Annotated in this window: 148 protein-coding genes, 4 tRNA genes and 4 pseudogenes; 92 read left to right on the top strand and 64 right to left on the bottom strand. The window is 33.3% G+C overall.

Translation table 11 applies throughout. From position 1 onward, the window contains the following. Together C4S35_RS11120 and C4S35_RS11115 are read right to left on the bottom strand one after the other, a co-directional pair. Positions 1 to 209, bottom strand: a pseudogene (locus tag C4S35_RS11120) (IS3 family transposase); the annotation flags it as partial. A 23-nt stretch (positions 210 to 232) separates the two neighbouring features. Further along, on the bottom strand, positions 233 to 511 hold the full coding sequence (locus C4S35_RS11115) for a transposase (protein ID WP_104000227.1): 279 nt from the start codon (positions 509 to 511) through the stop codon (positions 233 to 235). 138 nt (positions 512 to 649) lie between these two features. On the opposite strand from C4S35_RS11115, the gene C4S35_RS11110 reads away from it, so the two are divergent. Next, a complete protein-coding gene (locus C4S35_RS11110) occupies positions 650 to 958 on the top strand; it encodes a hypothetical protein (RefSeq protein ID WP_244175258.1) in 309 nt (102 codons plus the stop codon). 99 nt (positions 959 to 1057) lie between these two features. On the opposite strand, the gene C4S35_RS15745 is transcribed toward C4S35_RS11110, so the two are convergent. The 4 genes from C4S35_RS15745 to C4S35_RS11095 are packed head-to-tail and all read right to left on the bottom strand — an operon-like array spanning position 1058 to position 2701. After that, the gene (locus C4S35_RS15745) at positions 1058 to 1234 is read right to left on the bottom strand and encodes a hypothetical protein (RefSeq protein ID WP_167386522.1); all 177 of its coding nucleotides are present in this window, start codon (positions 1232 to 1234) and stop codon (positions 1058 to 1060) included. Beyond that, a complete protein-coding gene (locus tag C4S35_RS11105; RefSeq protein WP_104000226.1) occupies positions 1221 to 1499 on the bottom strand; it encodes a hypothetical protein in 279 nt (92 codons plus the stop codon). Before C4S35_RS11105 ends, C4S35_RS15745 begins: the two co-directional genes overlap by 14 nt. 7 nt (positions 1500 to 1506) lie before the next feature. Next, on the bottom strand, positions 1507 to 1944 hold the full coding sequence (locus C4S35_RS11100) for a DUF5675 family protein (RefSeq protein WP_104000225.1): 438 nt from the start codon (positions 1942 to 1944) through the stop codon (positions 1507 to 1509). Between the two features lies 1 nt (position 1945). Then, positions 1946 to 2701: a hypothetical protein gene (locus C4S35_RS11095; RefSeq protein ID WP_104000224.1), complete on the bottom strand. Its 756-nt coding sequence runs from the start codon at positions 2699 to 2701 to the stop codon at positions 1946 to 1948. A gap of 265 nt (positions 2702 to 2966) precedes the next feature. Between C4S35_RS11095 and C4S35_RS11090 the strand changes: the two genes are divergently transcribed. From C4S35_RS11090 to C4S35_RS11040, 12 genes and pseudogenes are all read left to right on the top strand, one after another. Then, positions 2967 to 3194: a helix-turn-helix domain-containing protein gene (locus tag C4S35_RS11090; RefSeq protein ID WP_104000238.1), complete on the top strand. Its 228-nt coding sequence runs from the start codon at positions 2967 to 2969 to the stop codon at positions 3192 to 3194. Positions 3195 to 3983: 789 nt separating this feature from the next. Further along, entirely contained in the window at positions 3984 to 4163 is a 180-nt protein-coding gene (locus C4S35_RS11080; protein WP_104000223.1) for a hypothetical protein, read from the top strand. A gap of 715 nt (positions 4164 to 4878) precedes the next feature. After that, a pseudogene (locus C4S35_RS16365) lies at positions 4879 to 5857 on the top strand (IS30 family transposase). Next, positions 5854 to 6075, top strand: a complete 222-nt coding sequence (locus tag C4S35_RS11070) for a hypothetical protein (RefSeq protein ID WP_244175256.1) — start codon at positions 5854 to 5856, stop codon at positions 6073 to 6075. The pseudogene C4S35_RS16365 and the gene C4S35_RS11070 overlap by 4 nt, the downstream one beginning before the upstream one ends. An 11-nt stretch (positions 6076 to 6086) precedes the next feature. Beyond that, on the top strand, positions 6087 to 7151 hold the full coding sequence (locus C4S35_RS11065) for a YncE family protein (protein ID WP_104000222.1): 1065 nt from the start codon (positions 6087 to 6089) through the stop codon (positions 7149 to 7151). Positions 7152 to 7288: 137 nt separating this feature from the next. Further along, positions 7289 to 7774 carry a DUF305 domain-containing protein gene (locus tag C4S35_RS11060; protein ID WP_244175255.1) on the top strand — a complete coding sequence of 162 codons (486 nt, stop codon included), beginning with the start codon at positions 7289 to 7291 and terminating at the stop codon, positions 7772 to 7774. Positions 7775 to 7944: 170 nt separating this feature from the next. Further along, complete coding sequence (locus C4S35_RS16360; RefSeq protein WP_244175259.1) at positions 7945 to 7998, top strand: hypothetical protein; 54 nt, start codon at positions 7945 to 7947, stop codon at positions 7996 to 7998. A 109-nt stretch (positions 7999 to 8107) separates the two neighbouring features. Further along, a pseudogene (locus tag C4S35_RS11055) lies at positions 8108 to 9635 on the top strand (multicopper oxidase domain-containing protein). Positions 9636 to 9841: 206 nt separating this feature from the next. Next, the gene (locus C4S35_RS11050) at positions 9842 to 10177 is read left to right on the top strand and encodes a four-helix bundle copper-binding protein (protein ID WP_104000220.1); all 336 of its coding nucleotides are present in this window, start codon (positions 9842 to 9844) and stop codon (positions 10175 to 10177) included. A 79-nt stretch (positions 10178 to 10256) separates the two neighbouring features. After that, complete coding sequence (locus C4S35_RS11045; RefSeq protein ID WP_104000219.1) at positions 10257 to 10679, top strand: membrane or secreted protein; 423 nt, start codon at positions 10257 to 10259, stop codon at positions 10677 to 10679. Between the two features lie 38 nt (positions 10680 to 10717). Further along, positions 10718 to 10816, top strand: a pseudogene (locus C4S35_RS16215) (heavy metal-binding domain-containing protein); the annotation flags it as partial. Continuing rightward, positions 10786 to 11184 (top strand): universal stress protein, encoded by a 399-nt coding sequence (locus C4S35_RS11040; RefSeq protein WP_104000218.1) that lies wholly within the window; start codon positions 10786 to 10788, stop codon positions 11182 to 11184. The pseudogene C4S35_RS16215 and the gene C4S35_RS11040, both read left to right, overlap by 31 nt. A gap of 547 nt (positions 11185 to 11731) precedes the next feature. Here the strand turns inward: C4S35_RS11040 and C4S35_RS11035 are convergent. The 3 genes from C4S35_RS11035 to C4S35_RS11025 are packed head-to-tail and all read right to left on the bottom strand — an operon-like array spanning position 11732 to position 17495. Beyond that, complete coding sequence (locus tag C4S35_RS11035) at positions 11732 to 12823, bottom strand: efflux RND transporter periplasmic adaptor subunit (protein WP_104000217.1); 1092 nt, start codon at positions 12821 to 12823, stop codon at positions 11732 to 11734. Beyond that, positions 12813 to 16055 (bottom strand): efflux RND transporter permease subunit, encoded by a 3243-nt coding sequence (locus tag C4S35_RS11030; RefSeq protein WP_425269145.1) that lies wholly within the window; start codon positions 16053 to 16055, stop codon positions 12813 to 12815. Before C4S35_RS11030 ends, C4S35_RS11035 begins: the two co-directional genes overlap by 11 nt. Positions 16056 to 16109: 54 nt before the next feature. Beyond that, entirely contained in the window at positions 16110 to 17495 is a 1386-nt protein-coding gene (locus C4S35_RS11025; protein WP_104000215.1) for a TolC family protein, read from the bottom strand. Positions 17496 to 17658: 163 nt separating this feature from the next. Here C4S35_RS11025 and C4S35_RS11020 point away from each other — a divergent pair, with 163 nt between their 5' ends. From C4S35_RS11020 to C4S35_RS10970, 9 genes are all read left to right on the top strand, one after another. Then, positions 17659 to 18690, top strand: coding sequence for a sensor histidine kinase (locus C4S35_RS11020; protein WP_104000214.1), 1032 nt, complete (start codon positions 17659 to 17661; stop codon positions 18688 to 18690). Beyond that, positions 18687 to 19385: a LytR/AlgR family response regulator transcription factor gene (locus C4S35_RS11015; protein WP_104000213.1), complete on the top strand. Its 699-nt coding sequence runs from the start codon at positions 18687 to 18689 to the stop codon at positions 19383 to 19385. Before C4S35_RS11020 ends, C4S35_RS11015 begins: the two co-directional genes overlap by 4 nt. 144 nt (positions 19386 to 19529) lie before the next feature. After that, entirely contained in the window at positions 19530 to 20099 is a 570-nt protein-coding gene (locus C4S35_RS11010; RefSeq protein ID WP_104000212.1) for a TlpA family protein disulfide reductase, read from the top strand. Between the two features lie 159 nt (positions 20100 to 20258). Then, positions 20259 to 20645: a DsrE family protein gene (locus tag C4S35_RS11005; protein WP_159916723.1), complete on the top strand. Its 387-nt coding sequence runs from the start codon at positions 20259 to 20261 to the stop codon at positions 20643 to 20645. Positions 20646 to 21654: 1009 nt separating this feature from the next. Further along, on the top strand, positions 21655 to 22047 hold the full coding sequence (locus C4S35_RS10990; RefSeq protein ID WP_104000209.1) for a hypothetical protein: 393 nt from the start codon (positions 21655 to 21657) through the stop codon (positions 22045 to 22047). 345 nt (positions 22048 to 22392) lie between these two features. Then, positions 22393 to 22626 (top strand): hypothetical protein, encoded by a 234-nt coding sequence (locus C4S35_RS10985; RefSeq protein ID WP_104000208.1) that lies wholly within the window; start codon positions 22393 to 22395, stop codon positions 22624 to 22626. 58 nt (positions 22627 to 22684) lie between these two features. Further along, the gene (locus C4S35_RS10980) at positions 22685 to 27025 is read left to right on the top strand and encodes a CusA/CzcA family heavy metal efflux RND transporter (RefSeq protein WP_104000207.1); all 4341 of its coding nucleotides are present in this window, start codon (positions 22685 to 22687) and stop codon (positions 27023 to 27025) included. 2 nt (positions 27026 to 27027) lie between these two features. Beyond that, on the top strand, positions 27028 to 28260 hold the full coding sequence (locus tag C4S35_RS10975) for an MFS transporter (RefSeq protein WP_104000206.1): 1233 nt from the start codon (positions 27028 to 27030) through the stop codon (positions 28258 to 28260). 1 nt (position 28261) lies between these two features. Next, positions 28262 to 29431 carry an efflux RND transporter periplasmic adaptor subunit gene (locus tag C4S35_RS10970; RefSeq protein WP_244175254.1) on the top strand — a complete coding sequence of 390 codons (1170 nt, stop codon included), beginning with the start codon at positions 28262 to 28264 and terminating at the stop codon, positions 29429 to 29431. A 71-nt stretch (positions 29432 to 29502) separates the two neighbouring features. On the opposite strand, the gene C4S35_RS10965 is transcribed toward C4S35_RS10970, so the two are convergent. The 6 genes from C4S35_RS10965 to C4S35_RS10940 all read right to left on the bottom strand — a co-directional run bounded on the left by C4S35_RS10965 (position 29503) and on the right by C4S35_RS10940 (position 39621). Next, positions 29503 to 31572 carry a glycoside hydrolase domain-containing protein gene (locus C4S35_RS10965; RefSeq protein ID WP_104000205.1) on the bottom strand — a complete coding sequence of 690 codons (2070 nt, stop codon included), beginning with the start codon at positions 31570 to 31572 and terminating at the stop codon, positions 29503 to 29505. Between the two features lie 9 nt (positions 31573 to 31581). Continuing rightward, positions 31582 to 32844: a YdcF family protein gene (locus C4S35_RS10960; protein WP_104000204.1), complete on the bottom strand. Its 1263-nt coding sequence runs from the start codon at positions 32842 to 32844 to the stop codon at positions 31582 to 31584. 56 nt (positions 32845 to 32900) lie between these two features. Beyond that, positions 32901 to 34565 carry a RagB/SusD family nutrient uptake outer membrane protein gene (locus C4S35_RS10955; RefSeq protein WP_104000203.1) on the bottom strand — a complete coding sequence of 555 codons (1665 nt, stop codon included), beginning with the start codon at positions 34563 to 34565 and terminating at the stop codon, positions 32901 to 32903. An 11-nt stretch (positions 34566 to 34576) separates the two neighbouring features. Continuing rightward, positions 34577 to 37978 (bottom strand): SusC/RagA family TonB-linked outer membrane protein, encoded by a 3402-nt coding sequence (locus C4S35_RS10950; RefSeq protein ID WP_104000202.1) that lies wholly within the window; start codon positions 37976 to 37978, stop codon positions 34577 to 34579. 76 nt (positions 37979 to 38054) lie between these two features. Then, entirely contained in the window at positions 38055 to 38663 is a 609-nt protein-coding gene (locus C4S35_RS10945; RefSeq protein ID WP_104000201.1) for a sigma-70 family RNA polymerase sigma factor, read from the bottom strand. Then, positions 38653 to 39621, bottom strand: coding sequence for a FecR family protein (locus C4S35_RS10940; protein WP_244175253.1), 969 nt, complete (start codon positions 39619 to 39621; stop codon positions 38653 to 38655). Before C4S35_RS10940 ends, C4S35_RS10945 begins: the two co-directional genes overlap by 11 nt. Before the next feature lie 1520 nt (positions 39622 to 41141). Between C4S35_RS10940 and C4S35_RS10935 the strand changes: the two genes are divergently transcribed. The 24 genes from C4S35_RS10935 to C4S35_RS10820 all read left to right on the top strand — a co-directional run bounded on the left by C4S35_RS10935 (position 41142) and on the right by C4S35_RS10820 (position 61921). Next, on the top strand, positions 41142 to 42185 hold the full coding sequence (locus tag C4S35_RS10935; RefSeq protein ID WP_104000200.1) for a glycoside hydrolase family 130 protein: 1044 nt from the start codon (positions 41142 to 41144) through the stop codon (positions 42183 to 42185). Then, the gene (locus tag C4S35_RS10930) at positions 42178 to 44586 is read left to right on the top strand and encodes a glycosyltransferase (protein ID WP_208618882.1); all 2409 of its coding nucleotides are present in this window, start codon (positions 42178 to 42180) and stop codon (positions 44584 to 44586) included. The genes C4S35_RS10935 and C4S35_RS10930 overlap by 8 nt, the downstream gene beginning before the upstream one ends. 298 nt (positions 44587 to 44884) lie before the next feature. Continuing rightward, on the top strand, positions 44885 to 45268 hold the full coding sequence (locus C4S35_RS10925) for a hypothetical protein (RefSeq protein WP_104000199.1): 384 nt from the start codon (positions 44885 to 44887) through the stop codon (positions 45266 to 45268). A gap of 66 nt (positions 45269 to 45334) precedes the next feature. Next, the gene (locus C4S35_RS10920) at positions 45335 to 45526 is read left to right on the top strand and encodes a hypothetical protein (protein ID WP_244175252.1); all 192 of its coding nucleotides are present in this window, start codon (positions 45335 to 45337) and stop codon (positions 45524 to 45526) included. 153 nt (positions 45527 to 45679) lie between these two features. Further along, entirely contained in the window at positions 45680 to 45982 is a 303-nt protein-coding gene (locus tag C4S35_RS10915) for a hypothetical protein (protein ID WP_146059537.1), read from the top strand. 51 nt (positions 45983 to 46033) lie between these two features. Next, entirely contained in the window at positions 46034 to 46792 is a 759-nt protein-coding gene (locus C4S35_RS10910) for an MlaE family ABC transporter permease (RefSeq protein WP_104000196.1), read from the top strand. Between the two features lies 1 nt (position 46793). Then, positions 46794 to 47570, top strand: coding sequence for an ABC transporter ATP-binding protein (locus tag C4S35_RS10905; protein ID WP_104000195.1), 777 nt, complete (start codon positions 46794 to 46796; stop codon positions 47568 to 47570). A gap of 30 nt (positions 47571 to 47600) precedes the next feature. Beyond that, positions 47601 to 48491: an MlaD family protein gene (locus C4S35_RS10900; RefSeq protein ID WP_104000194.1), complete on the top strand. Its 891-nt coding sequence runs from the start codon at positions 47601 to 47603 to the stop codon at positions 48489 to 48491. Between the two features lie 53 nt (positions 48492 to 48544). After that, positions 48545 to 49213 carry a ferredoxin reductase domain-containing protein gene (locus C4S35_RS10895; RefSeq protein ID WP_104000193.1) on the top strand — a complete coding sequence of 223 codons (669 nt, stop codon included), beginning with the start codon at positions 48545 to 48547 and terminating at the stop codon, positions 49211 to 49213. 145 nt (positions 49214 to 49358) lie between these two features. Then, positions 49359 to 50126, top strand: coding sequence for a DUF4382 domain-containing protein (locus C4S35_RS10890; RefSeq protein ID WP_104000192.1), 768 nt, complete (start codon positions 49359 to 49361; stop codon positions 50124 to 50126). 163 nt (positions 50127 to 50289) lie between these two features. Continuing rightward, positions 50290 to 50490, top strand: coding sequence for a hypothetical protein (locus C4S35_RS10885; protein WP_104000191.1), 201 nt, complete (start codon positions 50290 to 50292; stop codon positions 50488 to 50490). A 135-nt stretch (positions 50491 to 50625) separates the two neighbouring features. After that, positions 50626 to 51048 carry a low affinity iron permease family protein gene (locus C4S35_RS10880; RefSeq protein ID WP_104000190.1) on the top strand — a complete coding sequence of 141 codons (423 nt, stop codon included), beginning with the start codon at positions 50626 to 50628 and terminating at the stop codon, positions 51046 to 51048. Between the two features lie 136 nt (positions 51049 to 51184). Continuing rightward, on the top strand, positions 51185 to 51370 hold the full coding sequence (locus tag C4S35_RS10875; RefSeq protein ID WP_104000189.1) for a CsbD family protein: 186 nt from the start codon (positions 51185 to 51187) through the stop codon (positions 51368 to 51370). A 186-nt stretch (positions 51371 to 51556) separates the two neighbouring features. Continuing rightward, positions 51557 to 52024, top strand: a complete 468-nt coding sequence (locus C4S35_RS10870) for a hypothetical protein (RefSeq protein ID WP_104000188.1) — start codon at positions 51557 to 51559, stop codon at positions 52022 to 52024. Positions 52025 to 52221: 197 nt separating this feature from the next. Further along, on the top strand, positions 52222 to 52860 hold the full coding sequence (locus C4S35_RS10865; RefSeq protein WP_104000187.1) for a porin family protein: 639 nt from the start codon (positions 52222 to 52224) through the stop codon (positions 52858 to 52860). 107 nt (positions 52861 to 52967) lie between these two features. Beyond that, positions 52968 to 53120 (top strand): lmo0937 family membrane protein, encoded by a 153-nt coding sequence (locus tag C4S35_RS10860; RefSeq protein WP_104000186.1) that lies wholly within the window; start codon positions 52968 to 52970, stop codon positions 53118 to 53120. 32 nt (positions 53121 to 53152) lie between these two features. Then, a complete protein-coding gene (locus C4S35_RS10855; protein ID WP_104000185.1) occupies positions 53153 to 53497 on the top strand; it encodes a YtxH domain-containing protein in 345 nt (114 codons plus the stop codon). Between the two features lie 50 nt (positions 53498 to 53547). Next, a complete protein-coding gene (locus C4S35_RS10850; RefSeq protein ID WP_104000184.1) occupies positions 53548 to 53895 on the top strand; it encodes a hypothetical protein in 348 nt (115 codons plus the stop codon). Position 53896: 1 nt separating this feature from the next. Then, positions 53897 to 54250 (top strand): hypothetical protein, encoded by a 354-nt coding sequence (locus C4S35_RS10845; protein ID WP_104000183.1) that lies wholly within the window; start codon positions 53897 to 53899, stop codon positions 54248 to 54250. A gap of 1407 nt (positions 54251 to 55657) precedes the next feature. After that, the gene (locus C4S35_RS10840) at positions 55658 to 57445 is read left to right on the top strand and encodes an Ig-like domain-containing protein (RefSeq protein ID WP_104000182.1); all 1788 of its coding nucleotides are present in this window, start codon (positions 55658 to 55660) and stop codon (positions 57443 to 57445) included. A gap of 86 nt (positions 57446 to 57531) precedes the next feature. Continuing rightward, complete coding sequence (locus C4S35_RS10835) at positions 57532 to 59562, top strand: OmpA family protein (RefSeq protein ID WP_104000181.1); 2031 nt, start codon at positions 57532 to 57534, stop codon at positions 59560 to 59562. 221 nt (positions 59563 to 59783) lie between these two features. After that, complete coding sequence (locus C4S35_RS10830; protein WP_104000180.1) at positions 59784 to 60263, top strand: nuclear transport factor 2 family protein; 480 nt, start codon at positions 59784 to 59786, stop codon at positions 60261 to 60263. Continuing rightward, positions 60253 to 60480: a hypothetical protein gene (locus C4S35_RS16280; RefSeq protein ID WP_341865131.1), complete on the top strand. Its 228-nt coding sequence runs from the start codon at positions 60253 to 60255 to the stop codon at positions 60478 to 60480. The genes C4S35_RS10830 and C4S35_RS16280 overlap by 11 nt, the downstream gene beginning before the upstream one ends. 352 nt (positions 60481 to 60832) lie before the next feature. Beyond that, complete coding sequence (locus tag C4S35_RS10820) at positions 60833 to 61921, top strand: AI-2E family transporter (protein ID WP_104000179.1); 1089 nt, start codon at positions 60833 to 60835, stop codon at positions 61919 to 61921. 1 nt (position 61922) lies between these two features. Here C4S35_RS10820 and C4S35_RS10815 read toward each other — a convergent pair whose 3' ends face one another. From C4S35_RS10815 to C4S35_RS10780, 8 genes are all read right to left on the bottom strand, one after another. Next, entirely contained in the window at positions 61923 to 62969 is a 1047-nt protein-coding gene (locus tag C4S35_RS10815; protein WP_104000178.1) for an o-succinylbenzoate synthase, read from the bottom strand. A 138-nt stretch (positions 62970 to 63107) separates the two neighbouring features. Next, the gene (locus tag C4S35_RS10810; protein WP_104000177.1) at positions 63108 to 64316 is read right to left on the bottom strand and encodes a tetratricopeptide repeat protein; all 1209 of its coding nucleotides are present in this window, start codon (positions 64314 to 64316) and stop codon (positions 63108 to 63110) included. A 182-nt stretch (positions 64317 to 64498) separates the two neighbouring features. Further along, positions 64499 to 65176, bottom strand: a complete 678-nt coding sequence (locus C4S35_RS10805) for a metal-dependent hydrolase (RefSeq protein WP_104000176.1) — start codon at positions 65174 to 65176, stop codon at positions 64499 to 64501. 53 nt (positions 65177 to 65229) lie between these two features. Then, a complete protein-coding gene (menA, locus tag C4S35_RS10800) occupies positions 65230 to 66192 on the bottom strand; it encodes a 1,4-dihydroxy-2-naphthoate octaprenyltransferase (RefSeq protein WP_104000175.1) in 963 nt (320 codons plus the stop codon). Between the two features lie 96 nt (positions 66193 to 66288). Continuing rightward, on the bottom strand, positions 66289 to 67803 hold the full coding sequence (locus C4S35_RS10795; protein ID WP_104000174.1) for a PH domain-containing protein: 1515 nt from the start codon (positions 67801 to 67803) through the stop codon (positions 66289 to 66291). Next, on the bottom strand, positions 67803 to 68324 hold the full coding sequence (locus C4S35_RS10790) for a PH domain-containing protein (RefSeq protein WP_104000173.1): 522 nt from the start codon (positions 68322 to 68324) through the stop codon (positions 67803 to 67805). The genes C4S35_RS10795 and C4S35_RS10790 overlap by 1 nt, the downstream gene beginning before the upstream one ends. Before the next feature lie 129 nt (positions 68325 to 68453). Beyond that, entirely contained in the window at positions 68454 to 69284 is an 831-nt protein-coding gene (locus C4S35_RS10785; RefSeq protein WP_073354068.1) for a 1,4-dihydroxy-2-naphthoyl-CoA synthase, read from the bottom strand. 726 nt (positions 69285 to 70010) lie between these two features. Further along, complete coding sequence (locus C4S35_RS10780) at positions 70011 to 70865, bottom strand: CvfB family protein (protein ID WP_104000172.1); 855 nt, start codon at positions 70863 to 70865, stop codon at positions 70011 to 70013. A gap of 375 nt (positions 70866 to 71240) precedes the next feature. Between C4S35_RS10780 and C4S35_RS10775 the strand changes: the two genes are divergently transcribed. After that, the gene (locus C4S35_RS10775) at positions 71241 to 72593 is read left to right on the top strand and encodes a M28 family metallopeptidase (protein ID WP_104000171.1); all 1353 of its coding nucleotides are present in this window, start codon (positions 71241 to 71243) and stop codon (positions 72591 to 72593) included. 180 nt (positions 72594 to 72773) lie between these two features. Here the strand turns inward: C4S35_RS10775 and menD are convergent, their stop codons facing one another. Then, positions 72774 to 74435: a 2-succinyl-5-enolpyruvyl-6-hydroxy-3-cyclohexene-1-carboxylic-acid synthase gene (gene menD / locus C4S35_RS10770; RefSeq protein WP_104000170.1), complete on the bottom strand. Its 1662-nt coding sequence runs from the start codon at positions 74433 to 74435 to the stop codon at positions 72774 to 72776. A gap of 94 nt (positions 74436 to 74529) precedes the next feature. On the opposite strand from menD, the gene C4S35_RS10765 reads away from it, so the two are divergent. Together C4S35_RS10765 and C4S35_RS10760 are read left to right on the top strand one after the other, a co-directional pair. Beyond that, positions 74530 to 75027 (top strand): GNAT family N-acetyltransferase, encoded by a 498-nt coding sequence (locus tag C4S35_RS10765; protein ID WP_104000169.1) that lies wholly within the window; start codon positions 74530 to 74532, stop codon positions 75025 to 75027. 107 nt (positions 75028 to 75134) lie between these two features. Beyond that, complete coding sequence (locus C4S35_RS10760; RefSeq protein ID WP_104000168.1) at positions 75135 to 76085, top strand: tRNA dihydrouridine synthase; 951 nt, start codon at positions 75135 to 75137, stop codon at positions 76083 to 76085. Positions 76086 to 76268: 183 nt separating this feature from the next. On the opposite strand, the gene C4S35_RS10755 is transcribed toward C4S35_RS10760, so the two are convergent. The 4 genes from C4S35_RS10755 to C4S35_RS10740 form a co-directional block, all read right to left on the bottom strand. Next, positions 76269 to 76856, bottom strand: a complete 588-nt coding sequence (locus C4S35_RS10755; RefSeq protein WP_104000167.1) for a glutathione peroxidase — start codon at positions 76854 to 76856, stop codon at positions 76269 to 76271. A gap of 333 nt (positions 76857 to 77189) precedes the next feature. Beyond that, on the bottom strand, positions 77190 to 78485 hold the full coding sequence (locus C4S35_RS10750; protein WP_104000166.1) for a tetratricopeptide repeat protein: 1296 nt from the start codon (positions 78483 to 78485) through the stop codon (positions 77190 to 77192). A gap of 82 nt (positions 78486 to 78567) precedes the next feature. Further along, positions 78568 to 79122 carry a DUF4331 family protein gene (locus C4S35_RS10745; protein WP_244175251.1) on the bottom strand — a complete coding sequence of 185 codons (555 nt, stop codon included), beginning with the start codon at positions 79120 to 79122 and terminating at the stop codon, positions 78568 to 78570. 72 nt (positions 79123 to 79194) lie between these two features. Continuing rightward, positions 79195 to 79845 (bottom strand): DUF4331 family protein, encoded by a 651-nt coding sequence (locus C4S35_RS10740; RefSeq protein ID WP_104000164.1) that lies wholly within the window; start codon positions 79843 to 79845, stop codon positions 79195 to 79197. Positions 79846 to 80085: 240 nt separating this feature from the next. On the opposite strand from C4S35_RS10740, the gene C4S35_RS10735 reads away from it, so the two are divergent. Together C4S35_RS10735 and C4S35_RS10730 are read left to right on the top strand one after the other, a co-directional pair. Continuing rightward, complete coding sequence (locus tag C4S35_RS10735) at positions 80086 to 80616, top strand: RNA polymerase sigma factor (RefSeq protein ID WP_104000163.1); 531 nt, start codon at positions 80086 to 80088, stop codon at positions 80614 to 80616. After that, positions 80616 to 81401 carry an anti-sigma factor gene (locus C4S35_RS10730; RefSeq protein WP_104000162.1) on the top strand — a complete coding sequence of 262 codons (786 nt, stop codon included), beginning with the start codon at positions 80616 to 80618 and terminating at the stop codon, positions 81399 to 81401. The genes C4S35_RS10735 and C4S35_RS10730 overlap by 1 nt, the downstream gene beginning before the upstream one ends. A gap of 78 nt (positions 81402 to 81479) precedes the next feature. Here C4S35_RS10730 and C4S35_RS10725 read toward each other — a convergent pair whose 3' ends face one another. Continuing rightward, positions 81480 to 84623, bottom strand: coding sequence for a cytochrome c biogenesis protein CcsA (locus C4S35_RS10725; protein ID WP_104000161.1), 3144 nt, complete (start codon positions 84621 to 84623; stop codon positions 81480 to 81482). Between the two features lie 201 nt (positions 84624 to 84824). Here C4S35_RS10725 and C4S35_RS10720 point away from each other — a divergent pair, with 201 nt between their 5' ends. The 9 genes from C4S35_RS10720 to C4S35_RS10680 all read left to right on the top strand — a co-directional run bounded on the left by C4S35_RS10720 (position 84825) and on the right by C4S35_RS10680 (position 92590). Next, positions 84825 to 85598 carry a Rossmann-like and DUF2520 domain-containing protein gene (locus C4S35_RS10720; RefSeq protein WP_104000160.1) on the top strand — a complete coding sequence of 258 codons (774 nt, stop codon included), beginning with the start codon at positions 84825 to 84827 and terminating at the stop codon, positions 85596 to 85598. Continuing rightward, positions 85582 to 86109: a KdsC family phosphatase gene (locus C4S35_RS10715; protein WP_104000159.1), complete on the top strand. Its 528-nt coding sequence runs from the start codon at positions 85582 to 85584 to the stop codon at positions 86107 to 86109. The genes C4S35_RS10720 and C4S35_RS10715 overlap by 17 nt, the downstream gene beginning before the upstream one ends. 43 nt (positions 86110 to 86152) lie before the next feature. Further along, complete coding sequence (locus C4S35_RS10710; protein WP_104000158.1) at positions 86153 to 87076, top strand: geranylgeranylglycerol-phosphate geranylgeranyltransferase; 924 nt, start codon at positions 86153 to 86155, stop codon at positions 87074 to 87076. Continuing rightward, positions 87069 to 87653: a Maf-like protein gene (locus C4S35_RS10705; protein ID WP_104000157.1), complete on the top strand. Its 585-nt coding sequence runs from the start codon at positions 87069 to 87071 to the stop codon at positions 87651 to 87653. The genes C4S35_RS10710 and C4S35_RS10705 overlap by 8 nt, the downstream gene beginning before the upstream one ends. Before the next feature lie 7 nt (positions 87654 to 87660). Beyond that, the gene (locus C4S35_RS10700; protein WP_425269144.1) at positions 87661 to 88197 is read left to right on the top strand and encodes a mechanosensitive ion channel domain-containing protein; all 537 of its coding nucleotides are present in this window, start codon (positions 87661 to 87663) and stop codon (positions 88195 to 88197) included. A gap of 188 nt (positions 88198 to 88385) precedes the next feature. Continuing rightward, positions 88386 to 89606: an AI-2E family transporter gene (locus C4S35_RS10695; RefSeq protein WP_104000156.1), complete on the top strand. Its 1221-nt coding sequence runs from the start codon at positions 88386 to 88388 to the stop codon at positions 89604 to 89606. 32 nt (positions 89607 to 89638) lie between these two features. Beyond that, positions 89639 to 91459: a BamA/TamA family outer membrane protein gene (locus tag C4S35_RS10690; protein WP_104000155.1), complete on the top strand. Its 1821-nt coding sequence runs from the start codon at positions 89639 to 89641 to the stop codon at positions 91457 to 91459. Between the two features lie 152 nt (positions 91460 to 91611). Further along, positions 91612 to 91929 carry a hypothetical protein gene (locus C4S35_RS10685; RefSeq protein ID WP_104000154.1) on the top strand — a complete coding sequence of 106 codons (318 nt, stop codon included), beginning with the start codon at positions 91612 to 91614 and terminating at the stop codon, positions 91927 to 91929. 169 nt (positions 91930 to 92098) lie between these two features. Then, entirely contained in the window at positions 92099 to 92590 is a 492-nt protein-coding gene (locus C4S35_RS10680; protein WP_104000153.1) for a hypothetical protein, read from the top strand. Positions 92591 to 92665: 75 nt separating this feature from the next. Here the strand turns inward: C4S35_RS10680 and C4S35_RS10675 are convergent, their stop codons facing one another. The 13 genes from C4S35_RS10675 to C4S35_RS10615 all read right to left on the bottom strand — a co-directional run bounded on the left by C4S35_RS10675 (position 92666) and on the right by C4S35_RS10615 (position 108283). Continuing rightward, positions 92666 to 93091 carry a protease complex subunit PrcB family protein gene (locus C4S35_RS10675; RefSeq protein ID WP_104000152.1) on the bottom strand — a complete coding sequence of 142 codons (426 nt, stop codon included), beginning with the start codon at positions 93089 to 93091 and terminating at the stop codon, positions 92666 to 92668. 36 nt (positions 93092 to 93127) lie between these two features. Continuing rightward, entirely contained in the window at positions 93128 to 94261 is a 1134-nt protein-coding gene (gene bshA, locus C4S35_RS10670) for an N-acetyl-alpha-D-glucosaminyl L-malate synthase BshA (protein WP_104000151.1), read from the bottom strand. A gap of 65 nt (positions 94262 to 94326) precedes the next feature. After that, the gene (locus C4S35_RS10665) at positions 94327 to 96348 is read right to left on the bottom strand and encodes a heavy metal translocating P-type ATPase (protein WP_104000150.1); all 2022 of its coding nucleotides are present in this window, start codon (positions 96346 to 96348) and stop codon (positions 94327 to 94329) included. Further along, positions 96332 to 97531, bottom strand: a complete 1200-nt coding sequence (locus C4S35_RS10660) for an MFS transporter (protein WP_104000149.1) — start codon at positions 97529 to 97531, stop codon at positions 96332 to 96334. The genes C4S35_RS10665 and C4S35_RS10660 overlap by 17 nt, the downstream gene beginning before the upstream one ends. Before the next feature lie 35 nt (positions 97532 to 97566). Beyond that, the gene (locus C4S35_RS10655; RefSeq protein WP_104000148.1) at positions 97567 to 98187 is read right to left on the bottom strand and encodes a phosphatase PAP2 family protein; all 621 of its coding nucleotides are present in this window, start codon (positions 98185 to 98187) and stop codon (positions 97567 to 97569) included. 163 nt (positions 98188 to 98350) lie between these two features. Then, positions 98351 to 101341, bottom strand: a complete 2991-nt coding sequence (locus tag C4S35_RS10650; RefSeq protein WP_104000147.1) for a serine hydrolase domain-containing protein — start codon at positions 101339 to 101341, stop codon at positions 98351 to 98353. A gap of 13 nt (positions 101342 to 101354) precedes the next feature. After that, a complete protein-coding gene (locus C4S35_RS10645; RefSeq protein ID WP_104000146.1) occupies positions 101355 to 101837 on the bottom strand; it encodes an ABC transporter ATPase in 483 nt (160 codons plus the stop codon). 31 nt (positions 101838 to 101868) lie between these two features. Then, a complete protein-coding gene (locus C4S35_RS10640) occupies positions 101869 to 102642 on the bottom strand; it encodes a phosphatase PAP2 family protein (RefSeq protein ID WP_104000145.1) in 774 nt (257 codons plus the stop codon). A gap of 31 nt (positions 102643 to 102673) precedes the next feature. After that, positions 102674 to 103465 (bottom strand): (Fe-S)-binding protein, encoded by a 792-nt coding sequence (locus tag C4S35_RS10635; protein WP_104000144.1) that lies wholly within the window; start codon positions 103463 to 103465, stop codon positions 102674 to 102676. Between the two features lie 82 nt (positions 103466 to 103547). Next, the gene (locus tag C4S35_RS10630; protein ID WP_104000233.1) at positions 103548 to 104885 is read right to left on the bottom strand and encodes a 4Fe-4S dicluster domain-containing protein; all 1338 of its coding nucleotides are present in this window, start codon (positions 104883 to 104885) and stop codon (positions 103548 to 103550) included. A 5-nt stretch (positions 104886 to 104890) separates the two neighbouring features. After that, positions 104891 to 105856, bottom strand: coding sequence for an MlaD family protein (locus tag C4S35_RS10625; protein ID WP_104000143.1), 966 nt, complete (start codon positions 105854 to 105856; stop codon positions 104891 to 104893). Between the two features lie 50 nt (positions 105857 to 105906). After that, complete coding sequence (locus C4S35_RS10620; protein WP_244175250.1) at positions 105907 to 107064, bottom strand: N-acetylmuramoyl-L-alanine amidase family protein; 1158 nt, start codon at positions 107062 to 107064, stop codon at positions 105907 to 105909. Between the two features lie 49 nt (positions 107065 to 107113). Further along, positions 107114 to 108283 carry an N-acetylmuramoyl-L-alanine amidase family protein gene (locus tag C4S35_RS10615; protein ID WP_104000142.1) on the bottom strand — a complete coding sequence of 390 codons (1170 nt, stop codon included), beginning with the start codon at positions 108281 to 108283 and terminating at the stop codon, positions 107114 to 107116. Between the two features lie 82 nt (positions 108284 to 108365). Here C4S35_RS10615 and C4S35_RS10610 point away from each other — a divergent pair, with 82 nt between their 5' ends. Together C4S35_RS10610 and C4S35_RS10605 are read left to right on the top strand one after the other, a co-directional pair. Then, entirely contained in the window at positions 108366 to 111119 is a 2754-nt protein-coding gene (locus tag C4S35_RS10610; protein ID WP_104000231.1) for a putative LPS assembly protein LptD, read from the top strand. A 103-nt stretch (positions 111120 to 111222) separates the two neighbouring features. Then, positions 111223 to 111603 (top strand): RidA family protein, encoded by a 381-nt coding sequence (locus C4S35_RS10605; RefSeq protein ID WP_104000141.1) that lies wholly within the window; start codon positions 111223 to 111225, stop codon positions 111601 to 111603. A gap of 173 nt (positions 111604 to 111776) precedes the next feature. Here C4S35_RS10605 and C4S35_RS10600 read toward each other — a convergent pair whose 3' ends face one another. The 4 genes from C4S35_RS10600 to C4S35_RS10585 form a co-directional block, all read right to left on the bottom strand. After that, the gene (locus tag C4S35_RS10600; RefSeq protein WP_104000230.1) at positions 111777 to 112628 is read right to left on the bottom strand and encodes an N-acetylglucosamine kinase; all 852 of its coding nucleotides are present in this window, start codon (positions 112626 to 112628) and stop codon (positions 111777 to 111779) included. A 144-nt stretch (positions 112629 to 112772) separates the two neighbouring features. Then, complete coding sequence (gene gap, locus C4S35_RS10595; RefSeq protein WP_104000140.1) at positions 112773 to 113777, bottom strand: type I glyceraldehyde-3-phosphate dehydrogenase; 1005 nt, start codon at positions 113775 to 113777, stop codon at positions 112773 to 112775. Between the two features lie 77 nt (positions 113778 to 113854). Next, complete coding sequence (pfkA, locus tag C4S35_RS10590) at positions 113855 to 114841, bottom strand: 6-phosphofructokinase (protein ID WP_104000139.1); 987 nt, start codon at positions 114839 to 114841, stop codon at positions 113855 to 113857. A gap of 315 nt (positions 114842 to 115156) precedes the next feature. After that, positions 115157 to 119593, bottom strand: a complete 4437-nt coding sequence (locus tag C4S35_RS10585; protein ID WP_244175249.1) for a translocation/assembly module TamB domain-containing protein — start codon at positions 119591 to 119593, stop codon at positions 115157 to 115159. Between the two features lie 206 nt (positions 119594 to 119799). Between C4S35_RS10585 and tsaD the strand changes: the two genes are divergently transcribed. From tsaD to C4S35_RS10545, 8 genes are all read left to right on the top strand, one after another. After that, complete coding sequence (gene tsaD / locus C4S35_RS10580) at positions 119800 to 120822, top strand: tRNA (adenosine(37)-N6)-threonylcarbamoyltransferase complex transferase subunit TsaD (protein WP_104000137.1); 1023 nt, start codon at positions 119800 to 119802, stop codon at positions 120820 to 120822. Between the two features lie 3 nt (positions 120823 to 120825). Further along, complete coding sequence (locus C4S35_RS10575; RefSeq protein ID WP_104000136.1) at positions 120826 to 121533, top strand: 16S rRNA (uracil(1498)-N(3))-methyltransferase; 708 nt, start codon at positions 120826 to 120828, stop codon at positions 121531 to 121533. Between the two features lie 25 nt (positions 121534 to 121558). Then, positions 121559 to 122197, top strand: coding sequence for a DUF4159 domain-containing protein (locus tag C4S35_RS10570; protein ID WP_104000135.1), 639 nt, complete (start codon positions 121559 to 121561; stop codon positions 122195 to 122197). Between the two features lie 414 nt (positions 122198 to 122611). Beyond that, positions 122612 to 123562, top strand: coding sequence for a zinc metalloprotease (locus tag C4S35_RS10565; protein ID WP_104000134.1), 951 nt, complete (start codon positions 122612 to 122614; stop codon positions 123560 to 123562). Between the two features lie 352 nt (positions 123563 to 123914). Continuing rightward, complete coding sequence (locus tag C4S35_RS10560) at positions 123915 to 124865, top strand: zinc metalloprotease (protein WP_104000133.1); 951 nt, start codon at positions 123915 to 123917, stop codon at positions 124863 to 124865. Between the two features lie 238 nt (positions 124866 to 125103). Then, positions 125104 to 126195, top strand: a complete 1092-nt coding sequence (locus C4S35_RS10555) for an AI-2E family transporter (RefSeq protein WP_104000132.1) — start codon at positions 125104 to 125106, stop codon at positions 126193 to 126195. Between the two features lie 2 nt (positions 126196 to 126197). Then, entirely contained in the window at positions 126198 to 127379 is a 1182-nt protein-coding gene (locus tag C4S35_RS10550; protein WP_104000131.1) for a THUMP-like domain-containing protein, read from the top strand. Between the two features lie 2 nt (positions 127380 to 127381). Further along, positions 127382 to 127948, top strand: a complete 567-nt coding sequence (locus tag C4S35_RS10545) for a hypothetical protein (protein ID WP_104000130.1) — start codon at positions 127382 to 127384, stop codon at positions 127946 to 127948. Here C4S35_RS10545 and C4S35_RS10540 read toward each other — a convergent pair whose 3' ends face one another. From C4S35_RS10540 to C4S35_RS10525, 4 genes are all read right to left on the bottom strand, one after another. Further along, on the bottom strand, positions 127949 to 128521 hold the full coding sequence (locus C4S35_RS10540) for a M15 family metallopeptidase (RefSeq protein ID WP_244175248.1): 573 nt from the start codon (positions 128519 to 128521) through the stop codon (positions 127949 to 127951). 177 nt (positions 128522 to 128698) lie between these two features. Next, positions 128699 to 128772: transfer RNA gene (locus C4S35_RS10535), tRNA-Arg, on the bottom strand. Between the two features lie 22 nt (positions 128773 to 128794). Next, positions 128795 to 128869, bottom strand: a tRNA-Pro gene (locus C4S35_RS10530). An 18-nt stretch (positions 128870 to 128887) separates the two neighbouring features. Next, positions 128888 to 128971 (bottom strand) — tRNA-Ser (locus C4S35_RS10525). A gap of 230 nt (positions 128972 to 129201) precedes the next feature. Here C4S35_RS10525 and C4S35_RS10520 point away from each other — a divergent pair. Both C4S35_RS10520 and C4S35_RS10515 read left to right on the top strand, forming a co-directional pair. Next, a complete protein-coding gene (locus C4S35_RS10520) occupies positions 129202 to 130380 on the top strand; it encodes an acetyl-CoA C-acyltransferase (protein ID WP_104000128.1) in 1179 nt (392 codons plus the stop codon). A 71-nt stretch (positions 130381 to 130451) separates the two neighbouring features. Further along, positions 130452 to 131213, top strand: a complete 762-nt coding sequence (locus C4S35_RS10515) for a C40 family peptidase (RefSeq protein WP_104000127.1) — start codon at positions 130452 to 130454, stop codon at positions 131211 to 131213. 55 nt (positions 131214 to 131268) lie between these two features. Here the strand turns inward: C4S35_RS10515 and C4S35_RS10510 are convergent, their stop codons facing one another. Both C4S35_RS10510 and gyrA read right to left on the bottom strand, forming a co-directional pair. Further along, the gene (locus C4S35_RS10510; RefSeq protein WP_104000126.1) at positions 131269 to 132537 is read right to left on the bottom strand and encodes a tetratricopeptide repeat protein; all 1269 of its coding nucleotides are present in this window, start codon (positions 132535 to 132537) and stop codon (positions 131269 to 131271) included. A gap of 42 nt (positions 132538 to 132579) precedes the next feature. Next, complete coding sequence (gyrA, locus tag C4S35_RS10505; protein WP_104000125.1) at positions 132580 to 135222, bottom strand: DNA gyrase subunit A; 2643 nt, start codon at positions 135220 to 135222, stop codon at positions 132580 to 132582. Positions 135223 to 135478: 256 nt separating this feature from the next. Between gyrA and C4S35_RS10500 the strand changes: the two genes are divergently transcribed. The 3 genes from C4S35_RS10500 (at position 135479) to C4S35_RS10490 (ending at position 140064) form a co-directional block, all read left to right on the top strand. Then, positions 135479 to 138025: an ATP-dependent Clp protease ATP-binding subunit gene (locus C4S35_RS10500; protein WP_104000124.1), complete on the top strand. Its 2547-nt coding sequence runs from the start codon at positions 135479 to 135481 to the stop codon at positions 138023 to 138025. Between the two features lie 138 nt (positions 138026 to 138163). Continuing rightward, entirely contained in the window at positions 138164 to 139534 is a 1371-nt protein-coding gene (gene rimK, locus C4S35_RS10495; RefSeq protein ID WP_104000123.1) for a 30S ribosomal protein S6--L-glutamate ligase, read from the top strand. 20 nt (positions 139535 to 139554) lie between these two features. Beyond that, positions 139555 to 140064 (top strand): DUF421 domain-containing protein, encoded by a 510-nt coding sequence (locus C4S35_RS10490; protein ID WP_104000122.1) that lies wholly within the window; start codon positions 139555 to 139557, stop codon positions 140062 to 140064. A 99-nt stretch (positions 140065 to 140163) separates the two neighbouring features. Here C4S35_RS10490 and C4S35_RS10485 read toward each other — a convergent pair whose 3' ends face one another. The 3 genes from C4S35_RS10485 to hutH are packed head-to-tail and all read right to left on the bottom strand — an operon-like array spanning position 140164 to position 143738. Beyond that, the gene (locus C4S35_RS10485; protein ID WP_104000121.1) at positions 140164 to 141510 is read right to left on the bottom strand and encodes an inorganic phosphate transporter; all 1347 of its coding nucleotides are present in this window, start codon (positions 141508 to 141510) and stop codon (positions 140164 to 140166) included. Between the two features lie 21 nt (positions 141511 to 141531). Further along, positions 141532 to 142176 carry a DUF47 domain-containing protein gene (locus C4S35_RS10480; RefSeq protein ID WP_104000120.1) on the bottom strand — a complete coding sequence of 215 codons (645 nt, stop codon included), beginning with the start codon at positions 142174 to 142176 and terminating at the stop codon, positions 141532 to 141534. A gap of 47 nt (positions 142177 to 142223) precedes the next feature. Beyond that, positions 142224 to 143738 (bottom strand): histidine ammonia-lyase, encoded by a 1515-nt coding sequence (gene hutH / locus C4S35_RS10475; RefSeq protein WP_104000119.1) that lies wholly within the window; start codon positions 143736 to 143738, stop codon positions 142224 to 142226. A 672-nt stretch (positions 143739 to 144410) separates the two neighbouring features. On the opposite strand from hutH, the gene thrA reads away from it, so the two are divergent. From thrA to C4S35_RS10455, 4 genes are all read left to right on the top strand, one after another. Then, entirely contained in the window at positions 144411 to 146858 is a 2448-nt protein-coding gene (gene thrA / locus C4S35_RS10470) for a bifunctional aspartate kinase/homoserine dehydrogenase I (RefSeq protein WP_104000118.1), read from the top strand. A 90-nt stretch (positions 146859 to 146948) separates the two neighbouring features. After that, complete coding sequence (locus C4S35_RS10465; protein WP_104000117.1) at positions 146949 to 147875, top strand: homoserine kinase; 927 nt, start codon at positions 146949 to 146951, stop codon at positions 147873 to 147875. A 126-nt stretch (positions 147876 to 148001) separates the two neighbouring features. Beyond that, positions 148002 to 149291: a threonine synthase gene (thrC, locus tag C4S35_RS10460; RefSeq protein ID WP_104000116.1), complete on the top strand. Its 1290-nt coding sequence runs from the start codon at positions 148002 to 148004 to the stop codon at positions 149289 to 149291. Between the two features lie 405 nt (positions 149292 to 149696). Further along, positions 149697 to 150170 carry a hypothetical protein gene (locus C4S35_RS10455; RefSeq protein WP_104000115.1) on the top strand — a complete coding sequence of 158 codons (474 nt, stop codon included), beginning with the start codon at positions 149697 to 149699 and terminating at the stop codon, positions 150168 to 150170. A gap of 243 nt (positions 150171 to 150413) precedes the next feature. On the opposite strand, the gene C4S35_RS15505 is transcribed toward C4S35_RS10455, so the two are convergent. The 3 genes from C4S35_RS15505 to rocD form a co-directional block, all read right to left on the bottom strand. After that, entirely contained in the window at positions 150414 to 150599 is a 186-nt protein-coding gene (locus C4S35_RS15505; protein ID WP_131479539.1) for a hypothetical protein, read from the bottom strand. Between the two features lie 374 nt (positions 150600 to 150973). Beyond that, entirely contained in the window at positions 150974 to 151936 is a 963-nt protein-coding gene (gene rocF, locus C4S35_RS10450) for an arginase (RefSeq protein WP_104000229.1), read from the bottom strand. Positions 151937 to 151947: 11 nt separating this feature from the next. Continuing rightward, positions 151948 to 153231, bottom strand: a complete 1284-nt coding sequence (rocD, locus tag C4S35_RS10445; protein ID WP_104000114.1) for an ornithine--oxo-acid transaminase — start codon at positions 153229 to 153231, stop codon at positions 151948 to 151950. A 228-nt stretch (positions 153232 to 153459) separates the two neighbouring features. Between rocD and C4S35_RS10440 the strand changes: the two genes are divergently transcribed. From C4S35_RS10440 to C4S35_RS10415, 5 genes are all read left to right on the top strand, one after another. Next, entirely contained in the window at positions 153460 to 153915 is a 456-nt protein-coding gene (locus C4S35_RS10440) for an Lrp/AsnC family transcriptional regulator (RefSeq protein ID WP_104000113.1), read from the top strand. 28 nt (positions 153916 to 153943) lie between these two features. Beyond that, positions 153944 to 154810, top strand: coding sequence for a cyanophycinase (locus C4S35_RS10435; RefSeq protein ID WP_104000112.1), 867 nt, complete (start codon positions 153944 to 153946; stop codon positions 154808 to 154810). A gap of 5 nt (positions 154811 to 154815) precedes the next feature. Beyond that, the gene (locus tag C4S35_RS10430) at positions 154816 to 157017 is read left to right on the top strand and encodes a penicillin acylase family protein (protein WP_244175247.1); all 2202 of its coding nucleotides are present in this window, start codon (positions 154816 to 154818) and stop codon (positions 157015 to 157017) included. A gap of 112 nt (positions 157018 to 157129) precedes the next feature. Next, positions 157130 to 157900 (top strand): dienelactone hydrolase family protein, encoded by a 771-nt coding sequence (locus C4S35_RS10425; RefSeq protein WP_104000111.1) that lies wholly within the window; start codon positions 157130 to 157132, stop codon positions 157898 to 157900. Positions 157901 to 158293: 393 nt separating this feature from the next. Then, on the top strand, positions 158294 to 159313 hold the full coding sequence (locus C4S35_RS10415) for a M28 family peptidase (RefSeq protein ID WP_104000109.1): 1020 nt from the start codon (positions 158294 to 158296) through the stop codon (positions 159311 to 159313). A 277-nt stretch (positions 159314 to 159590) separates the two neighbouring features. Here the strand turns inward: C4S35_RS10415 and C4S35_RS10410 are convergent, their stop codons facing one another. The 5 genes from C4S35_RS10410 to C4S35_RS10390 form a co-directional block, all read right to left on the bottom strand. Beyond that, positions 159591 to 160784, bottom strand: coding sequence for a PAS domain-containing sensor histidine kinase (locus C4S35_RS10410; protein ID WP_104000108.1), 1194 nt, complete (start codon positions 160782 to 160784; stop codon positions 159591 to 159593). A gap of 353 nt (positions 160785 to 161137) precedes the next feature. Continuing rightward, a tRNA-His gene (locus C4S35_RS10405) sits at positions 161138 to 161213 on the bottom strand. 74 nt (positions 161214 to 161287) lie between these two features. Next, positions 161288 to 162004: a bacillithiol biosynthesis deacetylase BshB1 gene (gene bshB1 / locus C4S35_RS10400; RefSeq protein ID WP_104000107.1), complete on the bottom strand. Its 717-nt coding sequence runs from the start codon at positions 162002 to 162004 to the stop codon at positions 161288 to 161290. 70 nt (positions 162005 to 162074) lie between these two features. Beyond that, entirely contained in the window at positions 162075 to 163163 is a 1089-nt protein-coding gene (locus C4S35_RS10395) for a chorismate-binding protein (RefSeq protein WP_104000106.1), read from the bottom strand. 47 nt (positions 163164 to 163210) lie between these two features. After that, positions 163211 to 163639, bottom strand: coding sequence for a PaaI family thioesterase (locus C4S35_RS10390; protein ID WP_104000105.1), 429 nt, complete (start codon positions 163637 to 163639; stop codon positions 163211 to 163213). Between the two features lie 137 nt (positions 163640 to 163776). Between C4S35_RS10390 and C4S35_RS10385 the strand changes: the two genes are divergently transcribed. From C4S35_RS10385 to C4S35_RS10350, 8 genes are all read left to right on the top strand, one after another. Next, entirely contained in the window at positions 163777 to 165303 is a 1527-nt protein-coding gene (locus tag C4S35_RS10385) for a hypothetical protein (protein WP_104000104.1), read from the top strand. A gap of 141 nt (positions 165304 to 165444) precedes the next feature. Further along, positions 165445 to 167283 carry an endonuclease gene (locus C4S35_RS10380; RefSeq protein WP_104000103.1) on the top strand — a complete coding sequence of 613 codons (1839 nt, stop codon included), beginning with the start codon at positions 165445 to 165447 and terminating at the stop codon, positions 167281 to 167283. A 308-nt stretch (positions 167284 to 167591) separates the two neighbouring features. Beyond that, positions 167592 to 170417: an endonuclease gene (locus C4S35_RS10375; RefSeq protein WP_104000102.1), complete on the top strand. Its 2826-nt coding sequence runs from the start codon at positions 167592 to 167594 to the stop codon at positions 170415 to 170417. Between the two features lie 157 nt (positions 170418 to 170574). Continuing rightward, positions 170575 to 174246: a phosphoribosylformylglycinamidine synthase gene (purL, locus tag C4S35_RS10370; RefSeq protein WP_104000101.1), complete on the top strand. Its 3672-nt coding sequence runs from the start codon at positions 170575 to 170577 to the stop codon at positions 174244 to 174246. A gap of 287 nt (positions 174247 to 174533) precedes the next feature. Beyond that, positions 174534 to 174863, top strand: a complete 330-nt coding sequence (locus tag C4S35_RS10365; protein WP_104000100.1) for a hypothetical protein — start codon at positions 174534 to 174536, stop codon at positions 174861 to 174863. 202 nt (positions 174864 to 175065) lie between these two features. Beyond that, the gene (locus tag C4S35_RS10360; RefSeq protein WP_104000099.1) at positions 175066 to 175491 is read left to right on the top strand and encodes a DUF1003 domain-containing protein; all 426 of its coding nucleotides are present in this window, start codon (positions 175066 to 175068) and stop codon (positions 175489 to 175491) included. 188 nt (positions 175492 to 175679) lie between these two features. Beyond that, positions 175680 to 176102: a hypothetical protein gene (locus C4S35_RS10355; protein WP_208618881.1), complete on the top strand. Its 423-nt coding sequence runs from the start codon at positions 175680 to 175682 to the stop codon at positions 176100 to 176102. Positions 176103 to 176473: 371 nt separating this feature from the next. Then, entirely contained in the window at positions 176474 to 176989 is a 516-nt protein-coding gene (locus tag C4S35_RS10350) for a GNAT family N-acetyltransferase (protein ID WP_104000098.1), read from the top strand. A gap of 54 nt (positions 176990 to 177043) precedes the next feature. Here C4S35_RS10350 and C4S35_RS10345 read toward each other — a convergent pair. Continuing rightward, on the bottom strand, positions 177044 to 177391 hold a 348-nt coding region (locus C4S35_RS10345), incomplete at its 5' end, for an IS30 family transposase (RefSeq protein ID WP_146059535.1).

Raw genomic sequence — 177391 nt, 5'->3', positions numbered from 1 at the left:
CGATTCACTTTAAAACCTAAATCCTTAAGCCAGAACGTCAGTTTCCTGCAGCCATAAAATGGAGTATTAAAATACTGTTGGTCTAGTAATTGCATTATTTTCAAGTTCTCTAAACTTTCCTGTTTTGCTTTATAATAAAGACCGCCACGATGAATTTCTAATAATCGACATTGTTTGACAATGCTCAATTTATTTTGGGTATCGACCATTTTCAATCGCTCACTGATGGATACTAACCTAGATTTTTTTTTAAAAAGTCATTCTCCAAAGTCAGCTGACCTATTCGAGCATAGAGTTTCTCTGTTGGAATTTCATCTTTGGCAACGACCGTTTTTTCTGCAGAAAAAACCGCAGAAAGATTCCGTATGGCTTCGGACTTCCACATTGAAATTTGGTTGGGCAACAACTCGTATTTTTTTGCTAATACCTCGATGGTATCTTTCTCTTTTAAGGCTTCTAAAACAACTTTGGCTTTGAAGTCTTTTCCGAAAGTTCTTCTTGTTCTTGACATATTAGTGCTAATTTAAGGTTTTTATTCCTATCTAAATTAGTCGGAATATATTGTCCGAATTTTGGGGGTCAGCATACATTAGCAATTTCAGGATTTAACAGAAATGAGACTTTAGAATTTAACGATCCTACTAATGTTATGCTGGAGTTTGAAAAATGGATTCAAAATAATTCAAAAGGAAAACCAATCTTTATTAGTGATAATAACGGATTTGATTGGATGTTTATTTGTTGGTACTTTCATCACTTTATCAAAAGAAATCCGTTTGGTTATTCATCAAGAAGAATTTCTGATTTATATTGTGGATTAGTAAAAGATACTTTTGCGCAATGGAAACATTTAAGAAAAACGACACCTACTCACAATCCAATAGATGATGCAAAAGGAAACGCAGAAGTATTACTCCATTTGAAAAATGAGATGGGACTTAAAATATCTTTAAAATAATACAACCAAAGCGACAGATAATAGGTGTAAAAAAAGCCTAATCCAAAGGGAAAAGGCTTTCATATAAATTCGGGAAAAGGTTACCAATCCAAACCCGAATTATTTCTTTTTTGATTTTGTTAATCCTTTTAAAAGGACCGAAACACTAAAACTTATTATTGCTCCAATAATAGCTAAGATAATTGTTTTTACAATATCTTCGGAAACAATATTGGGAACTACACTCAATAAAGTACCGGATGCGGTTCCTATTTGTAGAGTATTATTTGATTCCATCTCGCGGTAAATTTTGATTGTCTTTTTTCTTCCGATTTGTGATGACCTGCTCTCGGTTCGCCGTGTCGTCAACCGTGATCTGACTGATTACTGAAATGACTCCTCCCGCAAGGGCTGCATACCCTGCAATACTGACAACGGCTACAGGTAAAACTACCGGAGCCGCAATGATAGTTCCGCTGATAGCCAATAGAGCCATTCCAATACTTCTCAAAACCCGGAAGAATTTCGGGGTTGGTGCTTTTGCACGTTCAATTATATTCATAATTTATTTACTTATTTTTTAGCCTTGTCTTCCTAAGCGGAGTCGAAGGATTAGTTTGGATTCTTATTTTCACTTCTTCATTATAACTCAAAGCTCTATAAACTAAAGCTTTTAACTTTTCTAATGCTTTTCGAGAAGAACTGCCCTTCCCTATTCCGGTGTGCAGTGTTACAGGCGCAATACAACCCAATAATTCGGATTTAGCGTCATTGGCGGGATGGATTAATATCAAATCTCTTCCCGGAACATTTTTCAAATGCAAGTGCCATTGGAACTTTGGGCTAAACCGCTTCTGCAAAACATATTCTCCTTCGGGAATACAAGAAACACGTTGTTGGTTATGCAACCAAGGCAACTCGATGGCATAACAAACTAAGGTGCCGTTCCATACTATTGTTCCTTGTGTTCCCTCGGGGAAATACGTCCTATTTAACACTAAAACCATCTTACAGCCCGCTTACCTGAACCAATGCCAATGGATTGTATGAACCGTTTTTCAAAGGATACATTCTGCCGTTTACCTCTTGATAGAATTCAATTCCCAAAGCTAAAAACAATGGTTTTGTGCTGCCCGGAGTAACTGGATTGGCATGATTGATATCAACAGTTTGATTCGAATTCCAAGGTAGAATATCCGTTTCCGAAGTGGCGACTACAAAGGTTTCCGCTTCAAAATCAATTTCCGCACCTGCTGATATAATTTTGAAATGAGTAGTTCCACTTGCAGCCGCAATCATGTTCGCAGGAACAAACGGCAACAAATCAACCATAATATTACCCGTAGCACGGTCAATTGTCCCCACAAAAGGAGCAAATAAAGAAGTTCCTAGTTTACCTCTAATATTGAATTCGAAGCCTGCAAGCAATTCTGCTTCACCATCAATCACATTACGCAATCCACGCTCACTTATCATATCCGCTTGAATGACTTTAATCATAGACTGAGTTAATCGGCTTACCATTCTGCCATCAGCAGAATTGATAAGTAACGTTCGTAATGCCGTTCTCAAAGTTTTCCCTGCCTTCCCAGCTCTTCCAAATTCGGAACCGTTTTCACGCGTTCTCTGGAAGGCTGGATCGCTTGCGATTCTGCTCGCATCGATGCCACCTTTTTCACGAGCCAAATGGCCGTCTTTCGTTTTGTAGAAGGTAATATCCCCGATCGTACCTTTCAACTTAATTATGCCTTTCTGTCTTGCCATAATTCCTAAAAATTTAAATTAATAATTGTTTCAAATTTCCTCAATCATCATCCTGTTGCAACGCTTTCGATTGATTTCGAAAACAAAGATTACACTTAAACTAATAATATAGAACAAGGCATTGTTCCATATGTCTTGCAGTGGTATAAATGACATTTTTAAACATAAATGTCACCCTGTGTCGGACAACCTATCAAAAAACAACTATATGCTTTTACATATAAAACGATATATTTGCTTAAAATCAATGCAAATGCATATAACGATGAAGACATTAGCCAATTTTGTTAAAGAGAAAAGAAACGAAGTAAAGCTTACTCAGGAAGCTTTTGCGGAACGTGCTGGAGTAGCACTAACTGTTGTTCGTAAAATAGAACAAGGAAAAGAGAACCTAAATCTCGGAAAGGTAAACCAGGTCCTTAAAATGTTTGGACATACATTGGCACCGGTCAGTGCAAGGGAATTATTAAAAATCGACAATCCTATAGAATAAAAGAAAATTCCACGCCTTGTTTCAGCGGGAATAAATGCATCCTTTTTTTGATTAATTTTACTCCATGAAAGTATGGCAGCTAGTACTTCACGGTATATCAAAACCTACTCAAAGCTATAGATAGTGTATGAAAATCGAAAACAAGAGGTTGTGTATCTACCCGAAGGACATACAACGCATTACAGGGAAGAGTTACCGGCAAAGCGTGAGAATGTTGCAAACCATCCGCAAAGAGCTTAACAAGCTACAAAACGAATTGGTGAGCATAGAAGAATTCTGCCAATATACCAGCCTGAAACAGGAACAGGTAATGACCTTGATCGTTGACTAAAATCATTCTTGAAAATTGAAAATTGCAATGCAACCTGTTCATTTTTTGGTCGTCTTTATGAGATTAATTGGACTTAAATTCGTAAATTTGATTCATACAATTTAAGTGCTAAATTGAGTCAAAAAAAGGGTGCATAATTCGGTGCACTCATTCTGAGAATTGGCTTTAAAGTCAATGAATACAAGGGGTTCGTAATTTCGATTAGTCCCTCTTTCTCCGCGAGAGAATTCTCAAAATGAACTAAAACCCTTTAAACATAACTGTTTAAGGGGTTTTTGCTTTTATGACATAATCAAATTATTCATCTAATCTCATCTTTTAAGAGGAAAAATCGAGACCCTAGAAATATCTAAAATTAGGGTCTCGCTGAATCAACTTAAAATTTTCAAACAACCTGTTCAATGGCTAGTCTATTGCGTTGCATTTAAAATTAAACGAGCTTATAATAGCTCAAAAATTTGCCAGTAGTATCAATTGAAGACATTGGCGAAGATGATTTGAAAGTATTTCAAAAATTACATGAACATTTAGCTTTGTTGACAAGAAAAGATTTATCAGTCAAAGAATTACATTTAATAAATATGGAAAATGAACACCATCAAAGAAAAAGTTCGTCGTTGAAAAATAACTTAAAATAGACCCATATTCTCTTTTAATTTATCATTGAAATAAAAATTCTGTCAAAATCCTAAATCCAAATAATTCTGTAAATTATTATTTTTCTTTACCTTTTTTGCATTTAAAAAGATACAAATATATTGCAATGTTCTCTACCATTTTTAATATTTAAAAAAACTGAAATTTATAAATTAGAAAATCATTTACGATCACATATTTACAACGTTATCAAAATAAAATTACGAATACGACAAATTAGAATTTTCACTAGTCTAAATGAGCCCATAATATATTTAGAATATATAGTTCAATTAAAACAATTAAAAAGCATTTTTAAAATTACCAGCTAAAAAAGCTTCATAAATATCCAGAATATAATATAATTTAAAATGGAACAGTTTTTTTGTAATTTGTAATACATTTAAATCAATTTCTAATTTTTACAAAAGAATATCTTAAATTTTTAATAGTATGTTATCAAAAACAATTGAAACACTAAAATACTTTCTACTGGAATATCGTTTTTATTTCTTAAGTTTTACATTGTTACTGGATCTCTTAACATATAGTTACAGTGAGACTTTAGCTTCTTAGATTCAATTAATGAATGCAACATTTGGAAGTTGCGGTGTGGTTAAATTTTTTCAGAAAAGAGAAAAGAAAATTAATTCTTTTCCCCCTTTTGCTGAATGGTATATTTAGCCTTACTTGCTCCTAAACGAAAAATTGCAAATTATGAGCAAAATTACACAAGAGCAAAAATACATAATAGAAAAATTGTTAAATGAAAATTATCAAAACCCGAAATAGCCGAACGATTAAAAAAAGATGTTTCCACAACTTATAGAGAAATCAAAAGGAATTGCGGTAAGCGAAATAACAAGTACAGAGCGGTTTTAGCCCACCGCCGGTGCGAAGAAAGGCATTCCGATAAAAATAACAATAGTCGATTTACCTCTGAAGTTAAGGATTTTGTTGAGCATTGAGTTAAACAAGAATATAGTCCAGAGCAAATAGTGGAAGAGCAAAAGAGCAAGGATTCAATTGTGTATCTCATGAACGAATTTATCAATACATTTGGAAAGATAAAAAACGAGGGGGTAACTCACATCTTTGGTTACGTTCTCAAGAAAAGGTTTATAGAAAAAGAGGTGCGTAAAAAGATAATCGAGGTCAGATAATCGGTCGGGTAGATATCGACCAAAGACTCAAAAGCCTAGAAGAAAGAAAGACAATTGGTGATTTAGAAATAGACTTAATAATTGGAGCTGGGCACAAAGGAGCTTTGTTGACAATCAACGACAGGGCAACAGGTGTATCTAAAATACGAATATTGAAATCAAAAGAAGCGACAGAAGTAAATTAGGCAATAATAGATTCACTTCAAGATTGAACTTCGTTTTTAAAGACAATTACATCCGACAACGGAAAGGAATTCGCACAACATCGAAAGGTGTCTGATATATTAGAAATTGATTATTATTTCGCAAAACCCTGTTATAGTTGGGAAAGAGGTTCAAATGAAAACAGGAACGGATTAGTAAGACAGTATTTCCCAAAAGGGATGAATTTCGAAAACATAACAGACATTCAAGTACAGAATTCAGAAGATAAATTAAATAACAGACATAGAAAAAGGTTTGGAAATAAAACTATAAACGAAGTATTTATACTTTCATTAAATAATAATGGTCAAGTTGCATTTATGACTTGAATTCGCCGAGTATTTCCGATGTTGAAGAGGCATTTTATATCATCATTCCGGACAGTCGCGAAAAAAATATAATTCAACAATTAAACAGACCAGTCATAAAAAATTCAAAAATGAACAGCAAATACATTCTGTTTTCTGAATTGCGAAGTCAATGTGACGCTATTTGCAAATTTGGTTCAGATTATTCCATTATGGAAAAAATAGCAAAATCAACTTAAATAATAAAAAAATGAAAAATCTTGTAGTACTCAAAAAATTTCAAATTATGGTAGTATTAGTAGTGGCTGGCTTAATAATAGGCAGCTGCAATAATCCTAAAAAAACAATGCAATTAGCAAAAGTATACGTAGCCAATGAAGATGGAGGTAGCATTTCTGTTATAAACCTTCAGGACAGTACAAAAAACACTGAAATATCAATTAGTGACTCTTCAGGAATGATGTTTATGGCACATAACGTACAGGTTGCACCTAATGGGAAATCCGTTTGGGTGACGGCAATACCTATGGATAGTACAGCAACAAACCAATTAATAGTAATCGATCCAAACACTAATTCAATAAAAAAACGTATTGAACTTGGTAAGAATTTGCATCTGGCTCATGTAGTTTTAGATAATAAATCAGAATATGCATACGCAACTGCAAATGAATCAAATCAGATATTTCAAGTTGATGCCAAAACATATAAAATAACTCAAAAATTTGAATTAGGAAAAGGATATTTACCACACGGTTTTAGACATCAAAACGGAAAACTTTATGTTGCAAATATGGATGCAAAAAGTATGTCAATTGTTACTATTGCTGATGGAAAAATAATAGACATTCCACTGGGAGGAGTAGCTGTGCAAGTTGCAACTACACAAGATAGAAAATTTATTTTTGCGAGTTTGTATGATACTAAAGAAGTAGTAAAATATGATATTAAAAATGCTCAAATAATAAGAATAAAATTGCCAAATGACGCGCAAGGTCCAATTCAATTATATGCCACGCCAGACAGCAAATTGTTATATGTAGCCGATCAAGGGGAAACAATAGGTAGACCTGTTTCAAATAAAGTTTTTGTAATTGACATAACTAGTAACAAAGTTATTAAAACTATAACCGTAGGTAATAAAGCGCATGGTGTAGTGATTAGCAAAGACGGAAAAACAGTTTATGTAACCAATAGTGGTGACAATACTGTTTCAGTAATAGAGGTGGCAACTCAAAAAGTAATTAATACAATTGCAGTAGGCAAAAAACCGAATGGAATAAGTTATTGGTCCGAAACTGGCGGAATGGAATAAAAAATTAAGCAATACATATTCTATTTTCAGATTTGCGAGACCAATGCGATTCCATTTGCAAATTCGGTTCATATTATTCCACAATGGAAAAAATAGCAAAATCAATTTAACCAACTTTTAAACCAAAAATTATGGAAATGAAACACACAACACAGCAACACACAAAAGAAGCAGGTTCATCAATGTATAAGAAATTAGCACTTATGATAGTATTATCGTTTGTGGCGATGTATGCGCTAATGTATGCAATGGTAGATGTTTTTGCCAATGTAATACCCAATATAAACCAATTTTACATGGCTGGACTGATGACCATGCCGATGCTCATAATTGAACTTCTAGTAATGGGTAGCATGTATAAAAATAAGAAATTAAATATTTCACTGGTTGTCATTGGTTTTATTGGTTTGATTCTATTTTTTGCAGGCATTAGGCTACAGGCAGCGGTTGGAGATAAAGAATTTTTAAAATCAATGATACCGCACCATGCTGCAGCAATATTAATGGGTAAAGAGTCATCGGTTACCGACCCTGAAATAAAGGAATTAATTAAAAATATTATTACCAGCCAGCAGGCAGAGATTGAACAGATGAAAGCTAAGCTCAAAGAATTAGACAAATAACTGTGTAAGAATTGGTAAATCAATTTTAAACTTAAAAAAATGAAAAAATTATAGTATTAATATTCATTATGTCTATTTATTCCTTTGCCCAGGCACAGGATATGAAAGGCATGGATATGTCAAAAAAAGAAAAGGCGCAATAAGTGCAGCCCACAACGTATACCTGCCCAATGCAGAGCGAAATTCACGCTGACAAACCGGGAAAATGCCCAAAATACGGATGATGAAATGCAAATTCCCATGGAAAAGACTTCTTAAAAGAAGGGCAACATGGACAATATGAAAACGGATGCTAATGATTCACATCAAAATCATAATATGGGTAGTATAGATATGCCAAAAGCAAACTTAGAATCCATAAAGACAATTTTAAACAACACACCACCAAAAACAGTTAGATATGATTTATATGTGCGAGACACCATCGTAAATTTCACGGATAAACCTAAAAGAGCCATTACCCTAAACGGACAAATACCTATGCCAACGCTCACATTTACGGAAGGCGACACCGCTGAAATTTATGTGCATAATGAATTGGACGAAGAAACATCGTTGCATTGGCACGGACTAATGTTACCTAATCGATATGATGGTGTGCCAAACCTTACACAAATGCCAATCAAACCGCATACAACGCATTTGTATACCTTTCCAATTATTCAACACGGAACCCATTGGTACCACAGTCATACCGGCTTACAGGAACAAAGAGGAATGTACGGTTCTTTTATTATGAATTAAAGAGAAGAACTTGCCATTCCCACCGTGCCTATAGTTTTGAGTGAGTGGACGGATATGAATGCCAATAATGTTCATCGAATGTTGCATAATGCTTCGGATTGGTTTGTTATCAAAAAAGGAACAACGCAAAGTTATGCAGAAGTCATAAGAAGTGGATATTTTAAAACCAAACTTAATAACGAATAGAAGCGCATGAATGCAATGGACGTGAGCGATGTGTACTAAGATAAATTCTTAATAAATGGAAAAAGTCAAAGCCAACTTTCACAATTTAAAGCAGGCGATAAAGTCCGATTACGTATATCAAATGGCGGTGCCTCGACTTATTTTTGGCTTAAGTATGCTGGAGGTAAAATGACAATTATAGAAAGCAATGATAACGATGTAGAACCCGTTGAAGTAGATCGGTTAATCATTGCGGTTTCCTAGATCTACGATATTATCATGAGCATTCCTGCCTAAATAATGGCGTATGAATTTTTAGTTACAGCCGAGGATCGCACAAAATCAGCCTCATTATATTTAGGTGATGGTATCAAGCAATTAGCCTTTACGCTACCCTAGTTAAAATATTTTGAAGGAATGAAGATGATGAACGGCATGATGAAAATGATTTTGCAACCAATGGTAATGATGGCGAAGCAATGCTATAAAGCACACGTTGGAGCATTGGTACAGAGTGGCGTTTAGGCTACAATAATATGCACGGTTATGAAACCGAAACACACATCGGTCGTTATATTGGCAAAATGCAATGGATAATGCCGTTTATAGGTTTTGACGCCAGATATAGAAAAATGGGTATTACCAAAAAGAACGAAATCTTTTTGGTCAAACTAATACAAAAGATATTCCTTCTGTTTTTAGTGCAGGTATCAATTACACTTTACCTATGCTAATAATGGGACAAGCAGAAGTGCTTACTGATGGAAATGTGCGTTTACAGTTTGAACGAAAAGACATTCCGGTTTTTAAACGATTACGAATGAGTTTAATGTGGAATACTGACAAAGAATATATGGCAGGTTTAAAATACATTGTCAAAAGAAATTTTGGATTTACAACCCACTATGACAGTAATATGGGAATTGGTTTTGGCGCTACTTTGAATTACTAAGAAACTCAAATTTAAAATTTGTATAAAGTATGCTTGTTCTAAAAGACAAGTGTCTTTTTTTTGCAATTAAATTTTTTATAAAATCAAAATACATTACTGATAATGTGTGAATTATATAATTTTTATTAGAATTTCACAATACTTTTATAAGCTAAAAAGCTACCTTTAAACTGCGAAAATTAATTCGTAATTTAAATTTAAAAAAGATGAGTCATCAAAAATTTAAAGATTGTATCGATGCATGTTCAGAATGTGCAGTAGAATGTTCGCATTGCGAAAGTGAATGCTTAAATGAGCAAGACGTAAAAATGTTAGCACGTTGCATAAAACTAGACCATGATTGTGCAGCTATTTGTTTATTTGCAATGCAGGCTATGGCAAGCGGAAGTGAATTTACGGAAAAAATCTGCAAATTATGCGCTGAAATTTGTACCGCTTGTGCCGAAGAATGTGAAAAACATGCACACATGGAGCATTGCAAAAATTGTGCGGAAGCCTGTCGAAAATGTGCTGTTGAGTGCAGTAATATGAGTAAAATGTGAGTACTTAAATCTCTTAAATAATGTTTTGTTTATTGGAATTATTTAAGAGATTTTTTCAATAATTTAAATCAAAAAAATAATGAAAATATTACAAAAAATCACATTTATTATTGTTTTGATTGGTTTGTTTACATCTTGCCAATCCAAAACGGATGTAGATCAAATTCTTTCAAATTCAGATACAAAAAAGGCAATTATTGATACTATTGCCAATAATAGCGATATGTATAAAGATATGATGCAAGCCATGATGAACAGCAGTAAAGGAAAGATGATGATGATAAATCACGAAAATATGATGAAAATGATGAAGGATAATCCAGATATGATGAAAGGAATGATGACAGAAATGATGGAAGCATCTAAAACAGATACTACGATGATATCTGAAATGTATAAATCGATGATAGATAATCCCAAAATGATGGATATGATGAAAGATAAAAAAATGCAATCACACAAAATGACTGGAATGGATAAAAATATGGATATGTCCAAATAATTCAAATACAAACAACATTAAAATATAAAAAAATGGAAACTCAAAAAACGTATACCTGCCCTATGCATCCTGAAGTTACTTCGGATAAGCCCGGAAAATGTCCTAAATGCGGAATGAATTTAGTGGAGAAAAAAGAATAAAAATTCTACTAGCAACTGATGGTTCAAAATATAGTAAAATAGCAATTAATGAAATTGCCAACAGATTATTTCCGTCCAAAACCGAAGTGTGCATTCTTGCTGCTTATGAAATTACACCCATCGTAAACACTTTAGAACCAATGGGTGTTTCTAACGAATACTATGCACAATTTGATGAAAATGCAGAAAAAAATGCAAAAAGTGCAAGCGAAATTCGTGAAACTAAAAATCCAAATCTGTTAGTAACCACAAAAGTAGTTGCAGGTTCACAAAAAAGCGTAATACTTGACGAAGCCGAAAAATTTAAAGCCAATTTGATAATAGTTGGTTCGCGCGGATATGGAGCAATCGAGCGTTTTTTTTAGGTTCTGTTTCGTATGCAGTTGCGTTACATGCAAAATGTTCGGTAGAAATTGTTCGCAAATAAAAAACTTAACAATACTTCTTCTAATAAAATGGTTTGACCCCAATATTGTGTCCAAAAAAAACTTACCAGTAATACTGTGATAATCTTCGAGAGTTTAGAGTTTATCATATTGATTTAAAAGTAGTATCAGTTTAGTTCATATATCTTCATAATATAGGCTCGATGCCCTCTTGTTAAATGATATATGTTGGTTTTCTTCCAACTTGTATTTCTCTGTTTAAAAGAACTTATAACTTCTAAAACAAAAAAATATATTTTTACTATTTTTCACATAAGTATTGTTTTTTTTTGATACATCAAAATGCTGAATTTTAGTATATTTAGCAATGTTTAATCCATTTGTTTTACTTCAAATAATTGCACCCAACGGATTTTATTGTTGTTTGGTTAAAAAGGCTAAATAAAAATTTAAAATTCTATTTCTAAGAAAAAGCATCAAAAATTAAAATGTTTGGAACTAAATGATTGCGAACTATTTCTTTTTACTACTTCGACATTATACCTTCTTTCATTTCTTCTGACGCTACTTTTACTAGTATCGAATTTTCAGGAATATCCCCAAAAATTTCAACGCGATTTTCCAATTCCCGACCTTTTTGAACGGCTGTTTTTTTCATTTTATTATGCTTTACGATAAAAACATAGATACCGTCACTGGCAGTCACAACAGCCGATTTGGGTACCACATAATTATTGTCTTTTGATTTTAAAGGTAAAAACACTTCGGCAACCATTCCCGGCAACAGTTTTTTAGAGGTATTTATAACATCTAATTCTACACGTTCGGATCGAAATTTGCTATCTAAAGCTCCGGACATACGGGCTATTTTTGCATGGAAGGTCTCATTATTAAAAGATTTTACATTAAAAATCAGTTCATCACCAATATTTAGATAACCGGTATAAATCTCAGGTACATAAACCGATAAACGCAATTTATTCTGTTGCTGAAGCGTAAACAAAGGGAATTCTGATCCTTTTCCAGAAGATCCAACAAAGGTTCCCAGATTTACATTTCTGGCAGAGATAATTCCGTCAAAAGGCGCTCGGATTGCCAAATAGCTTTTCATGATCGTAATTTCTTTATAAGCCGCTTGGCTTGCCTGATATTGGGCATAATCGGAATTTTTTCGAGCTGCAGCCTGTTCCAGATCATTTTTGGAAATCGTACCTTCTATTTTGCTGGTTTCAAAAAGCCTGTCGAAAGTGCTTTTACTAGCTGTATAAACGGCTTTTTGCGAAAGCTGTCTGGATTGGGCTGCCGCCAATTGCGAACTGATTTCCGGTGCTTCTAAAATTATTAATAATTGACCTTTTTTCACCTGCGTACCAATATCAACTTTGAGTTCTTTGACAAAACTGCTCACTTTGGCATAAATATCCACTTGTTGAAAACCGGTCAGTTCGGCCGGAATACGGAGTTCGGTAGCTAACTTTTCTTTACTGATAGTAAAGGTTTCGATAACCGGAGCAGTTTCTACAGGTACAATTTTTTTCTTTTCAGAAGTATTGCAGGCTGTTAAAAGAGTGGCCAGGACTAAAAACAGAAACGATTTTTTTAATAATTTATTTTTCATTTTGAGGGTGTAAAGATGAGATATAATGTTTGCTTTCCTTGTCTTCTGGATCTAAGGATAAAGAGTGTACTGGAGTTTTGCCCATAGCCCAGGCGAAAACGAGCGGTAAAATAAGAAGTACTGTGAAGGTAGAAAATACCAATCCGCCAATCACGGCTCTACCCAAAGGCGAAATTTGGTCGCCGCCTTCCCCGTGTCCAATGGCCATCGGAAGCATTCCGGCAATCATGGCAATACTGGTCATAATAATGGGACGCAGTCTCAGCAAAGCAGCCTCACGTGCTGATTGTAACGCATTGCCGTTGTGTTTTCTCAGCTGTTCCGCATTGGTGATGATCAGAACGGCATTGGCAATAGAAACGCCCACCGACATAATAATTCCCATATATGATTGCAAATTCAATGTAGAACCTGTACTCACCAGTAGCAATAAGGAACCTAAAATAACAGCGGGAACCGTGGTTAAAATGACCAGCGAAATTTTAAAAGACTGGAAATTTGCAGCCAGCATCAGGAAAATAACCATTATAGCAATCAATAAACCAGTCTGCAGACTGCTCATGGTTTCCTTTAAAACGGTGCTTAAACCAATTTGCTCTATGAACAAGCCTCTGGGAAGTTCGCCAAGAGATTCGATGCTTTGCTGAACAGCTTTGGAAGCAGTTCCTAAATCAATGTGATCCATATTTGCTGTCACAGAAATATAAGGCATGGCTCCAATATTGTCATTTTCCCCATACGTAAAAGAAGGGGTAATCGTGGCCACATCACTTAAAACCGGACGGGACGCATTTTTAAGCAACGGAATTTCTTTCAGATCATTTTCGCTTTTCATTTTGTTTAAAGGAACCTGAACCTGAACGTTATAGGAGAATCCAGCTTTTTCATCTACCCAGATATTCTTTTCGGTATATTGGGACGAAGAAGTGGAAGCAATAAGGGAACGCGAAATGTCATTCATGTCAATCCCTAATTGTGCGGCACGTGTTCTGTCAATTGTGATGTCAAGCGCTGGATATTTTATGGGTTGGGCAATCTGAATATCTCTCAAATAGTCAATTTTATTCAGTTTTGCGATAAGTTTTTTGGCGAATGCTTCATTTCGCTTTTTATTTTTTCCAGCTATCCTGATTTCAATTGGAGTAGGGGAACCTTGGCTCAGCACTTTGTCCGTCAGTTCGATGGGTTCAAAAGAAATTTTGACATCTGGTAATGTTTTTTTAATGCGCTGACGGAATTCATCTTTAAAAACATCCATATCCACGTGATAGTCTTTCAATCCAATTTGGAAAACCGCCTCGTGAGGTCCGGCAGTAAACAAATAGATGGGTGAAACGGAAAATATCGCAGGATGCTGACCCACATAAACGGACGATATCGCAACATGTTCTTTACCAATCATTTTTTCCAATTCGGTCAACACTGTTACTGCTTTATCTTCGGTACTTTCCAGACGAGTTCCGTCCGGTGCCCTCAGTCTCATTTGGAATTGACTAGAATTGACTTTAGGAAATACATCCTGTCCTATAGTGTTCAACAGTAGTAACACCAAACCAGCCGACAGAAAAAGATAAATTAGTGTAATCGGTTTTTTATAGTCAAAAAGCCGATTGATGAATCGCATGTACCGGTTTCTGAATCGTTCAAAAAAGTTGATTTTGCCATCATTGTTAAAATCGGCTCTTTGAACCAAGATTTTTTTCTGGTCAAAAGTGTCTTCTTCAGATTCTAAAGTAAGTCCGGATGCATTAAACTCGGCTTCATCATCGGTAATATTTGAAGCATGTTCTTTTTTTGAATGCGTTTTCATCAGCCAGTTGGCCATCACTGGAACAAAGGTTTGCGAAAGCAAAAAGGAAACAATCATCGAAAATCCAATCGCTAGTGCTAATGGCAGAAATAAGGCACCAGGAATTCCGGTCATCGTAAATGCAGGTGCAAAAACGGCCAGAATACAAAGGAGGATTAACAACTTGGGCAAGGCAATTTCTTTACAGGCATCCCAAATTGCCAAGGCCTTGGGTTTGCCCATATCCAAATGCTGATGGATATTCTCGATGGTTACCGTACTTTCATCTACCAGGATTCCAATCGCAAGAGCCAGGCCGCTTAAGGACATCAGATTGATGGTTTGTCCGAATAGTTTTAAGAATAACACACCCGAAATAATAGCAATAGGAATGGTGAGTATGACAATCAATGCTGCTCTTCGATCTCCAAGAAACAATAAAACCATGAGCCCTGTAAGAACGGCACCGATTATCCCTTCGATAATTAAACTTTTCAGCGAGTTAATCACATGAACCGACTGGTCAAATTCATACGATAATGTAACATCATCGGGTAAAGTACTCTGGATTTTAGGGAGTTGTGATTTTAATTTTTGAACAACATCCCAAGTCGAAGCATCACCGGCCTTGGCAATACTAATGTAAACAGAACGTTTTCCATTGACTAAAGCGTATCCTGCAGTAATATCGGCGCCATCTTTCACTTGAGCCACATCGCCAAGATATAAATTCTGGACACCGCCTTTGAATAATGGTATTTTTTCAAAATCCTTTACTTCTTTAATGGTATTATTTGTCGGAATGATATAGTTGATATCCCCAATTCTGAGGTTTCCCGAAGGAGCCGTCTGATTGTTGGTACGGATGGCTTCCACAATCTGATCCGCTGTCAGTTGATGCGCACGAAGCAGATCAGGATCTACATTAATTTCAATGGTTCTGGGGCTTCCGCCAAAAGGAGGCGGTGATAATAATCCCGGAATTGCCGTGAACGAAGCCCTAACATATACGTTTGCCAAATCCTGAAGCTCATTATTGGAACGGGTTTTACTGCTCAAAACCAATTGACCGATGGGTAAAGAGGAAGCATCAAACCGAATGATAAACGGCGGCTGGGAACCCGGCGGAAATCTGGACTGGATTCTGTTGGACAGCGCACTGATTTCAGCAGCGGCCTGAGCCATATTAGTGCCTTCATAATAGGTCACTTTCATCAGAGTGAGCCCCTGAATATTCTTGGTCTCGATATCTTTTACACCATTGGCTAAAATCATTACATTGACATAATTTTTGGCGAAATAGGACTCCATCTGATTGGGCGTATAACCTGCAAATGAGTGGGCTAAATAAATAACGGGAAGATTCATTTCAGGCAGAATGTCCACTTTGATATCACGTACAGCACCAATTCCGAAAAAGAATAATCCGGCAACCAGTACCATTATCGAGATGGGTTTGCGAAGGGCAAAACGTATTAAATTCATTGCTTTAAATAATTAAAATTCATTCATAAATAAGTCAAAATCTCCCGTGGCTGCGGCTTTCATCAAAAGGGATTGCCAGACATTGGTATAAATAATATCACGGTCAGTTTCCGCACGGTTCAACGTGTATAAAGTCTGTGTAACATCTAGGAGATTGGTCATTCCGTTTTTATACAAAGTGGTTTTCTGCAAATAGGCCTGTTGCGCTGCCTGAACCTGTTTTGGAGCTTCAACATAATTTTCTAATGCATATTTTATTTTGGCATCAGCCGCATCCGACTGTATTTTTAATTGCTGGTCGATTAAATTGTATTCTTCCTGTAAACCTTCGGAAATCAATTTCTGGGCACTGACTTTTTTACGCATCCGAGCAATAGTGGTCAGGTTCCAAGTAACGCCAACGCCGAACAGATAATTTTGTCGGGAGGGATCAATACCGTCTAAATAATTTTGGGAGAAGGAATTCTGATTTACGGCATAATCGGAGTTAAAACCGGAAGCCCGGCCTTGGTATATACCAAATAAACTAAAGGTGGGATAGTATTCCTTTTTAAAAAGACGAACCTGTTGTTCGCTGAAATCAACCCTGCTTTTATGATATTCCAATATCGGATTCAAATTCTCACCAGAAGTTTCCTGTGATAGTATTGCTTTTGGTATCGTTGTGACAAAAGTAGTATCGAGCACAAAATCCTGAATGGAAACGCCCATCAGTGCGATTAGTTTGTTATTTTGTTCCTTAACTTCGTCTTTCACTTGATTTAATGTGATTTTGGATTGGGAAACTTCGGCGGAAGCCAGTGTGGAATCTACCCCGGCCAAGAGTCCGTTTTTTACTCTTACCGCTGCAATATTCTGAAAGACCATGGCACGCTCAAGATTTTTTCTTTGTGAAATCAACAATCGCTGACTCGCCAATAAGTTGAGGTAAGCGGCTGCAATTTTAATTTTATGCTGGAATTTTTCCTGATTCAGATCTTTTTCGTAACGCTGGGAATCCGCTTTGGATAGATTGATTTTTTGTTTCATTTTTCCAAAAGTGAAAAAATCCCAATTGACATTGACCAGATACAAGGCACCAAAAGCTGCATTCCAATTTTGCTTTTCCAACGGAAGGCCCGAGGAAGCCACTCCGAGTCCTCCAAAACCATACAGCGGTCCGTTTTGTCCGTTAACGGTCCCGTAATCCTGTTGGCCTGAGAGCGTGACATTGGGCAGGTAGTCTCTGCGAACTTGTTTGATCGTTTCTTTGGAAGCATCGGAATAGTTGCTTTTTGCTTTTATCGTTCCGTAATTGGCAATTCCGTTTTCCAGTGCCTCTTTTAGCGGAAGCGTTTGAGAAAAACCCTGAGAAAAGAAAATTAGAAATAGAAAAAGGGTTAGTTTTTTTGTTTTCATTATTAAATTATGAATAAATTTGAATTGCAAAACTAACCTGAGTACTTCTTTCGGGACGGTAATAAATGACGAATACTTTTTATAAATGACGAATTGAATTGGTCACTCAATCGGTGCCTATTCAAATTATATGTCGTTCCTTTGGAACATTAATTAAATGGTAATGAAATGGAAATTTAAACCGATTTTAGAAAATAAATGGGAACAGGAAACGGCCATTTTAGTTTTTTCTTTTATCCTTTTTACACTCAACGACTGGGTTTTTATACAAAGTTGGAAAGGTTTTAGTAACGGTTTGCTCTATTTTTTCGTGCTGTATTTTCATGCACAGCTTAATCGTGTTTTTCTGCTTCCGGTTTTATTAAAAAAACACCAACCGGTTTTATATCTAATTCTTACCATTGGGATTATAGCGTTGTTCACGGTCTTTTTATATGAAGTTTCAACCGAGTTTATTTATAAAAACTGCTTTTTATACAAAACGTCCCATCAAAAAACATATCAGTTTCAGTTTGCTACCTTGTCCGGAACCCTAGTTTGTATTTTGGGAACCATCCAGATTTTAGAACATTATCGGGATCAAAAAAACAAAACCAACAAGGCTCTATTGTCCAATCAGGTTCAGCTTAATGCATTAAAGAACCAGTTTAATCCCCATTTTTTGTTTAATACGATGAATACGCTTTATGGAATTAGCCTGCAATATCCGGAACGCACTTCGAAAATGATTATGGAAGTTTCGCAGCTGATGCGGTATCAGGTGGAGCAGGGCAATAAAGAATTCGTTTCTCTAGAAAACGAAATCACCTTTATTTCCAGTTATATTCAGTTAGAAAAAGAAAGGGTAGGCTACCGCTGTACTATTGATTTTGAATACGAATGCGATCAGAAAGGGCAGTATGAAATTGCGCCGATGGTATTGATAACTTTTATTGAAAACTCTTTTAAGCACGGCGCCGCTACGATCGAAAAGTGTTTTGTAACCATTCACATAAAGGTAATCAAAGGAAAATTGTCTATGAATGTATCCAATTCGATTCCTCATCATAAAAAAGAAGTAGTTTCCACCAAAATTGGTCTGAAAAATACGAAAGAAAGATTGGAAATTCTATATCCGAAAAAACACCAACTTGAAATCACGCAAAACGAGCACGATTATACCGTTAATTTAGTAATTGAACTCCGCCAAAAATGACCGTAAGAAAATGTATTATTGTAGATGATGAACCTGCCGCGCATTATGTGTTAGTGAACTATATTAACCAAAACCCGCAATTGGAACTGGTACAGCAGTGTTACAATGGTATTGTAGCCTTAAATTATCTTCGGTCCAATACGGTTGATTTGATGTTTTTAGATATTGATATGCCTGAAATAACGGGACTGGAACTTTTGCGAACCCTGAATGATCCTCCCAAAACAATTCTGACCACGGCTTATTCGGAATTTGCATTGGAGAGTTATGAATTCGGCGTATTTGATTACCTATTAAAGCCTATTTATTTCCCGCGTTTTTTAAAATCGATGGAACGCTTTTTTACCACTTACACTGATGAAAAGACGGAAATGATCAATCCGATTATTGCAGTAAAAATTGACGGATTCCTATTTGATTTGAATGTAAATGACATCCTTTTTGCCCAAAGTTGCGGTAATTATGTAAAAATTTTTACATTAAAAAAAGTTTATCTTGCCTCAATGACCACTACTGAACTGGAAAACAGTCTTTCTTCGGAACTTTTCATGCGGGTTCATAAATCCTACATAGTAGCCATTGCTAAAATTAAGGATTGGGAACGGAATACGGTTGTCATCAATAATGAGAAAATTCCGGTTGGGATTACTTACAGAAGGGCATTGACGGAGCGCTTAAAGCTCAATGATATTTAATAAAATTGAATATAAAGATTATCTGAAAAACGAAAAAACAATACGCTGATTTGAGGCCTTGTACGTATAATCTCAATTTTGCAATCAAAAAGAACCATAAAGAATCTCGAATTGAAGTATTCAACTTACTAAAAAAAGAAAAAAATGAACTGGAAAACACCAAAAAAAGCAGCAATAAAAAATATTGCTTTTATAGCATTTTTAGCACTGCTGCTATTTAGTCCACTGGGGACTTTTGTAAAAGTACAATTAAGTCGTTTATTGGCCTTTTCGCCAACAACCCTGCCAGCAACCGAACAAAAAAAACTTTCAACTTACCAATGGCAATTGATTGACAACAATGGAAAGACGGTATCTTTGGAAGAATTTAAAGGTAAAATAATTTTTATAAATTTTTGGGCCACATGGTGTCCGCCATGTATTGCCGAAATGCCGGGTTTGCAAAAACTGTATTCCGACTATCAGGACAAAATCGTATTTTTGTTCGTAACGACTGATTCCTTTGAGAAAGCTAATGCTTTTTTAATTAGAGAAAATTTAATCCTGCCAATATTTCAATCGGTTTCCAATCCCCCTTTAGAAATGGAGTCTTCAACCATACCTGCTACGTATCTTATTGATCAGCAAACTAATGTGGTACTGGAAAAAGTTGGCGCTGCAGATTGGAATAGCGATTCGTTTAGAAAAAAATTAGATGATTTGCTCAAAAAATAATGCCGATTCATAGCTATAGGTTTTAAAAATATTTTTTAAAAGATTAGCATTATGAACAAACATAAGTACGCTTGCTCTTTTTACCTTCACCACTTTTCACTAAAATTTTAATATCTAATTATGAAAAACCTAATTTTAATATTTTTAACACTTATCGTAATGACATCATCTAATTCTCAATCAAAACAAGCGGAAGTAAATCAAAAACATAGAGTGGTATTCCAAATGAATTCTAATGATCCAGAATCCCAAAAAACACTTATTAATAACATCCTAAATGTAAAAAAAGCGTGGGGATCTCATGTTGCGATTGAAGTAGTCGCTCTTGGTCCTGGTATAGAATTGGTAATGACTGAAAAATCTGCTGCAGCGCAAGATGTTGCCAAAATGATTAAAAGCGGAGTAATTTTCGTTGCTTGCGAAAATACGATGGCTAAAAAAAATATTACGAAAGTAGACCTCATTGAAAATGTTGGAACAGTACCAAGTGGAATAGAAGAAATAATTATCAAACAAGAACAAGGATGGTCTTACATTAAAGGATGAATCTAAAATAAAGGATAAATCGCGGATTTATATCAGGATTTGGATTTTTGTAGAATATGACGCGGCTATTACAGAGGAAAGTGATCCATTATAAAGAGTAGTACACCAAGAGTTAGCAATGTTGAAGATATAGAGGAGGTCTCTCTAAAATAGTCTGATCGTCCTTGTCAGAATTTCTTTAACTATTATACTCCCAATCTATTGGGTTTGTTACAAAGCCCATTTCTGCTAGATTGTTATGAAATATGAATTTACTTTCAGCATTATACGAACCATTTCTGATGCAGCAGATGAATGGATACTTATTAAAAGTAAAAAAGTTGAAATTAATATAGGGTAAAAAGATTTCATTTGTAAGTCTTTAATTTTTGAAAAAAATAAACCCGACAGTGGTAAATGTAAGTAACATTTATTACAGTCAAACAAATTATATAAGAAATTAAACCTTCAGAATACTTTCTGAAAGTATAATCAGCACCGGTAACCTGAGTTAATAGTGTTTCAGGAGCATCAGAATTATTGCATTTTTTTGCGGTGTCGGAGTAACGGGAGAGTTTTGTTTTAAATATTCTAACCACTTTTCCATTTAAAACCGTGAAATCTAATTTTCCAATAAACAAACAATGAGACCATAGTTTTAGAAAAAGAAACTTATCCAAATGACCAAACAGCACCATCTGCCACAAGGCACTTTTCGCAAAATGTAAAAGGCATTTGATGAACAACGGAAGCAAAGAAATCGAAAATACGCAAAATTGATGAAATTATAAGTGGACTTAACGAGTCTAATATCTTCCATAAGATTCCATAAAAAGCAAGTGAACTCAAATTTTTGAGATTAAAGTATTATGTAGAAATCGAAAAGATTGACAGCATCATCTATCTGATAATCAACAAAATTGATACTCCATAATCAAAGTCCCTTTAAAAGTTTTGATAAATAAAACATATACCTACTATTTAGTTTTCAAATTATTGGTAATCAATAAAATTTATTACTTTTACAATCTTGAAAAAAACAATTGCCATATTATTCGTATTCATCTTTTTGTGTGCCAACACAGAAATAGGGCAATTATTGAAACTACCCAACTTAGTAGAACACTTTACAGAACATCACGATCATGATGTGGATAAGCAAGGCATTTCTTTTTTAGAATTTATAACAATTCATTATAACAATACTCAACATCATTCTAATCAACAAAAAGACAATCATCAAAGTTTGCCTTTTAAAACCATAAACCAATCTGTTGACACCGTTCTTGCTTTTGAAAACTTAAACGAGTTTTCATTTCGCAAACCAAATACTATTTCTGTAAATAGCACTGTTCCGTTTCCTCCAGAATTTTACAATTCCGATGTTTTTTCATACATCTGGCTTCCTCCCAAATTGAGTTAAATTAATTTTTCAATGCTTAATTAATGATGTTTTGAATATTTCTAATTAAGTATTAAAAAGTACTTTGCTATATACTTATAGCGAATCTTTCTGTGCATGAATTTCACTAATATTATGTATTAAAAAATAAGTTTTTTAGTGAGTTAATGCATATAAATAACTAAAATCATTTTTTAGCCGCATACGCTATGAATTAAGTTTTTAGTAATGTCGAAGACATGCTCAATTATTTTTAACACTTCAGTATCAAAAATGAAGACAATTAAAGTCATTGCAGTTGCAATACTGCTAACTATTGCAAGTACCACAATTTAACATGCACAAGTAAGCACTAATACAGTCAAAATGCCACACGGTGGAATAATACAAAATTCAGGCGACTACAAAATTGAAATGGTCCAAAGAGAAAATAATATCAGTTTTTACGTACTGGATGCGAAAGGAAAAACGGTTTCAAATAAAAAAATTACCGGATCTGTTGTTTTTGAATTTTTCAATAAAACAAAAGTAACAAATCCAGTTTCTTTGGACATGGTTGATTTTTCAGAAATAATGAAAAAGCAGCTGTTACAGTTATAATAAAATTAAAAGGCCAGTATTCAATACAAGTAATAAACATTCATTTATAAAACAAATTATGCTAAATAAAATTATTGAGTTTTCAATCAAAAACAAACTCATTATTGGACTGTTTATTTTAGCTCTCATCGGATATGGGAGTTATCAATTTACCAAATTACCCATTGATGCCGTTCCTGATATTACAGATAATCAAGTTCAGGTAATTACCTCAGCGCCATCATTGGGTGCGACCGATATTGAACGATTGATTACTTTTCCAATTGAACAAGCCAACAGTAATATTCCTGGACTAAAAGAAATTCGTAGTTTTTCTCGTTTTGGTTTATCAGTGGTTACCATTGTTTTTAATGATGCAACTGATGTGTACTGGGCAAGACAGCAAGTAACAGAACGATTAAGTGCTGTTAAAGACCAAATTCCCAACGGTATTGGAAATCCAGTTCTTGCACCGGTTACAACAGGACTAGGCGAAATTTATCAATATGTTGTACGAACTAAACCCGGTTACGAAAAAAAATACGATATAACTGAATTAAGAACCATTCAGGATTGGATTGTTCGCCGGCAGTTATTGAGCGTTGAAGGTGTGGCGGAAGTAAGCAGTTTTGGTGGAAAATTGAAACAATTTGAAATAGCCATTGATCCCAATAAATTGCAATCCTATAATATCACTATTACAGATGTTTTTACTGCTTTAGAAAAAAACAATCAAAATACAGGTGGTGCTTACATCGAAAAAGGTCCTAAAGTTTTATACATCCGCAGTGAAGGACTAATTAATACTATCGAAAACATAAAAGAGATTTCCATTAAAAACACCAGTACTGGAAGCCCCATATTCATTCGTGATGTAGCTGATGTTCGTATTGGTAGTGCTATTCGTTACGGAGCAATGACTTTCAATAAAAAAGGAGTGCAATCCGGTGAGGTTTCAGGTGCAGTAGTAATGATGTTAAAAGGAGCCAACAGCAATGTGGTTATTAAAAATATAAAGGATCGTATTGCACAAATCGAAAAAACATTACCCGAAGGCGTTATTCTGGAACCTTTTTTAGACCGCACCAAAATGGTGAATAATTCGATTTCGACGGTAGAAAAAAATTTATTAGAAGGTGCATTAATCGTTCTCTTTGTTCTTATTTTCTTTTTAGGAAACATACGAGCAGGATTAATTGTGGCTTCAGTTATCCCATTGGCAATGTTGATAGCAGTCATTTTGATGAACATGTTTGGGGTGAGCGGTAATTTAATGAGTTTAGGAGCATTAGATTTTGGATTGATTGTGGATGGTGCCGTTATTATTGTTGAAGCGTGTTTGTTTAGTTTACACAGCAGGAAAAATGCTCAAATTTCACAACAAGAAATGGACAACACTGTATTAAAAACGGCAATAAAAATGCGAAATGTATCCGTATTTGGAGAGTTGATTATATTGATCGTATACATTCCCATTTTTACGTTGCGTGGTATTGAGGGGAAAATGTTTTTACCAATGGCTCAAACCATTGCATTTGCATTATTTGGTGCTTTTATCTTGTCTCTGACTTATGTTCCGATGATGACCGCTTTATTTTTAAATAAAAAAATATCCCATAAAAAAACTTTTTCAGATAGAATGATGGAGAAATTAGAAAATTTCTATCAACCACTTCTGAATAAAGCATTAGGAATTCCCAGAACAATTATTGCTGTAACATTAGGATTGTTTGTTTTAGCACTAGTTACACTTTCGTTTATGGGTGGCGAATTTATGCCCTCGTTAGAAGAAGGAGATTTTGCTGTAGAAACAAGGGTTTTGCCGGGAAGTAATTTGCAAACTTCAATGACTGCCATTTCACAGGGTGCAAAAATACTAATAGAAAAATTTCCCGAAGTGGAGAAAATTGTAGGCAAAACAGGAAGTAGCGAAGTGCCAACTGACCCTATGCCCATTGATGCGAGTGATATGATGATCATTTTAAAGAACAAAAGCGAATGGACTTCTGCCACAACTTTTGACGAATTATCAGAAAAAATGGCAAAGGAGTTGGAAGCTGTTCCGGGTGTTTCCTTTGGTTTTCAATATCCGGTTCAAATGCGTTTTAATGAGTTAATGACTGGTGCAAGACAAGATGTAGTTTGTAAAATATTTGGAGAAAATCTAGACACATTGGCGTTATACGCCAATAAATTAGGTAAAATTGTAAATACCGTAGAAGGAACTTCCGACCTTTATGTAGAAACGGTTACTGGAATGCCACAAGTAGTAATTGATTATAATAGAGCTTCCATTGCACAATACGGATTGAACATTCAGGATATAAATCGAATAGTAAACACAGCATTTGCAGGACAAAGCACTGGGGTTGTTTATGAAGACGAAAAACGGTTTGATTTAGTAGTTCGCTTAGAAGGCGAAAAACGGCAGGATTTGGCAGATGTTCAAAATTTATTAATTCCAACCTCCACTGGTTTGCAAATTCCTTTATCTCAATTAGCAAAAGTTGAAATTACCGAAGGTCCAAATCAGATACAAAGAGAAGACGCCAAACGTAGAATTGTAGTTGGTTTTAATGTTCGAGGCCGGGATGTACAAAGTATTGTAAAAGAACTGCAAGGTAAAGTCGAAGCTCAAATAAAATTTCCCGCTGGCTACTACCCTACTTATGGCGGTGCTTTTGAAAACTTAAACGAAGCCAAAAATCGTTTGATGATTGCGGTTCCAGTTTCATTACTATTAATATTTATTTTGCTCTATTTTGCATTCAATTCCGTAAAACAAGGGCTATTGATTTATTCCGCAATTCCACTTTCGGCAATTGGAGGTATTTTCTTTTTAGCGATGCGGGGAATGCCGTTTAGCATCAGTGCAGGAGTTGGTTTTATAGCCTTATTTGGTGTAGCGGTTCTGAATGGCTTGGTATTAATTGCAGAATTCAACAGCATTCGAAAATCGGGAGAAACCGATTTAAAAGCGATTGTTTTGCAAGGCACCAAAATACGTTTACGTCCTGTTTTAATGACTGCATTTGTAGCATCATTAGGTTTTTTACCCATGGCATTAAGCAACGGTTCTGGTGCAGCAGTACAAAAACCATTGGCAACTGTGGTAATTGGCGGTCTGATGATTGCAACATTCTTAACTTTATTTGTTTTACCAATTTTATATATCATGTTTGAAAAAGGAATTAAATTAAAACCAAAAAAGATAAAATCAATTATAACAATCCTAGTATTGGGATTGTTATTGTCTTTTCAAAATGCGAATGCGCAAGAAAAAATTTCAATAGAAAGAGCAATTGAAACGGCTCTTTCAAATAATATCAAAATTAAAAACGAAAAACTTAATTCAGAGTACTTGCAAAAAATGACCAAAACAGGTTATGATATTTCCAACACAGGAATTATTGGCGAATACGGTCAGTTCAATAGCAATGCAAATGATATGAAAATTGGTCTTTCGCAGAGCATAAAATTTCCAACCGTTTACAAAAGGCAGCAACAACTCTTAATAGAAGAAGCCAAAAAAGGGCAATGGAACGAAGCTTTGCAAAGAAAGGAACTGACCAGACAGGTAACAATTGTATTTTACGAAATGATTTATCTAAAAGAAAAGGAAAGGCTGTTGCTAAAAAGCGACAGTATATATTCTGAATTTTTAAGAAAATCAATCCTTCGATTTGATAAAGGCGAAAGCAATATATTAGAAAAAGCAACTGCCGAAAACCAATCTGGACAAATAAAAATTCAACTTTTGGGTTTACAAAGTGATTATAAAATAATACAATCACAATTCAAGTATCTACTTAATTCCGATAAAGACTTTGTTCCGGTTTCAGATAAATTCAAAATGGATTTTACCGAAAATTTAGATAAAAATGCTATTGGCAATCAACCCAGTATAAAATTATTTGAGCAAGAAGTCAATAGCAGCAAAGCCGAAATTTCACTTGAAAAATCTAAAAAATTGCCCGAATTAATAGGCGGTGTGTATTGGCAGACTTTCAAAGCAAATGCGGACTTTCAAGACAGTTATAACGGTGTTTTCGGACAATTTGGAGTCGCACTTCCGGTATTCAATACAGCAATTAATAACAGGAAAAAGGCATTAGAGATAAGCACTCAAATTGCTGAAAACAATTTAAATAATGAAAAAATCAAGTTTCAAAATAAATATCAGCAACTAGTCCAGGAATACAAAAAACACAAAGAAACGATTACCTATTACGAAAGTCAGGCTTTGAAAAATGTCGATTTGGTAACTAAAGCTGCTAATGATAAATTTATCAATGGTGATATCAATTATTTGGAATGGGTAATGCTTATTAATCAAAGCACCGAAATTCAAAGCAATTATATTGAAGCGGTTAAAAAATTGAATATAAGTGCTATTGAACTTAATTTTCTATCTAATTAATTATGAATTTAAAACAAATATTGATTGAACCCTTCATAGTATTAGAAAATAAAACCTTTGCTAAGTTATATTTGGCGCAAACCATCAGTCTTTTGGGTGATGCGTTTTCGTGGGTTGGGTTGGCTTTATTAGCCTATCAGATAGACGCAGCAAATTCACCAATAATTCTAGCTACAGCATTAACATTAAGAGTTACGGCATTTATAATTTTCTCACCGTTTGCAGGAGTTCTTGCGGATAAAGTGCAACGGAAAAAAATTCTTTATTTAACCCATTTTATTCGAATGGCGATTGTTTGTTGTCTTCCTTTTATCACGTCTGCATGGCAAATTTACGTTTTAGTATTTTTATTAAATGTGTTTAATGCCTTTTTTACCCCAACCTATCGTGCTATCATTCCACAAATTATTGAAATTAAATATTATAGGGAAGCTGTTGGATTATCAACAGCAACATTTCAATTACTGGGAATTTTAGGCCCTGCACTAGCAGGAATTGTAGCCGTTTGGTTTGGCGTAAGACAAATATTTTTTTTAGATGCAATTTCGTTTATTATTGCAGGAATTTTAATTCTTTCTATTTCTGCCAACGATCTTCAAAAAGGAGTGACTGATCTGGCAAAACAATCAAGCAGTACCTGGAACGATGTAATAAAAGGGATTCGCTTGTTGTTCGGTAATAAAATATTGCAATTTGCTTTGGGTATCGAATTTGTTTCTGCAATTGCCGGTGCAATGATTTTGGTAAATACCATAAGTCACATTAAGAATGATTTGTTGCTTGACGATAAATATTATGGTTGGGCCATGGCAACTTTCGGGATTGGTGCTGCCATTTCTGCTTTTATTCTAGGGAGCTTAGATAAATCCAAAACACGTAGTACATCATTAATCAGTGGGGCATTATTATTAGGAATTTCCATTTGCTTAGTTAATTATTTCGGATATGCTACACTTCTTGTTTTATGGCTTTTTGCGGGTTTAGGCCAAAGTCTCGCTGAAATGCCCTCAGAAACATTGATTGCCGAAACCATTTCATCCCAAGATCAGGGAAAAGTCTATGGTTCACACTTTGCATTTTCGCATCTATGGTGGGCAATAGCCTATCCGATAGCCGGTTTTTTAGGTTCGCAGTTCCCTAAAACGGACTTTTTATATGGTGGAATTATAACCTCATCTTTAGCCATTTTATGTGTTATTATTTTTAAGCCAACTATTAATTTTCAAAATAAATAAAATGAAATCTCAAATTCACGAACACCAAAATAAAAATATAGTCATGAGTAAAAACACAATCCTTACAATTCTAGCAATAGTATTCCTTTCCTCCTGTGGAGATAAGAAAACGGAAAGCGAAACAGAAGTCACTCCAATTATTGAAAACACGACAACTCTTACCGATGCACAAATAAAAAATGCAGGAATTGTAACTGGGAAAATCGAGCAGAAAGAAGTTTCATCTACCTTAAAATTAAATGGTAAAATAGATGTACCGCCCCAAAATTTAGTATCCATAAGTGTGCCGATGGGTGGTTATTTAAAATACACCAAACTTTTGAAGGGAATGTATGTAACCAAAGGTCAGGTTTTGTGTGTGGTGGAAGACCAACAATACATACAATTGCAGGAAGATTACCTTTTGGCGAAAGCGAAAATAGGATACGCAAAAGCCGAATTTGAAAGACAAAGAGAACTCAACCGAAGCAAAGCCAGCAGCGACAAAGTATATCAACAAGCACAATCAGAATATAACTCACTATCAGTAATGGTGCAATCGTATGGAGCGAAATTAAAATTCGCAGGGATAAATCCCAGCAATGTTTCTGCAAAGAACATTTCAAAAAGCATCAATATATATTCGCCAATAAGCGGTTATGTATCTCAAGTAAATGTAAATATTGGTAAGTATGTAAACCCAAGTGATATCTTGTTTGAGATTGTTAACCCTTCAGATATTCATTTGGCATTAACCGTTTTTGAAAAAGACATTAATAAATTGGCTATCGGCCAATCGGTGGTTGCTTACACTAATACCAATCCGGAGAAAAAATATTATTGCAAAATTATCCTTATCGGTAAAGATTTTTCCGAAAACAGAAGCACCGAAATGCATTGCCATTTTACAAACTTCGACAAAGCACTTTTACCGGGAATGTATATGAATGCTGAAATTGAATTAAAAAGTCAGAAATCAAATGTACTGCCATCTAATGCAATTGTGAATTATGAAAACAAGAATTATATTTTTATTGCCAAACAAAACAAACAATTTGAAATGAAAGAAGTCACAATAGGAGCTACAGAAAATGAATTTACTGAAATTATTTCAGAAGATTTGAATGAGGCAACTATCGTGATAAAAGGAGCTTATTCACTTTTAATGAAAATGAAAAATGTAGAAGAATAAAAAACATAAATTTAAGGTGTAAAGAATTTTAAATATAAAATCCTTTACACCTCATTTATTATTAAATTCTATTACTCTGTTTTTGAAATCCACTGATCCTCAATTCCCCAGTTTTTATTAGATGCTGCACCGGTTTCGATAATTAGGGTTCCGCCATTTGTGATTTCTTCCTGCGTCAACCAATTCCTAAATAATGGCTGACCATTTAAACGAACCGATTGAATATAAAAGTGATCTTTATTGTAATTACTAACTTTGATGTGAAATGATTTTCCGTTTTCCCAATTTAATTTTACAGTCTTAAAGATCGGAGCGGTCAAGTAGTATATCGGGCTTCCAATATTTGCCGGAGACAAACCTATACTTCGCATAACAAACCAGGAGGACATCGTACCGGCATCATCATCCATAGTGCGTAAATAGGCTTGAGGTTCGTTCTTATAGATCCTTCCAATGTAGGAATCAACGCCTTTACTGTTTTCATTAAAATAAGCCTGAACGACCGTATCCAACATAATATTCCGAAACAGTTTTTGTGATTTCCAAGGTTGGGAACTCGCATTATACAGTCCCGGAACTTGTAAATCCGGCTGATTCGCATGGTTGTAATTGTCCTCGGAAAAAAACTGGTCCAATTGCTTTAAAAAAGAAACTTCTCCACCTGTTAATTTTTTGAGACCTGACACATCAAATGGAACAAACCAGCGATACTGCCATACCGTACCTTGATACATGCCACGCGCAGGCATTTTATCGATATCTTTCAGAGACAAATCAGCGAAATCTTTTTCCCAATAGCGTTTATAGCCTAACGCTTTATTCAAATACTTGGCACTCAATAAGGAATCTTTGGTAATTTTCAGGATTTCCGAAAGCGCCCAACTGTCGTAAGAGGATTCCAAAGCCTTGTCCGGTGTATTGTATTCCAATCGATCCACTTCCGCGATCAGGGAATCTTTTATGGTGTAAAAATCTACCGGATATCCTTTTTTATAACCGTCTAATAAAACGACAATCGCATGTTCTGTGCGCACTGTGGGTGAAGATTCGTGCTTTGTTGCCCAATTATTTTTCCCATACGGATACAAATTAGCAATGGATTTTACTATGGGTGCAAAACGTTCCGGATAAGCCAGCGAAAGCATGGGTAATTGCTCGCGATAATTATCCCAAATGGCCCAGCCGTTGTATACAGGACTATTAGATTTTTGAATGGAACCGTCAATGGCTTTATAAGTGCCGTCCATTTCTGAAACTAAAAACGGCGCTTGTAATCCTCGGTACAAAAGTGAATAAAATAATTCTTCCCGATCTTTTTCGCCATTAACTTCTATTCTGTTTAAATGATAATTCCATGCTGCAGTTGTTTGCACAGCTAAATCCTGTATCGGCATCGATTCTATTTTTGCTTTGGCGAAAGCCGTACTCACAGAGGAAAAACCGACACGAACTTCCATCTCCTTAACATCGGTATTTGCTTCAACACGATACTGATGATCGGCAGTTTTTGTTATTGTTCTGAAATTGGAGAATTCCAGCACATAATAAATGCGATATATTCCCTTATCACAAGTGGTTTGGGTGTCGATCCATCCACTGATGCTTTTTGTTTCAATTTCATGCTCTTCGGCAACAAATCGATTTACAAAAGCGTGCGATAAATCAATATGTAGCCCCGCTCCCTTTCGTGGAAATTCATAATGATGCATTCCAAAATTATGTTTCACACTCATTTGAGCCCGAATTCCATTTTCGAATGCTACCTGATAAAAACCTGGTGAAGCTGATTCTTGTTTTTTTAGTAATAAAGTATTGGAATTATTATCCAAAATTGGTTTGATTAATAAATTTCCTCCACTTCCCAAACAACCCACTCCTTCGATACGGCTATGGGTAAATCCTAAAAATTCTTTGGCCAGATGCTCGTAACCAGAATGAATATGTGGATAAGTTTGCGGGCCTATACTCATCATATTGAAGGGAGAAGAAGCAGATGGAGACATTTGTCCGTGATCGCCAGAAGTACCTAAAAAGACATTTACTTTTTCTACTGGCGATGATGCCAAATTAGCACTATTATTTTTTAAAGACTGGCAAGCTACTGTAACGATTGCTAATCCTAAAACTAGTATTTTTTTCATAATATATATTTATGGATCCAATGGATCAATTGGATTTTGATGCAAGGATTCCGCATTGGGTAGAAATTCTATCGCAGTCGAATTTAATCTTTTTAAAATAACTGCGGGCAAATAACCCAATTCTTCCATACAACGCGAATTAAAATTTGCATTTCCCACATAATTACTATGGTTACTATTTGTAACGACGATACTTTTTTTGTCAAGCGGCATTTGATATGCAATCATTAATCTGGCTGCATTACGCAAATTAGTTGTGGTATGTCTCGCAAAAGGATCAATAAGAATATTTTCTTCGGGAATATGATGCACATTCATCAGTTCTTTTTTCATTTCGATCGCTTCACAAAAAGTAGCTCTAAATGGATGGGCATGACCTCCGGAAACAATAATTAAAGGAGCTTTCTTGGCTTCATATTCCAGCACACCCAATTGCAGATTTAGTTTTCCAATGGCAGACAATCGGTCCTGATAATTTTCTGGCCCGTTACCCAAAATTAAAACGGACGCGTATTCAAAAGCATCAAAATCAATTTTTTTTATATGGGCAATTGTCTTCTTATTCTCCTTTTCCTCCAACGGTTCGTAGCGAGCCACTTCATCCCGATGGTTCATATACAAAAGCGATAAACTGAATTCCAGACTTTCCTGAAAAAACAACATATTTCCTTTCGGCTTCTTATTGTGAAGAAAATCAGACCACATAATAACAGATCCTTTGTAAAATTTAGACCGTACGTCATAAGAAACCGAATCCATTTTAGCATATTGCGGGGCTTCCCCAAGACCATATACCTTCATGATACGATCCATCCCCTGAGCACAAAGTTGCCATGCTTTTAATAATAATTCCGTATCGGTACTGTTTTTAAAATTCTCGTATTTCCCAGAAGAACGCAAATTATTTTTTACAAAATCTTGAAGTACCTTTTCGTCTTTCATCAAAATTTGAAATTCCCCATCAATATTTTTAAGTTCTTTTTCTTCAAATTGATACCCACTAATCAAGCATGAAATACTGTCTTTGCAGGACGTTAGTTTGGAACCAATCTCTTGCTGCTTATTCTTAAAAATTGTTTTAAAAACACTATTCTTTTGCAGCAGTTGATTAACGGCTTTATCGTTTTGAATAGCAGTCAACAAATAAAAATTCTTGTCCTGAATCAATGAACCCGATTTAGAAGTGGAATAATCCAATTCAAATCCTTTTTCTTTTTGGCTGAAGCCTGAAATATAAATAAGCGCAAGTAACAGGTAAATTATTTTTCTCATCTTTTTCTAATAAAAAATTGGGCAATCAAAAAGATTGCCCAATTTATTTTAATTTTTTAAAAACCTTTATTTTGGGTTACTGTACCGATTGGCAATGCATCAATATACCGCTGTGGTATTGGAAAATATTCGTTTTCCCCTTTGGTAAACACAGCATTTGTCAAATGCGTTCTTCTTGTTTTCTCTACGGTTAGATACGTATTTAGAACAGTATCTGCTTCTCCCCATCGAACCAAATTAAAGAAACGGTGGCCTTCCATAGCCAATTCTAAACGGGTTTCTAAATGTACTGCTGCTCTTGCGGCAATTTTATCGGTCCAAATAATGTTATACGGTTTAACATTGTAATTTGCAGCATTTGCGCTTCCATCTAATGTTTTTACATAAGCAGAATTAGCGGCACGATTCCGAATTTGATTCACTAAAATTCGCGCATCATCTATTTTTCCAATTTCTACAGCGGCCTCTGCTCTCCATAAAACAACCTCAGCATATCTAATAATATAGTAATTCAGAGCATTTACATAAGGCCAAACAGTAACATGAAAAGCAGATTTAGCAGAAACAATTCGCTTTTTAGGAGCAAAGGCACCATACGTTGCCAAATCTCTTGCCCAGCTGTCTTGGTATAAAATGCCTAAATCCTTGTAAGGAATTCCCGGACGTCCTATTGTAACATCGATACGTGGATCAACATTATCAGTGGATACTACGTTGATGTTGTTTTCTACTGGTAAACCGAAAACATTCGTTTTATAGGCATTCACCAGATTCTGTGTAGGACGGTGAAAACCGTATTGAGAATAAAATGGACCTCCTGGAGCTGACAAACGATCTCCTATACTTCCGTTGTAAGAATTAGGTTGACCATCTTTTACAGAATGTTGTATAGCAAAAATAACTTCCTTGTTATTATCATTTTCCGGTAAAAATATTTGCTGAAAATCAGCTAGTAAGCCATAATTACTAGTCATTATTTCAGTAGTAGTGTCGTAAGCCAATTGCCATTTGTTTTGGAAAACATAACATTTAGCCAAATAGGATTTAGCCGCAATTTTGGTTGGTCGTCCCAACTCTGTTTGTGTAACGGGTAAATCGGCATAGGCTAATTTAAAATCATTCTCGATTTTAGTCCATAACTCATCGGAGCTGAAAGTCGTATTGGATTTGGCGTAATCAGCCACTATAGCCGCCGTTTCATCAATATAGGGGATACGATTGTATATTTTTTTTAACTCAAAATAAAAATGACCTCTTAAGAATCGTAATTCTGCCATTCGTTTGACTTTCAAACTGGCTTCAAATTCAGACGATGCATGTAATAAACGCATTGCTTCGTTTGCCCGTTTCACCCCTTCGTAAAGTGCCACCCATTTACGTTCTATATCCAGCGTGGTAGAATTTTCGTTGTAAATTTCCATTTGGTGAATATTGTTCTGATCTCCAGTTCCACCACCGCCTTTGTAACTGTCATCCGAAGTGACATCTCCAAAACTCCAATTCGAACTTGGTGAATTAAGGGCATTTGAGGCTCCGTCAATTTGTCCGTTTAAAACGCTGTACGCAGATATAATGGCGCGTTCCACATTAGCCGGCTTCGTCATTTCGGAAGGATCAACTTCACCATAGGTAATTTCTTGTAAAAATGTATCAGAACAAGAACTCATTTGAAGTCCTAAAACTAGAAAAGCTAGTATTTTTATTGTGTTTTTTATTCGCATTATTTTTAAATTTAAAAGTTTAAATTACAGCCAAAAGTAAATGTTCGTGAAGTGGGATAAATTCCTCTATCGATACCTATATCAAGATTTCGGTTGCTTGAAGAATAACTTTGCAGCCCAATTTGTGGTGTCAAACCACTGTATTTGGTAATCGTAAATACATTACTCGCCTGTCCATACAAACGTAATTTCATTCCAGCTAGAACTTCTGGAGCAAAAGTATAACCCAATTGTAAATTGTTTAATTTAAAATACGAACCATCTTCTACATAATACGAAGAAGGTCGAATGTTGTTATTTCTGTCATCTAAGGACAATCTTGGAATAGAAGAATTAGGATTGTCAATCGTCCAGGCGCCTAATAATGCACTATCTTTATTGTAAGCAGCCTGATTAAAGAAATTAGTTTTGTATTTTGTCAGATTATAAATATCGTTTCCAAAACTTCCGTTAAAAAACATTCCTAAATCAAACTGTTTGAATTTTAAATTGATGTTAAAACCCAACATAATATCCGGATGCGGAGAACCTATAAAAGCTCTATCATTATTGTTAATTAGTCCATCACCGTTAACATCTTTAAATTTAAGATCTCCCGCTTGTGCATTGGGTTGCATCCCATAATCGGCAACTTCTTGTTGACTGCGAAATAAGCCTTCGGAAACAAATCCGTAAAAAGATCCAATTGGTTGTCCAATGGCACTTCTGGAGATTTCCTGACCAAAATTCACTGTGTGCAAAGAAGAACTAGGAATTCCTAAATAAGCAACGCTGTTCAAAGTGGTCAATTCATTTTTGTATCCCGTCAAATTCAAAGCAAGATCATAGGAGAAATCACTAATTTTATCTGCATAGTTTAAATCCAATTCAAAACCGCGGTTTTTCATTTGCCCGTCATTAATCCATTGTCCGTCATTTGTACCTCCATAAGTTAAAGGAATTACATTATAAACCAGAATATCATTAGTCTCTTTGTTGTAATATTCTGCCGTAACATTTAATTTATTATCAAAAAAACCAAGATCCAATCCAATTGTTTTTTGAGTAGTAGTTTCCCAAGATAAATTCGCATTCGAAACTCGCGTTTGTGTTAATCCTGTTGAAACTACATTTTGACCTCCAATAGCATAATCAGAATAATTATTGTTATTGGAATAACTATCAACCGTAGAATAGGAAGGCAATTGTTGATTCCCGGTTTGTCCCCAACTGGCACGAAGTAAAAATGAAGTAAACGTATCTCCAAAATCAAAAAATTCTTCCTTATCTAATCTCCATCCCCCAGAGACTGCCGGAAAAGTACCCCAGTTGTTATTGGCTAATCTTGAAGTTCCATCCCTTCTAACGGTAGCACTTACAATATATTTTTGATTGAAATTGTAATTTACACGACCAAAATAGGAGTTTAAAGCCCATTCATTTGCAGTTCCCGTGTTTAATTGATTTTCAGTTCCGTAACTTAGATATCTGAAATTTGGATCTTCATACAGGAAATTTTGGCGAGAAGCACCAAAACCTTCATAATAATATTTTATCGCTTCTTGTCCTAAAAGAACATCCAGATTGTGTTGACCAAATTGTTTTTGGTAGTTTAAAGTATTGGATATCGTAAGTTGATAATTAAAATTGTTGCTTGTCGTTAATGAATTTTTTACATTTTGCGAAAGAATCTCATTAAAAACAGGTGAAAAATCTCTGTAATTAAAACTTTGAAAGTCCAGTCCCAAAGAAGTTTTAAAAGTAAAATCACTGATTTTTGCACTGGCAAATACATTACCTAAAGCCTGAATCCGCTTTTGGTTATTGTCTTTAGCCCGCGTTAAACTTCCTAATGGATTCGAAATATCATTGATTGGGTTACCCGCAAAATTTCCGTATGTATCATACACCGGAACAATCGAAGGAAACTGTAAGGCATTGTAAACAATGCTTCCCAAAGAGCTATTAGTTCCAGTTGCAACTTGCTCGGAATAAGAAGCCGTGAAGTTTTCGCCGATAGTCAGAAAATCTTTTACTTTATAACTAGAATTAAATCGCGCAGAAAAACGCTCAAATCCAGTGTGCTTTATAATTCCTTCCTGATTAAAATATCCAAGTGTAAAAGCATGTTGACTTTTTTCATCACCTTTTGACAGCGATAAATTATAGGAATGAACCGCTGCTGGTCGCATGATTTCATTAATCCATTTTACATCACCACTGGGAATCGTATTGGCAGCGTTAAGAAAAGCTGGAATTGTTGGTGAGTTGGGATTACTACCATAAACACCACTAGCTGGTATTTTATTATCATTTTTAGTGGCTTGCCAAAGTAAATCTCCATACTGCTGCGCATTCAACATCGTAGGTAAATTAAAGGCTGACTGAACACCGGAATATCCATCAAATTGTATTTCAGTTTTACCATTTTTTCCTCCTTTTTTAGTAGTTATAACGACAACTCCATTAGCGGCACGAGAACCATAAATTGAAGACGAGGCAGCATCCTTTAATACTTGAAGCGTTGCTATATCGGATGGATTGATCCCATTTAAACCATTGGAAGCAGGAACCCCATCAATAATTACCAACGGATCATTATTGTTAATGGTGCTAAACCCGCGTACCCGTATAGATGAACCGCCTCCTGGGCTATTGTCACTCATGATTTGAACACCGGGCAAACGACCTTCCAGCATTTCAGTTACATTCGCTTTAGGCTGTGATACAATCTCTTTCATTTTTACTGAAGAAACTGAGCCGGTAACATTTCTTCGTTGTTCTGTACCGTAACCCACTACTACAACTTCGTCTAATTGAGAAGCCGATTCAAAAAGCATGACTTTTATTTCTGTCTGGTTTTCAATGTTGATTTCTTTTGTCTCAAATCCGATGTAACTAACCGACAAAATCGTTGTATTTGCAGGAACATTAATCGTAAATTTTCCGTCGAAATCAGTGCTTGTCGCTATAGTTGTTCCTGCTACAAATACAGAAGCTCCGGGAATAGGCAAATTAGATTCATCTAAAACCACACCAGTGATTTTTCGGTTTTCCTGATTCTTTTTTGTAGTGCTTTTTGGAATAATCCCAATCACTTCTTTTACTAAAACACCATTTTTAGTAATCTTAAAATCAAGACTCACTTTGGTTTTTAAAACCGCTAATACTTGATTTAAATCTTGGTTATATATGGTGATAGAAATTTTCTTTTGAAGAAAATTTTGGTCTGACATATAAATAAACTTATTGTTTATTTGCTGTTCTATAAGAGTGAAAATTTGCTTTACAGAAGCGTCTTTTAAGTTTAAATTGATCTTTTCTTTTTTAATTATATTTCCTTCGACAATGTTTGTTTTCGAAGTTTTTGAATAAATGACCCCAACACCAAATAGTAGTAATAAGGATAAGGTTAGTATAATTTTTTGTTTCATTTTATGTATAATTATTTATTATTGTTTTTAACAAACTAAAACTGGTCTTAAAAAAATCAGTTTTTTCAACTAATTATTAGATAGAGTTTAACAAGCCTCTCTTTTTATAGGATTCCAAAGCTTTACTAATATATTTAAGTGCAATGGCTATATGATTTTCAACCGTTTTGGGAGTGACGTTTAAAATTTCCGCAATTTCTTTGTATTTTAAACCATCAATTCTGCTGAGTTCAAATGCCTGACGCGATTTTTTAGGAATAATATCTAATATTTCACGTATCAAATTGGTGTTCATTTCTTTTTGTTCATTTTCAATAATCTCTTGTTCCCTACTAGGCGAAAACATAAAATTTATAGTTTTTTCTTCGTCAATTTGTTGGTGAAACTGTTCTGATTTCCGTACTGTTTTTAAACTGTTTTTCACTATTACATAAATATAAGATTTAGGGTTTTTAATTTTATCAAGAATATTTCTGTTGGTCCACAACTGAATAAAAATATCAGCGACTTTTTCTTCGACAACGCAAGGGTTCGATTCATAATTTAATCCAAAACGGCACAAAGGAGTATAATACCTATTAAAGAAAAGTTGCATCGCCTCATATTGCCCATTCTGAATTTGCTGAAATAAATAATCGTCTGAAAAACAATCACTATTGCCCATTTTTGTTTGATTAATTTTCATGACGACGAGTTATCTCAATGTTATTTTGACTGGTTTTTTTAAAACTCACATCTGAAATAAACTCTAAAGAAGTTATAAATTCGTCAATGGTCTGGTTTTTAAAAGCCCCTTTAATACGCTTATTTGCAATGAAAGCGTCTTTTATGATAAAATTTACGCCATAGAATTGATTGATTTTTGGGAGTGCGTCTTCAAATTTCTCATCGTCCAGAAGGAGTATATTATCTTTCCATGCAGCAACCTTATTAACGTCAAAGTTCCTTTTGATAACGGCTTTGGTTTTGGCATTCCAAACCAATTCTTCATTTGGTAAAAGGTTAATTTCATCCTTACTTTCATTGAGAACTATATTTACCTTTCCTTTTGCTAAAGAAACCGTTTGATTAATGGTATTGCTATTAATATTAAACTCGGTTCCTAAAACTTTCACATTAAAATCATTAGTATGGACAATGAAAGGGGAATCACTATTTTTTGTCACTTTGAAAAAAGCTTCTCCTTTTAACCAAATAGCTCTTTGTTCCCTAAAATCGTTGGAGTATTTTACTTCACTACCCGAATTTAAAATAACAGTACTGCTATCCGGTAAAATAAAAGTAAGCCGCTGACCTTTAGATGCAATTTTACGATTAGTATATTCAGATTGTTTCATTCCAATGAAATAAGGGCCCAGACAAAAAACCAAAAGGAAAGCCATAGAAAGAACTGCCTTTTTTTTTATGGAAACTTTTACAGATTTAAGTTTTTCTGGTCTATTATATTGATTCAGAATTTCCTCAAAAGAAATCGTTCGTTCTGGCAATTCACTACTGGGATAATTTATCCAAATGGTTTTAAAATTTTCAAAAACAGCACGTAGATCATCATCTAAAGACAATTCGATTTCAAATACAGATCGCTCTGCTTTTGACATTTCACAGGCAAGATACCGCACACATTTTTTTTCCTTCTGACTCACATTCAACATAAATATTTCCCTTTGCTTATAGGAGTCAAAATAAGAGAAACACCCCTAGTTTTCAATACCATCAAATCGACACGATATTGTTAATGAATTGTTAATAGTCGATTTATAGTGGAAATAGATGCTCGTTTAAAAAAGTATGTTTTGATAAAATCACTAACTCTTAAAAGTGACTAAGAACTTAAACCTCGACCCGATAGAAATACGAATCTATATTGACAAATCATTTGATTGTTGCAAACCATCAGGACGGAACGGAACAAAATCGAGAATGGATTTGCAAGCATAGAAAAGTTCTGGCAATACACCTGTTTAAAAATGGAATAGGTCAAATTTTATTATTGGATAGAAATTATGTTTTAGGGAACTAAATTTTGAATCCATACCAGTTCAATAATAGTAGTCCTCTAATTCAAATTTTAAACCATGAAAGATCTGTTTTTATTTTGATAAACCTTTAATTATCAATATCTTTAGTTCGATAAGATTACATGATTTTTTACCTATAAATTGTAGGAGTAAAATCGAGCCCTTGTTTTAAAATAGTTTGCGCATCGTAAACACTGACATAAAGAGAGAAACAAATCCCTCTTTCTCAACTAGTACAAAAACAAATGGTATCATAACCCCGTAAATCATATGATTTAGTAGGTTTTTGCTTTTATGACATAATCAAATTATTCATCTAATCTCATCTTTTAAGAGGTAAAATCGAGACCCTAGAAATATCTAAAATTAGGGTCTCGCCAAATCAACTTAAAATTTTCAAACAACCTGTTCAATGGCTAGTCTATTGCGCTGCATTTAAAATTAAACGAGCTTATAATAGCTCAAAAGTTTGCCAGTAGTATCAATTGAAAACATTGGCGAAGATGATTTGAAAGTATTTTAAAAATTCCATGAACATTCAGCTTTGTTGGCAAAAAAAGATTTATCAGTCGAAGAATTACATTTATTAGATATGGAAAATGAAAACCATCAAAGAAAAAGTTCGTTGTTGAAAAATAACATAAAATAGACCGATATTCTCTTTTAATTTATCATCGAAATAAATATTCTGTCAAAATCCTAAATCCAAATAATTCTGTAAATTATTATTTTTATTTACTTTTTTTACACTTAAAAAGATACAAATATATTGCAAGGTTCTCTACCATTTTTAATATTTAAAAAAACTGAAATTTATAAATTACGAAATCATTTACGATCACATATTTATATTGTTATCAAAATAAAATTATGAATACGAGAAAAAGATACGGTTTTATCTGGGCACGTAAGAGATATTGTTACCAAGAGCCCCCTTTTTTTTGGCAATAATTCAAATTTTAGTTTTAAGAAGATAAAATAGCCTTTCGATTAAAAACTGTAAATAGTATAACTAATTTAAAAATTTATATAACACATATATTAAATGAGAAACAGACCTTTATATTTTTAGTGAACAGTAGATATCAATCAAAAATATAATTATTACTTAAAAATAGTTAAAATTTTTTTTTACAACATTTGTCATGATAGAAGTTAAAAAAGAAGGTGTTATAATTCAAAAAACACTACTTGATTTTGAAAATGAAGGTGTATTAAATCCTGCATCAATAAAAGAGGGTAATAATGTCCATCTATTTTATAGGGCGGTTAGCAATGGGAATTTTTCGAGTATTGGCTATAGTAAACTAGACGGGCCTCTTATTGTTGAAAATAGAAATGACACTCCTATTATTATTTCTGAATTTGATTATGAATCACATGGTGTTGAAGATCCGCGAATTGTAAAAATCGATGATTTATATTACCTTACCTATACTGCGTATGATGGTATAAATGCTTTAGGTGCTTTAGCTTTATCTAAAGATTTAATCGAATGGGAAAAACAAGGTATAATCGTAGCGCAAATAACCTATCAGCAATTTGTTAAATTTTCTGACTCTGATGACCCAAAAAGTGAAAAATACTTTCGTTATAATCGACAGAAAGATGTTCAAAAAAAAGAAGGTGAAAAAGTGCTGCTCTGGGATAAAAATTTAATTTTCTTTCCTCGAAGGATAAATGGAATGCTGTGTTTTTTGCATCGAATAAAGCCCGATATCCAAATCGTTGTTGCAGTAAATGAATTAATGGAACTAACACCTAAATTCTGGAAAAATTATTTTATTGATTTTGAAGATACTATTGTCTTAGCTCCACAATACGACCATGAATCAAGTTATACAGGAGGAGGCTGCCCACCTATTGAAACGGAATTGGGTTGGCTGTTAATCTATCATGGAGTAGAAGATACTGTAAAAGGTTATGTTTATTCTGCCTGTGCATCATTACTTGACTTAGATGATCCCCAGAAAGAAATTGCTCGATTGCCCTATCCCTTATTTAAACCGGAATTAAGTTGGGAATTAAAAGGTGAAGTGAATAATGTATGTTTCCCTTCCGGTACTGCTTTATTTGGAGATACACTGTACATCTATTATGGTGCCGCAGATGAGCGTGTAGGCTGTGCCTCACTTAATCAAACAGAATTGCTTAAAGAACTAATGCTAAATACAATAGATCATGAATAATAAAATCATCGTTAAACCCCAAAGTATACGAACTGTAAGTATTGCAAAAAATACCTATGTGAATGAGTTAAATAATTTACTATACCCAAACACAAAAAAGGAGTTGCCTGAAATTTTGTTTATGACAACCTATCCTCCTCGTGAGTGCGGTATTGCAACCTATTCCCAAGATTTGATTAAAGCGCTGAATAATAAATTCAAAAATTCTTTTAAAATAAAAATTTGTGCTTTGGAATCGGATAATGAGCAACATACTTATAATGATGCTATAAAGTACATCCTCAATACAGATCATCCGAATGCCTTTATCAATTTGGCCAATCAAATTAATAGTAATGTCAACTTGCAAATGGTATTGATTCAGCATGAATTTGGATTATTTAAAAACAATGAAGCTGATTTAAAACAGTTTATAAAAACACTTCAAAAACCAGTAATCGTTGTTTTCCATACTGTATTGCCCCGGCCTAATGCATCATTAGAAGTGAATGTTCAAGAAATAGCCAGAGAAGCGCATGCTGTTATTGTAATGACGAATTCAGCTGCAAAGCTATTAGTGAGAGATTATAATGTTCCAATAGATAAAATCACAATAATTCAGCATGGAACTCATTTAGTACCGCATTCCGATAAAGAGGAATTGAAAATTAAATACAAATTAACTGGAAAGAAAATACTTTCGACTTTTGGATTATTAAGCTCTGGAAAAAGCATTCAAACTACTTTAGAAGCATTGCCTGAAATAGTAAAAAAGAATAAAGACGTATTATTTTTAATTATTGGAAAAACACATCCATCGGTAGCGAAAGAAGAAGGTGAAAAATACCGCTTAATGTTAGAAGCGAAAATCGAGAACTTGCAACTTCTGGATCATGTTCGTTTTATAAATTGTTTTTTACCATTACCAGAATTATTAGAACTCTTACAACTAACTGATATTTACTTATTTACTTCCAATGATCCAAATCAAGCTGTGAGTGGGACTTTTTCTTACGCTATTAGTTGTGGTTGTCCAATTATTTCAACGCCTATTCCTCATGCATGTGAAGTATTGAAGAATAATGCAGGAATTATTATTGATTTTAACGATTCGAAACAATTAGCTAAAAAAACTAATATTCTATTGCATAATGAACAATTGAGAAAGAATATCAGCGCAAACGGCTTGCATAGAATTGCTCCTACAGCTTGGGAGAATGCAGCAATTGCCCATGCTATGTTATTTGAGAAAATTGGAGAAGAAAATATCTCCTTACATTATAAAATTCCCATTGTTAATCTGGACCATATAAAAAAGCTAACTACTCATTTTGGAATGATTCAATTTTCAATCATCAATCAACCGGATATTGATTCCGGATACACGTTAGATGACAATGCTAGAGCTATGGTTGCCCTATGTCAACAATATGAATTGACAAAGGATTATAATGATTTAAAATACATCCAAATTTATTTCGATTTTATAAAATATTGTTTGCAACCTGATGGATATTTTCTAAATTATGTAGACGAAGAATACAATTTCACAAAACAAAATAATACTACAAACCTAGAAGATTCAAATGGAAGAGCTATCTGGGCTTTAGGTTATCTAAATTCAATTAGCAATATACTTCCCGAAGAATTAGCTAAAGATGCTTCTATTACCATTCAAAGTGCCTTGCGAAATGTTTTTGAAATTCACTCCACTCGATCAATGGCTTTCATAATCAAAGGAGTCTATTATTACAATACAAAAAGAGCTTCAGATCAAAACATTTCTATAATTAAAAAATTAGCTGACAGATTAGTACAAATGTACAAACACGAAGCAGATAAGGAATGGAATTGGTTTGAAAGTTATCTTACTTATGGCAACAGTATTTTACCAGAAGCGATGCTTTGTGCTTGGTTAGCCACAGATAAATTAATTTATAAGGAAATTGCAAAATCATCCTTTGACTTTCTTCTTTCCAAAATTTTTACAAAAAATAGCATTCACGTAATTTCTAATAAAGGATGGTTAAACAAAGAAAATAAATCAGCTACGAGTCCTATAGGTGGTGAGCAACCAATTGATGTTGCTTATACTATTCTTGCATTAAATAAATTTGATGCTGTTTTTAAAAATGAAGACTACTTTCAAAAAATGGTAATAGCGTTTGATTGGTTTTTAGGAAACAATCATTTACACCAAATTATTTATAATCCTTGCACTGGAGGATGTTATGATGGATTAGAAGAGGATTATATAAATCTGAATCAAGGTGCCGAATCAACAGTGAGTTATTTGATGGCAAGATTAGTATTAGAAAAATCTTTAAAAAGAGTAGAAAAAAACATTCCTATCCGCACTGTAAATCAAAATAAATCTTTAAAATTTCTTCGATCAAAAATAAAACATATTAATCGATTTTAACCCTTTAGTTGCATTAGTAAAACGTAAGATCAAGTATTCTTTGAAACTTTATGGAGCAAATAAAAGTACATCTGAATCGTTTTTATTTCAAAATTAACCGTTCTTTATACATTTTCTAACGAAAATTATCCTTTTATAATTGAATTTTAAATTTAAAAATATGTGAATTATATAAATTTAATATGAAGTTTTATACTATTTTTTACTTTAAATGCTTGAACTTTAGACTATTGTAATTAAATAATTATAGGTAGTTTATTTGTGATTTCATATTTTATAAAAAATTAAAAAAATCATCATGAAAAGGTCAAAAAGATTAGGAATTTGGATGGATCATTCTATTGCCCATTTAATGGAATTTACTTCTAAACATTTTGAGATAGTAACGATCGAATCAAAATTGACAAATGAAGTAAAAAAAGAAAGATCGTCTGTGAGCGAAAAAACAATGCACAATAAAAAGAAAAAACTTCTTTTAGATTATTATAAGAAATTGAGTGAAGCTATAAAAGATTATGAACAAGTAATACTCTTTGGTCCTACTAATGCTAAAATCGAGTTTTTTGATCTTATAAGTGAAGACATTCGTTTTCTTAAAATAAAATTCGAAATAAAAAATACCGATAAAATGACCGAGAATCAACAGCATGCTTTTGTACAAGAATATTTTTCACATGCTTAATTTATAAAAGAACATATTTCCCTGATAAACAATAAAAACATGCAATTAAAAAATTTAGGAATAGCAATGGTCATAATAGGAATAGTTATGATGGCGTATACTGGTTTCAATTATGTTACTACTGAAAAAGTGGTAGACTTTGGTCCAATTCAAGTAAATAAAGAGGTAAATCATCCTATAAATTGGTCCCCAATTGTTGGAATAGTATTAGCTGTTGGAGGCATTGTTCTCATTGTATCAAGTAAGAAAAAAGATTGAAATTTGATTAACAGCTAATTAATTGCCATTATTTTTACATTAAATCTGTGAATAATATAACATTTAACAAAAGTTATGTAAATCAAAAAATTGTAATCCTGATGATATTTGCCTGCTGATATTTAGGTGACCTAAACATCTTACACCAAATATATGAATACAAAAAAATCAATTCAAAGTAATCGTAAAGAGTTAAGAAAGCAATACACTATTTGCCTTATAGTTTATTTGCTGATGATTAATTTTATTTTCCAAATTACACTCTCCTTTTCACCTTTACTGAATTTGGTGATATTGTTACCTGCCATTTTTATAATTCATCATTTATTTGTCTCTATTTTGCATACAACTGCTTCTTTATTAGTCCCTAATAAATTGGTGGATTATTATCGTAGTAATGTTAAATTACACGATGTGCCCAATGAACAAATGAGTGCGGTTCTTTTCCCAATTTAAAAGAAAACGTAATAACAGTATATAATTTACTAACCCAATAAATATATTATTTTGATTATTTATTTAAAGAATACTTTTAACGATGTAGGTAAAGTTTCGCTGTTTGCGACGCGCTTTTTCAAAGAAGTTTTTAAACCTCCTTATGAATTCAAAGAGTTCGTTAAGCAATGTTACGTTATTGGATATAAATCCTTACCATTAGTGGCAATTACAGGCTTTATTATGGGATTGGTACTTACGCTTCAATCGAGACCAACATTGGCAAAATTTGGAGCTGAATCCTGGCTGCCAGGAATGGTCGCCCTTTCTCTAATAAGAGAGATTGCTCCAGTGATTACAGCCTTAATCTGTGCCGGGAAAGTTTCGTCAGGTATTGGGGCCGAACTAGGTTCAATGAAAGTTACTGAACAAATTGATGCTATGGAAGTAGCAGCTATTAATCCTTTTAAATACCTGGTAGTTACAAGAATTTTAGCCACTACGCTTATGATTCCTATTTTAGTGATATTTGCTGATGCTATTGGGATGTTAGGAGGATATATTGGCGTGAATATGCATAGCGAAATTAATCTAACCCGCTATACCTCTCAAGTTTTTGAATCGTTAGCCTTTTTAGATATTGTACCAGCAACAATTAAAACATTTTTCTTTGGTTTTTTTATTGGAATGATTGGCTGTTATAAAGGATTTACTGCCGCTAACGGAACTGAAAGCGTTGGTTTAGCAGCAAACTCTGCAGTAGTTACTGCTTCATTAACTATATTCATTATTGATATGTTGGCAGTGCAGATAACTGATTTATTCTTCTAAAATGATACAAGAGAAAAAAAATATAGATACTCCTGCCCTACCAGTTAACGAAGCTCCAATAATAGAAATTACAGACTTGCATAAATCCTTTGGAAAAAATCAGGTATTAAAAGGAGTGAATTTAATTGTAAATAAAGGAGAAAACTTAGTAATATTAGGGAAATCCGGATCTGGAAAATCAATAACTATTAAATGTGTAGTGGGATTGGTCGTTGCAGATAAAGGGAAAATAAAAGTATTTGATACGGACATAACCAAACTGGATAATGCTCAGCTTAATGAGATTAGAGTCAGAATTGGATTTCTTTTTCAAAATGCAGCTTTATATGACTCGATGAGCGTTCGGGAGAACCTTGGTTTTACCTTAAAACGACATGTAACGAATTTATCCTCGGAAGAATTAGAGGCTCAAATCGTAGAAGTTCTAGAAAGTGTTGGCTTAGCTGATGCTATTGATAAAATGCCTTCGGAATTATCCGGCGGTATGCGCAAAAGGATTGGACTTGCACGCACACTAATTCTTAAACCTGAAATAATATTGTATGACGAACCTACAACAGGATTAGACACGATAACATCACGAGAAATAAGCGAATTAATATTGGAAATACAGAAAAAAAATAAAACTTCTTCTATTATTATTACTCATGATATGGCCTGTGCAAAACACACCGCTGACCGACTCATGATTTTGAAAGATGGGATAATTCATGCTGAAGGCAGCTATGAAGAATTAGAGAAAAGTGACGACGAATGGGTGCGTTCTTTTTTTATTTAAAAATTAAAATAATAATTAAAAATATAAATTATGAATAAAGAATCTGGGTTCCAATGGAAATTGGGAATGTTTGTAATAATTGGATTAGTCCTTTTTGTAAGTACTATATATTTTGTTGGAAAACAGAAAAATCTTTTCGGTTCAACATTTAATTTAAAATCTAATTTCAAAAGTGTAAGTGGTCTCGAAATAGGAAATAATGTACGCTTTGCCGGAATTAATATTGGTACCGTAAGTGATATTCAATTAAAAACTGATTCATCTGTAGTAGTAGTCTTTGTGATTAAAGATGAAGTACGAAAGTTTATTAAAACTGACGCAACAGCAAGTATTGGTTCTGACGGATTAATGGGAGATAAAGTATTAACCATATCTCCTGGAATTGCCTCTACTAAAATTGTTGAGGACAATGACTTAATTGCCTCCAAAATACCAATAGATATGGAAGATGTGATGGGTAGCGTTAAAAAAAGCGTAGATAATGCCGGTATTATTACGGCACAACTTGCTCAATTTACGTATAACATGAACAATGGAAATGGAACTTTATCAAAATTAATGACAGATAAAGAAATGGCCGGCAGTATAAAAAAATCACTGCTGAACCTTGAAACCACTTCCAATGAATTTGCTTCATTCACCAATAAAATGAACAATGGAGATGGAGCTTTATCAAAATTAGTGACGGATAAGAAAATGGGTAAAATGGTAGACTCTACGATGAAAAATATCGAAGAAACAACCAAAGGATTTACGGAAATTACGGAGGCCGCAAAACATAATTTTTTATTGAGAGGTTACTTTAAGAAAAAGGAAAAAGCCGAAGATAAAAAACAGGAAGAATTAGATAGTAAAGAAGAAGCAGAACTGAAAAAGGCTATGAAGATGGCTGAAGATAGTGCCGCTGCTGTCAAAAAATAAATTTTTTAGATAAAATTTTTCTAAAAAGTATTATTAAAAAAAATCAGACTAATATGGAAAATATAGTAAAAATAAAATCTATAAAAACTGTCGCACATGATGTGTTGCAAATCCAAACAACCAAACCGGAGGCTTACAGCTTTTTACCAGGACAAGCCACGGAGTTATCAATTAACACAACTGAATGGCAAAGTAAAAAAAGACCTTTCACCTTCACAAGTCTACCAGAGGATGACTATTTAGAATTCACTATAAAAATATATCCATCACACAAAGGAGTTACCAACGAACTTTTAAAATTAAAAAAAGAGGATGAGTTAATTTTACATGAAGTATTTGGTTATATCTCGTACAAAGGTGAAGGTATATTTATAGCGGGAGGAGCGGGCGTTACCCCTTTTATATCCATTTTCAGGCATCTTAAATCGATAAATAAAATTGGTAATAACAAACTGATTTTTGCTAATAAAACTAAAGATGATATAATATTAGAAGATGAATTTAAAGCATTACTAGGCAATAATTTCATTAACATTTTATCACAAGAAAAACGTACTGGATATGAGTATGGTCAAATCAATGAAAATTTTATTAAAATCAACCTAAAAGGGGATGATGAATTATTTTACCTCTGCGGACCTCCACCAATGATGGAAGCAATGGAAAAGTATTTATTAGTTTTAAATGTCAAAAAAGACCGCATTGTAAAGGAAAAATTTTGATATATAAGAAAAGTCTTAAATCATTGTTGTTTTAAAGTGTGAATCCTACAACTTAATACTAAAGTTATGTAACAGATCGTTTTACTGTTGCCATTACCTTTACCAAATAATAAAAAGTATTTTAAAACAATAAAAACAATCGAAAATGAAAAAAATGAAAATTATTCTATCTTTAATCGTATTGGGGATTATTATGATCTCTTGCAACAACAACGATGACACAGCTTCAAGTTATCCATATGCTGTAAAAATGACAGATGCTCCTGGTCCATATCAACAAGTAAATGTTGACTTATTAGGTGTAGAAGTGACTGGAGATGCTGGAGAAACGGTGACGTTGAATGTAAAGAAGGGAATTTATAACCTACTTGATTTGACTAATGGAAAAACTAAACTTATTGCTACTGATACCTTACAAATTTCTAAGGTAGCACAAATTAGACTTATACTTGGAACAAGGAATACGGTAGTTGTAGATAATACAACTTATCCTTTGAGTACTCCAAGCGCTGAGCAATCAGGATTAAAACTTCAAGTACACCAAACTCTTCAACAAGGTATTTTGTATAATGTTTTACTTGATTTTGATGCTAACAAATCTATTGTGAATACAGGAAATGGAGCGTATAAATTGAAACCTGTTGTTAGAACAATTGTAGCGGCTGAAAGCGGTAACATAAAAGGAAAAATTACACCAGTAGGTAGTTCAGCTGTAGTAACGGCTGTTGATGTTCTAACGGGTTTATCGTATTCTACAAGCGTAAGTGCAACTGGTGAATTTTTAGTTATGGGGCTTCCTTCAGGAACTTACAACGTAACTATCACTCCTGTTTTACCTTTATTGCCTGTAACAAAAAGCACTATCGTAGTGACAGCAGGTAATACATATGATTTAGGACCAATTGCATTTTAAAAAGCATTATGATTCTATTAAAAAAACACTTAATTTATTATAAATTGAGTGTTTTTTTTTACAAGAATAAAATCAAAATTTTAAATATTCCAAAGAGTAGATATTCTAAAATATAATTATAAGATATCGCGAAATATTTAATGTTATTAAAAATAAAAAAATTATGAAAACTGAAATCGAAATCGAAGAAGCTATTCTTAAAATTACAATGAAAATTAAAACGGAATATCCTGAACTATCTAAATACTTGGAAGAAATGCCAGTAACCGTTCCTGATACCAAAAATCCAGAGATAAATATTAAAATTTTACAGGATTATTACAATTCTTTGGAGTCGTTGTTAAAAAAATATACGCTAAAATAATACCAATATAAATAATTACTTTTATTTTTTTTAAAAGCAACTATAATATAAACGTGAATATTAAATTTCTGAAATAATAAATGTCACTTTTATATTGTTATTCTTTTTATAATTTAAAAATCAAACTTATAATTGATGGTTAAAATTTATAGTCATTTAGAAAGTGTTTTTGAAAAACTCACTTCTGTAGCAACAAGTATTCTTGGTAATTCAATTACCTTTATTATTGCATTAGCTCTAGTATTATATTGGTGGATTAACAGCTTTTTCGCTACGCAAGATATGCATCAAATTATTGGGGATATAATTTTTGGAACCACTTTTTTAAGTTTATTTATTATTCAAAAATCATTTAATAAATTTTCAGCGTCATTGCATTTGAAAATTAACGAACTGGTTTCATCTCACGATACAGCTAGTAATGCAGTAATGAATGTTGAAGCAAAAACAGAAAGAGAAATAACGGAACTTTCGAAAGAATACAGTGAACTTGCCGAAAAAATCAAAGAACTGGATGATGAAATTGATATAATTGATGACGAAATTAAGTCTGAATAATTTGGTAAATAAAATACATTTTCTTAAAATGTGTGAAAGATATAACTTTTGAGAAAAATTGTATAAACTGTTTTATCGGTTATTCATCGAACTTTGTAAAATCATGAAAAGTTTTTCGTGGTATAAATAAATCAAAATGAACACGGAAGAATCAAAAGGAAATTGGGATCAACAAAAAGAAAAATTAAAACAAAAATTTGCTGCTTTGACTGATAATGATATTTTATTTAAAGAAGGAACAAAAGAAGAAATGATTTCAAAACTTCAAAAAAAACTGGGTAAAACTAGAGAAGAATTACTAAAAATCATTGAAGGACTATAGATATAATTCATAAGTTAACAGTCAATAACTATATTTATTACCAATTTTTTAATTACCAACATAACACTGTTTTATTTTTTCAGTGAACAAATTAACTTCCTTAAAACGTTATCGATTGATTTGAAATTATCCTACAATTAAATTTGTTATTATCCATTACTCCAAATAAATCCTAAAGTTTAGACAATGAAGAAAACAATTTATACACTAGCCGCATTAACTTTAATGACAGCGACAGTAATACTGGGATGTAATAGTTCTCCTAAAAGAGAAGAAGAGGCAAAAGATGATGTAGCTGACGCGAGAGAAAACACGGAAGATGCCAAAGAAAAATTAATGATGGCAAAAAAAGAAGCAAATGCCGAGGAATGGAAAAAAATCAAAAAAGAGACTAATATAAGAATCATTGACAATGAAATTAGAATCGGGAAATTGAAAGATAAAATAATAAAATCAGGAACTTCGATTGATACTTTGTACAGTAAAAAAATTCAAGAACTGGAACAAAAAAATAAGGATATTAAGATTAAAGTGGACAGTTATAAAAACAATACCAGTGATGATTGGGAACTATTTAAACGAGAATATAATCATGATATCGAGCAACTTAATCGAGAAATAAAAGAAATGACGGTTACAACAAAAAATAATTAATATTCTAAAGGTGAGTTAAATAACTCGCCTTTTTTTATGCTTTATAATTTATTTAAAAAAAATAAATTTATTTTACAAACCCACAAAGTATGCAGTAAGTGTGAATAATATAAGTTTTACAAAAAGTTTTGTAACTCTTTTCTCCTCAATCGTGACCACCTTTGTAAAACAACAAAAACACATTAAAAATAAATTAGATGAAAAATTCAAGAAAAATAATTTTAGCGTCATTATTATTGACCTTTATAAGTTACACAAATAGTAACGCTCAAAGCAACGTTGCAAAGTTTGGTGTAAAAGGAGGAGTTAACTTCTCTAATTTATATACCGACAATGCAGATGACGAAAATGTATTAACTGGTTTTAACATCGGTTTATATGCTAAAGTTCCGGTAACCAATTCTATTTCTATTCAACCTGAAGTTTATTACACTGGGAAAGGTGCTGAAGTAGTTTATAACAATGTGTTTGCTTCTGGAACTGCAAAATTCAAATTAAATTATATTGAAGTACCGGTTATGTTGGTTGCAAATGTTACAAAAAACTTCAATGTGCAAGTAGGACCTTATGCTGGTTACTTGATCAGTGGTAAAACTACAAATGAATCTGGAACTTATAATTTCCAAGACAATATAAACACGGATGATTTCAATAAAATTGATGCTGGTGTTGCAGCTGGTCTTGGGTTTGATTTAGAAACTGTTAGTTTTGGAGTAAGATACAATTATGGTCTTACAAAAGTAGGAAAAGAAAGAAATTATTCTGGCACAAACTATACTTTTCCTGACGGTAAAAATAGTGTCTTAAGTTTTTATGGGGCTTTCTCATTCAACTAGTACAAATCATAAATAAATTTTAAAAAAACATAAATTACTATAATACAGTCAATTAAATTTTTTAAATTTAAATAAAAATTAATAATTAACAATTAAAAACAAAAATCATGAGCAACCTCCTTTACACAATCGCAGTAATTTTAGTCATTTTTTGGGCAATTGGGTTCTTTGCATATAGTGCAGGATCGATAATACATATACTCTTAGTTATCGCAGTAATTGCAATAATATTGAGACTTATACAAGGAAGAAGATTATAAAAAATAGAAAGCAAATTTTAAAAAAATAAATTATGAAAACAGATAAAGTAATATTAGGTATATTAGGTGGTGTTGCAGCCGGAGCATTATTAGGAATTTTATTTGCACCCGAAAAAGGAGACAAAACAAGAAGAAGACTTATGGATAAAAGTAATGATTATAGTGATGAGTTAAAAGACAAATTAGATACATTATTAGGGACTATTACTAATAAATATGAAAAAATTTGGAAAGAAGGAGAAAATTTACTTTCTCAAGGAAAATCAAAATTTGATGATGCTAAAGATGCAGGAAAAACAATGTTTGATGATGCTAAGGCTGAAGGACAAACAAAATTTGGTGATTTTAAAAACGAAATAAAAAATTCAAATATTTAATTCTATTTGAATACTAAAATTTTATAATCAATAAGCTTAAAATTTAAATCATGGACAACCAGGCAACAACAATAGAAACGCTTTTTGAAAGAGCACAGGATTACACCCGGACTACTGTAGAATTAACAAAACTGACTGTTATTGATAAATCTGCAGATGTTTTATCCTCAATGTTATCGAGATTAACCGTTATCATTGTTGCTGCCATGTTTGCCCTATTAATTAATATGGGACTTTCTATATGGATAGGCGAATTACTAGGAAAGACCTATTATGGTTATTTTGTAGTTGGCAGTGCCTATTTTATTTTAGCTATTCTAATAAATAGCTTTAAAGATCAATGGATTAAATTACCGGTGAATAGTTTCATAATTGCAAAAATGTTAAAAAAAAGTTAGTATGAAAAAGAGGAACGAAACTGATACTTTAAAGGAAACTATCGCTTTATTAGAATACAGACAGAGACAAGAATTAAGAATACTTAAAGAACAATTTGAAGTAACTTATGATAGTATAAAGCCTTTAAACATTATAAAAAGGGTATTCTCAGAAATGACAACATCACCTGACTTAAAAGGAAATTTACTTAGTAATGTTATTGGAATTGCTACAGGCTACTTAACCAAAAAAATATTGGTGAGATCAAGTCATAATCCATTCAAAAGAATATTAGGTAATGTATTACAATTTGCAATCACTAACATAGTTTCTAAGCGCACCGATCCTTCAAAGTCAAGCGAATTGCTGCAATAGCTTACATTGCAAAATAGTTCTATTGTTCTGATTACATTTTAAGAATCAAATAAATTTTTTATTAATATTGGAATAAAAAAGATCGAAAGATCGTGTCTGATAAGTTTTTTATCTAATTATTTTAAATAAAAAATGATGATTACCCTAAAAAAAATGATTTAATTTATTACAATAAAACCTTTTTTATTCAAAATAAAGAGAAATAAAATTATGTAATACAATTATATATTATTGACAGGGAACATGAATGTTAAATCCAAGAAATAGCAAAACTTACTGCTGCTGAATTGGATAATTCAAAAAAAAAGCTTGACTTTCAGAATCAAAAGAAAGAAAAAAAAAGAGCTCAAGAACTAATACCTCTTAATAAAAAACTATCCTTCAAGAATTGCGTAATAGCGCTTCAAATTGTGGACCTTTTGTTATATATAATAACGAAAAAGAAAAGCGAGCAGCTGAATTAATAATGGCTAACAGGGAACTTATTTTTTAAAACCAAGAAAAAGAAAAAAGAGCAAAAGAATACCTTTTAGCAAATAAAAAACTTAAAAAAGCCAAAGAATATCAAAAAGAATATCAAAAAGAATACAAAAAAAGGATTGAAAAAATGGTGTTTATGACCTATGTACAGTTAGACTGCCTAAACCCAATATTTTTAGAGTACCTCAACTCTTGGATCAAAATACAAATTCTCCAGAAGAACTAAAAGAATACTTAGATTATATTAAACAATCTTCTTTCGCCTTGAATAACTTTACAAAATACCTTACGCCTTTTACTTCTGAACTATGAAAAAGGGGCGAAATAAATTTATAAAAGACTCGCAATTACTATTTATAAGTTTCCTATTTTAAGACAATAATATTAAATCGGAAATTATAATTTCAAATTGTGCTTTATTGTTTTTATTTCTTTATTTTTCTATTTCCTGTTACTTTGCAAATTACAAATTTGCAAAAACTTTCCAAGGAGATTTTCAAGATGGTAGATCCTAATTTTTCAAATATTTTTTTTTAAAAATTTATAAAATAACCCGTTAGTACAGTTTTTGCTTTATTATTCTTATAAAAATATTAATTAAAACTTATTATTGTATTGAACAGTATCAAATACGACATAGAAAATAATCTACCTTTTACTGTAGTGATCAAACTTCTCTTTTTTCGTAAAAAAATGACCATTATTTTGAATTAAACTTTAAGTTTTTTTTTAGATTTTTTTTTAGATTTTTTTATATCCAGTTATACCAAAATAATCAAATAAACACAAATTATTAATTATCAGCAGTTTATAAATTATTATAAATTTCAGATATGTGAATTTTACAATCTAATTTTTTTATTATGTAATAGATTTAATTTATAATAATCGGATCTTCGTTGTAAATAATTTCTTAACCTAAATAACATGAAAACAAAAAATTTACTTTTAACCCTTGCAATAGTGTTTATTGCATTCTTTTCTGGCTGCGCCGAAGATGATTTCGTAGAGACAGTAGGGGTTTGTCCAGTCGTAATATCAACAATTCCTGCCAACGGCGCTTTAGAAGTTCCATTTAATCAGATAATCTCGGCAACTTTTAATGAAGTGATGAATCAATCAACGATTGATGAATCTACTTTTATTGTTAAAAAGGCTGACGGAACAGCTGTAAAAGGTAAAGTCGCGTACAGCGGAACTACAGCTACCTTTACTCCGGCAAGTCCTCTTAGTCCTAAGACAACTTACACAGGTAGAATTACAACTGGAGTTAAAGATGTAGACGGTAATGCGCTTCAGCAAGATTATGTCTGGACATTTTCTACCGGGTTGATTATTGTTCCTACAGTGATTAGTACAGATCCTGCAGATCTAGCCACAAACGTTCCTTTAAATAAAACGATTACTGCTACATTTAGTGTACCAATGGATCCTTCAACTATTATTAGCCCAGCTACTACTTTTACTTTAAAACAAGGTACAACAGTAATTGCAGGAGTTGTTACTTATAGTGGTACAACCGCTTCATTTAAACCTACAAGTCCATTAAACCTTAATACTGTATATACTGCAACCATAACTACGGGCGCAAAAAGTCTATCACAAGGAGAGCCATTAGCGGTAAATAAAGTATGGAGTTTTACAACAGTATCTGCACCAACAGTAACTGCAACTGACCCTCGTGACAACGATATAGAAGTGAATTTAAACAAAACTATTACTGCTACCTTCGACTTGGCAATGGATCCTGCTAGTATTATTAATCCTACTACTTTTACTTTAAGACAAGGTACAACAGTAATTGCAGGAGTAGTTACTTATACTGGAGGTAACACTGCTTCATTTAACCCGGTTAATTCACTTGATCCAGGACTTACTTATACAGCTACAATAACAACAGGCGCTAAAAGTACATTTGGTATTCCATTAGCGAATGACTATGTATGGAAATTCACTACAGCAGTTGTTGCTACTCCACCTATTACAGTTTCAAGTGGTTTGTTTTTTGGAGTTTTTGGTGGAAATGCAGGAATTACAAATCAAGGATTATTTACTGTAGTAAATGGTGCAATAGGTACGACAGCTGCTTCATCTTTAGTAACAGGTTTTACAGATGGTACCAATGGAGATGTTTATACCAAAACCCCATTAAATAATGGAGTTGTTACTGATGGAATATTTACAGATGCTCCTGCACCAGGAAATGCAACTAAGGCAGCAACTGCATTAGCTGGATTGAATGCAGCAAGAGATCTTTACAACAGTATTTCTCCTGCTTCAATGCCGGGCGGAGTCGCTAATCCGGGAGCTGGAGAACTAGGTGGATTAACGTTAGCTCCTGGTATTTATACGGCTTCTAGCTCTTTTGCAATAACTAACGGAAATCTAGTATTAAATGCTAATGGAGATCCAAATGCAAAATGGTACTTTCAAGCACCTTCTTCTTTAACAGTAGGTGATTCGGCTCCAAGTAGTGTTACATTTTTAAACGGTGTAGGTAATCCTAATAATGTATATTGGTATGTTGGTAGTACAGCTGTTATTAACTACGCCGGTGGTGGAGTTATGGTTGGAAACATTATAGCCAATTCTGGAGTGACTTTGTCTTCTCCTGCTAATAGTACAAATCCTTTTTTAACAGTGCTAAATGGTAGAGCGATATCTTTAGTAGCTTCAGTTACTATGGTAAATACAACAATTAATGTGCCTAACTAGGTCATAGTTAAAAAGTTTTACAACCCAACTATTTTATCCCGTCTTCGGACGGGATATATTAAAAAATGACATAAACAAATAATAACATGCAAAAAATAATAAATTTAAAAAAGGGCTCATGCTTAGCACAGTCCTCCAATAACCTAACCATAAAAAGCGTTGCAATAGTTGCTCTATCTTGGTTAAGTTTCCAAACTTCTCTTCAAGCACAGGAAGCACAAGTAGTTAAATACACAAAACCTTCTTGGTTCTTTGGCGTAGCGGGTGGAGCTAATTTTAATTTCTATCGTGGTTCTACTCAACAGTTGAATGCTAGTTTTAAACCACCAGTTGCGTTCCACGACGGATTTGGCGCAGGACTTTTCATTGCACCACTTTTAGAATATCGTCCTGCTGATTCAAGATGGGGTATTATGTTACAAGCAGGTTATGATAGCCGTAAAGGTGATTTTGATCAAGTTGTTACTCCATGTGACTGCCCGGCGGATTTATCTACAAAACTTAGTTACATTACTGTAGAACCTAGTTTGCGTTTTGCACCATTTAAATCTGATTTTTATTTATACGGAGGTCCACGTTTAGCTTTCAATATGGATAAATCATTTACTTACCAATTAGGTATTAATCCAGCTTATCCTGATCAAGCGCCTTCTGCTGCAGTAACAGGTGATTTCGATAATATCAATAAAACTCTTATTTCAATGCAAATTGGAGCAGGATACGATATTCCACTTTCATCAGATAGCAACAAAACACAATTTGTATTGTCTCCTTTTGTTTCTTTCCAACCTTATTTTGGTCAAAATCCACGTTCAACTGAAACATGGAATAATACTACTGTAAGAGCGGGTGTTGCATTAAAATTTGGACAAGGACAAAATATTCAAGAGTCTACAGATATGGTAAAAGATGGTGACGTTCAGTTCACAGTAAACTCTCCTAGTAATGTTCCAGGAGAAAGAAGAATGACTGAAATTTTTCCACTTAGAAACTATGTATTTTTCAATGCGGGATCTACTGAAATACCAAATCGTTATGTTTTATTAAACAAAGATCAGGTTAAAGATTTCAAAGAAGACCAATTAGAAGTATTTGCTCCAAAAACTTTATCAGACCGTTCAAAACGTCAGATGATTGTTTATTACAATGTTCTAAACATCCTTGGAGACCGTATGCAAAAAAATCCTTCAGCAACAATTACTTTGGTGGGTTCATCAGAAAAAGGTCCAGATGACGGAGCTGCAATGGCAGAATCAATCAAAACTTATTTGGTAAATATATTTGCTATTAATCCTTCTAGAATTACTACTAAAGGACAAAACAAACCAAATATCCCATCAGAACAACCAGGTGCAAAATTAGAACTTGAACTTCTTCGTGAAGGAGATCAAAGAGTTTCAATTGAAAGTAATTCTGCTGATTTATTGATGGAATTTCAAAGTGGACCAGATGCGCAATTGAAACCTGTAGTGATTAATGCGCTACAAGAAGCACCTTTAGAAAGCTATGTTACTATAGAAAATAAAGGAGCCAAAGAAACTTTATCTTCATGGTCAGTTCAAATGACGGATGAAAAAGGAAAAGTACAATCTTTTGGACCTTACAGCGAAGACGTAGCAAGTATTTCTGGAAAATCAATTTTAGGAGACAGACCAGAAGGAGATTTTAAAGTAAAAATGGTAGGTCAATTAAAAAGTGGTAAAATTATAGAAAAAGAAACCACTATGCATGTTGTGCTTTGGACACCTGCCAAAATTGAAGAAGGTATTAGATATAGCATTATTTATGAATTTAATAAATCTAAAGCGATTGCTATCTATGAAAAATACTTAACAGAAATTGTTACACCTAAAATTGCTGTAGGAGCAACTGTTATTATTCATGGTCATACCGATATTATTGGTGAGGAAGCTCATAATATTGATTTATCTTTAGCTCGTGCTAATGATGTTAAAGGTATTCTTGCAAGTGCTTTATCTAAAGCTGGTAGAAATGATGTAAAATTTGAAGTAAACGGATTTGGAGAAGATGAAAATAAATCTCCTTTTGAGAACAAAACTCCAGAGGAACGTTTTTATAACCGTACAGTAATAATTGATATTATTCCCGTAAAGTAATTTAGTTAGTTAATATTTATTGAATACCTAAAAGGATAGAAACTTAAAAGTCTATCCTTTTTTTATGCGAAATTTTAAATTTCAACCCTTTTATAATGAATAAATTACCAGCTAAACAATCAATTATTTTTTAAAATTTTATAAAATAATGATTACCTAAAACTTAAAACAGAAGAATTTTTAAAAAAAATTATTATTTTTACCATTCATTTTATGTTAATATGATCGAAAACGAGAAAACCTTAATCAAATTTTATACTGCAATTGCAAATGCTGATACCAAAACAATGTGCAAATTTTATCATGGCGATTTACAGTTTCGTAATCCTGTCTTAGGTTTACTAAAAGGGAATGATGTTTGCGAAATGTGGAAAATGTTGATCAAAAAAAGTAAAGGAGAAATAAAAATTGAATTTTCTGATATAAAAGCAACTGAATATATCGGTTCTGCACAATGGATTGCAACCTACAACTTTAGCCAAACTAATAGAAAAGTTGTTAATGTTATTCAGTCTCAATTTCAGTTTAAAGACGGATTAATTATAAAGCAAACCGATGAGTTTGATACTTGGAAATGGTCCAAACAAGCTTTTGGAATTACCGGATATTTATTAGGTTGGACTGGCTTTTTTCAGAAAAAAATACAAAAACAAGCACTGTTATCATTGAAGAAGTACAAAGAAAATGTAAATGCCAATTGAAAGTTTAAAAATACTTTTCAACCGAGATTTGAATAAATCAAAAATTGAAATTGAGCCGAACCAAAATGAAAGTGATAGTTGGAAAATTCAGAAAGGAAAAGCCAATTCAGTCGGGAATCTTTGTCTCAATTTGGTAGAAAAACTTAATACCTATATTGGAGCTAAATTTTGGAAAACCGGACATATCAGAAACAAAGCACTCGAATTTTCATTCTAAGATATTCCTAAATCTGAATTATTAAAAAAAATTAAAGAAACTAAATCTGTTGTCGACATAACACTTAGTTAAGTAACAGATAAAATGTTACATAGAGAAGATCCCCTTTTTGCTTTTTGAAACAAAAATGACAACTGAATTCTTTTGATTCATTTAACTACTCACCTGACCTATATTTTGTGGCAAATTAATTACCACAAACCGAAGGTGACCTCATGACAAATAATCGAAACATATAATTATGGTTAAAAACGGCTAATCGATTTAAAAATTGTACTTTTATTACTAGTATTGTTTATGAGAACACTTATTAAAGTTAGGGCAGAAATAAAAGTTATAATACGATAAAAGTATGGAACCGTTTCCAAATATACCCAACTCAGTTACTTCAAAAAGAACTTATTCAGCTCTTGAAATATTTCAGTTGATAGTATTTTCTTCCATAATACTTTACTTTGGAAAAACACTATTTATTCCTTTGAGTTTTTCATTACTCATTGGTTTTATTCTATACCCCGTTTGCAATTGGATGGAAACAAAAGGCATTTACAAAGGTACAGCCATTTTTATCTCTATTTTAGGCGTGACACTTTTAGCGGGTTCTATCATTTATTTATTGTTCGTACAGTTCTCCGAATTTCTTCAAGAATGGGAATCTTTAAGAGCCAAACTGAACGAATCGATACATCAATTAAGTATTTTTATCGTAGAAAGATTTAATATTAGTCTGGAAAAACAAACGGAATTCATTAATAATACGCTCAAAGATTCTGGTTCACTAGCTTTTTCAATGTTACGAAATACCGCATACTCATTATCTACATCAGTATTTTTTTTAATAATGATTCCTGTTTTTTCGTCATTAATACTTTTCCATCGCCAGTTGTTATCAAATGCTCTATATGAGCTTTTCCCTATGGAGCGAAAAAATACGATACACGAAATTCTCATTGAAACCATTCATGAATATTACAATTTCATCAAAGGAATGTTAATAGTTTATGTAATAGTTGGATTATTAAACAGCATTGGACTTTGGATAATTGGAGTGCCAAATCCCTTTCTGTTTGGTTTTATCGCCTCAATCCTCACTTTTATTCCGTATGTTGGAATCATAATATCTTCGCTCTTGCCCATTGCAGTTTCCTGGATAACGTACAATTCTATTTGGTATCCATTAGCCGTTATTGCTGTTTTTTCTATTGTCCAAGCACTTGAAGCCTATATTATTTTTCCTTTTGCAGTAGGAAGCCGTTTAAAAATAAATACACTTGTCATTATTATTGTAGTAATCGTTGGAGGCATTATTTGGGGAGCAGCAGGAATGATTCTGTTTATTCCATTCATAAGCATCATCAAGTTGATTGCGGACCGTACACCTAGCTTAAAGACATTATCCGTTTTATTGGGAGACGGTGACCAAAAGAAAACTTCAAAATAATCTATTTCAAAAGGCCAAAATCAAACGTCCAATCCAACTCTTTCTTGTACCATAAATGCCCTACTGAAACTTCTAGCGGACAGTCAAAATTATTGGTATAAAGTGCTCCGGTTCCTAATCCTTGAGGCATTAAATTATGTTGTAAAAAGGTCCACTGCGCAATAGCGTTCAGTCCAATATTGCTCTCCAATGCGGAAGTAATCCACCACCCGATTTTATGTTTTTCAGCCAATGAAATCCATTCTTGAGTACCTCGAAAACCGCCCACAAAACTAGGTTTTAAAATAATGTATTGTGGCTGGATTTTCTCCAGTAATTGCTCTTTTTCTGCCAAAGCAAACACACCGATCAGCTCTTCATCCAAAGCAATAGGAAAAGGAGTAGTTTTACACAGATCTGCCATCCTGTCAGTCTGATTTTTTTGTATCGGTTGCTCGATACTATGTAATTTAAATTCAGATAATTGCATTATTTTATCTAAAGCTAAATCTACAGCAAAAGCACCATTCGCATCAACCCGAATTTCAATTTGCTCCGGAGTGAAATGTTCCCGAATAAAACGTAATAATTGTAGCTCTTTATCGAAATCTATTGCTCCAATTTTGAGTTTAATGCATCGGAAACCCTGCGCTAGTTTTTCCTCAATTTGCTGCTTCATAAACAACTCCTCGCCCATCCAAACTAAACCGTTTATTAAGATGGATTTTGTACCGTTTGTGAAGTCCGAAGGAAACAACAAAAAAGGAGTTTCACTTTCCAAAGATTGGAACGCCATTTCCACTCCAAACTGTATCGAAGGAAACTCCAATAACGCCTCCCAAAGTTGATCTTTTCCCAAGTGAATATTATCACAAGTCCATCGTAATTTTTCTTCATAATCCGGACGATCGTCAATGCTCAATCCGCGAAGGATTCCGCATTCTCCTATTCCTTTTTTACCGTCTTGTTCTAAGACAATAAACCAAGTTTCTTTTTCAGTCATAACGCCACGCGAAGTTCCTGATGGTCGTTTGAAATCTAGAATATATTTGTGGTAGGTTGCTTTCAAGAAATTATAAATTATGAGTTATTTTAATATAGTAAACTTGTAGCTCACTAATTTTATCAAAACTTAAATGTCTTATATGGTAAAAAAAATTAATCGCTTTCTTAAAACATACAAGGCATTTACTTTTTAAAGTTTAATTTATTTATCCATCAACTTCAAAACTCTTTCAAAATCATTGGAAGTTATTCCCGCTTTTTTGAAAGCAGCGAAATCTTGTTTTACTTTTTGAGTCCAACCCAAACTATCCGTTACATTTTGCGACTGATACTCTTTATAAATCGCTTTTGCAGCCGCGTAATTATCATTCAATAAATAGGCATGCGCTAAATTGAGTTGTATCAATAATTCCGTATGATCAAGCTTCTCGCCTTCTTTCAGAAATTTAATCGCTTTCCCGTATTGCTTGGTCAAAAGATAGCTATTCCCAATAGAATTATAATCTAAAGCAGTTGCTTTTCCGTCGTTGATTATTGTTGTAAGTTTCTGAATGGCTTCGCCTTGCTTTCCTTGTTTTGCTAATCCTGCAGCTTGCTTGCGCAAATCATTATACACACTTTTAGAAAGATTGCTTTCACCAAAACAACTAGTACCAAAATCTTTAAACGCTTTAGCGCGTTCTACGGCCAATAATTTTTGGAATTCCTTAAACTTGTACTTCGATTGGATTTTATCGAGAATACAAACGCAAAAATCATCTGAATTGGTCATTTTTTGAGCCAAATTAGAGGTCTTACATTGATCGATGATTGCTTTTCTGTTTTTAAGCGTCCAGCCACGACTCAGTTTGTTATCGACCCACGGCACCACTTCCAGAATAATTTTTTGATTCATGATCCAATTTTTACTTTCGAAACCAAACCATAAATTTCCCGTATTTAATTGCATACAACTGGATTTCTCTGTAGAAAGGCGCTTGGCATCTTTACTGATTGGCATATCTTGAAATAAACAAGCATCATCTGTTTTTCCGTTTTCTTTGTATTTTGTGGCTAAGTCAGCGGTAGAAAAAACTGCATACTTGCATTTGTCGTCTCCAGAGATTTTAGATAAGATAAAAACCGCTCCAGCCGAACCTTGACTGATTCCTGTAGGATCCGGAATGGCTTTTAAAACCGAAATCAAACTACCTGCCATTTGCTGATTTTTATCCAAAAGCGTTATTCTATAAACGACTTCGGTAGTTCCTTCAGGAAAATCTTGTGTTTTTATAATGATTCTGTCTCTGGCAGAAACTGAAATTTCTTCGGTTGTAGCGCGCGCTTTATCCCAATAGCCGTCTTTTTGTGCGAAAACGGTATTTACAGTAATTAAAAACAGAAATAAAACGATGAAATTCTTTTTATGCATGATTGATATAAAATTTAAACAGTAAGCGCACGAAGTTTTCGCAAAGTTCACTTATCAATTTATTACTATCAAGCCCTAGCCCAGATAGCAGTGAAAATCCTTTTATCACTATTTAAGGGTTTCGAACCCTGAAATAGTGATAAAAGATTGCAACGAATAGCTGGATTAGCTCCAAATAAAAATTACAATTCGATAAAATCCCCTATTTCCAATAACATCAAATCTTTTCCTTTATCGAAGAATTTGCGAATGGATTCTTCATGATTGATTTCGATATAACCAAAAGTGTCGTAGTGATACCCGAGGATTTTATCGCAATCCAAGAAATCAGAAGCTATAATCGCATCTTCGACATCCATGGTAAAATTATCACCTATTGGCAAAATTGCTAAGTCGAGTTTGGTGCGCATAGGAATGAGTTTCATATCCATAGTAAGCGCCGTATCACCCGCAATATATACGTTTTTATGTTCACCTTCAATGACAAAACCGCCCGAATTTCCACCGTAACTTCCGTCAGGAAAAGAACTCGAATGTATGGCATTTACATATTTCAGTTTCCCAAAATCAAAATTCCAGCTTCCGCCGTGATTCATAGGATGCGATTGAAACCCTTTTGCGCCATAATAACCTGCAATTTCAGCATTGGAAATAATTACCGCATTGGTTCTTTTGGCAATTGCCTCGACATCCAGAATATGATCTCCGTGCGCATGCGTTACTAAAATATAATTGGCTTTTAAGGTGTCAATGTCGATATGCGCTGCCTTTGGATTAGCCGAAATATAAGGATCTACAATGATGTGTCTGCCGCCAACTTCTATACCCAATGAAGCGTGTCCGTAAAATGTTATTTTCATTTTTTTTAATTTAAAAATTGAATGATTGAAAGATTCATTATTTGAATATTATTTTATCTTCCACCTAAAAAAGTATTCACAATTATATCCGAAAAAAAGTAAATCATACCTAACGACAACAATACCGAAAGTGCAAAAGTACTGAGTGCTAGTTTTTTTAATTCAGGATCTAATTCCTTAGGGTTCTTGTTTTTATAAACAGTAATTAAATGTTTGCTCAAAGGAATATACACTAATAAAAATAAGTATTGATCAAAGTGGAAATCGTCTATAATTGCAAAAATTAACACTAAAATCATTGCCGTTACAATCAAAGTATAATGATATATTTTTGCTTTGGCTCCGCCAATTTTTACGACAATTGTGTTTTTATTAGATTTTCTATCGGAAGCTTCGTCTCGCATATTATTCAAATTCAAAACACCAACACTTAGTAATCCAATGGCAATTGCCGGTAAAACCAATTCAAAATCCAATTGTTTGGAGTATAAAAAATTCACTCCTAAAGTACTTACCAACCCAAAAAACACAAAGACAAATACATCCCCAAATCCACGGTAGCCATAAGCGGTATTCCCCACTGTGTAGCGAATCGCAGATACAATTGATAAAATTCCCAACACTAAATAAAACAAGGAATACCATAAATTAGTATCGGTAAAGGCATAATAAATCAATAATATAGCCGACAGCAATGTCAATGCAGATGTGATTATAATGGCGCGTTTCATGGCTCGAGGAGTAATTAAACCGCTTTGTATGGCGCGTTTAGGACCTACTCGATCGGCATTATCCGTTCCTTTCATACCATCGCCGTAATCATTAGCAAAATTTGAAAGTATTTGCAATCCTAATGTTGTCAATATTGCAAAACCAAACAATCGCCAGTTAAAGACTTCCGTTGGTGTTAATATATTGTCTGTTGGGTGCGCTAAAGCATACATGCTTCCCACTATTATTCCAGAAACCGATAAAGGTAATGTACGTAATCGCGCGGCTTCAATCCAATGTTTCATATCTTTCTATTTAAAAATTTTAGCTGTTTATTTGGCTCATTTCTTATTTGATATTCGGTTAAACGATTAAACAAATACTCAAATAACCTCTTTGAACTACATCCAATTGCTATCGGAAGTTTCTATTTTGTACAACCAAAGGTTGACTTGTTGTTTTAGTATTAAATAATTCCCCAGCTGAAAAGCTATATTTCCTCCTGCGGTATGCAATGTTATCGAACCAATATTCAACTTTTTATGCCAGAAGAGCTGCGAAGTTGTAATTGCCTGTATTTTACTGGGCTCAATAATATCATTGCTAATATCCCAAGCACCACTTTGCTTTATTATAAAATTATCGTGGATGAATAATCGGTTATTTATAAATTTAAAATATTGGATTAATCCAATAATAACTACATAAAAAGGCACGACATAACTGTATTCGAAAAATACAGGTTCAAGCCAATAACCTATCGCCATAAATCCCAACAAAGGTAATCCAATTGACAGAAAAATAGAAAAAATAAGTTTGCGAAAATTAGGCAGAAGCATCACTCCTTTTTCAGGAATTTGATGAAACAATAATTTTAAAATTGAATCTCTTTCATTCTCACTACATCCCGGAATTTCTATTACCGACTTGCGTTCTTCTTTTTCTCCACTGGTCGCTTGTCTAATTTTCATTTCCAGAATTCCCAGTTTCTTTTGAAAATAATTCCTTCTTATGGTTGTAATCTGAACTTTTTCAGGTTTTATGATAGTACTTTTTGTGTTCAACAAGCCAAAAGATAATAGTAAAGACCCTCTTTGTCGGGTTATTTTATAATTATAATATTTAAAAACGATTCGTATTACATTAATAACTAATACGATCCCAAACAAAAACGCTATCGATATTAGAATTGTTTGTAACACTAAGTTTTTATCGATATACGAGCCTACTTTTTCTTTATAAACATTGCTTTCATCTCCAAAATTTTGAAAGTTCTCGTAAATCGTACTAAAGAAAATCACCAATAAAGCGATACTTCTTCCATAATTAGAGGTAACTCCAACTTTTAGCAAACTCAAAAAACTTATTTTTATAAAAGGATGCGCAGCTTCAAATAGTTTTTGCTCGGTTTCCTCCAACGAAGTTTCTTCAGTTCCAATTGCACTCTTTAGTTCTTCATTTTCCAACAAACGAAATTTCAACTCTAAAGCCAATTCATGTGAAACGGCTTTGATGGCGCCTTCTTTTTTATTGCTTCCGGCTGTATCTACATCCAATTCATAAACCCCAATTAACTTTTGAAGAAAGGACTGATTTATATTTACTTGTTGAATTTTACGAAGCTGAATAGCAGTTTTGGTTTTATTCAAAACGCCATCTGTAATAACGAATTCTTCATTTTCAGCATCCAAAAAGAAAGTAAAGTTCAGATATTTCAAATAGGAAACAACTCCAATACTCACGAAGATGGCAACCATTCCAACGAAAAAATATAATTTATTAACCTCGTCAAACTTAAAAATCCAAATCACAATCATGGGCCACAACGCTCTTGCGTACTGCTGAAGCGTGTAAAAAAACATCACCAAAATTCCTATTGAAGATTGCCGTTGTGGCTGACTAAAATCGGCTCCCATTACAATTGCTTTTGTATTTTGCCCATCAACAATTGTTTGATATTTTCGGCTTGTTCTTTTTCGATTCCGGGGATTTCAATATCACTGGAACTTCCGCCGGCAGTAAAAATTTCTATTTTGGCAAGTCCAAAATAACGCGAAATAAACCCTTCATGCAATGCCACATGTTGCACTCTATTGTAAGGAATTACGATAGTATTCGTAGCAATAATTCCGTGTCTGAAAAGCACATCATGTTCCCTGAATGCAAATCCTTTTTTTTTGAATCCAATAATAGAAAACACAACTAACATAATCGAAAATACAGGAATTAAAATCCCCAAAATCAACCAGACTCTTCCTGAAAACAATTCAGGTTTAAACATTGAAAGTAGTATTGGAATCAGAACTACTATTGCAATAATTCTCACCAAACTAATCAATACCACTGTAATGTATTTAGGATGCAAATTCGTAAAAGCGACTTCCTCAAACTTAGGAAGCTGATTAATATTGATTGTTTCGTTTGTGAAATTTTCCATTTATAAAATTTAGTTTAAATCGAAAGGTCTTAGGTTTAAAGTTTTTTTAACACAACTTTAAACCTGAAACATTAAACTTTTTTTCATGTTTTGCGACTGAACACTAAAAACTGAACACTGATTACTGAATTACGGCAACCACTTTTTCTCAAAATTCGGTTTTCTTTTCTCGAGGAATGCATTTCGGCCTTCTTTAGCTTCTTCGGTCATATAGGCTAGTCTTGTGGCTTCACCGGCAAAAACCTGTTGCCCTACCATTCCGTCATCGGTTAGATTCATGGCAAATTTTAGCATTTTGATTGCCATTGGTGATTTTTGCAAAATTTCCTGCGCCCATTCGTAAGCCGTATCTTCTAATTCAGCATGCGGAATTACAGCATTCACCATTCCCATATCCATAGCATCTTGAGCAGAATAATTGCGTCCCAAGAAGAAAATTTCGCGCGCTTTTTTCTGTCCCACCATTTTAGCTAAATAAGCAGATCCGTATCCACCGTCAAAACTAGTTACATCAGCATCCGTTTGTTTGAAGATAGCGTGTTCTTTACTTGCTAAAGTCAAGTCGCAAACCACATGCAAACTGTGTCCTCCGCCTACAGCCCAACCTGGAACTACAGCGATAACTACTTTTGGCATGAATCGGATTAAACGTTGTACTTCTAAAATATTTAAACGGTGCTGTCCGTCATCGCCTACATATCCTTGATGTCCGCGTGCGTTTTGATCGCCACCGCTGCAAAAAGAATATATACCATCTTTAGAAGAAGGCCCTTCGGCAGAAAGTAAAACTACTCCTATCGATGTGTCTTCCTGCGCATCATAAAATGCATTGTACAATTCGGCAGTTGTTTTTGGACGGAACGCATTGCGTACATCCGGCCTGTTGAAAGCAATTCTGGCAACGCCATTGCATTTCTTATAAGTGATATCTTCGTATTCTTTGGCAGTAATCCAATCCATTACAATTGATTTAAATTATTTTAGTGTAAAAATAAATCATTTTTTACATTTTATCTATTCTATTTCGATAAGCTTAAGGTAATCCTTCTCTGATTAAAGGCTTTACAATGTTAAAAAACAATAAAAAATCAGCATTTTAACAGTTGCCAATTCAAATTATTTTTAATTTTAGGATAAGCTAATCAGATGAATACAAATTATTTATCTTGATTAATTATTGATTCTTAACTGATTTATTAACCTAAAAAAAGAATACATTGAATACGATTAAAATTATTGTCGCTCCTTTTTCTACGGTAATAACTTATATAAACATTTTTAAAGCCCCCGATAAAGGAGCAAATGATACCAGTATTTGCCCCAGCAAAAAAAAATAAAATAACACCTACGGTTAAATTAAAGATTTATTTTTCTTGTTCTCGCGGAAGTGAGACATTAATAAAAAATTGTTTTAGAAAATTATCTTCCAACACATAGAAAAACCAAAGGCCTTATCGTTACATTATTTCTTAACTCGTAAGCAAGTGATTGTACATTTAAAGACAAATTATTCTTTAAAGTAATTTACGCTTAAGTTAATAACTTTAAAATAGTATAGAGCATACTATTGTTCCTATTAGGTAGATAAATATACTTTAAAAGTAAATTATTGCTGCTAGAATTTAATACTCCATAACAGCATTAAAAAGAGAAAGACTAACCGTTACGATTAGTCTTTCTTTTTTTTTATTCCTTAACCAAGTAAATTCCGTCTTCCTTGATTTCAATTAATTTCTCTCGGTACAAAGCGCCAATGGCTTTTTTGAAGGTTTTCTTACTCATCTTCAAAACCGTTTTAATGTCTTCCGGATGCGAATTATCAGTCAATCGCAAGAAACCTCTACTAGCTCTTAGCTCGTCGAGAATTTTTTCCGCATTCGGTTCTATACTCTGATATCCTTGTACCTGCAAAGCCACATCAATTTTATTGTCAGGACGAATCGTCTTAATGTATCCATGCATGCGGTCTCCCGTACGAATCGCGTCATCATAGACTTCATCTTTGTACATCAAACCTTTGTACTTTTCGTTAATGATTACGTTTATTCCTAATTCAGTGATATGAGAAACGATTAAATCTACCTCTTCCCCCTTTTCAACCGTTAAGTGATCATTTTTTAAAAACTGATTCAATTTACTGGAAGCGACCAAACGATTGGTTTTCTCGTCCATATAAAGGTACACCAAGTAGCGTTTCCCTTTTTCCATAGGACGCGCCTGCTCTTTGAACGGAACCAAAATATCCTTTTCCATTCCCCAATCCATAAAAGCACCAATCTGATTGGTATAATTCACACGCAAAAGTGCAAATTCGTTCAACAATATATACGGCTCTAATGTCGTTGCAACGGGTCTTTCTTCATGGTCTAGATACACAAAAACAATCAACTCCTCGCCTATTTCAAATTCGTTTGGCACGTATTTGTTAGGCAACAGAATATCATGAATTCCTTCAGGATCTTCTTCTGGATTTCCCAGAAACAAACCCACTTTGGTATCGCGTAAAATGGTAAGCGTATTGTATTTTCCTATTTCAATCATTTTCTTTCAATTTCTAAAGCGCAAATGTACGAAGTTTGAAAATAGTAAATTAAGAAACCGTCCACAAAAATATAAAGCCCAAATCCAATTGATATTTTCTTTTTTAGGAGCATAACTTTCCGTTCTTTCATCACGAGTTGTCCCGCTGTCCGCAGTATCTTTCCAGTCCTGAACTTGTTTCAGGATCCTGAAACAAGTTAGGACTGGAAAGGATACTTGCTCCCATCGCGGCTAGATTAGGACTTTTTATTTTTCAAAATAACTAATCCTTTAAAATCTTAAACTTACGCAAGAATAAACAATTCCTAAAATTCAATTTCCCCACAATTTCCTTTTCTTTTTGACTAACTTTGAAAAAACTAAAAAATCCTATTAATGAAACCAGCCTTAATTTTCTCTCTATTCCTACTACTATTCATTTCCCACACCAATTACGCACAAACCACAGTCGATGACCCCGAAATAAAAAAAATGGTAGCCGAGGTAAAATCGGAAAATATGGAAGCTACAGTTCGCAAACTCGTATCTTTTGGCACCCGACATACCTTAAGCGACACCAAAAGCAACACACGCGGCATTGGCGCGGCACAACGCTGGGTAAAATCAGAATTTGATAAATATGCTTTGGCATCTGGCGGAAGACTAACTTCGGTTATTGATTTTTTCACCATCAAAGCCGATGGAAGACGTATCGCTACTGACAGCCAGTTGGGTAATGTGATGGCAACTTTAAAAGGAACAGATCCTACAGATGATCGTGTATTGATTATAAGCGGCCATTTAGATTCCCGTGCTTCCGATGTTATGGATGCCAAATCAGATGCGCCAGGTGCTAATGACGATGCTTCAGGAGTAGCCGCGATGATGGAACTGGCCCGAATAATGAGCCAAAGAGAATTCCCTTTTACACTGATTTTTGTAGCTGTAGTTGGTGAAGAGCAAGGATTGTACGGAGCCAAACATTTAGCTGATGTTGCCAAAGATGGAAAATGGAATGTTATCGCCATGATCAATAATGATATGATAGGAAACAGCTTATCCAGCGGTACTTTACTAAGAGACAATACTAAAGTTCGTGTTTTTAGTGAAACAATTCCGTTCTTAGAAACGGAAGCCGAATCAAAAATGCGTAAATCGACTAATCGTGATAATGATAGTCCATCGAGACAATTAGCCCGTTACATCAAAACGGTTACCAATCAATATGTAGAGCAATTGGACATCAATTTAGTCTATCGAAACGACCGTTTCTTACGTGGCGGCGACCATACTCCTTTTAGTCAAAATGGATTTACAGCCATTCGTTTTTGTGAAATGAATGAAAATTACGATCACCAACATCAAAACGTTCGAAAAGAAAATAACATTCAGTATGGCGACCTTGCTGAATTTATGGACTTTGAATACATGAAGAAAGTTACGTGTTCTAACTTGGCTACTTTTAGTAATTTGGCTTGGTCTCCAAAAGCACCAACCAACGTAGGAATTGAAGTAAAGGATTTGACTAATTTTTCTACTTTAGTTTGGACCGCTCCTGAAGGGAAATCTGTTTATGGCTATAACATTGTGATCAGAGAAACTTCATCACAACATTGGGAAAAAACAATTTTTGTAAAAGATACTAAAGCTGAAATTCCATATTCTAAAGATAACTTTTTCTTCGCTGTTCAAGCCGTTGATGCATTAGGACATTCCAGTTTGCCGGTTTTCCCTTTGCCAATTCGTTAAAATATTAAAAGGTTTTTAAACATTAAAGTAATTTTTAAAGTCACGTTTTTATTAATAGATCTTACTTGATGATTCAATATGACATTAAACAAAAAAGCGTTTGCTCAGGCAAACGCTTTTTTTTATGGATACCATTTATAAATTAAGTATAAATGATAAATGTGAATGATTCGAAAATAATTAAATCAATTCTTTAAAATATTGGAGTAATATGCTGTTGTTTTTCAAGGTTGGCGTGAAAATTTCCAAAATACTTGGTTTTTCATTTTGACCATAGAAAGCAGTTAAACTTGTTGCTAAACTAATTTCATCACTGGCGATACTATATTCAAAACCATACATTTTTGCCAAATGTTCCGCGGTTAAACAATGGGAAGTTTCAAAAAATGTATTGAAAACAGGTGTTTCTTCATGTCCGGGTAAAATTCTAAAAATTCCGCCACCACCGTTGTTGATCAGAATAATCTTGAAGTTTTTTGGAATATAATTGTTCCATAACGCATTGCTATCGTACAAAAACCCAATGTCTCCCGTTATGAAAACAGTCTGTTTATCATTGGCTACAGCCGCACCAATTGCAGTAGAAGTACTTCCATCGATTCCGCTGGTTCCTCGATTGCAATACACTTCAACTGAAGGATCAATAGCTATTAATTGCGCATATCGAATTGCTGAACTATTACTGATTTGTAATTGACAGTTTTTTGGCAAACACTGCATCACTTTTTCAAAAACTTTAAAATCCGAAAAAGGAATTTTGTCTAAATAAATATTACTTTTTAGATTTCGCAACACTTTTACTACGTCGAATTTTTGAAAATAATCGCTTTCTATTGCCTTTGTAAGTGGCAAGAAAGTATCAAAAAACGCATTTGGATCTACTTTAAAATGTTTGGTCAAAGCACCAAAAGTGTCATATGCTCTTAAAGAATCAATATGCCAATGATGTTTGGGTTTGTATTTTCTTAAAAATGCTTTGATTCGTTTAGAAACGACCATTCCTCCAAAAGTGACTAAAATTTCCGGACGAAAATTTTCAAAATCGGCATTCGTAAAAGGTGTAATTATCGTATCGATAGTATTGATAAAAGTATTATGATGCAAGTTCGAAGTCGTTTCAGTCAAAACTACAACCGACTCGTCATTCGCAAAAGCGTTAATTATATTTGAATTGATAACATTCGGTTCATTAACGCCAACTAAAATAATTTTTTTGGAGGAATTGTTCCAAATCGTTGCAAATTGAGAAACGTCTTCGATGGAAATCGGCTGAGTAGCATTTACGGAAGCGACAATATTTACAGTAATGGAAAGCTCCGAAGTGGTTTCATACAATGGCTCTTCAAATGGCGCATTAATGTGAACAGGACCTTTTTGAGTGATAGCCGTATTAATCGCTTCATTGATTTTTAAATCATTTTCGGTCGAAACATCCTCATGCAAATTAGCGTTGTATACTGAATGGTTTTCGAACACATTTTCCTGCCGAATCGTTTGGCCGTCGCCAATGTCGATTTTGCTTTGTGGTCGATCCGCTGAAATCACTATTAAAGGAATCTGACTGTAGAATGCTTCTGCAAAAGCCGGATAATAATTCAATAAAGCGGAACCGGAAGTACAAACCAAAGCCACTGGCTGTTTGGTTTGTTGTGCAATTCCCAATGCAAAAAAACCAGCTGCACGTTCATCAGCAATACTATAACAATGAAAGGCGGGATTATTTACAAAACCTATGGTTAGCGGTGCATTTCTAGAACCCGGAGAAATAATTATGCTAGTGATTCCTTTGGCCAAAAAAATTTCAATAATGCTTTGTGCTAAAGGTATTTTGGGGTAAATCATTGTTTTAGTTTCAAAGAAACAAAGATACAAAGATGTAAAGGTTTTTCTCTAATCTTAAATAGTTTTCTTAAATTTGGAACAAAATATATTCTTTATGGAAATCAAAATAAGACCGGCTGTTTTTACCGATTTAGATACAATTTTGGAAATCATCAATCACCAAATACTGCATAGTACTTCGATTTATGATTATGAGCCACGTGATTTTGAAACCCATAAATTGTGGTTTGAAGACAAACTGGCCCATGATCTACCTGTAATTGTTGCAGAAACTGAAAATGGTGTAATTGGATATGCTACCTATGGAACTTTTCGTCATAAAATAGGCTACCGCTTTACGGTAGAACATTCTGTTTATGTGGCGGAAGAATTTTTAGGAAAAGGGGTTGGAAAATTATTATTGGCAGAACTCATTCAATTGGCAAAAAAACAAAAATACCATACTATGATTGGCGTTATTGACTCCGAAAATAAAGGAAGTATTGCTTTTCATAAAAAATATGGTTTTGAAACCGTGGGCGTTATTAAAGAATCCGGCTATAAATTTGATCGCTGGCTGAGTTCCGTTTTCATGCAGTTGATTTTAGAATAATTGAATTTGTACTAAAATTTTGTTCGTTTTATACTATGATTGACTTTAAAAAATTTATGACTTTAAGACTTGAGACTTTATAGTATATTTGCACAACTAAAAATTTTATGGACTATACCTTACTTTCATCGCCTTTACAGGGATTTACTGATTTTCGTTTTAGAAATGCCCAAAACAAACTTTTTGGAGGAATTGATACGTTTTACTCGCCTTATATTCGATTGAATGGAAAGATGGTGATCAAACCATCTTACGAACGAGATTTGCTTCCTGAAAACAATCTTGACTTAGAGGTCATTCCGCAAGTGATAACAAATGATGCTGATGAATTTTTATTTGTGGCCAAGTATGTTCGAGAATTAGGTTACAAAGAATTAAACTGGAATTTAGGATGTCCTTATCCTATGGTGACCAAATCTGGAATGGGTTCCGGTCTTATCGCTAATCCCGAAAAAATTAATAACATACTTCACAGGGCGCACTCTGAATCTGACATTCTTGTGTCTATGAAAATGCGTTTGGGCTATGATAACAGCGAAGAAATTCTGGATGTTTTGCCTATTTTAGATACCTATCCTATTAAAAATATAGCGATTCATGCGCGCATTGGAAAACAACTGTATAAAGGTGGCGTAAATCTAGATGCGTTTCAACATTGTATTGACAACACAAAACATAAATTGTATTACAATGGCGATATTACTTCAGTGGCTAAATTTCATGAAATGCAACAACGATTTCCCAGTATTGAACACTGGATGATTGGTAGAGGGTTAATTTCGGATCCTTTTTTACCTAGTATGATAAAAAATAATACTTCAGAATATCCTGCGAACAAAATGGAATTATTCAGTACGTTTCACGACACTTTGTATGCTATTTATAGCGAATCCCTTTCTGGATCAACGCATATTTTACTGAAAATGTACCATTTATGGGAATACTTTTCGGCTACGTTTTCAAATCCGCATAAGGTTTTGAAAAAAATAAAAAAAGCGCAAAGTATTCGGAATTATGAGGCGGCTGTTGCGGAAATTTTCAAAAATGAAAAAATTTAAATGAAAAATAAAACCATTAAGAAATTAAGAAAAATTAAGCTCTGATTCTTAATGTAACTTAATTTCTTAATGGTTAGAATTTTTAAATTATTCTATTCATAGTAGAATCGCAAAAAAAATGAGATTCTCATTTAATTGAGAATCTCATTTTAATATTTTCTTTCTAAAATTAGCGGTAGCAGATTATGCTTTAATCCAATTGACAATTGAAGCATCTGTCGGTACTATTTTTGGCGAGATAACTTTTTCAAGCTCTCCTTTTTTATTGATTAAGTATTTTTGAAAATTCCATTCTACTTGTGAATCTTGTAATCCATTTTTAGATTTTTGAGTCAAAAACTGATATACTGCACACATATCATCCCCTTTTACAGAAACTTTGTCCATCATAGGAAATGTTACACCATAATTCATTTGACAAAAAGCAGCAATTTCTTCATTCGTTCCTGGCTCTTGGGAAGCAAAATTATTAGCAGGAAAACCAACAATCACAAACCCCTTGTCTTTGTATTCTTTGTAGATGGCTTCAAGATCTTTGTATTGAGGCGTCAACCCACATTTTGAAGCAGTATTCACAATCATCACTTTTTTACCTTTAAGAGATGCAAAGTCAAAAATCTTACCTGATAAATCGACTACTTTGAATTGGTAAATAGTTTTCTTGGCCATGACAATATTACTTTTATTTAATTTCGTTTTTTTGGTTTGTGCCTGATTTTGACAGCTAAATAAGATTAAAGCGAATGTGGCAATAAATACTAGATTTTTCATATTTAAAATTTTTTATAAAAATAGACAATTATTTGTCTCATCAAAATTTATTTTCAATAAACAAAAGTTAAAAAAAAGAAGCCTGATATCAAACAAAACATCAGGCTTCCAAACAAATAAACAACAAAACTTAAATACTATATTAAAAGGTATAGGTGATTTTACCTTTTGCATAAAACTTTGTATCTATTGTAAAATGAATTTCTTTCACGCTTTCTGTTTCATTCTAAAGTTTTGATTCTGTGGCAAACTGAGTTTCGTTCCATTTGGTATTAAAACGATGCGAACTCAAAGAAAGCAATTAGGATTACAAAAATATTTTTCATCAAATGTTTATAATTGATTCACCTTTTTGTCCAAATTAGGTCCAAGTTCATAAATACTAGAAAGTAATTCCTCCTTAATTGGATGCACTTTTTCGGTTTCTTTATTAGATTTATAGATCATCGCCAAGTGATACTGTACTTTTGGTTCAAATGATTTTCCAGCAACATATTTCTGAGCAATTTCCAATGCTTTTTTATTTTGACCACTATTTAAATAAGACCAAGCCAGCAAATCGTAAGAGTCTGGAGTGGGACGGTGATCCACTTCCACTTTTGCAATTTCTAAAGCTTTCGGCGCCGTTTCTTTTGCATCAGCATATATTAAAACATTGTATTTGTTATACATCGCACCATAATTATTATCTTTTAGCATTGCGAAATAAGCATTTCTGTTTTCTACTTCCTCAGCTTTATTTCCTTCAAATTGTGCTATTTGAGATTTCAATAAATAAAAATCAGGCGTATTGTGTGTCACTTCAATTGCTTCTACAATTCTTTTTGCTTCTGCTGTATTTCTCTCGTGTGAAAAAACAATCCAGGCAATTCCTTTTAAAGCATACGAATAATTTGGGTCTATAGCTAAGGTTTTGAGGTAGCTGTCGTACGATTCTTGAATTCTCCCCGCATGACCATAAAAGTCCCCAAGATTAGAATAAGACCAGATTTTAAGTACTTTATTATCTTCTTTTTCCGCTATATCGCTCGCTTTTTCCATAAAAGTTATCGCAGTTTTCAAATTGCCTTTATGATCATTCCATTTTGCCAAACGAATCAAATAATCATACTCTTTCATATCACGCATAGCATTCAAATTCTTTAAGGCTTCCCGATAATTACCCAATTCCATTTGAACATCAAATAATAATTTTTGAGTTTCTTTCTTTCCTTCGCCTATTGACAAAGCTGTAGTGGCTAAGCCCAAAGCTTCCTTGAAGCGATGTTGCGCAATATAATTTCTTGCTAAAGATCGAATGGTAGAAACCTTAGAATACTTATAAGTGGTATTTGATTGGGTTAGTAAGGTCTCCGTTTTATATAAGTATTTGATATTTCCGGTATATTCAAAAAGTGTAGCATAATTAGAGGCTATCATACTTAAATAACTAATTTGGTTGGGAGCAGCATCGAATTTTTTTTGCCAAAAATCAATTTCGTTATTGGCAAAAGTCATTGATTTATTGTCTTTTACATTCAAATATTTATTGTAATCTGTTATTTTTGTAATTTGTTTTGGTTTGTTATCGCAACTAAAAAGAGATAGGATTGTAAAAACCAATAATGGAATTATTTTTAAAGTTTTCATAATCTGATGTTGTTTGTTTGTTTTTAAAAGAAAAAAAAACAGAGCACTATTAAAATGAAAGTACCCTGTTTTTTTGAAAATATTACCAGGTTGTTGCCAAATAAGGGAAAGAAACTCCGAATGCTTTATCGTTTGCATTTACGTGATCTGAAGTAAGTGCGGCATTTGAAGTTCCCATTGGTCCTCCAAAAATCAACAATAATTCTACATCAATAACATCATCTGCCAAAGCTCTACCAGTTAGAATATTTGTTCCGTCAAAAAATGTTGTTTTTTTAGTTTTGTCAACATTTAATACATCTGTAGCTAAAAGACCAGTCAATTGCGGTGCTGTTTGACCTAATGCATTTGTAGTATATCCTGCATTTAAAGCTAATAATCTAGATTGGAAAATAGATTGGTATTTTGCACCCATCATTGATGGAATTGCTGCGTTAAAATCATCTTTAGGTTGACCGGCTGCAATAAAAACGGTATTTATTGCTGGTCTGGCCATTTGATCTTGCTGAACAAAAGTTCCTGAAAAATCAGCGCTTATTCCCATATCATTGTACGAATCTTTATTATCGCAATTAACAGAAACAACTGCACATGCTAGCGCTAAAGCTATTAATTTGAAATTATTTGTTGTACTCATGATTTTTGTATTTAAGTTTTTGAATTCGTGAATCTTCGATTTCATAATTTTTTAAGTTTTAAATAAAATTAGTTATTGTTTTTTCTTTGTTTCAGCCCAAACATTTAGTTTGTTAGCAGTCCCTAACATTGCTTTTGGAACTTCAACTACTATTGAAAGTACATTTGTTCCTGCAAAAGTGTCTGTACCAGGATTTTTAAATCCAGAAGCTGTTCCTCCAAGGATTGCTTTGAATTGACCTAAGTCAAAAAAGAAAGGATCGTCTCTTGGCCCTGCGAAAAATTTCATTCCGTTTTTCTCCGCAATTAAAGGAGCTAAACCGTAAGTAGAAATGGTTACACTTCCTGACGCAGCAGCAGTTTTAATAGTGCTTGAAGTTCCTGTAGTTGTTGGAGCATAAGGTCCAAAGAAGTACATTTTGTCATCTCTTTTGATAGCTTGAATAACTAAATCTTCAATATTGTCGCCTGTGTTATCAATATTGATTTCAATCATAACATTTTCATTAAATGTTGCTGCGGCTGTAGCATTTGGACTTAACAATCCTTGAGTGTTTACTGCAAATGCAAGATTGTTGGTGTCTTGTCCCTGAAAAGTGTAGACATCAGTAATATCTGCTGCATTACCTGTTACTGCTGGAGCATCAACGTGATCAGCAGCTACTAAAATTAAGCCCGAAACCGCCACTAGCGAAAGACCTAATATCATTTTTGTTTTTTTCATTTTGTTATAATTTAAAAGGTTATAGTAGCATTTACGGGATTGTTTTCGGTTTGGTTTTAAAAATCATAAAAAAAATTAAAAATAAACCATTTAACTACTCAATTAATTGATTATGAAGTATTTAAATTCTTAAATAAAATACAAATATTTTTATTTGGAATTTAATTTAAAGCAGATATCGATTAAATTTGTCAATTGTGACTAAGAATGTATAAGTTTGTATTTGCAAAATAAAAGAATATGACCCAAGATCAGTTATTAGTATTAATTTATAAGAAAGACGAAAAGGCTTTTACACATCTATATGATATGTATTCTAAAAGCCTGTTTGCAGTAATCAATGTTCTTGTAAAAAATAGAGAAGAAGCCGAAGATGTACTTCAGGATGTATTTGTAAAAATCTGGAAAAATATTGATTCGTACCATGAAAGTAAAGGACGTTTCTATACCTGGATTCTAAATATTGCCCGAAATACATCTATTGACAAACTGCGTTCTAAAAATTTTAATAACAGTCAAAAAAACCTTTCTTCAGATAATTTCGTACATCTGTTAGACGACAGTAACAAACTCGTTAATAAAATTGATACTATTGGTATACAAGAATTTGTAAAAAAATTAAAACCAAAATGTATTCAAATAATAGATTTACTGTTTTTTAAAGGGTATACCCAACAAGAAGCTTCTGATGAATTGGAAATTCCTTTGGGAACCGTTAAAACTCACAATCGAAACTGCATTAATGATTTAAGAAATTATTTGAAAGTATAATGGAAGCAAAAGAATATATAGAATCAGGTATTTTAGAGCTCTATGTTTATGGTTTACTTAGTGAAACCGAAAATGAGGAAGTGAATACCATGGCAAAAAATAACTCAGAAATTAACGAAGAAATTATTGCTATAGAGACGGCTATTGTGGCTTTATCTTCCAATTTTTCACCCTTTATTTCTGCGGAGCATTTTGAGAAAATAAAAGAGAAATTGGAACTCAAACATTCAAAAGTTATCGAGCTGGAACCAACTCGAAACTGGTCGCAATATATTGGTTGGGCAGCAGCAGTCCTATTTTTAGTTGGCATTGGTTACCAATACAATAAGTTAGAGCAAACTAACACTCAAGTGGCAAATACCGAAGTGGAGAAAGCAAAAATGGAAAAAGATTTAAATGCTTTACAATTGAAAAACAAAGCTAGCGAAAATAGTTTAGCGGTCGTAAGAGATATAAACAATACTGTTGTAGAACTTGGTGGCCAAACCGTTGCCCCACAATCTTCTGCTAAAGTATATTGGAATAAAGAAACGAAAGTTGTTTATGTGGATGCTGCAGGATTACCGAAACCTCCAGAAGGAATGGTATATCAAGTATGGGCATTAAAATTGAATCCGTTAACTCCTACAAGCATTGGATTATTGGACAATTTCAGGGTTAATGATCAAAAAATGTTTGCTGTAGATAACGCAACTGATGCAGAAGCTTTTGGTATTACATTAGAACCAAAAGGCGGAAGTTTAACTCCTACAATGGAACAATTATATACTCTGGGGAAAGTATAAATAGTACTTCTTCTTAATTATTAATAAAAAAGGTTCAACCGTTAAGTTGAACCTTTTTTTATAAAGATAATTCACAAACTATTTCTTATAGTACTTTCTATATTTTGGATACGAAATAGCTCCAAAAAAAGCAATTGCTCCTAATGAAATCCATATCCAACTTAACGATTTAGCTTCACCACTTGCATAGGAATGCAAACCTACTAAGTGAAAATTCACTCCATAATAGGTAAATAAAATGGATACAAAAGCAAACATACTCATTAGGTTAAATATCCATTTACCACGTAAAGACGGAACAAATCGAGCGTGAATTACAAAAGCATAGACCATAATACTGATTAAAGCCCAAGTTTCTTTTGGATCCCAACCCCAATAACGTCCCCAGCTTTCATTGGCCCATTGTCCACCAAGAAAGTTTCCAATAGTTAGCATAATTAAACCTACTGTCAATGCCATTTCATTGATATAGGTGATTTCCTGGATATTCAAATCCATTTTGGCTTTGTTTTTTTCATTGGTAAACAAAATCAATAATAGTGAAACAGTTCCCAATATCATTCCTAACGCAAATGGACCATAACTTGCAACGATCACCGCTACGTGAATCATCAACCAATACGAATTAAGAACGGGTTGCAAATTAGCTATTTCAGGATCAATCCAGTTCATAAAAGCGGCAAACAAAATCATTGAAGTAACAAATGCTGATGCCGCAACCGTAAGTTTTGATTTTCTGTCAAAAGCCAAACCAAAAAACATTGTTGCCCAAGCCACATATATAATCGATTCATACGCGTTACTCCAAGGTGCGTGACCGGAAATGAACCAGCGCGCAATCAATCCAATGGTGTGTAAACCAAATAATATTCCAATAATTATGTGAAAAGAATTAATCGCGATACGCAATATCTTTTTCTCAAAAATAATATTTAGTATTGTAAAAATTAACATTAAACAACCTACTGTAAAATAAGCCATGAAAAGATTCTTGAAAATATCTGATTTGTTATACAAGATTTCCAATGAAATTTTCTCTTCACTTGGTCTTACTTTAGCTCCAAATTTCTTCTGAAAACCATTTATGCTTTCTAATAATTCGTTAGCTGTTTTAAAATCTTTGGTATCAGCTGCATTGGTCAAAGTCCCAAAATATAATGGCAATACACTTTTAGTATAAGTCGAATCCATTCCCTTCATACCTGATTCATTCAATTCTAAATAGGAAATCCATTTATTATTTGCATCGTTCGGAATAGGGAAAATCTTTAATATTCGTCCGCTTAAAGCCGATTCCATTAGATTAACTTTTTTATCAGTTTCTATAAAGTCCTTTTCGAATTGATTCGGATTGGCATTCTTGAAAGCATCATCCAAGTAACGAGATAGTTTATAATTTCCTTTTTCGTCAAAAAAGGAGATGAAAGGAGCGTATGTAGCTTCTTTATCAATACCAATAATTTTTCGAATGCTATCATTTCCTGCCTTGATATAAATTAAAGGAACTTCAATCCATATTTTTGCATATTCTGTCATCGATAATAATACCTGGTCAGAATTCATTCCATTATAGGTTTCCATATGACTCACTTTTCGCAACAATTCAGATGAAAAAGTATTGATAGGCTTCATTCTTCCTCCGGCGTCTTGGATAACTAATCTTCCAAATTTGGCCGCATGATCTTCAGGAACTTTATATTTATTCAGTAAAGAATCCAGTTGTTTCTCATTTGGTGTCTGATGTTGATGCTCATCATGTTTTTGAGCAAAACCACTGAAGCTGAGCATCAAAACTAAAATCGTAATTAACTTAGCCTTCTTCGCTTTTACTACTTCCAGTTTTCGTTTTAAATCAGCAAAACGGGAATACTTGGTAAACATGATCGACATCATTGCAAAAAACAACATGAAGTAACCGCTGTAAGTAATGGCTGTTCCCCAAAAATCATGATTTACGGATAATACTGTTCCTTTTTCATCAGGATCGAATGAAGATTGAAAAAATCGAAACTGTTTATAATCTAAAACATTATTCATAAAAATTCTGGCATCAAATGATTTTGTTGAATCCTGAACGGTCACCTGGCTTTCAAAAGAAGAGTAGCTCTTCTCCGTTCCAGGATATTTTTTGGCGATAAAATTATTCAGTTTTATCTTGAAAGGCAAGACATAAGCCTTACTTCCGTAGAATAAAGTATACTCTATATTCCCTATTTTTACTGTTTTGGATTCTCCAATTTTACCTTTAGAACCTAGTATTGTAACTTCTTTCTGTTGTCCTTGAGCAGATACATTCAAAACCAAAGCATCTTCGTGATTCTTTGCCTTAAAATCATTTTTTGAATCATACGCAATTACACCTTTCACCGCAGGATCTGGAAATACAAATCGCATTTCACCAATAGTATACAAAGAACGCATCATCAATGGTTGCGCTGCTCCTTTAGCCACTTTACCCTGTAATTTATCAGCCATACGCATATAATTACCTTCAAATGGTGTTTGGATAGTGCTCGTATTGCCGGCAATATTTATATTTATAGCTCCTTCAGTATATTTATTCAATGAAAATAATACATTATGTATATTTTGAATTTCACCTTCTTTTAGCATGTGTTCATGACGTCCGCCATCACCTGCTTCTACTATTTTAAAATACAAAGTACCTTTAGTATCCGGTTTGATGATTTCTTTTGCACCCAAAATAAAATTTTTATATTCTACTTTGAATTCAGTATCAGCAAATTTATCTGAAATAGAAAAATTATTATTGGTAACTGGCGAAAGCAACAAAGGTTTTTCAAAAACTCTGCGTTTCATCTCGCCTTTGTATTCACCATCAACAAAAACGGTAAGAAAGGTTTTATCTGAAAAAACTTGATTTTCTGCAGCGCCTTCGCGAATAGGCATCATACCTTCATAACTAATATATCGGGTAACGAATGCTCCCAAAAGAATAAAGACAAAAGACAAATGGAGTAACAAAGTCGCCCATTTTTCTTTTTTCAATAATTGATAACGCTTAATATTTCCTATGAAATTGATCATAAAAAACACCATAATGGCTTCAAACCACCAAGCGTTGTAAATCCAAATTTTTGCGGTATCAGTATTGTATTTGCTTTCGATAAAAGTTCCGGCTCCCATTGCAATTGCAAATGATAAGAAAAGGATAGCCATTAATCGTGTAGAGAACAAAATAGAGAATATTTTTTTAATCATTTGTAGGGTATTTCATTTCGTATAAAGTGTCACAAAAGTACTTAAAAATGTTGACTTTTATATTTGTACAATTGTTAATTTAATCCAAAATTAAGACTTTTTGTTTTCTGATAAAAAAATGATTTTACTACCAATTTCACTTCACAAACGAACATAAAAAGCGATCAAAAACACTTAATATTTTTTTGCTAATTTTGCCCTATGACTAAAGTAATAATTATTGGTTCTGGAAATGTAGCCCAACATTTGATTGTTGCCTTTCAAAACTCCCAAAACATAGGAACAGAAATCGACTTGATTCAAGTTTTTTCAAGACAAAAAGAAAGTCTTTCGCACTTACTGGATTTAAATAAAATCACAGATGATTTAGAGGCTTTGGAAGAAGCTGATTTGTATATCATTGCCGTTTCTGATGATGCAATTGCTGCTGTTTCTTCGCAACTTTCTTTCAAAAACCGTTTGGTGGTGCATACTTCCGGAAGCATTCCCTTGAATGCTTTGGATAATGATAACCGTAAAGGCGTTTTCTATCCCTTGCAAACATTTACTAAAAATAAAGAAGTTGATTTTGAAGTCATCCCAATTTGTTTAGAAAGCGAAAATGCCACTGATTTTCAATTATTGGAAAAAGTAGCAAAAATGATTTCCGATAAAGTTTTCGCCATTAATTCTGAACAACGAAAAGCATTGCATGTTGCGGCTGTATTTGTCAATAATTTCACCAATCATTTGTACCAAATAGGAAGTGAAATTTGTCAGGAAAATCAGGTTCCTTTCGAAATTCTAAAACCTCTAATTGCAGAAACGGCACAAAAAATAATGGTACTTTCGCCGGAGGAAGCACAAACAGGACCGGCAAAACGCAATGACAGTGCAACTATTGAAGCACATGAAGCGTTTTTATCCAATGAAAACCATTTAAAAATTTATAAAACCTTAACACAATCTATACAGCATAATGGCAAAAAGTTATAAAGAAATAATGAACGATATCACCACTTTTATTTTTGATGTCGATGGCGTACTAACTGACAGCTCTGTTTTTGTAACTAATGAAGGAGCTATTTTGCGAACTATGAATATTCGTGATGGTTATGCCATGAAAGCAGCTGTGGAAAGTGGTTATAATGTCTGTATTATTTCAGGCGGAAGTAATGAAGGCGTTAGAATTCGGTTAAGAAACCTTGGTATTACTGACATATATTTAGGAACACCAAACAAAGTAGAGACCTTTGATGAATATACGGATGTTTACAATATAAATCCAGAACACGTTTTGTATATGGGAGATGATATTCCTGATTATCATGTCATGAAATTAGTTGGTTTGCCTACTTGTCCGCAAGACGCAAGTCCTGAAATTAAGGCGATTTGTACATATATTTCGCATATAAACGGTGGAAAAGGAGCCGCTCGTGACGTGATTGAACAAGTGATGAAGGTGCAAGGAAAATGGATGGAACATTTTGACGGGAAACACGATTAGTTGCTATTTTAAAATATTGAATTATAAATTTTAAATGAAATAAATGTTTCCATTTCTAAAACTAATCCGTTACCAAAATTTACTGCTGCTTGCATTTATGCAACTCATTTTCAGATATGGGTTTTTTAAATTTCAAAGTATCCCATTGTCCCTAGCAGATTGGCAATATTTATTATTAGTCTTATCCACCGTTTTACTTGCAGCAGGTGGTTATGTGATCAATAATATAGTTGACCAAAATACGGATAACGATAACAAACCGAATGATGTAGTTGTAGGTAAAATAATTTCTGAAGCAAAAGCCTACAATATATATGTTGTGCTTAATTGTGTTGGTGTGGGTATTGGATTTTACCTATCAAATGTGATAATGAAACCTGGTTTTGCTTCTATTTTTATTTTGATTGCCGCCACCCTTTATCTTTACGCCACAAGTTTAAAACAAATGGTTCTCATAGGAAATATAATTGTGGCTTTATTGCTCGCTTTCAGCGTTGTTATAATAGGAATTTTTGATTTATATCCTGCTACTTATGAAGGAAACCAGGCACAAATGTCTATTATTTTCTCTATTCTTTTAGATTATGCGATTTTTACTTTCTTCCTTAATTTTATTAGGGAAATCGTTAAAGATTTAGAAGATGTAAATGGAGATTATAATCATGGAATATATACTTTACCAGTAGCTGTAGGGATTAGCAGAACCACTAAAATCGTTTTTGCATTAAGTTTTATCCCCATAATAGGCATTCTTTTTTATATTTATAACAATTTGTTCCTTTTAATTTACACCACTATTTACTTCTTATTTTTTGTAATAGGACCACTACTATATTTCACAATAAAAATTTGGAATGCAAAAACAAAAAAAGACTTTAATCAATTGAGTTTGTTACTAAAATGGATACTTTTTTTCGGAATTTTATCTATTGTTGTAATCACCATAAATATGAAATACAATGCTTAAAAATAAATTACAAAAATACAATCTGATTCTTGCTTCGGGTTCTCCACGACGTCAACAATTCTTTAAAGATTTAGATTTGGATTTTGAAATCCGATTAAAAGAAATTGAAGAAGTATACCCTCGGGAATTAAAAGCCGCAGAAATTACAGATTATTTGGCTGCATTGAAAGCAAGTGCTTTTGAAGGCGAATTACAACCGAATGAAATCCTTATAACAAGTGATACGATTGTTTGGCATAATAACAAAGCTTTGGGGAAACCAAAAAATCAGCAAGATGCTTTTGAAATCCTGAAATCATTGTCGAATACAACACATGAAGTGATTACCTCGGTTTGTTTTAAAAGTACTTCAGAAACAACGGTTCTTAATGAGCTGACTAAAGTTACTTTCAACGAATTAAGTGATGAAGCTATTGCCTATTATTTGGAAAATTACAAACCGTATGATAAAGCAGGTGCTTATGGTATTCAGGAATGGATCGGTTTTATTGGCGTTTCAAAAATTGAAGGTTCTTACGCCAATGTGATGGGTATGCCTACTGATAAAGTATATGAATATTTAAGTAAATTAGCCTAATAAAATCATGGGTATAAATCTAATTTTCGATTATACAAAAGAACTAATTGGTACAGGAATACTTTTGATTGTCTACATTTCATTACGATTGATAACTACAAAATTAGTAAGACGTTATGCTGAATCAAGTCATACTCTGGAGCATCGAACAAATTTAGTAATTAAATACATTCATTTATTTATTAACATTGTAGCGTTTATAGCTTTAGTCTTAATCTGGGGAGTGCAGACCAAAGATATTTTTATTGCTCTTTCCTCCATTACAACAGTAGTAGGCGTTGCCATGTTTGCCCAATGGTCTATTTTGAGTAACATCACATCTGGTATTATTTTGTTCTTTTCTTTTCCGTTTAAAATTGGTGATATAATAAAAATTCATGACAAAGATTTCCCTTTTGAAGCTGAAATCGAAGATATCGGTGCTTTTCATGTGTACTTGAAAACTCTTGATGGAGAAATGGTTATCTACCCTAACAACTTACTTTTGCAAAGAGGAATTTCAATAATGAAAAATCATTTTGATGATAAAGAATTTATAGATTAAGTGCAATTTTTCAGAACTACAATTTATTTTGATTCCAATGATAAAACTATTTTACTGTTTATGTGGCAATTATATAACTATTTTTAAAAAATCTATAAATATCAGAGTTTTTATTGCATCATATTTGCTTGTTAAATTTTAAATTATATCTTGTTCCCATTTAGTGCAATATAAATACAACGAAAAATATGAATGACATTATAAAACTTCCATTCTACGCAAAACTTGCATTGATTTTAGTAAGCCTAATTTGTTTTGGGTATATTTTTTATATTGGTCAAGAAATCTTAATCCCAATCCTGTTGTCTTTTATATTCGCCATATTATTAAGACCAATTGCTCATTTTATAAGACATAAACTCCATTTCCCGCATGTTATAGCAGTAATGATAACTGTCTTGTTATTTATTTTATTTTTTATTGGGCTTTTTGCATTTTTATCCCTTCAAATTAGTGAAATGGCTAATGATTTTAATAAAATTGAGAGAAACATTAACATTCACATTCATAATATTCAACAATATATCCGAGAACATTTCAATATAAGTTCCAGAGAGCAAAGACAATATTTAGATACTGCGACTGAAGATTCAATGGAAAAAGGGAAAGAAATGATAGGAACGACTTTAATGTCGTTTACGGATACGCTAATCAACCTTATTTTAATTCCTATTTATGTCTTTTTAATCCTTTTGTACAGAACCCATTTTATGTTGTTCTTTTCAAAATTAATAAAAAAAGAGTATCACCCGAAATTGCAAGATATTTTATCTCAAATAAAAGTAGCCGTAAAAAGTTATATTGTTGGTTTAATTATAGAAATGATTTTGGTTTCCATATTAACAACAGTTGGATTTATGATAATAGGCGTTAAATATGCTATTTTGTTGGGAATTGTTACAGGAATTCTAAATTTAATCCCTTATGTTGGAATATTGTTTGCAGGTGTTTTAAGTATCGTAGCATCGCTAACTGGATCTCCCGACTTATCCATAATTGTTGGTGTAATTGTAGTCAATATAATTGTACAATTAATTGACAACAATGTTTTAGTGCCATTAGTTGTAAGTTCAAAAGTCCAAATAAATGCATTCGTTTCCATCGTTGGGATCATTATTGGTGGTGCAATTTCTGGAATTTCAGGGATGTTTTTGGCTATTCCTATAATTGCTATTCTTAAAGTAATTTTTGACAGAATAGAATCTTTAGAGCCTTGGGGTTATTTAATGGGGGATGATTTACCAAAAACATATACTTGGCGCAATATTAAATTACCTCTTTTTGATTCAGAAACATCAGTAAAAAAAATCATAATCAAAACGGATATTACTGTTCCTATGTTTACGGAAACCACTACTGAAAATGATATGAGTAGAACTAATGATGAAAATTTAAATTCTCAAAATTAGAAGAATCACACCAAATTAAAGTATTTTTTTAGATGCTAAAAAAACAAACATTTACATTATTTCTTTTAATACTCTGTTTTTCTCAAGTATCTTTTTCGCAAGTCGATAACCAAAAAAAAGATTCTTCTGGGGTATATAAAAATATTCAAACCTATTCGAAAAAAAATAAATTTACCCGATTAGTTCATAAATTAGTTTTTAGACCCGTTAATTTAAAAGTGGAGAAGAAAAAAGTAAAGCAAAAAAAACTTCAAGCTTTTGAAGGTAAAATAATTAGAAAAATTAATATCATTACGCTCGACCCGTTTGGATTTTCAGAAATCGATTCAACAAGAAGGCCTAAAAATTGGGCAGAAAGAGAAGGAAACAGAATACACATTAAAACGAATAGACTTGCCATTCTGAATTTATTGCTTATTAAAAAAAATAAGCCATTGGATTCTCTATTAATTAAGGAATCAGAGCGTTTAATTAGAACTCAAAGATATGTTAACAGAGTTAGTATAACTTCAGAACTGATTAAAAACAATCCAGATTCTGTTGATGTTTCCGTTCGCGTATTAGATTCGTGGAGCATGATCCCAAAAGGCTCTGTTTCGAGCTCCAGAGCTACTTTCGATTTGAATGAACGTAATTTTATAGGTTTGGGCCATGAATTTGATAATAAATTTAGAAATCGATTCAGTGATGGAAAAATTGCCTATAGTTTAGCTTATAGCATACCAAATATCAAAAATACATTTATAAAGACAACCGTCAGATATTTCATTGATTTAGATGATTATTATGGTAAAAGTGTCAATGTGGAACGTCCTTTTTATTCCCCATTAACACAATGGGCCGGTGGAATTTATGTAGATCAACAATTTAGAAAAGATACGCTTCAAGATTCTAATCTGATATATGCTAAACAAAATTTCAAATATAACTCACAGGATTTTTGGATAGGGCATGCTTTTAGACTTTTTGAAGGAAATACAGAAAGTGACAGAACAACAAACTTAATACTATCAGGTAGGATATTAAATATAAAATATCTGGAAAGTCCTTCAATTGAATATGACCCTGTTAATTTCTATTCTGGAGAAAAATTCATTCTTTCCGGAATTGGCTTCACTTCAAGAAAATTCGTTGAAGATAAATACATTTTTAAAAACGGAATCATTGAGGATGTCCCTATTGGAAAAATATATGGGATAACGGGTGGTTATCAACATAAAAATAATCATGGACGCTATTATTTAGGTGCTCAAGCATCTTTCGGAAATTTTTATGATTGGGGCTTTTTAAGTACCAACATTGAATTGGGCAGTTTTTTTGACAAATCAAAGACCACCCAAACTGCTTTTTTATTTCAGGCCAATTATTTTACTAATTTGATTGATATGGGAAAATGGAAATTAAGACAGTTTATTAAACCCCAATTCATATTGGGAATAAATCGAACAAATTCTATTGGAGATCAACTTACCATCAATGAAAATTATGGAATTAATGGTTTTAACAGTGCTCAATATGGCACTAAAAAAGTAATGTTGACTTTACAGACCCAAGCCTATTCTCCTTGGGATCTGTGGGGATTTCGACTGAATCCATACTTTAATTATTCAATCGCAATGCTTGGTAATGCTGAAAAAGGATTGAAAAACAGTAAAGCATATTCAAAAATTAGTGTTGGATTTATTGTAAATAATGACTTTTTAGTATTCAGTTCTTTCCAAATATCACTTTCCTATTATCCTTCAATTCCAAATATTGGTGACAATGTCTTTAAAACTAATTCTTTTGAAACGACTGATTTTGGCTTTCAGGATTTTGAATTGGCAAAACCACGCACAGTAATTTTTAAATAAAGGCTGAATTCAATCTTCTAATGAAGAAATTTATTCCTGTTTTATAAAGTGTGAATTATATAATTTTAACATAAAATAATATAAATTTAAAATCCTTTTATTTCATTACATTTACATTATTAAAATATTTTTAACTAAAACCCTTAACAAAAATGAAAAAATTGACATTTTATTTAATGATGATGGTATTCACATTAGGTACATTTCCAACGACAATTTTGGCTGCTGAAAAAGCACCGACAACAGTAACAAATACTACAAAAGAAGTACCTGCTGAAGTAAAGGTTATGCTAAATCGTTTAGAGCAAATTAAGGCAATGGATAAATCTTCCATGAAATCTTCAGAGAAAAAAGCACTTCGTAAAGAAGTACGTGCAATTAAATCTAACTTGGCAGCGACAGGAAATGGCGTTTATTTTTCAGTTGGAGCGATTATCATTATTATTCTTTTATTGATTCTTTTATTGTAACTAATCTTTAAAATATAAATTAGAAGAGAAGCTTATAAACTTCTCTTTTTTTATTGAAAATATAACCCAATTGGATGTTAATTATGGTCTGTGGCACAATTTTTGGCTTTATACTAAAAAATTAACTCTAAAGTTAACAGAAAATAAATATTAATTAAATATCTGAGAAATGAAAACATTAAAATTAATCGCCTTAGGAATAATCCTTTTTGCATCAAGTGCAATACACGCCCAAGTTTCAGTAAATGTAAATTTAGGCACACCTCCAGCATGGGGACCGGTAGGATACTCTAACGTAGACTATTATTATCTACCTGATGTTGAAGCATACTATGACATTAGAGCTACACAATTTATTTACTTGAATCGAGGAACATGGATCCGATCTCGATATTTACCGGGACAATATAGAAATTACAACTTGTATAATGGATATAAAGTAATTTTAAATGATTATCATGGTTCAAAACCTTATGGTAACTTTAAAAGTCATAAAGTTAAATATTACAAAGGGTATCATGGTAAACCACAAAAATCGATAGGTTCTAGTCGCAGCAATAATAACAAAGTGTACAAAAATGATGGTAATAAAGGCAACCAAAATAATGGCGATCATAAAGAAGGAAAAGGAAACAATGGCCATGGAAATGGAAAACATTAATTGTTAGCTAATCTATAACCTGAAAATGGTAAAATACAAAAACTGAAAAACTTCACTAGAAATAGTGGAGTTTTTTTATTTAAAAATAATTTCTTTTTTAGAATTTATTCTAACAACACAAAAAGGATTTGTAAAAACTTGTGTAACCACACCTCCTGGTTCAGGGATAGTTTCTTTGACAGTAATAATTATATTTTTATCTGTTTCAACAACATTTTCGATTCCTATTTTATAACCTCCTGTTGTTTTTTGTCCCATATTTAAAATAACAAAATTTGACGTTTGAATATCATTCAGACCAATTTTGCTTTTTAAATTCTCATCCCCTTGAAGCATCTTAATTTCGTTAGGTTCCGAAAGAATTTCAAAAAAATGTATACTTGCGCCACCATCATTTTGTTGCGTTAAGACTTCAAACAATGGTCTTTTATCTGCAGTTTTATTAGTGGAAGCACAAGAAAATAATAATACAGTTAACAATACAAGAGCAATTTTTTTCATTTTTTAAATAAAATTAGGGAGTTTAAAGAAAGAATTTTACACGTATTGATTTATTGCCTTTTTATATAACTCTTCATACAAAGGCAAAATATTTTTGATGTCGAATTTTTTGGCAATATTCAGCGCATTTTCTTTGAATTTTTTTAGAGTTTCATCATCTTTTAAAATTTTTAAAGCATTCACAGCCATTTCATCCGTATTACCCACATCGCTCAAATAACCTGAAATCCCATCAAAATTTACTTCTGGTAAACCTCCGGAATTACTCGAAATTATTGGAACACTCCACGCCATAGCTTCCAAAGCAGCAAGACCAAAGCTCTCTGTTTCAGAAGGCAACAAGAAAAGGTCTGTGTAGCTCAAAATTTTATCAATTTCATTACTGTTTCCGAAAAAAATTACTTTATCTAGAATACCTAATTTCTGGCATAAATATTCTGCTTTCTCTTTCTCTGGGCCATCTCCTACCATCATTAATTTGGCAGGAATTTCCTTTTGAATACTATAAAATATTTTAATAATGTCCGGAATTCTTTTAACTTTTCTAAAATTACTAATATGGGTAATGATCCGTTCATTTGCTTTTGCCATAACGGAACGATGACATGCAATAGTGGGGTCATTGACATTCTTATCCAATTCGATAAAATTTGGAATAACCTCAATTTCTTTTTTTATATTAAATAATTTAAGGGTCTCGTCTTTCAAACTTTGGGAAACCGAAGTGACATAATCTGATTTATTGATACTGAAAGTTACTGCAGGCTTATAAAACGGGTGATTCCCAACTAAAGTGATATCAGTTCCATGAAGCGTAGTGACCATTGGAATATTAATTCCTTCATCCTTCAGCATTTGTTTCGCCATATAGCCCGCATACGCATGTGGGATGGCATAATGTACGTGTAACAATTCAATTTTATATAGCTTCACCATATCTACTAATTTGCTCGATAAAGCCAATTCATAAGGCTGATAATGAAACAAAGGATATTCTGGCACATTAACTTCATGATAATGCACATTTGGACTTAAAAGCGCCAAACGTACTGGTTGACTGTAGGTTATGAAATGAATTTCATGTCCACGTCGAGCCAATTCAAGCCCTAATTCTGTAGCGACAACTCCACTTCCTCCAAAGGTAGGATAACAAACTATTGCAATTTTCATGTATTTATTTTAATGAAACGAAATTAATAAAATTAGGTTGGAATTTTAGAGAAATACGCTTTTATTTAAAATTTCATTCGTTGAATTCTTACCGCATTTAAAATAGCCAATAAAGCTACGCCAACATCCGCAAAAACGGCTTCCCACATGGTGGCTAATCCCCCCGCGCCCATAATTAGAACAATTAGTTTTACAGAAAAAGCTAAACCAATATTTTGCCAAACGATTTGTTTAGTCTTTTTTCCAATGTTTATTGCTGTAAAAATCTTTGTTGGTTGGTCATTTTGAATAACAACATCTGCAGTTTCAATGGCAGCATCACTTCCTAAGCCACCCATTGCAATTCCGACATCGGCCAAAGCAATTACTGGTGCATCATTTACTCCATCACCAACAAATGCTATTTTTACATGCTGTTCTTTTAATTCTGTAACTTTTTGAACTTTATTCTCCGGCAATAATTCCCCAAAAGCTTGGTCAATATTCAACTCTTTGGCGACAAGCGAAACTATTGCCTGGTTATCGCCTGAAAGCATGATGGTTTTAATATTTACTTTGTGTAAGTTTTGAATAGCTTCTTTTGCATCTTCTTTAATTTCGTCGGCAATAATAAAATAGCCGACATATTTTTTATTGAGAGCAACTACAATAATTGTAAATGGAACGGTATCAATGTCAGTGTCATAACTGATGTTGAATTTTTTCATCAATTTAGTACTTCCTACTAAAATTTCTTTTCCATCGACAAGCCCTTTCATTCCATGGCCTGCAATTTCATTTACCTCGCTAATTGTAGTGTCTTTCACAATATCCTTAGCATATTCAATTATAGCTGAACCAACGGGATGCGTTGATTTCGTTTCAATTGCGGCCGTATATTTTACTAAATCAGCTTCCGAAATCCCTACAGCTACCACTTTTTGCACTTTAAAAACACCTTTAGTTAATGTTCCGGTTTTATCCATAACTACTACTTGAATAGAAGCCAAAATATCCAAAAAGGTAGAGCCTTTAATTAAAATTCCGTTTTTACTTGCTGCGCCAATTCCACCAAAATAACCTAATGGAATGGAAATTACCAACGCGCAAGGACAAGAAATGACTAAGAAAATTAATGCTCTGTACAACCAATCTCTGAAAACATAATTCTCCACAAATAAGATAGGAATCAAACAAATTCCGATGGCCAGAAAAACAACTATTGGAGTATAAATTTTGGCGAATTTCCTAATAAATAGTTCGGTTGTAGCTTTTTTAGCAGTTGCTTCCTGAACCATTTCAAGAATTTTAGATAATTTACTATCGGTAAAAATTGCTGTAACTTCTACCATAGCAACAGCATTGAGATTAATCATTCCGGCAAGAACCATTTCATCTTTTGATTTGGTATCGGGTTTGCTTTCCCCCGTTAACGCCGCTGTATTGAAAGTAGCAGACTCAGAAAGTAGTTTTCCATCCAAAGCTAATTTTTCACCTTGCTTTAATTGAATGATTTCACCAATGGCAATATCTGAAGCTTTTTTTGAAACAGTTTCGAGTCCTTCAATAACATTCGCAGAATCCGGTCTTTGGCCTAATAATGCTTTAATGCTTGATTTGGCTCTTTTTACAGCTAACATTTGAAATAATTCACCAATAGAATAAAATAACATTACGGCAACACCCTCAGCATACTGGCCAATTCCAAAAGCACCAAGTGTAGCAATACACATTAGAAAAAACTCTGAAAAAACAGCACCTTTTCCTATGCTCTCAAAAGCTTCTTTCAATACAGGTAAACCTACTGGAAGATAAGCGACACAAAACCACGCAATCCTAACCCAACCCACAAACCAGGTTTGAGGAAAATAATTGTCAAATGCAATTGCTGTTAATAGTAATAACAAACTTAATATTGAAGGCAAAAACATCCTAAAAATACTATCACTCCCATTTGAATGGTCGTGGTCGTGATCATCATCAGAATGATTTTCTTGCTCGTCAAGAGAACAGCAACCAGCATCTGCGCTCATTTTAACACCCATTTTTTTTTCTAAAGTACAACACGATTCTTTGTCGTTAACTTCCTTTTTATATTGGTGTGCCATTTTTAATAATTTTATCTTTTATAAAAAAAGAGAAGTAAATAATAACCAAAAGCGTTACTGCAGCTGTAGTAATAAATGTTACATTGGGTCCAAATTGATACCAAATTAATCCTGCCAATGAACTTGCTATTAAAGTACAGATACTTTGAAATCCTGAATAGGTGCCAATTGCTGTCGCGGTATCTTTTTTATCTGAAATATTGCTGATCCAAGCTTTTGAAATTCCTTCGGTTGCGGCCGCATAAACTCCATAAATAAAAAAGAAAATCGAAATCGAAAAAAGACTTTTACTGAACGCCATTCCAAAATAGACTATGGCAAATAAAGATAATCCAAAAATAAACATCTTCTTTAAACCTATTTTATCTGCTAAAATACCTATTGGAAATGCCGAAAGCGCATAAACTAAATTGTAAAAAATATAAACTCCAATTACGTATGTATCATTAAGGCCAGCTTGTTTAGCCTTTAATAACAAAAAAATATCTGAACTATTAAATAATGTAAATGCCAATAATCCGATTACTACTTTTCGATATTGTTGCGGACTTGTTTTCCAATAGTTAAGGAACGAAAAAAAGGACGTCGGCTTTTTTTCAATTGGATGAGGCTTTATTTTGTCTTTAAGTAAGAATGATGCTAATACGGCAAGAACACCAGGAATAAAAGCGATATAAAAAAGCGTTTGGTATTGTTGCGGATAAAAATAAAGATAAATTAAAGCTATAATTGGACCCAGAACTGCACCAAAAGTATCCATCGATCTATGAAACCCAAAAATTTTCCCTTTGGATTCGGCTGTAGCTTCGTCCGATAAAATAGCATCCCTTGCCCCTGTACGAATTCCTTTTCCAAAACGATCAATGGCTCTCGCAAAAAATATCCAAAGCGGGAAAATAAATACTGCCATCATTGGTTTTGAAATCGCACTTAAACTATAACCCAGTTGTACAAAGGGAACTCGTTTTCCGGAATTATCAGATAACTTTCCAAAATATCCTTTGCTTAATCCAGCCAAAGCTTCAGCAAATCCTTCTAAAACACCAATTAAAACAATTGAAAATCCAATCGTTTTTAGATAAATAGGCATAATTGGATAAAGCATTTCACTTGCAGTGTCGGTAAATAAACTTACCAATGATAATACCCAGACTGTTTTTGTAATGTAATTTAGTATTTTCATTTTGCTTTTTTTTTAATGCTAGATTCAAGTTACAATTACCTTTCTTTTTTAGACCTTTTCTTGTTAAGCCATTTATTAGCTCTGTACGTTATATAAGCGGAACCACTTCCTACTAATGCTCCTGCAAATACATCCGTAGGATAATGAACCCCTAAATGCATTCGAGAATATCCTACTGCGCTCGCCCATACAAAAGAAGGCGCAATTACGTACCATTTAGGATATGCCATACTCAATGATGTTGCTGTGGCAAAAGCTGTCGAAGTATGCCCTGAAGGAAATGAATAACCGGGTGCAGAAGTCGCTTTATCTATATCCGAATACGTATCAAATGGTCTTTCCCTTTTTATGCTGTGCTTTAAAGCAGTTGTAACAAATGCTGAAACCAGAAACGTTTCACCAATAAAAATTGCCTGCTTTTTGATTGTACTGTCTTGCTTTATCAATCCTACGGAATAAATAATAATGGGAGTTGCAACGCTGATTGGAACGGCACTATTGGTTATTATCTTAAAAGTGGGATCTAAAGATGTATTTCTATAAACATTGATATCTCTTAAAATATTTATGTCTGCATTTTGGGCATTTAAAAAAGTTATGCAAAAAAGAAATACCGCTAAATAGCTTGCTTTAAATACGTTCCTTTTATTTTTCATAGTATTGCTTTACAAATCAAATATACTATAATACATAGAGTAATTTTTAACTAAATGTTTCAAAATTAAATTTTTAAAAAAGCCATTTTAATAAAAATAAGCCATTATGAAATTGTTTAATAATTTCATAATGGCTTAAAGTTAATTATTCTGTTTTATTGCGCTATTTTACAATTGCATCATAAATTACTTCCTGAATATCTTCTCGAATATTTTCCTTCGATAATTTATTTTCAGTAGCCAATGGAAAAGTTCTATTGGAAAGAAATACATAAACTATTTCTGCTTCGGGATCAGCCCAAGCCATCGTTCCTGTAAAACCCGTATGTCCAAAACTAGTCATTGATGCACATCCGCAGGTGGGTCCTGCTACTCCTAATTGCGGCTTATCAAAACCAATACCTCTCCTATTTCCTTCTGCACAAAAATAACACGTGTTGAAATCATTAAATGTTTTCTCAGAAAAATACTGACGATTACCATAATTCCCTTTTTGTAAATACAATTGCATAATTTTAGCCACATCCATTGCATTAGAAAAAACACCTGCATGACCAGAAACTCCACCTTCTAATGCTGCCGATAAATCATTCACATAGCCTTGCAAAATTTGATGTCGGAAATAAGAATCAAATTCTGTCGGAGGAATTCTGTTTTTATCATACTTCTTCAATGGATTAAAGCTTGAATTATTCATCCCGAGTGATTGATAAAAGTTCTCCTGAATTAAATCGTCTAATTTTTTACCCGTTGAATTTTCTAAATAATCTTTTAAAATCATAAAAGTAAGATCACTGTATTTGTATTCTTTTTTAATAGCTAATTTACTTTTAATAATCATTTTCATTATCGAGTCATGGAAATCATTTCTTATAAAAAGACTATCTCCTAATTGCTTAGAAAACTGATCATTTGAAACTTTTCTGAAATAATTTTCTGAAAGTTTTGATTTATCCATTGTTGCCTTATAAAATGGTATTCCCGCTACAAGTCCTGCATAATGCGATAATAATTCTTTGAAATGGATGTTTTCTTTATTCGAATTTTTAAAGATTGGAGACATCGTTCCCAATGTCGTTTCCATGTTTATTTTTTGCTGATCATATTGTTGCATCACATTTGGCAAAGTAGCCAGAATCTTCGTTAATGATGCAACATCGTAAATATCTGAATCCAAAACCTTCAAATCATTATTATACGTGTGATACCCAAATGACTTTTGGTAAATAACTTTTCCTTTTCTAGCCACGAGCACCTGAATTCCCGGAGTCATTTTGGCATTGATGGCCTTTAGGGCTAAAGCATCAATTTTAGACAGTATTTCAGGATTCATTCCAACATTTTCGGCAGCGGTAAATCCCAGACGATTTAGTTTTTCAGTTGTTAAACCGTCATTTACTTTAAAATTTGTATTGATGGATACAGGCAATTTCCCTTTCGCTTCAATAGCACCAAAAATTAATTCAGCAGAAACTATTTGTGCAATATCACTATTTTGATAAGAGACAACCAATCCTTCAATATCCTCAAAATTTGCAATAGGTAATAAGGAATATGGTTTTGCAAAAAGATCCAGGATAACATTATTATTTCGGGCTAGATAATTGATTTTAAATAATTCCTCTGCATTTAAATCACCATTCTTAAAAGCTAAATCTGCCTTGTGATAGCCAATAATTACTGTTGTAAATGGTTTCAATTTTACTTGTAAACTATCTGGATTTGTATCCGAAATGACAGTTACCTCTGCATATTTTTTTAGAGTTGAAACAAAAGTATCATTGCTGTCGTCCCCTATTTTTACATAAGCAATTTTTTGATTTTCCAAATTTTTTATGGGTAAAACAGAAGTCGTATTTTTTAAAACAGTGACGGCATTTTCATATAATTCATACTGCAAAGCATCATTTTTTGACGAATTTAAATCTTTATATAAATGAGCTGTCTCAATAGGTTTATAGGAATTTAAACCCGCTTTGTATTTGAATTTTAATATTTTCTTTACAGAAAAAGCCAATCTTTCCTCCGTTACTAAATTAGCCGAATAAGCGAGTTTGAATTTTTCAATTGCGAAAGGAACATTTTCTGGAAATAATAAGATATCGTTTCCAGCCATAAAAGCTTCAAAATTTATTTCGCTGGGAATATTCGAGTCACTTACCCCTTTCATATTCAAAGCATCAGTAAATATTAGTCCTTTAAAACCCAATTCTTTTTGAAGAATATTGGTCACCACATTATAGGAAATCGATGACGGATAATTAGATCTTGATTCTAAACTGGGAACATTTAAATGCCCCACCATTACTGAAGAAAGTCCTTGATGAAACATTTTTCTGTAAGGATAAAACTCGACCTCTTCCAATCTCTCTTTAGAGAAATTAATTAATGGTAAGCCTTTATGGGAATCAGTCTCTGTATCACCGTGACCGGGAAAATGTTTCCCTGTAGAAAAAACACCTTGGCTTTGTACCCCTTTCATTAAAGCAATGGCGTGTTCAGTAACCTTATATTTATCTTCTCCAAAAGAACGAAAACCTATGATAGGATTTTTTGGATTAGTATTAATGTCAAGAACCGGCGCAAAGTTAAACTGTAAACCTAATCGTTTACTTTGTTCTCCCATTTGAACACCCACTCTCTCTATCAATTTCATATCTTGGATAGCTCCAAGAGTCATATTCCAAGGATATCTAGCCGTTGAATCAAGTCGCATGCCCAAACCCCATTCGGCATCATTACCAATAAACAAAGGGAATTTTGACTTGGATTGAAAACGATTCGCAAGATTTGCTTGACGAACCGGACCACCTTGAAAAAAAATTAATCCTCCAATTTTGTTTTCAGTAATCAGTTTATCAATGGCATTGAAATGAACCGTATCTTTATTAGAATAAGCAGCTACCATAAATAACTGGCCTATTCTTTCGTCTAAATTCATTGCAGCGTAAACACTATCTACCCATTTAGTTCCTTCAGAAGGTAACTCAAAAAGCACAGGGGAATTTTTTAAATCATCAGCAGAAACAATTCTTTTTGATGGAATATTGGTTAGAATTACTTTAGGCTTATTAATTTTTGTACCAACACAACTAGCGGCAACAAAAAGAAACAGGACATAAAATAAAACAATTCTGATGCCTATTTTTTTCATTGAACTATTTTGTTTAAAAAAAGCGACTGTGCCAACTGTCAATAGCTGGAACTTCCCAAGATTCATTATATTCTTCAATATTATTAACCAAATTATTGAAAACAATTGTGTTTTCAGTAACGGCTTTATCTTTAACCATTTTCTTAAAATCAATCAAAGGCTTATGAGCAATATGCTCCCCTAATTTGAAAGTCACATTCATCTTATCCAATAAATCGACATTATATTTTTGTTCTAAACTTTGAATAAACTCAACAGATGAATCTATTGAACATCCTGTTGCAGCCTGAACATCCTGATCAACGGCAATTATAATGAATCTATTGTATTTCAATTGATACGATGATACCAAACTTGTTCCGTGTGCAGCCCAACTTTCAAGAAAAGATTGCAGGGCAGTTTCTATTTCAGAAAATTCGGCATCCGAAAATTTTCTGTTTGATTGATAAATCCATATTTTAGATTCTTCGGGTAAATTTTCAAAAGGAACGTACATAATTTTATTTTTATAATTACTATTATTATGATTAAAACGTGGAAACAAGTCCAAATCCCACTTGTTTACCATCATAATAAGGAATAAATGTTGTTTTTTTATTTGTTGGTTTTTTAGAAACTAATAATCTATTAACGGAAGGATATAACCAATAAGCAGCCTTCGCACTTAATATTCCAATTCCTGCTCCAGCAATTACATCCGTCAGCCAGTGCCTATTATTATATAACCTAAATACTCCTGTGCCAGTGGCTACTAAATACCCTGAAATACCGTACCAGGCTGAAACATCCTTATATTCTTGGTATACTAACTCAGCTCCCATAAAAGCGGTTGCTGTATGTCCTGAAGGAAAAGAATTAAAACCGGAGCCATCAGGTCGTTCAACTTTAAGAGTCCGTTTTAAACTATTTACAGCAATTCCCATAATTAAATAAGAAGTTGCGACGATGACGGTTTTATCACGGAAATTATTTTTCCCTTTAATTCCAATTGCACTCAAACCATAAACGGAAGCTAAAGGGAGATATTGTGAGAAATCATCAATAGTGAACTTTTTATCGATGTTCTCTTTTACTTCTTCTTTGATCTGATTATTAAATGATTTGAGCTGATCATTACCAATTCCAATTATTCCGTAGCCAATTAAAACTGCAGGAATGATTAATTGTTTTGTTTTAAATTGGATTTGCGTTTTATTTTTAACTCCTAAACTATCAACTGGAATAGAAATAGGAACTGACTGAGCAGAGCATACCAAATTGAATAGCATCATTATAAAAAATAGAACATTTTTATAAATCATAATAGCAGATTAAGTAAATCAACATAGCATACTACAAATCCTGTGCATTAGCAATTAATTCAGCAATGTCCATAACTTTTACATCACCCTCTTTTTCTTTATTTTTGATTCCATCAGTCATCATTGTGTTACAGAATGGGCACCCTGCTGCAATAATATCTGGTTTTGTTTCTAATGCATCTTCGGTTCTTTCAATGTTAATTTCCTTGTTTCCAGGTTCCGCATCTTTAAACATCTGTGCACCACCGGCGCCACAACATAATCCATTAGCCTTAGAACGTTTCATCTCTACTAATTCGGCGTCCAGTTTAAGAATTAGATCCCTTGGCGCTTCATAAACATTATTAGCTCTTCCTAAATAACAGGGATCATGGAAAGTGATTCTTTTACCTTTAAATTGTCCTCCTTCTATTGTCAATCTTCCATCATCTAGTAGTGATTTCAAAAATTCCGTATGATGAATTACTTCGTATTTCCCTCCTAATTCAGGATACTCATTTTTCAAAGTATTAAAACAATGCGGACAAGCGGTAACAATTTTTTTTGCCTCATATCCATTTAAAACCTCAATATTCATCATGGCCTGCATTTGAAACAAAAACTCATTCCCCGCTCTTTTTGCGGGATCTCCAGTACAACTTTCTTCAGTACCAAGTACTGCAAAGGAAACATTCGAACGATTCAAAATTCGCACAAATGCTTTTGTTATTTTTTTTGCTCTATCATCAAAACTTCCCGCACAACCTACCCAAAATAAAACTTCCGGTTGCTTCCCCTGAGCTAGCATTTCTGCCATTGTTGGCACTATTAAATTTTCTGACATGATTTATTTATTGATTCGGTTATTCAATTATTTGATGATTCGGTTAAACGTGTAAACGGATAACCAATTAAACTATAAAATATTAGTTTTCGTTTTTCCAATTCAAGCGGTCTTGTTGATTGTATTGCCACGGCGCACCATTATTTTCTATATTGGTCATCATAGCATTAATTGGCATTGGTGCGGCACTTTGTTCCATGACCAAATACCTTCTCATGTCCATAATTATTGATAACGGACTTATATTTACAGGACATTCCTCAACACATGCATTACAAGATGTACATGCCCAAAGCTCTTCTGGCGTAATATAATCATTTAACAATGATTTGTTATCCGGAATAAAAACTCCTTTATTCGTGTCTAAATTTCTACCAACTTCTTCAATTCTATCTCTTGTGTCCATCATAATTTTACGAGGAGACAATTTTTTTCCTGTAATATTCGCAGGGCATGACGAAGTACAACGACCACATTCTGTACAGGTATAAGCGTTCAATAATTGAACCCAATTTAAATCTTGTACGTCGCTCGCTCCAAATTTACTTGGCACTTCATTTTCATCTGCTGGTGGCGCTGCTGCAAATGGATCAGCGTTTGGATCCATCATCATCTTTACTTCTTTCGTAACTGACTCTAAGTTATCAAATTGACCTTGAGGATTTAGATTTGCAAAATAAGTATTAGGAAAAGCCAATAGAATATGTAAGTGTTTTGAAAAGTACAAGTAATTCATAAAAATCAAAATACCGGTGATGTGCAACCACCAAAATATTTCTGTAAGAAGCATCACCAATTCATTTGACATTCCGTTAAATAACGGTTCAATAAACTGACTTACAGGAAATGAACCAGCTTTGATAAAATGAGAAAAACCTCCCGAAACGTTTTGTAAATGCAAATCGGATGCATTCATCAACAGAAACAAAGTCATTAACACCACTTCAAAATACAAAATATAATTGGCATCATTTTTAGGAGAACCTTTTAAATCTGAACTTGCAAATCGTTTTAATCTTATAATATTCCTTCTTGTCCAAAAAGCAATTACGGCTACCAAAACTAATAATGCTAATATTTCAAAAGAAGCAATCAATACATTATATACTGGTCCTAAAAAAGCAAAAACCCTGTGAGTCCCAAATAAACCGTCAATAATTATTTCGAGCAATTCTATATTGATTATTACAAAACCAACGTAGACCACAATATGGAGTGCTCCAGCTATTGGTCTTTTGACCATTTTAGACTGTCCAAGAGCAATCATGGCCATATTATTCCAACGTGCTTTAGCGTTGTCTTTTCTATCAACTGCAACACCCAGATTTATATTTCTAATAATTTTTCTGATATTATTATAAAAATACCCGAAACCTATAATCAATAATAGGGCAAATAATACATTGTCTAAATAGCTCATCATTGCTAGTTTTTTGTTTTTATTATTGAATCATTTTTTGGAGCAACATACGGTTTATTTTTCTTTCCAAATACAGAAATATTAACATATCTTGTTGGTGCCAGTCTTATATCTTGTAGTAATAATTCTAACTCTTTAGTGGTCGCTTTTAAATTATCATAGAAGGCTTCATCACTTAATAATTTACCCATAGAACCTTTTCCTGCTTCTAAGCCACTCATTATACCATCAACTCTAGCTAACGTTTTATTAAGATTTCTTACCGTTTTTCCTAAATTAGCTTTATTCAATGAATCCGATATTTTAGAAAAATCACCAGAAATTTTATTGAAGTTGGTCACAGCTCCTTTTATTTGAACTTTGTTTTCATCCAATAATGTATTTACGCTCGCAGATGCTTTGTGAAATTGTTCTATCGTCTTCGATAACTCTGACAAACTTATTTTCAAATCCTCCTGACCTTTTTTGTCTAAAACATTATTAATTCCTGTTATTAGTTGATCCGTATGAAGCATTATTTTTTCAAATTTATCTTGAATTGGAGCTAATTGATTGCCCACTTTTTCAGTAAGACCTACTTTCACTTCACCACGCAGCTTTTGACCGTCTTCAGCTAATGTTTTGTCATTAAAATTAGGATAAATAGCAATTTGCTTTCCTCCGATAAATCCTGGCTCATAAATCGTAGCTATACTCGATTTAGAAATTGGAAAATCCGTCTTTAATTGAAGTTCAACTAATAAGTTTCCATTTTCTTGATTTAATGCAATACTATTTACTTTACCGATAACCAGACCGTTTAAGGTTACAGGCGAGGATGTGGCTAATCCCTCAACGTTTTTATATTCAACATATAATGTTTTGTAATTTGTAAAAAGATCTCTTCCTTTTAGAAAACTGTAGCCCCAAATAAATAATAAAATAGATGCAATGACTAATACGGCAGTTTTAATTTCTCTTGTTATTTTCAAAATTTAAATATTTTGCACAAATTTAATATAAAAATTTAAACTTGTTATTATTATTTAACGGCTTCTTGCATACTAATTTTCTCGCCGTTTTTAAAAGCTACAAGATATGCTGAGGGAAAACCTTTCGATTTTGCAATTTCTAAATTGCGTTTGGCTACAACATAGTCTGATGTAGAACTATAATTATACTTGTAAAAAGCTCCCTTCTCTGCTGATAATGAGACGTTAGTCAATCCTTTAAAATTAACTGCTAATAATTTAATGCTTTTATTTGAAGTTGCTATTTGAACTTTAAAAATCACCCCAGCCGATTCTTTATTAACTGACTTTTTTTGTGTTGACTCCGTTTCGCGAGATAATTTATTTTTTAAAATAGTTGCAGTGTCTTTTCTTCGATTTTTCGTTAATCTTTCTGATGTTGGTTCATCCGATTCAATTTCAAAATATTGCTTTTTATAACTCATAATGGCTTCCGCAATAGTTTGCGCCATTTCATCTTGACCCGCTTCTGAATTTAGGTATAGTCCTTCTTCTTTATTGGACAAAAAGCCTAATTCAATCAATACGCTTGGCATGTAAGCCGCATCAAGAACCCACAAAGGAGTTTGCTTAATACCCCTAGATTTTCTTTTCAATTTTGTGGTGAAATTCTTTTCGATTTTTGAAGCCAGACTAATACTTCTATTTAAATATTCTTCTTGCAAAATCTTAAGACCTATAAGCGTTTCCGGTTTATTAGGATCAAAACCTTTATACGTTTTTTTATAATTTTTTTCCAATAATATTACGGAGTTTTCATTTTTGGCAATTTCAAAATTAGTATTGCTTCTTGCCAAACCCATTACAAAAGTTTCAGTACCGTACGGATTTGGATTTGTAACAGAATTGCAATGTATAGAAATAAACAAGTTAGCATCAATACTATTTGCAACCTTTGGTCTTTCTCTTAATTCTATAAAAACATCATTTTTTCTAGTGTAAATAACCTGAATATCGCGGTCTTTTTGAAGATATTTTTCGACCTTCAATGTGGTTCTCAGAGCAATATCTTTTTCGACAAAACCATTATAAGAGTTCCCTGGATCTTTTCCCCCATGACCTGCATCTAGAATGATTACGAAATTATGGCTGGATTGAGAAAAAAGTTTTAAAGAAAAAAATAAGAATATAAGTAATAATTTGGCATTAATTCCTTTTGGTATTTTCAAAATTCAGGTAGTTTTTTTTATAATTTAATTAGAATCCTTTTTGGGGAAATTAATTTTTGATTGCTTCTTCGACACTAATTTTTTCGCCATTTTTAAAAGCAATTAGAAATGCAGAATTATAGCCTTTTTGTTTGGCCTCTTGCAATTGTTTTTTGGCTTCTTCATAATTAGGCGTTTCTCCGTACATATATTTATAAACATTGTTATCATATGCTACTGAAATATTTTTCAATCCTTTGAAATTTCTTGGCTGTAATTCCACTTTTCTCACACTTGCTGAGAGTTGTACTTTAAATAAAGTTGCTGAATTATCTATTATTTTAGTTGCTTTTTTTACTTCCGAAGCATTAAAATTTGGTTTAGGTTTCACGAGAGTTACGGTATCTCTAATAGGTTTTTCAATGATTTTTTGTGATGGTTTAGCATCAAATGTTTCAGGTTCTCCATTTCCGTAATATTCGTTTTTGTAACTGATAATTGCCGAGGCAATAGATTTAGCAATTTCATTTTGACCTTCTTCAGAGTCTAAAATATTTCCTTCTTCAAGATTAGAAATAAATCCCATTTCAATAAGTACTCTTGGCATATAAGCTTTATGAAGTACCATATAAGGTGCTTGTTTTACTCCTCCTCCTCTAATTTTTTTTCCTAAAACCCCAAATGCATCCTCAACTTTACTGGCTAAAGAAATACTGTTGTCTAAATATTCCTCTTGCATAAGGGTCATACCAATCATGGTTTCAGGAGAATTAGGGTCAAAACCTTCGTATTTTTGTTTATAATCTTTTTCCAAAGTAATAACAGAATTCTCTTTTTTAGCCGCTTCTAAGTTTGAAGCTACTTTTGTCATACCCATAACATACGTTTCAGTACCAAATCCAGCCGTATTTCTATTAGCATTACAATGGATAGAGACAAAAATATTGGCATCAGCTCTATTGGCAATATTAGCTCGCTCCACTAAATCAATAAAAACATCTGTTTTTCGGGTATAAATTACGTCAGTTAGTGGATTTGCTTCCAAAAGTTTACCTACTTTAAGCACCACAGCCAATGCAATGTTTTTTTCTACATGACCATTATACACTGCGCCAAAATCATGAGCTCCATGACCAGCGTCTAATGTTACCTTAAAAACATTAGATTGACTATAGGCAGAAAAAGAAACTACCGTAAGAAAGAAAGTAACCAGTATTTTAATTTTAAATGTAATATGCATAATTCTTGAAATTAATTTAATTAAAACTCTAGGGTCATAAAATCTTTATTTGATTATTTTTGACAAAAAATTATATGTAAGTTTGACGTGTCAAAAAACAGGCCATAATTTTACAAAAATAGCATTTAAACCTTTGCATACAAACTTATTTAATATCGTTTTATTATCAATTTTCCTATCAATTGGATCAGGTAAATTATATTCTCAAGATATAACAAAAAAAACATCAGTTATAGCGATTAATAAACAAAGAGATAGCTCTAAAACTGTTGTTCCAACAATCGGAAAATCGACTACCATTATAAAAAAAGAAAACGATTCTTTAAAAATCGATTCTCTAAAACCAAAAAAAGCATTTCTTGATGGTAAAGTAAAATACAAGGCCGTAGATTACGCTAATATTGATCAAAAGAAAAAACTTATTACCTTATATAATAAAGCCGAACTATATTATCAGGACATAGAACTAAAATCTGGTATTATCGTGATGGATTATGAAAAGAATGAAGTTTATGCGGGTCGCATAAAAGATTCTTCGGGAGTTTACACACAATATCCAAATTTCAAACAGGGAAGTAATGTTGTAGAACCTGATTCCATTCGTTTTAATTTCAAAACAAAAAAAGCTTTAATCTGGAATTCAAGATCTGATCAAGGGGAATTTAAAATAAAAGCAGAAATTACAAAAAAAGAAAATGACTCCGTTTATTTCTTAAAAAACGCCCGCTTCACCACATCAAAAGATGTAGACAATCCAGAATATTATTTCCAAACCAGAAAAGTGAAGTTTATTCCAGGCAAAAAAGTAGTTACAGGACTAACTAATATGGTTATCGCTGATGTGCCAACACCATTAGCTTTACCTTTTGCTTTTTTTCCTATGAGTAAAGAAACAAGCTTATCCGGCATAATTCTACCTAGTTATAATGATTCTAACACCAGAGGTTTTTCGTTGCAAAATGCTGGTTATTATTTTGCACTCAGCGATAATTATGACTTGACAGTTTTAGGTGATTATTATACTAATGGTAGCTACGGAATGCGTTTTGAATCTGGCTATGCCAAACGATATAAATTTCGAGGTAATTTAAATGTTAGATTTGAAAATTTAATTAACAGCGAAAGAGGTTATCCTGATTACTCAAAACAGAAAATTTACAATATACAATGGTCACATGCGAAGGATTCAAAATCTAGTCCTAATTCGAGTTTCTCGGCTTCTGTAAATCTCGGGAGCAGCAAATATTTTAAGCAGTCTATAAATCAGGCAAATGTTGGATCAAACCTTAATAACACATTAAGTTCTTCTATTTCTTATAGTAAAACATTCAATACAGTTCCACAAGTTAGAATGTCATTGACTGCAACCCATTCGCAAAACACGCAAACGGAAGAAATTAATATGACGCTGCCTACACTTCAGGTGAGTGTTGATCGTATCTATCCGTTTGTAGGGAAAGATGGTGTCAAAAAAGGATTTTTCAAAAATATAAATCTGCAATATAATTTAAGTGGAAAAAACAGCATAGTAACTACTGATTCTTTATTCTTTAAACCACAAATGTTCAGAGATGCTAAAACGGGTATTGAACACACAATCCCTCTGAGCACTAATTTTAAATTATTTAAATATTTCAGTGCTTCTACCTCCTTCAATTATAGAGAAGTATGGTACACCAAAACGATTACAAGAAATTATGATATAGATCAAAGTAAAGTGGTAGATAATACCATAAATGGTTTTGATGCTTTTAGAACGTATTCTCTCTCATCTAGTTTAGGGACTACTATTTATGGTACTTTCAATTTTGGTGATGATAAAAAAATAAAATCTATAAGACATGTCATGCGACCATCAGTTTCCTACGGCTACACTCCAAGTTTTGAGAAATATTATGATAGTTACGCTTCTGATGCTAGCGGAACGATGATCAAACAATATTCTCGATTTGAAGCTGGGATCTTTGGAGCACCAGGAAATAGCAATTCTAACACCTTGGGTTTTGATTTAAGTAATACATTTGAAGCAAAAGTTACTGATAAGGATTCAACAAAGATTGAACCTAAAAAAGTAATGCTTCTTAACAATTTGAATCTTTCTACCAGTTACAACCTAAATGCTGACGGAATTACCGCTCTTGCTTTTGCACCAGTACGAGTTAGCGGTGGTACACAACTATTGAATAATAAAATGAATGTGAATTTTGGCGCCACATTAGATCCTTATGCGATCAATAATTCAGGGACCAGAATTAACGTTTTTAATATTGACAATGGCGGAAGTTTATTCCGAATGACAAGTGCAAATATGACTCTAAATTATGCCATATCGAGTAAAAAAGATGATAAACCTAAAAAAGAAAAAAACGTTCAAAGTCAAAGAAATGGTGGTCGTGAAGATGATTTGTTCGGAACAAATACTGATTTAGGAGACAGTAGAAAAAGTCAGTTTGGTGATGAAGACGAGAACGAAAATAAAGAAGACAAAATCTCGGAGTTTTTTAGTGCTAAATTGCCTTGGGATGTGACTTTTGCTTATTCACTTACTTATGGGAATAATAATCGAGAAAAGAAAATAATTGGGAATTCAATCATGGTTTCAGCCAATGCGGACATCACACCTAAATGGAAAGCTGGTGTATCAACAGGTTATGATTTTGTTCAAAAAGGAGTTACATTTACTCAATTTCGTTTCGAAAGAGATTTATTAAGCTGGAGAATGGATTTCAACTGGACACCATTTGGAGAGAATGCTAACTGGGGGTTCTTTATTGGAATCAAAGCTGGTGTTTTAAGTGATATTAAATGGGATAAACGCAGCAGAACCAATAGATAATTTCGCCAAGTATGTTTTTACATTATTATAAAAGAAAAACAGAAAATGATGAATCTTCATTAATTTTCGAAGCAATATTTAAAAATCTAATCTATTCATTTTTATGAAAAACATAATTTTTACCGAAAATGCTCCTGCACCAATCGGTCCTTACAATCAGGCTGTACTTAAGGGAAATACACTTTACACATCAGGTCAAATTGCCATAAATCCTGCTACGGGAGAATTAGTGACGGATACAATTGAATCCGAAACCAAACAAGTGATGCAAAATATGAAAGCAGTTTTAGAAGCTGCGGGAATGACATTTGAAAACGTTGTAAAAACAACTATTTTCATAATGGACATGAATGATTTTGGAAAAATAAATACTGTTTACGGTTCTTACTTTAACGAAAAAACCGCTCCGGCTCGTGAAACGGTTCAAGTGGCTTGTTTGCCAAAAAACGTAAATGTAGAAATTTCTATGATTGCTATTCTTTAGTAATTTGTGAGCAGTAGTAGTTTTATAATCATAGAAATAGTCAAATCAAACTGCTACAACGTACGTTAATTAATGATAATGGATTGCAAATAAAAAATCACTATCAATTTACTTTCTGACAAGTAAATTGATAGTGATTTTTTTTGTAAAAAACTGAACGCTCTTACTGAAAACTATTTATTAGTAATATGATAAGCAATTAGACCATCAATTGGTCTTCTCAGAACATTGCCTAATTTTAATTCATATTTATCAAAGGTTTCTTGTAATTCCTCTTTCAAATAAAAGGCGATAGAACCTACAAAGTGAATAGGAACTTCTTTATAGTTGTCATATTGTTTGATATAATTTTTCACAAAGGATTTCATTCCCTTGAATATAATTTTTTTGCAAAATTCAGTGTCTTTATGTTTAATTAAGAACTTGGCAAAAGTCGCTAAATAAGCATTTGGGTTTGCTTCTTTATACAATTTACTTTTAACTGCATCAGGTTCTAAATTGTACTCTTTTTCAAATTCAAGAGCCAATTCTTTTGGCATTTTATTAAAATAATACTTTCTGATTAATTCTTTTCCAAAAACATTCCCACTGCAGTCATCCATAACTATATACCCCAATGATTGCACTTTTTGATGTAATTCTTTCCCATCAAAATAGCTGCAGTTTGATCCAGTACCTAAAATAGAGACAATTGCTTTCTCTCCTTTAGGAGTTGTAGCATAAACTGCGGCATAAGTATCTTCGTTTACAGAAATTATTGCATTTGGAAAATACTCTTGAAAAATCTGCGAAAGCATCAATTTCATATTATCGGTACCACAACCTGCTCCATAAAAAAACAAATGTGTAGCGTTCTTTTTATTTTGCAGAATATCAAAACGATCATTCAAACGTTCAATAATTTCATTTTTTTCTAGAATTTCAGGATTCAATCCTGATGTTTGTGTGGTAAACAATACCTTTCCATCATCATCTATTGCTATCCAATCGGCTTTGGTAGAACCACTATCAACTAATAATCTCATTTTTTTGGTTTGTTTTTGGTTTTTTAGATTTCGTTTTACAAATTCTAAAATTTGTTTATAAAAGATTTTGTGTTTTGAAAAATTGAACAAAAAAATAAAATCCCGTTAATGTAAAGATAACGGGATTTTTATAAATATAAATAATTATTTCAAACTTGAAATATGTACCGATAAATCAATTAATTTACTTGAATATCCATATTCATTATCATACCAAGATATAATTTTGAAAAAAGTAGAATTCAATCCAATTCCAGCATGAGCATCAATGATAGATGTTCTTGAATCAGAAACGAAATCTTGAGAAACCACTAAATCTTCCGTATATCCTAAGATACCTTTCATTGTAGTTTCAGAAGCTTTTTTCAATACTGCCATAATTTCTTCGTAAGAAGTTTCTTTTTCAACTTTTACAGTTAAATCAACTACAGAAACGTCCGTTGTAGGAACACGCATTGACATACCTGTTAATTTTCCGTTTAATGAAGGAATAACTTTCCCTACTGCTTTAGCAGCACCAGTAGAAGATGGGATTATGTTACATGAAGCAGCACGTCCACCTCTCCAGTCTTTTTTAGAAGGTCCGTCAGTAGTCATTTGAGTTGAAGTTGTAGCATGAACAGTAGTCATTAAAGCTTCAACAATTCCAAAATTATCATTAATAACTTTAGCCAATGGAGCTAAACAGTTTGTTGTACAAGAAGCATTAGAAACGATTAAATCAGAAGCTTTTGCCGATTCATGGTTTACACCCATTACAAACATAGGAGCATCAGCTGAAGGAGCAGAGATAATTACTTTTTTTGCTCCACCTTTAATATGCTCATTTGCCGTTTCGATAGTAGTAAAGAAACCCGTACATTCAGCAACAACATCAACATTTACCTCATTCCATTTTAAGTCTGCAGGATTTCTTTCCGCTGTAACACGAATGTTTCTACCATTTACAAAAAGTTTTCCTTCTTTTACTTCAACAGTTCCATTGAAACGACCGTGAACTGAATCATATTTTAATAAGTACGCTAAATGATCTACATCTAACAAATCATTTATAGCTACAACTTCTACATTATCTCTATTGAAAGACTCTCTGAAGACAATTCTTCCAATTCTTCCAAAACCGTTTATTCCTAATTTTACTTTTGACATTTTAATTAATTTTTTGTTTATTTTTCTCTAACTTTATTTAAAGTCTAATTTCCTCACAATAAACTTCATTTTTTTATTTATGTAGACATGATGTCTGATACTCTCAATAACTCTCTATCAATTTCTGTTTTTCCCTTGATGGCTTGTTCTAATGGCGTCAATGCTACTTTATCATTTTGTAAACCAACCATGTAATTTGATTTCCCTTCCAATAATGACTCCACAGCTTTTACCCCTAATCTACTTGCTAAAACTCGATCAAAACAAGATGGTGAACCACCACGTTGCATATGGCCCAGAACCGAAACACGTACATCATACTCCGGTAAATTGGAATCTACATAATCTTTTAATTCGAATACATTTTTACCTATTTTATCTCCTTCAGCAATAACCACTATACTAGATGATTTACCGGAAGCCTTACTTTTTTGAAGGGATTCCAGTAATCTTTCTAATCCTAAATCTTCTTCAGGTATAAGAATTTCTTCTGCTCCAGCACCAATACCGGCATTCAAAGCAATATGACCAGCATCTCTCCCCATTACTTCAACAAAAAACAATCGGTTATGAGAACTTGCTGTATCTCTAATTTTGTCAATTACATCAACAACAGTATTCAAAGCTGTATCATACCCTAAAGTATGACTTGTTCCAAAAATATCATTGTCAATCGTCCCGGGAATTCCCATTACTGGAAAATTAAATTCATTATTAAATAACAAACCACCTGTAAAAGTTCCATCACCACCAATTACTACTAAAGCATCAATTCCAGCTTTTACAAGATTTTCATGTGCTTTTTTTCTACCTTCTGCTGTTCTGAATTCCGTAGATCGAGCCGATTTTAAAATCGTTCCCCCTTTATTAACAATGTTATTTACGCTTCGAGGTCCCATTTCTTTGAAGTCACCTTCAATCATTCCTTGATATCCTCTATAAATTCCTATACATTCTATGGTATGATAAGCACATGTTCGAACAACTGAGCGTATCGCTGCGTTCATTCCCGGCGAGTCACCACCAGAGGTTAGAACGCCAACCTTTTTTATTTTTTTTGGCATTATTTAAGTATTAAAGTGTAAAATTAGCAAACATTCGTCACTTTTAGAGGTGAGTTATTAATAAATTAGGACTGCCTTCTAAATTCAAACGTTTTCGTTAATAAGTTTTTAAAAAACCAAAAAAATATTAGTTTTATTTAACAAAATTAAATAAAAATCCATTATTTTTAATAATTAACAGTTAAAGGTAGTTAATAATTGAATTTTTAGGAAAAGTGCTATAGGAAGATAATTAAAATAACTAAAAATATTTTATGGTAAAATAGAATTGAATGATTCAAAATGACTTATCGAAATATGATAATAAATAATGAATTAATCTTCATCAGGTACTTTAGCATCCCGATTCATATCAGGCTTTTTCAATTTAGATTTTTTAGAATTGGAAAAATTAATAAAATCTGGAGATGGATCAGAGTCCTGATCATTAACAGTAGGATTAGAGTTGTTTTCAACTCCCAATTTATGATTTTTAAATATTTTATTGACAAACTCTTTAAAGGTATCAAAATCCACCTCGTAAGAAACCCCTACACCTTGTGTATAACCAATTCCTTGTCCGATGTAATTAATATCATTTTCCTTATTAAAAAGACGCAAATTCATCGTTCCATCTTCATTTACTCTATAAAGTACTTCAACATCTCCTACAATTGCTGATTCATTGATTCCTCCAAAAGGAACTCCTACTTTTCCATTAATAGTAATTCTTTCATTTATTTTTGATGAAATGGTAGCTATAAATCTTCCGTCGGTTTCTCTTCCAATTCTTTTATCTGCAGAAACAAAATTGAATCCAACTTTAAATTTCTCATTATCAGTGCGTATTATACCACCTAATAAACTTGTAGCAGTTTCAAACAAACTTCCAGAAAAATCAGATTGATTAACTCCCTCCGGACTTAAAAAACCTCCTGAAGACAATAAATATAAAGCTTGAGTCTGCCTTACATCTTTATCATTTAATTTGTATTGAATTTCAGATTTTAAAACATTGCTGACTGTTGGGAATTCAATATTAAAATCAGGTTCCGGACTAGTTAAATCTCCGCGAACACCTATTATAACTTCAACCGGTACTTTTGAGTTAAAGGACGAATTTTCTAAAAGTACAGCAGGATTTGCCGTCGTTTTATACACCGCTTCTAAATTTAATTGGGCTTTCATTGGATTTCCTTCCCAGGTAATGGATCCGCCTTTTTTTACTATGAACTTCTTATCGATCAGTCCGCCATATTTAAAGTTATAGCTTCCTTCATACGCCTGGAAATCTCCCCACATATTAAATTTACCTAATGTATTTATCTTAAATAATAAAGATCCGAAACCTTTCCCTTTCATTCCGTGCCCCGTGTTTCGATCTAAAATTACTTCTACTTCGGCATCAGGGGTTATATCTAAATCAAATTCTAATTCGAGTCCTTTATAATTTCTGGTATCCTCAAAGATCCCTTTTTCGATATTATACTTTTCCTTTGGAGTAACAAAATGAATAAAACTATTATCGCTGACACTTTGGGCATTATTAATTGGAATTTTGATGCTCGTTCCTTTTTCAGATTTTGCATCCACTTTTATAAAAAGTCCATTTGTGGGCCCTTTTATGGTTGCGGTACCGTCAATGAATGCAGTGCCATAATAAGCTGCATCATCGCTGTCTTTTGTATCTAATGCTAAAAGTCTTTTTGATTTTATAGTTAAGTCTAATTTCCAATCCGAAAAATTTTTATGCTGAATACTTCCGTTTAAAGATCCTTTTGTACCATATTTACTATCTGTGAGCGTATTATCTCTAAACAAAAACCGTTCATCAGAAAGGTCAATTATAGTTCTATCATTCAATGCATAATCTACATTCAAATACGGAATAGTCAATCCGGCATTGTCAACATAAAGGCGACCATTAATATCAGGCTTTTTAAGATTTCCCTGAATAGTAGAATTTCCCGAAACAAAACCTCTGATATTAGACAAAACAGTACCGCCAAGAGAGCTTAACGTACCCAAATTAAATTTATCGAATTTTAATTTTAAATCAAGAACTGTTTCTTTATTAACGATTTCAAAATTTCCATTAGCATTAAAAGACTCAATATTTTCATTTTCAATATTGGAATTAATGGTGAATTTTTTAAAGTTTTCATCTCCTTCTATATTAAAATTTAGCAGACCTAAATCTGTTTTGTTTACATTTAAATGATCAATTTCAATTGAAGCTGTAGGCTGATAAACATTTTTATTTTGCTTGTAATGTACTTCCCCATTAATATTTCCATCAAAAACAAACTTCTCATTTTCGGGCGTTATCTTATTTAAATCAACATCCTTAAAACTCAATTTTAAATCTTTGTAGGAAGGTCCATTTAAATCTCCCATTAATGATATTGCCTGATCTTCATGCGACAATATTATATTATCGATATTGAAATTTTTAAATTCCTTATCAAAAACAATTTGATTATCTGGTGTTTCTTGCTCATTCAAAAACCATAAATAATCTTTAAATTTAACTTCTGATTTACTAATTCCAACCACATTTTTATTGTTCTTATTGATGGTATGGTATAAATTCAGATTAAAGTAATCCTCTCCTTGATTTCCTCCTTTAAATTCAGAACGAAAGAATAAAGTATCTTTCATTGTTACATTAATCAAACTAAAATCTCGTATTTTGTAATACTTGGTTTTTATACTATCCAACTCAATATAAGCATTGTAAAGAGGGTTTTTATTATCGACAGAAATTCTGATGTTATCAAACGTATTTTCTGAAGCTTTAATCTGCGGTGAATTAAAATTAAGCTTAAACTCTTGATTATCTGAGTTAATATTTCCTTTTACAATAGTATTAGGTCCGATTGATATTTCCGGATAAAATATTTCAATAATTTTATTATAAATGGTAAAATCAAATTTAAGAAATTGTCCTTTTTTAACTTTAGTGGGTTTGTAATTTGTATAAAGACTTCCTAACGAATTAGTTATCATATTTTTTAACTGGCTAAACTCGTATTTACCAATAATTTCACCCTCCATAACGTCTGGAGATTTCACCACTATAGTTCGCACTCGATTTTGATCAAAACTTGATTTTATTGCAAAATCATCAAAATTATAGGTTCCTTTTACATTTTGATACGAGGTCTTATTGATATACAAATCACCCTGCAGATTCTCAATAGTATTTCCTGAGGCCTGAACCACAACATCCCCTTTAAAAATAGATATAGAATCTTTTACAAAATTTAATTTGTGTAGATCTGCATTTTCAACATTTATATGAAAATCATACCTGCTGTCCTTTTTACTTAAATCCAGTAAGCCATCAAAAGTCATACTTAAATTAGGGTCATTTACGGAAAGTTGTCCTTTATAATTTGGCATTTTAAAAGTACCATTTACAACAACATTATTATACGTGTAATTGTTATAATCAATTTGGGTGACATCACCCTTTACCGAAGTGTCTAAATATTTTTCTTTAAAACCTTTTCCATCGACGTCTAAATCAAAACTTACTCTCCCAATGTCTTTTCTTTCAAATAAAGTACCAATATCAAAATCTTCTAAAACAACATTTCCAATATAAGACGCTTTATCAATGACGTCAATATTTTTCATCTGCAAATTAGAGGTTACTTTCCCCAATTCTGTCATCATGGAAAAATCAGCATCGATTGTCCTAGTCGTAATATGAGTAGAGACAACGGCAGTAAATTTCCCTAATTTTTTTAGTGTAGTTGGCAACTTTTTCCCAAGAATGTCCGGAAGTATAACTATAAGATTATCGTAACTGGAGGAAAGTTTATCAAATTTACCGTACATATAAAATCCATGCTCTTTGTTTGCAAATAAATTCTTGAAATTTACATCTCCTATTATCTGAGTATTTTTAGAATCAATTAATTTTAACTTTGTTATTCTTAAATCATTCAGGGTTCCTTTGATATTTGCCTTTGTAAAGAAATGTTGGTTTTTCCCTAATTCTTTATAAAAAAAGCGAATGTCATTTGACGCTATTGAAGCAGTATCCAATTTTATATTAAACTGAACTTTATCAGTAAAATTGGAGAAATCTTCTATTTTATAATTTAAATATACCGTTCCTTTTAACTTCGACCCCCTGGTTAATAAATCCAAGTTTTCAAGCTTAATGCTCTTTTTGGAATAACTGAATTTTGAACTTAAATTTTCAACATATAAGCCGCGATGATCCAAAAAGGACATTTTGTTGATTGTGGTAGTAACATCGGGGCCATACAATTGAAAATTAGTTACAGCGGCATTCAATTTAGTAAAATTAACTGATACTGGAGTTTCGCGGTTTTCATCAGTCAAAATAAAATGTCCGTTATAAACGTGTAGTTTAGAGGATTTTAATAAAAAATGCTTTTCTGATTTTTTTCCTGTTTCAAAAGCAGCGATAAACTTTTCTATATTTGATTGCTTTTCGTTTTTATACGTTTTCAAATTAAAAAGTAATCCATCTAGACGTAAGTCACCAAAAATCAAATCGCCGTCTAATAATTTTTTACCTTCTAAAATAGTAGTTTTGATTCGATTTGAATAAATCAAAGTGTCTTGATGATGATCTAGAATTAAGACTTTTTTAAACTTAATACCACCAAAAACCGATATAGCAACTTCATCAATTGCAATATTGGTTTTAAAATCTTTATTAAGGCTTCGTACAAAATATTGCGCTATTTTCGTTTGAACAAAAGGAGTGCTCAACGTAATACCAAGTACCAATAAAAGTAGGATAAGTCCAAGTATAGAACGAAATACTATTTTTCTTAATTTTTTGATACTCCTTTATTTTTTTAAATTTTATAAAATTTGATTTTGCTTTTGGAAACAGCATTCCTTTAATAAAAATTCTTTAATTTTGGCTCCGCCGTAAAAATAAATATTTTAAAATCGGTTCGTCAAATATAAATCAAAATTTGTGCCTTTTTATGCAAAATCCTGAGGTTTTTATTCTTGCCATCGAAAGTTCATGTGATGATACAGCTGCCGCTATTTTACAAAACGATAAAGTCTTGTCGAATGTTATTGCCAATCAGCTAATTCATACCCAATATGGCGGTGTAGTTCCTGAACTTGCTTCTCGCGCACATCAGCAAAACATAGTTCCGGTAATTGACGCTGCGCTACGTAAAGCAAATATACAAAAAGAACAATTATCAGCAATCGCATTTACCCAAGGACCAGGATTGATGGGGTCACTGCTTGTTGGGAGTTCATTTGCAAAATCATTAGCATTAGCTTTGAAAATTCCTTTGATAGCTGTAAATCATATGCATGCTCACATATTAGCACATTTTATTGATGAAGAGGGATTTGAAAAACCCACTTTTCCATTTTTGGCCTTGACAATTAGTGGAGGTCATACCCAAATTGTAAGAGTGAATGATTTTTTTGACATGACTATAATAGGAGAAACCACCGATGATGCCGTTGGCGAAGCTTTTGACAAGAGTGCAAAAATACTAGGTCTGCCGTACCCTGGCGGCCCTTTGGTAGATAAATACGCTCAATTAGGAAATCCAAAAGCATTTGTTTTTACAAAACCAAAAGTTCCAGGATTAGATTTTAGTTTTTCGGGATTAAAAACCGCTATTTTATATTTTATTCAAAAGAAAACGCTTGAAAATCCAAATTTCATTGAAGAGAATTTGAATGATATTTGTGCCTCGATTCAATTTACAATAATTGAAATTTTGATGGATAAATTAAAATTAGCTGTAAAAGAAACTGGAATAAAAAAAATTGCAATTGGAGGAGGAGTTTCTGCCAATTCAGGAATTCGAAAAACATTAAAAGAAACAGAGAATAAATATGGATGGAAAACATTTATTCCTAAATTTGAATACACTACGGATAATGCTGCAATGATTGGAATTGTAGGTTACCAAAAATTTTTAACTGAAATTTTCGAAACTTCATCTGTTGTTTCGAAAGCAAGAATACAATTCTAAATTATGCAATTATTTTACAATATAAATATTGACGAAACCACTGAAAACTTTTCTTTTGACAAAGAAGAAAGTAAACATATTATAAAAGTATTACGAAAAAAAGATACTGATATTCTATATGTTACCAATGGTTTAGGTTTATTATTTAAAACCGAAATTACTTTAGCTTCTGACAGTAAATGCACAGTGAAAATTATTTCTTTCGAAAAGTCAGCACCTTCAAAATATCATTTGCATTTAGCCGTTGCTCCTACTAAAATGAATGATCGATACGAATGGTTTCTTGAAAAAGCAACTGAAATTGGCATTCATGAAATCACTCCTATTATATGTGACCGTTCGGAACGAAAAGTAATTAATACCGAACGATTTGATAAAATAATATTGACTGCAATGAAACAATGCAATCAGTTATATCTTCCAAAACTGAATAGTGCCATGACTTTCAGAGAGTTTGTAAAACTTAAAAATGAAGGTTTACAATTAGTTGCTCATTGTGAAGAAACGGATAAAAAAACATTAAAATCTGTTTTAGTGCCAAATGAAAATATTACAATTCTGATAGGTCCTGAAGGTGATTTTTCTGAAAAAGAAATTGAAGCTGCAATAGAAAACAATTATATTCCTGTTTCTTTAGGAAACACCCGATTACGAACTGAAACCGCTGCCATTGTAGCTTGTCATAGTGTAGTTTTTGTAAATGAAAATTAATAATTAATAATTTCCTGAAATAATTATGAAAAAAATATTTTACATAGTATTGCTAGTATCTATTTCTTCATTTTCACAGGAAATAGCATTATTAAAGTATAGTGGCGGTGGAGATTGGTATGCTAATCCAACTTCATTGCCCAATTTGATAAAATTTTGCAACGCCAATATAAACACTAAAATAAAACCTAAACCAGAAACTGTCGAACCAAGCAGTCCAGATTTGCTTTCCTACCCATTTGTTCACATGACGGGACACGGAAATGTATTTTTTAGCGATAGTGATGTAATTAATCTCAGAAATTATTTATCATCTGGTGGTTTTCTCCACATTGATGATAATTATGGGATGGATCAATATATTCGAAAAGAAATAAAAAAAATATTCCCTAATAATGATTTAGTTGAAATTCCAGCAAATCATGTAATTTTTCAAAGGCCATATCTTTTTTCTAGTGGATTACCAAAAATACATGAGCATGATGGCAAACGACCACAAGCTTTTGGACTATTTTTAGAAAATAAATTAGTGCTATTCTATACTTATGAATGTGATTTAGGTGATGGATGGGAAGACCCTGAAGTACATAACGACCCTGTCGAAGTTCGTGAAAAAGCCCTAAAAATGGGTGCTAATATTATAAATTATATTTTTAATTATTGATTAAGTACCTGCCATAAAAAAGGAAAAAATCATTTTACATAGTACTAACCACCACCACTTTTTTAAGTAAAAGTTATTATTTCAGATTAGTTGAGCTACTCGAAGAATCTTTCGCAGTACTTGATTTATTATCTAAATTAAAATGAAGGATATACTTTCTGAAACCAAAGTCAATTCAGGTGTAAAAGAAATTCATTCCCCAAAAAATGAAGTATAAAAACTCTTTAATACTTACAAAAATCGACGATTAAATACCTAGAATTTCAAATCAAACGAAAAAATCAAAAAGGAGTCGTAAATACCTTGTAAAATGATATCACAAATAATTAAAACCGTATTTTATTTGTTTTAATCAACTAATTGTTATAAAGTTGTGAAATAATTAACCAAAACCAATATTTTATAACAAAAATTATGAAGAAAATTTTTTTAACTGCAACTGCATTTTTAATGCTATTCTCTTGTCAGAATGACACAACTGAAACAACAACTTCAAATGCTACCGCAATCACAAAACGCAGTTGTGCATCGCAAGATGTACTAGCTGCACAATTGAAGGCTGATCCAACTTTAGCTTTACGAATGAACCAAATTGAAGCTTACACTCAAAATGCAATACTAACGAATCGTTTAGTAAATGGAAAAGTTGAAATTCCAGTCGTTGTCAATGTATTGTACAGAACAACTGCCGAAAATATTTCCAGCGCACAGATACAATCGCAAATTGATGTCTTAAATAAAGATTTCAATGCAACAAACTCTGATTTCAATCAAGTTCCCTCTTTATTTGCAGGTGTAAAAGCAAATGTTGGAATTACATTTGTATTAGACCAAGTAATTAGAAAATCAACAACTAAAACTTCATGGGGAACAACTGATACTATGAAAAAAACAACTTATGGAGGAATTGCGCCTACTTCACCTACTACGAAACTCAATTTGTGGGTTTGTACAATTGGTGGTGGAATATTAGGATATGCACAATTCCCTGGAGGTGCATCTTCAACTGATGGTGTAGCTATTGACTCAAAATATGTTGGATTATCTGGAACTGCAAATGCTCCTTACAACTTAGGAAGAACTGCAACTCATGAGATAGGACATTGGATGAATTTACGTCATATTTGGGGTGATGCTAATTGTGGAAGTGATCTAGTATCTGATACACCAACACATAACGATGCAAATTATGGTGTTCCTGCATACCCACATTACAGTACATGCTCAGGAACTCCAGTAGAAATGACTATGAACTATATGGACTATACTGATGATAGAGGAATGTATATGTTTTCAAATGGACAAAAATCAAGAATGGCTGCTATATTTTTATCAGGTGGTGCCAGATATGGATTTGGAATATAATTTAGATTATGGATTGAAAGATTACAAAAACCGCTAGTATTAGCGGTTTTTTTTGTGAAGTTAAGTGAACTTGCGTACTATAAAATCTATATTTTCTATTATTTATTCCTGATTTTAATCCAGGATGTTTAGCGTTTCTTAAATAATTAATTCATTTTTAATTATTTAAGTAAAAATTGTTGTTCATTATTAATTGTAAGATTAAGCATCCTAATAAATAAAATTAATTACGAAAACGATATAGTAGATAAATTTTTATTTTAGATATATTTTTTTTATTCAAAAAATTGTTATAGAATTGTATAATTATTAACCAAAATGACTGTTTTACAACAAGTAACCCTAATTCATTATGAAAAAAATTCTTTTAACTGCAACGGCATTTTTGATGCTTTTCTCTTGTCAAAATGACCAAACAGAATCAACTGCTGCTTTAACAAATGCAACAGCTCGTCGTTCATGTGCATCTCAGGATGTTTTAGCTGAACAATTAAAAGCTGATCCTACATTGGCTTTGAGAATGAACCAAATTGAAGCTTTCACACAAAAATCAATGCTAACCAACCGTTTGGTAAATGGTAAAGTGGTGATTCCGGTTGTAGTAAATGTATTATACAGAACTGCTGCCGAAAATATCTCTGATGCTCAAATACAATCACAAATTGATGTATTAAACAAAGATTACACTGCTACAAACTCTGATTTCAGTACTACTCCTGCCGAGTTTGCTGGTGTTGCTGCAAATATAGATATCACTTTTGAATTAGTAAAGATTAATAGAAAATCAACTACTAAAACTTCATGGGGAACAAGAGATGCAATGAAAAAAACAAAACAAGGTGGTTTAGATCCTACAACACCTACAACGACACTAAACATGTGGGCATGTACAATTGGTGGTGGAATCTTAGGATATGCTCAATTTCCAGGTGGCACATTAGCGACTGATGGAGTTGTAATTGATTCTAACTATTTTGGTTTATCAAGTGCTGCTAGCTATCCTTATAACTTAGGAAGAACTGCCTCTCATGAAGTAGGTCACTGGATGAATCTTCGTCATATTTGGGGAGATGCCTCTTGTGGTGATGATTTAGTTTCTGACACTCCAGTGCACAAAACTTCAAACTTTGGAGTACCTGTATATCCTTACGTAAGTACATGTTTACCTGCTCACAATGAAATGACAATGAATTACATGGACTACACTGATGATAGAGGTATGTATATGTTTACTAATGGTCAAAAAGCTAGAATGACTGCTTTATTTGTTTCAGGTGGAGCAAGAGCAGGTTTCGGAATATAATTTTTTTTTATATTATACAATTAAAAACTCGCTACTTATTAGCGAGTTTTTTTTTGACATGTTTAGAGCATCATCTTCCTTTCATGATAGTGTAGCATAATTTGAAGCTAATAAATTTAATTATAGTTCTTACTGGTGAAGCTAGAGCTAGTTTAGGCATATCATTTTTTAAATTTTTGAATGCAAAACTGCCGAGTTGTTAGCGAGTTTTTTTACCTTTATATCCTAAAAAACATAAATGATAACATCAAAAATTGTAGCTAATGGAATTTTAAGAGCAACAGCTGCTGTTGTTTTAATCGCTTCAGTACTTTATTTTCTGTATCAGATTCAATCGGTACTGATTTATCTGATAGTAGCATTAATTCTTACTCTAATCGGAAATCCAATTTTAGATTTTTTTAAAAGAAGATTAAAATTCAATCATACGTTCGCTACAATTGCAACTTTGTTTCTATTCATTCTTATTATTGCTGGTTTTATCATGATGTTTATTCCTTTGATATTATCTCAAGGTCAAAATTTATCTCTTTTAAATACCGCAGAAATTGAAAAAAGTATAGTCAAATTACTCAATCAAATTTCCGTTTTCTTAGAAAGTCATCAGATAGATTCATCAAAAATGTTAAAAGAAGCAAATATTACTTCTAAAATAAATTTTAATCTCATTCCTAATTTTTTAAATGCAATTCTTGGAACGATAAGTAGTTTCGGAATCGGACTTGCTTCTGTCTTATTTATCACTTTTTTCTTTTTGAAAGATAGAACCTTATTCATATTAGGAGCAAAAAAATTAATACGCGACAATCATGAGGATCAAATTTTGAATTCTTTAGAAAAGATAAATTACTTGTTATCGCGTTATTTTATTGGTTTATTAATTCAATTATTTATAGTTTTCCTTTTATATATCATCGTTTTGCTGATTTTTGGGATTCCAAATTCAATTGTAATTGCATTTCTATGTGCAGTCTTAAATATCATTCCCTATATTGGCCCATTAATCGCCTCCATTTTAGCTGCAATTCTAACCATGATTAGCAATTTAGGCACTGATTTTCAATCTGAAATATTACCTACTACACTATATGTATTATTAGGTTTTTGGATCGTTCAAATTATTGACAATAACATATCTCAACCTGTTATTTTCTCTAAAAGTGTAAGCTCTCATCCATTAGAAATATTTCTTGTGATATTAATGGCTGGATTTCTGTTTGGAATTTTAGGAATGATCATAGCGGTTCCTCTTTACACTATCCTAAAAGTAATAGGTAAAGAATTTTTCCCAGAAAATAAAGTGATTCAACTGCTAACTAAAAATATTTAATTTTGGATATAAATATTTTAAATTCTGAAATTCAAGAATTTATACAAAAATATATTGGAACCTCTATTTCAAAATTAGCATTACAAAAAAATCCTTTTCCAAAAGTGGAATGGATTTCAATTTTGAATCAAATAGAAGCAAAAACAAAAGCTAAAGACAAACTACCAACTTGGTTTTCGACAAATAATATTATTTACCCTGCTAAAATTTCAATTGAGCAAACTTCGTCCGAAAAAACAGCTTTGTACAAATCTTCTATTGTTTCTGGAGCTAGTTTAATCGATTTGACGGGCGGTTTTGGTGTAGATGATTATTATTTTGCAAAAAAAATAAAAACAGTTGCGCACTGCGAAATTAATTCAGATTTATCAAATTTGGTACAACACAATTTTCAGCAATTGGATGCAAAGAATATCAATTGCTATTCAGGGGACAGCTTAGCAACTTTAATAGCATTAAACAAAAAATGGGATTGGATGTATATCGATCCTTCAAGAAGGAATAATGCCAAAGGCAAAGTTTTTATGCTTAAAGATTGTTTACCTAATGTCCCCGAAAACATTGACTTTTATTTTAAGAATTCAGATTCAATTCTAATAAAAACAGCCCCATTACTCGATATTTCGGCAGGTTTATTGGAACTTAAAAATGTTAAAAACATTCACATTGTAGCTTTAGAAAATGAAGTAAAAGAGCTGCTGTGGGAATTACATAAGGGATATTCAGGAGCGATTATTATCAAAACAGTCAATATAAATAAGGATAAAACAGAAACTTTTGAATTTATATTAAACGAAAAATTGGAATTACCCCATTTTAGTTTACCTCAAAAGTATTTGTATGAGCCCAATAGCGCCATTATGAAATCAGGAGGGTTTGACGAAGTGAGCAGTTTTTTTAAGATTAACAAACTCCATAAATTTTCTCATTTATATACCTCCCAAGGATTAATAGATTTCCCAGGAAGAATTTTTGAAATTTTACATACGCTACCGTACAATAAAACAGAAATAAAAATACATTTAGAAAACAAACAAGCCAATATAACGACTAGAAATTTTCCTGATACCGTGGAAAGTATTCGAAAAAAATGGAAAATAAAAGATGGAGGAAATGTTTTTTGTTTTTTTACAACCGATGAAAATAATCATAAAATAGTTTTAATTTGCACCAAAATAAAATAAAAATGAAACAACTAATTGCAATCACTTTATTCTTCATAAGCTTTACTTCTTTTGCTCAAAAACCATGTGAGTTCAATGTAGATGTTACTGATTCTATCGGAACTTATAAATCAACTAAAGAATATATCATTTCCGAGCAAAATTTTGCAGGTAATACCAACTATATCTTTTTTTCAATAGCTTTAACAGATGGATTACCTACCTTGAATGTTCAGACGCTTCAAAAAAGTAAAGGATTCTTAAAAGCCAATTGTTTTGACAAAAATTCGAAATTATTTTTACTATTAAATAACGGAAAAATAATCACCTTAATTCATATTGACGAAGAAAATTGTGGCTCTTTGATTCGGGATGACAAAAATTTTGACAATCGAGTAATTACAGGCAGTTTTATGTTTCTAAAAGACAGCTTTGAAGAATTAAAAAAATCCCCTGTATCGTTACTAAGAATTAAATATTTAACCGATACTGAAGATTACGTGATCAAAAAAGAATTTACTTCTGAGTTAAATAATGTGGTTTACCAACCTGAAAAATTCTTTATTAATACCATCCCATGCATAGAATAATTAGTCACAATTCCATTTGACATTTGACACCTTATCAGTCAATCCTGATTTAAAATTATAGTGCCACCATTCAGAATCAATGGAGTTAAAGTTAGCTTCTGACATTATTCTTTTTAACAACAGTCGATTTTCTTTGATCTCTTGGGATAAGTCAGCATAATTGTGACTCGCTTCTTTGCCAAAAAAATCGAAAGGAGTTCCCATTTCTAATTCTTTTCCATTGCTGTCGACTAGAGTAATATCAACCGCCCCGCCCCTATTATGAATTGAACCTTTACTTGGGTTAGCCACATATTCTGGATTGGAAACAATCTTCCACATTTTTTTCTGAATATCTAAAGGCCGGTAACAATCAAAAATTTTAATTTTGTAACCCTCTTTTATGGATGATTTACTGGCCTTAATCAATGCATTCACCGTTTTTAATCGAAGAAAACATTCCCCACAATCATATACTTTTGCTTTCAAGAAATTATTGGTTGTTGCATATTTCATGTCATACACGAAATCTTGACTATAATTTTTTAAATTTACGAAGGTAGTATCATTAATTAAGATAATTTTTTCTTCCATTTTAATGCTTACAGCTTGTGATTTACAGGAAACAATACAAAAAAACAAACAAAAAGGTATAATTGATTTTAAATAGGAAATCATAATTATTATTTTTTTATAAAAATAAGATAATTTAAGAATTTATCTAAGATATAAAAACAAAAAAACCGATACTAATTAAAGTATCGGTTTAAGTGAAGGCAGAAGGATTCGAACCTTCGACCGCCTGCTTAGAAGGCAGGTGCTCTATCCAGCTGAGCTATGCCTCCATTGCTCATGTAAAAAATCTAGTCGGGGTGGCAGGATTCGAACCTGCGGCCTCCTGCTCCCAAAGCAGGCGCGATAACCGAGCTACGCTACACCCCGAAAAACAAAATTATAAAGCGGAGGGACAGGGACTCGAACCCTGGCACCGATTACTCGATGACAGTTTAGCAAACTGCTCCATTACCACTCTGGCACCCCTCCAAACTCAAGGAAACGTGTCCTGTTTTGCGGTTGCAAATTTAAGACATCTTTACGTTACTCACAAGTATTTGAAGGATTTTTTTTTAATATTTTTTGACCTTTGTACAAAAACACTTCACAATCAAACAAATAGAGTTCAATAAATATTTAAAACATATTAAGATGGAATGAAAATATGAAATTGTATAAAAAAGATTAAATTTGCTAGATAAACTAACATTATATATATCATGAACAAAAGAGTTGTTATTGTGTCTGCCGTTAGAACACCTATCGGAAGTTTTATGGGAGGATTATCCGCAGTCCCTGCTCCAAGATTAGGCGCGGTTGCTATAAAAGGAGCTTTGGACAAAATTAATTTAGATCCAAATTTAGTTGATGAAGTGTTTATGGGTAATGTTGTTCAGGCTGGAGTTGGACAAGCTCCTGCTCGTCAAGCCGCTATATTTGCTGGTTTGCCAAATACTGTGGCTTGTACAACTATCAATAAAGTATGTGCTTCAGGGATGAAATCAGTGATGTTAGGCGCGCAAGCAATTATGTGCGGTGATGCCGAAATAGTTGTTGCCGGTGGTATGGAAAATATGAGTTTGATTCCGCATTATATGCATTTAAGAAATGGAACGAAATTTGGCCCAACAACCATGATCGACGGAATGCAAAGAGATGGATTGTCTGACGCCTACGATAACAACGCTATGGGCGTATGTGCAGACTTTTGTGCATCCGAATATAAATTTACAAGAGAAGAACAAGATAACTTCGCAATTCAATCGTATGAGCGTAGTTCAAATGCATGGAAAGAAGGGAAATTTGACAATGAGGTAGTTTCAGTTCCTGTTCCGCAAAGAAAAGGAGATCCGATTATTGTTTCGAAAGACGAAGAATTTACAAACGTGAAATTGGATAAAATTCCAGCATTGAATCCAGTATTTACTAAAGACGGTACAGTAACAGCCGCTAATTCATCCACAATAAATGATGGTGCCGCTGCAATAGTTCTAATGAGTGAAGAAAAAGCAATAGCTTTAGGATTAAAACCATTAGCTTACATCCGAAGTTATGCTGATGCAGCACAAGAACCAAAATGGTTTACAACAAGCCCTTCAAAAGCCATTCCTAAGGCTTTAGAGAAAGCAGGATTAGCTATAAGCGATGTTGATTATTTTGAATTTAACGAGGCGTTTGCAGTAGTAGGTTTGGCTAATGCCAAAATCCTAGGCTTAGAAGACAATAAAGTAAATGTAAATGGTGGTGCTGTATCTCTAGGGCATCCTTTAGGTTGCTCAGGCGCTAGAATCATTGTAACATTATTAAATGTTTTAGAACAAAACAATGCTAAAATTGGCGCAGCTGCAATTTGCAATGGTGGCGGTGGAGCTTCAGCAATTGTAATCGAAAGAGCCTAAATAATTATGAATTAGGAGTTTTGAGTTGTGCAACTCAAAACTCCTAATTCTTAACTCTTAAATTAACCTAAATGTTTGGAATTTGTAATCTAGCAATGGTACCTCTTCGGTCTGAAGGCAGTGATAAAAGTGAAATTGTTTCTCAAGTTTTATTTGGCGAACATTTTGAAATTTTAGAACAGCAAAAGCAGTGGTCTCTTATCAAAATGCAATATGATGGTTATGAAGGCTGGGTAGATTCTAAACAATTTCAATTAATTTCTGAATCAAGTTTTAATCAGCTATCCGCGGAAGCGATTATTCTAAATGCAGATTTAATAGAATATATAACTGGTCCATCCAATTTATTGATGCCAATCCCTTTAGGTTCATCATTATCTTTTATAAATCACATGGAGATAAACACTTCTAATTTTGATTTTGAAGGAACAAAAAAAAGTGGAAAAAAAAGCAAAGAATGTTTGATTACGACCGCTTTTATGTATTTGAATGCAGCGTACCTTTGGGGAGGAAAAACTCCATTTGGTATTGATTGCTCTGGTTTTACACAGATGGTTTATAAACTGAATGGCTACAAATTATTGCGCGATGCTTCACAGCAATCAACACAAGGAGAAGCTTTAAGTTTTATTGAGGAAAGTGAACCGGGAGATTTAGCTTTTTTTGACAATGACGAAGGCAATATTATCCATGTAGGAATAATTATGGATGACAATTATATCATTCATGCAAGCGGAAAAGTTCGAATTGACAGATTAGATCATCTAGGAATATTTAATTCCGAAACAAATAAGCATACCCACAAACTTCGGGTTATCAAAAAAATTGTTTAAATACAAAAAAACCTATCAAGATATTTGATAGGTTTTTTTGTATTCAAAGCAAAATTTACATTTTTGCTTTTAATGCTTTTTTCTTTTCAGTCATTTCCAAAGCACTATAAACACTTAACAAGGTGTTTTTTACCTCTGTATTTTTAGGATCTAACTCACTTGCTTTTTCTAAGTAAGGTAAGGCACTTGTAAAAACTACTTCTCTTTGTTTTTTTAGAATCGCATAACGTTTATTGTCTTTTTCAGAATTGCCTAATTTACTCATTTCTTCAAAAAGTACTTTATCAGCATCCAATTTTAAAATTGCTAAATTCAAATAAGCATTTACATAATCTGGTTTTATTTTAATTGCTTGCAAATAATATTTCTCAGCTTCAGCATTATTCTTTGCATTATAACTAATTACTCCTAAATTAAATATTAAATCAGCATCATTAGGATTTTTTTGCAGTACTTCTGAAATTAATTTTTTGTAGGTATCAAAGTCTTTTGTTTCCAAATACAAATTAGCTTCTGTTAAAATTAATGAAGTATCTTCCGGATTTGCAATTCTAGCGGCTGCAATTGCTTTTTTAGCCTCTTCAGTTTTACCTTTTTCAACTAAAATTAAAGCCATGTTTTTATATATCTCTCCTCTTTTTGAAGGCAAAGTTTCCGTTCTTGGTTTTTCATGAGTTCCTAATTTAACCATTCTGTCTCTTTCTTGAGCAGTCGTAAAAAGATCTTCCTCTCCACTTAACTTATTAACAGCTAAATAACTAGTTCCTTTTCCAGAATAATTCAAAGTTTTCAACTCATCATACAACCTGAGAGCTTCGTCGTAATTCTTTGCGTTTATATAAGTAGAAGCTGCATAATACAAATTAAGAGTGTCTTTTTTATCTAATAAATAAGCATCATATAATTTTTTAGCACCATCTGCATGCTTATCAATTTTAGAATCGGCAATGGCAGCATTTATTAATTTAAATTTTATACCAGTGATAGAAGTCGCAGCTTGTGTTGAAAATTTAACTTTTCCACTTGCTTTTTCAACAGCAATTAAATCTTGATACGCTTTTGCGGCTAATGAAAGATTCGTACTAGTGTCAACATTCTTATTTGCTAAATCTAAATAAGCATTTCCTTTAATAAAGAAAAATTGTGCTTTTTCAACATCAGTTGCATTAGTTATCAAAGATTCAGCACCTTGTAAAATCGTTGCAGCTTCTTGAGAATTTCCACCTTTCATTGCTTTTTCAGCCGCTTTTATTTGATCTTTTTGAGCAAAAGTAGCTACTGATATCAATAAAGCTGACGCAAGTATTACATATTTACTTTTCATAATATTCTATTTTATTTAATAATTATTCTTGTTCTTTTTTATTTATGCTTCATCATCAGAATCATCCTCTTCGGTCTCCTCGTCAATTTCATCCTCTTCAGAATCGTCTTCATCCTCATCAGCACTCTCATCTTCAAGAACTTCTAAGACTGGTTTCACTCTTTCAATAACTTCCGTTTGAATAACATTTCCATCTTCGTCAACAACCACTTCTGCTACATCGTCTTTCATTACTTTGGTAACTGCTGCAATTGAATCTTTACCTTTTAAATTTATCAATTTAACCCCTTGAGTAGCACGTCCCATTACACGCAAATCTTCAATAGCCATTCTGATTGTTAATCCAGATTTATTAATAATCATCAAATCATCAGCGTCAGTAACGGCATTTATCGAAATAAGATTTCCGGTTTTTTCTGTTATATTAAGTGTTTTCACACCCTTTCCTCCACGATTAGTAATTCTATAAACATCTTCACCATCTTCATCAACTAATTTGGTACGTTTACCATATCCATTTTCAGTTACTACTAAAATTTGTGAATCGTTAATATTTTCCTTATCTACAGTAACCATGCCAATCACTTCATCCGTATCATCTTTAAGTGTAATTCCACGAACTCCAGAAGCAGTTCTTCCCATCGGACGGGTTTTAGTTTCCTCAAAACGGACTAATTTTCCTGATTTTACAGCAAGAATAATTTGACTTTCTCCGTTAGTTAATTTGGCTTCCAACAATTCATCACCTTCTTTAATAGTTATGGCAGCAACACCATTGACTCTAGGCTTAGAATATTTCTCTAAAGATGTTTTCTTAACCTGACCTTTTTTAGTCACCATAATAAGGTTATGGCTGTTAATATACTCTTTATCTTTTAAATCCTGGGTACAAATAAAAGCTTTTACTTTATCATCGCTTTCAATATTTACCAAATTTTGAATTGCTCTACCTTTAGCGGTTTTACTTCCTTCTGGTATCTCATAGACACGCATCCAGAAACATTTTCCTTTTTGGGTAAAGAACATCATATATTGATGATTTGTTGCCACAAACATGTGTTCTAAGAAATCCTGATCTCTTGTTCCAGCACTTTTTTGCCCAACCCCTCCTCTATTCTGAGTTTTGTATTCGGTAAGGTTTGTACGTTTAATATAACCTGCGTGGGAAATCGTAATTACCACATTTTCATCAGCAATTAAATCTTCAATACTCACATCACCACCTGAGTATTCAATTACAGAACGGCGTTCATCTCCGTACTTATCACGAATTTCTTCCAATTCTTCTTTTATCAAAGCAATTCTTAAATTAATATCGGCCAATAAAGCTTTTAAATGCTCAATTAACTTCATAATCTCCTCATATTCTGTTCTTAACTTGTCTTGTTCCAGACCTGTCAATTGACGCAAACGCATTTCTACGATAGCACGAGACTGAATATCCGATAATTTGAATCTTTCAATTAATTTTTCTCTAGCTTCTTCGGTACTTTTTGAAGCTTTAATTAAAGCAATTACTTCGTCAATGTTATCTGAGGCAATAATCAAACCTTCTAATATATGCGCTCTTGCTTCCGCTTTTTTCAATTCAAATTGCGTTCTGCGAGTCACCACATCATGACGGTGTTCAATAAAATAATGAATCAGATCTTTTAGATTCAACATCTGAGGACGCCCTTTTACAATTGCAATATTGTTTACACTGAAAGAAGATTGTAATTGTGTAAACTTATATAACGTATTCAAAACTACGTTTGGCGTAGCATCACGTTTCAAAATATAAACAATACGCATCCCGTTTCTATCCGATTCGTCACGGATATTAGCAATACCATCTATTTTTTTATCATTTACTAAGTCGGCGGTACGTTTAATCATATCCGCTTTATTGACTTGGTATGGAATTTCAGTAACGATAATACACTCACGACCATCCACTTCTTCAAAACCAACTTTAGCACGCATTACAATACGTCCTCTACCTGTTTTAAATGCTTCGCGAACGCCTTCATATCCATATATTATTCCACCTGTAGGAAAATCTGGAGCTTTAATATGCGTCATTAACTCGTCAACCTCGATATCATTATTATCCATGTACGCTAACGTACCGTTAATTACCTCGGTTAAATTGTGAGGCGGCATATTTGTTGCCATACCTACCGCAATTCCTGTTGCACCATTTATTAATAAGGTAGGAACACGAGTTGGCATAACTGTCGGCTCTTCTAGCGTATCATCAAAATTTAATTTAAAATCAACCGTTTCTTTATCAATATCTGCCAAAATCTCTTCAGAAATCTTACGCATTCTAGCCTCCGTATAACGCATCGCTGCAGGACTATCTCCATCTACAGAACCAAAATTACCTTGACCGTCAATCAATAAATAACGCATACTCCATTCCTGTGCCATACGAACCATGGCATCATAAACAGAGGTATCACCGTGTGGGTGATATTTTCCAAGAACTTCCCCGACAATTCTTGCGGACTTTTTATGGGCAGATCTGGAGTTAACTCCTAAATCATGCATTCCATAAAGTACTCTTCGATGTACTGGTTTCAAGCCATCTCTGACATCTGGAAGTGCTCTTGATACAATTACTGACATCGAATAATCGATGTAAGCTGTTTTCATTTCATCTTCAATGTTAATAGGAATTAACTTTTCTCCTTCAGACATAAATTGTTATATTAAAAAATTATATTAGTTTCAAAACGTGCCAAGATACGTCTTTTTGAAATTTTTGAACCTATTTCAGAATACTTATTTCAATGATTTATTAACAAATTTTTCTTCCGCTTTAGTTAATAAATTATGTAAAATTTAACTCTGATATTATTAATATTTTTGTCTATTAGCTGACAGTAGTTGGAAAAGGAACGATTTTTGTTTTTCAATCACTAATTCACTAAATTTACAGTATCAAATATATATTATGGATGATAATTTTTCACCAAGAGTAAAAGACGTTATAACCTATAGTAAAGAGGAAGCTTTACGATTGGGTCACGACTTTATAGGAACAGAACACTTGATGCTTGGGATCTTAAGAGATGGAAATGGAAAAGCAATTCAAATTTTGAATAACTTATCTGTTGATTTGGATTATTTACGCAAAAAGGTAGAAATTCTTAGTCCTGCAAGCCCTAGCGTTGAAGTCAATGTAGAAAAGAAAAACTTGCATTTGACACGTCAGGCAGAACGAGCGCTGAAAACCACTTTTCTTGAAGCAAAAGTATTTCAGAGTTCTTCAATTAGTACAGCACATCTATTGTTATGTATTTTAAGAAACGAAAACGATCCAACAACCAAGCTATTGAATAAACTTAAAATTGATTATGATATAGCTAAAGAACAATATTTAAATATGACTCCAAATGACGAAGAATTTTTAGAAAACTTGCCAAAAAACGAATCATATAATGACGATTCAGGACAAGATGACAGTCTTAAAGAAGGAACTTTTAATAATCCCGCCAATAAATCAAACAAAAAGTCTAAAACGCCAGTTTTAGATAATTTTGGTAGAGATTTAACAGAAATGGCCGAAGAGGGAAAATTAGATCCAGTTGTAGGACGTGAAAAAGAAATTGAGCGTGTTTCTCAAATTTTAAGCCGTCGTAAAAAGAATAATCCACTACTTATAGGAGAACCTGGAGTAGGAAAATCTGCTATTGCTGAAGGTTTAGCTTTGCGAATTATTCAAAAGAAAGTATCGCGAATCTTGTTTAACAAACGTGTTGTTACATTAGATTTAGCAAGCCTTGTTGCCGGAACAAAATACAGAGGACAGTTTGAAGAACGCATGAAAGCAGTGATGAATGAATTAGAAAAAAATGATGATATCATTCTTTTTATTGATGAAATTCATACTATAGTTGGTGCTGGTGGTGCAACTGGTTCTTTGGACGCTTCAAATATGTTTAAACCTGCTTTAGCAAGAGGTGAAATTCAATGTATTGGCGCAACAACCTTAGACGAATACAGACAATACATAGAAAAAGATGGCGCATTAGAAAGACGTTTTCAAAAAATAATTGTTGAACCAACCTCAGTTGCGGAAACGATTACAATTTTGAATAATATCAAAAATAAATACGAAGATCATCATAATGTTACTTATTCACAAGAAGCAATTGAAGCTTGTGTGAAACTAACGGACAGATATATGTCGGAACGTTTCTTACCGGACAAAGCTATTGATGCATTAGACGAAGCAGGTTCAAGAGTTCACATCACAAACATTGAAGTTCCAAAAGCGATATTGGATCTAGAACGCCAGTTAGATGATGTTCGAGAATTAAAAAATGTTGTAGTCAAAAAACAGAAATATGAAGAGGCAGCTAAACTTCGTGATGATGAAAAACGCATAGAAAAAGATTTAGCAATTGCCCAAGAACAATGGGAAGAAGATGCCAAAAATAACAGAATTGAAGTTACTGAAGATAACGTTGCTGATGTAGTTTCTATGATGACAGGTATCCCGGTAAACCGTATTGCTCAAACCGAAAGTAACAAACTTGCTAAATTGCCAGAACTCATTGAAGGTAAGGTTATTGGACAGAAAGAAGCAGTAATGAAAATTGCTCGTTCTATCCAAAGAAATCGCGCCGGATTAAAAGATCCGAACCGACCAATTGGTTCTTTTATTTTCTTAGGACAAACTGGTGTTGGTAAAACACAATTAGCAAAAGTATTGGCAAAAGAATTATTCGATTCTGAAGATGCATTGATTCGTATTGACATGAGCGAATACATGGAGAAATTTTCTATCTCCAGACTTGTTGGTGCGCCTCCCGGATATGTAGGTTATGAAGAAGGTGGACAATTAACAGAGAAAGTTAGAAGAAAACCATATTGTGTCGTACTCTTAGATGAGATTGAGAAGGCGCATCCTGATGTTTTCAATATGTTATTGCAGGTTCTTGATGATGGTTATTTAACTGATAGTTTAGGTAGAAAAATTGATTTCAAAAACACTATAATTATTATGACTTCCAATGTTGGAGCCAGACAATTAAAAGATTTTGGACAAGGAGTTGGTTTTGGCACTGCTGCCAAAGTTGCACAGGCCGATGATAATTCGAAAAGTATCATCGAAAATGCGTTGAAAAAAACTTTTGCTCCAGAATTCCTAAACAGAATTGATGATGTAATTGTATTCAACGCTTTAGAAAAACATGATATTGATTTGATTATTGAAATCGAATTGAAAAAATTATTTGCTCGTGTTGCAGAATTGGGTTATCAATTAAGTTTATCTGATAAAGCCAAAGCTTTTATTGCAGATAAAGGATTTGATAGACAATTTGGCGCCAGACCATTAAAAAGAGCCATTCAAAAATATGTTGAAGATGCACTTGCTGAAGAAATTATTACTTCAAAAATTGCTTCTGGCGATGAAATTTTTATGGATATTGAAGATGGAGCCCAAGAACTGACTGTACAGGTTCATAAGGCTGGTGAACCAACCAATCTATAGTTTATCTCAACTTTAAATATTAATAAACCCGTTACGTTTTTATAACATAGCGGGTTTATTCTTTACACAAATTCTTATTTTTTCGAAAACAAATATTTACATTTGATTTTAAAAAAATAGGTTAAATAAAATCAATTTATGTCTCAAAACAAAGTCATCTTGGGTAGCGAAGAATGGTGTTCATTCCCTGAATTAGGAATTCCAACAATAAAAGCACGTGTCGATTCAGGTGCTAAAACATCTGCTTTACACGCAATAAATATTGCCCCATTTATCAAGAATGAAAACAATTGGGTAAAATTTGATATCAACCCTATTCAAAATAACCTAAAAACGGTGATTCATTGTGAAGCCCCTTTGGTTGACAAACGTATTGTAAAGAGTTCCAGTGGATTTAGAGAGCAGCGCTATGTTATTCAAACCAATTTGAAAATTGGTGATTCGATATGGCCAATAGAAATGACTTTGACCAATAGAGATTCAATGGGTTTCAGAATGCTTTTAGGGCGTGAAGCCATGAGCGGCAGAGTTCTTGTTGATCCGGAACAAAAATATCTTTTAGGACAACCCACAAGTGAAAATCTGAAGGAACTTTATAAAAATTCCGAAAAAGCAAGCTCTGGTTTACGAATTGGTCTTTTGGCCAGTAATCCTGAATTGTATAGTAATAAAAGAATTATGGAAGCGGGTGAAATGCGTGGTCATGAAATGCACTTTTTGAATATCAAGGAATGCTATATGAAGTTAGATGCAAAAACACCAGAAATACATTATCGTGGCGGAAAAATTTTAAATCAATTTGATGCTATTATCCCTAGAATTCGCCCCAGCATCACATTTTATGGTTGCGCTTTGACTCGTCAATTTGAAGCTTTAAAAGTTTTTTGTTTAAATTCTTCGACGGCAATCACGCAATCGCGAGACAAATTATATTCATTGCAATTATTACTGAATCATGGTGTTGATATTCCTACCACTGGTTTTGCAAATTCCCCTTTAGATACCAACGATCTGATAAAGATGGTTGGAGGTTCTCCCCTGATTGTAAAATTACTTGAAGGTACCCAGGGAAAAGGAGTGGTATTGGCGGAGACAAAAAAAGCAGCTGAAAGTGTTATTAATGCTTTCAAAAGTTTAAATGCCAATATTTTAGTTCAGGAATTCATTAAAGAAGCTAACGGGAAAGATATTCGTTGTTTTGTAATTGATGGTAAAGTGGTAGCTGCGATTCAACGCGAAGCGATGCCAGGTGAGTTTAGAGCCAATATCCATCTTGGGGGGACGGCGTCCATCATAAAAGTTACTAGTGAAGAAAAACGCATTGCAATTAAAGCTGCTAAAGCCATGGATTTAAAGGTTGCAGGAGTCGATATTATTCGCTCTGCAAAAGGACCTTTATTATTAGAAGTAAATTCTTCACCTGGACTAGAAGGTATTGAGGGTGCTACTAACAAAGATATTGCAGGCGAAATGATAAGAGCCATTGAGAAGAATTTCAAATTGGGTTAACTAATTTATAGTCATTAAAAATGAATACATATATTGACATTATACTTAGAAGCATATCTGTTTATTTTTTTATGATTATCGCTTTACGGATTTTTGGAAAGAAAGAATTATCACAATTAAATACTGCCGATGTGATACTAATTTTATTGATTAGTAACTCTGTGCAAAATGCCATGGTCGGTAAAGACACTTCTCTTTTAGGGGGATTATCGGCTGCAACTGTGCTTTTCTTTATCAATTTTGTGTTGAAGAAATTGATGTACAAGTATAAAGGTTTTAGTGATTTTATGCAGGAAAAACCAGAAATCTTAATTCATGACGGAAACTTAGATTTTAAATCTTTAAGTAAATTAAATATTACTGCTGACGAACTAAAAGAAGCTATGCGCGAACATGGCGTAGAAAATTATAAAGATGTAAAATTGGCCATGTTAGAAATCGATGGGAATATTAGTATCATTTCTGGCGATAAAAACCTTAAACAAACACATTATAAAAGAAAAATCAGAAGAAAAAAAATTATAGTTTAGAGCTCGTTCTTACAATTTTCAAGCCTGATACTATTATTTGAATTCATAAAAAAAACATTCGCTGAGGAATGGTTTTTTTATGAATTCAAATATATATTTTTAAAGAAATAAACTTAAAGCGTAATATACTAATCCCGCTAGAATCGCTGAAATCGGAATAGTTAAAACCCACGCCCATAACAAACTTACTGTCATTCCCCAGCGTACTGCTGAAATTCTTTTAGTTAGCCCTACTCCAATTATCGATCCTGTAATAGTATGTGTTGTACTGACAGGGACTTTAAAATGTTCCGTGAAATATAAGGTTAATGCACCTGCAGTTTCTGCAGCGACTCCTTCAAAAGAAGTAACTTTAGTGATTTTGGAGCCCATCGTTTTTACAATTTTCCAGCCGCCACTTAAAGTACCAATTGCAATTGCAGTATAACAAGCTAATGGAATCCAACCTGGCATAGTGCCTTTTATATTTAAATCCTCATTAGGCAACACTACTTGTAACCATTCTGGGAGAGTTATTATATTTGCTCCGCTGGTGTTTATATAAACCGCAACAGCCGCAGCAATAATTCCCATAACTTTTTGCGAATCGTTTCCACCATGTCCTAAACTAAAAGCAGCAGAGGAAATCAATTGCATCTTCTTCAACCAGGATGTGGCTTGGTGTAAATTTAAACTGCTAAATATCAAACAAAACAAACTTACTGTTAAAATGATAAATGCAACTAAAAACCATTTGATGTTATGAGATTCAAAAACAACACTCCAAAAATGAGAATCAAAACGAGGTTTCTCAATATCTGCATAATTTACCATCTGACCTTGCACAAACCAAATTGTCAAGACCATTAGGGATAACGTGAAAATTTTAGGGAAAATATTCTTTTTAGATGCGTTTAAAAGCCATATTGAAATTAAATAAGAAATAAGAGCTCCTAATAACGGCGCCAAAACAATAAAAGCAACAATGATAAAAACCCCAGACGGCATTCCACCATCTTTACCTGCTTTGTACCAACTCACAATATTATACCAGTGTCGCGTATGCACAACACCTTCTTCAAGAATTGTGTAATCCGCAAATCCGTGAACAGCAATAGCATGTGCCAATGCAGCTCCTGCAAAACCACCGATCAATGTATGTGAAGAACTGGAAGGAATTCCTTGCCACCAAGTAATTAAATTCCAGATAATTGCCGCAATAACTCCTGCGAGAATAACAACAAGATTAATTTCACTGGTTTCAGCTGTTTTTGCGACTGTATTTGCAACTCCAAGACCAAAAACCCAATAAGCTAAAAAGTTAAAAAATGCGGCCCAAATTACCGCTTGAAAAGGAGTTAAAACTTTCGTAGCAACAACTGTAGCTATAGCGTTGGCAGCATCATGAAAACCATTTATATAATCAAAGATTAAAGCCAAAACTATAATAACAATAAGTAAAGTCATAATGATCTTTTAGTTGAGAAATTAAGAATGTTTTACAGAAATTGATTCCAGAACACCTGCTACACTCTTACATTTATCAGTTGCTGATTCTAAAACTGACAACACTTCTTTATACTTAATAATGTTTTTTACATCCGTTTCATTTTCAAAAATTTCGAAAACAGCTTTATTATAAACATTATCTGATTTATTCTCCAGCTTATTTATTTGTGCACAAGCATCAGTAATCTTCTTAATATTTTTTAGATTCCTAAGTTCTTTTACAGCAATATCTATATTTTGGCAGGCTTCAAGATTGATTTCTGTCAATTTTCTAATAGACTTTGTAATTTTATCTACTTGATATAATCGCATTCTACTAGCAGCTCCATGAAGATAATCAGCCACATTGTCAATTGAAGTAATTAATGAATGGATGTCTTCTCTGTCAAATGGTGTAATGAAATTTCTACTCAACTCAAGATTGGTTTGACGTGTTATGTCTTCTCCTTTTTGCTCTAATGCATCTATTTTTTCAAAAAGAACTTCACGCTCCTTCAACGGAAGATTTACGGCTTCGTGCAAGTTGGAAGCTAATTCAATTAAATTACTTGAAGCTTCTTCAAAAAGGGGAAAGAATTTCTTGTCTTTAGGAACCAAAAATTGGAAAATACTGTTTAATGACATTTTAATAATTTTAGATTGTAAAATTAATTTTTTATTTTATGCTAATTTTATAATAATGTTAACAAATCATCTTCAATCTGAAAACTATTCAAAAAAGCGACTGATTTTTCTATATCATAATGCAAAATTCGATCTTCTTTTACCAATGGAACTTCTTCCCGATATGCACCTAAAAACATTTCGATAAAATCACTTGATTGTAACGGTCTTCTATATTCAATAGCTTGGGAAGCATTCATTAATTCAATAGCTAATATTCGCTCTAAATTGTCCATAACTCGCAACGCTTTTGTAGCTGCATTTGCTCCCATACTCACATGATCTTCCTGTCCGTTACTAGAGACGATGCTATCAACGCTTGCAGGGGTAGCCAATTGTTTATTTTGACTTGCAATACTGGCAGCTGTATATTGTGGAATCATTAATCCCGAATTCAAACCTGGATTATCGACCAAAAATGCGGGAAGACTTCGCAAACCTGAAATCAGTTGATAGGTTCTTCTTTCAGAAATACTTCCTAATTCAGCCAAAGCAATTGCCACGAAATCCAATGCTAATGCCAAAGGTTGTCCATGAAAATTACCTCCCGAAATGATTTGGTCACTTTCAATAAATATATTAGGATTATCCGTTACTGAATTGATTTCTGTTTTAAAAACTTTTTTTACATAATCAATAGCGTCTTTTGATGCACCGTGAACCTGCGGCATACATCTGAAAGAATACGGATCTTGAACATGTTTTTTTTCTTGCTCAATAATTTCACTGCCTTCAAGAATACCTTTTATACGATTGGCAGTTACAATTTGTCCTTTATGAGGTCTGATAAAATGGATTAACTCATTAAAAGGTTCCATTCTTCCATCGAATCCTTCAAGAGAAATCGCACCTATTAAATCTGCCAAATAAGAGAATTTATTAGCTTTCATTAATATGTGTGCGCCATAAGCACTCATGAATTGAGTCCCGTTCAATAAAGCCAGACCTTCTTTGGATTTTAAAACGATGGGCTCCCAATCGAAATGTTTTAAAACTTCACTAGAATGGACTTTCTTTCCTTCAAAAAATACATCACCTTCACCCAATAAAGGCAATGACAAATGCGCTAATGGAGCTAAATCACCTGAGGCTCCCAGAGAACCTTGCGTATATATGACAGGTAAAATATCATTATTATAAAATGCAATCAAACGTTCGACTGTCTGCAATTGTATTCCTGAATGACCATAACTCAAAGATTGAATTTTAAGTAACAACATCAGTTTAACAATTTCATTTGGCACTTCTTCACCTGTTCCACAAGAATGTGATTTCACAAGGTTTTCCTGAAGTTTTGACAAATTTTCGTTTGAAATTTTCACATTACAAAGAGATCCAAAACCAGTATTTATTCCATAAAGGGGTGCTGAGTTCATCTCCATTTTTTTATCTAAATAGTCCCTGCATTTCTGAATATTAATTTTTGCCTCATCAGACAACTCCAGCGATTTATGGTGAGCGATAATTTCATGCAAAGTTTCTAAAGAAAGTACGGCTGTACTTATATAATGTGTATTGTCCATTTCAAGTTGTGTTTGATTGTCCAAAATTCAATAAATCAATATTAAAAAGCAACATATTTTATTGATAATTTAAAAATCATATCTAAAAAAGTGCAATTAATAGATTTCATTCAAATAATCCTATTTTTACTATTATTCTTTAAAGCTCTTCATATTTATTTTCAAATGATTATCATCTACAGTCTAAAAATTTCAACCCATTTATTTTAAAATTAGAAAATTTAAAGCTATCTGGTCTAAAAGGATCTAAAGTTTACATTTATGCATAAAAAAAGAACTTTAAACTACTCATAAATAGCTTTGAAATTTTCAACAATTTTAAGAATAGCTCCGATAAACAGCTTGTATATTAAACAATATCTAATTTTCATCAAATTGCAATTGAATTTTTAAAATATTCGCAAAAAAAGGATTAAGTGTTCCTTTTTTTTACAAAAAACTGTACTTTTGAAAAACAATAATGACAGCTAACAGAACCACATATCAATCTTCGATAACAACTCAAATTCGGGTTGCCATTTCTGTTACTTCTACATTTACAACTACAACAACTACTACCCCTTAGGGGTATACAATTTACATATAATCCTATTTTATATTTTTCTTTTTTTAAGAAGGAAAGATATTGGATATATAAATAGTCTTCCTTTTTTATAAAATAAAATAAACAAAATGAAAGTATTAAAATTTGGCGGAACCTCGGTAGCCAATGCACAAAATATAAAACTCGTACTGGACATAGTCATCAATAAAGCACAAGAGGAAAAATTAATAGTAGTAATTTCTGCTTTTAGTAAAGTAACTGATTTACTTCAACTCGCTTCCCAAAAAGCGGCTGCCGGTGATGAAAGTTTCAAAGATATTCTTATCGAAATAGAGAAAAAACATTTAGATGCTTTAAAAGAATTTATTCCCGTAAGTGAGCAAAGTAGTTTATTAAGTCATGTAAAAAGAATTGTAAATCATCTGGAAACTTTACTGGATGGTTGTTTTCTTTTGGGAGAATTATCTGCTAGAACTTCCGACACTATTTTGAGTTTTGGCGAATTATTGTCTTCTTACATTGTCGCCGAAGCATTAAAACAAAATCTAAAAAATAGCGGTTATAAAGACAGCCGAGAATTGATAAAAACCGACAATCATTTCGGAAAAGCAACCGTAAATTTTGAAGTTTCGAACCAATTAATTGCTGATTTCTCTGCTTCGAATGAGAATCAAGTGGTTGTAATGCCAGGATTTATTGCCGCATCACTTGATGGCATAAACACTACGCTAGGTCGTGGTGGTTCCGATTATACAGCTGCAATTCTAGCTGGAGCTTTGAATGCATCAGACTTAGAAATTTGGACTGATGTAAATGGGATGTTTACTGCTAATCCAAAAATTGTAAAACAAGCACAACCTATCGCCTTCATTTCCTATCAGGAAGCGATGGAGTTGTCGCATTTTGGTGCCAAAGTTTTATACCCGCCAACCATTCAACCGGTATTGAAAAGGAATATTCCAATCCTCATCAAAAATACTTTCGAACCGGAAGCCGAAGGAACTTATATTTCAAATCAGGAAATGGCTCACACTAACCCTGTAAAAGGAATTAGTCATATCGATAATATAACTTTGATTACACTTGAAGGACCAGGAATGATTGGTGTTACAGGTTCGTCTAAAAGACTTTTTGAAGTATTATCACATAAAAATATCAATGTGATTTTTATTACTCAGGCTTCATCGGAACATTCAATTTGCATTGGAATTTTAAATTCGGATGCTGATGTGGCTGAAGATGTCATCAACAAAGCTTTCGAAGTAGAGATTTTACAAAATAAAATTGATCCCTGTATTGTTGAAAAAAACCTGTGCATCATTGCTTTGGTTGGCGAAAACATGAAAAATCATCAAGGTTTAAGCGGAAGAATGTTTAGCACTTTAGGTAAAAATAACGTCAACATCCGAGCGATTGCTCAAGGTGCATCCGAAAGAAATATTTCGGCGGTTATCAATGAAAGAGACGTTAAGAAAGCACTAAATACTTTACACGAAAACTTTTTTGAAGAAAACACGAAACAGTTAAACCTATTTGTAATGGGCGTCGGAAATGTGGGGGAGAAATTCATCGAGCAAATTCACCAACAAAAGAAATTCCTTAAACACAATCTGAAAATAAACCTACGCGTTATTGCTTTGTCCAATTCCAGAAAAATGTATTTTGATGAGGATGGAATCGCTCTAAAAGAATGGCAATTTTTACTAGAAACCGGAGAACCAGCTGATAAAGAAAAGTTCATTGCGAATGTAAAAGAACTCAATTTACGCAACAGCATTTTCGTTGATATTACTGCAAATGAAAGTGTATCTAAAACCTACGAACAGTATTTAAAACGCAATATTGCCGTAGTAACTTGTAACAAAATTGCTTGTGCTTCGGAGTACGATAATTATAAAAAACTAAAAAAATTATCTAGACAATTTAACGCTCCTTTCTTATTTGAAACCAATGTTGGTGCTGGATTACCAATTATTGATACCGTAAAAAATCTGATTGCCTCAGGTGATAAAGTGAATAAAATTCAAGCGGTTTTATCAGGAAGTTTGAACTTTATCTTTAATAATTTTGACGAAAAAAATACTTTTCATGATGTTGTAAAAGAAGCAGGAGTACAAGGATTTACAGAACCGGATCCTAAGATTGATTTGAGCGGAATTGACGTTGCCAGAAAGATATTGATCCTGATTAGAGAAAGTGGATACAAAATGGAAATTGATGAAATTGTCAATGAATCCTTCATGCCGGCAGAATGTTTGGATACTGCTTCAAATGAAGCTTTCTTCGAATCACTGAAAAATCATGCAACACATTTTGAAACTATTTATAAAGAAGCGTTGAGCAAAGAATCCAGACTAAAATACGTCGCGCAATTCGAAAACGGAAAAGCAAATGTTGGTTTAAGATTTATTCCGAAAGACCATCCTTTTTACAATCTGGAAGGAAAAGATAATATCGTACTATTCTTTACGGACCGTTATGTGGACCAACCTTTATTAATAAAAGGCGCTGGTGCAGGAGCTGCAGTAACGGCTTCAGGAATATTTGCTGATGTAATCAGAATTGGAAACGTTTAATTAGTGGTCAGTGTTCAGTCCCATTTTTCAGTTTGAAAATGGATAAAAACATTGTGTCTTTGTGCCTTAGTGGTAAAAAAAATAAAAACTATGAATGAAATAAAAATATTTTGTCCTGCTACAATAGCCAATCTATCCTGTGGATTTGATGTCCTTGGTCTTTGTTTAGAAACTGCGGGTGACGAAATGATTATTCGAAAATCAGACATAAAAGGGATTCGTATCACTAAAATTGTGGGTGCCGACTTGCCTTTGGAAACCGAAAAAAATGTAGCTGGAGTATCTGCTTTAGCTATGTTGGAAGCCATTGAAACAGAGTTTGGATTTGAAATTGAGATCTACAAACACATCAAAGCCGGAAGCGGAATTGGGAGTAGTGCCGCCAGTTCAGCTGGAGCTGTTTTTGGAATAAATGAGTTATTGGGACGTCCATTTACAAGAAAAGAGTTGGTACAATTTGCCATGCAAGGCGAAAAACTAGCCAGTGGAAACGCCCATGCTGATAACGTTGCTCCTGCCCTTTTGGGCGGCTTTACGTTGGTAAGAAGTTCAAATCCTTTGGACATTATCAAAATAGAAAGTCCTTCAGAATTGTATGCCACAGTCGTTCATCCGCAAATTGAGTTGAAAACATCGGATGCGCGTTCGGTATTGAAGCAAACGGTTTCCCTAAAAAGCGCTATTATTCAATGGGGGAATGTGGGCGGTTTAATCGCAGGATTGTACACCAAAGATTATGATCTAATCGGTCGGTCGTTACATGACGAAATCGTAGAACCGTTGCGAAGTGTTTTGATTCCGGGATTTGATTTAATCAAAAAAACTGCTTTAGAAAACGGAGCCTTAGGTTCTGGAATATCTGGTTCTGGTCCTTCTATTTTTGCTTTAAGCAAAGGAAAGGAAACCGCTGATAAAATCGCCAATGCCATGAGCTCCGTATACGATGCAATGAATTTACCATATGAAATTCATGTTTCTAAGGTAAATGATGAAGGAATGAAAATAATAGCGTCCTAATCCTCAAAGAGGGAATTAAAGAAAAAATATAGTCATCTTGAAATTACAGTAACACATTGTGAATCCACTTTCATCTCCCTTCCCTTTGGGGAGGATTGGGGTGGGGATTCTAAAATATTATACATAATGAAATATTATAGTTTAAACCATAACGCACCTAAAGTTTCTTTCAAAGAAGCCGTAATACAAGGATTGGCGACCGATAAAGGATTGTATTTTCCGGAAACCATTATCCCCTTAACACCCGCTTTTTTTGATACTATCGGAAATTTAAGCAACGCGGAAATTGCTTTTGAAGCGATAAAACAATTTGTGGGTGACGAAATCCCGGAAGCCATTCTAAAACAAATTATTGCCGAAACTTTGTGTTTTGATTTCCCTATGATTGAAGTGGAAAAAAACATTTATTCCCTTGAATTGTTTCATGGTCCAACTATGGCTTTCAAAGATGTAGGCGCGCGCTTCATGTCTCGTTGTTTGGGTTATTTCAATAAAGACAACAAAGACAGTAAAAATACCGTTCTCGTAGCTACTTCTGGTGATACTGGTGGTGCTGTAGCAAGTGGTTTCCTTGGCGTAAAAGGTGTAGAAGTGATTATACTTTATCCATCCGGAAAAGTGAGCGATATTCAGGAACGACAATTGACAACTTTGGGAGAGAATATAAAAGCGCTTGAAGTAGATGGTGTTTTTGATGATTGTCAGGATATGGTCAAAAAAGCATTCTTGGACGAAAGTCTAAAACATAAAAACCTGACTTCGGCGAATTCGATTAATATAGCGCGCTGGTTGCCACAAATGTTTTATTTCTTCTTTGCGTATAATGCATTAAAAAAACAAAATAAACCGTTAGTTTTCTCTTGTCCAAGTGGGAATTTCGGAAATATTTGCGCGGGTATTATTGCAAAAAAAATGGGATTGCCAATTGAACATTTTGTAGCGGCTACGAACGTAAATGATACGGTCCCACGATTTCTAGAAAACGGAATTTATGAAGCAAAAGCTTCTATCGCAACGATTTCGAATGCGATGGATGTTGGAAACCCAAGTAATTTTATCCGAATTCAGGAAATTTACCACAACGATTTGCAGCAATTCAAAAAAGATTTTTCTTCTTTTACTTTTACAGATCAAGAAACTTTGGCAGCAATGAAAACCATTTACAATACAGACGGTTACATCGCAGAACCGCACGGAGCAATTGGTTATTTGGGATTGAAAAAAGAATTACAAAACCACCCAAATGCGATTGGTATTTTCTTAGAAACTGCCCATCCGATAAAGTTTTTAGACACGGTTGAACCAACTTTAAACGTAAAACTTCCGATTCCTACCCAAATTGAAAGCGTATTAGGCAAAGAAAAAGTAAGTACAAAAATTAAAACGTATGAAGAATTAAAATCCTTTTTGGGGTAATATTTAAAGATACGCACTAAAATACAAAGTGCCCGAAAAATATTTTCAGCCGTTTTTGATTATTGAAATAATTCTATTTCAAATTATTCGCATTATAAAGCTAAACTTCTCGGATTTCTTCTGGCTAACGCTCAATGTCATTAAGTTAAGGATTTATCTCTCTAATTTTTAGTTTATTGTATGTTTTATTTGTAAAATTTTTCGTATATTTATATGATAATCAATCATTTATAACTTTAAAAAAAAACAGCTGTTTTTATTTTCAAAAAGATACAAACACAATTATTTAGTGACGAATTGAACCACGAATATATAGTTTCAGAAAAACACTTTACACGAAATAGAAAACAGAATTTTCCTTTTATCTTGCTATTTATGTTAAACTTACTTAGAAAAAGGCTCACGATGGAAATAGGTAACTTCATAAGTTTTCTAAAACCCAATATTGGTAGTAAGTTTACTAAGAGCGCATTTGTTCAAGCTCGAATGACGGTAAAACCAGAAGTCTTAAAAAAACTCTCCCAAACATTAATAGATGAATTTTACACTGATAATGATAAAGCTATAAAACTATGGGAAGAATTTAGACTATTAGCAATAGACGGTTCTCGAATTACCTTACCGATCACTAATGAATTAAAATCTATTTATGGTGATGCAAAAAACCAAACAACCACTGGCATAGTTCAAGCAAGATGTTCAGTAATATACGATGTTAAAAACAACTATGTTTTAGGTGGAATTTTAGCTCCTTTGAATTCAGGAGAAAGAAAATTAGCTTTGTCACATTTATTGCATTGCAAATCCAATGATTTATTAATTTACGACAGAGGTTATCCTTCATATGGTTTTATTTATAAGCATATAAAAAAAGATTAAAATTTTCTCATGCGTGTGAAAGTTTCTTTTAATCAAGTTACCATTGATTTTGAATCAAGTAAAAAGAAATCTCGAATAGTAACTTTCTATCCTAGGGAAATCACTAGCATCAATTCCATTTGGACTTTCATCGGTAACAAATATAGCTTAGAGAAAATTTAACCTACAGCTTGCAAACTTATAGGAGCATTACAGCTAGCATGAACATTGGAATATCTTGAAAAAGAATATTACATCATGGGATTAGAATGTAGTGTTATTTTTACAGGAGTAAAGGATGAGAAAATCATCATGTAAATTTCTGCTCATGAAACCGATCATGTTACTTTTTTGACCAATGGTACAAGAAGCATTGGAAGTCCAAATTTTGTCAAGAAACCAACTTTTTATTTTACGGTTCGTTTGACACGTTTCATGAATATCAGACATTTTTAGCTTTAGCGTAGTCTTTTGAAGATACTGGTTTAAGATCTCATAAAAGTCAGATTACTAATTTAATATCTGCGCCAAATTTATTTACAACCACTTTACAGATTCATTCTGTTGAAGCGACATTATTGAATGAAGAAGCAGGATTAGAATCCTACAATGAACCTCTCACGACAGATCAAGTAATTGCTATCGCGGGATTATTTATTGTATTATTATAGGGAACTAAGAAAACACTCAATAATGGTTATGAATTAAAGATCATTGCATAATTTTTCGGAAGTTCCATTCCTTTAAATTTTATCTTTCCAAGTAAGAAGCCCAAAATCTAATGGTAGATTTTGGGCTTCTTCGTGTAAGTATATTAGATAAATTTATTCCAAAGGCAAATTAAGTGTTAAAGTGATTGCTTCCAAAACTTCAAAAGCAGTTTCTGCCATCTTATTCCCTTTTGTATCCAATAATGGATTAACCTCCACAAATTCGATACAAACTACTTTTTTAGATTCAATAATCTGGTTGATAATTGCAATTATTTCGTACTGATCAAATCCCTTAGGAACGGGCGTTCCTGTTCCGTAAGAAATCATATCACAATCCATCGAATCCACATCAAAAGAAATATATAATCTATCGCAATGCGACAACTTTGACAAAACTTCTGCTACACATTTTTCAAGACCTCTATAACGTATTTCATCAACTTTATAATTTCTAATATTCAACTTTTCTATCTGCTTATCTTCCGCTTCTTCTGTGTCACGAACACCAAAATAAACTAAATTTTCAGCTAGTATTTTGGCTCCTTGGCATCCAATATTTTTCATATCTTCCCAAAGCTCTTGTGTTTCTGGAGCAACTTCATTATTCTGACAACTCAAATTATCATCAGCAATGGCAGCAGACAATGGCATTCCATGAATATTTCCCGAAGGTGACGTGTAAGGCGAATGTAAATCAGCATGAGCATCAATCCAAATCACGCCCAATGTTTGTTCCGGATAAACCGCTTTTATTCCACTTATGGTTCCCAATGCCGAAGAATGATCTCCTGACAAAACTATTGGAAAATAATTATTCTTTAAATTTTTCTTGACCGCATTACAAACCCGAGAACATTGTTCTACAACATGCTCAATTCTTTTGGCGGAAGTACTTCGATTTTTATCATAAATGGATTCGTTGTGTGTTTTCACATCTTCAAATTCAAATTGATTAAAATAATCACTATTTTGATTAATAGCCGCAATTTCGATCGCATCGATACCCATATCCGAACCTCTCGTTCCGGCACCGATATCAGATCTGTTTTTTATTAATTTGATTGCTTTTTCCATTGTAATCACCATTATTTGAAATCATTTAATGCTTTCTCAATAATCGCCAGACATTCGTGAATTTGAGCCTCGGTAATGACCAATGGCGGAGCAAATCGAATTTTGTTTCCGTGTGTTGGTTTTGCCAATAAACCATAATCTCTGAATTTCATACAAATATCCCAAGCTAAATCGGATTCCTCATCGCTGTTAATAACGATAGCATTTAATAATCCTTTACCGCGAACCAACGTGATTAAAGGGTTTCTTGCAGCAATTTCGTTAAGTCCCGTTCTTAAAACTTCTCCTAAGTAAGCAGCATTTTCAGCCAGATTTTCATCACGAACCACTTCAAGAGCTGCAATGGCTACAGCAGCTGCAACAGGATTTCCACCAAAAGTAGAACCATGCTGTCCTGGTTTGATTACATTCATAATTGGGTCATTCGCCAATACAGCCGAAACCGGATAAACACCACCTGAAATGGCCTTACCTAAAATAAGAATATCGGGTTTAACTTCTGGTTTGTTTTCACATCCTTTTTTACAAGAACAATTTCCACAAGTAGCTAATAATCTTCCCGTACGCGCAATCCCTGTTTGAACCTCATCAGCAATGAACAAAACATTGTATTCCTCACAAAGTGCTTTGGCTTTTGCCAAATAACCTTCCGAAGGAACATAAACGCCAGCTTCTCCCTGAATTGGTTCTACCAAGAAACCTGCAATATTTTTTGTTGATTTTAAAACATTCTCTAATGCCTCAGTATCATCATATGGTATTTTTATAAATCCTTCTGTAAAAGGACCAAAGCTTTTACGTGCATTCTCATCATTTGAAAACGAAATAATAGTGGTGGTTCTTCCGTGAAAATTATTCTCGCAAACAATTATTTGTGCTTGATTTTCAGGAATTCCTTTTACTTCATATGCCCATTTTCTACATATTTTCAAAGCAGTCTCAACTGCTTCAGCTCCAGTATTCATTGGCAAAACCTTATCAAAATTAAAATATTTGGTCATATATTCTTCATAAGGGCCCAATTGATCGTTATAAAAAGCACGTGAAGTCAACGTCAGCGTTTGCGCTTGTTTTATCATAGCACCAACAATTTTTGGATGACAATGTCCTTGATTTACTGCCGAATAAGCAGACAGAAAATCAAAATATTTTTTCCCGTCGATATCCCAAACATACACTCCTTCACCTCTTTCCAGAACTACCGGCAGAGGATGATAATTGTGAGCACCGTATTTATTTTCTTTTTCTATCAACTCGTTAGACTTTGAAGAAAGTGTTTGATCTATATGTTCCATAACTTACTGTTTTTTAAAACTTTGAAACAAAAATAACTAATATTTTTTATTTAACAACAATATATGAATATTTTGACTTGATTTTGATGTAAAATAATTAATATTACTTTTAATACTACGTAAATAAGTCATTTTATACAAAATAGTATGTAGTTTTAGTTTTAGATGAAAAATAATAATTACTTTTATACGGATTAAGAATACCTTTTTAATTTAATAAAAAAACTCATGGATGCATTATTGGATGAATTCGATATCAATATTATTAAAGAACTCGAAAAAGACGGTAGAATGGCCTATTCAGCCATTGCGACAGCTTTAAAAATATCCAATACAATGGTTCATCAGCGGATCAACAGATTAATTGAACAAGGAATAATTATTGAAATAAAACCAATTATTAATGAGAAAAAAATTGGTTTTGACTGGGCATCTTTCACCGGTATCACATTAAACAAAGACCAAGATTCGAATCGAATTATTGCCGAATTAAAAAACATCCCCGAAATCACAGAATGTTATTATGTCACGGGTTCTTTTACCCTTTATATAAAAATTGTAGCCCGAGACCATGAGCACATGAGAAAAATTCTTTATGAGAAAATAGACAATATTCCTGGTATCTCAAAAACGGATTCTATAATAGAGTTGGGTTGTGCCTTCAAAAGGAACGTTTCATTGTAAAATGTAAAACTATCAAAAGACAAATTAAATGCAGATAAAAAAACAAATTCTAAATCAGTTTTGGGTTAAAACCCTATTTGTTATTATTATTTTGTCCGTTAGCTTTACGATGAAAGCACAAAAAACAAACGGTAAATTATTTATTATTGGCGGCGGAATCAAATCTGATAAGATGATGAAACAGTTAATCACGATATCTAATTTAAAGAAAAAAGATTATATCGTGGTTTTACCCATGTCGAGCGCACAACCTGACAGCGCTTACATTAACTTTAAAGAACAAATCAAGAAACTGACTCCCAATCCAATCGTGATGCTCAATTTTGATCATGAAACGGTTAATGATAAAGTATGGAATGATTCCTTACAGCATGCAAAACTAATTTTTATCAGCGGCGGCGATCAGTCTAAATTTATGAATGTTGTGCGAAACACTACAATCAGTACCGCTATTCACAACGCTTATGAAAACGGCAGTACAATAGCAGGAACGAGCGCCGGAGCAACTGTGATGTGTGAACATATGATTACAGGAAATCAAAAATTAGAGACTAAATATACCGAGACTTTCAATAATATTCGATACGATAATCTGGAAACCACTGAAGGATTAGGTCTTGTTAAAAATGTAATTATAGACCAGCATTTTCTAAAAAGAAGTCGCTACAATCGATTACTATCTGCTTTAATTGAATTCCCAAATTACACAGGAATTGGTATTGATGAAAGCACAGCCATTATTATTAGTAATAAAGAAATCGAAATTATTGGCGAAAGCGAAGTTATTGTGGTTAAAAAACCAAAGGGAATCAGCAAATCTAAAAACAATAATTTCGTAAGTATAAAAAGTTTGAAAATGGCCATTTATAAAGAAGGTCAAAAATTTAAAATTTAATAAAAATGAAGCATTTCAAAAATAATTTACCGTTGGCTATTTTAGTTTTTTGTTTAAGTTTTCCAATGTTTTCGCAAAACATTTCTACTAAGGAAATTAAAAGACTCCAAGAATTAGCTCAACAAGTAACAATTATCAGAGACAATTGGGGAATTGCTCATGTATATGGGAAAACTGATGCTGATGCTGTCTTTGGAATGCTTTACGCACAATGTGAAGATGATTTCAAACGAGTAGAAACGAATTATATCGAAAAATTGGGGAGACTTTCCGAAATTAAAGGGCAATCGGTTTTATACAATGATTTAGAAATAAAACTTTTGATTGACACAGAGGAAGCGAAAGCGGATTATAAAAAAGCTACGCCTTGGCTAAAAAAATTATTGAATAGTTATGCTGACGGAATAAATTTTTATTTAAACAATCACCCCGAAGTGAAACCTGCATTATTGACCCATTTTGAACCTTGGTATCCTTTACTGTGGACAGATGGCAGCATCGGAGCCATAAGTACTGCCGATCTTTCGACAGGAGAATTGAAAGCTTTTTATTCTGGAAACACGGATAAAGTAGCCTACATAGAAAGAGAAAAAGACGTGCAAACAGGTTCTAATGGATTTGCAATTTCCCCTTCAAAAACTGCTTCCGGAAATGCCATTTTGTATATCAACCCGCACACCACCTTTTATTTCCGACCTGAAATACAGATAAGCAGCGAGGAAGGATTAAATGCTTACGGCGCAGTAACTTGGGGACAATTTTTTATATATCAAGGTTTTAATGAAAATTGTGGCTGGATGCATACGTCTTCAAATGTGGATGTTGCCGATATCTATGCCGAGAAAATCGTAACTAAAAACGGCAAATTATTTTACGAATACGATAAAAAATTAGTTCCAATTATCGAAAAAAAAATAACCATCAATTACCTTGAAAATGGGAAACTGATTCCCAAAACCTTTAAAACATACTTTACCAACAACGGTCCAATAATGGCAAAAAGAGATGGAAAATGGATTAGCTTAAAATCAAACAATCGTTCCATGAACAGTTTGGTGCAAAGTTGGGTAAGAACAAAATCGAAAGGATTTGACGACTACAAAAAAGCAATGGACTTAAAAGCCAATACTTCAAACAATACTGTTTACGCAGATAATAAAGGAAATATTGCTTACTGGCACGGAAATTTCATTCCAATTAGAGACAAAAACTTAAATTGGTCAAAAGTGGTGGACGGCTCAACATCCGCCACACAATGGAAAGGATTGCATCCCGTTTCAGAAACAGTTCATTTATACAATCCCACAAACGGCTGGCTGCAAAATTGCAACTCCACACCCTATTCTGCGGCTGGAATTAACAGTCCGAAAAAAGAAAATTATTTACCTTATATGGCGCCCGATGGTGAAAGTTTTAGGGGATTAAATGCCGTTCGCTTATTAAGTCAAGGCAACAATTATACGCTGGACAAAGTAATTGCCGACGGTTACGATACAAAACTAACTGCTTTTGAATTTTTAATTCCAGCCTTAGTTGCCAGCTTCGAAAAAAATATAAGTAAAGAAAATCCGCTTTATAAGGAATTAGCAGAACCAATAGCGCTTTTAAAGAACTGGGATTATTACACCAACGAAAATTCAACAGCTACAACTTTAGCTATTGAATGGGCCTATAAATTAGATCCTATTATTCAAAAGGTATATGTTGAAGAAGGTGAATTAGATCAAGTCCAAAATACTCAGAATTTTGCAAAAAATGCTTCTCCCGATCAATTGATTCCTCAACTGCAAATAGTGGTGAATGAATTAAAAACAAAATTTGGCACTTGGCAAATTCCTTGGGGAGAAATTAATCGTTTCCAGCGATTATCGGGTGATATTACTCTCGTATATAATGATGCATTTGAAAGTATACCAATAGGTTATGGACCAGCACTCTGGGGGAGTTTACCAGCTTACAAGAGCAATTATCAAAAAGGCAGTAAAAAGCGCTACGGATTTAACGGCAACAGTTTTGTATGTGCAGTAGAATTTGGCCCAAAAATAAAAGCAAAGTCTTTACTAGCAGGTGGAAACAGTAGCGATCCAAAATCGAAACATTTCTATGACCAAGCTGAAATGTACCGAAAAGGACAATTCAAAGACGTCTTGTTTTATAAAGATGATGTTCAAAAAAATGCTGAAAAAACCTATCATCCTGGCGAATAATCTCTCTACTCTTCATTATCAGAATTAAAAATACAGTGATAAAATAAAAAAATCAAAGTCTTAATTTTAGAACAAATTAATTAAGACATTTGTAAAAATAAAAACACCCGATATGAAAAATATTTTCTTTGCCCTTTTAGGATTCGTATTGTTTTCTAATGGCACATTTGCACAATTAAAAGCCGTAAAATACACGGATAAAAATCAAAAATTAAATGGATTGTCGATTGCTCCAAAAAAAGGCAGCAAAACTAAACCTGGAATCTTAATTCTTCCCGCTTGGAAAGGAATAGATACGCATGCAAAACAATCAGCCGAGCAATTGTCAAAAATGGGATATTATGCATTTGTCGCTGATATCTATGGCGAGGGAAACTACCCAACCAACACACAGGAAGCTGGAAAGCAAGCTGGTTTTTACAAGACTAATGTAGCTGATTATCAAAGACGCATTCAACTTGCTTTAGATCAATTAGTGAAAGCAGGTGCAAATCGGGATAATATTGTTGTGATAGGCTACTGTTTTGGAGGAACTGGTGTTCTGGAATCAGCTAGATCAGGAATGAAAGTTAAAGGAGTCGTTTCTTTTCACGGAGGTTTAGGACGTGATGCTGCAAGAGTAAATAATCCGATCACCACAAGAATATTGGTTTTACACGGTGCAGATGATCCTTACGAATCCAAAGAAGAAATTGCAGCTTTTCAACAAGAAATGAGAGATACAAAAGCAGATTGGGAAATGATTTATTATGCTAATTCAGTTCATGCTTTTACAGACCCTGAAGCTGGAAACGATAATTCAAAAGGAGCTGCATACAACGAAAAGGCTGCTAAACGTTCTTGGGAGCGCATGAATTCTTTCTTGAAAGAAGTTTTGAATTAATTTTTTTTAAAATATTTTTTTAAAACAGTATAAGTTCAGTTTTTTTGTTAGTTTTATAGATAGTAATTCAACAAAAAATATAGAAGTTATACTGTTTTTTTTTATGTCAAAAAGTAAAATTAGAAACGACAAAACATGTCTCAATTGCAGATGTGTGGTAGAAAATAGGTTTTGTCCTAATTGTGGACACGATAATACTGACACCCGAAAGCCGTTTCATCACCTTTTTGTTCATTTTTTTAAGGATTTAAGCCATTATAAAAACGCTTTTCAGAAATATGATTTATTACATTCCTAAAAAGCAGTTTATTATTTTTTATTAACTTCATTCTTATCATCATTATATTTATACTTTTTGCCTTTTACACATTTATAACTTTACATTAAAAAAACATGAAAAAAATAACCGCATTGAGTTTGCTTTTGGTTTTAAACATCAGCTGTACTTCTCAAAAAATGAGCCTTACTGATGTTGACCCAACAAAATACATGAAAACTATTACAGCTGAGGATTTAAAAACACATCTGTATATTGTCGCTGCTGATTCGATGGAAGGACGCGAAACAGGCTCTGCCGGACAAAAAAAAGCAGGTGTTTATTTGATCAGTCAGTACAAGAAAAATAACGTTCCTTTTCCTAAAGGAGCTACTGATTATTACCAACGAATTCCTGCAGCTTTCTTGAATGCAAAACGCAACGAAAATTTAGCGGATTCAGAGAATATCTGGGCCTATATTCAAGGTTCTGAGAAACCAAATGAAGTCTTGGTTATTTCGGCCCATTACGACCACGTAGGGATTAAAGATGGCGAAGTATACAATGGTGCTGATGATGACGGTTCCGGAACTGTCGCTTTACTGGAAATTGCGCAAGCATTCGAAAAAGCCAAGAAAGAAGGGCACGGCCCCAAGCGCTCTATTCTTTTTCTTCATGTAACTGGCGAAGAGCACGGTTTACATGGTTCGCGTTACTATTCTGAGAATCCTTTATTCCCTATAGTAAATACGATTACAGACATCAATATTGACATGATTGGCCGTCGCGACGACGCACATACAAACACGAATAATTATGTCTATGTAATTGGTGCGGATCGTTTATCAACGGATTTAAATACTATTTGTACTGTTGCAAATGCAAAGTATATTAAAATGGATTTAGATTATAAATTCAACGATCCTAAAGATCCAAATCATTTTTATGAGCGTTCTGACCATTATAATTTTGCCAAAAATGGTATTCCTGCCGTTTTCCTTTTCAATGGTGTTCATGCTGATTACCATCAAAAAACAGATGAACCAAACAAAATCGAGTATGATGCTTTAGCCAAAAGAACCCAACTGGCTTTTGTAATCGCATGGGAATTGGCAAACAGAGAAAATCGTCCGGTAGTCGATAAAAAAACACTTTAGAATTAGGGCAAATCCCGCCGAAAAAACGGGTCGGGCTATACGTTACAAACGAAGTTCACTGAACTCCTATGTAAATAAATAGTACGTGAAATACTCTTTTTTTGTCTCGTTAAAAAACGAGATAAAAAAAAGGATCTCCACTGCTATCCCTTGTGCAAAAACATAAAAAAATAGCTTTGAAGGAATTTAGAGCTCTTTTTTATTTAAATTCAAACCATAAAAAAGCCCATATATATGGGCTTTTTTCTATTTTAGATATTCAAGTTTAAAATCATTTTTAAGCAATCTCATCGAATACAATTTTATCAGCGCTGTCTATTTTGATCGGTTTATCTGTTGGCAATGTAAAATAGAAAGAGGAACCTAAACCTTCCGTACTTTCCACCCATATTTCACCACCATTTTTTTCTAAAAATCCTTTGACTAGTAACAAGCCTATTCCTGCTCCTTTGTTTTCTACTCTTGCTTTGGAAAGTATATTCATTTGTGGTGTAAAAAGTTTTTCCTGAATTTCTTTTGACATACCAATACCTGAATCTTTTATCTGTACAACTATTTTACCATCTGTCGTTTTTGCTGAAACCGTAATTTTGCCACCTGGTAAGGAATGTTTGATTGCATTTGAAACTATATTTTGGATAACAGAAAGCAGCATTTTTCCATCCGCAAAAACCTCAGTATTCTCATCAATTTCATGATGAAGATTTATTGTATTTAAAGAAGCCGTATCATTTAAAGTGTCAAACACTTTTTTTACATATCCTACCAGTTCAATTTTTCTTGGAGAAAACACTTCTGCAGCGTATTTTATTCTTGCCCACTCGACTAAATAGTCTAACATATTTAACTCATCTGTCGATGCTTTGTGAAGGAGTTCCAGCATTTCTTTGACTGTACTTGGATTCATCCTTTCAAAGTTATCTTTCAAATATCCGGTTGTGGCAATAATACTAGATAATGGACTTCTCAAATCATGTGAAAGAATGGCAAGAACGCTTTCTTTATGAGCGTTAAGATCTTCCAATTCCTTTACATAATTTTTTATCGCGTCTTCTGATTTTTTTCTTTCCGTTAAGTCGCGTAGGATTTTAACGTATCCTAACATTTCTCCATCTATTCCAATTAGCGGGAAAACTAAACCATGAGCATAAAATTCACTTCTATCTTTACAAATGTGCGTTCTATTATCTGTAGCTCTTCCTTCTTTTAATGCAGTTTCAATTTCATTTTTAGGGATGCCCTTTTTTTTATCTTCATCTGTAAAAATTATGTCAAAATGTTTTCCTATAATTTCATCCGGATCGTAACCAAATATTTTTGTTGACCCAGAACTCCAGCTGTTAATTACAAATTCATTATCAATAGTGAAAATAGAGTAATCTTGTAAACTGTCAATGATTTGGCTGTAAAATTCAGCAGTTGGAATATAATTACTTTTTAGAATTTTAGAATTGATTTGCTCGTTTTTCATTAGATAAATTAAAAGGTATTTAAAAATTTTGAATGCAAAATAGTATTTGAAAATCAGGCGTTAATGAGCGCAAAGATATGCAAAATGATACATGAATATTAAAAAATGAAAAATATTAATCGTACGGTAAGAATGCCACTACTATCACCTATTTTCCTAAATCAATTTACACTATATTCATTACACTGAAATTGTTTTTACTACTTATAAAAAAAGAATAATTAGTATTAAACTAATTATATTCATTTTACGATTGTCTTTACAAAATTCAAGCCAATAAATAAATTCAAACAATATTACGAAAATTAATTCCACAAAAAAAGCCCCGAATTTCTTCGAAGCTTTTGCTTTCTGGGTGGGAGACGGGGCTCGAACCCGCGACCCTCGGTACCACAAACCGATGCTCTAACCAACTGAGCTACAACCACCATTTGCTTAGCGGTGGCAAATATACAACATAAGTTTACTTCTGCAAATAATTTTTTTAAAAAATTACATCAAAATTAGATCAAATCTCCTAAGCTATTGACTGCCAAATATCTTTCAACTGTAAAACCTTCCGCGTGATCTACTCCCACGAGCCTTCCAAAATCCTGAGAACGGTAATTAAGGCTTTCAAAGAAGTTTCTGCTGGTGATTGGTGACTCCGGTTCTTTAGAATTGGCATCGTAAAATTGGGAACGATACGCTATAATAGATTCAATTTTCTTATCCGTAAAACCTGTAATGTCAACCACAAAATCTGGTACAAGGTTTTTCCATTGCATATAATGGTAAACTAACTTAGGTCTCCAGGCCTCTTGACTTTCTCCATCAACACTCGTTTCTACTTTTCTCAATCCTGATAAAAAACAGGCATCCGAAACTAATTTACTTCCCTTTGCATGATCTATATGGCGATCGTCAATTGCATTACACAATACAATTTCTGGTCGATACTTACGAATCATTTTTATAACCTCCAACTGATGATTTTCGTCATTTACAAAAAACCCGTCACGCATTTCTAAATTCTCGCGTACTAAAACACCTAAAATTTTTGCAGCAGCATTTGCTTCCTGATCTCTAATTTCAGCCGAACCACGGGTTCCTAATTCTCCGCGGGTTAAATCGACTATTCCCACTGTTTTACCTAAGGAAATTTCTTTTAAAATGGTTCCGGCACAACCCAATTCTACATCATCCGGATGCGCGCCAAACGCTAGTATATCTAATTTCATTTAAATTTTATTTACTGTTTTTTTAGTTTAATGTTTAAAGTTCCTGCATACACCTGAAATCTGAAATTTTTCATCCTAAATCTAAAACCTTCTTCATCGTGATCGATTTATTGACGCTTTCCCTCCACTCTTTTTCAGGAATACTGTCCTTTGTTATACCACAGCCCATATACAAATGTACTTTGGTCTTTGTAAGTTTCGAAGAAATTTTAATTTGCATGCATCGCAAGTTAACGTATAAATCAGATTTTAGTTCTTTTTTTTTAAATCCTTCTTTGTTTAATTCGCCTAAAAAACCGGTGTAATATTCTCTGTTATAGCCTTCATTTTCCAAAATAAAGTCTTTGGCAGTTTCTTTTGGCAATCCACAAACGGCCGGTGTTGGATGCAAAATGGAAACTACTTGTTTCAAACTTGAATTCTCCTTTATTATCCCCTCAATATCTGTTTTAATATGGGCTAACGTTCCTGCTTGTAAAGTGTAAGGACTGGAAATTGCCACTTCAGAAGTCAGACTTTTTAAATTATTCAAGATAAAATCAGTGACAAATTGCTGCTCTTCCATTTCTTTTTTCTCCCAAACTACTTCAGCCTCATTATTAATTTTTTGTGTTCCGGCAAGTGCCATCGTATAAAACTTCTTGTTTTTGGCCTTCAGTAAACGCTCTGGTGTAGCGCCCATCCATAATCCTATTTTTGGATGAAACCAACAATAGCAAAAAGCAGTTGGGTAACTTTGAATTAATTTTTCAAAAATCGAAACTAAATCAAAATTGGACAAATCAACGATTTCTTCCCTTGACAGAACCACTTTTTTTAAAGTGCCTTTTGCAATCGCATCAATCCCTTTTTGAACAAGATTTTCGAAATGCTCTTTAGCTTTGCTGTCTTCAGAATCTTTAAAAACAGAAACTTGAGTTTCTTTAAAAGAAGTGATCAGCGATTCCCATTTTACAGATTCATTTTTAGGGATAAGAATCATTTGGCTTCCTTCAAAAGGAGCAAAAACAAAACCACTCTCTTCAAAATTTTCAGCAAAATATAAATGGTCGTTATTTTGAAAAAAACCGGCTAATTTAATATCATTTGGTTTTCTGTACAATACAAAAGGCAAATTTTGAGCTTTTTGCTGTTTCACTTTTATAAAAAAATCAATCATACATTAAATTTTTAAAATGGATTGCAATAAAAAAAGGTCGTCAATTCTTATTTTTTCTCTTTGGTCAAAACCATATTTGTCAATTTACATAACGAAATCAGATTTCCGTCTTCATCAGTCACTTTAATTTCCCAAAGATGCAGCGTTTTTCCTTTATGAATAATTCTGGCCGTTCCATAAACAACTCCTTCGCGAATGCTCCTTAAATGATTCGCCGAAATTTCAATTCCACGTACTTCTTGTTCTTTGTCATTAATAAAAAAATGAGAAGCCGCACTGCCCACACTTTCTGCCAAAGCTACCGAAGCGCCGCCATGCAATAATCCCATAGGCTGATGAACTGAAGAGTTTACAGGCATTTTGGCCACTAGAAAACCCTCACCAGCATCAATATATTCAATATTTAGGGTTTGCATTAAGGTATTTTTTGAAAATTCATTGCAGTATTCCAGCATTTTACTTTTATCCAACATCATCCGATTTATTTTTAAAATGTAAATTTAAATAAAAGATGAGTTAGAAAACAGCAAAACAATTGATAATATAAACTCAAAATTAAAATTCATAGCTATCCAAATGAGTTTTTTCCTATTTTTACAAAAAATCTAACGCAATGCGTCCTATCACTTTTTTGTTATTTATTGGAATATTGATTTCAGTTTGCTCCTGTCGAAGTGATTTTGAGACAACAGCCAGCACTGGTGATTTGACTTTTTCTAAAGATACTATTTATTTAGATACTGTTTTTACCAGCATTGGCTCTAGTACGTACCGTCTTAAAGTCTACAATAAAAGTAAAAATGACATCACCATTCCCACCATACAATTAGCGAAAGGATTGAATTCGAAATATAGAATGACGGTTGACGGAATGCCGGGAAACAACGGCAAAATATTCAGCAATGTAAATTTATTAGCCAAAGACAGTTTATATATTTTCATTGAAACCACAGCCAATATTACAGATGCTAATCCAGCTAATTTTCTATATACCGACCAAATTCAGTTTGATAGTGGTGAAAACCTTCAAAAAATAGAATTGGTGACCTTAATTCAAGATGCCATTTTCCTTTATCCAAAACGATTCGCTGATGGAACCACGGAAACACTTCCCATTGGTGATGAAAAAATTGATGGTTTCTTTTTGAATGAAAATGACGCTGTAAACGGAAACGAACTCCATTTTAAAAACACAAAACCTTATGTAATTTACGGTTATGCCGCAGTTCCTTCTGGAAAAACGGTAACTTTTGATGCAGGATCGAGAGTTCATTTTCACGCAAATTCAGGTCTTATTATATCTAATTCCGCATCTATTAATGTAAATGGAGCCATATCAACCACCGATAAACTAGAAAAAGAAGTCATTTTTGAAGGAGACCGTTTAGAACCTGATTATTCTGATGTTCCGGGACAATGGGGAACGATCTGGCTGACCAATGGCAGCACCAACAACAATCTGAATCATCTTACCATCAAAAATGCCACCATAGGATTATTGGTTCAAAACAATGACGGAACAACCGTAAACATAAAAAATACTCAAATTTACAATTGTGCTAATTATGGGATTTTGGCACAAACTGCCAAAATTAACGGAGAAAATCTGGTAATCAATAATGCCGGTCAGGCGAGTTTAGCCTGTTCTTACGGAGGAAACTATAAATTCACTCATTGTACCTTCAACAATAATTGGAATAGTTCGGAGCAAGTGGCCGTTTTTGTTAGTAACTATATTACGGGTGCCGTTCCTGAAGTCAAAGATTTAACCGCGGCAACATTCAACAATTGTATTATTTACGGTTCGTATTCCACTGAAATGATATTAAAGAAAAAAACGGCTGCCGCGTTCCAATACCAATTCAATAATTGTCTGCTCAAATTTGATAACGTATCCAATACATTTACTGCGAACCCTGATTATCAATTTGGAACTGATGCTGCACATTACAACGCAATAATTTTAAATAAGGATCCGAAATTTTTTAAAATTTCCCAAAACAAATTCAATATTGACGATACTTCTGCCGCTTTCGCAAAAGGGAAGTCGACATATCTGATTCCGATAGACATCAAGGGAAACACTCGAACTTTACCACCGGATTTAGGAGCGTATCAAAACAAAGCATTTCCAAAATAAACATTTATGAATGAGACTGTATTTCATTTAAATCCAGGAAAAAACTTTTGATTTACTTAAACATTTAGTAACCTGAAGCACTAATAAAAATAGTAGTTTTATCAAAATTTTAACTTAAAAAATGCAATCCATTATCAGATTATGAAACAAATCTACTCGCTACTCTTTTTATTATTTTTTACAATAGGTTTTGCGCAAGCTCCGGCTGCGTATTATTCGAACGCCACAGGGACAGGTTATACGTTGAAAACCCAATTATATAATATTATCAAAGATCATACGGTCAATGATTATGCAGGATTGTATGTTACCTACCAAACTTCTGACATTGATAATTTCTTTGAAAACGACGGCTCCGTCTTAGATATGTATTCGGAAAATCCTGCTGGAGTTGATCCTTATAACTATAACATAACGTCAACACAACGATGTGGGAACTATACAAAGGAAGGAGATTGTTACAATAGAGAACACATCATACCACAATCTGTATTTAACGAAGCTTCACCAATGGTTTCTGATGCCCATTTTATTACACCTACAGATGGAAAAGTAAATGGAATTAGGTCTAATTACCCCCATTCAATGGTATCAATTCCTACACTAATTACTCGTAACGGAAGTAAACTTGGCGAAAGCACTACCGCTGGATATACAGGTCCGGTTTTTGAACCAATAGATGAATTCAAGGGAGATATTGCCAGAATGTATTTCTATTTTGCCACTCGTTATGAAAATACAGTTGCCGGATATTCATACCCTATGTTCAATGGTTCAACCAATAAAGTATTTACCACAGCATTTTTAAATCAACTGCTGGCTTGGCACAATCAAGATCCGGTAAGTAGTAGAGAAGTGGCCCGTAACAACGCTATTTATGCGCGTCAAAACAATAGAAATCCTTACATTGATCATCCAGAATATGCAGTATCCGTATGGACTACAGAACCTGTTGATACTCAAGCTCCAACAGCAGCAACAAATCTAACGGTAACAACTACAACATCAAACTCGGCTACTTTAACATGGACAGCAGCAACAGATAACATTGCAGTCACCGGCTATGATTTGTATTTAAACGGTACTTTTAAATCTACTGCAACCGGCTCAACAGCAACTTTATCAGGCTTAACACCCTCTACTACTTATTCCTTTTATCTAATAGCTAGAGATGCTGAAAGAAATTCTTCGGTTTCCAGTACATCAGTAGATGGAACGACAACTGCCGCACCTGCTGGAGGAACAACAGCTCCAGAAATATTCTTCTCAGAATACGTTGAAGGTGCTGGTTTCAATAAGGCATTAGAAATTGCTAATTTCACAGGAGCAACAGTTGATTTATCCGTTTATTCCATAAGAAAACAATCAAATGGTGCTGGAGCTTGGACTGCTGGTTTGAATCTAACTGGTACATTAAACAATGGAGCCGTATTTGTCTTAGTTGATCCGCAAATTGCAGTAGCCTGCTATACAGCTGCCAGCGCAAACCTATCTTCCGCACAAGAAGCATTTAACGGAAATGACCCAATGGGTTTGTTTAAAAATGGTGTACTTTTAGATATCATTGGGACATTTAACGGGGGAGCGACAAATTTTGGAGCCGACGAGACCTTGCGAAGAAAACCAAGTATTTCAGCACCAAATACAACTTTCAACAAAACTGCTGAATGGGATGTATATGCTAAAGACACTTGTAATGGTTTAGGAAGTCATTCATTGGCAACCCTTTTTAATGTTGATTTTGATTCTAATGAATTTAATATTTATCCAAATCCATCAAATGGAAATGTCAAAATAAATTTCGAAAATTCGAATGAAAAATATTCTGTTCAAATGTTTTCAGTATTAGGACAAAAAGTTTTTGAAAAAGAATACAACAACATTTCATCTGCAGCTGTAAACAATCTTCAAAAAGGAGTTTATTTAGTCAAAATAACAAACCATAGCAAATCGGTTACTAAAAAACTAATTGTAAATTAATATAATGAATTAATTTATTTAAAGCGGCATTAGATGGTGCTTTTTTTTGTTTTCATTTTTATAAATAACAAAATTACTTTACCATGTATTTTAAATGAGCACTACAGGTTTCTTTCTTGCATCCTATTTTAAATTAAAAACTAATTCACTTCAAATGTTAATAATTTTGTTAAAAAAATCATAAAAATCTTCACAATTCCTTAACATAAAACAGCCTTAAAATTATAAATTTGTGCATCTTCAATATTTTAAAATCTTTAAATCAAGTTTTGAAAACGGAGACTAAACCAAAACCAATTTTTTAAACGATGAAAAAAATCTACGCTTTCTTATTACTAATGTTCTTTACTGCGAGTATTGCCCAGATGCCTACGGGATATTATTCAACGGCTACCGGAACGGGGTACACTTTGAAAACCCAATTATACAACATCATTAAAGGTCATGTTGACAATGGCTATGCCGGTTTATATACCACTTATCAAACTTCGGATGTTGATAATTTTTATGAAAATGACGGTTCCGTTTTAGATATGTATTCTGAAAAACCTACTGGAACTGACCCTTATAATTATTCTTTGGGAACAACGCAAAGATGTGGAACTTATAGTGTTGAAGGAGATTGCTACAATAGAGAGCACATCATTCCTCAATCTACTTTTGGATCTGCAGCACCAATGGTTTCTGATGCCCATTTTATAACACCTACCGATGGAAAAGTAAACGGTCAAAGATCTAATTATCCTCATGGAATGGTTGCGTCTGCAACCTGGACTTCTTTAAATGGCAGCAAACTTGGATCAAGTGCCGTATCAGGGTATACAGGTACTGTCTTTGAACCAATAGATGAATTTAAAGGAGACATTGCCAGAATGTACTTTTATTTTGCAACGCGTTATGAAACTGCGGTTTCTGGATATACTTATGGTATGTTTAACGGAACAAGTAATCAGGTATTCACTACTGCTTTTTTAAACATGCTTTTAGCTTGGAATACACAAGACCCGGTAAGCGCCAGAGAAGTTGCTCGCAACAATGCTGTTTATGGTACTCAAAACAATAGAAATCCTTACATAGATCATCCCGAATATGTACAGGCAGTTTGGAACCCGACAGCTGACTCTCAAGCACCAACTGCTCCAACAAATTTAGCAGTAACGGCTTCAACATCAAATTCAGTAGCATTAAGCTGGTTAGCTGCGACAGATAACACTGGAGTTACAGGATATGATGTATATATGAATAGTGCATTAAAAACAACAGTAACTGGATTATCAACAACTATAACCGGACTTACGGCCTCAACAGTGTATTCTTTTTATGTAATTGCCAAAGATGCTGCAGCAAACTATTCTGTTACAAGTAATACGGTCAATACTACAACCTCTGGCGCTACTGACACCGTAGCGCCAACAGCACCAACCTCATTAATAGCGTCTGGAACTACTAGCACAACAACTAATTTAAGTTGGACTGCCTCTACTGATAATACTGGAGTTGCTGGTTATGATGTGTACCAAGGTGCAACATTAAAAGCAATAGTAACAGGCACAACTTATTCTGCAACGGGTTTAACAGCTGCCACCGCTTACTCTTTTTCAGTAAAAGCAAAAGATGCTGCCGGAAATGTTTCTGCCTCAAGCAATGTAGTTAATGTAACTACCGCAACAGCTTCGATATCTTATTGTGCTTCTCAAGGAAACAGTACTGCTGATGAAAAAATCAGTAAAGTCGTTTTTGGAACGATAAACAATTCATCAACTGGAACTGCAGGTTATGAAAATTTCACTTCATTAACTACAAATACGGCACGCGGAACAGCTTACTCATTTACAATTACTCCTGTTTGGACCAGTACAGTATACAGCGAAGGATATGCAGTTTGGATTGACTACAACCAAAACGGTCTGTTTACAGATGCCGGAGAATTAGTTTGGTCTAAATCAGCCTCCACAACAACTCCAGTTTCAGGTTCTTTCACTATACCAACAACGGCAACTTTAGGAACGACAAGAATGAGAGTTTCTTTGAAATACAATGCAATTCCAACAGCTTGCGAAGCGATTCCTTTTGGACAAGTAGAAGATTATTCTGTAACAATTACCGCAGCAACTTCAGATACTATATCTCCAACAACTCCAACTTCTTTATCAGCTTCTGGAACTACCGCTACCAATTTATCCTGGACAGCTTCAACGGATAACGTAGCGGTAACTGCTTACGATGTGTACCAAGGTCCAACTTTGAAAGCAACTGTTACGTCAACAACCTATGCTGTAACCGGATTAACGGCTTCAACAGCTTATACTTTTTCCGTAAAAGCAAAAGATGCCGCCGGCAATTTTTCTACTTCAAGTAATGTAGCTAGTGTTACTACTGCCGCCGGTGGTTCAACAGCTACCGATTTATTGTTTTCTGAATATATTGAGGGTTCTTCAAATAACAAAGCATTGGAAATTTCGAATGCGACAGGAAATGCCGTAAATATGTCCATTTACAGCATTAAAAAACAAACAAATGGTGCCGGAGCCTGGAGCACAGGACTCGCTTTGACAGGAACCTTGAATAATGGAAGTAAATTTACCATTGTAAATAGTTTGATTGCTTTAAGTTGTTATTCTACAAGTTCAGCAAACCTTTCTACATCAGCTGCTGAAATGGCGTTTAATGGAAATGATGCTGTAGGATTATTTAAAAACGGAGTCTTAATCGATATCGTTGGAACTTTTAATGGAGGAACGGCAGATTTTGCTGTTGATGTAACTTTAAGAAGAAAATCGACTGTAACTTCTCCAACTACAACATTCAATAGTACTGCGCAGTGGGATTCTTATGCCGTTGACACTTGTAGTAATTTTGGAAGTCGTATCACTACAAAACCAACTAAAACAGCACAAATTGTAGATTTTAGCGACTTTAAAATGTATCCAAATCCGTCTGACGGGAACTTTTCAATAGACAATTCAGATAAAGACTTTACAATTGAAATCTATAATATCCTTGGTCAAAAGGTTTTTGAAAGAAAGAATGCAGATGGTTCAAACCTATCTGTAACCAATCACAACAAAGGGGTGTATCTGGTAAAAATAACGGATGACTCAAAATCCTTGATTAAGAAACTGATTATTAACTAGTTTTAGTTAAAGAATCGATAATTAGAAAGCGGCATTAGTAGACTGCACCCAAAAAGTTAAACACTATTTGGGGGCAGTCTAAATTGCCGCTTTTTTTTGTTCCAAATTTAATCTTAATTGACTAAATTTGCACCGCAATACAACAAACTATATAACAATGATCCATTTCTTTGAAAACCAAAGCAAAACTGTTTTTGCCGTACAGACGCAAAACGAAATTTCAGCTCAAGACATTTCAAAATTAAACTGGCTTTTTGCCGACTCAAATAAAATAGAAAAATCCGTACTGACGGATTTTTTTGTTGGTCCTCGGGCCGCTATGGTTACGCCTTGGAGTACAAATGCTGTCGAAATCACCCAAAACATGGGCATTGCGGGAATCATTCGAATTGAAGAATTTCACAAAGCTACTGCGGACTTCTCTGATTTTGACCCCATGCTTTCGCAAAAATATACCGAGCTAGATCAAGATATTTTCACTATCAACATACTTCCTGAAGCTATTTTAGACATTGATGATATTGCAGCTTACAATAAAAAAGAAGGATTGTCTTTAAGTCCTGATGAAGTAGATTATTTAGATAATTTAGCCATCAAATTAGGACGAAAACTAACGGATTCTGAAATTTTTGGTTTCTCACAAGCCAATTCAGAACACTGTCGTCACAAGATTTTTAACGGCAAATTTATAATTGACGGAGAAGAAAAAGAGTCTTCTTTATTCAAAATGATTAAGAAAACGTCTCAAGAAAACCCTAACGATATTGTTTCTGCTTACAAAGACAATGTGGCTTTTGTAAAAGGACCACGTGTGCAGCAGTTTGCTCCAAAAAGCGCTGACAAACCAGATTTCTATGAAACAAAAGATTTTGATTCGGTTATTTCATTAAAAGCAGAAACACATAATTTCCCAACAACCGTAGAGCCTTTCAATGGAGCTGCAACAGGTTCAGGAGGAGAAATTCGTGACCGTTTAGCTGGTGGACAAGGTTCATTGCCATTAGCCGGAACGGCAGTATACATGACCTCCTATTCCCGTTTGGAAGAAAACAGATCTTGGGAAAACTCGGTTTCAGAAAGAAAATGGCTGTATCAAACGCCAATGGATATTTTAATTAAAGCCTCTAATGGAGCTTCTGATTTTGGAAACAAATTTGGACAGCCTTTGATTACAGGTTCTGTACTTACTTTCGAACACCAAGAAAATGCTTCGACAGGCTCAGCAAAGGCTAGAAAATTAGGTTACGATAAAGTAATTATGCAAGCCGGTGGAATTGGGTACGGAAAATTAGATCAAGCGATAAAACACAAACCACAAGAAGGCGACAAAATCGTTATTTTGGGTGGTGAGAATTATAGAATCGGGATGGGTGGAGCTGCGGTTTCCTCTGCAGATACAGGAGCTCTTGGTTCCGGAATTGAATTGAATGCAATACAACGTTCGAACCCGGAAATGCAAAAACGTGCGGCCAATGCGATTCGTGGTTTGGTAGAAAGTGATAATAATCCAATTGTTTCCATTCACGATCACGGTGCTGGAGGACACTTAAACTGTCTTTCAGAATTAGTGGAAGAAACAGGCGGTTTGATTGATTTAGACCAATTGCCTGTGGGTGATCCTACGCTTTCTGCAAAAGAAATTATTGGTAACGAATCTCAGGAAAGAATGGGATTAGTTATTGGTAAAGAAAATATCGATTTACTTCAAAAAATTGCCGATCGGGAACGTTCACCAATGTATCAGGTGGGAGAAGTGACTGGCGATCATCGTTTTACTTTCGAATCAAAAACTACCGGTGCTAAACCAATGGACTTTGCTTTGGAAGACTTTTTTGGAAGTTCTCCAAAAGTAGTAATGACCGATAAAACGATCGAATACAACTATGCCGGCTTAGAATATACTACAAAAAACATCACTACTTATTTAGAGCAAGTACTTCAACTAGAAGCGGTTGCCTGTAAAGACTGGTTGACTAATAAAGTCGATCGTTGTGTAGGCGGAAAAGTGGCCAAGCAACAATGTGCGGGACCATTGCAATTACCATTGAACAATTGTGGTGTGATGGCGTTGGATTATTTAGGAAAAGAAGGAATTGCGACTTCAATAGGCCACGCTCCTATTTCAGCGTTGATTGATCCTGTGGCTGGAAGCAGAAATGCGATTGCCGAATCCTTATCTAATATTGTTTGGGCACCAATAAAAGACGGACTGAGAGGAATTTCTCTTTCGGCTAATTGGATGTGGGCATGTAAAAATGAAGGTGAAGACGCTCGTTTGTATGCTGCTGTTGAAGCCTGTTCTGATTTTGCGATTGAATTGGGAATCAATATTCCAACAGGAAAAGATTCGCTTTCTATGAAGCAAAAATACCCGAATGACGAAGTGATTGCGCCGGGAACGGTAATTATTTCGGCAGGTGGTAACTGTACAGATATCAGAAAAGTAGTAGAACCTGTTTTACAAAGAGACGGCGGTTCTATTTATTATATCAATTTATCGCAAGACGAATATAAATTAGGAGGTTCATCGTTTGCACAAGTTCTGAATAAAATTGGAACCGAAACGCCAACGATAAAAGATGCGGCTTTCTTCAAAAAAGCGTTTAATACCATTCAGGAATTAATCTTAGAAGGCAACATTCTTGCTGGACACGATATTGGAAGTGGTGGTTTGATTACGACTTTATTGGAAATGTGTTTTGCTGATGTGAATTTAGGAGCTAAAATAGATTTCTCTGTTTTTGAGGAAAAAGATATTATCAAATATCTTTTTGCGGAGAATATCGGAATTGTTTTTCAAGCTAAAAACGATGCAACTTTAGAAAGCAAGTTAAACCAAAACGGGGTTAGTTTTTACAAATTAGGAACTGCAACGAGTGAAGCGACTTTAGACTTTGGTCCTTGCAAATTAGACATTGCAAAATACAGAGATGTTTGGTTCAAAACTTCGTTTTTATTAGACCAAAAACAATCGAAAAACGGAACAGCACAACAGCGTTTCGACAATTATAAAAACCAAGCATTACACTTCACTTTTCCTGCCCATTTTACAGGAAAAAAACCACTTATCGACGCTTCTCAACCACGACCAAAAGCGGCTATTATTCGTGAGAAAGGAAGTAATTCGGAGCGTGAAATGGCAAATGCGATGTACTTGGCTGGTTTTGATGTAAAAGATGTTCACATGACCGATTTGATTTCGGGGCGTGAAACTTTGGAAGACATTCAGTTTATTGGTACTGTGGGAGGATTCTCTAATTCAGATGTGTTGGGTTCAGCCAAAGGTTGGGCAGGAGCATTTTTATACAACGAAAAAGCAAAAACCGCTTTAGACAATTTCTTCAAGCGTGAAGATACGTTGTCAGTGGGGATTTGTAACGGCTGCCAATTGTTCATGGAACTCGAAGTGATCAATCCGGAGCATGAAGTACACGCAAAAATGTTGCATAACCAAAGTCAAAAACATGAAAGTATTTTTACTTCGGTTACGGTGCAGGAAAACAACTCGGTGATGTTGTCCAGTTTGGCTGGTGCAACATTAGGCGTTTGGGTTTCGCACGGAGAAGGAAAATTCAACTTACCAATGGGCGAAGAAAATTATAATATTGTTTCTAAATATGCCTATGAGGGCTATCCTGCTAATCCAAATGGCTCTCATTTTGATGTTGCGATGCTTTGCGACAAAACAGGACGCCACTTGGTGATGATGCCACACATTGAGCGTTCTACATTTCAATGGAACTGGGCACATTACCCAAAAGACAGAGACGATGAAGTTTCACCTTGGCATGAAGCGTTTGTCAACGCCAGAAAATGGATGGATAAATAATATTTTTTGCTAAATTATACTGAAAGCGTTCCTGAAAAGGATCGCTTTTTTTGTGGGAAAAATTTATAAAGCCCTAACCTATTTTGTAATAAATTTAGTATATATTTACAATAGCAAAAACTATTTATAGCACAAAGCTAAACCAATAGAGTGAATTGAAACTACTTTATATGTGGTATATGCGAGTTGGTGTTAATCATACAGAAAACGGAAGAATTTAGTAATGTAACACAACAAACTATAGATTTTATATTTGTGAAATAAAAGATTTAGTTTAAAAATATTATATGAAGATAAGAGAAAGTTTAATGAGTGATATCGAATCTTTTTTGCTAGAAGCACTGAAACTTTATAATGTTGAAAAAATAGTTAATAGATCTGAATATCTTTACTTAAAATCAAGAATATGTGCTTTAAGCAAAGATGATTTTGAATCCAAAGAAAAACATAAACATTTCTTAAGATACATTTACCAAACAGAATTGCTAGCGCAAAGAAATACAATACAAAATCTATTCAGTAAAAATCTACTTCGAAAAGAGCATTTTAATAATGATCTCCCACATTATTTTTGGGTTGATAAATATCTTAGAACACTTTTAGATTGGTTAAAATAATCCCTACCGCGTTGATATACTTCAACCGTTAGCGCAGTTCACGACCGCAACGTCAAGAAAATTTATTGCAAGGGAATGTAATTTCACCATCATCTTCGATACTTCAGTAGCAATTTTTTGCTAATAAAATGTTTAATTACTATTTTTTGTAACTTCGGACATTTCAAACAATAAAATTTAAAATTAAACTACCCCAAATCATATGAATACTACTAAAAACTGGCATGAAAAACATAAAGAAAAATTAACCTTCGGTAGTCGTTTAGCTGATTCAGTAGCCAGCGGAATGGGATCTTGGAAATTTATTATTGTTCAGACATTTTTAGTAATATTATGGATGGGATTAAACCTCGTCGCCTATACCCATCATTGGGATGTTTACCCTTTTATCTTACTTAATCTTCTCTTTTCGACACAGGCTGCTTATGCTGCTCCTATAATCATGATGGCTCAAAATAGACAAAATGATAGAGATAGAGCCCAAGCACAATCTGATTACCAAACCAATAAAGATGCAAAACTAGAAATAGAAGCTTTGGCCATTAAGTTGAATTCGATTGAAGTAGATAAATTAGATAAAATAATAAGAATGTTAGAAGAGATGAAAAATAATTCGAAGGATAAATAACGTGGCCAAAAGTTTACCCCGCTACGCAAAGTGTCCTTGTAAATAAATAAATTTCTCGCGATTGCTACGTAAATGTCTCTGAATTTTCTCCCGAGAACGTGAATGTCCCACTCGTGAACACTAACAAAAACAACTATAAATTTGTAATATTTAATGAGAAAGTTATAGGTTGTTAAAACATTAATACTATGCAAAATTATGACGAATTAGTTTATAGAGGCACATCATTTACATTGAATGCATTGAATTCCAAAATAATAGAATCACTCGAAACAAGTGTGTCAACCATTGTAGTTAAGAATCTTCAAATGATTCAATTACAAAAAGCAATCTTAGCTATCGGAATGTTTTCATTATTTGATTCAATATTGCAAGATGGATTATCATGTCGAAATGGATTCGAAGGGGCTAAAAAAACACTAATTAAAATTGGAAAAATTGAACTCAATGATCGTTTCGATAATTTTATTTGTGCTATCAATGTACTTAAACATGGACAAGGTAGGAGTTATAATACGTTAGTTTCAAAATATAAATTATTACCCTTTAGGATTAATTGCCAGGAGAGAATTTCTTTGATGAAGGTGATGTCACAGAAGTTTCTACATTAATTGTTGTAGATGATACATTCGTTTTAAACTGCGCCAAATTGATTGAGGAAGTCTCAAAAGAGATAAGAAATGAATACCCTAGTTATTGTTTGTAAACTAGTTTTAAAACTGTACCGCTCGTGAACACTAACAGAAATTACTATAAATTTGCAATAGGCACGAGCGGGATACTCGCGCCAGCAATGGAATTATACAAAACAAACACATTGAAAAAAAGGCAATTTCCTGAACCTGTTATAAGAACAAAATCACGCTCCAAAAATTAATTTTCTAAAAATAAATTCATCCAATAATATGGATTGGGCAAAATTTAAAGTTTGTTTTGTACTTTTAAAGCATACTCATTAACCCAAAAAACTTAAATTACAATAATGAATTATCATTTTAGAAAAGCGGAATTATCTGAGATAGCTCCAATATGGGAAATATTACAACAGGCAATCATACGAAGAAAAGAAGACGGCAGTAAGCAATGGCAGGACGGTTATCCTAATCCAGAAGTTGTACAAAAAGATATTGTACAAGGAGAAGGATTTGTTTTGGTTAATGGAGAAACAATCATCGGTTACAGTGCAGTACTAATTAATGACGAACCTGCTTATGCTGAAATTGAAGGAAACTGGCTTACGAATGATGATTTTGTTGTCATACATCGCGTAGCAATTTCTGAAAAATATTTGGGCAAAGGTTTCGCTAAAATTATTATTAAAAACATAGAAGATTTTGCGCTAAGTAACAACATATACAGCATAAAAGCAGACACCAATTTTGACAATATAGCCATGATTAAAATCTTTGAAAATTCAGGCTATACGTATTGTGGCGAGGTATATTTTAGAGGAAGTTCCAGAAAAGCGTACGAGAAAATACTAGCTAATTCTTTCTGAAATTTTTACAATTTAGTCAACTTTAGAAAAAGCACTACTTTTAATTTGCAGGATTCAAGTTATAAATGCAACTTTTTGATTAAACATATAATTAGGTGTTTCAAAATTAAATCTTTTTCTTGGTCTATTGTTTAATTTCTCTTGTATTTCTATAATTTTCTCTGGAGTTATTTCATCAAATGATGATGATTTGGGTATGTATTGTCTTATTAATCCATTTAGATTTTCATTTGCACCACGTTCCCAAGGGCTGTAAGGGTTGGCAAAGAAAAAATCTATTTCAAGTGCCAAACTAATCTCTTGATGTTGCGCAAACTCTTTTCCATTATCAGAAGTTATTGTATTTATAAAGTGTTTCCAGTTCTGTAGTAATTCGATTGTTGCTTGTTTTACCAATTCACT

Origin of the sequence: Flavobacterium urumqiense (assembly GCF_900108015.1) — a bacterium.
GTDB lineage: Bacteria > Bacteroidota > Bacteroidia > Flavobacteriales > Flavobacteriaceae > Flavobacterium > Flavobacterium urumqiense.
The sequence above is the reverse complement of the archived record's forward strand: the minus strand, read 5'-3'. Positions and strand labels throughout refer to the sequence as shown.

Excerpts from the sequence above, each read along its gene's own strand:
- C4S35_RS10660 (WP_104000149.1), bottom strand. The coding sequence starts at position 97,531 with ATGAAAATACTAAATTACATTACAAAAACAGTCTGGGTATTATCATTG.
- C4S35_RS10750 (WP_104000166.1), bottom strand. The coding sequence starts at position 78,485 with ATGAAAACTTTAAAAATAATTCCATTATTGGTTTTTACAATCCTATCT.
- C4S35_RS10865 (WP_104000187.1), top strand. The coding sequence starts at position 52,222 with ATGAAAAATTCAAGAAAAATAATTTTAGCGTCATTATTATTGACCTTT.
- tsaD (WP_104000137.1), top strand. The coding sequence starts at position 119,800 with ATGCAAAATCCTGAGGTTTTTATTCTTGCCATCGAAAGTTCATGTGAT.
- C4S35_RS11115 (WP_104000227.1), bottom strand. The coding sequence starts at position 511 with ATGTCAAGAACAAGAAGAACTTTCGGAAAAGACTTCAAAGCCAAAGTT.
- C4S35_RS10560 (WP_104000133.1), top strand. The coding sequence starts at position 123,915 with ATGAAAAAAATTCTTTTAACTGCAACGGCATTTTTGATGCTTTTCTCT.
- C4S35_RS10875 (WP_104000189.1), top strand. The coding sequence starts at position 51,185 with ATGAACACGGAAGAATCAAAAGGAAATTGGGATCAACAAAAAGAAAAA.
- C4S35_RS10955 (WP_104000203.1), bottom strand. The coding sequence starts at position 34,565 with ATGCGAATAAAAAACACAATAAAAATACTAGCTTTTCTAGTTTTAGGA.
- C4S35_RS10790 (WP_104000173.1), bottom strand. The coding sequence starts at position 68,324 with ATGGAAAATTTCACAAACGAAACAATCAATATTAATCAGCTTCCTAAG.
- C4S35_RS11015 (WP_104000213.1), top strand. The coding sequence starts at position 18,687 with ATGACCGTAAGAAAATGTATTATTGTAGATGATGAACCTGCCGCGCAT.
- C4S35_RS10650 (WP_104000147.1), bottom strand. The coding sequence starts at position 101,341 with ATGAAAAAAATAGGCATCAGAATTGTTTTATTTTATGTCCTGTTTCTT.
- C4S35_RS10440 (WP_104000113.1), top strand. The coding sequence starts at position 153,460 with ATGGATGCATTATTGGATGAATTCGATATCAATATTATTAAAGAACTC.
- C4S35_RS10930 (WP_208618882.1), top strand. The coding sequence starts at position 42,178 with ATGAATAATAAAATCATCGTTAAACCCCAAAGTATACGAACTGTAAGT.
- C4S35_RS10680 (WP_104000153.1), top strand. The coding sequence starts at position 92,099 with ATGAAAACATTAAAATTAATCGCCTTAGGAATAATCCTTTTTGCATCA.
- C4S35_RS10840 (WP_104000182.1), top strand. The coding sequence starts at position 55,658 with ATGAAAACAAAAAATTTACTTTTAACCCTTGCAATAGTGTTTATTGCA.
- C4S35_RS11060 (WP_244175255.1), top strand. The coding sequence starts at position 7,289 with ATGAAACACACAACACAGCAACACACAAAAGAAGCAGGTTCATCAATG.
- C4S35_RS10380 (WP_104000103.1), top strand. The coding sequence starts at position 165,445 with ATGAAACAAATCTACTCGCTACTCTTTTTATTATTTTTTACAATAGGT.
- C4S35_RS11025 (WP_104000215.1), bottom strand. The coding sequence starts at position 17,495 with ATGAAAACAAAAAAACTAACCCTTTTTCTATTTCTAATTTTCTTTTCT.
- C4S35_RS10720 (WP_104000160.1), top strand. The coding sequence starts at position 84,825 with ATGACTAAAGTAATAATTATTGGTTCTGGAAATGTAGCCCAACATTTG.
- thrA (WP_104000118.1), top strand. The coding sequence starts at position 144,411 with ATGAAAGTATTAAAATTTGGCGGAACCTCGGTAGCCAATGCACAAAAT.
- C4S35_RS10970 (WP_244175254.1), top strand. The coding sequence starts at position 28,262 with ATGAAATCTCAAATTCACGAACACCAAAATAAAAATATAGTCATGAGT.
- C4S35_RS10605 (WP_104000141.1), top strand. The coding sequence starts at position 111,223 with ATGAAAAACATAATTTTTACCGAAAATGCTCCTGCACCAATCGGTCCT.
- C4S35_RS10685 (WP_104000154.1), top strand. The coding sequence starts at position 91,612 with ATGAAAAAATTGACATTTTATTTAATGATGATGGTATTCACATTAGGT.
- C4S35_RS11040 (WP_104000218.1), top strand. The coding sequence starts at position 10,786 with ATGCGGAATGAATTTAGTGGAGAAAAAAGAATAAAAATTCTACTAGCA.
- C4S35_RS10895 (WP_104000193.1), top strand. The coding sequence starts at position 48,545 with ATGGAAAATATAGTAAAAATAAAATCTATAAAAACTGTCGCACATGAT.
- C4S35_RS10355 (WP_208618881.1), top strand. The coding sequence starts at position 175,680 with ATGCAAAATTATGACGAATTAGTTTATAGAGGCACATCATTTACATTG.
- thrC (WP_104000116.1), top strand. The coding sequence starts at position 148,002 with ATGAAATATTATAGTTTAAACCATAACGCACCTAAAGTTTCTTTCAAA.
- C4S35_RS10395 (WP_104000106.1), bottom strand. The coding sequence starts at position 163,163 with ATGATTGATTTTTTTATAAAAGTGAAACAGCAAAAAGCTCAAAATTTG.
- C4S35_RS11065 (WP_104000222.1), top strand. The coding sequence starts at position 6,087 with ATGAAAAATCTTGTAGTACTCAAAAAATTTCAAATTATGGTAGTATTA.
- C4S35_RS10915 (WP_146059537.1), top strand. The coding sequence starts at position 45,680 with ATGAATACAAAAAAATCAATTCAAAGTAATCGTAAAGAGTTAAGAAAG.
- C4S35_RS10615 (WP_104000142.1), bottom strand. The coding sequence starts at position 108,283 with ATGCATATTACATTTAAAATTAAAATACTGGTTACTTTCTTTCTTACG.
- rocF (WP_104000229.1), bottom strand. The coding sequence starts at position 151,936 with ATGGAAAAAGCAATCAAATTAATAAAAAACAGATCTGATATCGGTGCC.
- C4S35_RS10515 (WP_104000127.1), top strand. The coding sequence starts at position 130,452 with ATGTTTGGAATTTGTAATCTAGCAATGGTACCTCTTCGGTCTGAAGGC.
- C4S35_RS10920 (WP_244175252.1), top strand. The coding sequence starts at position 45,335 with ATGGTCATAATAGGAATAGTTATGATGGCGTATACTGGTTTCAATTAT.
- C4S35_RS10425 (WP_104000111.1), top strand. The coding sequence starts at position 157,130 with ATGAAAAATATTTTCTTTGCCCTTTTAGGATTCGTATTGTTTTCTAAT.
- C4S35_RS11020 (WP_104000214.1), top strand. The coding sequence starts at position 17,659 with ATGAAATGGAAATTTAAACCGATTTTAGAAAATAAATGGGAACAGGAA.
- C4S35_RS10885 (WP_104000191.1), top strand. The coding sequence starts at position 50,290 with ATGAAAACTGAAATCGAAATCGAAGAAGCTATTCTTAAAATTACAATG.
- C4S35_RS10695 (WP_104000156.1), top strand. The coding sequence starts at position 88,386 with ATGAATGACATTATAAAACTTCCATTCTACGCAAAACTTGCATTGATT.
- C4S35_RS10805 (WP_104000176.1), bottom strand. The coding sequence starts at position 65,176 with ATGAAAATAACATTTTACGGACACGCTTCATTGGGTATAGAAGTTGGC.
- C4S35_RS11005 (WP_159916723.1), top strand. The coding sequence starts at position 20,259 with ATGACATCATCTAATTCTCAATCAAAACAAGCGGAAGTAAATCAAAAA.
- C4S35_RS10845 (WP_104000183.1), top strand. The coding sequence starts at position 53,897 with ATGAAAAAGAGGAACGAAACTGATACTTTAAAGGAAACTATCGCTTTA.
- C4S35_RS10795 (WP_104000174.1), bottom strand. The coding sequence starts at position 67,803 with ATGGGAGCCGATTTTAGTCAGCCACAACGGCAATCTTCAATAGGAATT.
- C4S35_RS10710 (WP_104000158.1), top strand. The coding sequence starts at position 86,153 with ATGTTTCCATTTCTAAAACTAATCCGTTACCAAAATTTACTGCTGCTT.
- bshB1 (WP_104000107.1), bottom strand. The coding sequence starts at position 162,004 with ATGAAATTAGATATACTAGCGTTTGGCGCGCATCCGGATGATGTAGAA.
- C4S35_RS10700 (WP_425269144.1), top strand. The coding sequence starts at position 87,661 with ATGGGTATAAATCTAATTTTCGATTATACAAAAGAACTAATTGGTACA.
- C4S35_RS10860 (WP_104000186.1), top strand. The coding sequence starts at position 52,968 with ATGAGCAACCTCCTTTACACAATCGCAGTAATTTTAGTCATTTTTTGG.
- C4S35_RS10730 (WP_104000162.1), top strand. The coding sequence starts at position 80,616 with ATGGAAGCAAAAGAATATATAGAATCAGGTATTTTAGAGCTCTATGTT.
- C4S35_RS10555 (WP_104000132.1), top strand. The coding sequence starts at position 125,104 with ATGATAACATCAAAAATTGTAGCTAATGGAATTTTAAGAGCAACAGCT.
- C4S35_RS10635 (WP_104000144.1), bottom strand. The coding sequence starts at position 103,465 with ATGTCAGAAAATTTAATAGTGCCAACAATGGCAGAAATGCTAGCTCAG.
- C4S35_RS10755 (WP_104000167.1), bottom strand. The coding sequence starts at position 76,856 with ATGAAAAATCTAGTATTTATTGCCACATTCGCTTTAATCTTATTTAGC.
- C4S35_RS10765 (WP_104000169.1), top strand. The coding sequence starts at position 74,530 with ATGGAAATCAAAATAAGACCGGCTGTTTTTACCGATTTAGATACAATT.
- C4S35_RS10500 (WP_104000124.1), top strand. The coding sequence starts at position 135,479 with ATGGATGATAATTTTTCACCAAGAGTAAAAGACGTTATAACCTATAGT.
- C4S35_RS10785 (WP_073354068.1), bottom strand. The coding sequence starts at position 69,284 with ATGGATTGGATTACTGCCAAAGAATACGAAGATATCACTTATAAGAAA.
- C4S35_RS10745 (WP_244175251.1), bottom strand. The coding sequence starts at position 79,122 with ATGAGTACAACAAATAATTTCAAATTAATAGCTTTAGCGCTAGCATGT.
- C4S35_RS10960 (WP_104000204.1), bottom strand. The coding sequence starts at position 32,844 with ATGAGAAAAATAATTTACCTGTTACTTGCGCTTATTTATATTTCAGGC.
- C4S35_RS10725 (WP_104000161.1), bottom strand. The coding sequence starts at position 84,623 with ATGATTAAAAAAATATTCTCTATTTTGTTCTCTACACGATTAATGGCT.
- C4S35_RS10820 (WP_104000179.1), top strand. The coding sequence starts at position 60,833 with ATGGAACCGTTTCCAAATATACCCAACTCAGTTACTTCAAAAAGAACT.
- C4S35_RS11045 (WP_104000219.1), top strand. The coding sequence starts at position 10,257 with ATGAAAATATTACAAAAAATCACATTTATTATTGTTTTGATTGGTTTG.
- C4S35_RS10385 (WP_104000104.1), top strand. The coding sequence starts at position 163,777 with ATGCGTCCTATCACTTTTTTGTTATTTATTGGAATATTGATTTCAGTT.
- C4S35_RS11090 (WP_104000238.1), top strand. The coding sequence starts at position 2,967 with ATGAAGACATTAGCCAATTTTGTTAAAGAGAAAAGAAACGAAGTAAAG.
- C4S35_RS11105 (WP_104000226.1), bottom strand. The coding sequence starts at position 1,499 with ATGAATATAATTGAACGTGCAAAAGCACCAACCCCGAAATTCTTCCGG.
- C4S35_RS10705 (WP_104000157.1), top strand. The coding sequence starts at position 87,069 with ATGCTTAAAAATAAATTACAAAAATACAATCTGATTCTTGCTTCGGGT.
- rimK (WP_104000123.1), top strand. The coding sequence starts at position 138,164 with ATGTCTCAAAACAAAGTCATCTTGGGTAGCGAAGAATGGTGTTCATTC.
- C4S35_RS10540 (WP_244175248.1), bottom strand. The coding sequence starts at position 128,521 with ATGGAAGAAAAAATTATCTTAATTAATGATACTACCTTCGTAAATTTA.
- C4S35_RS10575 (WP_104000136.1), top strand. The coding sequence starts at position 120,826 with ATGCAATTATTTTACAATATAAATATTGACGAAACCACTGAAAACTTT.
- C4S35_RS10630 (WP_104000233.1), bottom strand. The coding sequence starts at position 104,885 with ATGAGCTATTTAGACAATGTATTATTTGCCCTATTATTGATTATAGGT.
- C4S35_RS10835 (WP_104000181.1), top strand. The coding sequence starts at position 57,532 with ATGCAAAAAATAATAAATTTAAAAAAGGGCTCATGCTTAGCACAGTCC.
- C4S35_RS10900 (WP_104000194.1), top strand. The coding sequence starts at position 47,601 with ATGAATAAAGAATCTGGGTTCCAATGGAAATTGGGAATGTTTGTAATA.
- C4S35_RS10480 (WP_104000120.1), bottom strand. The coding sequence starts at position 142,176 with ATGTCATTAAACAGTATTTTCCAATTTTTGGTTCCTAAAGACAAGAAA.
- C4S35_RS10735 (WP_104000163.1), top strand. The coding sequence starts at position 80,086 with ATGACCCAAGATCAGTTATTAGTATTAATTTATAAGAAAGACGAAAAG.
- C4S35_RS10655 (WP_104000148.1), bottom strand. The coding sequence starts at position 98,187 with ATGAAAAATAAAAGGAACGTATTTAAAGCAAGCTATTTAGCGGTATTT.
- C4S35_RS10545 (WP_104000130.1), top strand. The coding sequence starts at position 127,382 with ATGAAACAACTAATTGCAATCACTTTATTCTTCATAAGCTTTACTTCT.
- C4S35_RS10600 (WP_104000230.1), bottom strand. The coding sequence starts at position 112,628 with ATGAGATTATTAGTTGATAGTGGTTCTACCAAAGCCGATTGGATAGCA.
- C4S35_RS10830 (WP_104000180.1), top strand. The coding sequence starts at position 59,784 with ATGATCGAAAACGAGAAAACCTTAATCAAATTTTATACTGCAATTGCA.
- C4S35_RS10430 (WP_244175247.1), top strand. The coding sequence starts at position 154,816 with ATGAAGCATTTCAAAAATAATTTACCGTTGGCTATTTTAGTTTTTTGT.
- C4S35_RS10410 (WP_104000108.1), bottom strand. The coding sequence starts at position 160,784 with ATGAAAAACGAGCAAATCAATTCTAAAATTCTAAAAAGTAATTATATT.
- C4S35_RS10465 (WP_104000117.1), top strand. The coding sequence starts at position 146,949 with ATGAATGAAATAAAAATATTTTGTCCTGCTACAATAGCCAATCTATCC.
- C4S35_RS11095 (WP_104000224.1), bottom strand. The coding sequence starts at position 2,701 with ATGGCAAGACAGAAAGGCATAATTAAGTTGAAAGGTACGATCGGGGAT.
- C4S35_RS11030 (WP_425269145.1), bottom strand. The coding sequence starts at position 16,055 with ATGGTACTGGTTGCCGGATTATTCTTTTTCGGAATTGGTGCTGTACGT.
- gyrA (WP_104000125.1), bottom strand. The coding sequence starts at position 135,222 with ATGTCTGAAGGAGAAAAGTTAATTCCTATTAACATTGAAGATGAAATG.
- C4S35_RS11035 (WP_104000217.1), bottom strand. The coding sequence starts at position 12,823 with ATGAAAAATAAATTATTAAAAAAATCGTTTCTGTTTTTAGTCCTGGCC.
- C4S35_RS10715 (WP_104000159.1), top strand. The coding sequence starts at position 85,582 with ATGGCAAAAAGTTATAAAGAAATAATGAACGATATCACCACTTTTATT.
- C4S35_RS11110 (WP_244175258.1), top strand. The coding sequence starts at position 650 with ATGCTGGAGTTTGAAAAATGGATTCAAAATAATTCAAAAGGAAAACCA.
- C4S35_RS16280 (WP_341865131.1), top strand. The coding sequence starts at position 60,253 with ATGCCAATTGAAAGTTTAAAAATACTTTTCAACCGAGATTTGAATAAA.
- C4S35_RS10510 (WP_104000126.1), bottom strand. The coding sequence starts at position 132,537 with ATGAAAAGTAAATATGTAATACTTGCGTCAGCTTTATTGATATCAGTA.
- C4S35_RS10890 (WP_104000192.1), top strand. The coding sequence starts at position 49,359 with ATGAAAAAAATGAAAATTATTCTATCTTTAATCGTATTGGGGATTATT.
- C4S35_RS10485 (WP_104000121.1), bottom strand. The coding sequence starts at position 141,510 with ATGACTTTACTTATTGTTATTATAGTTTTGGCTTTAATCTTTGATTAT.
- C4S35_RS15505 (WP_131479539.1), bottom strand. The coding sequence starts at position 150,599 with ATGTCTGATATTCATGAAACGTGTCAAACGAACCGTAAAATAAAAAGT.
- C4S35_RS10520 (WP_104000128.1), top strand. The coding sequence starts at position 129,202 with ATGAACAAAAGAGTTGTTATTGTGTCTGCCGTTAGAACACCTATCGGA.
- C4S35_RS10950 (WP_104000202.1), bottom strand. The coding sequence starts at position 37,978 with ATGAAACAAAAAATTATACTAACCTTATCCTTATTACTACTATTTGGT.
- C4S35_RS10810 (WP_104000177.1), bottom strand. The coding sequence starts at position 64,316 with ATGCATAAAAAGAATTTCATCGTTTTATTTCTGTTTTTAATTACTGTA.
- C4S35_RS10935 (WP_104000200.1), top strand. The coding sequence starts at position 41,142 with ATGATAGAAGTTAAAAAAGAAGGTGTTATAATTCAAAAAACACTACTT.
- C4S35_RS10415 (WP_104000109.1), top strand. The coding sequence starts at position 158,294 with ATGAAAAAAATAACCGCATTGAGTTTGCTTTTGGTTTTAAACATCAGC.
- C4S35_RS10390 (WP_104000105.1), bottom strand. The coding sequence starts at position 163,639 with ATGATGTTGGATAAAAGTAAAATGCTGGAATACTGCAATGAATTTTCA.
- C4S35_RS10850 (WP_104000184.1), top strand. The coding sequence starts at position 53,548 with ATGGACAACCAGGCAACAACAATAGAAACGCTTTTTGAAAGAGCACAG.
- purL (WP_104000101.1), top strand. The coding sequence starts at position 170,575 with ATGATCCATTTCTTTGAAAACCAAAGCAAAACTGTTTTTGCCGTACAG.
- C4S35_RS10375 (WP_104000102.1), top strand. The coding sequence starts at position 167,592 with ATGAAAAAAATCTACGCTTTCTTATTACTAATGTTCTTTACTGCGAGT.
- C4S35_RS15745 (WP_167386522.1), bottom strand. The coding sequence starts at position 1,234 with ATGGAATCAAATAATACTCTACAAATAGGAACCGCATCCGGTACTTTA.
- C4S35_RS10965 (WP_104000205.1), bottom strand. The coding sequence starts at position 31,572 with ATGAAAAAAATACTAGTTTTAGGATTAGCAATCGTTACAGTAGCTTGC.
- C4S35_RS10760 (WP_104000168.1), top strand. The coding sequence starts at position 75,135 with ATGGACTATACCTTACTTTCATCGCCTTTACAGGGATTTACTGATTTT.
- C4S35_RS10675 (WP_104000152.1), bottom strand. The coding sequence starts at position 93,091 with ATGAAAAAAATTGCTCTTGTATTGTTAACTGTATTATTATTTTCTTGT.
- C4S35_RS10975 (WP_104000206.1), top strand. The coding sequence starts at position 27,028 with ATGAATTTAAAACAAATATTGATTGAACCCTTCATAGTATTAGAAAAT.
- C4S35_RS10565 (WP_104000134.1), top strand. The coding sequence starts at position 122,612 with ATGAAGAAAATTTTTTTAACTGCAACTGCATTTTTAATGCTATTCTCT.
- rocD (WP_104000114.1), bottom strand. The coding sequence starts at position 153,231 with ATGGAACATATAGATCAAACACTTTCTTCAAAGTCTAACGAGTTGATA.
- C4S35_RS10905 (WP_104000195.1), top strand. The coding sequence starts at position 46,794 with ATGATACAAGAGAAAAAAAATATAGATACTCCTGCCCTACCAGTTAAC.
- C4S35_RS10925 (WP_104000199.1), top strand. The coding sequence starts at position 44,885 with ATGAAAAGGTCAAAAAGATTAGGAATTTGGATGGATCATTCTATTGCC.
- C4S35_RS10880 (WP_104000190.1), top strand. The coding sequence starts at position 50,626 with ATGGTTAAAATTTATAGTCATTTAGAAAGTGTTTTTGAAAAACTCACT.
- C4S35_RS10490 (WP_104000122.1), top strand. The coding sequence starts at position 139,555 with ATGAATACATATATTGACATTATACTTAGAAGCATATCTGTTTATTTT.
- C4S35_RS10780 (WP_104000172.1), bottom strand. The coding sequence starts at position 70,865 with ATGATTGAAATAGGAAAATACAATACGCTTACCATTTTACGCGATACC.
- C4S35_RS11010 (WP_104000212.1), top strand. The coding sequence starts at position 19,530 with ATGAACTGGAAAACACCAAAAAAAGCAGCAATAAAAAATATTGCTTTT.
- menD (WP_104000170.1), bottom strand. The coding sequence starts at position 74,435 with ATGATTTACCCCAAAATACCTTTAGCACAAAGCATTATTGAAATTTTT.
- C4S35_RS11100 (WP_104000225.1), bottom strand. The coding sequence starts at position 1,944 with ATGGTTTTAGTGTTAAATAGGACGTATTTCCCCGAGGGAACACAAGGA.
- C4S35_RS11050 (WP_104000220.1), top strand. The coding sequence starts at position 9,842 with ATGAGTCATCAAAAATTTAAAGATTGTATCGATGCATGTTCAGAATGT.
- menA (WP_104000175.1), bottom strand. The coding sequence starts at position 66,192 with ATGAAACATTGGATTGAAGCCGCGCGATTACGTACATTACCTTTATCG.
- C4S35_RS10435 (WP_104000112.1), top strand. The coding sequence starts at position 153,944 with ATGCAGATAAAAAAACAAATTCTAAATCAGTTTTGGGTTAAAACCCTA.
- hutH (WP_104000119.1), bottom strand. The coding sequence starts at position 143,738 with ATGGACAATACACATTATATAAGTACAGCCGTACTTTCTTTAGAAACT.
- C4S35_RS10570 (WP_104000135.1), top strand. The coding sequence starts at position 121,559 with ATGAAAAAAATATTTTACATAGTATTGCTAGTATCTATTTCTTCATTT.
- C4S35_RS10870 (WP_104000188.1), top strand. The coding sequence starts at position 51,557 with ATGAAGAAAACAATTTATACACTAGCCGCATTAACTTTAATGACAGCG.
- C4S35_RS10640 (WP_104000145.1), bottom strand. The coding sequence starts at position 102,642 with ATGATTTATAAAAATGTTCTATTTTTTATAATGATGCTATTCAATTTG.
- C4S35_RS10980 (WP_104000207.1), top strand. The coding sequence starts at position 22,685 with ATGCTAAATAAAATTATTGAGTTTTCAATCAAAAACAAACTCATTATT.
- C4S35_RS10945 (WP_104000201.1), bottom strand. The coding sequence starts at position 38,663 with ATGAAAATTAATCAAACAAAAATGGGCAATAGTGATTGTTTTTCAGAC.
- gap (WP_104000140.1), bottom strand. The coding sequence starts at position 113,777 with ATGTCAAAAGTAAAATTAGGAATAAACGGTTTTGGAAGAATTGGAAGA.
- C4S35_RS10740 (WP_104000164.1), bottom strand. The coding sequence starts at position 79,845 with ATGAAAAAAACAAAAATGATATTAGGTCTTTCGCTAGTGGCGGTTTCG.
- C4S35_RS10365 (WP_104000100.1), top strand. The coding sequence starts at position 174,534 with ATGAAGATAAGAGAAAGTTTAATGAGTGATATCGAATCTTTTTTGCTA.
- C4S35_RS10645 (WP_104000146.1), bottom strand. The coding sequence starts at position 101,837 with ATGTACGTTCCTTTTGAAAATTTACCCGAAGAATCTAAAATATGGATT.
- C4S35_RS10350 (WP_104000098.1), top strand. The coding sequence starts at position 176,474 with ATGAATTATCATTTTAGAAAAGCGGAATTATCTGAGATAGCTCCAATA.
- C4S35_RS10985 (WP_104000208.1), top strand. The coding sequence starts at position 22,393 with ATGCCACACGGTGGAATAATACAAAATTCAGGCGACTACAAAATTGAA.
- C4S35_RS10690 (WP_104000155.1), top strand. The coding sequence starts at position 89,639 with ATGCTAAAAAAACAAACATTTACATTATTTCTTTTAATACTCTGTTTT.
- bshA (WP_104000151.1), bottom strand. The coding sequence starts at position 94,261 with ATGAAAATTGCAATAGTTTGTTATCCTACCTTTGGAGGAAGTGGAGTT.
- C4S35_RS10855 (WP_104000185.1), top strand. The coding sequence starts at position 53,153 with ATGAAAACAGATAAAGTAATATTAGGTATATTAGGTGGTGTTGCAGCC.
- C4S35_RS10775 (WP_104000171.1), top strand. The coding sequence starts at position 71,241 with ATGAAACCAGCCTTAATTTTCTCTCTATTCCTACTACTATTCATTTCC.
- pfkA (WP_104000139.1), bottom strand. The coding sequence starts at position 114,841 with ATGCCAAAAAAAATAAAAAAGGTTGGCGTTCTAACCTCTGGTGGTGAC.
- C4S35_RS10360 (WP_104000099.1), top strand. The coding sequence starts at position 175,066 with ATGAATACTACTAAAAACTGGCATGAAAAACATAAAGAAAAATTAACC.
- C4S35_RS10665 (WP_104000150.1), bottom strand. The coding sequence starts at position 96,348 with ATGGCACACCAATATAAAAAGGAAGTTAACGACAAAGAATCGTGTTGT.
- C4S35_RS10455 (WP_104000115.1), top strand. The coding sequence starts at position 149,697 with ATGGAAATAGGTAACTTCATAAGTTTTCTAAAACCCAATATTGGTAGT.